At 70.7% G+C, this 225,505-nt stretch carries 207 protein-coding genes and 6 pseudogenes (2 of these 213 cut by a window edge); 108 read left to right on the forward strand and 105 right to left on the reverse strand.

The features are described 5' to 3' along the window. From ACZ68L_RS07075 to ACZ68L_RS07090, 4 genes are all read left to right on the forward strand, one after another. On the forward strand, positions 1-379 hold the end of the coding sequence (locus ACZ68L_RS07075) for a carbohydrate ABC transporter permease (protein WP_469574810.1). The gene continues 542 nt to the left of window position 1, outside the view; the window shows 379 of its 921 coding nt (coding positions 543-921); the start codon falls outside the window, past its left edge; the stop codon is at positions 377-379. A 121-nt stretch (positions 380-500) separates the two neighbouring features. Beyond that, positions 501-1,703, forward strand: a complete 1,203-nt coding sequence (locus ACZ68L_RS07080; RefSeq protein ID WP_469574812.1) for a glycoside hydrolase family 1 protein — start codon at positions 501-503, stop codon at positions 1,701-1,703. Between the two features lie 613 nt (positions 1,704-2,316). Then, complete coding sequence (locus ACZ68L_RS07085) at positions 2,317-4,452, forward strand: TPM domain-containing protein (RefSeq protein ID WP_469575280.1); 2,136 nt, start codon at positions 2,317-2,319, stop codon at positions 4,450-4,452. Between the two features lie 85 nt (positions 4,453-4,537). Then, the gene (locus ACZ68L_RS07090) at positions 4,538-5,251 is read left to right on the forward strand and encodes a PspA/IM30 family protein (protein ID WP_469574813.1); all 714 of its coding nucleotides are present in this window, start codon (positions 4,538-4,540) and stop codon (positions 5,249-5,251) included. Positions 5,252-5,282: 31 nt separating this feature from the next. On the opposite strand, the gene ACZ68L_RS07095 is transcribed toward ACZ68L_RS07090, so the two are convergent. The 7 genes and pseudogenes from ACZ68L_RS07095 to ACZ68L_RS07125 form a co-directional block, all read right to left on the reverse strand. Continuing rightward, positions 5,283-7,838 carry a SpoIIE family protein phosphatase gene (locus ACZ68L_RS07095; RefSeq protein ID WP_469575282.1) on the reverse strand — a complete coding sequence of 852 codons (2,556 nt, stop codon included), beginning with the start codon at positions 7,836-7,838 and terminating at the stop codon, positions 5,283-5,285. 193 nt (positions 7,839-8,031) lie between these two features. Beyond that, the gene (locus ACZ68L_RS07100) at positions 8,032-8,460 is read right to left on the reverse strand and encodes an ATP-binding protein (protein WP_469574814.1); all 429 of its coding nucleotides are present in this window, start codon (positions 8,458-8,460) and stop codon (positions 8,032-8,034) included. Between the two features lie 227 nt (positions 8,461-8,687). Beyond that, positions 8,688-9,089: an NUDIX hydrolase gene (locus ACZ68L_RS07105; protein WP_469574815.1), complete on the reverse strand. Its 402-nt coding sequence runs from the start codon at positions 9,087-9,089 to the stop codon at positions 8,688-8,690. Between the two features lie 253 nt (positions 9,090-9,342). Next, a pseudogene (locus ACZ68L_RS07110) lies at positions 9,343-9,645 on the reverse strand (helix-turn-helix transcriptional regulator); the annotation flags it as partial. Between the two features lie 236 nt (positions 9,646-9,881). Continuing rightward, positions 9,882-10,064, reverse strand: coding sequence for an SPOR domain-containing protein (locus ACZ68L_RS07115; RefSeq protein ID WP_469574817.1), 183 nt, complete (start codon positions 10,062-10,064; stop codon positions 9,882-9,884). A gap of 436 nt (positions 10,065-10,500) precedes the next feature. Next, positions 10,501-11,253, reverse strand: coding sequence for a GntR family transcriptional regulator (locus ACZ68L_RS07120; protein ID WP_469574819.1), 753 nt, complete (start codon positions 11,251-11,253; stop codon positions 10,501-10,503). Between the two features lie 241 nt (positions 11,254-11,494). Continuing rightward, a pseudogene (locus tag ACZ68L_RS07125) lies at positions 11,495-11,632 on the reverse strand (proprotein convertase P-domain-containing protein); the annotation flags it as partial. Between the two features lie 36 nt (positions 11,633-11,668). On the opposite strand from ACZ68L_RS07125, the gene ACZ68L_RS07130 reads away from it, so the two are divergent. Then, positions 11,669-12,766: a threonine synthase gene (locus tag ACZ68L_RS07130; protein WP_469574821.1), complete on the forward strand. Its 1,098-nt coding sequence runs from the start codon at positions 11,669-11,671 to the stop codon at positions 12,764-12,766. A gap of 87 nt (positions 12,767-12,853) precedes the next feature. After that, on the forward strand, positions 12,854-15,493 hold the full coding sequence (locus ACZ68L_RS07135) for a discoidin domain-containing protein (RefSeq protein ID WP_469574822.1): 2,640 nt from the start codon (positions 12,854-12,856) through the stop codon (positions 15,491-15,493). Here the strand turns inward: ACZ68L_RS07135 and ACZ68L_RS07140 are convergent. Beyond that, a complete protein-coding gene (locus ACZ68L_RS07140) occupies positions 15,432-16,364 on the reverse strand; it encodes a DMT family transporter (RefSeq protein ID WP_469574823.1) in 933 nt (310 codons plus the stop codon). The genes ACZ68L_RS07135 and ACZ68L_RS07140 overlap by 62 nt on opposite strands. Positions 16,365-16,403: 39 nt before the next feature. Between ACZ68L_RS07140 and ACZ68L_RS07145 the strand changes: the two genes are divergently transcribed. Then, the gene (locus ACZ68L_RS07145) at positions 16,404-17,018 is read left to right on the forward strand and encodes a MarR family winged helix-turn-helix transcriptional regulator (protein WP_469574824.1); all 615 of its coding nucleotides are present in this window, start codon (positions 16,404-16,406) and stop codon (positions 17,016-17,018) included. Here ACZ68L_RS07145 and ACZ68L_RS07150 read toward each other — a convergent pair. Further along, positions 16,988-18,139, reverse strand: coding sequence for an IPT/TIG domain-containing protein (locus ACZ68L_RS07150; RefSeq protein WP_469574825.1), 1,152 nt, complete (start codon positions 18,137-18,139; stop codon positions 16,988-16,990). The two genes, ACZ68L_RS07145 and ACZ68L_RS07150, sit on opposite strands and share 31 nt — an antisense overlap. Before the next feature lie 241 nt (positions 18,140-18,380). Then, positions 18,381-19,127 (reverse strand): IPT/TIG domain-containing protein, encoded by a 747-nt coding sequence (locus ACZ68L_RS07155; protein WP_469574827.1) that lies wholly within the window; start codon positions 19,125-19,127, stop codon positions 18,381-18,383. A 1,184-nt stretch (positions 19,128-20,311) separates the two neighbouring features. On the opposite strand from ACZ68L_RS07155, the gene ACZ68L_RS07160 reads away from it, so the two are divergent. Then, complete coding sequence (locus ACZ68L_RS07160) at positions 20,312-21,481, forward strand: hypothetical protein (RefSeq protein WP_469574830.1); 1,170 nt, start codon at positions 20,312-20,314, stop codon at positions 21,479-21,481. A gap of 495 nt (positions 21,482-21,976) precedes the next feature. Here the strand turns inward: ACZ68L_RS07160 and ACZ68L_RS07165 are convergent, their stop codons facing one another. From ACZ68L_RS07165 to ACZ68L_RS07180, 4 genes and pseudogenes are all read right to left on the reverse strand, one after another. Then, a complete protein-coding gene (locus ACZ68L_RS07165; protein ID WP_469574831.1) occupies positions 21,977-22,393 on the reverse strand; it encodes a PIN domain-containing protein in 417 nt (138 codons plus the stop codon). Beyond that, complete coding sequence (locus ACZ68L_RS07170) at positions 22,390-22,641, reverse strand: type II toxin-antitoxin system VapB family antitoxin (protein ID WP_469574832.1); 252 nt, start codon at positions 22,639-22,641, stop codon at positions 22,390-22,392. The genes ACZ68L_RS07165 and ACZ68L_RS07170 overlap by 4 nt, the downstream gene beginning before the upstream one ends. Before the next feature lie 427 nt (positions 22,642-23,068). After that, positions 23,069-23,605: an NUDIX domain-containing protein gene (locus tag ACZ68L_RS07175; protein ID WP_469574834.1), complete on the reverse strand. Its 537-nt coding sequence runs from the start codon at positions 23,603-23,605 to the stop codon at positions 23,069-23,071. Between the two features lies 1 nt (position 23,606). Continuing rightward, a pseudogene (locus ACZ68L_RS07180) lies at positions 23,607-24,962 on the reverse strand (tetratricopeptide repeat protein). A 194-nt stretch (positions 24,963-25,156) separates the two neighbouring features. Between ACZ68L_RS07180 and ACZ68L_RS07185 the strand changes: the two are divergent. The 5 genes from ACZ68L_RS07185 to ACZ68L_RS07205 all read left to right on the forward strand — a co-directional run bounded on the left by ACZ68L_RS07185 (position 25,157) and on the right by ACZ68L_RS07205 (position 28,981). Beyond that, a complete protein-coding gene (locus tag ACZ68L_RS07185; RefSeq protein WP_469574835.1) occupies positions 25,157-25,906 on the forward strand; it encodes a hypothetical protein in 750 nt (249 codons plus the stop codon). 77 nt (positions 25,907-25,983) lie between these two features. Continuing rightward, positions 25,984-26,895: a phosphotransferase family protein gene (locus ACZ68L_RS07190; protein ID WP_469574836.1), complete on the forward strand. Its 912-nt coding sequence runs from the start codon at positions 25,984-25,986 to the stop codon at positions 26,893-26,895. Then, positions 26,896-27,588: an SAM-dependent methyltransferase gene (locus tag ACZ68L_RS07195; RefSeq protein WP_469574838.1), complete on the forward strand. Its 693-nt coding sequence runs from the start codon at positions 26,896-26,898 to the stop codon at positions 27,586-27,588. A 15-nt stretch (positions 27,589-27,603) separates the two neighbouring features. Beyond that, positions 27,604-28,161 carry an HAD domain-containing protein gene (locus ACZ68L_RS07200; protein WP_469574840.1) on the forward strand — a complete coding sequence of 186 codons (558 nt, stop codon included), beginning with the start codon at positions 27,604-27,606 and terminating at the stop codon, positions 28,159-28,161. Between the two features lie 358 nt (positions 28,162-28,519). Further along, positions 28,520-28,981 (forward strand): tyrosine-type recombinase/integrase, encoded by a 462-nt coding sequence (locus ACZ68L_RS07205; RefSeq protein WP_469574842.1) that lies wholly within the window; start codon positions 28,520-28,522, stop codon positions 28,979-28,981. 108 nt (positions 28,982-29,089) lie between these two features. Here the strand turns inward: ACZ68L_RS07205 and ychF are convergent, their stop codons facing one another. Further along, the gene (gene ychF, locus ACZ68L_RS07210) at positions 29,090-30,178 is read right to left on the reverse strand and encodes a redox-regulated ATPase YchF (RefSeq protein ID WP_469574844.1); all 1,089 of its coding nucleotides are present in this window, start codon (positions 30,176-30,178) and stop codon (positions 29,090-29,092) included. Between the two features lie 340 nt (positions 30,179-30,518). On the opposite strand from ychF, the gene ACZ68L_RS07215 reads away from it, so the two are divergent. Beyond that, positions 30,519-31,022, forward strand: coding sequence for a DUF6542 domain-containing protein (locus ACZ68L_RS07215; protein WP_469575283.1), 504 nt, complete (start codon positions 30,519-30,521; stop codon positions 31,020-31,022). Positions 31,023-31,085: 63 nt separating this feature from the next. On the opposite strand, the gene ppgK is transcribed toward ACZ68L_RS07215, so the two are convergent. After that, positions 31,086-31,826 (reverse strand): polyphosphate--glucose phosphotransferase, encoded by a 741-nt coding sequence (ppgK, locus tag ACZ68L_RS07220; RefSeq protein ID WP_469574846.1) that lies wholly within the window; start codon positions 31,824-31,826, stop codon positions 31,086-31,088. Between the two features lie 67 nt (positions 31,827-31,893). Next, complete coding sequence (locus ACZ68L_RS07225; RefSeq protein WP_469574848.1) at positions 31,894-32,883, reverse strand: 4-hydroxy-3-methylbut-2-enyl diphosphate reductase; 990 nt, start codon at positions 32,881-32,883, stop codon at positions 31,894-31,896. Between the two features lie 75 nt (positions 32,884-32,958). Here ACZ68L_RS07225 and ACZ68L_RS07230 point away from each other — a divergent pair, with 75 nt between their 5' ends. The 4 genes from ACZ68L_RS07230 (at position 32,959) to ACZ68L_RS07245 (ending at position 36,857) form a co-directional block, all read left to right on the forward strand. Beyond that, positions 32,959-34,356, forward strand: a complete 1,398-nt coding sequence (locus tag ACZ68L_RS07230) for an APC family permease (RefSeq protein WP_469574850.1) — start codon at positions 32,959-32,961, stop codon at positions 34,354-34,356. 79 nt (positions 34,357-34,435) lie between these two features. Then, positions 34,436-35,650, forward strand: a complete 1,215-nt coding sequence (gene xseA / locus ACZ68L_RS07235; RefSeq protein ID WP_469574852.1) for an exodeoxyribonuclease VII large subunit — start codon at positions 34,436-34,438, stop codon at positions 35,648-35,650. A 138-nt stretch (positions 35,651-35,788) separates the two neighbouring features. Then, on the forward strand, positions 35,789-36,046 hold the full coding sequence (locus ACZ68L_RS07240) for an exodeoxyribonuclease VII small subunit (protein WP_469574854.1): 258 nt from the start codon (positions 35,789-35,791) through the stop codon (positions 36,044-36,046). A gap of 220 nt (positions 36,047-36,266) precedes the next feature. Further along, positions 36,267-36,857, forward strand: a complete 591-nt coding sequence (locus tag ACZ68L_RS07245) for a malonic semialdehyde reductase (RefSeq protein ID WP_469574855.1) — start codon at positions 36,267-36,269, stop codon at positions 36,855-36,857. Positions 36,858-36,959: 102 nt separating this feature from the next. On the opposite strand, the gene ACZ68L_RS07250 is transcribed toward ACZ68L_RS07245, so the two are convergent. Continuing rightward, positions 36,960-37,478 carry a DUF4245 domain-containing protein gene (locus tag ACZ68L_RS07250; protein ID WP_469574856.1) on the reverse strand — a complete coding sequence of 173 codons (519 nt, stop codon included), beginning with the start codon at positions 37,476-37,478 and terminating at the stop codon, positions 36,960-36,962. A 141-nt stretch (positions 37,479-37,619) separates the two neighbouring features. On the opposite strand from ACZ68L_RS07250, the gene glpX reads away from it, so the two are divergent. Then, positions 37,620-38,651, forward strand: coding sequence for a class II fructose-bisphosphatase (gene glpX, locus ACZ68L_RS07255; protein ID WP_351785198.1), 1,032 nt, complete (start codon positions 37,620-37,622; stop codon positions 38,649-38,651). 195 nt (positions 38,652-38,846) lie between these two features. Here the strand turns inward: glpX and ACZ68L_RS07260 are convergent, their stop codons facing one another. Further along, positions 38,847-39,230, reverse strand: a complete 384-nt coding sequence (locus ACZ68L_RS07260) for a WhiB family transcriptional regulator (RefSeq protein WP_469574858.1) — start codon at positions 39,228-39,230, stop codon at positions 38,847-38,849. A 266-nt stretch (positions 39,231-39,496) separates the two neighbouring features. After that, positions 39,497-40,162, reverse strand: coding sequence for a DUF1707 SHOCT-like domain-containing protein (locus ACZ68L_RS07265; protein ID WP_469574859.1), 666 nt, complete (start codon positions 40,160-40,162; stop codon positions 39,497-39,499). 185 nt (positions 40,163-40,347) lie between these two features. Here ACZ68L_RS07265 and ACZ68L_RS07270 point away from each other — a divergent pair, with 185 nt between their 5' ends. Then, positions 40,348-42,015 (forward strand): fumarate hydratase, encoded by a 1,668-nt coding sequence (locus ACZ68L_RS07270; protein ID WP_469574860.1) that lies wholly within the window; start codon positions 40,348-40,350, stop codon positions 42,013-42,015. Between the two features lie 108 nt (positions 42,016-42,123). Here ACZ68L_RS07270 and ACZ68L_RS07275 read toward each other — a convergent pair whose 3' ends face one another. Continuing rightward, positions 42,124-43,110, reverse strand: a complete 987-nt coding sequence (locus tag ACZ68L_RS07275) for a LuxR C-terminal-related transcriptional regulator (RefSeq protein ID WP_469575285.1) — start codon at positions 43,108-43,110, stop codon at positions 42,124-42,126. 70 nt (positions 43,111-43,180) lie between these two features. Here ACZ68L_RS07275 and ACZ68L_RS07280 point away from each other — a divergent pair, with 70 nt between their 5' ends. Further along, on the forward strand, positions 43,181-44,548 hold the full coding sequence (locus ACZ68L_RS07280) for an MFS transporter (protein WP_469574861.1): 1,368 nt from the start codon (positions 43,181-43,183) through the stop codon (positions 44,546-44,548). Between the two features lie 642 nt (positions 44,549-45,190). Beyond that, complete coding sequence (locus tag ACZ68L_RS07285) at positions 45,191-46,492, forward strand: M18 family aminopeptidase (RefSeq protein ID WP_469574862.1); 1,302 nt, start codon at positions 45,191-45,193, stop codon at positions 46,490-46,492. 157 nt (positions 46,493-46,649) lie between these two features. On the opposite strand, the gene ACZ68L_RS07290 is transcribed toward ACZ68L_RS07285, so the two are convergent. Further along, the gene (locus tag ACZ68L_RS07290) at positions 46,650-48,179 is read right to left on the reverse strand and encodes a ricin-type beta-trefoil lectin domain protein (RefSeq protein ID WP_469574864.1); all 1,530 of its coding nucleotides are present in this window, start codon (positions 48,177-48,179) and stop codon (positions 46,650-46,652) included. Between the two features lie 105 nt (positions 48,180-48,284). On the opposite strand from ACZ68L_RS07290, the gene ACZ68L_RS07295 reads away from it, so the two are divergent. From ACZ68L_RS07295 to ACZ68L_RS07310, 4 genes are all read left to right on the forward strand, one after another. After that, complete coding sequence (locus tag ACZ68L_RS07295) at positions 48,285-49,709, forward strand: class II fumarate hydratase (protein ID WP_469574865.1); 1,425 nt, start codon at positions 48,285-48,287, stop codon at positions 49,707-49,709. A gap of 44 nt (positions 49,710-49,753) precedes the next feature. Continuing rightward, positions 49,754-50,458 carry a cytidylyl-2-hydroxypropylphosphonate hydrolase gene (fomD, locus tag ACZ68L_RS07300; protein WP_469574867.1) on the forward strand — a complete coding sequence of 235 codons (705 nt, stop codon included), beginning with the start codon at positions 49,754-49,756 and terminating at the stop codon, positions 50,456-50,458. Between the two features lie 371 nt (positions 50,459-50,829). Continuing rightward, a complete protein-coding gene (locus ACZ68L_RS07305; RefSeq protein ID WP_469574868.1) occupies positions 50,830-52,743 on the forward strand; it encodes a SpoIIE family protein phosphatase in 1,914 nt (637 codons plus the stop codon). A 134-nt stretch (positions 52,744-52,877) separates the two neighbouring features. Beyond that, positions 52,878-54,347: a catalase gene (locus ACZ68L_RS07310; protein WP_469574870.1), complete on the forward strand. Its 1,470-nt coding sequence runs from the start codon at positions 52,878-52,880 to the stop codon at positions 54,345-54,347. 74 nt (positions 54,348-54,421) lie between these two features. Here the strand turns inward: ACZ68L_RS07310 and ACZ68L_RS07315 are convergent, their stop codons facing one another. Next, complete coding sequence (locus tag ACZ68L_RS07315; protein ID WP_469574872.1) at positions 54,422-56,656, reverse strand: transglycosylase domain-containing protein; 2,235 nt, start codon at positions 56,654-56,656, stop codon at positions 54,422-54,424. A gap of 232 nt (positions 56,657-56,888) precedes the next feature. Between ACZ68L_RS07315 and ACZ68L_RS07320 the strand changes: the two genes are divergently transcribed. The 5 genes from ACZ68L_RS07320 to ACZ68L_RS07340 all read left to right on the forward strand — a co-directional run bounded on the left by ACZ68L_RS07320 (position 56,889) and on the right by ACZ68L_RS07340 (position 61,937). Next, entirely contained in the window at positions 56,889-57,860 is a 972-nt protein-coding gene (locus ACZ68L_RS07320; protein WP_469574873.1) for an SPFH domain-containing protein, read from the forward strand. After that, a complete protein-coding gene (locus ACZ68L_RS07325) occupies positions 57,857-58,102 on the forward strand; it encodes a type II toxin-antitoxin system antitoxin (RefSeq protein ID WP_469574875.1) in 246 nt (81 codons plus the stop codon). Before ACZ68L_RS07320 ends, ACZ68L_RS07325 begins: the two co-directional genes overlap by 4 nt. Positions 58,103-58,330: 228 nt before the next feature. Further along, on the forward strand, positions 58,331-58,855 hold the full coding sequence (locus ACZ68L_RS07330) for a PadR family transcriptional regulator (protein WP_361442573.1): 525 nt from the start codon (positions 58,331-58,333) through the stop codon (positions 58,853-58,855). Next, positions 58,852-59,538 (forward strand): ABC transporter ATP-binding protein, encoded by a 687-nt coding sequence (locus tag ACZ68L_RS07335; RefSeq protein WP_469574878.1) that lies wholly within the window; start codon positions 58,852-58,854, stop codon positions 59,536-59,538. The genes ACZ68L_RS07330 and ACZ68L_RS07335 overlap by 4 nt, the downstream gene beginning before the upstream one ends. Next, positions 59,535-61,937, forward strand: a complete 2,403-nt coding sequence (locus ACZ68L_RS07340; protein WP_469574879.1) for an FtsX-like permease family protein — start codon at positions 59,535-59,537, stop codon at positions 61,935-61,937. The genes ACZ68L_RS07335 and ACZ68L_RS07340 overlap by 4 nt, the downstream gene beginning before the upstream one ends. 62 nt (positions 61,938-61,999) lie before the next feature. Here ACZ68L_RS07340 and ACZ68L_RS07345 read toward each other — a convergent pair whose 3' ends face one another. After that, positions 62,000-62,959 (reverse strand): hydrogen peroxide-inducible genes activator, encoded by a 960-nt coding sequence (locus ACZ68L_RS07345; RefSeq protein ID WP_469574881.1) that lies wholly within the window; start codon positions 62,957-62,959, stop codon positions 62,000-62,002. Positions 62,960-63,090: 131 nt separating this feature from the next. Here ACZ68L_RS07345 and ACZ68L_RS07350 point away from each other — a divergent pair, with 131 nt between their 5' ends. Together ACZ68L_RS07350 and ACZ68L_RS07355 are read left to right on the forward strand one after the other, a co-directional pair. Next, positions 63,091-63,645 (forward strand): peroxiredoxin, encoded by a 555-nt coding sequence (locus ACZ68L_RS07350; protein ID WP_031083404.1) that lies wholly within the window; start codon positions 63,091-63,093, stop codon positions 63,643-63,645. Between the two features lie 12 nt (positions 63,646-63,657). Next, positions 63,658-64,191: an alkyl hydroperoxide reductase gene (locus tag ACZ68L_RS07355; RefSeq protein WP_389982665.1), complete on the forward strand. Its 534-nt coding sequence runs from the start codon at positions 63,658-63,660 to the stop codon at positions 64,189-64,191. 79 nt (positions 64,192-64,270) lie between these two features. Here the strand turns inward: ACZ68L_RS07355 and ACZ68L_RS07360 are convergent, their stop codons facing one another. The 4 genes from ACZ68L_RS07360 to ACZ68L_RS07375 form a co-directional block, all read right to left on the reverse strand. Further along, the gene (locus ACZ68L_RS07360) at positions 64,271-65,746 is read right to left on the reverse strand and encodes an AI-2E family transporter (protein ID WP_469574884.1); all 1,476 of its coding nucleotides are present in this window, start codon (positions 65,744-65,746) and stop codon (positions 64,271-64,273) included. A gap of 136 nt (positions 65,747-65,882) precedes the next feature. Beyond that, complete coding sequence (locus ACZ68L_RS07365; RefSeq protein WP_469574885.1) at positions 65,883-66,593, reverse strand: aggregation-promoting factor C-terminal-like domain-containing protein; 711 nt, start codon at positions 66,591-66,593, stop codon at positions 65,883-65,885. 390 nt (positions 66,594-66,983) lie between these two features. Continuing rightward, entirely contained in the window at positions 66,984-68,306 is a 1,323-nt protein-coding gene (locus ACZ68L_RS07370) for a PhoH family protein (protein WP_469574886.1), read from the reverse strand. A 544-nt stretch (positions 68,307-68,850) separates the two neighbouring features. Further along, entirely contained in the window at positions 68,851-69,612 is a 762-nt protein-coding gene (locus ACZ68L_RS07375) for an isoprenyl transferase (RefSeq protein WP_469574888.1), read from the reverse strand. Between the two features lie 201 nt (positions 69,613-69,813). Between ACZ68L_RS07375 and mgrA the strand changes: the two genes are divergently transcribed. Further along, positions 69,814-70,854, forward strand: a complete 1,041-nt coding sequence (gene mgrA / locus ACZ68L_RS07380) for an L-glyceraldehyde 3-phosphate reductase (RefSeq protein ID WP_469574889.1) — start codon at positions 69,814-69,816, stop codon at positions 70,852-70,854. 251 nt (positions 70,855-71,105) lie between these two features. On the opposite strand, the gene ACZ68L_RS07385 is transcribed toward mgrA, so the two are convergent. Next, entirely contained in the window at positions 71,106-71,639 is a 534-nt protein-coding gene (locus ACZ68L_RS07385) for a hypothetical protein (protein WP_469574890.1), read from the reverse strand. Between the two features lie 51 nt (positions 71,640-71,690). Between ACZ68L_RS07385 and ACZ68L_RS07390 the strand changes: the two genes are divergently transcribed. Next, entirely contained in the window at positions 71,691-72,842 is a 1,152-nt protein-coding gene (locus ACZ68L_RS07390) for a winged helix DNA-binding domain-containing protein (protein WP_469574892.1), read from the forward strand. 109 nt (positions 72,843-72,951) lie between these two features. Here ACZ68L_RS07390 and ACZ68L_RS07395 read toward each other — a convergent pair whose 3' ends face one another. From ACZ68L_RS07395 to ACZ68L_RS07405, 3 genes are all read right to left on the reverse strand, one after another. Continuing rightward, entirely contained in the window at positions 72,952-73,410 is a 459-nt protein-coding gene (locus tag ACZ68L_RS07395; RefSeq protein ID WP_469574894.1) for a hypothetical protein, read from the reverse strand. A 269-nt stretch (positions 73,411-73,679) separates the two neighbouring features. After that, positions 73,680-74,504, reverse strand: coding sequence for a class I SAM-dependent methyltransferase (locus ACZ68L_RS07400; RefSeq protein ID WP_469574895.1), 825 nt, complete (start codon positions 74,502-74,504; stop codon positions 73,680-73,682). A gap of 84 nt (positions 74,505-74,588) precedes the next feature. After that, a complete protein-coding gene (locus ACZ68L_RS07405; RefSeq protein ID WP_469574897.1) occupies positions 74,589-75,401 on the reverse strand; it encodes a prepilin peptidase in 813 nt (270 codons plus the stop codon). A 103-nt stretch (positions 75,402-75,504) separates the two neighbouring features. Between ACZ68L_RS07405 and ACZ68L_RS07410 the strand changes: the two genes are divergently transcribed. Together ACZ68L_RS07410 and ACZ68L_RS07415 are read left to right on the forward strand one after the other, a co-directional pair. Further along, positions 75,505-75,888, forward strand: a complete 384-nt coding sequence (locus tag ACZ68L_RS07410) for a DUF192 domain-containing protein (protein WP_469574898.1) — start codon at positions 75,505-75,507, stop codon at positions 75,886-75,888. Between the two features lie 7 nt (positions 75,889-75,895). Continuing rightward, complete coding sequence (locus ACZ68L_RS07415; RefSeq protein ID WP_469574899.1) at positions 75,896-76,303, forward strand: hypothetical protein; 408 nt, start codon at positions 75,896-75,898, stop codon at positions 76,301-76,303. A gap of 12 nt (positions 76,304-76,315) precedes the next feature. Here ACZ68L_RS07415 and ACZ68L_RS07420 read toward each other — a convergent pair whose 3' ends face one another. Together ACZ68L_RS07420 and ACZ68L_RS07425 are read right to left on the reverse strand one after the other, a co-directional pair. Continuing rightward, positions 76,316-77,551: a glycosyltransferase family 39 protein gene (locus ACZ68L_RS07420; protein ID WP_469574901.1), complete on the reverse strand. Its 1,236-nt coding sequence runs from the start codon at positions 77,549-77,551 to the stop codon at positions 76,316-76,318. Between the two features lie 122 nt (positions 77,552-77,673). After that, on the reverse strand, positions 77,674-78,258 hold the full coding sequence (locus ACZ68L_RS07425) for a helix-turn-helix domain-containing protein (RefSeq protein ID WP_469574903.1): 585 nt from the start codon (positions 78,256-78,258) through the stop codon (positions 77,674-77,676). 202 nt (positions 78,259-78,460) lie between these two features. Here ACZ68L_RS07425 and ACZ68L_RS07430 point away from each other — a divergent pair, with 202 nt between their 5' ends. From ACZ68L_RS07430 to ACZ68L_RS07450, 5 genes are all read left to right on the forward strand, one after another. Further along, positions 78,461-79,609 carry a Zn-dependent alcohol dehydrogenase gene (locus ACZ68L_RS07430; RefSeq protein WP_469574905.1) on the forward strand — a complete coding sequence of 383 codons (1,149 nt, stop codon included), beginning with the start codon at positions 78,461-78,463 and terminating at the stop codon, positions 79,607-79,609. Continuing rightward, positions 79,606-81,036, forward strand: a complete 1,431-nt coding sequence (locus ACZ68L_RS07435) for an APC family permease (RefSeq protein ID WP_469574907.1) — start codon at positions 79,606-79,608, stop codon at positions 81,034-81,036. Before ACZ68L_RS07430 ends, ACZ68L_RS07435 begins: the two co-directional genes overlap by 4 nt. A 302-nt stretch (positions 81,037-81,338) precedes the next feature. Continuing rightward, positions 81,339-83,333, forward strand: a complete 1,995-nt coding sequence (locus ACZ68L_RS07440) for a hypothetical protein (RefSeq protein ID WP_469574909.1) — start codon at positions 81,339-81,341, stop codon at positions 83,331-83,333. A gap of 75 nt (positions 83,334-83,408) precedes the next feature. Next, a complete protein-coding gene (locus ACZ68L_RS07445; RefSeq protein WP_469574910.1) occupies positions 83,409-83,993 on the forward strand; it encodes a hypothetical protein in 585 nt (194 codons plus the stop codon). Between the two features lie 20 nt (positions 83,994-84,013). Next, the gene (locus ACZ68L_RS07450; protein ID WP_469574912.1) at positions 84,014-84,463 is read left to right on the forward strand and encodes a DUF3592 domain-containing protein; all 450 of its coding nucleotides are present in this window, start codon (positions 84,014-84,016) and stop codon (positions 84,461-84,463) included. 58 nt (positions 84,464-84,521) lie between these two features. On the opposite strand, the gene ACZ68L_RS07455 is transcribed toward ACZ68L_RS07450, so the two are convergent. From ACZ68L_RS07455 to ACZ68L_RS07465, 3 genes are all read right to left on the reverse strand, one after another. Further along, positions 84,522-85,250: an Imm52 family immunity protein gene (locus ACZ68L_RS07455; protein WP_469574914.1), complete on the reverse strand. Its 729-nt coding sequence runs from the start codon at positions 85,248-85,250 to the stop codon at positions 84,522-84,524. Positions 85,251-85,300: 50 nt separating this feature from the next. Continuing rightward, on the reverse strand, positions 85,301-87,709 hold the full coding sequence (locus ACZ68L_RS07460) for a Tox-REase-5 domain-containing protein (RefSeq protein ID WP_469574915.1): 2,409 nt from the start codon (positions 87,707-87,709) through the stop codon (positions 85,301-85,303). A gap of 215 nt (positions 87,710-87,924) precedes the next feature. Next, positions 87,925-88,518, reverse strand: coding sequence for a hypothetical protein (locus tag ACZ68L_RS07465; protein WP_469574917.1), 594 nt, complete (start codon positions 88,516-88,518; stop codon positions 87,925-87,927). A 242-nt stretch (positions 88,519-88,760) separates the two neighbouring features. Between ACZ68L_RS07465 and ACZ68L_RS07470 the strand changes: the two genes are divergently transcribed. From ACZ68L_RS07470 to ACZ68L_RS07480, 3 genes are all read left to right on the forward strand, one after another. Further along, positions 88,761-89,264: a DinB family protein gene (locus ACZ68L_RS07470; protein ID WP_469574918.1), complete on the forward strand. Its 504-nt coding sequence runs from the start codon at positions 88,761-88,763 to the stop codon at positions 89,262-89,264. A gap of 30 nt (positions 89,265-89,294) precedes the next feature. Beyond that, positions 89,295-89,687 (forward strand): helix-turn-helix domain-containing protein, encoded by a 393-nt coding sequence (locus ACZ68L_RS07475; RefSeq protein WP_469574919.1) that lies wholly within the window; start codon positions 89,295-89,297, stop codon positions 89,685-89,687. A gap of 100 nt (positions 89,688-89,787) precedes the next feature. Beyond that, the gene (locus ACZ68L_RS07480; protein WP_469574921.1) at positions 89,788-90,198 is read left to right on the forward strand and encodes a VOC family protein; all 411 of its coding nucleotides are present in this window, start codon (positions 89,788-89,790) and stop codon (positions 90,196-90,198) included. Positions 90,199-90,381: 183 nt separating this feature from the next. Here ACZ68L_RS07480 and ACZ68L_RS07485 read toward each other — a convergent pair whose 3' ends face one another. Then, complete coding sequence (locus tag ACZ68L_RS07485; RefSeq protein WP_469574922.1) at positions 90,382-91,251, reverse strand: LLM class F420-dependent oxidoreductase; 870 nt, start codon at positions 91,249-91,251, stop codon at positions 90,382-90,384. 483 nt (positions 91,252-91,734) lie between these two features. Here ACZ68L_RS07485 and ACZ68L_RS07490 point away from each other — a divergent pair, with 483 nt between their 5' ends. Next, positions 91,735-92,568, forward strand: a complete 834-nt coding sequence (locus ACZ68L_RS07490) for an SCO2400 family protein (RefSeq protein WP_469574923.1) — start codon at positions 91,735-91,737, stop codon at positions 92,566-92,568. A 223-nt stretch (positions 92,569-92,791) separates the two neighbouring features. Here ACZ68L_RS07490 and ACZ68L_RS07495 read toward each other — a convergent pair whose 3' ends face one another. The 4 genes from ACZ68L_RS07495 to ACZ68L_RS07510 all read right to left on the reverse strand — a co-directional run bounded on the left by ACZ68L_RS07495 (position 92,792) and on the right by ACZ68L_RS07510 (position 97,383). Then, the gene (locus tag ACZ68L_RS07495) at positions 92,792-93,628 is read right to left on the reverse strand and encodes a carbohydrate ABC transporter permease (RefSeq protein ID WP_469574924.1); all 837 of its coding nucleotides are present in this window, start codon (positions 93,626-93,628) and stop codon (positions 92,792-92,794) included. Further along, positions 93,625-94,758, reverse strand: coding sequence for a carbohydrate ABC transporter permease (locus ACZ68L_RS07500; protein ID WP_469574926.1), 1,134 nt, complete (start codon positions 94,756-94,758; stop codon positions 93,625-93,627). The genes ACZ68L_RS07495 and ACZ68L_RS07500 overlap by 4 nt, the downstream gene beginning before the upstream one ends. A gap of 8 nt (positions 94,759-94,766) precedes the next feature. Next, positions 94,767-96,071 carry an ABC transporter substrate-binding protein gene (locus ACZ68L_RS07505; protein WP_469574928.1) on the reverse strand — a complete coding sequence of 435 codons (1,305 nt, stop codon included), beginning with the start codon at positions 96,069-96,071 and terminating at the stop codon, positions 94,767-94,769. Positions 96,072-96,147: 76 nt separating this feature from the next. Continuing rightward, complete coding sequence (locus ACZ68L_RS07510) at positions 96,148-97,383, reverse strand: aminotransferase class V-fold PLP-dependent enzyme (RefSeq protein ID WP_469574929.1); 1,236 nt, start codon at positions 97,381-97,383, stop codon at positions 96,148-96,150. Positions 97,384-97,664: 281 nt separating this feature from the next. Between ACZ68L_RS07510 and ACZ68L_RS07515 the strand changes: the two genes are divergently transcribed. The 3 genes from ACZ68L_RS07515 (at position 97,665) to ACZ68L_RS07525 (ending at position 102,578) form a co-directional block, all read left to right on the forward strand. Beyond that, positions 97,665-98,390: a FadR/GntR family transcriptional regulator gene (locus ACZ68L_RS07515; RefSeq protein WP_469574930.1), complete on the forward strand. Its 726-nt coding sequence runs from the start codon at positions 97,665-97,667 to the stop codon at positions 98,388-98,390. A gap of 326 nt (positions 98,391-98,716) precedes the next feature. Continuing rightward, the gene (locus ACZ68L_RS07520; protein ID WP_469574931.1) at positions 98,717-101,317 is read left to right on the forward strand and encodes an MDR family MFS transporter; all 2,601 of its coding nucleotides are present in this window, start codon (positions 98,717-98,719) and stop codon (positions 101,315-101,317) included. 679 nt (positions 101,318-101,996) lie between these two features. Continuing rightward, complete coding sequence (locus ACZ68L_RS07525) at positions 101,997-102,578, forward strand: hypothetical protein (RefSeq protein ID WP_469574932.1); 582 nt, start codon at positions 101,997-101,999, stop codon at positions 102,576-102,578. Positions 102,579-102,640: 62 nt separating this feature from the next. On the opposite strand, the gene ACZ68L_RS07530 is transcribed toward ACZ68L_RS07525, so the two are convergent. The 4 genes from ACZ68L_RS07530 to ACZ68L_RS07545 all read right to left on the reverse strand — a co-directional run bounded on the left by ACZ68L_RS07530 (position 102,641) and on the right by ACZ68L_RS07545 (position 104,320). Further along, on the reverse strand, positions 102,641-102,835 hold the full coding sequence (locus tag ACZ68L_RS07530; RefSeq protein WP_469574934.1) for a hypothetical protein: 195 nt from the start codon (positions 102,833-102,835) through the stop codon (positions 102,641-102,643). A 360-nt stretch (positions 102,836-103,195) separates the two neighbouring features. Beyond that, the gene (locus tag ACZ68L_RS07535) at positions 103,196-103,516 is read right to left on the reverse strand and encodes a hypothetical protein (RefSeq protein ID WP_469574936.1); all 321 of its coding nucleotides are present in this window, start codon (positions 103,514-103,516) and stop codon (positions 103,196-103,198) included. Beyond that, complete coding sequence (locus ACZ68L_RS07540) at positions 103,513-103,776, reverse strand: hypothetical protein (protein ID WP_469574938.1); 264 nt, start codon at positions 103,774-103,776, stop codon at positions 103,513-103,515. The genes ACZ68L_RS07535 and ACZ68L_RS07540 overlap by 4 nt, the downstream gene beginning before the upstream one ends. A gap of 19 nt (positions 103,777-103,795) precedes the next feature. Further along, on the reverse strand, positions 103,796-104,320 hold the full coding sequence (locus ACZ68L_RS07545) for an ATP-binding protein (protein WP_469574939.1): 525 nt from the start codon (positions 104,318-104,320) through the stop codon (positions 103,796-103,798). Positions 104,321-104,638: 318 nt separating this feature from the next. Between ACZ68L_RS07545 and ACZ68L_RS07550 the strand changes: the two genes are divergently transcribed. Then, the gene (locus ACZ68L_RS07550) at positions 104,639-105,490 is read left to right on the forward strand and encodes a DUF5753 domain-containing protein (RefSeq protein ID WP_469574941.1); all 852 of its coding nucleotides are present in this window, start codon (positions 104,639-104,641) and stop codon (positions 105,488-105,490) included. Between the two features lie 11 nt (positions 105,491-105,501). Further along, positions 105,502-105,693 (forward strand): hypothetical protein, encoded by a 192-nt coding sequence (locus ACZ68L_RS07555; RefSeq protein ID WP_351080300.1) that lies wholly within the window; start codon positions 105,502-105,504, stop codon positions 105,691-105,693. A 369-nt stretch (positions 105,694-106,062) separates the two neighbouring features. Here ACZ68L_RS07555 and ACZ68L_RS07560 read toward each other — a convergent pair. Further along, positions 106,063-106,182, reverse strand: a pseudogene (locus ACZ68L_RS07560) (helix-turn-helix domain-containing protein); the annotation flags it as partial. A 271-nt stretch (positions 106,183-106,453) separates the two neighbouring features. Here ACZ68L_RS07560 and ACZ68L_RS07565 point away from each other — a divergent pair. Both ACZ68L_RS07565 and ACZ68L_RS07570 read left to right on the forward strand, forming a co-directional pair. Further along, positions 106,454-107,119: a DUF4097 family beta strand repeat-containing protein gene (locus tag ACZ68L_RS07565; protein WP_469574943.1), complete on the forward strand. Its 666-nt coding sequence runs from the start codon at positions 106,454-106,456 to the stop codon at positions 107,117-107,119. A gap of 155 nt (positions 107,120-107,274) precedes the next feature. Next, positions 107,275-108,093, forward strand: coding sequence for an alpha/beta fold hydrolase (locus ACZ68L_RS07570; protein WP_469574945.1), 819 nt, complete (start codon positions 107,275-107,277; stop codon positions 108,091-108,093). A 221-nt stretch (positions 108,094-108,314) separates the two neighbouring features. Here ACZ68L_RS07570 and ACZ68L_RS07575 read toward each other — a convergent pair whose 3' ends face one another. The 14 genes from ACZ68L_RS07575 to ACZ68L_RS07640 all read right to left on the reverse strand — a co-directional run bounded on the left by ACZ68L_RS07575 (position 108,315) and on the right by ACZ68L_RS07640 (position 120,304). Then, on the reverse strand, positions 108,315-108,941 hold the full coding sequence (locus tag ACZ68L_RS07575; protein WP_469574947.1) for an OmpA family protein: 627 nt from the start codon (positions 108,939-108,941) through the stop codon (positions 108,315-108,317). A 32-nt stretch (positions 108,942-108,973) separates the two neighbouring features. Next, positions 108,974-109,591 carry a hypothetical protein gene (locus tag ACZ68L_RS07580; protein WP_469574949.1) on the reverse strand — a complete coding sequence of 206 codons (618 nt, stop codon included), beginning with the start codon at positions 109,589-109,591 and terminating at the stop codon, positions 108,974-108,976. A gap of 31 nt (positions 109,592-109,622) precedes the next feature. Then, positions 109,623-110,231 (reverse strand): pilus assembly protein TadG-related protein, encoded by a 609-nt coding sequence (locus ACZ68L_RS07585; protein ID WP_469574951.1) that lies wholly within the window; start codon positions 110,229-110,231, stop codon positions 109,623-109,625. Then, the gene (locus ACZ68L_RS07590; protein ID WP_469574952.1) at positions 110,228-110,461 is read right to left on the reverse strand and encodes a hypothetical protein; all 234 of its coding nucleotides are present in this window, start codon (positions 110,459-110,461) and stop codon (positions 110,228-110,230) included. The genes ACZ68L_RS07585 and ACZ68L_RS07590 overlap by 4 nt, the downstream gene beginning before the upstream one ends. Before the next feature lie 239 nt (positions 110,462-110,700). Further along, a complete protein-coding gene (locus tag ACZ68L_RS07595) occupies positions 110,701-111,804 on the reverse strand; it encodes a response regulator (RefSeq protein ID WP_469574954.1) in 1,104 nt (367 codons plus the stop codon). Between the two features lie 58 nt (positions 111,805-111,862). Further along, the gene (locus ACZ68L_RS07600) at positions 111,863-113,179 is read right to left on the reverse strand and encodes a sensor histidine kinase (RefSeq protein WP_469574956.1); all 1,317 of its coding nucleotides are present in this window, start codon (positions 113,177-113,179) and stop codon (positions 111,863-111,865) included. A gap of 44 nt (positions 113,180-113,223) precedes the next feature. After that, positions 113,224-114,111 (reverse strand): DUF5936 domain-containing protein, encoded by an 888-nt coding sequence (locus ACZ68L_RS07605; protein WP_469575287.1) that lies wholly within the window; start codon positions 114,109-114,111, stop codon positions 113,224-113,226. Between the two features lie 14 nt (positions 114,112-114,125). After that, complete coding sequence (locus ACZ68L_RS07610) at positions 114,126-115,064, reverse strand: type II secretion system F family protein (RefSeq protein WP_469574957.1); 939 nt, start codon at positions 115,062-115,064, stop codon at positions 114,126-114,128. Positions 115,065-115,073: 9 nt separating this feature from the next. After that, the gene (locus ACZ68L_RS07615) at positions 115,074-116,411 is read right to left on the reverse strand and encodes a CpaF family protein (RefSeq protein WP_469574958.1); all 1,338 of its coding nucleotides are present in this window, start codon (positions 116,409-116,411) and stop codon (positions 115,074-115,076) included. Between the two features lie 68 nt (positions 116,412-116,479). Beyond that, complete coding sequence (locus tag ACZ68L_RS07620; protein WP_469574960.1) at positions 116,480-116,875, reverse strand: TadE/TadG family type IV pilus assembly protein; 396 nt, start codon at positions 116,873-116,875, stop codon at positions 116,480-116,482. Continuing rightward, positions 116,872-117,339: a TadE family protein gene (locus ACZ68L_RS07625; protein ID WP_469574962.1), complete on the reverse strand. Its 468-nt coding sequence runs from the start codon at positions 117,337-117,339 to the stop codon at positions 116,872-116,874. The genes ACZ68L_RS07620 and ACZ68L_RS07625 overlap by 4 nt, the downstream gene beginning before the upstream one ends. Before the next feature lie 15 nt (positions 117,340-117,354). Next, the gene (locus ACZ68L_RS07630) at positions 117,355-118,647 is read right to left on the reverse strand and encodes an AAA family ATPase (RefSeq protein WP_469574964.1); all 1,293 of its coding nucleotides are present in this window, start codon (positions 118,645-118,647) and stop codon (positions 117,355-117,357) included. 7 nt (positions 118,648-118,654) lie between these two features. Further along, positions 118,655-119,362: a Flp pilus assembly protein CpaB gene (gene cpaB, locus ACZ68L_RS07635; protein WP_361442740.1), complete on the reverse strand. Its 708-nt coding sequence runs from the start codon at positions 119,360-119,362 to the stop codon at positions 118,655-118,657. Between the two features lie 75 nt (positions 119,363-119,437). Beyond that, complete coding sequence (locus ACZ68L_RS07640) at positions 119,438-120,304, reverse strand: hypothetical protein (RefSeq protein ID WP_469574966.1); 867 nt, start codon at positions 120,302-120,304, stop codon at positions 119,438-119,440. Between the two features lie 764 nt (positions 120,305-121,068). On the opposite strand from ACZ68L_RS07640, the gene ACZ68L_RS07645 reads away from it, so the two are divergent. Next, positions 121,069-122,736 (forward strand): chitinase, encoded by a 1,668-nt coding sequence (locus ACZ68L_RS07645; protein WP_469575289.1) that lies wholly within the window; start codon positions 121,069-121,071, stop codon positions 122,734-122,736. A 12-nt stretch (positions 122,737-122,748) separates the two neighbouring features. Here ACZ68L_RS07645 and ACZ68L_RS07650 read toward each other — a convergent pair. From ACZ68L_RS07650 to ACZ68L_RS07665, 4 genes and pseudogenes are all read right to left on the reverse strand, one after another. Then, a pseudogene (locus ACZ68L_RS07650) lies at positions 122,749-122,973 on the reverse strand (hypothetical protein); the annotation flags it as partial. Positions 122,974-123,073: 100 nt separating this feature from the next. Then, positions 123,074-123,484: a RidA family protein gene (locus tag ACZ68L_RS07655; protein WP_124716700.1), complete on the reverse strand. Its 411-nt coding sequence runs from the start codon at positions 123,482-123,484 to the stop codon at positions 123,074-123,076. A 6-nt stretch (positions 123,485-123,490) separates the two neighbouring features. Next, positions 123,491-124,258: an IclR family transcriptional regulator gene (locus ACZ68L_RS07660; RefSeq protein WP_469574967.1), complete on the reverse strand. Its 768-nt coding sequence runs from the start codon at positions 124,256-124,258 to the stop codon at positions 123,491-123,493. Positions 124,259-124,331: 73 nt separating this feature from the next. Continuing rightward, on the reverse strand, positions 124,332-125,384 hold the full coding sequence (locus ACZ68L_RS07665; protein ID WP_469574969.1) for a sugar kinase: 1,053 nt from the start codon (positions 125,382-125,384) through the stop codon (positions 124,332-124,334). A gap of 126 nt (positions 125,385-125,510) precedes the next feature. On the opposite strand from ACZ68L_RS07665, the gene ACZ68L_RS07670 reads away from it, so the two are divergent. Together ACZ68L_RS07670 and ACZ68L_RS07675 are read left to right on the forward strand one after the other, a co-directional pair. Then, on the forward strand, positions 125,511-126,845 hold the full coding sequence (locus ACZ68L_RS07670; protein WP_469574971.1) for an alanine racemase: 1,335 nt from the start codon (positions 125,511-125,513) through the stop codon (positions 126,843-126,845). A gap of 86 nt (positions 126,846-126,931) precedes the next feature. Continuing rightward, entirely contained in the window at positions 126,932-128,563 is a 1,632-nt protein-coding gene (locus tag ACZ68L_RS07675; RefSeq protein WP_469574972.1) for an N-acyl-D-amino-acid deacylase family protein, read from the forward strand. Between the two features lie 134 nt (positions 128,564-128,697). On the opposite strand, the gene ACZ68L_RS07680 is transcribed toward ACZ68L_RS07675, so the two are convergent. Both ACZ68L_RS07680 and ACZ68L_RS07685 read right to left on the reverse strand, forming a co-directional pair. Further along, positions 128,698-129,723, reverse strand: a complete 1,026-nt coding sequence (locus ACZ68L_RS07680) for a hypothetical protein (RefSeq protein ID WP_469574973.1) — start codon at positions 129,721-129,723, stop codon at positions 128,698-128,700. Between the two features lie 77 nt (positions 129,724-129,800). Next, on the reverse strand, positions 129,801-130,652 hold the full coding sequence (locus ACZ68L_RS07685) for a siderophore-interacting protein (RefSeq protein ID WP_469574974.1): 852 nt from the start codon (positions 130,650-130,652) through the stop codon (positions 129,801-129,803). A gap of 84 nt (positions 130,653-130,736) precedes the next feature. On the opposite strand from ACZ68L_RS07685, the gene ACZ68L_RS07690 reads away from it, so the two are divergent. Beyond that, the gene (locus tag ACZ68L_RS07690) at positions 130,737-131,558 is read left to right on the forward strand and encodes a TetR/AcrR family transcriptional regulator (protein ID WP_469574975.1); all 822 of its coding nucleotides are present in this window, start codon (positions 130,737-130,739) and stop codon (positions 131,556-131,558) included. Between the two features lie 172 nt (positions 131,559-131,730). Here the strand turns inward: ACZ68L_RS07690 and ACZ68L_RS07695 are convergent, their stop codons facing one another. Together ACZ68L_RS07695 and ACZ68L_RS07700 are read right to left on the reverse strand one after the other, a co-directional pair. Beyond that, positions 131,731-132,915, reverse strand: coding sequence for an RNA polymerase sigma factor (locus tag ACZ68L_RS07695; RefSeq protein WP_469575291.1), 1,185 nt, complete (start codon positions 132,913-132,915; stop codon positions 131,731-131,733). A gap of 8 nt (positions 132,916-132,923) precedes the next feature. Beyond that, positions 132,924-133,331 carry a YciI family protein gene (locus ACZ68L_RS07700; RefSeq protein ID WP_469574976.1) on the reverse strand — a complete coding sequence of 136 codons (408 nt, stop codon included), beginning with the start codon at positions 133,329-133,331 and terminating at the stop codon, positions 132,924-132,926. A 468-nt stretch (positions 133,332-133,799) separates the two neighbouring features. On the opposite strand from ACZ68L_RS07700, the gene ACZ68L_RS07705 reads away from it, so the two are divergent. Continuing rightward, the gene (locus ACZ68L_RS07705; protein WP_469575292.1) at positions 133,800-133,982 is read left to right on the forward strand and encodes a CsbD family protein; all 183 of its coding nucleotides are present in this window, start codon (positions 133,800-133,802) and stop codon (positions 133,980-133,982) included. Positions 133,983-134,262: 280 nt separating this feature from the next. Here ACZ68L_RS07705 and ACZ68L_RS07710 read toward each other — a convergent pair whose 3' ends face one another. The 3 genes from ACZ68L_RS07710 to ACZ68L_RS07720 form a co-directional block, all read right to left on the reverse strand. Next, complete coding sequence (locus ACZ68L_RS07710; RefSeq protein ID WP_469574977.1) at positions 134,263-135,141, reverse strand: S1 family peptidase; 879 nt, start codon at positions 135,139-135,141, stop codon at positions 134,263-134,265. Between the two features lie 235 nt (positions 135,142-135,376). Continuing rightward, positions 135,377-136,243 (reverse strand): AraC family transcriptional regulator, encoded by an 867-nt coding sequence (locus ACZ68L_RS07715; RefSeq protein ID WP_469574979.1) that lies wholly within the window; start codon positions 136,241-136,243, stop codon positions 135,377-135,379. 25 nt (positions 136,244-136,268) lie between these two features. Next, positions 136,269-137,195: a DUF3626 domain-containing protein gene (locus ACZ68L_RS07720; protein WP_469574981.1), complete on the reverse strand. Its 927-nt coding sequence runs from the start codon at positions 137,193-137,195 to the stop codon at positions 136,269-136,271. A 137-nt stretch (positions 137,196-137,332) separates the two neighbouring features. Here ACZ68L_RS07720 and ACZ68L_RS07725 point away from each other — a divergent pair, with 137 nt between their 5' ends. Then, entirely contained in the window at positions 137,333-137,545 is a 213-nt protein-coding gene (locus ACZ68L_RS07725; protein ID WP_469574983.1) for a DUF4287 domain-containing protein, read from the forward strand. A 13-nt stretch (positions 137,546-137,558) separates the two neighbouring features. Here the strand turns inward: ACZ68L_RS07725 and ACZ68L_RS07730 are convergent, their stop codons facing one another. Next, positions 137,559-137,906 carry a winged helix-turn-helix transcriptional regulator gene (locus ACZ68L_RS07730; RefSeq protein WP_469574985.1) on the reverse strand — a complete coding sequence of 116 codons (348 nt, stop codon included), beginning with the start codon at positions 137,904-137,906 and terminating at the stop codon, positions 137,559-137,561. Positions 137,907-138,002: 96 nt separating this feature from the next. Here ACZ68L_RS07730 and ACZ68L_RS07735 point away from each other — a divergent pair, with 96 nt between their 5' ends. From ACZ68L_RS07735 to ACZ68L_RS07770, 8 genes are all read left to right on the forward strand, one after another. Then, positions 138,003-138,884 (forward strand): NAD(P)-dependent oxidoreductase, encoded by an 882-nt coding sequence (locus ACZ68L_RS07735; RefSeq protein ID WP_469574987.1) that lies wholly within the window; start codon positions 138,003-138,005, stop codon positions 138,882-138,884. Positions 138,885-138,910: 26 nt separating this feature from the next. Next, positions 138,911-139,768 carry an arylamine N-acetyltransferase family protein gene (locus tag ACZ68L_RS07740; RefSeq protein WP_469574989.1) on the forward strand — a complete coding sequence of 286 codons (858 nt, stop codon included), beginning with the start codon at positions 138,911-138,913 and terminating at the stop codon, positions 139,766-139,768. 357 nt (positions 139,769-140,125) lie between these two features. Next, a complete protein-coding gene (locus ACZ68L_RS07745) occupies positions 140,126-141,337 on the forward strand; it encodes a pyridoxal phosphate-dependent aminotransferase (RefSeq protein ID WP_469574990.1) in 1,212 nt (403 codons plus the stop codon). Between the two features lie 102 nt (positions 141,338-141,439). After that, positions 141,440-141,853, forward strand: coding sequence for an SCO4983 family protein (locus ACZ68L_RS07750; protein ID WP_469574991.1), 414 nt, complete (start codon positions 141,440-141,442; stop codon positions 141,851-141,853). A 453-nt stretch (positions 141,854-142,306) separates the two neighbouring features. Beyond that, positions 142,307-143,410, forward strand: coding sequence for a hypothetical protein (locus ACZ68L_RS07755; protein ID WP_469575294.1), 1,104 nt, complete (start codon positions 142,307-142,309; stop codon positions 143,408-143,410). 29 nt (positions 143,411-143,439) lie between these two features. Beyond that, positions 143,440-144,657, forward strand: coding sequence for a toxic anion resistance protein (locus ACZ68L_RS07760; protein WP_469574992.1), 1,218 nt, complete (start codon positions 143,440-143,442; stop codon positions 144,655-144,657). After that, positions 144,654-146,285 carry a vWA domain-containing protein gene (locus ACZ68L_RS07765; RefSeq protein WP_469574993.1) on the forward strand — a complete coding sequence of 544 codons (1,632 nt, stop codon included), beginning with the start codon at positions 144,654-144,656 and terminating at the stop codon, positions 146,283-146,285. The genes ACZ68L_RS07760 and ACZ68L_RS07765 overlap by 4 nt, the downstream gene beginning before the upstream one ends. After that, the gene (locus ACZ68L_RS07770; RefSeq protein ID WP_469574995.1) at positions 146,272-146,916 is read left to right on the forward strand and encodes a hypothetical protein; all 645 of its coding nucleotides are present in this window, start codon (positions 146,272-146,274) and stop codon (positions 146,914-146,916) included. The genes ACZ68L_RS07765 and ACZ68L_RS07770 overlap by 14 nt, the downstream gene beginning before the upstream one ends. 366 nt (positions 146,917-147,282) lie before the next feature. On the opposite strand, the gene ACZ68L_RS07775 is transcribed toward ACZ68L_RS07770, so the two are convergent. Further along, positions 147,283-149,142, reverse strand: a complete 1,860-nt coding sequence (locus tag ACZ68L_RS07775) for a phosphoenolpyruvate carboxykinase (GTP) (RefSeq protein ID WP_469574997.1) — start codon at positions 149,140-149,142, stop codon at positions 147,283-147,285. Between the two features lie 212 nt (positions 149,143-149,354). Here ACZ68L_RS07775 and trhA point away from each other — a divergent pair, with 212 nt between their 5' ends. From trhA to ACZ68L_RS07790, 3 genes are all read left to right on the forward strand, one after another. Beyond that, complete coding sequence (trhA, locus tag ACZ68L_RS07780; RefSeq protein ID WP_469574999.1) at positions 149,355-150,053, forward strand: PAQR family membrane homeostasis protein TrhA; 699 nt, start codon at positions 149,355-149,357, stop codon at positions 150,051-150,053. Positions 150,054-150,221: 168 nt separating this feature from the next. Then, positions 150,222-151,739, forward strand: a complete 1,518-nt coding sequence (locus ACZ68L_RS07785) for a DHA2 family efflux MFS transporter permease subunit (RefSeq protein WP_469575002.1) — start codon at positions 150,222-150,224, stop codon at positions 151,737-151,739. An 11-nt stretch (positions 151,740-151,750) separates the two neighbouring features. Continuing rightward, positions 151,751-152,383, forward strand: coding sequence for a TetR/AcrR family transcriptional regulator (locus ACZ68L_RS07790; RefSeq protein WP_469575004.1), 633 nt, complete (start codon positions 151,751-151,753; stop codon positions 152,381-152,383). A gap of 36 nt (positions 152,384-152,419) precedes the next feature. On the opposite strand, the gene ACZ68L_RS07795 is transcribed toward ACZ68L_RS07790, so the two are convergent. Then, a complete protein-coding gene (locus ACZ68L_RS07795; protein ID WP_469575005.1) occupies positions 152,420-154,450 on the reverse strand; it encodes a thioredoxin domain-containing protein in 2,031 nt (676 codons plus the stop codon). A gap of 173 nt (positions 154,451-154,623) precedes the next feature. On the opposite strand from ACZ68L_RS07795, the gene ACZ68L_RS07800 reads away from it, so the two are divergent. Beyond that, entirely contained in the window at positions 154,624-156,126 is a 1,503-nt protein-coding gene (locus ACZ68L_RS07800; RefSeq protein ID WP_469575006.1) for a restriction system modified-DNA reader domain-containing protein, read from the forward strand. A gap of 492 nt (positions 156,127-156,618) precedes the next feature. Here the strand turns inward: ACZ68L_RS07800 and ACZ68L_RS07805 are convergent, their stop codons facing one another. Together ACZ68L_RS07805 and ACZ68L_RS07810 are read right to left on the reverse strand one after the other, a co-directional pair. Next, positions 156,619-156,972 (reverse strand): beta/gamma crystallin domain-containing protein, encoded by a 354-nt coding sequence (locus tag ACZ68L_RS07805; protein WP_469575007.1) that lies wholly within the window; start codon positions 156,970-156,972, stop codon positions 156,619-156,621. Between the two features lie 587 nt (positions 156,973-157,559). Continuing rightward, positions 157,560-157,745, reverse strand: a pseudogene (locus ACZ68L_RS07810) (hypothetical protein); the annotation flags it as partial. Positions 157,746-157,936: 191 nt separating this feature from the next. Here ACZ68L_RS07810 and ACZ68L_RS07815 point away from each other — a divergent pair. Beyond that, positions 157,937-161,164 carry a tetratricopeptide repeat protein gene (locus tag ACZ68L_RS07815; RefSeq protein WP_469575008.1) on the forward strand — a complete coding sequence of 1,076 codons (3,228 nt, stop codon included), beginning with the start codon at positions 157,937-157,939 and terminating at the stop codon, positions 161,162-161,164. Between the two features lie 141 nt (positions 161,165-161,305). Here the strand turns inward: ACZ68L_RS07815 and ACZ68L_RS07820 are convergent, their stop codons facing one another. Both ACZ68L_RS07820 and mca read right to left on the reverse strand, forming a co-directional pair. Further along, positions 161,306-161,539: a hypothetical protein gene (locus ACZ68L_RS07820; protein WP_469575009.1), complete on the reverse strand. Its 234-nt coding sequence runs from the start codon at positions 161,537-161,539 to the stop codon at positions 161,306-161,308. Between the two features lies 1 nt (position 161,540). Further along, positions 161,541-162,422: a mycothiol conjugate amidase Mca gene (mca, locus tag ACZ68L_RS07825; protein ID WP_469575011.1), complete on the reverse strand. Its 882-nt coding sequence runs from the start codon at positions 162,420-162,422 to the stop codon at positions 161,541-161,543. Between the two features lie 151 nt (positions 162,423-162,573). On the opposite strand from mca, the gene ACZ68L_RS07830 reads away from it, so the two are divergent. Continuing rightward, positions 162,574-162,990: a DUF4307 domain-containing protein gene (locus ACZ68L_RS07830; protein ID WP_469575012.1), complete on the forward strand. Its 417-nt coding sequence runs from the start codon at positions 162,574-162,576 to the stop codon at positions 162,988-162,990. Between the two features lie 205 nt (positions 162,991-163,195). Next, entirely contained in the window at positions 163,196-163,693 is a 498-nt protein-coding gene (gene greA / locus ACZ68L_RS07835; protein ID WP_469575014.1) for a transcription elongation factor GreA, read from the forward strand. A gap of 138 nt (positions 163,694-163,831) precedes the next feature. Here the strand turns inward: greA and ilvA are convergent, their stop codons facing one another. Further along, a complete protein-coding gene (ilvA, locus tag ACZ68L_RS07840) occupies positions 163,832-165,061 on the reverse strand; it encodes a threonine ammonia-lyase (RefSeq protein ID WP_469575016.1) in 1,230 nt (409 codons plus the stop codon). Between the two features lie 156 nt (positions 165,062-165,217). Here ilvA and ACZ68L_RS07845 point away from each other — a divergent pair, with 156 nt between their 5' ends. From ACZ68L_RS07845 to ACZ68L_RS07860, 4 genes are all read left to right on the forward strand, one after another. Beyond that, positions 165,218-165,751, forward strand: coding sequence for a MarR family winged helix-turn-helix transcriptional regulator (locus ACZ68L_RS07845; protein WP_469575017.1), 534 nt, complete (start codon positions 165,218-165,220; stop codon positions 165,749-165,751). Positions 165,752-165,959: 208 nt separating this feature from the next. Next, the gene (locus ACZ68L_RS07850; RefSeq protein WP_469575296.1) at positions 165,960-166,454 is read left to right on the forward strand and encodes a sigma factor-like helix-turn-helix DNA-binding protein; all 495 of its coding nucleotides are present in this window, start codon (positions 165,960-165,962) and stop codon (positions 166,452-166,454) included. After that, complete coding sequence (locus tag ACZ68L_RS07855) at positions 166,451-166,702, forward strand: hypothetical protein (RefSeq protein ID WP_469575019.1); 252 nt, start codon at positions 166,451-166,453, stop codon at positions 166,700-166,702. Before ACZ68L_RS07850 ends, ACZ68L_RS07855 begins: the two co-directional genes overlap by 4 nt. A gap of 65 nt (positions 166,703-166,767) precedes the next feature. Next, positions 166,768-166,959 carry a DUF1059 domain-containing protein gene (locus ACZ68L_RS07860; protein WP_469575020.1) on the forward strand — a complete coding sequence of 64 codons (192 nt, stop codon included), beginning with the start codon at positions 166,768-166,770 and terminating at the stop codon, positions 166,957-166,959. Between the two features lie 124 nt (positions 166,960-167,083). Here ACZ68L_RS07860 and ACZ68L_RS07865 read toward each other — a convergent pair whose 3' ends face one another. Continuing rightward, the gene (locus ACZ68L_RS07865) at positions 167,084-168,229 is read right to left on the reverse strand and encodes a cystathionine gamma-synthase (RefSeq protein WP_351080388.1); all 1,146 of its coding nucleotides are present in this window, start codon (positions 168,227-168,229) and stop codon (positions 167,084-167,086) included. 68 nt (positions 168,230-168,297) lie between these two features. Between ACZ68L_RS07865 and ACZ68L_RS07870 the strand changes: the two genes are divergently transcribed. From ACZ68L_RS07870 to ACZ68L_RS07890, 5 genes are all read left to right on the forward strand, one after another. Next, entirely contained in the window at positions 168,298-169,401 is a 1,104-nt protein-coding gene (locus ACZ68L_RS07870) for a hypothetical protein (protein ID WP_469575022.1), read from the forward strand. A 186-nt stretch (positions 169,402-169,587) separates the two neighbouring features. Continuing rightward, positions 169,588-172,308 (forward strand): M48 family metallopeptidase, encoded by a 2,721-nt coding sequence (locus ACZ68L_RS07875; RefSeq protein WP_469575023.1) that lies wholly within the window; start codon positions 169,588-169,590, stop codon positions 172,306-172,308. A 107-nt stretch (positions 172,309-172,415) separates the two neighbouring features. Then, on the forward strand, positions 172,416-173,090 hold the full coding sequence (gene msrA, locus ACZ68L_RS07880) for a peptide-methionine (S)-S-oxide reductase MsrA (protein WP_469575024.1): 675 nt from the start codon (positions 172,416-172,418) through the stop codon (positions 173,088-173,090). A gap of 76 nt (positions 173,091-173,166) precedes the next feature. Next, the gene (locus ACZ68L_RS07885) at positions 173,167-173,784 is read left to right on the forward strand and encodes a DUF6461 domain-containing protein (protein WP_469575026.1); all 618 of its coding nucleotides are present in this window, start codon (positions 173,167-173,169) and stop codon (positions 173,782-173,784) included. A 138-nt stretch (positions 173,785-173,922) separates the two neighbouring features. Next, on the forward strand, positions 173,923-174,318 hold the full coding sequence (locus ACZ68L_RS07890) for a YrdB family protein (protein ID WP_469575028.1): 396 nt from the start codon (positions 173,923-173,925) through the stop codon (positions 174,316-174,318). 61 nt (positions 174,319-174,379) lie between these two features. Here ACZ68L_RS07890 and gdhA read toward each other — a convergent pair whose 3' ends face one another. The 3 genes from gdhA to ACZ68L_RS07905 form a co-directional block, all read right to left on the reverse strand. Further along, complete coding sequence (gdhA, locus tag ACZ68L_RS07895) at positions 174,380-175,759, reverse strand: NADP-specific glutamate dehydrogenase (protein WP_469575029.1); 1,380 nt, start codon at positions 175,757-175,759, stop codon at positions 174,380-174,382. 218 nt (positions 175,760-175,977) lie between these two features. Then, complete coding sequence (locus ACZ68L_RS07900) at positions 175,978-176,148, reverse strand: hypothetical protein (protein WP_469575031.1); 171 nt, start codon at positions 176,146-176,148, stop codon at positions 175,978-175,980. A 288-nt stretch (positions 176,149-176,436) separates the two neighbouring features. After that, positions 176,437-178,062 carry a hypothetical protein gene (locus tag ACZ68L_RS07905; protein ID WP_469575032.1) on the reverse strand — a complete coding sequence of 542 codons (1,626 nt, stop codon included), beginning with the start codon at positions 178,060-178,062 and terminating at the stop codon, positions 176,437-176,439. A 554-nt stretch (positions 178,063-178,616) separates the two neighbouring features. On the opposite strand from ACZ68L_RS07905, the gene ACZ68L_RS07910 reads away from it, so the two are divergent. Continuing rightward, positions 178,617-179,060, forward strand: coding sequence for an RDD family protein (locus tag ACZ68L_RS07910; protein WP_469575033.1), 444 nt, complete (start codon positions 178,617-178,619; stop codon positions 179,058-179,060). Between the two features lie 107 nt (positions 179,061-179,167). On the opposite strand, the gene ACZ68L_RS07915 is transcribed toward ACZ68L_RS07910, so the two are convergent. The 4 genes from ACZ68L_RS07915 to ACZ68L_RS07930 form a co-directional block, all read right to left on the reverse strand. Continuing rightward, positions 179,168-179,851, reverse strand: coding sequence for an ABC transporter ATP-binding protein (locus ACZ68L_RS07915; protein ID WP_469575034.1), 684 nt, complete (start codon positions 179,849-179,851; stop codon positions 179,168-179,170). Between the two features lie 44 nt (positions 179,852-179,895). Next, positions 179,896-181,347 carry an ABC transporter permease gene (locus tag ACZ68L_RS07920; protein WP_469575035.1) on the reverse strand — a complete coding sequence of 484 codons (1,452 nt, stop codon included), beginning with the start codon at positions 181,345-181,347 and terminating at the stop codon, positions 179,896-179,898. Positions 181,348-181,511: 164 nt separating this feature from the next. Beyond that, positions 181,512-182,777: a L,D-transpeptidase gene (locus tag ACZ68L_RS07925; RefSeq protein ID WP_469575037.1), complete on the reverse strand. Its 1,266-nt coding sequence runs from the start codon at positions 182,775-182,777 to the stop codon at positions 181,512-181,514. Positions 182,778-183,068: 291 nt separating this feature from the next. Then, entirely contained in the window at positions 183,069-183,473 is a 405-nt protein-coding gene (locus tag ACZ68L_RS07930) for a hypothetical protein (protein ID WP_469575038.1), read from the reverse strand. A 108-nt stretch (positions 183,474-183,581) separates the two neighbouring features. Here ACZ68L_RS07930 and ACZ68L_RS07935 point away from each other — a divergent pair, with 108 nt between their 5' ends. Beyond that, positions 183,582-183,890, forward strand: a complete 309-nt coding sequence (locus tag ACZ68L_RS07935) for a hypothetical protein (protein ID WP_469575039.1) — start codon at positions 183,582-183,584, stop codon at positions 183,888-183,890. A 256-nt stretch (positions 183,891-184,146) separates the two neighbouring features. Here ACZ68L_RS07935 and hutH read toward each other — a convergent pair whose 3' ends face one another. The 5 genes from hutH to ACZ68L_RS07960 form a co-directional block, all read right to left on the reverse strand. Next, positions 184,147-185,697 (reverse strand): histidine ammonia-lyase, encoded by a 1,551-nt coding sequence (hutH, locus tag ACZ68L_RS07940; protein ID WP_469575041.1) that lies wholly within the window; start codon positions 185,695-185,697, stop codon positions 184,147-184,149. Between the two features lie 280 nt (positions 185,698-185,977). After that, positions 185,978-187,138 carry a GGDEF domain-containing protein gene (locus tag ACZ68L_RS07945; RefSeq protein ID WP_469575043.1) on the reverse strand — a complete coding sequence of 387 codons (1,161 nt, stop codon included), beginning with the start codon at positions 187,136-187,138 and terminating at the stop codon, positions 185,978-185,980. An 85-nt stretch (positions 187,139-187,223) separates the two neighbouring features. Then, complete coding sequence (locus ACZ68L_RS07950; RefSeq protein ID WP_469575045.1) at positions 187,224-188,036, reverse strand: enoyl-CoA hydratase/isomerase family protein; 813 nt, start codon at positions 188,034-188,036, stop codon at positions 187,224-187,226. Between the two features lie 75 nt (positions 188,037-188,111). Then, positions 188,112-189,287, reverse strand: a complete 1,176-nt coding sequence (locus tag ACZ68L_RS07955) for an adenylate/guanylate cyclase domain-containing protein (RefSeq protein ID WP_469575048.1) — start codon at positions 189,285-189,287, stop codon at positions 188,112-188,114. 334 nt (positions 189,288-189,621) lie between these two features. Next, complete coding sequence (locus ACZ68L_RS07960) at positions 189,622-190,488, reverse strand: biotin--[acetyl-CoA-carboxylase] ligase (protein ID WP_469575050.1); 867 nt, start codon at positions 190,486-190,488, stop codon at positions 189,622-189,624. A gap of 133 nt (positions 190,489-190,621) precedes the next feature. Here ACZ68L_RS07960 and ACZ68L_RS07965 point away from each other — a divergent pair, with 133 nt between their 5' ends. The 4 genes from ACZ68L_RS07965 (at position 190,622) to ACZ68L_RS07980 (ending at position 193,392) form a co-directional block, all read left to right on the forward strand. Beyond that, on the forward strand, positions 190,622-192,214 hold the full coding sequence (locus ACZ68L_RS07965) for an acyl-CoA carboxylase subunit beta (RefSeq protein ID WP_469575052.1): 1,593 nt from the start codon (positions 190,622-190,624) through the stop codon (positions 192,212-192,214). A gap of 14 nt (positions 192,215-192,228) precedes the next feature. Further along, on the forward strand, positions 192,229-192,438 hold the full coding sequence (locus ACZ68L_RS07970) for an acyl-CoA carboxylase epsilon subunit (RefSeq protein WP_469575054.1): 210 nt from the start codon (positions 192,229-192,231) through the stop codon (positions 192,436-192,438). 195 nt (positions 192,439-192,633) lie between these two features. Next, complete coding sequence (gene mmpB / locus ACZ68L_RS07975; protein ID WP_093900106.1) at positions 192,634-192,762, forward strand: morphogenic membrane protein MmpB; 129 nt, start codon at positions 192,634-192,636, stop codon at positions 192,760-192,762. A gap of 12 nt (positions 192,763-192,774) precedes the next feature. Further along, positions 192,775-193,392 carry a nucleoside triphosphate pyrophosphatase gene (locus tag ACZ68L_RS07980; RefSeq protein ID WP_451369708.1) on the forward strand — a complete coding sequence of 206 codons (618 nt, stop codon included), beginning with the start codon at positions 192,775-192,777 and terminating at the stop codon, positions 193,390-193,392. A gap of 224 nt (positions 193,393-193,616) precedes the next feature. Here the strand turns inward: ACZ68L_RS07980 and ACZ68L_RS07985 are convergent, their stop codons facing one another. Then, entirely contained in the window at positions 193,617-194,072 is a 456-nt protein-coding gene (locus ACZ68L_RS07985) for a hypothetical protein (protein WP_469575058.1), read from the reverse strand. Between the two features lie 410 nt (positions 194,073-194,482). On the opposite strand from ACZ68L_RS07985, the gene ACZ68L_RS07990 reads away from it, so the two are divergent. After that, positions 194,483-196,237 carry an acetyl/propionyl/methylcrotonyl-CoA carboxylase subunit alpha gene (locus ACZ68L_RS07990; protein WP_469575060.1) on the forward strand — a complete coding sequence of 585 codons (1,755 nt, stop codon included), beginning with the start codon at positions 194,483-194,485 and terminating at the stop codon, positions 196,235-196,237. 396 nt (positions 196,238-196,633) lie between these two features. Continuing rightward, positions 196,634-197,233 carry a TetR/AcrR family transcriptional regulator gene (locus ACZ68L_RS07995; protein WP_469575062.1) on the forward strand — a complete coding sequence of 200 codons (600 nt, stop codon included), beginning with the start codon at positions 196,634-196,636 and terminating at the stop codon, positions 197,231-197,233. 181 nt (positions 197,234-197,414) lie between these two features. On the opposite strand, the gene ACZ68L_RS08000 is transcribed toward ACZ68L_RS07995, so the two are convergent. Next, the gene (locus ACZ68L_RS08000) at positions 197,415-198,389 is read right to left on the reverse strand and encodes a DeoR/GlpR family DNA-binding transcription regulator (protein WP_469575064.1); all 975 of its coding nucleotides are present in this window, start codon (positions 198,387-198,389) and stop codon (positions 197,415-197,417) included. Between the two features lie 186 nt (positions 198,390-198,575). Next, positions 198,576-200,015 carry an NAD(P)H-quinone dehydrogenase gene (locus ACZ68L_RS08005; RefSeq protein ID WP_469575298.1) on the reverse strand — a complete coding sequence of 480 codons (1,440 nt, stop codon included), beginning with the start codon at positions 200,013-200,015 and terminating at the stop codon, positions 198,576-198,578. 248 nt (positions 200,016-200,263) lie between these two features. Here ACZ68L_RS08005 and ACZ68L_RS08010 point away from each other — a divergent pair, with 248 nt between their 5' ends. The 3 genes from ACZ68L_RS08010 to ACZ68L_RS08020 all read left to right on the forward strand — a co-directional run bounded on the left by ACZ68L_RS08010 (position 200,264) and on the right by ACZ68L_RS08020 (position 203,611). Continuing rightward, the gene (locus ACZ68L_RS08010; RefSeq protein WP_351082125.1) at positions 200,264-200,701 is read left to right on the forward strand and encodes a gamma-glutamylcyclotransferase family protein; all 438 of its coding nucleotides are present in this window, start codon (positions 200,264-200,266) and stop codon (positions 200,699-200,701) included. A gap of 277 nt (positions 200,702-200,978) precedes the next feature. Then, positions 200,979-201,803 (forward strand): purine-nucleoside phosphorylase, encoded by an 825-nt coding sequence (locus ACZ68L_RS08015; RefSeq protein ID WP_469575068.1) that lies wholly within the window; start codon positions 200,979-200,981, stop codon positions 201,801-201,803. A 167-nt stretch (positions 201,804-201,970) separates the two neighbouring features. Continuing rightward, positions 201,971-203,611 carry a phospho-sugar mutase gene (locus tag ACZ68L_RS08020; protein ID WP_469575070.1) on the forward strand — a complete coding sequence of 547 codons (1,641 nt, stop codon included), beginning with the start codon at positions 201,971-201,973 and terminating at the stop codon, positions 203,609-203,611. Positions 203,612-203,922: 311 nt separating this feature from the next. On the opposite strand, the gene ACZ68L_RS08025 is transcribed toward ACZ68L_RS08020, so the two are convergent. The 5 genes from ACZ68L_RS08025 to ACZ68L_RS08045 form a co-directional block, all read right to left on the reverse strand. Continuing rightward, positions 203,923-205,101, reverse strand: a complete 1,179-nt coding sequence (locus ACZ68L_RS08025; protein WP_469575073.1) for a cation diffusion facilitator family transporter — start codon at positions 205,099-205,101, stop codon at positions 203,923-203,925. Between the two features lie 191 nt (positions 205,102-205,292). Then, positions 205,293-206,489, reverse strand: a complete 1,197-nt coding sequence (locus ACZ68L_RS08030) for an ABC transporter permease (protein ID WP_469575075.1) — start codon at positions 206,487-206,489, stop codon at positions 205,293-205,295. Then, entirely contained in the window at positions 206,486-207,205 is a 720-nt protein-coding gene (locus ACZ68L_RS08035; RefSeq protein WP_469575078.1) for an ABC transporter ATP-binding protein, read from the reverse strand. Before ACZ68L_RS08035 ends, ACZ68L_RS08030 begins: the two co-directional genes overlap by 4 nt. Further along, on the reverse strand, positions 207,202-208,281 hold the full coding sequence (locus ACZ68L_RS08040) for a peptidoglycan-binding protein (RefSeq protein ID WP_469575080.1): 1,080 nt from the start codon (positions 208,279-208,281) through the stop codon (positions 207,202-207,204). Before ACZ68L_RS08040 ends, ACZ68L_RS08035 begins: the two co-directional genes overlap by 4 nt. Beyond that, on the reverse strand, positions 208,278-208,934 hold the full coding sequence (locus ACZ68L_RS08045; RefSeq protein ID WP_469575083.1) for a hypothetical protein: 657 nt from the start codon (positions 208,932-208,934) through the stop codon (positions 208,278-208,280). Before ACZ68L_RS08045 ends, ACZ68L_RS08040 begins: the two co-directional genes overlap by 4 nt. A 135-nt stretch (positions 208,935-209,069) precedes the next feature. Here ACZ68L_RS08045 and ACZ68L_RS08050 point away from each other — a divergent pair, with 135 nt between their 5' ends. The 7 genes from ACZ68L_RS08050 (at position 209,070) to ACZ68L_RS08080 (ending at position 215,491) form a co-directional block, all read left to right on the forward strand. Next, complete coding sequence (locus ACZ68L_RS08050; RefSeq protein WP_469575085.1) at positions 209,070-209,765, forward strand: response regulator transcription factor; 696 nt, start codon at positions 209,070-209,072, stop codon at positions 209,763-209,765. A 23-nt stretch (positions 209,766-209,788) separates the two neighbouring features. After that, positions 209,789-211,297 (forward strand): ATP-binding protein, encoded by a 1,509-nt coding sequence (locus ACZ68L_RS08055; protein WP_469575300.1) that lies wholly within the window; start codon positions 209,789-209,791, stop codon positions 211,295-211,297. Beyond that, positions 211,294-211,788: a GerMN domain-containing protein gene (locus ACZ68L_RS08060; protein ID WP_469575088.1), complete on the forward strand. Its 495-nt coding sequence runs from the start codon at positions 211,294-211,296 to the stop codon at positions 211,786-211,788. The genes ACZ68L_RS08055 and ACZ68L_RS08060 overlap by 4 nt, the downstream gene beginning before the upstream one ends. A 504-nt stretch (positions 211,789-212,292) precedes the next feature. Continuing rightward, entirely contained in the window at positions 212,293-212,973 is a 681-nt protein-coding gene (locus ACZ68L_RS08065; protein WP_469575090.1) for a hypothetical protein, read from the forward strand. Between the two features lie 161 nt (positions 212,974-213,134). Further along, complete coding sequence (locus ACZ68L_RS08070; RefSeq protein ID WP_469575093.1) at positions 213,135-213,746, forward strand: TetR/AcrR family transcriptional regulator; 612 nt, start codon at positions 213,135-213,137, stop codon at positions 213,744-213,746. Continuing rightward, entirely contained in the window at positions 213,743-214,825 is a 1,083-nt protein-coding gene (locus tag ACZ68L_RS08075; RefSeq protein ID WP_469575096.1) for a DMT family transporter, read from the forward strand. The genes ACZ68L_RS08070 and ACZ68L_RS08075 overlap by 4 nt, the downstream gene beginning before the upstream one ends. Before the next feature lie 69 nt (positions 214,826-214,894). Continuing rightward, complete coding sequence (locus ACZ68L_RS08080) at positions 214,895-215,491, forward strand: dihydrofolate reductase family protein (protein ID WP_469575098.1); 597 nt, start codon at positions 214,895-214,897, stop codon at positions 215,489-215,491. Between the two features lie 28 nt (positions 215,492-215,519). Here ACZ68L_RS08080 and ACZ68L_RS08085 read toward each other — a convergent pair whose 3' ends face one another. After that, positions 215,520-216,098: an AAA family ATPase gene (locus ACZ68L_RS08085; protein ID WP_469575100.1), complete on the reverse strand. Its 579-nt coding sequence runs from the start codon at positions 216,096-216,098 to the stop codon at positions 215,520-215,522. Positions 216,099-216,238: 140 nt separating this feature from the next. After that, positions 216,239-216,910, reverse strand: a complete 672-nt coding sequence (locus tag ACZ68L_RS08090; RefSeq protein WP_469575102.1) for a PH domain-containing protein — start codon at positions 216,908-216,910, stop codon at positions 216,239-216,241. 124 nt (positions 216,911-217,034) lie between these two features. On the opposite strand from ACZ68L_RS08090, the gene deoC reads away from it, so the two are divergent. The 3 genes from deoC to ACZ68L_RS08105 are packed head-to-tail and all read left to right on the forward strand — an operon-like array spanning position 217,035 to position 220,361. After that, positions 217,035-217,997 (forward strand): deoxyribose-phosphate aldolase, encoded by a 963-nt coding sequence (gene deoC, locus ACZ68L_RS08095; RefSeq protein ID WP_469575302.1) that lies wholly within the window; start codon positions 217,035-217,037, stop codon positions 217,995-217,997. Between the two features lie 5 nt (positions 217,998-218,002). Further along, on the forward strand, positions 218,003-219,442 hold the full coding sequence (locus tag ACZ68L_RS08100; RefSeq protein WP_469575105.1) for an aldehyde dehydrogenase family protein: 1,440 nt from the start codon (positions 218,003-218,005) through the stop codon (positions 219,440-219,442). Next, a complete protein-coding gene (locus ACZ68L_RS08105) occupies positions 219,432-220,361 on the forward strand; it encodes an aldehyde dehydrogenase family protein (protein WP_469575108.1) in 930 nt (309 codons plus the stop codon). The genes ACZ68L_RS08100 and ACZ68L_RS08105 overlap by 11 nt, the downstream gene beginning before the upstream one ends. Positions 220,362-220,430: 69 nt before the next feature. On the opposite strand, the gene ACZ68L_RS08110 is transcribed toward ACZ68L_RS08105, so the two are convergent. Then, positions 220,431-220,838 (reverse strand): hypothetical protein, encoded by a 408-nt coding sequence (locus tag ACZ68L_RS08110; protein WP_469575110.1) that lies wholly within the window; start codon positions 220,836-220,838, stop codon positions 220,431-220,433. Positions 220,839-220,901: 63 nt separating this feature from the next. On the opposite strand from ACZ68L_RS08110, the gene ACZ68L_RS08115 reads away from it, so the two are divergent. Then, a complete protein-coding gene (locus ACZ68L_RS08115) occupies positions 220,902-221,609 on the forward strand; it encodes a uridine kinase family protein (protein WP_469575113.1) in 708 nt (235 codons plus the stop codon). 251 nt (positions 221,610-221,860) lie between these two features. On the opposite strand, the gene ACZ68L_RS08120 is transcribed toward ACZ68L_RS08115, so the two are convergent. Next, positions 221,861-222,673, reverse strand: coding sequence for a SigE family RNA polymerase sigma factor (locus ACZ68L_RS08120; protein WP_469575116.1), 813 nt, complete (start codon positions 222,671-222,673; stop codon positions 221,861-221,863). 192 nt (positions 222,674-222,865) lie between these two features. Here ACZ68L_RS08120 and afsQ1 point away from each other — a divergent pair, with 192 nt between their 5' ends. The 3 genes in view from afsQ1 to ACZ68L_RS08135 are tightly spaced (each overlapping or abutting the next) and all read left to right on the forward strand, a layout consistent with a single transcriptional unit that may run on beyond the window. Then, positions 222,866-223,543 carry a two-component system response regulator AfsQ1 gene (gene afsQ1 / locus ACZ68L_RS08125; protein ID WP_176729344.1) on the forward strand — a complete coding sequence of 226 codons (678 nt, stop codon included), beginning with the start codon at positions 222,866-222,868 and terminating at the stop codon, positions 223,541-223,543. Further along, positions 223,540-225,078 carry an ATP-binding protein gene (locus tag ACZ68L_RS08130; protein ID WP_469575118.1) on the forward strand — a complete coding sequence of 513 codons (1,539 nt, stop codon included), beginning with the start codon at positions 223,540-223,542 and terminating at the stop codon, positions 225,076-225,078. The genes afsQ1 and ACZ68L_RS08130 overlap by 4 nt, the downstream gene beginning before the upstream one ends. Beyond that, positions 225,075-225,505: the 5' portion of a GerMN domain-containing protein gene (locus tag ACZ68L_RS08135; RefSeq protein ID WP_469575121.1), read on the forward strand. It continues 187 nt past the right edge of the window; the window shows 431 of its 618 coding nt (coding positions 1-431); the start codon lies at positions 225,075-225,077; its stop codon lies off the right edge, out of view. The genes ACZ68L_RS08130 and ACZ68L_RS08135 overlap by 4 nt, the downstream gene beginning before the upstream one ends.

The following is a 225,505-nucleotide window of genomic DNA, read 5'->3' on the forward strand; positions in this document are numbered from 1 at the left end:
TGTCTTCCTGATGCGGCAGTTCATGCAGTCGATCCCGGACGAGCTGCTGGAAGCGGCCCGGATGGACGGCGCCGGCGAGTGGTACATCTTCTGGCGGATCGTGATGCCCCTGGTGAAGCCCGCCCTGGCGACACTTTCGATCTTCACGTTCCTGGGCTCCTGGAACAACTTCGTCTGGCCGCTCATCGCGACCAACGACCCCGACAAGTACACCCTTCCGGTCGCCCTGGCCACCTTCGCCACCGACCCCAACAAGGCGGGCGGGTCCAACGGCATGCTGATGGCCGGTTCCCTGCTGGTCGTCCTGCCCGTCGTGGTCCTGTTCATCGCGCTCCAGCGGCACTTCACCCAGGGCATCGCCACGGCAGGCATGAAGTAGCCCGCCCCGGGCGGCCGAACCGGGCAGCCACCCGGCCCGGCCGCCCCACCGAAACGTACGAGGCCGCGCGCCCCGCACCCCGCCGGCCACACCCCTTCACGCACCAGAAAGACAGTTTGCGATGACTCACACCCAGGTCCCGTTCCCCGAAGGCTTCCTGTGGGGCGCCTCCACCGCCGCCCACCAGATCGAGGGCAACAACACCAACAGCGACTGGTGGGTCAAGGAGCACGCCGCGGGCACCCACATCCAGGAGCCCAGCCTGGACGCCTGCGACAGCTACCACCGCTGGCACGAGGACATGGACACGCTGGCCGGCCTCGGCTTCACCGACTACCGGTTCTCCATCGAGTGGGCGCGCATCGAACCGGCCGAGGGCCGGTTCTCCCGGGCCGAGCTCGCCCACTACCGCCGGATGGTCGAGGGTGCGATCGAGCGCGGCCTGCGCCCCATGATCACCCTGCACCACTTCACCGTGCCGCAGTGGTTCGAGGCGCGCGGCGGCTGGACCGCCGAGGGCGCGGTCGAGCTCTTCGCCCGCTATGTCGCGGCCTGCGCGCCGGTGATCGCCGAGGGCGTCAGCCACGTCTGCACGATCAACGAGCCGAACATGATCGCCGTGATGGCCGGCCAGGCCAAGCGGGGCGACAACAGCTTCCCGCCCGCCGGCCTGCCGACCCCCGACGACGAGACCACCGAGGCCGTCATCGCCGCGCACCACGCGGCCGTCGAGCAGGTCCGCGCGATCAGCCCGGACATCAAGGTCGGCTGGACCATCGCCAACCAGGTCTACCAGGCCCTGCCCGGCGCCGAGGAGGTCACCGCGGCCTACCGCCACCCCCGCGAGGACGTCTTCATCGAGGCCGCCCGCGGCGACGACTGGATCGGGGTGCAGTCCTACACCCGGACCAAGATCGGCCCCGAAGGCCCCATCCCGACGCAGGACGACGCCGAGCGCACCCTCACGCAGTGGGAGTACTACCCCTCGGCGGTCGGCTACGCGCTGCGCCACACCGCCGAGGTCCTCGGCAACGACGTGCCGCTGATCGTGACCGAGAACGGCATCGCCACCGACGACGACAGCCGCCGCGTCGACTACTACACCGGCGCGCTGAACGAGGTCGCGTCCGCGCTGGAGGACGGCCTCAACATCCAGGGCTACCTGGCCTGGAGCGCGCTCGACAACTACGAGTGGGGCTCCTACAAGCCGGCCTTCGGACTGATCGGCTGGGACCCGGAGACCTTCGAGCGCCTGCCCAAGCCGTCCGCCGTCCGGCTGGGCGAGATGGGCCGCACGCGCGCGCTGCCGCGCATCGCCGACTGACGTCGGCCCCCCGACCGGGAGCGACCTGACCGCTCCCGCCCGTACGGGAACCGGCGACACCTGACGGACGCCGGTTCCCGTGCAGCCGGGCCCTGTCCGGCCCTGATCCGCCGGACAGGCCCTTCGCCCGCCTGGGCGCCGCACGTGTCCAGCCCCGCCCACGTGCGGCGCCCACGCGGGTGCCGTACTCAGCACGGGTGAACCGGTGGGCGGAGTACGAGAGTTGGCAGCGTCGTACGTGGTGCCCCACCCCACCGGAGTGACTGTCCGGGACCGGCTGCGGGTGTCGGAGACAGACGCGGCGGTGCCGGCCGGGGCCGGCGTCCTCCTCGGTTCGCCGGCCGCCGGTGATCTCGCGGATCGGTCCCGGCAGGGGCTGGACCATGATGCGGCCTCCGGTCCAGCCGAACCGGGCCGCCCGGCCCCGTACCGCCTGGATCACTCCCGTTGTCCGCGTCCGCACGTCCGTGCCCCCTGAGTCCTGCGGTGTGCCGTCGGGGCACGAACGGCCGTCGCCCCCGTTCCACGCCGGCTGCGCCCCCTGGTTCCGCGCCCGGTCGCCGGGTCGCGGGTGACCGAGAGTGGACATAGCCTCACAAACGTGACGCCGCTCGTGAGCCGTACCCGGATATCCCCATCGGGCCGGGCCCTTCTCGCCGTGCTGCTGACGGTGTGCTGGCCGGCCCTCACCACCGCGTCGACCGCTCGCGCCGACGATCCCGTCACCCTGTCCCGCAACGGGCAGATCACCGACCGGGTGGGGGCGCTCGGGGACCGCAAGGACCAGGTCACGGCAGCACTCGACCGGCTGTACGACAGCCGCCGCATCCAGCTCTTCGTGGTGTACGTACGCGACTTCTCCGGCCGCTCCGCGCAGAGCTGGGCCGACCGGAACGGCCTCGGCCGCGACGACGTCCTGCTCGCCGTCGCCACCCACGACCGGCAGTACGCCTCCACCGTCGACCAGGGCTCACGCCTCACCGACACCCAGCTCCACGACGTGGCGAGCACGGCCGTCGAGCCCGCGCTCAGGAAGCACGACTGGGCCGGCGCGGCGATCGGCGCCGCGAACGGATACACCGCCGTGCTGGCCGGCAAGGCCGTGCCCACCCCGACGATCACGCCCGGTGCCCCCGATCCCGGAACCGGGAGTTCCGGCGGGGCGAGCGCCGTGGACCTGATCCTGCCGGTGGTCGTCGTCGGCGGCGCGGCGGCGGTGGCCGGTTACGCGTACACCCGGCGCAGGCGGCGCGTCACGACCCGCACCACTCCGGGTGCGACCGGCTGGGGCCCGGGGTCCGCCGGACCGGGCGGCCCGCCGCGGCCGTCGACCCCGTTGCCGGAGCTGGACGGCCGGGCGAAGCGGACGCTGGTGGACACCGACGACGCGGTCCGCACCAGCGAGGAGGAACTGGGCTACGCCACCGCGCAGTTCGGGGAGGAGGCCGCGGCCCCCTTCACCGAGGCCGTCGACTATGCCAAGGGCGAGCTGACGACCGCGTTCCGGTTGCGCCAGCAGTTGGACGACGCCTTTCCCGAGGACGACGCGACGCGACGCCGGATGCTGGACGAGATCATCGGCCGCTGCGCCGCCGCCAACGCCCGCCTCGACTCCGTGTCCGAGGACTTCGACCGGCTGCGCGCCCTGGAACGCAACGCTCCGCAGGCGCTGGCCACGGCCGAGACCGCCTTCCGCGCGCTCACCGGCCGTGTGGCCGCCGCCGAGGCCGCCCTGACCGCGATGCGCGGCCGGTACGCGAGGTCGGCCTCCGCGCCCGTGGCCGACGCCGTCGAACAGGCCAAGGACCGGCTGGTCTTCGCCACTGCCGGGCTCAATCGGGCCCGGCAGTCGGCGGACGGCGGGAACAACGCCGCGGCGGCGGTGTACGTACGGGCCGCCGAGGGCGCCGTCGACCAGGCAACCACCCTCGTCGACGCGGTGGACCGCCTGAGCCGGGAACTCGCGGAGGCGGCGGACCGGCTGCCCGCCGCCCTCACCGAGACGGAGACCGATCTGGCCGATGCGGGCGGGCTGCTCGAAGGCACCCGGGAGGGGGTGTCGACGGCGGATCTGCGGGGCCGGATCGCCCGCGCGCGGTCGGTACTCGACGATGTGCAGGGGGAGTTGCGGGCCGGACCGTACGATCCCATCGACGCGCTGCGCAGGGTGGAGGAGGCGGACACGGCGCTCGACAGGGCGCTGGCCGGCGCCCGCGAACGGGAACAGGGCGACACGCGGGCCCGCTCCCTGCTCGACCGGGCGACGCTCACCGCACGTTCGACGATCGCCGCCGCCGCCGACTACATCACCACGAACCGCGGAGCCGTGGGCAGCCAGGCCCGGACCCGGCTCGCGGAGGCCCAGCGACGGCTCGACCGCTCCCGCGAACTGGCCGGGGCCGCCGGCGATCCCCAGGGCGCGCTGGCGGAGGCGCAGCAGGCGGATTCCCTGGCCGGGCAGGCCCGCAGCCTGGCCGAACAGGATGTGCGCGGGTACGGGGGCCGGGGCGGTCCGGGCGGTGTGCCGGGAGGGGGCGGCGGGGTCGGCGGCGCGGTGCTCGGCGGGATCATCCTCGGCGGACTCCTGGGCGGCGGCCGGGGCGGCGGGGGGTACGGAGGAGGGTTCGGCGGCGGGTCCCGAGGCGGCGGGTTCCAAAGCGGTGGGTTCCAGGGCGGCGGGGGCGGCGGGCCGGGCAGTTTCGGCGGCGGGGGCACCCGCGGCCGACGCGGCGGCGGCGGCCGCTTCTGAGCCGTCGGCGCGGACCCCGGCGGACGGCGCGGCCCCGGCTCGGGGCTTCACGTGTACGCATTCACCCACAGGCAGGAGAGATGCCATGACCAAGCAGACCGTCCTCGGCCGCGTCAGCCAGCTGGCGAAGGCCAACGTCAACGCCCTGCTGGATCAGGCGGAGGATCCGCAGAAGATGCTGGACCAGCTGATCCGCGACTACACGGCCAACATCGCGGAGGCCGAGCAGGCGGTCGCCGCGACCATCGGCAATCTGCGGCTGATGGAACAGGATCACCGGGAGGACGTCGACGCGGCCGAGGAGTGGGGCGGCAAGGCGCTCGCGGCCAGCCGCAAGGCCGACGAGCTGCGGGCGGCCGGGGCCGGCGCGGAGGCGGACACGTTCGACAACCTGGCCAAGGTCGCGCTCGGGCATCAGCTCCGGTCGGAGAAGGAGGCGAAGACCGCGGAGCCGGTCATCGCCTCGCAGACCGAGGTCGTGGACAGGCTCAAGTCCGGCCTGGAGCAGATGAGGACCCGGCTGACGGAGCTGAAGTCCAAGCGCGACGAGCTCGTCGCACGCGCCACGTCCGCCCAGGCGCAGAACCGGATGACGGACTCCGTCAAGAACATCGACGTGCTCGACCCGACCAGTGAGCTCAGCCGCTTCGAGGACAAGGTACGGCGCGAGGAGGCGAGGGCCCTGGGCAAGCAGGAGCTCGCCGCGTCGTCCCTGGACGCCCAGTTCGAGCAGCTGGACGCCCTGGGCGACGACGCCGAGGTCGAGGCCCGGCTCGCCGCGCTGAAGACGGCCTCGTGAGCGGGCCGCCGCCGACCTCCTGAAGGCTCCCTCAGAACATGCTCAGCAGCTGCTCGACCGTGGGCTCGGCGGCCGGCTCCCCGTCGGGCAGCGCCAGCTCGAACCAGACGGTCTTGCCGCGCGGTGTCCGCCTCGACCCCCAGCCCACGCTCAGCAGTCCGACCAATTGCAGCCCGCGCCCGCCCTCGTCGGTGTCGCGGGCCCGCCGCCGCCGCGGCTGGACGAGCCCCGCGTCCCAGACCTCGCACACGAGCGTACGGTCGCGCAGCAGCCTGAGCCGGATCTCGCCCTCCCCGTACCGCAGGGCGTTGGTGACCAGTTCACTGACCAGCAGTTCGGTGGTGTCCACCAGCTCGTCGAGGTCCCAGGCGAGCAGTTGACCACGGGCCAGTTCACGGGCGCGGCCGACGGAGCGGGGTTCGCGGGGCAGCCGCCAGTCGCCGACCGCGTCGGCCGGGAGCCCCTGGATGCGGGCCAGGAGCAGGGCGATGTCGTCCTCGCCGTGCCGGGTGTCGAGGGTGGTCAGTACGCGGTCGCAGACGTCTTCGAGCGGCCTCTCCGGTTCGACGAGCGCCCGGCGCAGGGCGGCCAGCCCCTCGTCGAGCGGATGGTCGCGGGACTCGACGAGGCCGTCCGTGTAGAGGGCGAGCAGGGAGCCCTCCTTCAGTTCGACCTCGACCTCCTCGAAGGGTTCGCCCCCCACACCGAGCGGCATCCCTGGCGGGACGTCGAGCAGCAGGGCGGGTTCGCCCGGCTCTACCACGGCAGGGGGAAGATGGCCGGCGTTGGCGAAGGTGCACCGTCGGGTGACCGGGTCGTAGACCGCGTACACACAGGTCGCCAGGTACACCTCGGAGAGGTCCACCTCGCGGGACTTGTGGGCGGCCCGTGAGGGCCACTGGGTGCCGCCGGAACCGTCGGAGGAGGAGGTTCCGCCGGGGGTGCCGAGCCCTCGGGCGACCTCGTCGAGCGCGGAGAGCACCTCGGCGGGTTCCAGATCCAGCAGGGCCAGGGTCCTTACGGCGGTGCGCAGTTCGCCCATGGCCACGGCGGCCCGCAGTCCGCGCCCCATGACGTCGCCGACGACGAGGGCGGTGCGGTGGCCGGGGAGCTCGATCACGTCGAACCAGTCGCCGCCCACCTCGGTCGCGGTGTTGCCGGGGAGGTAGCGGCAGGCGATGTCGAGGCCCGCGGCCACGGGGTCGCCGGGGGGCAGGAGGCTGCGCTGGAGGATCAGCGCTCGCTCGTGTTCGCGCCGGTAGAGGCGGGCGTTGTCGATGCAGACCGCGGCGCGGGCGGCCAGCTCCGTGGCCAGTGCCCGGTCCCGCTCGCCGAAGGGTTCGCTGCCCTTGGTGCGGGAGAACTGGACGAGACCGACCACCGTGTCGTGGGCGACCATCGGCACGGCGAGCGTGGACTGGACGAAGCCCCGGTCGTCGCCGGGCACGTCCTCGACATGCCCGGTGCGCAGGGCTATGGCGCAGGGCGAGTTGTACGAGAAGCGGTGTACGGCGCCGAGCGCGGGCGGCTCACCGCCCCTGTCGGGTGGGCCGCTGTCCGCGGTGACGGGCAGGGCGTCCGACACGGCGCTGGCGAGAGCGACGCGGCGCAGTTCGGCAGAGCCTCCGACGGACTCCTGACGGAGCGAATCCCAGCGGCCGGGCGGCGCGTCGTCGCCGGTGAGCAGCCCCTGGTAGAGGTCGACCGAGGCGAGGTCGCAGAAGCCGGGCACGGCGACATCGAGGAGTTCGCGGGCGGTGGTCTCCAGGTCGAGGGAGTTACCGATGCGGGCACTGGCCTCGTTGAGCAGGGCGAGGTTGCGGCGGGCGCTGGCGGCCTCGCGGGCGGCGATGTGCCGTCGGGTCACATCGGTGGCCAGTCCGGCGATGCCGATGGGGCGGCCCGATCCGCTGTGCACCCGGTAGAGGTTCATGGACCAGTGGCGGCTGACCGGGTCGCCGGGCGCGGTGCCGATGAGCTGGAGGTCGGTGACGGACGCCCCGGTCTCCAGCACGCGCTCCAGGGTGGCGGTGAGCCGGTCCGCCTCGGGACGGGCGAGGTAGTCGTCGACCGTACGGCCTCGGTGGTCGGCGGCCTGACCTCCGAAGACGGTGGCGAAGCGCTGGTTGGCGCGCACCACGGTGAGGTCGGTGCCGAACAGCACGAAACCAAAGGGAGATTGACCGAATATGGCCTGTGACGCGGCGAGGTCCGTCTCGATGCGGCGCAGCGCGCGGACGTCCACGACGATACAGATCGCGGCCCGTTCCCCGGTCTCCGTCGCGCTCGGCATCACATAGATCTCGGCGAGTCCGTGCACGGCGTCCTCGCCCGGCATCCGGAACGGGACGAGGCCCGTCCACTCCTTGCCGTCGAGGATCTCGCGGACCCGGCGGCGGCCGTCCACGCGCAGTTCGGCAGGCAGGAACACCTCGACCGGATCCAGGCCCGTCGCTTCGTCCGCGGCAATGCCGAAGAGGCCGGCGGCCCGCCGGCTCCACTGCTCGATCAGGCCGTCGGGGCCGATCGAGAAGGAGGCGACCCTGATGTAGTCATAGATCGAGCCAGGCGGGCTGCTCTGCCACACGATGTCGCCCGCTGTCCCCGGTATTTCGCTCACGCGACCGTCCCCTCCAGCTCACGCACCGGACCGGTCCTGCCCGCAGTATTCAGCACTACGGCCCCTACCGACACGGCGTTCACGATCACAGCACGGTCTCAGTCCCTTTCAGCCAGGTTCTGCCCGACCTCTGGTGATCGCTGTGCGTCCCACCCCACTCCTAACCAGGCAGGGCCAGCTCGAACCACACCGTCTTGCCGGTCTTTCCGCGTCTGGTCCCCCAGCGGCGTGCGGAACAGGCCACCAGCTGCAGCCCTCTGCCGCCCTCGTCGTCCGGTCCCGCCATGCGTTCGGTGGGCGGATCCGGAAGCGGATCGGAAACTTCCACGAGCAGTCCGGGGCGGGCGGCGGGTGCGTCGCCGTTGGGGTGGGGGCGCTGCAGCCGTACCCCGATGGGACCCGATGTGTACTGCATGGAATTGGTGACCAACTCGCTGACCAGCAGGACTGTCACATCCCCCAGGGAGGTGTCGAGCCCCCAGCCGCGCAGCGCCTCATGGACGGCATGCCGCGCGGAGCGCACTGCGCCCGGCTCAGCCGGAAAGGTCCACTCGGCGCAGTCGCCTTCGGTGTCGATCACGCCGATCACTTCCCAAGACCAGCAACGGGGGGCGTCCTGTTTACGGGGGTTAATCAGCACATACCCGATATCTGGTACGAACTATCGCGGGGACCGACACGTGGGGCGTACGGGTGTACGGCCGCGCGCACGAACAGACACCCACAGGGAAAGGGGCGCACGAGGCGGTCGACACGCGCCGCCGGAATACATGTCAGCAGCACCGAGTCGCCGGGCGCACCGACGCCCGGACCGGCTCAGTCCAGCTCCCCCAACGCCTTCAGGTCATCGAAGAGCAACTGATCGACCGGTGGAACCAGAGGGCGGTCCGCGTACGAGAACCAGGCCATCTCCTCGATCTCGCTGCTCACCGCCAACGTCCCCTCGTAGTCCGCGGTGTAGCAGCTCATGCGGACCACGGCGCCGCCCGGCAGATCGGGCACCTCGGCCTCGTAGGTACCCACATGCACCGCGGTGCGCGGTTCGAGGAGCACCGTCAGCTCCTCCTTGATCTCGCGGACCAGGGTCTCCAGATCGCTCTCCGCACCCTCCCGCTTGCCCCCGGGGATGTAGAAGACGCCCTTCCCCCGTGGCCGCGCACAGAGAATCCTGCCGCCCTCCACACGCACCCACGCCACCGTGTCGATCAGCACCGACATCACTCCGCCTTCACCATCCGAAACCCACGTCAGGCAGGACCCTAGCGCTGCGACCGGAAGGGTTCACCGGCTCGCGACGCCCGGCACGACACCTCGCCGCGTTGTCGCCTCACCCGAGTGCGTCCGGCATGAGGGCGATGCTCCGCCTTGCGACGCACCGCACCGGACGCCGCGAGCTTCCGGCAAACCTTTCCGGCCACAGCACCAGCGCTGTGACCGGCGCCCTGGACGGACACCGCCCGCCGGACTTCGCTCAGCTCTCCAGGCCGCCGATCGCCTCGGCCAGCCACTTCCTCTCCTCCGCGCCGGCGGCCCGAGCGATGCGCAGCATGCCCTGCCGGAAGAGATCCGGCTCCTCCTCGGCCCGTACCGGCTCGCCCTCGCGGTAGAAGAAGCTTGCCGGGACGTCGAGGAAGGCCTGCCGACGACGGAGGACGGCGGCCTGCTCGGCCCGGTCGGGGAGGTGGCACAGGAACGCGAGCAGCGTGAAGTAGCGCTGTCCGTCGGTGATTTCGACTTCCTTGGGGTGCCGCAGCCGGGCCAGCAGTTCGCTGCGGACAGCGGTGGGCCGAAGGGCTCCGTCACGGAAACCGGCAACACCACACCCACCGACCGGCTTGCCTGACGAACGCCCGGCAGCCCCCGGCCGGCTCGGGCGGCGCGCCGCGACGCACAGCCGGGCCGGCGGCCCCGGTCACGGACGGCCCCGGTCACGGACGGCTCCCGCCGCCCCCCGCACGGGCGCTCACGAGCCGGAAGGCCGAGCCCCCGCCCCACTCCCCCGCGAACGCTCTACGGCCGGGCCCGCGCCCCGACGCGCTCCACCCAATAGAGCTGCTTGTGACCAGGGGCGTCGAGCTTGTCGGCGACCTTCTGGGCCTCGCCCTGCGTGGCATACCTGCCGACGCGGTAGCGATTGCCGTTGTCGTCCTGCCGTATCACCAGCCACGGGAGATCGGCACCGTTGTCGGTCATCGCGCCCCTCCCGAGCATTGCGCCCCTCCCGAGCATTGCGCCCCTCCCTCGAACGGCGTGTACGTTTCTAAGGATCCCCAGGAAACCGCAGTACGCATATGCCGGACCCTACGCCTGACCTTCACTCAACGCATACGTAATTACACAAAGAGATACCGATCCGGCCATGAAGAAGGGGGCGCATCCAGCTGGATGCGCCCCCCCTGGCAGCCCTTCGCCGACCTCCACCACGCGGCAACGGGGCAACGAACGGCTGTCAGCGGTCGGCCAATGAGCCGGTCAGCCGGTGCGCCCGTCGTTCGGCGTGCGGGCACGAACGGCAGGCAGGACCAGGACATGACAAGCCCTCGCGGTCGACGATCGACTGCCGCTCAAGGCACCCGACGAGGCGTCGATCCGTCACATCCGAAGCCGGACGGCGCCCCTCGCGCGCCGGTCACCTGACCGGAAGGTGGTAGGCGATCCGGAAGCGATCGGCGGGCACCACCACGTCCGCCGTCTCGACCGGGCGGCCGGACGCGTAATACGTACGCTCGATCACCATCACCACATGGCCCGGAACGCCGCCGAGCGCCAGGAGCTCCTCCGCCAGCCCCGGACGCGCGCCGACCTGCTCGGCCACGTTGTCCACGACGACGTCGATCGCGGCCATCCGCTCGACCACCCCGCATCCGCCCAACGGGCCCTCCTCCGGCAGCATCACCGGCGTACGCCCCGTCACGGCGAGGGGTTCCCAGGAGGTGGAGAGCATCATCGGCTCCCCGGCCTCCCGGAAGGTGTATCGCGTACGCATCACCCGGTCACCCGGTTCGATGCCCAGGCGCTCGGCGATCTCGTCGCTCGCGCCCTCCTGCTCACTGCGGGACTCCCACGTCCCGCGCACCCCTTCCGCCGTCTGCTCCTGACGGAACGGACTGGCCCCGGCCCCCGGCCGGTAGCCGGAACGGGCGATCCGGCGCGGGACCGGACGCTCGCGCACATACGTACCGGAGCCGGAGCGCCCCTCGACCAGCCCCTCGGCCATCAGCACCTTGCGCGCCTCCAGCGCGACGGTGTCCGAGACCCCGTACTCCTCGCGGATACGGGCCTGCGAGGGCAGGCGCGTATGCGGCGGCAGCAAACCATTGACGATCTTCTCTCTCAGATCGCTCGCAACACGCAGATAGGCGGGCTGCTCACCGAAAGTCACAGGCCACTCCCAACAGATTGACAGTCTGCAACAGCCTGACAACCGTCGGTTGTGGATCGCAAGCGCAGGCCAAAGTTTCACTCGAAGTGATGATTCGTCAGCGCCGCGCGCATGCCCCACCGACGGCGCCCGAGCGGCGGCGCCCCGGCACGTGCTTCGCCGCACCGGCGACCGGGCGCAGGCGCGCGGGGCGGCCACGGATGCGGCCGCCCCACCTGTTCATCCGCCTACGGAGCCGTCATCAGAACTGCAGGGCCCAGGAGTTGATCCGCCCGGTGTCGGCCGCCGCGTTGTCGCCGACCCGTACCTTCCAGGTGCCGTCGGCCACCTCCGACGAGGCGTTCACCGTGTAGGTGGAGACCACGTCGTCGACGCTGCCGCATTCGGCCACCACACGCCTGACATGCTGGCGGGCATGGTCATGTATCTCTGCCCGCAGGACGGCACTCGCGCCGAAACGACCGCTCTCACCTGGTGTTGCCCGGTCTGCCGCGGCCCCTGGGACCTCGATTTCGAGGTCACCGATCCGCTCTCGCTCAACTCTCTCGCGGGACGCGTCAATTCACTGTGGCGTTACGAAGAGGCGCTGCCCCTCGCCACGCCCACGACCACCCTTGGCGAGGGCCGCACCCCGCTCGTCCCGCTCACCGGCACGGTGTCGGCCAAGCTCGACTTCCTGATGCCGACGCTCTCCTTCAAGGACCGCGGCGCCGTGATGCTCGTCGAACTGGCCCGCCGCCTCTCGCCCGAGCGCGTCGTCGCGGACAGCAGCGGCAACGCGGGCACGGCCGTCGCCGCCTACTGCGCCCGCGCCTCGCTCCCCTGCACGGTGTACGTACCCGAGGGGACGTCGCCGAAGAAGACCGAGCAGATCCGGGCGCACGGGGCGCACCTGGAGATCGTCCCCGGCGACCGCGAGGCCACCGCGCTGGCGGCTCGTGCCGCCGCCGACACCTCGGGCACGTTCTACGCCTCGCACGTCTTCAACCCGTACTTCCTGCACGGCACGAAGACCTATGTGTACGAGCTGTGGGAGGACCTCGGCGGCCGGCTCCCGGACGCCCTCGCCGTACCGGTGGGCAACGGCACCCTGCTGCTCGGCGCGGCCCTGGCCACGGCCGAACTCCAGGCCCGGGGTCTGATCGAGGAACGCCCGGCACTGATCGCCGTGCAGGCCGAGGCGGTGTCCCCGCTGGCCGCCGCCTTCCGCGCGGGCGCGGACGATGTGCTCGACGCCCCGGCCGGCACGGCCGCCCCCACCCTCGCCGAGGGCATCGCCATCCCCCGCCCGCCGCGCGCTCGGGCCGTCCTGGCCGCAGTACGGGAATCGGGCGGCACCTTCCTCACGGTGACCGAGGATCAGATCCGGGCCGCGCAGCTGGACCTGGCCGCCCGCGGGTTCTACGTGGAGACGACGGGCGTCGCCTGCTGGGCCGCGGTCGGCGGCTGGACGGACCGGAGCGTCGTCGTACCGCTGTGCGGCGCGGGTCTCAAGACCGGCCTCGCCGGCTGACGCGGGCCGCCCGCGCCGGCCGGCCGTTCACCCGCGCGCCGCGCGCCGTGCCCCGCCGCCCGGCGCGCGCTTACCTACCTTCGTACGGTGAGCCTCTCGCGCGTCTGTCTCCTCACGTCCCTGACGTCCCTGGTCGCGGGCGCCCTGATCGCACCGCTGCCACGCCTCTCGTACGCGGCCGCCCCCCTCCCGCCCACGGCCACCACCTGCGGCCGGGACACCGACCCCGCCTGGGCCCCGACCTCCACCCGGTTCGGCGGGGCCGACGGTTACGACCCCTATGTCGGCAACGGATATCTGGGACACCGCGTGCCCGCCGCGGGCGCCGGATATGCCGCGTCGGGCGAGAAGACCGGCTGGCCGCTGTTCACTCCGCGCTACGACGGCGCCTTCGTCGCCGGCCTGTTCGGACGCGAGAAGGACCTGGCGGCCGGCCGCGAGGTGATCGCCGCGCTGCCCAGCTGGACGACCCTCGACCTGCGCGTGGGCAACGAGACGTACGGCTCCGGCACTCCCCCGGCCCGGATCTCGCACTACCGCCAGACGGTGTTCCTGCGCTGCGGCCTGGTGCGCACCTCACTGCGCTGGACCACGGCCGACGGGCGCGCGACCGACCTCGCGTACGAGGTGCTCGCGGACCGCGCCGACGTGCACACCGGCGCGGTACGGCTGCGCATGACACCGCACTGGAGCGGTACGGCGACCGTCACCGGCCGCCTGGACCCGCGGGGCGCACGCCGGATCGCGCTCAAGGACGACGGAACGTTCCGGACCCGGGGCACCGGGACGGCCGGCGCGATCGTCCAGACGCTGCGCGCCGACGGGCCGGGGCCGGCGCGCGGCAGGGCACCGGCGCCCGGCACACCCCGTCCGCACAGCGAGCTCCGGGTGCGCGCCGGGCGCACGTACTCCGTCGAGAAGTACGTCGGAGTCGACACCGCGCTCACCTCGTCGGCCCCGTCCGCCGCCGCCCGTGCGGCGTCCGTGCGCGCGGCCCGGCGCGGCTGGTCCGGCGTCCTCGCGGCGAACGCCGCCGCCTGGCGACGGGCCTGGGCGGCCGACATCTCCGTACCGGACAGTCCCGAGCTGCAGAAGTGGCTGCGGTCGGCGCAGTACGGACTGCTCGCCTCCACCCGGACCGGGTCTCGCGACAGCATCGCCCCGGCCGGTCTGACCAGCGACAACTACGCGGGCTTGGTGTTCTGGGACGCCGAGATCTGGATGTATCCGGGGCTGCTCGCCACCCGCCCCGAGCCGGCCCGTCCGGTCGTCGAGTACCGGTATCGCACGCGCGGGGCCGCCCGCGCCAACGCCCAGAAGCTGGGGTTCCGGGGGCTGTTCTACCCGTGGACGAGCGCGAGCAGGGGCGACCTCTGGTCCGAGTGCCAGAGCTGGAACCCGCCGCACTGCGTCACCCAGAACCATCTCCAGGGCGATGTCTCGCTCGCCGTCTGGCAGTACTACCTGGCGACCGGGGACCGCGACTGGCTGGCGGGCCACGGGTGGCCACTGCTCTCCGGCATCGCCGACTTCTGGGTCTCGCGGGCCACCGCCGACGGCGACGGCAGCTACTCGATCAAGGAGGTCGCGGGCCCGGACGAGTACAGCAACGGTGTCACCGACGGGGTTTTCACCAACGCGGTCGCGGCCACCGCCCTGCGCAACGCCACGCGCGCGGCACGGCTGCTCGGACATCCCGCGCCGGCCGGGTGGGCACGGGTCGCGGACGGTCTGCGCATCCCCTACGACCCGAAGCGGAAGCTCTTCCTCCAATACGCGGGCTACAACGGCTCGACGATCAAGCAGGCCGACACCGTGCTGCTGATCTACCCGCTGGAGTGGCCGATGGAGCCCGGCGCCGCGGCGGCCACGCTCGACTACTACGCCGAGCGCACCGATCCGGACGGCCCGGCGATGACGGACTCGGTCCACGCGATCGACGCCGCCGCGATCGGGGAGGCCGGCTGTGTGACGTACACCTATCTCCAGCGCTCCGTACGCCCGTTCATGCGCGGTCCGTACGCGCTCTTCAGCGAGGCCCGGGGTACGAAGTCCGGCGCGCAGGACCCGTTGTCGGGCCGTCCCGCGGAGGATTTCCTCACCGGAAAGGGTGGATTCCTCCAGGTCTTCACGCACGGCCTGACGGGCCTGCGCCTGCGGGAGGACGGGGTGCGCCTCGATCCCCTGCTGCCGCCGCAGCTGGGCAAGGGCGTGACACTGACGGGCCTGCGGTACCGGGGCCGTACGTACGACGTCGCGATCGGCCCGCTGACGACGACGGTCCGGCTGACCTCCGGCGCTCCGTTCACCGTCCACACCCCCACCGGCCCCCGTCTCCTCACCGGCACGCTGACCCTGCGCACCCGCCGCCCGGACCTCGCCGCGACGACGGACGCGGCCCGTTGCCGCCCGGCGACGGCGACCTCCGAGACGCCCGGTCTGTACGCGGTCGCCGCGGTGGACGGCAGCGCCGCCACGGCGTGGGCCCCGGACGGTGCGACGGGCGCGCTGACGGTGGACCTGGGGCGCACGGCCCCGGTGACCTCGATCGAGCCGGAGTGGACGGACGCCCGCTCGTCCTCGTACCGCCTGGAGACATCGGTGGACGGCACGGACTGGCAGCCCTACCGGTCGGGGGCGACGGCTCGTCGGGTGCGACTGACGGTCACGTCGGAGGACGCGGAGAAGCCGGTGGGAGTACGGGAGTTGAGGGTCGCTCAGCCGTGACCGGCGGCGCGCCGCGCAGCCGCTTCCCGGCCATCGGCCGTCCGAGAAGAATTCCGGCCAGGACCAGGGCCGACCCGCAGAGCTGCCTGGCCGTGAGCGCCTCGCCGGCGAGGGCGGTGCCGAGCAGTACGCCGGTCACCGGGTTGAGCAGGCCGACCAGTCCGACCGTGGCGGCGGGAAGGTGGCGCAGACCCGCGAACCAGGCGGCGAAGGCGAGCGCGGTGGCCACCACGGTGACGTAGCCGAACCCGAGGACGGCCGGTCCGTCGAGTGCCGGCGGCGCGCCCTCGACGAGGGCCGCGAGGGGCAGCAGCAGAAGCCCTCCCGCGATCAGCTGCCAGGCGGTCGAGGCGAGTACGTCGACCTCGGTGCCCCACCGCTTGGCCAGGACGTAGCCGAGGGACGACATGAGCATCGCGGCGACGGAGGCGAGCACTCCACGCACGTCGGCCGACGCCGTCCCGCCGAGCAGCATCAGGCCCACCCCGCCGAGTCCGACGACCGCGCCGGCCAGCGGCAGCAGGCGCGGGCGCTCGGCGAGCAGCGCCCAGGCGATCAGCATCATCACCATCGGCGAAGTCGCCATGACCGTCGACGCGGTACTGGTCGGCAACAACTGGGCGGCCACGTAGACGAGGGCGAAGAACCCGCCCATGTTGAGGGCGCCGAGAACGAGGGATTTCCACCACCAGGGGCCGCGCGGCCGTCGCCGGCGTACCGCCAGGAGCAGCAGCCCCGCCGGCAGGGCCCTGATCGCGGCTCCGTAGAGGGGGTGGCCGGCGGGCAGATACGCGTGGGTGACGAAGTAGTTCGTACCCCAGGCCACGGGTGCGATCGCCGTGATCAGGACCCACCGCAAAGTAGCTTCCATGGAAGTTATTATGCCTTCCAAGGAAGCTACAGTGAACCCATGTACCCCGACACCGCCGGACCCGCCTCCGCGCCCTCTCCCCCGCCGCCCGACCACATCGCCCGCATCCAGGCGGAATGGGCCAGGGAACGACCGGATGTCGACGTGGGCCCGCAAGGGGTGATCGGTCGGCTCCACCGCCTGGCCGGAATGCTCACCGAACAGCTCTGCGTGGTCTACCGGCGGTTCGGGCTGAGCGAGGGCGAGTTCGACGTGCTGGCCGCCCTGCGCCGCGCGGGCGAGCCGTTCGAACGGGCCCCGGGCGAACTGGCGGTGCACACCATGGTCACGACAGGGGCGATGACCAAGCGGATCGACCGTCTGGAACGCGACGGCCTCGTCACCCGCCGCCGCTCGGCCGGTGACGGCCGGGGCCGAGTGGTCGCGCTCACCCCCGCGGGCCGGGAACTGATCGACCGGGCCTTCACCGAGCACATGCGCAACGAACGCCGCCTCCTGGACGCCCTGCCCCCGGAGGCGGCGGCACAGTTGGAGGCACTCCTGACCACATGGCTGGGCCACGTGGAACCGCCGCACCGCGCGCCGGTCGCGACGGATCAGGCGGGTCCCACGTGCCGGGCCGCTCAGATGCCGGGCGGGTCGAGCCGCGTGTAGGGAAGGCCGATACTGGTGCCGCCGGGGGTGACGACCCGGACAGTGACCGTCCCCGCCACGCCGGGCGGTGTCGTGGTGGTCAGTTGGGTGTCGGAGACCACGGTGAAGCCGGCGGGCACGGCCCCGAACAGTACCGCGCTGGTGTACGTCAGTCCGACGCCGGTGAGAGTCACCGTGGTTCCGCCTGCCGACGGCCCCTGGCCGGGCGCCAGACCGGAGATGACCGGGACACCGAGATAGACATAGGTCACGCCGTTGCTCGTGCCACCGGGCGTGGTGACGGTGACCGGGACCGTGCCGACGGCACCGGGCGGCGCCACCGCCCTGATCTCCGTGGCCGAGATGATGGTGTAGGTGGTCGCCGCCGTCGCGCCGAAGCGGACCGCCGTGGCCTGGAGAAGATTCTCACCGGGCAGCGTCACGGAGTTGCCACCGCCCGCCTGCCCGGACGCCGGGGTGATCTCGTCGAGAACCGGCGCGTCGAGGTAGTAGTAGAAGACGGCTTGGGTGCTGGTACCACCGGGAGTGGTGACCGTGACGGCAACCGGACCCGGACCGCCGGTGGGGACGGACGCGGTCAGCTGGGTCGCCGAGACGACGGTGAACGAACTCACCGCGTTCGCGCCGAAGTGCACAGCGGTCGCTCCGGTGAAGCCGGTCCCGGAGAGAGTGACGCTGTTGCCACCCGCGAGTGGCCCCTGGGCCGGAACCACACTGCTCAGCACCGGACCGGCGACATACGTATAGGGCACCCCGGCGCTGGTGCCGCCCGGGGTGGTGATCGTGACGTTGACGGTGCCGGCGGGCGCGGCGGGGGCGATCGCGGTGACCTGCGTCGCGGAGACGGCGAGGAACGCGGCGGCCGCGGTACCGAAACTGACCGAGGTCGCGCCGGTGAAGCCGGTCCCGGTCAACGTGACCGTGTTCCCGCCCGCGACCGGCCCCTGGTTGGGGACGACGGAACCGATCACGGGCGCCGCGAGCACGTAGGTGAAGCCGGAGCCGTTGCCGGTTCCGTCGGGTGTGGTCACCGTGGTCCGTACGGTGCCCGCACCGGCCGGGGCGGCCGCGGCCACCGACGGTTGCGTGACGTGGGGGACTGAGCTGTCGGAGCTCTCCACAGCCGTTCTCCTGTCGAGGTGATGTGATGGGGGCGTGGTGGACGGGCCGCCACTTCGGAACATGACGACCGGCGCGCCGCCCGGACCTCCTGGCCGGGCGGCGGTGAGCGAGTGATGTCGAGCGGATTGCCCGCCCGGCCGGGCGCGGAACGTCCCGGACCGGGCGGACATCACGCGTCCGGAAGCGGCACCGACGCCGGGTTCGTTGCGCGTCGGCAGTCGGCGCCGCAGCCGTGACGGATCAGATGCCGGGACCCGCCACATACGTGAAGGCGCCGACGTCCGTGGCCGTGCCCGCGGGGTTCGAGAGACCGACGTCGACCGCACCGAGGGTGCCCGGCGGGGTGACGGCGGACACCGTCGTCGCGTTGATGACCGAGAACGGCGCCGCCACCGAGTTGAACGTGACCTGGCTCGTCGAGGTCAGGTTGGTGCCCGTGATGGTCACCGCGGTCCCGCCGGACGTCGGCCCGGAGGTCGGCGTGATGGCGGTGATGGTCGGGACGTCGATGTAGGTGTACGTCAGACCGTTGTTGGTGCCTCCGGCGGTCGTCACGCTGACCCCCACCGACCCGGCCACCGCACCCGCGGGCACGACGACGCTGATCTGGCTGTCCGACAGCACGGTCGGCGTCACGGTGTTGACACCGAAGGTCACCCCCGTGGCGGTGGACAGGCCGGTGCCGCTGATGACGACGGTGTTCCCGCCCGCGGTGGGGCCCGAGCTCACGCTCAGACCGGACTTGAACGGGGCGCCGACGTAGAAGAACGGAAGCGGGTTGCTGGTTCCGCCCGGTGTCGTCACCGTCACGCCGACCTCGCCGGAGCCGGCCGGCGAGACAGCGGTGACCTGGGTGGGCGAGACGTTGGTGACTCCGGTGGCCGGCTTGGTACCGAAGAGCACAGCGGTGGTGCCCGTGAGGTTGGTGCCCGTGATGGTGACGGTGGTACCGCCACCGGTGGAACCCTGGTTCGGGCTGATTGGCATGGTCGTCCTCCGTGTGTGAACTGAACTCTCGAATAAGGGAGTTGACTCAGAGCCTGGTCCGGGTCAGGCCCCAGGGGCATGACCTGGACCTCCGGGCCACCGCCGGGCCCGGCCGTCCTCATTCACCTCCTCCTCGGCCTGTCCCGCGGGATGCCGGGAGCACCCGGGAGGGCGTCCGGAAGTTGCCTGGTCGGGGAAGACACCGTCAGCGGATGTCGCGGCGTGAGGTGTCCGGAGCCGTGATGAACCCTGTCGCGGGCCCGCCGGGCACCGGACGCCGTGACCGGCCCGCAGCGGGCGCCGCTCCGTACGAGCCGGGACCGCCCCCGCGATGAAGAACTGCTAGCGATCGCACTGCCCTCGCCGTGCGGCCGAGGCGTTCACATGACCGGTGCCGGCTCGCTCACGGCGGCGATGGCCGCACGCGGGTCGCAGGGTCCACGGCCACGTTCGTGGCCTCGACAGCGAGGTACTCGGTTGTGCGCGGATGGCTCGCGCACCGCTCCCGTGCAGAGGCCGGAGGCTGTCCATCAGTCCCTGCCGCTACCTGGCAGGGGCGACTGGTCGGATCCAAGTCCTCTACAGGGGCGCCCATCGCGGTCGTCCGGAGCAAACGATGCCGGGGTCCGTCACGCATCGACGGGTCGGCGAACAGAACGGTTCCGCGCTCCCCCGGAGAGGGATGGGCGGCCCACCGGTTCGGTTACCCAAGTGACCCATACAAACGAAATATGACTCAAGCATCTTGACGACCAATCACCTGATTGGACGAGCGCGCGGAGGGCATATCGGCCGGTGCGCCGGGGGAAGACGAATCCGCCACCCACCCCACCGCACGCCCCCACCCCACGCCGCCCAGGACCCGCCTGGCGCATCAGCAGCCCGTGCCGCCGCCCGTGCCGACTCCGCGGGCCGTCGCGACCAATGAAGCCGACGCCCGCTTACGCCTGCCGCCGTGCCTCCACACCGCCGCACCCGCCTCCCGGCCCGACCACCGCCGCCTGCGAGTGAGGGACCACCGCGCCGTTCAGGTGTGGGTCGTGCACGTCGACATCGCTCCACGGTTTACGACACCCGATCCCGCGCCAGGAACACACGCGGTCGGTCGGAATCCGCTGGAGGAAGCGGCACCCTGTCCGGGCCGGCCGCGCCGGATTGTCAGTGGCGGCTGCTTCCATGGCGCCATGAGCACTGTGCACGAGACCGCCGCCCTCCTCCCCGACCCCGTCCAACTCCGCGCCCATCTGCGCGCACTGGCCGTCCTGGACACCACGATCGGCGACGATCCGCGGTTCTGCCGCTACACCTTCGACACCGCCTGGGGCCCCGGCGAGGAGGCGGCCCTGATGGAGAACGGCGCGGGGGACGACTTCTCCGTCCTCTTCACCCCGGCCGGCGTGCTCATACGCGGCTTCGACCACGAGTCGGAGATGAGTCCGTACGCGACGGACGACGAGCAGCTCTGGCCCGGTGTCATCGACGAAGTGCCCGCCGCGCTGCGCCCGCTCCTGGACGAACCCGCCTTCTGCGACGAGGGCATCGACGCCCCTCTGGTCACCACCTGCCTGTGGCGGGAGACCGGCGAGACCGTCTGGCGCACCGGCTCGGCCATCGCCTTCCCCGCCGACAGAGAGGATCCGGACGGCTCAGGCTTCCTCTTCAGCCTCCTCACCGACCGCTCCCCCGAGGCCGTCCAGGCCCACTTCGAGGACTACTACGAGCGCCGCATCCCCCTCGGCGCCATCCGCCACGTCCTCGCCGGACACCCCCTCACCCCTGCGGTCGCCGGGGCCCTCAACCCGGCCGTCCTCTCGGACGACGCGCTGCTCCGCAGGATCGCCGCGCACCCCGAGGTCGCCTCCTACCTGGCCTGCGACGGCGAGTTCGACCTTGCCCGCACCGACCCGATCGAGTCGATCGCCCTGCCCAACGGCCTTCCGGTGGCGCCCGTCGCCGGCTGCAACGCGGGCGGCACCCACTATCTCTGCGGCCCGCCCTTCCCCGACGGCTCCCGCCCCGTCCTCTACACCGACTCCGAGGGCCAGGCCTCCCTCATCGCCGAGTCGCTCGCCGAGGCCCTGACCCTCGTCATCGTCCTCCCGTCCTGGCACGACGCCCTGGCCGGCTTCCGTCCTCCCGCCCTCAACTCCGACTACCTCGACGACCACCCGGACCACCCCACCGTCCGCGATCGCCTCCTGGCCGCACTTCGACTCCCGCCGGCCACCGACCGGGAAGTCCTGGACCGCCTGCTCGCCACCGCCGCTCGTACCGTTCCCGGCGGCTTCCTCCCGCACGTTCCCGATGAGGAGGACTCCGCCTTCCAGCCGATGCTCGAACTGTCCGCCGAGTAGGGCCGCCGCCACCCGACCGGTTCAGGGCCTCGCCGTGCGCCGCCGGGGAGCGAGAGCCGGGTCCGATCGCCGCCGACATCGCGAACCTGACGGGCAACGGCTTCAGCACGGCGAGCATTCGACGCATCAGCGAGCCACAAGCCACGGAGCTGGAGCGCTTCCGTCTCCGACGCGGCGACGTCGTCCTGGCGCGCCGCGAAGAGCTGGGGCGAGCCGCCGTCGTCCGCGAGGAGCAACACGGCTGAATGTGTGACACCGGGTGCCCAGCACCATCCCGGCACGGGATTCGCGACAAAGTACAAGAAGACTCGACGCAGAGAACGCTACCCAACACCTGCGGGTGCCGGTGCACGGATGCTCGAAGCTTTAGCCTGAGTTTCACCCGCAGTACCCGAATCACACCCGTGAGTAGATCCATATCAATCCGGCTGACGCCGAACAGGCTCTGCCCTCACCCGACGAGGCATGCCTTGGCACGGCATGCGCGTTCCCGACTCAGTCGGCGGTGCCGGGCTCCACGACCCACTCGGCTCGCAGCCCGCTCACCGAAGCGATCATGTCGAAGTCACCGTCGTAGTGCAGGACCGTGGCCCGATGCCGCTCGGCGGTTGCCGCGATGAGGACGTCGGCCAGCGACAGCGCCCGGTGAAATCTGGCATTCAGAGCCAGGGCCTGAATCTCGAGCGCCCGCTCGAACTCCTCGTCATCGCAAGGCAGGTAGTCGAATTCACGGAGCAGGGTACGCAGTCGCAGCGCCTCGGGCTTTCCGCGCGCCGAGTACAGAACCTCATACTCGGTGGGGGCGCACACCGCCAAGAGCCCGTCGCGGTCCAACGCATCCAGCCGCGCCCGCACTGCCGGTTCGCCCCGGCGGGCCAGCACTGACTTGTCGATGAGGTGGTGCCCCTTCACGCCGCCGAGGCCCCGCCTTCGCGCTTCAGCGAGCCGTCCGGATTCCGCGGCCCCGTCTGCGACCGGATCTCCGCGAACGCGTCCTCGAACTCACCATCGTCGATGGCATCGAACAGCTCCCGGCGCAGCCGCAGCCTCACCCCCTCCTCCATGGCCGCCCGCACTGCGGCGGCTTTCGTCTTCGCCCCGTACACCCGCATTGCCTGCTCAACGATCTCCTCGTCCAGATCGATCACAGTCCTGGCCATCAGCTATTCCTCCGCAGCCCAACGACACAACAACGATGTCATTTGTGAATCAGAAATGACATCAAAGTGCCGAGACGCTTCGAGGGCACCTCGATCAGGGGCGGGAGCAAGGCCCCGGAGATCGATCACCAGCCGGAACGGTCGGCTGCCAGCTCGAATGCCTCACCCAGACCCCGAAGGCGTACGGGCCAAGTCGCTCCTGGTACCGCCCTCACGCTGCCGTGCTCGGAGCATCGCCGTGACCCTCGACTGCCGCTACACGGCCTCTTCCTTCCAGGGACTAAGAATCCACCTGCTGATCGACCGCTACTTCGTAGAAGGCATCCGCGGCGCTTGGCGATGTAGGCGTCGATGGCCAGCTTGTACTTCACCATCACATAAGCCGGTGTTGCATCCACTGATTGAACCTGGTCTGTACCCATCGTGCCTAATCTGCCAACCAGCCGTCCAGGGAGACCTCGGTCCCGCCGTTCAAGTACAGGCTGAGGGCGCTGGCCGTGGTGTCCACGAAGGCTTCCGGGATAGCGGTGGCGTCGACCCAGCGGACTTGGGAGTGCTTGCGGGGTTCGCGGTTTTCGGGCTCGCCCGTCCATTCATGGGTGGCGAAGACGACCGTGAGGAAGCCGTTGGGGGCTTCGACGCCCCAAGCACCGTGGATGATGTGGGCGACCTTGAGGGACTCGGGCTTCACCGTGAGGCCCGTCTCCTCGTAGAGCTCGCGGACCGCGGTCTCGGTGATGGGCTCGCCGGGCTCGCTCTTGCCGACGGGGAGGTCCCACAGTCCCTGGGCGAACTTGGCGTTCTCGCTGCGCTGGAGGAGCACGACGCGATTGGTGGCCTTGTCGTGCACGATGACAGCCGCGACCAGCAGCGTCATCGAGTCGAGCGCCGGCTTGAGGGCTGAGAGGCGGTTGTCGGTCTGCTGGGCCACGGGATTCCCTTCTTCGGGGCGGTTGTTGGGCATGTTAGGCGAGGGCGTCGCGGGCTCGGCGGGCGAGATCTGCAGCACCAGGAACGCGGCGACGCTGGTAGACCGCGAGCGTGGAGCGAATCGAGGTGATCGCCTTGCGGGTGCGGTCGGAGGTCATGCCTTCCATGAGGACCAGGGCCTGGGCCCAGGCGGCGACAGCTTCGTCGGCGCGGGCCTGGGCGGCGAGGCTGTCGCCGAGGTCGGCGTGGGTGAGGGCGTGGACGCGCTTGTACTTCTTCGGGTCCCAGCGGGTGAGCGCGTCACGGTGCTGCTGTTCCGTACCGATGTGGTCGACGAGGTCAGTCAGCGTGCGGGCGGTGTGGCTGGCCACGGTGCCGGCGGCAGGGCCGCTGACGTGAGAGAAGCTGGGCTGGGGACCGTCCTCGCGCAGGAGGGCGTCTTCGGCGGCGAGGAGAGCGCGGGCGGCCAATGAGTTCTCGCCGACGGCTGCGTAGGCTCGGGCGTGTGTGATGTGGAGGAGCGCTTCCGTCTGGCCGTCTACGTGGCCGAGGCCCCGGGTGAGCGCGCCTTCGACGAGGTCCACGCAGTGGTGGGGTTGCTTGAGGCTGAGGGATTAATGAGCGAGGGCGCGCATCATCCAGGCGGCGTGGCCGTGGGGGTCGGCTTCGCAGGCGAGTTGGTAGCCGACCTGGTAGTAGCGCTGGGCGGCACCTTCGTGGCCGAGGTCGTGGTGTTTCCATCCTGCGAGGTAGGCGAGTTCGGCGACGGCACCGAAGGCTGCCTGGCGTAAGGACTCCGAAGTGAAGCGGCCGCGCAGCATGGGGGCTGCCGTGTCGGCAAGGTACGCGGTAACCGTGGTCAGGCCGTGCCCGCCACCGAGCCGTTCGTCGGCGGTGCTGAAGGCTGCCGTGATCTGCCGTACGACGTCGATGTCGTCGCCGCCGACGAGGGAGCGGGCGGTGCGGGCGCGCAGCATCCGCGAGGTGGCTTCGTGGTCGTGCAGGAGCGGCATGGCCACGCCGGCCGTGGTGAAGGCGGCGATGGCCAGGAAGCGGCGGCGCTCGACGTCCGCACGGCCGAGGTCGGTGACCGCAGTGACGGGATCGGTGTCCGGTAGAGACTCCGCGTCGGGTGAGTGGAAGCCGAGCTCGGTTCGGGTGACGACGCGGCCCAGCCGTCGGGAGAGAGCTTCCGCAAGGTACTGCCCTGTTCGGCCGGACGGCGCGCGGGCACCACCCACCCAGTGGGAGATGGCCGACTTGTTGGTCTGGAGCAGTTCGCCGTTCTCGGCGGCGATGCGGCGTACGTCCTTGGCGAGCACGTCGTACGTGCACCCGGCGGCGCTGATCGTGTCGCGCAGCCGGGAGTTGGCGCTGGTCGGTGCCGGCACGATCGCCTCCGCTCCGGATCTGTAAACCGTGTATACCGCTTGACCCCGGTCACACCGTACCCACTCTGCGTAGCGGGCGGTTCACTTATCGACAGCCGCCCCACTTTCGGGCCGGGCGGCCCCCAAGTTCCGTACGCCCTACCGGGCTCGGGCATTCCTGTGCCCCGGCCCGGACGATCAGAGACGGAGACACGGTGACCACCATCGACACCGCGACCATCACGGTCGAGCTGCCCGACTCCTTCGACCCGCGCTGGAACCGCCTGCCCGGCATCCAGGTGGACGGCCAACGCATCACCATCGACCCGGCCGAGTACTTCTTCCGCTTCGAGTCCCACACCTGGCTCGTCGCCGACTGGGAGTTGGTGAAGGCTCAGCTCCTGGGCGTGGACGAGACGACCGGGAGCGCGGTCGAGCAGCTCGCGCTTGACTTCATCAAGAACCACGGCGAGTCCACCTCCGACGCGGCCCGCGTGCTGGCGACGGCGTACGGGGTGTACTCGTACCTCTTTCGCGAGGAGCACCTGGCCGGCCTTGGCCTCCCGCAGATCACCGCCGATCACCTGCGCATGCTGCGTGAGGCGGCCACGCTGATGGCGCTCAACAAGGTGGAACTGGACGGCCACATCTCCAACGTCGGCCCGTGCTGGTTCTTCCCCGCCGCCACATCCGTCGTCTTCGACCTGGACGAAGCGACGGGCGGAATGCTGGACGAGGTCTACCACGGCGGCTGGTTCAACGAGCACCGACGGATCGAGTCCATCAAGGCCCACGCCGCGCTCGGCGGCCGACTCGTGCACGGTTGCCAGTCCGTGCCGGACCAGTCCGGCGGCGTCGTCGCGCCCTACGGTGCCTCAATGGCCAACTTCCGTGACGACCTGGCCGAGTTCAAGGCGGGCTGGATCGAGCAGGTCTACGCCCACCGCGTGACCGCAGCCGAGTAACCCCGTCCCCGTACGGCTCCGGGGCGGGCCAGCTCGCGCGCTCCCGCCCCGGAGCCCACCAGCCCCTGGAGACCCCCATGGACCAGAGCCTGTCCGCCACCCTGCTGGACGACCTGTGCACCCTCGTCGGCAAGCCCCTCCCCGAACGTGCCGAGATTCGTGTCTGGGGCATGTCCGGTGTCGAACGCGTCACCTTCCCCGACGGCACCACGGCCGTTTTCAAGTACGCCAAGGAGCCCTTCGACCGCGAGGCCCAGGCCCTGCGGATGGCATACCAGCGCGGGCTCCCGGTCCCCGCGCTCCACGCCACCGCCATGCAGGACAAGTGGCTCGGGATGCTCATGGACGACCTCGGCACCCCCGTACGGGACGCCGACGACCTCGACGGCGTCGCCGCCGCCGTCATGCTCCACGCCGCCCGTCCGGCGGGCGGTCTGCCCCTCCTCGACGGGGCGGGCCTCGCAGCCCTGCCCGGCCGGGCCCTCGATCACCTCCAGCGGCTGCGGAAGGCCGACCGATGGACGGACTGCGACGACATCGAGACCGCGCTGGGGAAAGTCGCCGCCGCGGCCGAGGCCCGCGTCCAGGGGGCGACGCTCGACCCGTTCGGCTGGGTGCACTCCGAGTTCCACCCCACGAGCGTCCACATCGGGGAGAACGGCTGGCATCTCCTCGACTTCGCCCGCGCCTTCACCGGGCCCGGCCTGATCGACCTCGCCTCGTACCACGGCACCACCGACGTGCCGAGCCCCTTCCGACTGCGGGTGTTCCTGGAGCAGTACGTCACCGCAGGTGGTCATGAGGACGCCCTCGCGTCCCGGGGCGGCCTGGCCGCCGAGGCATGGGCCCTGGGCTGGCACCGCATGTGGGCCGTGGAGTGGTTCATGGAGCAGGCCATCCGCTGGATCGACGACCCGGCCAAGGACCCCGCGTACATCCCCGTCGTCCGCCGCCACCTGAACGACGTGGCCCAACTCCTGGAGGTCTAGGTGCTCGCCCAGGTCTCCCCCTGGTACGCCCACGCAGCCCAGCGCACAGCCGCTGCCCCCGCGCATGCCCTCACAGCGCCTGCCCGGATGGAATGGAGCACCCACGCCGGCATCGGTCCCGGCGCTGAGATTCTGGGACGGGATCTGTGCGGCAAGCGCGTCCTGGAGCTGGGCTGCGGCCCCGGCCACAACGTGGCCCACCTCGCGAAGCACCACCAGGCCCGCGTCACCGGTGTGGACCTGGTCGGCCTCCAGGTACGCCGGGCCCGCTCCCACTACGGCCACATCGACGGCGCCACGTTCGCCTTCGGCCACGCACTGCACCACCTGCAGGCCACCGGCCAGACCGTCGACGCGATCTACTCCGTCTTCGGCGCCGTCGGCCTCGTCGCCCCCGAGCTCCTCCTCGCCGCCGTTTCCCGACGCCTGAAACCGGGCGGTGTCCTGGCCTTCTCCGTCCCTCACCCGGCACGGGCCGGAAGACATCCATCCACGGACGACCGTCCGCGCGAGGACTACGTCACCATGCCCGACCGCACCCGACTGCCTCTCGCCCGATGGGAGTTCGACGCTCACCGCTGGGGAGCCCACCTCTCCCGGACCGGCCTGCGCATCACCTCGGCGCTGGAGCTGCGGCACCCGCGCCGCGACCCGTGGCCCACCACCCTCCTGATCACCGCCCGCAAACGCTGACCGATGGAGGCAACGATGCCCCTGCCCTACCTGCTCCTGGACATCGACGGCGTCCTCATACCGTTCCCTGCCGCCGACGGCAGCACCCCGCCCACTCACGTCCGCCACACCGTCCTGCCCACCGGCCGGCACCCCGACGACCCCGTCCCCATCTGGCTCGACCCGAGCCAGGGCGACATTCTCACCGACCTCCTGACCAGCGGACTCGTCGCGCCCCTGTGGTGCACGAGCTGGCGCAATGACGCCACCACGATCATCGGTCCTCTCCTGGGGCTGCCCGACTTCCCTTACCTCGACCTGCCTCGCCCCCAGATCACCACCAGTCACCCCGACGGCTACCTCTGGAAACGCGACCACGTCGACGCCTGGCTCGGCAGAGCTCCCGTCGTCTGGATCGACGACGACTTCACCACCCTCGACCACGGATGGGCACAAGAGCGCACCGCCCGCGGGCTGCCCACTCTCCTCGTACAGCCCGACCCGTACGTCGGTCTCCTTACGGACCACCTTGCGGAGGTACGGGCGTGGGCAGCCCAGCAGTCGGGCACGAACGAAGCCCTGGACGCCGTATAGAGACACCAACAGCACAGCAGTACGGAGGCGGGCCGCGTCCTGCCCTGCGGACCCGCCTCACTGTGGTGGTCACCTGCGCGGGCGACGCCTGGCAGCGTCCGTAAGCGCTGCGTGGAGTTCGGCCCTGCTGACAGCCGGTGCGACCGGGGCTGCGTTGTGGAGAACGTCGCCGAAGGCAGCCAGGTGTGCCTGAACGGTTTCATCGTCCGAACTGCCCAGCGCGGCATGGGTGTTCCGCAACTGTGTTTCGACCTGTTGCCACGGATTACCGGAGGCGATGGCGGAGCGGCAGACCCCGGGAGGTCTTGGGCTGCGAGGGTTTCGCGGATGCGGTTGATCGACAGGTCGGAAGCAAGCTTTGAGCCGCCGTACCAGACCGGCTCGCCCTGGGCATTGGTGTCTCCGGGGGCAGTGCCGCACGGTCCCGCTCCCCCACATGGCGGTGGATGCGATGAAGGCCCACCTGAGGGACTTCCCCGCCGATGGGCCCGAGGGCTGGATCTTCACGGCGCCGCAAGGCGGACCCGTGGTCTACACGCACTTCATGGACGGATCCTGGCGGCCCACCTGCGCGAAGGCCGGCATAGCGAAGGGCACCGGACCCCACGCCCCCCGGCACCACTACGCCAGCCTGCTGATCAAGCACGGCGAGTCGGTGCAGACCGCCTCAGAGCACCTCGGCCACACCAACGCGGCCATGGCGCTGAACATCTACACCCACCTGTGGCCCGACTCCGAGGAGCGGACCCGGGCCGCCGTCGACAAGGCATACGCGGACCAGTCCGCCGATGCCCAGCCACAGATCGACGAAGCGGCGTAACCGCTCCCCCGCGGGCCGGACTCATCCAGCACGCTGCGGACTCTGCGCGGACAGCAAAGGCCGCCCAACCTGCTCCGCCGCAGGTCAGACGGCCTTTCGCCGAACGAATTAGACGTTGAAGCGGAACTCCACCACGTCCCCGTCCTGCATCACATAATCCTTGCCCTCCATGCGCGCCTTGCCCTTGGCGCGGGCCTCGGCGACCGAGCCCGTTTCGAGCAGGTCCTCGTAGGAGACGATCTCCGCCTTGATGAAGCCCTTCTGGAAGTCGGTGTGGATCACACCGGCCGCCTCGGGGGCCGTGGCGCCCTTCTTGATCGTCCAGGCGCGGGCTTCCTTCGGACCTGCCGTGAGGTAGGTCTGCAGGCCCAGGGTGTCGAAGCCGACGCGGCCGAGGGTGGCGAGGCCGGGCTCCTCCTGGCCCATGGACTGGAGGAGTTCCAGGGCCTCGTCGTCGTCGAGCTCGATCAGCTCGGACTCGATCTTGGCGTTGAGGAAGATGGCCTCGGCGGGGGCGACCAGGGCGCGCTGCTCGTTCTTGAAGTCCTCGTCGACCAGCTCGTCCTCGTCCACGTTGAAGACGTAGAGGAAGGGCTTGGCGGTGAGGAGGTGCAGCTCGTGGAGGAGCTTGCCCTTCTCCGTGCCCGCGGTGATGCCGGCGGCGAAGAGGGTCTGGCCGGACTCCAGGATCTTCTGGGCCTCCTCGACCGCGGCGAGGACCGCGACCTTCTCCTTCTGGAGACGGGACTCCTTCGTGAGGCGCGGGACGGCCTTCTCGACGGACTGGAGGTCGGCGAGGATCAGCTCGGTGTTGATCGTCTCGATGTCGTCCTTGGGCGAGACCTTGCCGTCGACGTGAACGACGTTCTCGTCCTTGAAGGCGCGGATGACCTGGCAGATCGCGTCCGACTCACGGATGTTCGCGAGGAACTTGTTGCCCAGGCCCTCACCCTCCGAAGCGCCCCGGACGATACCGGCGATGTCGACGAAGTCGACCGTCGCGGGGAGCAGCCGCTGGGAGCCGAAGATCTCCGCCAGCTTGTTCAGGCGCGCGTCGGGGACGCCGACGACGCCGACGTTCGGCTCGATCGTGGCGAACGGGTAGTTGGCCGCCAGCACGTCGTTCTTGGTCAGGGCGTTGAACAGGGTCGACTTGCCGACATTCGGCAGGCCGACGATTCCGATCGTGAGCGACACGTTGGCGACTTCCTGAGGAGTGGGGAATGAGGCGAGGGGCGGTGAGCGGGTGAAAAGACATCGGCCCGGGTGGGCCGATTCTCCAGTTTACGGGCGGGGGCGACCGGGTATCCACGGGTCCGCTCCGGGGGCCGAATCGGTTCCCGTTCGGCCGTGTGGCATCGAACTCACCCCCAAGGTCGCCCAAAGCGCGTGTCCCGCACCCGTTTCCTCCCGCTCGGCGACCTACGTTGTCCCGGTGGAGCAGCACAGGACACGTCCCCCGCAGCGCAGCCGGTCTCGGCAGGCCCCGCTGTCCCCGCAGGGCACCATCGACGAGGCCGCGGCCGTCTACCGGGTGATGGAAACGAAGCCGGAGGGACGGTCCCGTCCGGTGCCGCCCATCGTTCTCGCGTTGCGCAGGCTGCCCAACCCCCGGCTGACCGGCATCGGCGCCGGGCTCTTCGCCGCCGCCACCATGTTCGTACTGGCGTGCCTCGACTGGCTGATCCTGGACGGTTCGTCGACCGTGTTCGGCGTGCTGTTCCTGCCGGTCAGCGCGCTGACCGCGCTGTGGGTGCGGCCCGCGGACCTGGTGACCGCGCCGATCATCGTGCCGATCGCGTTCGCCGTCGGGGTCATCCCGATCTCCGGCGGCCCGAGTGGCTTCGCGGGCCAGACCATGGCGCTCGTCACCGCGCTCGCCGTCCACGCCGGATGGCTGTACGGCGGCACTCTCGTCGCCGGGCTCATCGCGACCGTACGGAAGGTACGGCTGATGCGGCAGCGACAGCGGCAGCGCCGGATGCTGCTCGCCTCACAGACGGCGCGGGACGCACAGCCGCCCCGCCGCCCCCAGCGCTGACCGAGGGAAGAACGGCGGAAGGGGGCAGGGCGGAGCGGCCGTGTGCGCCGCCACCGCCACCGCCTACTCCGTGCCCGCCGCCGACATCGCCGCGCCCACGATGCCCGCGTCGTTCTGCAGTTCCGCAGGCACCATCTCGGCCCGTACGTGCTCGATCAGGGGCAGGAACTTGTCGGCCTTGCGGCTGACTCCGCCACCGATGATGAAGAGCTCGGGCGAGAACAGCATCTCCACGTGGGCGAGGTACTTCTGCACCCGGTGCGCCCAGTGGTGCCAGCTCAGCTCCTCGTCCTCCTTGGCCTTGGTGGAGGCGTGCTTCTCCGCGTCCTGGCCGTTCAGCTCCAGGTGGCCCAGCTCGGTGTTGGGGACGAGCTTGCCGTCGATGAAGAGGGCGCTGCCGATCCCCGTACCCAGCGTCAGTACGATCACGGTCCCCATGCGCCCGCGCCCCGCGCCGAAGGCCATCTCGGCGACGCCGGCCGCGTCCGCGTCGTTCAGGACGGTGACGGGCAGGCCGAGTCTGTCGCCGAGCAGTCCGCGGGCGTCCGTGTCGATCCAGGCCCTGTCGACATTGGCCGCCGTACGGGTGCAGCCGCTGGTGACGACGCCCGGGAAGGTGATGCCCACCGGGCCGGACCAGTCGAAGTGGCCGACCACCTCCGCGACGCAATCGGCCACGTCCTTGGGCGTGGCCGGGTGCGGTGTCAGTACTTTGTGGCGCTCCTGCGCCAGGTCTCCGCGGTCCAGGTCCACGGGAGCGCCCTTGATCCCGGATCCGCCGATGTCCACGCCGAAGATCTGCATGCAATCCACGGTACGGGCAGGTGACCCGGCTCACTTCCCGGAACGGGAAGCCGTCGGTGCGCAGCCGTCACTTCTCCGCGAGTGCGGCGGCCTCGGCGCGCAGGTCACGGCGGAGTTCCTTGGGCAGCGAGAACGTGATGGACTCCTCGGCCGCCTTGACGATCTCCACGTCCTCGAATCCGCGCTCCGAGAGCCACGCCAGGACGCCGTCGACCAGCACCTCGGGAACGGACGCGCCCGAGGTGACACCGACCGTGGAGACACCCTCCAGCCAGGCCTCGTCGAGCTCCTCGGCGAAGTCGACCAGATGGGCGTCGTTCGCGCCCGCGCCGAGGGCGACCTCGACCAGGCGGACGGAGTTGGAGGAGTTCTTCGAGCCGACGACGATCACGAGGTCGGCGTCCGCGCCCATCTGCTTCACGGCGATCTGGCGGTTCTGCGTGGCGTAGCAGATGTCGTCGCTGGGCGGCGAGACCAGGAGCGGGAACTTCTCCTTGAGCGCGCCGACCGTCTCCATCGTCTCGTCGACGGAGAGCGTGGTCTGGGAGAGCCAGACGACCTTCGACGGGTCGCGCACCTCGACACCCGCGACGTCCTCGGGGCCGTCGACCAGCGTGATGTGCTCGGGGGCCTCGCCGGAGGTTCCGATGACCTCCTCGTGGCCCTCGTGACCGATCAGAAGGATGTCGAAGTCCTCCTGCGCGAAGCGGACGGCCTCCTTGTGGACCTTGGTGACCAGGGGGCAGGTCGCGTCGATCGTGGCGAGCTTCCGCTCGGCCGCCTCCGCGTGCACGGTCGGCGCGACGCCGTGCGCGGAGAACATCACGATCGAGCCCTCGGGGACCTCCGCCGTCTCCTCGACGAAGATCGCGCCCTTCTTCTCCAGGGTCTGTACGACGTACTTGTTGTGGACGATCTCGTGGCGCACGTAGACCGGGGAGCCGTACTGCTCCAGGGCCTTCTCCACGGCGATCACGGCACGGTCCACGCCCGCGCAGTAGCCACGGGGAGCGGCGAGCAGGACGCGGCGGGGTGTCGTAGCAGTCATGCGTCCCATCGTAAGGCCGCGCCGGACGCGCGGAAGATCGGCGGGGTCGCGAGACTGATGCGTACGCGACTCAACGGAGGGCTCATGTCGGGGACGGGCAGCGGCAGCGGCAACGGCGGGGTCACGGATGCGGAGGGGGCGGGCGGGGCGCACCAGGAGAAGGGCCGGCTGCGGCGGACGCTCGGCTTCCGCGATCTGGTGGTCTACGGGCTCCTCTTCATCGCGCCGATGGCACCCGTCGGTGTCTTCGGCACACTCGACGCGAAATCGGGCGGCGCGGTCGCACTGGTCTATGTCGCGGCGACCGTCGTGATGGCGTTCACGGCCTTCAGTTACGCGCAGATGGTGCGCGTGGCCCCGCTGGCGGGCTCGGTCTTCGCGTACGCGCGCAAGGGGCTCGGGGAGGGGCCGGGGTTCGTCGCCGGGTGGATGGCGATGCTCGACTACCTCCTGATCCCCGCCGTCGCCTACCTCTTCTCCGGGATCGCGCTGAACGCGCTCGTGCCCTCGGTGTCGCGGTGGGTGTGGACGGCGCTCGCGGTCGTCGTCACCACACTGCTCAATCTCTGGGGTGTACGGGCCGCCGCCCGGGTCGGTTTCGCGGTGCTCGCGATGGAGATCATGGTGCTGCTGGTGTTCCTGGTGTCGGCGGTGGCGGTGCTCGTGCGGGACGGGGCGCAGCGCGGCTGGCTCACCCCGTTCACCGGTGATTCCGGCTTCTCCGCGTCGGCGGTGCTGGGGGCGGTGTCGGTGGCCGTGCTGTCGTATCTGGGCTTCGACGCGATCGCCTCGTTCGCGGAGGAGGTGACGGGGGGCTCGTCGGAGGTCGCGCGGGCGGTGTTGTTCTGCCTGGTGCTCGCGGGCGTCCTGTTCGTGGCGCAGGGATATCTGGCGGCGCTGCTGGAGCCGATGACGTCGGCGGAGCTGGCCTCCGATCCGGCCGCGCAGGGCACGGCGTTCTACGACACGGTGGACTCCTCGGTCGGCACCTGGCTGCACGACCTGGTGGCGGTCAGCAAGGCGATCGGGGCGGCGTTCGCCGCGCTGGCCGGGCAGGCGGCCGCGGGGCGGCTGCTGTTCGCGATGGCCAGGGAGCGGCGGCTGCCCTCGCCGCTGTCGAAGGTCGATGCGCGGTCCGGGGTACCTCGGGTCGCGATCCTGCTGGCCGCGACGGTGACCCTGGTGGCGGCGGTGTGGGCGGCCCGGCGCGCCGACGGTCTCGACCGTCTGGTGTCGGTGGTCGACATCGGGGCGCTGACGGCGTTCGTGCTGCTGCACGCGTCGGTGGTCGGCTGGTTCGCCGTACGCCGGATGGAGGGGCCGCCGAGCTGGTGGCGGCACGTGCTGGTGCCGGTGGTGGGTGCGGGGGTGCTGATCGCGGTGATCGTGGAGGCGACCGCGAGCGCCCAGGTGGTGGGGGCGTGCTGGCTGGCGGTGGGGCTGGTGGTACTGGCGTTGCAGCGGGGGCGCCGCACGGCCTGAGGGGGCGGTGTTGCGCCGGCAGCACGTGGCCGTCGGCGTGGGCGGCCGATTGTCGGTGGGGGCGGTTACGCTCGCTCGCATGGCTCTCCAAACGTCCGCGGAAGCTCCGCTGCCCGTCGGTGATGTGTCGCGGCTCATCGGGGGGTGGATCGACCGGCTCGGGGCGGTCTGGGTCGAGGGGCAGATCACCCAGCTGTCGCGGCGGCCCGGGGCCGGCGTGGTGTTTCTGACGCTGCGCGACCCGTCGCAGGACATCTCGGTGAGCGTGACGTGCTTCCGCCAGGTCTTCGACCAGGTGGCGGACGTGGTGACGGAGGGGGCGCGGGTCGTCGTCCTCGCCAAGCCCGAGTGGTACGCGCCCCGCGGCCAGCTGTCCCTGCGGGCCACGGAGATACGGCCGGTCGGCATCGGCGAGCTGCTGGTCCGCCTTGAGCGGCTGAAGAAGTCGCTGGCCTCGGAGGGGCTCTTCGCGCGCGACCGGAAGAAGCCCCTCCCGTTCCTGCCGCAGCTGATCGGACTGGTCTGCGGACGGGCCTCGGCAGCCGAGCGCGATGTCCTGGAGAACGCGCGGCGGCGGTGGCCCGCGGTGCGTTTCGAGGTGCGCAACACAGCGGTGCAGGGGGTGCACGCGGTCAATCAGGTGGTGCAGGCCGTGAAGGAGCTGGACGACCTGCCGGACGTCGACGTGATCGTCGTGGCGCGGGGTGGCGGCAGCGTGGAGGACCTGTTGCCGTTCTCGGACGAGCAGCTGATCCGGACGGTCGCCGCGTGCCGTACGCCGGTGGTGTCGGCGATCGGTCATGAGCCCGACTCCCCACTGCTCGACCTGGTCGCGGATCTGCGCGCCTCCACGCCGACGGACGCGGCGAAGAAGGTCGTGCCCGATGTCGGCGAGGAGCTGGACCGGGTGCAGCAGCTGCGGGACCGTGCGCTGCGGACCGTACGCGGACTGCTGGACCGGGAGGAGCGGGGGCTGGCGCATGCGCTGGGCCGCCCGTCGATGGAGCGTCCTCAGCGGATGGTGGACGAGCGGGCGTCGGAGATCGATGCCCTGATCGGGCGGGGCAGACGGGTGCTGGGGCATCTGCTGGACCGGGCGGACTCGGAGCTCGCCCACACGCGGGCGCGGGTGGTCGCGCTGTCGCCCGCCGCGACGCTGGAGCGGGGATACGCGGTGCTGCAGCGGCCCGACGGCCATGTGGTGCGGGCCCCCGCGGACGCGGGGGCGGCGGGCGATGTGCTCCGCGCGCGGGTCTCGGGTGGCGAGTTCGCGGTGCGGGTGGCCGGTGAGTGAGCGCGGACGCGGTACGGACGCGCCGGCCGGCGGCTGCTGCTCGGCGCGCGGGCGCCGGGCGGGTTCGGGAGCCGGGCCCGAAAGCGATGACGGACGAGGTCGAAGGCTCCTGGCGGGCCGGAACGTAGGGTGGGGCTCATGACGGACGACGGGACTACGGCGGCTGCCGCGGGCACGCTCGGATACGAGCAGGCCCGTGACGAGCTGATCGAGGTGGTGCGCCGCTTGGAGGCGGGCGGTACGACGCTGGAGGAGTCCCTCGCGCTGTGGGAGCGGGGCGAGGAGCTGGCGAAGGTGTGCCGGCACTGGCTGGAGGGGGCGCGCGCCCGGCTGGACGCGGCCCTGGCGGGTGCGGCCGACCCTCAGGAGACCGCGACGGCAGCCGACAACGGCTGAGACCGCCCGGCCGGGTACCGAGGGCCACGGCGGCCGATTCTCCGGCGGGTGCCGCACCCAGAGAGCCGTCGACGGCACAGAAGGGCCGGCGGCGGCGCAAGAGGCCCGTGCTGTGTAACGGGTCACTCCCGGTCGATTTTAGTTGAAAGTTAACCTACTTCTCCCTTACGGTGACCGTCGTTGCTTGAACCACGTATACGTCCGGAAGGTAATACGCACGATGTCACTCGCTCTTGACTCCGCCGCCCAGGACCTCCTCTTCCGTGAGGCCCGCACCGCCAACACCTTCACCGACGAGCCGGTGACCGAGGAGCAGATCCAGGCGATCTACGACCTGGTCAAGTACGGCCCCACCGCGTTCAACCAGTCGCCGCTGCGCGCCATCCTGGTCCGCTCCGACGACGCCCGCGCGCGCCTCGTGAAGCACATGGCCGAGGGCAACCAGCCGAAGACCTCCACCGCCCCGCTGGTCGCCATCCTGGCCACCGACAACGAGTTCCACGAGGAGCTCCCGGCCCTGCTCCCGCACTTCCCGCAGGCCAAGGACGCGTTCTTCTCCGAGCGCCCGGTCCGCGAGTCGGCCGCCTCCCTCAACGGCGCGCTGCAGGCCGCCTACTTCATCATCGGCGTCCGCGCCGCCGGTCTGGCCGCGGGCCCGATGACCGGCTTCGACGCCGCGGGCATCGAGAAGGAGTTCCTGGACGGCGACCACAGCCTGCTGATGGTCGTCAACATCGGCAAGCCGGGCGAGGACGCCTGGTTCCCGCGTCTGCCGCGCCTCGCCTACGACGAGGTCGTCAAGACCGTCTGATCATCGCCGCGCGTACGGAGAAGGCCCTGGAGCACCTGATACGGCTCCAGGGCCTTCCCCGTACGCCGTGCACGGCCTTCAGGACATCGGGGCGTCAAGCCGTCAGGACGACTTGAGCGCGGCAGCCATCTCCGCCAGCCGCTCGGGCGACGCGGAACCCGTGACCACCGTGGTCGCGCCCTTGTCGTGGCGCACGAGGGCGTCGTACTTCTCGCCCTTCCAGTGCTGCCAGGCCTCGCCCGCGACCTGCTGCGTACGCCCGGTGTCCTTGGCGTCCTGGCTGACCTCGGTCACGTACTTCTTCGCCGGGGAGGTGGACTGCTCCACCGCGACGTACTTGCCCTCCGGGTCGAGGAAACCCAGGTGCCAGCTGTTGCCGGCCTTGCGGTCGTAGCTGACCGAGGTCGGCTTCCACTCCTTGGCCAGGCCGTCCGGCGCGGCCACCGGATACGGCGCCGCGCGCCGCGCCGTCAGCAGCTCCACCCGGTAGTCGACCGGCTTGACCGGGTTGGCGTTCTCGTCATGCGGAACGAAGATGTAAACAACCCCTGCCGCGGCGGAGATGACCGCCATCGACAGGAACATGTCCCGCACCGTCTGCTTGCCTCGCTTGCTAGCCACGGGTCCATGGTCGCATTGGGCCCACGGGGCCCGAGCCGGGGGCAGCCGCTCATAAGTGACCCGGTCTGCTCATTTTGTCGACCTGACGATAGAGTCACAGCACCCTCTTCCGGTCGTCGTCGTACAGAAAGGTGCGCTCCGATGTCCGAGCATCATCTGCCGTCTCAGCTGGAGGTCTCCCCCGAGGCCCCCGACCGCAACCTGGCCCTGGAGTTGGTCCGGGTCACCGAGGCCGCCGCCATGGCAGCAGGACGCTGGGTGGGCCGCGGCGACAAGATCGGCGCCGACGGTGCCGCCGTGAAGGCCATGCGGACCCTCGTCTCGACCGTCTCGATGAACGGCGTCGTCGTCATCGGCGAGGGCGAGAAGGACGAAGCCCCCATGCTGTTCAACGGCGAGCGCGTCGGTGACGGCACCGGCCCCGAGGTCGACATCGCCGTGGACCCGATCGACGGCACGACCCTGAACGCCAAGGGCATGCCCAACGCGATCGCCGTCCTGGCCGCCGCCGACCGCGGCGCCATGTTCGACCCGTCCGCGGTCTTCTACATGGACAAGCTGGTCACCGGACCCGAGGCCGCCGACTTCGTCGACATCAACGCGCCCGTCTCGGTGAACATCCGCCGTGTCGCGAAGGCGAAGAACTCCGCTCCCGAGGACGTCACCGTCGTCGTCCTGGACCGGCCCCGCCACGACGGCATCGTCAAGGAGATCCGGGAGACCGGCGCCCGGATCAAGTTCATCTCCGACGGCGATGTCGCGGGCTCGATCATGGCCGCCCGCGAGGGCACCGGCGTCGACCTGCTCATGGGTATCGGCGGCACCCCCGAAGGCATCATCTCGGCCTGCGCCATAAAGTGCCTCGGCGGTGTCATCCAGGGCAAGCTCTGGCCGAAGGACGAGGCCGAGCGGCAGCGCGCGCTGGACGCCGGGCACGACCTGGACCGGGTGCTGTCCACCGACGACCTGGTCAGCGGCGACAACGTGTTCTTCGTCGCGACCGGCATCACGGACGGCGAGCTGATGCGCGGCGTGCGGTACCGCGCGGAGACGGCGACCACCGAGTCGATCGTCATGCGGTCCAAGTCCGGCACCATCCGGAAGATCGACTCGACGCACCGGCTGTCGAAGCTGCGCGCCTACAGCGCCATCGACTTCGACCGCGCGAAGTAGACCCGGCCCCAGGAGGCTGGTCCGCCCCCTGAAGGCGGATCCGGCCCCGGAAGGCCGGTCCGGCCCGGGAGACAGATCCGCGAGGCGGATCCGTCCCCAAGAACGCGAAGAGGCGCCCCCGTGTGCGGTGGGGGCGCCTCTTCGCGTGTACGGACACGGGCGGACGCGCGCCCGCACGGACCGGCACCCGGCCGGTCAGCCCGCCGCGGCGACGCGGCCCGTGACGCCGGAGGACACGGAGGATGCCTTGAGCTCCATCTCGCGCCGTCTGCGACGGGCGAGCACCACACGGCGTTCGGCGGCGGTGAGACCGCCCCACACCCCGTACGGCTCCGGCTGTATAAGGGCGTGTTCCTGGCATTCGACCATCACCGGACAGCGCGCGCAGACCCGCTTCGCGGACTCCTCGCGCGCGAGTCTGGCAGCAGTCGGCTCCTTCGACGGGGCGAAGAACAGCCCGGCTTCGTCCCGGCGGCACACCGCCTCCGAGTGCCAGGGACCGGTCTGGTCCTCCCGAGCGGGGGTGCGCTGGGGAGGGACGGCGGCGACCTGCAGGGGCTGATGCGGCAGTTGCAGCACGGTCTACTCCTGACGACGGCTTCGCGAGCGAGAGACGATGCAGCACTCCCTACCCGCTGTGCGTGTGCCTATGCACTGAGTGGCACCCGGTTCCAGGGTGCCGAATTGTGCCCGGTCAGGAATTTGGCTTGTTTTCGAAGTCCTTCGAAGGGCTTCGAAGGACTTCGCAGGACTTCGAGGGACTTCGACGGAGCCCGGCGGGGTTCGAAGAAGTCCGGAATGGTTCGGAGCGATTCGGAGGCATGTGGAGAAGCGCGGGCCGGTCCTCAGCCGAGGTATTTGCGCAGCCGGTCCTGGAGATCCGCGATGAACTTCCCGCGCCTGGGCTTCGCTTCGACGCTGCCGAACACCGAATATCCGTTGACGACGACCACGGGCGCCTCGGGATCCGCGGATTCCAGTGTGGCCACTTCGAAATTGCCGAAGACACCCGTGCCGCTGCCGCGCAGCGAGATGTTCTCCGGGACCTTGATCTCGACACTTCCGAAGATGGCGGTCGCATTGATCACCGTGAGCCTCTGACCGAAAAGCGCCTCGGTCAGATCGATCTCCACGCTGCCGAAGAGCGCGAAGGCGTTGGTGCGGCCACCGACCCGCCAACGGCCCTTGCGGGTGGAGCTACTGAAGATCGCCACCAGGTTCTCGGCGGGACCCGCCGGGCTCTCCTCGCCGTGGGCGCCGGGCATGGCGGCCGAGCGGGAGGCGTCTTCGGGGGCGGGCAGATCCCGTACCAGCGGTTCGAGTTCGCCGACCGTCTTGGCGCGGTAGACCGCGTCGACCCGCTCGCCGTGCTCCTCGGCGGTGAGCCGGCCCTCGGCCAGGGCCTCGCGCAGGATGTCCGCGATCCGGTCGCGGTCCGCGTCGGAGGCACGGATACCGGCCGGCTCCGCCGGGGCTACGGAGGGCTGCTGAGGGTGCTTTTCGAGGTCCACCGACCCAGCGTACCCAAACGCGATAGATCGCGACTAGCCCCCGCCCCGCCCCCGCCGTGTCGCCCGTGTCCGGATGCCGAACTGAGCCCTACCTCACAGCTTCGGCCTCCGCTCGGCGTTCTACCCTGGTGGATGCGCTGCCCAAGGGAGGTCAGCCGCCGTCTGCCGAGTGAGGAATGGCCGTAATGCCAGAGTTTGCGTACTCCGATCTGCTCCCTCTGGGAGAGGACACCACGCCGTATCGTCTGGTGACCTCCGAAGGTGTCTCCACCTTCGAGGCCGACGGTCGTACGTTCCTCAAGGTCGCCCCGGAGGCGCTGCGCACCCTGGCCGCCGAGGCCATGCACGACATCTCGCACTACCTGCGCCCCGCCCACCTGGCGCAGCTGCGGCGGATCGTGGACGACCCCGAGGCGTCGTCCAACGACAAGTTCGTCGCGCTCGACCTGCTGAAGAACGCCAACATCGCCGCCGCGGGCGTCCTGCCGATGTGCCAGGACACCGGCACCGCGATCGTCATGGGCAAGCGCGGGCAGAACGTACTCACCGAGGGCGGTGACGAGGAGGCCCTGTCGCACGGCATCTTCGACGCGTACACCGAGCTCAACCTGCGCTATTCGCAGATGGCTCCGCTCACCATGTGGGAGGAGAAGAACACCGGCTCGAATCTGCCGGCCCAGGTCGAGCTGTACGCCACCGACGGCGGCGCGTACAAATTCCTCTTCATGGCGAAGGGCGGCGGCTCGGCCAACAAGTCGTTCCTCTTCCAGGAGACGAAGGCCGTGCTGAACGAGGCCTCCATGATGAAGTTCCTGGAGGAGAAGATCCGTTCGCTGGGTACGGCCGCCTGCCCGCCGTACCACCTGGCGATCGTCGTCGGCGGTACGTCGGCCGAGTTCGCGCTGAAGACCGCGAAGTACGCCTCCGCGCACTACCTGGACGAGCTGCCCGCCGAGGGCTCCCCCACCGGTCATGGCTTCCGGGACAAGGAGCTGGAGGAGAAGGTCTTCGAGCTGACGCAGAAGATCGGCATCGGCGCCCAGTTCGGCGGCAAGTACTTCTGCCACGACGTGCGGGTCGTCCGCCTCCCGCGCCACGGCGCCTCGCTCCCCGTCGCGATCGCCGTGTCCTGCTCGGCGGACCGCCAGGCCACCGCGAAGATCACCGCCGAGGGTGTCTTCCTGGAGCAGCTGGAGAAGGACCCGGCCCGCTTCCTGCCCGACACCACCGACGAGCACCTCGACGAGGCGGGTGACGTCGTCGAGATCGACCTGAACCGGCCGATGGACGACATCCTCGCCGAGCTGACCAAGTACCCGGTCAAGACCAGGCTCTCGCTGACCGGCCCGCTGGTCGTGGCCCGCGACATCGCGCACGCCAAGATCAAGGAGCGGCTGGACGCGGGCGAGGAGATGCCGCAGTACCTGAAGGACCACCCGGTCTACTACGCGGGCCCGGCGAAGACGCCCGAGGGCTACGCCTCCGGCTCCTTCGGTCCGACGACGGCGGGGCGGATGGACAGCTACGTCGCGCAGTTCCAGGCGGCGGGCGGCTCCAAGGTGATGCTCGCCAAGGGCAACCGGTCCAAGCAGGTCACCGATGCGTGCGACGCCCACGGCGGTTTCTACCTGGGCTCGATCGGCGGCCCGGCGGCGCGCCTCGCGCAGGACTGCATCAAGAAGGTCGAGGTCGTCGAGTACGAGGAGCTCGGCATGGAAGCGGTGTGGAAGATCGAGGTCGAGGACTTCCCCGCGTTCATCGTCGTCGACGACAAGGGCAACGACTTCTTCACCGAGCCCGCCCCGGCGCCGACGTTCACCAGCATTCCGGTGCGCGGTCCGGGTCTCGCCTGATGCGTTGAGACGTACGGGACGCGGGCGACGTGCGCGAGGCGCACGGAGTCGGCGTCCCGCGGGGGCGCCGGGCCGGATGGATCACGGCGGGGCCCCCGTGGGCGCTTCTCACTGCTCCAGCAGGCCCGACGTCGCGATCAGATAGCCGAGTTGGGCGCGGCTGTTGCTGCCGAGCTGCTCGGAGACCCTGCGCACGTGCTCCGCGACGGAGCGGCGGCTCATGCCGATCCGGCGGGCGATCGATTCGTCCGTCTCGCCGCCCACGACCGCCTGCAGGATGGTCCGTTGCAGGTCGGAGGTGACGACGGGGGTGCGCAGCGGTACGCGTTCCGGGCGCACCGGGACCGAGCGGGCCCAGGCTTCGTCGAAGTGACGGGCCAGGAAGCGGACCAGGGCCGGGTGCTGGATGCGCAGAGCGCTGTACGGCTCGTCGGAGTAGGGGACGAACGCGAGGTCCCGGTCGAAGACGATGATCCGGTCGACGACCTCGGCGAGCGTTCTGACCTGGGCGCCCTCGGTGGTCACCCGCTCGATGTAGGCGAGCGTCGTACGGTCCGAGCGGACGGTGTGCTGATAGATCGTCCGCTGCCGGATGCCCCGCCGCAGATCGCGCAGGTCCCGGCGCAGCGCTTCCTCAAGCGTCTGCGCGGGACGGCCGCCGCCGGGGTGGGCGGTGCGGACCTCCTCGCGGCAGCCGGCGACGCCCGCGTCGAGCGCCTTGCCGATGACGGCCGCGCCGCAGAGCCGGGTGAGGGCGGGCTGTTCGAGCCGGTGCACATCGGCGTAGAGGCCCTCGAAGACGGCCAGCGCGGCGCGGGCCGAACGGAGCGTGCGACGCTGCTGGGCGATCGTCTCCTCGATGGGCCCGAGCGCGTCGAACGAGGCGGTCTCGGGTGGTACGGGAATCAGGTACCCGGGTGAGTCGCGGTCCTCCACCATCAGATGAAGGCGGCTCAGACAGCGGGGCACGTCGCCCGCCGGAAGGCTTCCCTCCGTGAGCGCGCGCCGATAGGCCGTGAGGGCCGTGTCGCAGACGCGATCCGATGACGATTCGCGGCAATCACACGCCCGTGGGCCGGAATGATCGTCCTTCACAACCATGCAGATTACATTCGTGCAATCCGGAGGCCATGGGCGAGCACGGCCTCTCGGTGACCATGGGCCGGTGACGCACGACACCGAGCACGGGAACGACCGGCCGGACCGCGTGCCGGACATCGATCCGGCCGGAGCGGCACGCGGCGAGCGCCGATATCGATTCCTCGTCGCCGGTTACTCGCTCTCCTCGTACGGCACCTTCCTGAATGTGGTGGCGCTCAATCTGTTCGTCTACGAGACGACGGGCAGGGCGCTCGCGATGGGCCTGTTCATGGCCGTGCGTCTGGGGTCCGGATTCGTCGCCGGACTCGCGGCCGGTGTTCTCCTCGCCCGATTCACGGCCAAGAACGTCATGCTGTGGACGAATGTGGCGCAGGCGGCGGTGATGCTGTCGCTGGTCCTCGCACCGGAGGGGATGCGCACGGCCGCGCTGACGGCCGTTTCCGTGGTGGCCGGCGTCTGCGGAACGCTTTTCATGGTGTCACTGCGCAGCTCCATTCCCGAGATGGTCGGCGACGACCGCCGGTCCTGGGCGAACTCCCTTGCCATCACGGGGCGTTCGCTGGCCATGGTGGCGGGGTTCGCTTCGGCGGGAGTGGTGGTCTCGCTGGTCGGCTACACCGCGGCGTTCGTGGTGGACATGGCCACCTTCGCGGTCTGTGCCGTGACGGTGGCTCTGCTGCCGATCGCGGGCGGCGGCGGAGGGAAGGACGCCGGGCCGGACTCGGAGGGGGTTTCCGGCGGGCATACGCGGGAGGGGAAGAGGGGGGCCGGGGCGGGGCGGCGACGATCGCCGGGGGCCTTCCTGCGGTCCGCCGCCGCGCCCGGCCTCGGTCTGATGGTGGTGCTGCGCGGTGTGGACGCCTTCGGTTCGTCCTCCCACAACGCCGCGCTGCCGGTCTACTCCGCCGGGCTCGACGCCTCGCACCCCGCCGTGTTCGTCAGCGCGTTCTGGTGTCTGTGGGCGCTGGGGAACGTCGTCGCCCAGCAACTGATCCAGCGGTACGCCGCACGCACCGGGCGGTCGGTGGGGGCACCGGGTTTCGGGTACGGCACATGTCTGATGTCCGGCGCGTTCATCCTGGCGTTCGCCGGGTTCCCGTACGCGGCGACCGCGGTGATCGCACTCGTCGCGGGGGCGGCCGACGGACTCACGGAGGTCTCGTACACCTCGCATCTGCAGACGCTCCCCGCGGATCTGCGCGGTCATGCGTTCGGGCTCTCCGCGACCGTCGAGAACCTCGGGTTCGGCGTCGGCATGATCCTCGTCGCGGCGGCGCTCGACAGCCACAGCCCGCTGACCGTCGTCGCCTGGTCGCACGGGGCGGCCGTCGTGGTCGCCGTCGGGTTCCTGATCAGGGTGACGGGGCCGCGGAGCATGGATCGTGTCCCCGCTCCCCGCTCCGGTGCCGAGCGCGACGGGCCGGTGCGGTGAGGCTTCGCGTACGACTGTATTCAGCCAATCTTGAGACGATCGCGGGGAGACCGGCCGCGCGGCCCCACGCAGGCGTGCGGACCGGGGACGCGCGGCCGTCACCGGGACCCCGGTCTCCGCGTGCGGTACGGGGTGCGGGCTCCCGCGAGGTCCGCGAGCGGGTGTCTGCGGGCGCGGACGGTGTCCGGGAGCCGGATGCCGCGTGTCCGGGCCCTCCGGAACGTCTCCCCGGACGCATGTCCGGCACGGGTCGGGCACCCCCGTCTCCGCTCGCGCACGCCGTCGACCGCCTCGCGCCCGCTTGCCGGGCGGGCCGGACCTGCACCGCCGCTTTCACGCAGCGGGCCGCGCAGCGGGCTTGCGCCGTGCCGGGCCGCTGCGATGGGTTGTCGGACGTTCCTGACGCGCTCCGCCGACCCGGGGAATCAGGAACGTCCTGGGGCACCGGAAGTCGGTCCCCGGAACCCGGGAGCCAGCCGTCGGTGAACCCGGGACCCACTCCTGGAGGTCCGGGAGCCGTCCACCACGCCCCACACCCCCACCCCCACGCCCCCGAACACCTGCCGCGCCGAGCGGCCCGGCGCGGTTCGTCCCCCCTCACTTCTCACCCTCCCCGTCGAACACCGGAAAGGCGGACACCGTATGTCGCCGCTCCCCCGTCGCAGCCACGCCGACGACCTGCTGTCCTTCATCAGGGACAGCCCATCCCCGTACCACGCGGTGGCGAGCGCCACCCAGCGTCTTGAGAAGGCCGGCTTCCGTGAGCTCCGCGGCACGGAGGACTGGACGGGCGCGGCCGGCGGCGGCTTCGTCGCCCGCGGCGGCGCCCTGATGGCCTGGTACGTCCCCGAGGACGCACCCGCCCACACCCCCTTCCGGATCATCGGCGCCCACACCGACTCACCGAACCTGCGGGTCAAGCCCGTCCCCGACACCGGGTCGGCGGGCTGGCGGCAGATCGCCGTGGAGGTCTACGGCGGCGTGCCGCTGAACACCTGGCTCGACCGGGATCTGGGCATCTCCGGGCGGCTGACGCTGCGCGGCCCCGACGGCGGCATCGGGTCCCGGCTCGTCCGGATCGACGAACCGCTGGCACGGGTGCCCCAGTTGGCCATCCATCTGGACCGTACGGTCAACGACGGGCTCGCGCTCGACCGGCAGCGCCATCTCACCCCGCTCTGGGCGCTCGGGGCCCCCGAGGAGGGTGCGCTGCTGCGCCGGGTCGCGGCGGCGGCGGAGGTGGACCGGGGCGACGTCCTCGGCTGGGACCTGATGCTCCATGACATCCAACCGCCCGGATACCTGGGCGCGGACCGGGAGTTCATGGTGTCCGCCCGGCTGGACAACCTGGTGTCGGTGCACGCGGGCGTCACGGCCCTGGTGGGTGCGGCGACCGGGGCCGAGGAGCCCTCGTACATCCCCGTCCTGGCGGCCTTCGACCACGAGGAGGTCGGCAGCGGTTCGGAGACGGGGGCGCAGGGTCCCTTGCTGGAACGGGTCCTCAGCCGTTCGGTCACCGCGCGCGGCGGCAGCACCGAGGACTGGTCCCGCGCCCTGTTCGGCGCCTTCTGCGTCTCCGCCGACATGACGCACGCGGTGCACCCCAACTACGCCGAGCGGCACGATCCGGGCCACCGACCGCTGCCCAACGGCGGGCCCACGGTCAAGGTCAACGTCAATCAGCGGTACGCCACCGACGGCACCGGCATGGCGGTGTTCACGGCGGCGTGCGAGCGGGCGGGCGTGCCGTGGCAGTCGTTCGTCTCCAACAACGCGATGCCGTGCGGCACGTCGATCGGCCCGCTGACCGCGGCCCGGCTCGGCGTCGCCACGGTCGACGTGGGGGTGCCCGGCCTGTCCATGCACTCGGCGCGCGAGCTGTGCGGGGCGGACGACCCCGGCCATCTGGCCGCAGTCCTGGGCGCTTTCGTGACATCCGGCTGACGGGTCGGCCGGTCCGGGAAGGGTGGGGCGGGGGCCCGAAGCGCTCCCCGCCCCACCCCGCACCGCGGTACGGGACCAGCCTCTCGTTCGGATCGGACCGGGCTCGCGTGCCCCGGTGCCGCGCCTCGCCGATCCGGCCTGATCCGAGCGAAAGACCTTACGCGAACCGCTGCTGCGCGCTGCCGTCGCAGCTCTGCAGCTTCAGCGGGTCCTTGGCCGCCGCGAGCGTCAGGCACAGCCCGGTCGAGGCCGCCGGGCGCAGGGTCCCCGACTGCTTGACGAACTGCTGGTTGGCCGCGCCCGAGCAGTCCCACAGGATGAGCGTGGCGCCCGCCCTGTAGTCGGCGCCCGGCACGTCGAGGCACCGGTCGTGGCTCAGCTCGGTACGGATGTTCTTCGTGCCGGAGTCGTACCACCAGCCCTGGTTGCGGCCGCCGTGGCAGTCCCAGCCGGCGATCCGGGTGTTGTTGCGGGTCACCGAGGCGGGAACGTCCACGCAGGTGCCCGTGGCCTCGTTCTTCAGGGGCTTGAAGACGTCGTCCCACGCCGCGGCCTGGAGAACCGGCTGACCGGTGCTCGCCGGGTCGGCGCAGCTCGCCTCGCGCAGGGACGAGTTGTAGATCTGGGTCAGGCAGGAGGCGAAGGCGGCGTGGCCGCGCGCGTTCGGGTGGAAGGACTGCCGGACGGAGTTGGAGTCCGGCGGGAAGTGCGACAGGTCGATGTAGAGGCCGCGGGCCCAGGTGTTGTCGCTGCAGACCTCATGGCCGTGGAAGAGCCGGGAGTTGTCGAGGTAGACGGCCCCGGTGTCGGCTGCGGCCTTGCGCATTCCGCGCTCGAAGGCGGGGACCGCGACGTCACGGCCCCAGGCGGCGTCGGAGTCGTATCCGGCGCAGCCACCGGGAAGCTTGCCGGGGAAGTTCGGGTTGTCGTAGAAGTCCGGGCCGATCGGGCTCGGGTAGCCCATGACCACGAGCTTGTAGTCGCTGTTGGCGTATCCGGCGTCCGACATGACGGTCTTCAGGTCGCGCACCGTCTTCTCGACCTTGGGGACGAGTCCGTCGACGCGCGCCTGCCAGCCGCCCTCGTACTTCGGCCGGCAGGTGCCCTGGGAGAGCACCCAGCGCTGGACGCAGTCCGTCATGACCGGGCCGAACTGGAGGTCGTCATTGGCACCGGCGACCAGCACGATCATCTTGATTCGGGTGTTGCGGGCCTTGATGGCGAGGTTGTCGCTCTGCACGAGCTCGTCGGCGTACTGCTTCGATCCGCCGGTCACGATGTTGCCGGTGTACGCGCCGGAGCAGGAGACGTTGTACGTGACGTCGGCCGGGATGCCGGTGCGGTGGATGGCGGAGTCGGGCGAGCGGTGGCACCAGTTGTCGGGGCCGTTGGTGCCCGCCTCGTACGTGCCGACGCCCTCGCCGGAGATCTCGCTGTCGCCGAGCGAGATCAGCCCGGTCCTGCGGTCGGCGAGCGGACGCTCGGCCGGGTCGCCGTACAGCCGGGTGGCCTCGGCGGCGCGGATGGCCTCCAGTTCGGGCGACAGGGGGGTGGATGCGGTAGTGGTGGTGCCGGACCGGTCCGCCGCGCCCGCCGGTCCCGCGGCTGCGGCCGTACCGCCCAATGCCGCGGCCATGGCCGCGGCGGCCGCGACCGTACAGCGAAGTCTGTGCCTGGTGCGCCTCATTGCGCCTCCCCGGGTTGTGGTTACCCCCGGTATTTACTGGTCGGTAGGCGACTTGGGAATAGACAGAACAAGACAAGTGCTCAACTTTTTCAGGAGGTTGCATCCATGGACGAGTCACAGGCCCCCGCGCCGACCCCCGCGCAGGGCACCGATTTCCGCGTCGAGCACGATTCGATGGGCGAGGTGAGGGTGCCCGCGGACGCCAGGTGGCGGGCCCAGACACAGCGCGCGGTGGAGAACTTCCCGATCTCCGGACAGCGCCTGGAGCGGGCCCACATCGAGGCCCTGGCCCGGATCAAGGCGGCCGCCGCCAAGGTGAACGCCGAGCTGAAGGTGCTCGACCCGGACATCGCCCTGGCCATCCAGGCAGCCGCCGAGGAGGTCGCCGAGGGCCGCTGGGACGCCCACTTCCCGATCGATGTCTTCCAGACCGGGTCCGGCACCTCGTCCAACATGAACACCAACGAGGTCGTGGCCACTCTCGCCACCGAGCGTCTGGGCCGCGAGGTCCACCCCAACGACCACGTCAACGCCTCGCAGTCGTCCAACGACGTCTTCCCCTCGTCCATCCACATCGCCGCGACCGCGGCCGTCACCGGCGAGCTGATCCCGGCGCTGGACCACCTCGCGACCGCACTGGAGCGCAAGTCCGCCGAGTTCGCGACGGTCGTGAAGTCGGGGCGTACGCATCTGATGGACGCCACGCCCGTCACCCTGGGCCAGGAGTTCGGGGGCTACGCGGCGCAGATCCGGTACGGGATCGAGCGACTTCGCGCCTGTCTCCCCCGCCTCGCCGAGCTGCCGCTGGGCGGCACGGCCGTCGGCACCGGCATCAACACCCCGCCCGGCTTCTCCGCCGCCGTCATCGCCGAGGTCGCCCGCGCCACCGGGCTGCCGCTCACCGAGGCCAGGGACCATTTCGAGGCGCAGGGCGCCCGGGACGGGCTCGTGGAGACGTCCGGCCAGCTCCGTACGCTCGCCGTCTCGCTCACCAAGATCTCCAACGATCTGCGCTGGATGGCGTCCGGACCGCGCACGGGTCTGGCCGAGATCAGCCTTCCCGACCTCCAGCCCGGCTCGTCGATCATGCCGGGGAAGGTGAATCCGGTCATTCCCGAGGCCGTCCTGATGGTCGCGGCCCAGGTGATGGGGAACGACGCGACGGTCGCCGTCGCGGGTGCGGCGGGCAATTTCGAGCTGAACGTGATGCTTCCGGTCATCGCGAAGAACCTGCTGGAGTCGGTGCGACTGCTGGCCAATGTCTCCCGGCTGCTCGCGGACCGCACGGTCGACGGGATCACCGCGAACGTCGAACGCGCCAGGGAGTACGCGGAGTCCTCGCCGTCCGTCGTCACCCCGCTGAACAAGTACATCGGTTACGAGGAGGCGGCGAAGGTCGCCAAGAGGTCGCTGGCCGAGCGCAGGACGATCCGCGAGGTGGTGCTGGAATCGGGATATGTCGAGCGCGGCGACCTCACGGTGGATCAGCTCGACGAGGCGCTGGACGTGTTGCGCATGACCCGCCCGTGACACGCGTCGCGGCAACGGGTCCGCGGCATCCCTAAGATCTGTCCATGGCAGGTACGGACAGCGGACACATCGAGCACTGGGCGCCGGGCGATCACATCCTGTGGCGCTACCGCGGCAACGTCCCGCGACCGCGGGACGCCGCGCCGGAGCACGCTCCGGACCCGGTGCACATCTGCCGTCCCGTCACCGTCGTCCAGGACACCGACGAGTTGCTCGCCGTGTGGGTGGCGCCCGGCACCGAGTGCGTGAAGCCGGTGCTGGCGAACGGCACCGAGGTGCACGACGAGCCGCTCGCCACCCGCTACACCGCCCCGCGCACCACCACCCGCGCGCCCTGGCTCGGCAACGGCGTTCTCAAGCTCGCCCGTCCCGGTGAACCCTGGTCGGTCTGGCTCTTCTGGGAAACCGGCTGGCAGTTCCGCAGCTGGTACGTGAACCTGGAGGAACCGCGCACCCGCTGGGCGGGCGGCATCGATTCCGAGGATCACTTTCTCGACATCTCCGTCTACCCGGACCGCAGCTGGGTCTGGCGCGACGAGGACGAGTTCGCCCAGGCGCAGCGGGTCGGTCTGATGGCCCCGCGGACCGCGCGGCAGGTACGGGAGGCGGGCCGCGCGGCCGTCGAGGTGATCCAGGACTGGGGCGCGCCGTTCCGGGACGGCTGGGAGGACTGGCGGCCCGATCCGCGCTGGCGGGTTCCCGCGCTCCCGGATGACTGGGACCGTACCCCCTCGCACATGGGGTCATGAGACCCTTGTCGCACCCCGGGGGGGCAAACGTAGGATCGTTCTCCGGAGCGCGCATCCGCGCCAACCGACGGACAGCGCACCGGACCTGACCGCAAGTCATCGCACGCGCACCACGCACTGCATGAGCTGTAAGAGCCACATCGGTCGTATGAATCACATGAGCCACTACGAGGGGGTGGAGACGTGCTCGCTGTCGCCCGCCCCGTCGCCGGAAACGTTGTCACCGAGCCGCCCCGCGGGCATCAGGTTTCGGCCCCTCGTTCGGGGGCATCCGGTGACAGCCGTTGTTATCGCCGCTCTTGCCGGGGCACAGTAGCGCCCCACGAGGTGATTGCCTCATACAACCGGCCCGGACGGACGGAACCCCACGCGTGACGGAGCATCCCACCTCCCACGAAGGCCGGCAGCCTCTCGCCGCCCGGTCGCAGGAACGCGCCCGGCCGCGGCAGCAGGACGCCGCGCCGGCCGCTTCCCCTGCCACCGCAGCGATCCCCGGCCCGGCCACGGCGCCGGGCGCGGGAGCGAGTCAGGCGGCCCCCGCGGGACTCGACCCACAGGCCGCGGCCCGTCGCGAGGGCGACCGGCTGCGTTTCGTGGGGGCCGCCACCCGGCGGATCGCCCGCGGCATAGACCTGGACGAGATCGTGCTGGGGCTGTGCCGGGCCAGCGTGCCGACGTTCTCCGACGCCATACTGGTCTACCTCCGCGACCCGCTGCCGGTCGGTGACGAGCGGCCGGTCGCCCCGTTCGTGCTGCGGCTGCGTCGGTCGGACCGGCTGCGCCTCAACGAGGACGAGACCGAGACCCCGTCGGAGATCGAGCGGCTACGGCTGCCCGCCCTCGACCCGCACGGCGACATGCCCCCGGCGGCCGAACTGTGCGAGGTCCGCTCGGGCGGCGCGCTCGCCGAGGTGCTGCGCGGTGTGCGGCCGGTCTTCGGGGACTCCGCGGCGGCCCGTGCCGCGCTGCCCGAACTGCTCGGCGCGGGACGGGCCGTACCCACGGGACACCGCGCGATCCTCGCCCCGCTGCGCGGCCGGCGGCGGGTGATCGGTGCCGCCGTCTTCCTGCGCGGCACCGAGCGACCGTCCTTCGAGGCCAATGACCTGCTGGTCGCGGCGCAGCTGGCGACGCACACGGCGCTCGGCATCGACAAGGCCGTGCTGTACGGGCGCGAGGCGTACATCGCCGACGAACTGCAGCGCACCATGCTGCCCGACTCGCTGCCGCAGCCGACCGGTGTCCGGCTCGCCTCCCGCTATCTCCCGGCCGCCGAGACGGCCCGGGTCGGCGGCGACTGGTACGACGCGATCCCGCTGCCCGGCAGCAGGGTGGCCCTGGTCGTCGGCGACGTCATGGGCCACTCCATGACGTCCGCGGCGATCATGGGTCAGCTGCGCACCACCGCGCAGACCCTCGCGGGGCTCGACCTGCCGCCGCAGGAGGTGCTGCACCACCTCGACGAGCAGGCGCAGCGGCTCGGCAGCGACCGCATGGCGACCTGCATGTACGCGGTGTACGACCCCGTCGCGCACCGCATCACCATCGCCAATGCCGGGCATCCGCCGCCCGTCCTGCTCCATCTGGGCGGCCGGGCGGAGGTACTGCGGGTGCCGCCGGGAGCCCCGATCGGCGTGGGCGGTGTGGACTTCGAGGCCGTCGAGCTGGACGCGCCGGCGGGCGCCACGCTGCTGCTGTACACCGACGGTCTGGTGGAGTCCCGGCTCCGGGACGTCTGGACCGGGATCGAGATGCTGCGCGAACGGCTCGCCGCCGCCGCCCGGCTGACCGGCCCGGACCACTCGCCGCCGCTGGAGGCCCTGTGCGACGACGTCCTGGACATGCTCGGCCCCGGTGACCGGGACGACGACATCGCGCTGCTCGCCGCGCGGTTCGACGGAATCGCGCCGAGTGATGTCGCGTACTGGCACCTGGAACCGGAGGAGACCGCGCCGGGCCGGGCCCGCAGGCTGGCCCGGCGGGCCCTGAGCCGGTGGGGGCTCGACGAGCTGTCCGACTCGGTGGAGCTGCTGGTCAGCGAGGTGGTGACCAACGCCGTGCGTTACGCGGAGCGACCGGTGACGCTGCGGCTGCTCCGTACCGACCTGTTGCGCTGCGAGGTCGGCGACGACGCCCCGCAGCTGCCCCGGCAGCGCCGGGCCCGGGACATGGACGAGGGCGGCCGGGGTCTGTTCCTCGTCAACCGGCTGGCCAGACGGTGGGGCGCGACGCGTCTGTCGACCGGCAAGGTGGTCTGGTTCGAGATGCCGACCCGGGGCCAGTAGGAGGGTCCGGGCCGGGCACGCGCGAGAGTCCTGCACGGACGGTAGCCAAATGTTGCCGACCTCCTGTCGGCGGAGTTGACTTCAGTCGTGAACGAGGCGACCTGACCGAAACCCCCACCGACGGGAGGACGCTCGTGCCCGAGGAAACGAAGACCAAGAACACCCCCTACACCACGAACAACGCCGGAATCCCGGTGGAGAGCGATGAACACTCGCTCACTGTCGGATCCGACGGACCGATCCTGCTCCAGGACCACTACCTCATCGAGAAGATGGCCCAGTTCAACCGTGAACGGGTCCCCGAACGAGTGGTCCATGCCAAGGGCTCCGGTGCCTACGGCGTTTTCAAGGTGACCAACGACGTCAGCCAGTTCACCAAGGCCGACCTCTTCCAGCCGGGCAAGCAGACCGCCATGCTCGCCCGCTTCTCCACGGTCGCCGGCGAACAGGGCTCCCCCGACACCTGGCGCGACCCCCGCGGGTTCGCCCTGAAGTTCTACACTGAGCACGGCAACTACGACATGGTCGGCAACAACACGCCGATCTTCTTCGTGCGCGACCCGATGAAATTCCAGGACTTCATCCGTTCGCAGAAGCGCCGCCCGGACAGCGCGGTGCGCGACCACGACATGCAGTGGGACTTCTGGACGCTGTCCCCCGAGTCCGCCCACATGGTGACGTGGCTGATGGGCGACCGGGGCATCCCGAAGACGTACCGCAACATGAACGGCTACAGCTCGCACACCTATATGTGGGTGAACGCGGGCGGCGAGCGGTTCTGGGTCAAGTACCGCTTCAAGACCGACCAGGGCATCGACTTCTACCCGCAGGCCGAAGCCGACGAGATGGCCGGTGTCGACGGCGATGTCCACCGCCGCGACCTGTTCGAGTCGATCAAGCGCGGTGACCATCCGAGCTGGACGCTGTACGTCCAGATCATGCCGTTCGACGATGCGCCGGACTACCGGTTCAACCCGTTCGACCTCACAAAGGTGTGGCCGCACGGCGACTACCCGGAGATCGAAGTCGGCCGGATGACGCTCAACGAGAACCCCGAGGACTTCTTCGTCCACATCGAGCAGGCGTCCTTCGAGCCGTCGAACCTGGTGCCCGGCATCGGTCCGTCGCCCGACAAGATGCTGCTCGGCCGGCTCTTCTCGTACCCGGACACCCACCGGTACCGGATCGGCCCGAACTACGCGCAGCTGCCCCCGAACCGTCCGCGGTTCGGCCGGAACTCGTACGCGAAGGACGGCCCCATGCGGTACGAACCGACGCGTACGGGAGCGGTCTACGCGCCGAACTCGTACGGCGGTCCGGCCGCGGACACCGAGCGCTTCGGCGACCCGGCGGGCTGGGCGACGGCGGGCGAGATGGTGCACGAGGCGTACAAGCTGCACAGCGAGGACGACGACTGGGGCCAGGCGGGCACTCTGGTGCGCAAGGTCCTCGACGACGCGGCCCGCGAACGGCTGGTGTCGAACATTTCCGGCCATCTGCTGGACGGTGTGAGCGCCCCGGTCGTAGAGCGCGCGCTGCAGTACTGGCGCAACGTGGACAAGGACCTCGGCGACCGGATCGCCAAGAAGGTCAACGGCGGCTGACACCGTCGTACGCGGCGGACACGGGTGAGGGGCGGTGCCGGCCGGCACCGCCCCTCACCCGTGTCCTCACGCCCTCACTGTCCGGGCGGATTGTTCGCGACGTTGTTGCTGTTGCCCGGCCGTCCGGGGTCCGCTCCCTCGCCCGGCAGCCCCGGGGACTGGCTCGGCGGCGGCTCCGGGGACTGGCTCGGCGGCGGCTCCGGCGACTGGCTGGTCGACTGGCTGGGCTCGTCGCTCGGGCTCTGCGCCGGCCGGCTCGGCTCCTGCGACGGGGACTGCGTGGGGCTCTCCGGCGCCGAAGGGGTGTTCGAGGGAGTCGTCGGCACGGTGACCTCGCCGCGCTCGACGTCCTGCAGGTCGAACTGGGCCGTGGAGCCGCCGTTCAGCGCGCCGAGGGTGTAGTCCGCCCAGATCTGCGCCGGGAAGCCGCCACCGTTGGCCCGGCCGGAGTTGGCGGTACCGGTGAGGCTGACCTGGGTGCCGCCCTTGGGGGATTCACCGAAGAGCGCGACGACCGTGGTGAGGTTGGGGGTGTAGCCCGCGAACAGGGCGGCCTTGTTGTTCTCCGAGGTGCCCGTCTTGCCGGCCGCCTCGTAGGCCGAGGTGTTGGCCGCCTGGCCGGAGCCGCTCTTCACGACGCCCCGCAGGACGGAGGTCACGGTGTCGGCGGACTTGCGGCTGATCACCTGGTCGCCGATGCCCTTGACCGGCTCGACCGTCCGGTCGCGGTGCGTGGCGGACTTCACGATGAACGGGGTGACCTTCCTGCCGTGGTTGTCGAGCGTGGCGTACGCGCCCGCCATGTCCCAGGTCGAGGCGTTCATCGTGCCGAGCGTGATGGCGGGGCGCTCCGGGAAGTTCTGGTCGGGCAGACCGAGCGACAGCGCGGTCTTCTTCACCGCGGCGGGGCCGACGTCGACGACCATCTGCGCGAAGACCGAGTTGATCGACTTGTTCATCGCGGTCTGCACGGTGACGTCGCCGTAGCTCTGGTTGTCCTCGTTCTCCGGACTGAAGGGCGTGTCGCTGCCCACGACGGGCCGCTTGCTGGTCCCGTCGTAGCGGGTGTTGACGCCGATCAGGTCGCCGTCCTGGGTCTTCGACTCGTTCTCCAGCGCGGAGGCGAACACCAGGGGCTTGAAGGTGGAGGCGGGCTGGTAGTCCCGGCGCGTGGCGTTGGAGACGTAGTGCTTGACGTAGTCCACTCCGCCGTAGAGCGCGACGACGGCGCCGGTCTTCGGATCGACGGAGGTGGCGCCCGCCTGGACGGTCGCGTCGACCTTGTTGTTCTTGCGGTCCAGCTTGGACTCCAGCTGCCGGTCGACCGACTCCTCCAGCTGCTTCTGCCGCTTCTTGTCGATGTTGAGCGTGAAGGTCCAGCCGCCGGCCTGCCGCATCTCCGCGGTGATGCCCTGCTTGTTCAGCTCCTTGTTGGCCGCATCGACGAGGTAACCGGTCTGACCCTCCATGCCGGGGGCGGGCTTGGGCTTGTCCGGGACGGGGAACTTCAGAGTGTCGCGCTTGGCCTTGTCGAGCCAGTGCATCTCGACCATGTTGTCGAGCGTGTAGCCCCAGCGTTCCTTGACGAGCTTCTTGCCGGTATCCGTGGCGGAGGCCCAGTCGTACTGGCTGGGGGCCTGGAGCAGCGCGGCCAGATAGGCGCCCTGGGAGACGTTGAGGTCCTTGGCGTCGACCCCGTAGTAGGCCTGCGCCGCGGCCTGGATCCCGCTGGCGCCGCGTCCGTAGTACGAGGTGTTGATGTACCCGGCGAGGATGTCGCTCTTCTCGTACTTCTGGTCGACCTTGAGGGAGATGACCAGCTCTTTGAGCTTGCGGCTGACCGTCGGGTCCTGGGTCAGGTAGTAGTTCTTCACGTACTGCTGGGTGATGGTCGAGCCACCCTGCTTGCCCTTGCCGGTGAGGGTGTTCAGGATGCCGCGCGCGGTGCCCTTCAGATCGACGCCCTTGTCCTGGTAGAAGGACTTGTTCTCGGCGGCGACGAAGGTGTGCTGCACGTCCTTGGGGACCTCGGCGAGATCCACGTTCTGGCGGTTGACCCCGTCGCCGGTCCGGGCCAGCACGGTGCCGTCGCTGTACTTGTAGACGTTGCTCTGCCGCTCGGCCAGGGCGTTGGCCTTCGGTATGTCCACGTACATGTAGAGCGCCACGAAGGCGCCCATGATCAGCAGGCAGAACCCGAAGAAAGCGCCCAGCATCTTCCGCCAGGTGAAGAGTCTGCGTATGCCGCCGCTCTTCGCAGCCCGCCGCGCTCCGCGCTGCTGGGCTCGTCGCGCATCCGCTCGACCCATCGCTGTGTTGCTCCCGTTTCTCTGCTCGACCAGATCAGCTCAGCCCAGCTAGCTAACACCGTCGACTGGGACAAAAAGCAAGCGATGCGGTCTTTTCCTGACGTGACAATCAGCACCCGCTCTGTAAGGAACCGACTCACCAGAGGCGCTCAAGGTTGCGAAGGCAGGTAATGTGTAATCACATTGCTAGCATTGAATCAGTCTCTGCCGGCCTTCTGAAACGGGGGATTCCATGTCCGACCACGACAATCCGTACGCCGTGTCCGCTCTGACCGCCGACCTCGCACCCGATGCCCCTCAGATGCCTGAACCGCAGGTGAGAGAGGTGACGGCACACAGCATCCCGGGCGGCCTCGGCCTGCTGCTGACCGTGGTCGGAGTGATCGCCGGCATCGGTCTCGCCATCGTCGGCGGCGTCGTCGGCTCGAACGGGAACAACGGCGTGGGCGTCCCGGTCCTGATCCTCGGGATCCTGCTCGTCATCGCCTCGTTCTTCTGCATGACGGGTGTGAAGATGGTCGCACCGGGCGAGGCGCGGGTGATCCAGCTCTTCGGCCGGTACGTCGGCACGATCCGCACCGACGGGCTGCGCTGGATCAATCCGCTCACCAGCAGCCGGAAGATCTCCACCCGGGTCCGCAACCACGAGACCGCCGTCCTGAAGGTCAACGACGCCTACGGCAACCCGATCGAGCTCGCCGCGATCGTCGTCTGGAAGGTCGAGGACACCGCGCAGGCGCTCTTCGAGGTCGACGACTTCCTGGAGTTCGTCGCCACCCAGACCGAGGCGGCCGTCCGGCACATCGCGATCGAGTACCCGTACGACGCCCACGAGGAGGGCGGCCTCTCGCTGCGCGGCAACGCGGAGGAGATCACCGAGAAGCTGGCCGTGGAGCTCACCGCCCGGGTGCAGGCCGCCGGCGTTCGGATCATCGAATCGCGCTTCAGCCACCTCGCGTACGCCCCCGAGATCGCCTCCGCGATGCTCCAGCGCCAGCAGGCCGGCGCGGTGGTCGCGGCCCGGCAGCAGATAGTCGAGGGCGCGGTCGGCATGGTCGAGATGGCGCTGACCCGGATCGCCGAGCAGGACATCGTCGAACTGGACTCGGAACGGAAGGCGGCCATGGTCAGCAATCTGATGGTGGTGCTGTGCGGTGACCGCGCGGCGCAGCCGGTCCTCAATACGGGCACTCTTTACCAGTGACGGAAGAGACCCCCGGGCGCAGGCCCCCGCCGCAGCGCAAGCAGATGCTGCTGCGACTCGACCCCGCGGTCCACGACGCGCTCGCCCGCTGGGCCTCCGACGAACTGCGCAGCGCGAACGCCCAGATCGAGTTCCTGCTGCGCAGGGCGCTGGCGGAGGCGGGCCGCCTGCCGGGCACGGCCCGCCCGATCCCCCGCCGGGGGCGCCCGCCGAGGGAGAGGCCGAACCCCTCCGGTGACTGAGGTCCGAGGGCGGGGAGTCCGGAGCCCCGGGACGGGCGAGGCCCGAAAACCGGGGCCCGGGAACCGGTGATCCCCGCCGATCACCCCGGGCCCGGGGTGATCGGCGGGGCATTTGCCCCCGCTCCGATGCGGTGCGGGACGGGGCCGGACCGGGGAGGTACGCGAGCCCTCCCCAGCCCGACCCCCGGGTATACACCCGAGGTATACACACCATGTATAGTGCTCCGCATGTCTATCGGCCACACCCTGCTCGGGCTCCTGGAGTCCGGCCCCCGCCACGGCTACGACCTCAAGCGGACATTCGACGAGAAGTTCGGCCACGACCGCCCCCTGCACTACGGGCAGGTCTACTCGACCATGTCCCGGCTGCTCAAGAACGGCCTCGTCGAGGTCGACGGCGTCGAGAGCGGCGGCGGCCCCGAGCGCAAGCGGTACGCGATCACCGAGGCGGGCATCACCGATGTCGGCACCTGGCTCGCGCAGCCGGAGAAGCCCGAGCCGTACCTCCAGTCGACGCTCTACACCAAGGTCGTCCTGGCCCTGCTCACCGGCCGCAGCGCCGAGGCCCTGCTGGACACCCAGCGCGCCGAGCACCTGCGCCTCATGCGCATCCTCACCGACCGCAAGCGTCAGGGCGACCTCGCCGATCAGCTGATCTGCGACCACGCGCTCTTCCACCTCGAAGCCGATCTGCGCTGGCTGGAACTGACCGCCGCCCGGCTGGACCGGCTCGCCGCGGAGGTGCGCGCGTGAACCCCGCCGGCTCCCTGCTCAGCGCCGACAGCCTGTACAAGTCGTACGGATCGACTCCCGCGCTCGACGGCGCCTCGTTCTCCATCCACCCCGGCGAGGTCGTCGCCGTGATGGGCCCGTCCGGCTCCGGCAAGTCGACCCTGCTGCACTGCCTCGCCGGGATCGTCACCCCCGACAGCGGCACGATCACCTACGCGGGCCGCGAGCTCTCCGCGATGTCCGACGCCGAACGCAGCGCCCTGCGCCGCACCGAGTTCGGCTTCGTCTTCCAGTTCGGCCAGCTCGTCCCGGAGCTGACCTGTGTGGAGAACGTCGCCCTGCCGCTCCGCCTGAGCGGGACCAGGCGCAAGGACGCCGAACGCGCCGCCCGCCACTGGCTGGAGCGCCTGGAGGTGGACAACGTCGGCGCCAAGCGTCCCGGCGAGGTCTCCGGCGGCCAGGGGCAGCGCGTCGCCGTGGCCCGTGCGCTGGCCGCGTCCCCGAAGATCATCTTCGCCGACGAGCCGACCGGCGCCCTGGACTCCCTCAACGGCGAGCGGGTCATGGAGCTGCTCACCGAGGCGGCCCGGTCCACCCAGGTCGCCGTGGTCCTGGTGACCCACGAGGCCCGCGTCGCCGCCTACTCCGACCGCGATGTCACCGTGCGCGATGGCCGGGCACGCGACCTGGAGCACGCGGCATGACTCTGCTCGACCACAAGAACGCCCCGGCCGACGCGCCGCCCCGGCCCGCCGCACCCACCGGCATCGCCGCCCTGCTGCGCGATCTCGGCCTGGGCGTCCGGTTCGCCGCCTCCGGCGGGCGCGAGGGCTGGATCCGCACCCTGCTGACCGCCGTCGGCGTCGGTCTCGGCGTGGCACTGCTGCTGGTCGCCGCCTCCGTGCCGCATTTCCTCGACGAGCGTTCCGCGCGTGAGCAGGCCCGTTCCGAGACCAAGATCTCCGAATCGCCCGACGCCCAGGCCAAGAAGTCCGACACCTCGGTGCTCCGGATCGACGCGGAGACGGAGTACCGCGGCCGCCCCATCAGCGGCTTCCTGATGCGCGCGGACGGTACCCACCCGGTCGTCCCGCCGGGCATCGCGAGCTTCCCCGTCGCGGACGAGATGATGGTCTCGCCCGCCCTGAAGAAGCTGCTGAACTCCTCGGAAGGCGGCCTCCTCAAGGAGCGGCTGCCGTACCGGATCACCGGCACGATCGCCGACGCGGGGCTCATCTCCCCGGGCGAGCTGCTCTTCTACGCGGGCAGCGACACCCTGACCCCCTCCAACGGCGGCCACCGGATCGCCGGTTACGGCGATCCGGGCCCGGGCAAGGAGATGCCGCCCGTCCTCATCGTGCTGATCATCATGATCAGCGTGGTGCTGCTGGTGCCGGTCGCGACCTTCATCGCGACGGCCGTTCGTTTCGGCGGAGACCGTCGCGACCGCAGGCTCGCCGCGCTGCGTCTGGTCGGTGCGGACATCCGGACGACCCGTCGGATCGCGGCCGGCGAGGCGTTCTTCGGGGCGGTGCTCGGCCTGCTGACCGGCCTGCTGCTCTTCCTGGTGGGGCGTCGGTTCATCGGCTACGTCGAGGTGTGGAACGCCAGCGCCTTCCCGTCGGACCTGGTCCCCGACCCCTGGCTGGCCACGCTGGTCGCCGTCGCCATTCCGGTGGCGGCGGTGCTCGTCACGCTGACCGCCCTGCGCTCGGTGGTGATCGAACCGCTCGGCGTCGTACGCAACAGCCGCAGCCGCAAGCGCCGACTCTGGTGGCGGCTGCTGATGCCGGTCGCGGGACTGGCGGTGCTCATGCTGTCCGGCAAGGCGGACGCCGTGGTGAACCCGTATCCGATCGCGGGCGGCTCCGTGCTCGTGCTCGTCGGGCTCGCCCTGCTGCTGCCGTGGCTGGTCGAGGCGTGCGTGAACCGGCTGCGGGGCGGCCCGGTGCCCTGGCAGCTCGCCACCCGCAGGCTCCAGCTGACCAGCGGGGCGGCCTCCCGCGCGGTCAGCGGCATCACGGTCGCGGTCGCGGGTGCGGTGGCGCTGCAGATGCTGTTCGCCTCGGTGGGCGACGAGTTCAACCGGATGACGGGACAGGACCCGACGCGCGCCCAGTTCTACACGTTCTCCGAGAACGTCACCGGTGACGCGGCCACCCGGACCATCAAGGAGTTCCGGGCCACCAAGGGCGTGACGGCGGTCACCGGCATGGTCGAGTCGTACGTCGTCAGGCCGGGCACGTACAAGGGCGACGACGTCCGGCCCACCACCTCGCTGGCCATCGGCGACTGCGCGACCCTGCGCGAGATCGCCCGGATCAGCACCTGCGAGGAGGGCGACGCCTTCGTCGTCCACCCCCAGGACAAGGAGATGGCCGAGTGGGTGGACAAGACGGCCCGCAAGGGCAAACCGGTCGAACTCAACTACGAGGCGGGATCGGTGCCCGGCGAGAAGTCGAAGCTGTGGACCCTGCCCGCCGACACTCCGACCGTTCTCACCCGCCGCGATCCGAGGGGCCAGGACCACTGGGGCATCATGGCGACGGTCGGCGCGATCGACCCGAGCACCCTGCCGCACGCGCAGACCAACGCGCAGATCCAGGTGGACCGGAACGTCGAGGACGTGGCCGAGTACGTACGGAACACGGCGGCCCGGCTCGACCCGGGGATGCGGGTCGTCAATCTGAGCTCGGTGGCCCGTGACCGGCAGTACGCCAGCGTGCAGAGGGGTCTCAAGGTCGGCGCGACCGCGACCCTGCTGCTGATCGCCGCCGCGATGCTGGTCTCGCAGCTGGAGCAGCTGCGCGAGCGCAAGCGCCTGCTCTCGGTCCTGGTCGCCTTCGGCACCCGGCGGACCACGCTCGGCTGGTCGGTGCTCTGGCAGACCGCCGTCCCCGTGGTCATCGGCCTGGTGGTGGCCGTCGCGGGCGGTCTGGGCCTGGGCGCGGTGATGATCAGGATGATCGCCAAGAAGGTGACCGACTGGTGGCTGTTCCTGCCGATGCTGGGCGCGGGAGCGGGACTGATCCTGCTGGTCACGCTGGTCTCACTGCCACCGCTGTGGCGCATGATGCGCCCGGACGGGCTGCGCACGGAGTGACGTCGCGGTAGCCACGAGGGGTGCGGTCCCCGAAAGACAGGACCGCACCCCTTCCGCCTGCCCTACGCGCCCGTCGTCACCCGTACCGGCAGCGTCTCCATCGCCTCCCGCAGCGCCGCCGCGAACTCCTCGAACTCCTCGTGCCGTGCCGCGCCCGTCCGCATCCCCAGCGCTACCCGTCGCGACGGTGCGGGTTCCGTGAAGTACCCGGTGGCCAACGCGTCGTTGCGGCCGGTCTCGACCGTCACCGCGGTACGCGGCAGCAGCGTCACCCCTAGCCCGCCGGCGACCAGCTGCACCAGGGTGGAGAGCCCGGCCGCGGTCGTGGTGACCGGCGCCCCCTGCGTGCGCCCCGCCTCCCGGCAGATGTCGAGCGCCTGGTCGCGCAGGCAGTGCCCCTCGTCGAGCAGCAGCAGCGGCAGTTCGCGCAGCGCCTCGCGTGGAATGTCGGTGCGCCCGCCCAGCCAGTGGTCCCGCTCCATGACCAGCACGAAGTCCTCGTCGAACAGCGGGAGTTCGGTCATGCCCGGCACCCCGAGCGGCACGGCGAGCAGCAGCAGGTCCAGTCTGCCCGCGGCCAGCCCCTCCAGCAGCGAGGAGGTCTGCTCCTCGTGCACCTGGAGGTCGAGGTCGGGATAGCGGTCGTGGACCAGCCGCAGCACGGTCGGCAGCAGATACGGGGCGACGGTCGGGATCACTCCGAGTCTGAGCACTCCGGTGAACGGTGCCCGGACCGCCTCGGCCTCCTCCATCAGCTCGCCGACGGCCTCCAGCACCACCCGGGCCCGGACCGCGAGCCGCTCCCCGGCCGGCGAGAGCAGCACCTTGCGCGTCGTACGCTCGATGAGCTGGACACCCAGTGCCTCCTCCAGCGCCGACACGGCCCCGGAGAGCGCCGGCTGACTCATCCCGATTGCTGCCGCCGCGTCCCTGAAGTGCAGATATTCAGCGACAGCCGCGAAGGCACGCAGCTGCGACAGACTGGGCTGTTTGGTTCGATTGCCCTGATTGCCCTGCGCCACTGATAGGCACCTCCGATCATCACGACCGAGTGTAGCTATTTCCGCGATCAATGCACTCTGTGCCAAGGTGGATCCCGTCCAACCCTCAGGAACTCCCACAAAAGGGAATTCCAACCCCGCAAGGAGAGCGCGTGCTCACTGTCGGTGACAAGTTCCCCGAGTTCGACCTGACTGCTTGTGTTTCGCTGGAGAGCGGCAAGGAGTTCGAGCAGATCAACCACAAGACCTACGAGGGCAAGTGGAAGATCGTCTTCGCGTGGCCGAAGGACTTCACCTTCGTGTGCCCCACCGAGATCGCCGCCTTCGGCAAGCTGAACGACGAGTTCGCCGACCGTGACGCCCAGATCCTCGGCTTCTCCGGTGACTCCGAGTTCGTGCACCACGCCTGGCGCAAGGACCACCCGGACCTGACCGACCTGCCGTTCCCGATGATGGCCGACTCGAAGCACGAGCTCATGCGTGACCTCGGCATCGAGGGCGAGGACGGCTTCGCGCAGCGCGCCGTCTTCATCGTCGACCAGAACAACGAGATCCAGTTCACGATGGTGACCGCCGGTTCCGTGGGCCGTAACCCCAAGGAGGTCCTGCGGGTCCTGGACGCCCTGCAGACCGACGAGCTGTGCCCGTGCAACTGGACCAAGGGCGAGAACACCCTCGACCCGGTCGCGCTCCTCTCGGGCGAGTGAGCTGACAGCGACATGGCACTCGACGAACTGAAAGCCGCCGTCCCGGACTTCGCCAAGGACCTGAAGCTGAACCTCGGTTCGGTCATCGGGAACAGCGACCTCCCGCAGCAGCAGCTGTGGGGCACCGTCCTCGCGTGCGCGATCGCCTCGCGCTCGCCGAAGGTGCTGCGAGAGCTGGAGCCGGAGGCGAAGGCCAACCTCTCCGCGGAGGCGTACACCGCGGCGAAGTCCGCCGCCGCCATCATGGCGATGAACAACGTCTTCTACCGGACCCGGCACCTGCTGTCGGACCCCGAGTACGGGACGCTGCGTGCGGGGCTGCGGATGAACGTCATCGGCAACCCGGGCGTGGAGAAGACAGACTTCGAGCTGTGGTCGCTCGCCGTCTCCGCCATCAACGGCTGCGGCCAGTGCCTGGACTCCCACGAGCAGGTGCTGCGCAAGGCCGGCGTGGACCGTGAGACCATTCAGGAAGCCGTCAAAATCGCTTCGGTGATCCAGGCGGTCGGCGTGACCCTCGAAGCCGAGGCCGTGCTCGCCGAGTAGGACCAGCACTACCCTTGAACGAGAAGGGCCCCGGGGACGACCGACCGTCCCCGGGGCCCTTCTTCTCATCCGCCTCGCGTCACTTGCCGGGCCCGTCCTTGGCGCCGCGGTCCCCGACGGCCTCGTCGTCGCCGTGGTCGATGTCCTCGGGCGGCGAGCCGGGCGCGGGGGTCGGAGCGATGTCGAGCGCGGTCGCCCCGTGCGGGGGCGGCGTGTGCCGCAGGGCCTCCTCCTGCCCGTACGCCCGCAGATAGCCGACCACCGTATTGGTGACCGCCACCAGCGGCACCGCGACGACCGCTCCGCCGATGCCCGCGATCATGCCGCCCGCGGCGACGGAGAGGACGACGGCGAGCGGATGCACCCGTACCGCGCGCCCCAGGATGAACGGCTGCAGCACATGCCCCTCGATCTGCTGCACCGCGAGCACCACGACCAGCACCATCAGCGCGGTGAACACGCCCTCGGTGACCAGCGCGACGACCACCGCGAGCGCTCCGGAGACCACCGCGCCGATCAGCGGGATGAAGGCGAAGAGGAAGATGAACACGGCGAGCGGCACCGCCATCGGCACCTTGAGGAACCAGATTCCGAGCCCGATGAAGATGGCGTCGATCAGCGCCACCAGGACCGTGCCCCGCACATAGGCGGTCAGGGTCCGCCAGGCGCGCGGCCCGGCACCCGCGACACCCGGCCGTGCCTGGGCGGGCACCAGCTTCAGCACCCAGTGCCAGATCCGCTTCCCGTCGTACAGCAGGAAGAGGGTCGAGAACATCGCCAGCAGCATCCCGGTGAGGAGCTCCACCATCACGGTGACGCCCTGGAGTCCGGCGGAGGTTATCTGCTCGGTGTTGGTGCCGATGGTGTCGCTGAGGTTCTTCGCGACATCGTTGATCTGCTGCTCGGTGACGTGGAAGGGGCTGTCGAGCAGCCAGTTCTTCAGGTCGTCGATACCCGTCCGCACCTTGTCGGAGAGGGTGTCGATGTTGTCCATGACCTGCCAGACGACGAACCAGCCGACCAGCCCGATGATGACGAAGCCCAGAATCGCGGTGACCGCGGTGGCCAGTCCGCGCGGCAGACCGTACCGCCGCAGCCGGGCGACGGTCGGCTGCAGCATCGCGGTGACGAGCAGCGCGGCGACGAAGGCCAGAACCACCAGCTGGACGGCGCTGATCACCCGCATCATCACCCAGAGGGTGCCCGCCAGGACGAGCAGCCGCCAGCCCGCCTCGGCCGCGACCCGCATGCCCCAGGGGATCGCCGCGACCGGATCGGGCCGGGCGGCCACGGAGGGGGCGTACGCGGGCGGCGGCGGCACATGGTCGGCCACGGCCTCACGCCGGGGCGCCTCGGCCGGTACGGGCCCGGCGGGGACAGCGGGCCCGGCAGGGACAGCGGGCCCGGCAGGGACAGAGGCGGGCACCGGCGGTTCGGCCGACACGGCCTCGTCCGCCTCGTCCGCCTCAGCCGCGGCCCTGCGATGCTCCAGCCGCTCGCCCAGTTCGGTCAGTTCGGCGCCCAGCCGGCCGAGCCACCCCGGAAGTTTCGACATGTCGTTCCTCTTCCCCCCGCTCTCGCTCCCCACCGCTCCCCCGGCGAGTCGTCCGGACCGACCGTACACGCGCGAAGCCCCTCACCGTAGGACGGCGAGGGGCTTCGAGAGGTTGAGACCGGAACCTCGGAAGGTTCTAGTACCAGTGATTGGCCTGCCAGAAGGACCAGGCACCGCACGGGCTGCCGTACTTGGCGCCGTTCATGTAGCTGAGGCCCCACTTGATCTGTGTGGCCGGGTTGGTCTGCCAGTCGGCTCCGGCACTCGACATCTTCGAGCCCGGCAGCGCCTGGACGAGGCCGTACGCACCGGAAGACGGGTTGCTCGCCCGGTAGTTCCAGGTCGACTCGACGTTCACGATGTTGCTGAAGCACTGGAACTGGTCGGCGGGAACGATCTGACGCGCCATCGCCTTGATCTCGGCCACGGTGTACGAGCCCTGCTGGGCGAACGTGGAGGCGCTGCGGATCTCGGAACGGCTGGCACGCTCGGCCGCGTCCTTCTTGTCCTGGCGCTCCTTCTCCAGCTTGGCTTCGGCCGCCTGCTTCTTCGACTGGGCGTCCTTGGCGGCCTGGATACGCGCCGCTTCCTCCACGGACTTCTTCGCCGCCGCGTCGGCCGCGGATGCCTGGGCGTCGGCCTGCTGCGTCAGCGAGGCGGTCTGCACCTGGGCCTGCTGGCCCGCGGGGATGTCTGCGAGCAGCGTGGTGTCGGCTGCGGTCGCCTCGAAGTTGTTGTTGTCGTCGACAGCAGGAGTGCTGCCCGAGGCAACGCCAACGACGGCGCCAACGGTGGTTACGGCAGTGGCGGATGCCACGGCGAACCCCCGGACCGAGATCCGGCTCACACGGTGTCCTTCCAGCATCGCCCGCTTAGGTGACCTCGCGGACGCAATCGTGCCCCTGGCGCTGGCCTCCCTACTGCTTGGGTCACGGGAGGCACGGGCCCGGTGGGCAACTCCCCGGAGGAAGTGCCGCGTGGTGCTCGCGGGCGGCATACGGACGTCGATTGTTGAGTTGTGTGGTGCGTGGCACCTCTGGAGGTGCGGGTGTGCCGTATGCGGGGCCTGACGGAAGCAAGACTCTGCCGGAACGTGACACCGGGAAGCAATTCTCCGTTGCGTGTGAAAGCTCACACCTCGTTCGGAGCAAGTGATTTACGGAAATGCCACCGCAGCACGATGCCGCCCGGCTAAGCTCCTTCGCTCGCCGGGCGGCACCAACTGTCGTATCCCGTATCAGATCTGGCCTTCCTCCAGCATTTCGGTCACCAGCGCGGCGATCTGCGAGCGCTCCGAGCGGGTGAGCGTGACGTGCGCGAAGAGCGGATGCCCCTTCAGCTTCTCGACCACGGCGACGACCCCGTCGTACCGGCCGACCCTGAGGTTGTCCCGCTGAGCCACGTCATGCGTGAGCACCACCCGGGAATTCGCCCCGATCCGGGACAACACGGTCAGCAGTACGTTCCGTTCGAGCGACTGCGCCTCGTCGACGATCACGAAGGAGTCGTGGAGCGAGCGGCCACGAATGTGGGTGAGCGGCAGGACCTCCAGCATGCCGCGCCGCAGCACCTCCTCGATCACCTCGCGCCCGGCGACCGCCGAGAGCGTGTCGAAGACGGCCTGCGCCCAGGGGCTCATCTTCTCGGCCTCGGTGCCGGGGAGATAGCCGAGCTCCTGCCCGCCGACCGCGTACAGCGGTCGGAAGACCATCACCTTCTGGTGCTGCCTGCGCTCCAGGACGGCTTCGAGACCGGCGCAGAGCGCCAGCGCCGACTTGCCGGTGCCGGCCCGGCCGCCCAGCGACACGATGCCGACATCCTGGTCGAGGAGCAGATCGAGGGCGATGCGCTGTTCGGCGCTGCGGCCGTGGATGCCGAAGACCTCCCGGTCGCCGCGCACCAGGCGCACGTTTCCCTCAGCGGTGACCCGGCCGAGCGCCTTGCCGCGCTCGGACTGGAGGACCAGCCCGGTGTGCACGGGCAGCTCGGCGGCTTCGGGGACGTACAGCGTCTCCTCGCCGTAGAGCAGATCCACCTGCTCGGCGGCGAGGGGCAGTTCCGACATGCCCGTCCAGCCGGAGTCCGTGATGGCGAGTTCGGCGCGGTACTCCTCGGCGAGGAGGCCGACCGAGGACGCCTTGATGCGCAGCGGCAGGTCCTTGGAGACGACCGTGACGTCGTACCCCTCGGCCTGGAGGTTGCGCGCGACCGCGAGGATCCGTGAGTCGTTGTCCCCCAACCGGTAGCCGGCGGGCAGTACGCCGGGATCGGAGTGGTTGAGTTCGACGCGCAGTGTCCCGCCCAGATCCCCGAGCGGGATCGGGGCATCCAGCCGGCCGTACCGGGTACGGAAATCGTCCAGCAGGCGCAGGGCCTGCCGGGCGAAGTACCCCAGCTCCGGGTGGTGCCGTTTGGCCTCCAGTTCCGTGACCACGACGATCGGGAGCACGACCTCGTGCTCGTCGAAGCGGGTCAGGGCGTTCGGATCGGCCAGCAGGACGCTGGTGTCGAGAACATAGGTGCGCCTGTCGGACATCCGGCGCTTTGTGCTGATCACCACGGAAGGACGTACCCCCTCGGACGAGGTTGGGGTGCGACGGCGTCGCGGAGCATCCCAATGGGAGAGGACGGACCGGGCTGCGACCCAGATGCACGGGCCGAGCACCGGCCCTCCGCGTCGGCCGCACTGTGTGTACGGTCCTTCGTGTGCAAAGGGCCTCCCGGGCGAGCGGACTCCATGCCGCTCACTTGGACACGACGTCCGCCTGGTTGGTGACCGGACATCGACCTGTCAGGGGTATTCCCTCGAACACGCGAAGCCATGCCGCCCGGGGGCGGGCGGCGAGCAGGGAGCAGCGGTCCGGGCCTGTGGGGTCGGGCACGCCACCCGAATGGCTCCGTACTCGAACGCCGGACGGGCTGGAAAACGACCGGGGCCGCCCTGGAACGCCGGGCGGGCCGGAAAGGACCGGAGGGGCGCGGTACCACCACGGGATGACCGACGAACGGCAGTGCTCAAGCCCGTCCGGCGGTCGAGAACGGGGCCGTACCGCCGGGAGCGGTGCCCTGGCATCGGGGCGGGGCCCCGCAAGGGGGTGGCGGTGTCAGCCGCCGTAGCGGCGGTGCCGGGCCGCGTAGTCGCGCAGGGCCCGCAGGAAGTCGACGCGGCGGAAGGCCGGCCAGAAGACCTCGCAGAAGTAGTACTCGGAGTGCGCGCTCTGCCAGAGCATGAAGCCGGACAGCCGCTGCTCACCGCTGGTGCGGATGACCAGGTCCGGGTCGGGCTGGCCCCGGGTGTAGAGGTGCTCGGAGATCAGGTCGGTGGAGACGATCTCCGCCAGGTCCTCGAAGGACGTCCCCCTGGCGGAGTGGTCCAGCAGCAGCGAACGGACCGCGTCCGCGATCTCCTGGCGCCCGCCGTAGCCGACGGCGACGTTGACCAGTATCCCGTCGACTCCCACCGTGGCCTGCTCGGCCTCCTTCAGGACGGTCTGGGTGTGTGCGGGCAGCAGATCGAGCGTGCCGACGTGATGGACCCGCCAGCGCCCGTCCGCCGCGAGGTCGCGCACGGTGTTCTCGATGATGCCGAGGAGCGGGGTCAGCTCGGACTCGGGCCGGTCGAAGTTGTCCGTGGAGAGCAGCCAGAGTGTGACGACCTCCACATCGGTCTCACTGCACCAGCCGAGCAGTTCCTGGATCTTGTCCGCGCCGGCCTGGTGTCCCTGCGCGGCCGTGCCGCCGGACGCCTTCGCCCAGCGCCGGTTGCCGTCGAGGATGACGCCGATGTGCTTGGGCACCTGGGTGTGGTCGAGGCGCGCCTCGACCCGGCGTGCGTAGAGCCCGTACACCAGGTCGCGCAAGTTCACTGAGTTCACCTCTCGGTTCTGTGCGGGCCCGCCCGCCCCGATGCCCGGGGGCCGGGGTCGTCCCATGGGGATCGCCGCACGACTCCACGGAGTCCATCGCCCCGCCCCGTGTCGCGGCGGTCCCCGAAGCCGCCACATTACTGCGCAGGCGGCACACCGGCCCAACCCGGCCTGTCAGAAGTCCGTGATAAGCAGAGAAACGTGACTGATTCTCCTCTCTTCTACCGGGCAGCCGGTTCGCGCTACGACTCCATGGAATACCGCCGCGCCGGCCGCAGCGGTCTCAAGCTCCCGGCCGTCTCCCTCGGCCTCTGGCACAACTTCGGCGACGACCGCACGCTGGACTCCCAGCGGGCGATCCTTCGCCGCGCCTTCGATCTCGGGGTGACCCACTTCGATCTGGCCAACAACTACGGGCCGCCGCCCGGCTCCGCCGAGCTCAACTTCGGCAAGATGTTCCGGCAGGACTTCGCCCCGTACCGGGACGAGCTGATCATCTCCACCAAGGCCGGTTACGAGATGCACCCCGGCCCGTACGGCGAGTGGGGCTCCCGCAAATATCTGCTGTCGTCGCTGGACGCCTCGCTGAAGCGCATGGGGCTCGACTACGTCGACATCTTCTACTCCCACCGCTTCGACCCGGACACCCCCCTGGAGGAGACGATGGGGGCGCTGGCCTCCGCCGTACAGCAGGGCAAGGCGCTGTACGTGGGTGTGTCCTCGTACAACGCGGAGCAGACGGCCGAGGCGGCCCGGCTGCTCAAGGAGATGGGCGTCCCCGCCCTGATCCATCAGCCGTCCTACTCGATGATCAACCGCTGGATCGAGGACGACGGGCTGCTCGACACCCTGGAGACGGCCGGCATGGGCTGCATCTCCTTCGTGCCGCTCGCCCAGGGCCTGCTCACGAACAAGTACCTGACAGGCATCCCGGAGGGTTCGCGGGCCACCCAGGGCAAGTCCCTGGATCCCGGTCTGCTCTCCGACGAGGTGGTGCGCCGGCTGAACGGGCTGAACGACATCGCCCGGCGGCGCGGCCAGTCACTCGCCCAGCTGGCACTCGACTGGGTGCTGCGGGACAGCCGTATGACGTCGGCGCTGATCGGCGCGTCGAGCGTGCGACAGCTGGAGGAGAACATCGCGGCGCTCTCGGGGCAGCCGTTGTCCGACGAGGAGCTGAAGGAGATCGACACCTTCGCCGTGGACACCGCGGGCACCAACATCTGGGCCGGACGGAGCTGACGGGAGCGGCCCTCGCGGACCGGTGAGCGAAGGCCGTACGCGGAGGCGGTCCGTGGCCGGCACGCGGGCCGCTCGGGGCCGCCACCGCGGGGCCACAAAAAACGGGCCGGTCCGTGGGGGGGGATACGGACCGGCCCGAGGGGGGGGTTTCCACCATAACCCTTCGTAAGTGATGCTGCGTGCCACGCCACTCCACAATTACTCTCCGAATTCACCGGACTCCGTTCCGAGCACGGTGTCGGGTGGACGTCTCAGTGGCCGCCGACCGGTTTCACACAGCCGGTTCCTTCGAGGTACCGGCCATGGGCCTCGGCCGTGACGAGCCCGTTGACCAGGCCGTCCAGCGCGCCCTCCACGCAGATCGGGCCGAGCTCGACGATGAACGTGGTGCGGTGGGGGCCGAAGGTGCCGGTGGAGATGGACCCGGGGCTGTACCCCAGACCGGCGAGCGCCTCGTGGAGCCGGGACTCGGTGGTCCTGCGGCCCTCCGCGATCCCAGCCAGCCCGGCCTCGACCTTCTTCACCTCCGCCTCGCCCCTGGCCCGGTCGGCCGGGGACAGCTCCGCGGTGGACTGGAAGGCGTGGTTCTCCCGGTAGTGCGGTGCACCGTCGCCGGCGCCGGGTTCGGCATAGGGGGAGGCGGGGCCCGCCGCGGGCGGACCGCTGCTCCCCGCACCGGGTCCGGCGTCCCCGGCGCGCTGTGTGCCGCAGCCTGAGAGGGCGGCCGTCAGGACGAGCACCGCCGCGGTGGCGAGGGCCTTGGCCGGATGTCTCGCAGGGGTCATGCGCCGAGTATGGGACAGACCTTGTCCTGATGGGCCGCTAGTTTCCGGAACATGACGACACGAACCTCGATCGTGACCTGGAACGAGGCGAACGCGCGCCGGCTGGAACGCCAGGGGCTCGCCTCTCCGACGCGTCTCGCCCCGGCCGATGTGGTCGGCGCGCTGCCGGCCGCGCACGCCCAGGTGCTGTCGGCCGCCGAGCTCTCCGTGGGGCTGCGGACGGCCGGTGTGACCCGCACCGATGTGCGCGAGGCGCTGTGGACACGGCGCACCCTGGTCAAGACGCACGGTCCGCGCGGCACCGTCCATCTGCTACCGATGGCCGAACTCTCCTTGTGGACGGGCGCGTTGTCCGCCGTACCGACCGGACGCAGTCCGTTCCCGGCGGATGTCCGGATGACCCCGGAGCGGACCGAGGCCGTGATCGAAGCGATCGCGGACGCGCTGACCGGCGCGGAGCTGACCGTCGACGAGCTCTCGGAGGCGGTGGTGGAGCGTACCGGGGCGTGGGCCGGGGAGCGGGTGATGCCCGCGTTCCAGGACATGTGGCCGCGCTGGCGGCAGGTGACGCATCTCGCGGCTCACCGCGGCGCGCTGTGCTTCGCACCGGATCGCGGGCGCAGAGTCACCTACACCCGTCCGGACGTCGTCCCGCTCGACGGCCCGGAGGCGCTCGCCGGGCTCGTGCACCGCTATCTGCGCGCGTACGGCCCGGCCACCCCCCAGCACTTCGCGAAGTGGCTGGCGGCGCCGCATCGTTGGGCCGCGGACCTGTTCGCGGGAATGGCCGCACGCGGGGAGATCGAGGAGGTGCGGTACGAAGGGGAACCGGCCTGGCTGGTGGCGGGCGACACCGCCTTTCCGTCGGAACCGGTGCGCGGGGTGCGGCTGCTCCCCTACTTCGACGCGTATCTCATCGCGTCCCAGCCGCGCGAGAAGCTCTACCCCGGCGCGGCCCACATCCGTGCGCTGGCGGGTGGTCAGGCGGGGAACTTCCCGGTGCTGCTGGTCGACGGGACCGCGGCCGGGGTCTGGCACCAGCGCCGGTCGGGGCGGCGGATCGCCGTGACGGTGGAGCCGCTGTCACCGCTGACGGCCGGGCAGTTGCGGGGGCTGGAGGAGCAGGTGGGCCGGGTCGGCGAGGTGCTGGAGGGGAAGGCGGAACTGATGGTGGGAAAGGTGGCGGTGGGGGCGCACGCGTAGCGTCCGCCGGTGCGAGCGGCGCGGTGACGGCTCGGGGCCTCCCGCCCCGTCCGATCGCCGTTCCGACCCGCGGTCCGAGGGGCGCGGCGACCCCTCGGCGGACCGGCCGTCAGCTTCTCGCCGGTGCGCCCCGGTGTCCGCGGGTGAAGCGGATCGCCACCGTGTCGCCGCCGATGACCACGAAGCGTCCGCCCTCGCACCGGATGACGGCCTCGCGCACCTCGCCCCGCTCGTCCCTGCGCTCCTCGGTACGGGTGACGGTCCAGCCGCCTTCGGGCGGTCGCGGCAGGTTCGACACGTCGGCGAACTCCCACTGTCCCGACGGTACGCACCAGTCGGGCAGCTGCGGCCAGGCGCCGGGGCCGACGTGCAGGGTCCAGTCGGAGGCGCAGGTCAGGAGCACCGACTGGCCGTCGGACAGCAGGAATTCCACGGCTTCCGGCTCCCCCATCCGCCCCTCCGGCCGGTAGTAGACGCCGAGCACCGCGACAATCCGCTCGCCCCTGAGCCAGTCGGCCCTGCCCTGCCGCGGGACACGCGGTGTTTCGTCCTCGTCGCCCACCCTCATGGCCGGTTCCCTCCCCATTCGCTCACCGTCCAGGGTCGCATCCTCGAGGCGAAGGCAGGGGGGCCGGCCTGAGGGCTGTCCCGTAATCCGTGGTGGATCGCACGCGGCGTCAGATGCGGCGCATCGCAAGGCGGAGGGACGTCCGCATACTGGATGTATGCGGATGTTCCGACAATGCGGCGAGGATGGGGCCTCCCCTGTTCGAGCGCAGCCGAGAGCTTGGGGAAGTAGCTGTCGTCGCGCGCCCGCCAGGGATTACGGGACAGCCCTCAGGCCGGTTTACGGGCCTCGATCAGGAACCGGGTGGTGTGGGCGACGAACGGCCCCTCGGTCTCGATCCGGTGGTGCAGCTCGGCCAGCCGCGGCCGGTACTCCTCGACGGTGAAGCCCGGGACCATCCAGATCACTTTGCGCAGGAAGTAGACGACGGCGCCGATGTCGAAGAATTCGGTACGCAGTCGCTCGCCGCGCATATCGACGACCTCCAGCCCGGCCGCCTCCGCGGCGGCACGTGCCTGCTCCGGGTCGCGGGCGCCGCGCACCTCGGGCGGCTGCGGGCCGAGGAAGTACTCGACGAGTTCGAAGACGCTGGCCGGGCCGACCTGCTGGGAGAAGTACGTGCCGCCAGGGGTGAGCACCCGGGCGATCTCCGCCCACCAGGTGGTCACCGGATGCCGGCTGACCACCAGGTCGAAGGCGTTGTCGCCGAACGGCAGGGGCGGCTCGTCCGCGTCGGCGACCACGGCCACGCCGAGCGGGTGCAGGAGGGCGGTGGCACGGGCGACGTTCGGTGGCCAGGACTCGGTGGCGACGGTGAGCCGCGGCAGCCTCGGTACGGAGGCGAGGACCTCGCCTCCCCCGGTCTGGATGTCGAGCGCGGCCCCGGCCCGTCCCATCCGGTCCGCCATGGCGCGGGCGTAGCCCCAGGAAGGGCGCTGTTCGGTGGCCCGGCCGTCGAGCCAGGAGAAGTCCCAGCCGTCGACGGAGACGGTGGCGGCCTCGGCGACGAGGGCGTCGAACCTCGCACGTTCTGCTTCCGCGGCGGCGTGCGCCGCGTCCGGCGCTCCTGGCGCCTCTTCGGGTGTTCCGGACATACGTGAATGGTGTCAGCCGGGAACCGGTCCGCGCGACCTCAATACGGCGCGCTCAGAGCGTTCGGCCGGTCCGCCCGGCGGCGGTCACGCGGCCGCCCCGCCGAGCAGCATGCCCAGCAGCGCACCCGTGATCATGAATGGCCCGAACGGGATGCCGGTCTTGCGTCCGGCTCGTTTCAGGACCATCAGCCCGAACCCGTACGCCGCGCCGAGCAGGAATCCGGCGAACCCCCCGGCGAAGAGCACGGGCCAGCCGTACCAGCCGAGGGCGACGCCCAGGGACAGGGCGAGCTTGACGTCCCCGAAGCCCATGCCGTTCGGATTGATGAGGAAGAGCAGGAAGTAGAAGACGCCGAGCGCCGCTCCGCCGAGCAGGGCGGACAGCCAGGATCCGCCGTGCTCCGGGAGCAGCGCCGCGATACCCAGGAGCGCGACGAGGGTCGCGGCGGCGGGCAGCGTCAGCCGGTCGGGCAGGCGGTGCACACGACGGTCGATGGTCGCCAGGAGTACGCCGACGGGCGCCAGCAGCAGCCAGACGACGAGCTCGGGCCGCAGTCCGGTGGCCGCCGCGAGGGCGGCGCAGGCGAGCGCGGTGACGACGGGGACCAGGACGCCGGGTGCGTAACGCCCCACGGACCGCACGGGGTCGCCCTCCCCGTTGCTCCGGTCCCCCGGCTCGGCGCCCGGAACGGCGGCCACCGGCACCGCCGCCGCGCACTGGGCGCACCGGGTGGAGCCGAGCCAGCCGCCGACGGCACCGGTCAGGGCGTGGCCCGCGGGGCAGCTGTCCCGCCAGGCGTCCTCCGGTTCGACGGAGAACCGGTAGGCGGCGCGCGGGACCAGCAGTCCGGCCGCCGCCCCCCAGAGTGCGGCGAGCGCTGTCAGCATGGCGTACACGGAGGAGACCCTAGGCGGGCGGGCGGCACGGGGCATGGGTCCAGGGGCCCACTGCGGACCGTTCAGGACCCAGCGGAGGTCACCGGACGCTACCGTCTTGGCCATGGCTCAATGGCGCAATGGGAACGGCACGTTGACGGTCACCGATCCACAGGGAGGGGAGGAGCCGGAGATACCGCTGCGGATCGCGGCCACGTACCGGGCCAGGAGCCGGGGACTGCTCGGCCAGGACGGCATCGACGGCGCCCTGCTGATCACCCCGTGCGGGAGTGTGCACACCTTCCGGATGCGGTTCGCCATCGATGTGGCGTACCTGGACCGGAAGTTCCGCGTGGTCGCCGTCCACACGATGAAGCCGGGCCGGCTCGGGATGCCCCGGCTGCGGGCCCGTCACGTGATCGAGTCGGAGGCCGGGGCGATGGAGAAGTGGGGGCTGCGGCCCGGGGCGCGGGTGCGGATCGCCCAGACGGAGGAGAGCCGGGGCTGAGACGCGAGTGCGGATCACCCAGACGCAGGACAGCCGAAGCCGAAACGCGGGCGGTCGGACCGCCGCCCTCGCGCCCGGCGGCCCGCCCGGCTGCCGTGCCGGTTCGGCGCCGGCGTCCAGCCACTGCGCGGCGGCCGTCGGCAGCAACGTCAGGCCGGCCTCGGCGGTCGGGTCGGCGGCGGGTGCGAACAGCGGCGAGTGGTTGCCGGGGATTCCGGCGGGGATTCCGTTCTCCAGCAGGGCGTCGCGGTCGACGTCCTTGTACGCGGCGGGGTCAACACCGCCGACGTACTTCCCGACGCCGGAGGTCAAGGACCGTACGGTGGTGCTGCGTTCGCCCGAGCGCAGGGGCCGGCTCCTCGATACCCGGGGCCGCGCGGTCCGCCGCATCCCGCTGGACCTGCCCCGGCCCTGACCGGGACCGGGCTCACGGAGGGCCGGAGCCGAGCAGCGTCCATGCCCCGTAGGCCGCCGAAGCCACCGCGAGCACGGCCACGACCGTCACCGTGCGGGCCGTGGTGCGCAGCCGCAGCAGCGCGACGGCGGGCGGCAGGAGCAGCGGGAACGCGGGCATCATCAGCCGCGGCCTGGACCCGAAGTACCCGGAGCCGATCAGCGCGATGACGACGACGGCGACGCAGTAGGCGAGTACGGGGAGCGGCTGGCGCTGCCGTACGCACAGGAACACCACCCATCCGAGGCCCGCGAGTGCCGCGCACAGCCCGAGCGCACCGGGCAGCGGCAGCCCGAGGATGAACGAGGCGAGCGCCGCGCCTCCGTCGATGCTGTTGCCCCACTGCGCCTGGACGTCGAAGTAAGCGAACGGGCTGCCCTGGCGTACGGCGACGAACACCACGTACGCCAGCCAGCCCAGCGGCGCGAGCGCGACACCGGCCAGCATCCGCGCGTTGCGGCGCACGATGCCGTCCGTCCGGCCGGCCCGGTACTCGCGTACGAGCGCGACCGCGGCGGTGATCGCGAGGGCGGCGATGAGCGCCGCGGCGGAGGGCCTGGTCAGCCCGGCGAGTACGCACAGGGCGCCCGCCACGATCCAGCGCCGGGTCAGCACGGCGTACAGCGCCCAGGCGGCGAACGCGGTGAACAGCGTCTCGGTGTACGCCATCGACTGGACGAACGCCGTCGGGTACACGCCCCACAGCGCGGCCAGCACCACCCCGACCCGGCGCCCGTACAGACGCGCGCCGACCGCGTAGATCCCCCAGGCGGCGAAGAGCGAGGCGATCCAGGCGACCAGCAGTCCGGCACCCGCGAGGGAGAGCGGGGTGAGCTCGGCGACCGCCCGTTCCAGAGCGGGCAGCAGGGGGAAGAAGGCCAGGTCGGGGTGGACGCCGCCGTTCGGGAGGGTGACGGTGTACCCGTAGCCGTTCTCGGCGATCCGCTGGTACCAGACGGAGTCCCAGCGCTCGCCGAGGAGGTGGAGGGCGCTCTTGTCGGCGTGGGACGCGGCGGCGGCGAGGACGACGAGACCGGTCAGGCGCACCGCCGCGTACGCCCCGAGGGCCGGCGCCGCCGCCGCGAGGGCCGTGGCGAGGCGACCGCGGGCGGGGGGCCGCGGCAGCGGCTGCGGCGTTCGGTGGCCGCGCTGCCGCACGAGCCGCGGTGCGGGGGCGGTGGTCAGGGCGGCCGAATCGTCGTCGGGCATGCTGTCGATTGTCGCGCAGCGGACAGCCCGTCCTTCACGGGCGGGGCGGGTTCGTCACAGGCGGGGCGGGCCCTTCACGGGCGAAGCATGTCCTTCGCGGGCGAGGCCCCCGGAACACGCCTCTACGGCCGGAGCTTGGTGCGGGAGAGCGGCAGGGCGGGGGCGATCGACCAGAGGACCTCGGCCTCCTCCTCGCCGGGGTTGTCCCAGGCGTGTGCGGCGCGGGCCGAGAAGGTCGTCGAGTCACCGGCCTCCAGGAGCCTGGGCTCGCCGTCCACGCTGAGGCGCAGCGTGCCGCGGACCAGGTAGGCGAAGACGGTCTCGGCCTCCAGGCTGTACGCGCCGCCCGAGCCGCCGCCGGGCCGCAGGATCGTCCGCATGACCTGGACGTGCCGTTCCTCGGCCGGTGTGAGGAGGAACTCCTCGATGCCGTGCCCGCCCATCTCCAGCTTGGCGCCCAGGCCGCCCTTGACGACGTCCTGGTCCGGATAGTCGAAGAGCGCGGCGATGCCGGTGCCCAGCGCCTCGCAGATGCGGATCAGGGTCGGGACGGAGACCGAGGTCTTGCCGCGTTCGGCGAGGCTGACGAACCCCTTGGTCACGCCTGCGGATTCGGCGATCTGAGCGAGCGTCAGCCCTTGTGCCCGGCGGAGCTCACGCAGCCGCGGACCGATCGTGGACATGTGGCTGTCAGAGGCTTCGGACATGGCGGACACGCTACCTGTCGAGGGAGTCACGGTCAGTGGCCGGGGACAAACGCAGGTCGGAAGGGTCTTTACCCATCGAGTTTAGTGCTGTAAAACTTTGACGAAAGTTTAATGGCGCTAAACAAGGCGTCCGGGTGGACCTCTGTGCCGCCCTTCCCCTCCCCCTCCCCCGCCCGTACCGCACCATCCGAGGAGTAAGCCGATGAGCTCCCCGTCTTCCCAAGAGAGCACCGCGCGCACCGTGCGCGGCGTCGTCTTCCGCTCCCCGGGGCAGGAGGTGACCGTCACCGACGTCACCCTGGCCCCGCCCGGCCCCGGAGAGGTCGAGGTCGCCGTCACGGCGGCCGGTGTCTGCCACTCCGACCTCCATGTCATCCGAGGCGAGTGGGACCACCCCACCCCGGTCGTGCTGGGACACGAGGGCTCGGGCGTGGTCACCGCGCTCGGCGAGGGGGTCACCGGCCTCGAACCCGGCGATCACGTCGTGCTGTCCTGGGTCCCGTCCTGCGGCACCTGCCGTTTCTGCCTCTCCGGGCGTCCGGCCGCGTGCAGCCTGGTCGCCGAGGTCGTGGCGCCCGGCGGGGTGCTGTACGACGGCACCAGCCGGCTCTCCGTCGACGGCGAGCCGGCCCACCACTACCTGGGCGTCTCCTCGTTCGCCGAGCGCGTCGTGGTCCCCGCGTCCGGTGCGATCAAGGTGCGCGAGGACGCGCCCCTCGATGTGATCGCCCTGGTCGGCTGCGCCATCGCCACCGGTGTCGGCGCGGTCCGCAACACCGCGGGGGTCGAGGCCGGGGCCACCGTCGCCGTCATCGGCTGCGGCGGTGTGGGCCTGTCCTGTGTGCAGGGCGCCCGGCTGGCGGGGGCGGGCCGCATCGTCGCCGTCGACGTCGTCCCCGAGAAGCTGGAGCTGGCCCGCCGGCTCGGTGCGACGGACGCGGTCGACGCGCGTGGCGGCGATGTCGTCGAGACGCTGCGGGCCCTGGTCCCCGAGGGCCTGGACTACGTGTTCGACGCCATCGGCAAGATCGAGACCACCGAGCAGGCCATCGCCGCGCTCGGTCAGGGCGGCGCCGCCGTCATCGTCGGCCTGCCGCCGACCGGCCGCACCGCGCGCTTCGACCCGCTCGCGCTCGCCGAGGCCGACCAGCGCATCCTCGGTTCCAACTACGGCTCGGTCGACGCCGCCCGCGACATCCCGGCCCTGGTGGACCTCGTGGTGTCGGGTGAGCTCGACGTGGAATCGATGATCTCGGCACGGCGCCCGCTGGACGAGGCGGGCGACGCCCTGGCCGACCTCGCCGCCGGGCACGCCCTGCGTCAGCTGCTGATGATGGAGGACCGGACATGAGCACCGCCGGAAAGCAGGCCGCGCCCGGAAAGCCGGCCGACGGCCTGGCCCACCGCTCCGTCTCCACGTTCGAGGTCGGCGCGCAGAGCGTCGCGAACGTCGCGCCCAGCGCCGTCATCGCGTTCGCCCCCGCCAGCATGGCGGCGTCCGCCGGCAACGGCGCCTGGTTCTCGTTCTTCCTGGCCATGGCCGCCGTCCTCGCCATCGCGTACTGCATCTGCGTGTTCGCCCGCCGGCGCGCCGGGGTCGGTTCGCTGTACGCCTTCTCCCGGCTCTCGCTCGGGGCTCCCGGCTCCTTCGTGACCGGGTGGGCCCTGCTCATCGGCGCGGTGTGCATCGGTTCGGGTTCGCTCGCGGGCGCCGGGTACTACACGGCGCGCGCCCTCGACCAGATCGGCATCGGGATCTTCACCGGCATCCCCGGCCAGATCCTGCTCGATCTGCTGCTGGCCGCCGTCGCGATCCGGCTGACGATCGCCAGTGTGCGGACGGCGGCGCGCGTCGCCTCCGTGCTGGAGGTCGTGTCGATCGTCCTCATCGTCGTCGTGCTGGTCCCCGCCTTCTTCAAGAGCGGGAACATCATCGACACCGAGCAGCTGAGCCTCAGCGGCTCCACCCTCGACGGTGTCGTCTTCGCCGTGGTGCTGGGCGTGCTCGGCTTCGTCGGCTTCGAGGGCGCCGCGTCGCTCGGGGCCGAGGCCACCGATCCGTACAAGGCGATCCCCCGCTCGGTGATGGGCAGTGCGGTGCTGGCCGGGGTGCTCTACATGTTCGCCACGTACGCGCAGGTCGCCGGGTTCGGCGGGGCGGATGCCCTGGCGAGGAGCTCCGACCCGATGGACGAGCTGGCGGAACTGTCGGGCCTCGGCTTCCTGAAGTTCTTCCTGCACGCGGGCTTCGCGGCATCGTTCGTGGCCGTGGTGATGGCCTGCATCACCGTCGCCGCCCGGCTGCTGTTCGGGATGGCGAAGGAGGGGGTGATGCCGGCCCGGCTCGGTGTCGCCCACCCCCGTCACCGGACCCCGTCCGTGGCGATCTGGGCCGTCGCCCCGTTCGTCGCCGTTCCCGCCGTGCTCGTGGTCGGCGCCGGGACCGCGCCGTTGAACGCGACGTCGTACATCGACACCGTCGGCGTCTTCGGCTACATGCTCAGCTACACCCTGGTGTGTCTGGCCGCGCCGCTGTTCGTACGCCGGATCGGAGCCCGCGGCCTGCTCGTCACCTGGGGCCTGGGGCTGATCGGCGCCGCCGCGATGATCTACGTCTTCTACCGCAACCTGTGGCCGGTCCCGGCCTGGCCGCTGAACGTGCTGCCGTACGTGTTCGTCGGCGCGCTGGTCGTCGGCATCGTCGGCTTCGCCGTGCTGCGGGTCCGGCGGCCGGAGGTCGCCGAACGCGCCGGGACGTTCGCGGACGACCTGGACTGACCCTCCGCAGCGGGTCCGGACCGGCCGACCGGTGGCCGGAACCGGTCCACCGTCCCGGACCCGGACCGGCCGCCCCCTGGCCGGTCCGGACCCGCGCCTCTCCTGCCCGCCCCTCCTCCCCTCCCCCTCCCGATGCCCTGCTCCCCCGCCCCCCGCGGGCGGGGCGGGGCATCGCTCGTTGGGCCCGACTTTGGGGCCAAGGGCCCAGGTCACCCGAGCCGTACACCCGTACGCTCACGCCCAAACCCGTATGCGGAACTGCGGGCACAGGCATGGCACATGAGCGTCGGAGAGGAAGAACCGTGACGGGTGGCGGGGGCTGGGGAAGCGGAGGCGCGGGCCACATACCACCGGGGAGCGGGGGTGGTGGTTCCGGCGCGAGCGGTGGCGTGTTCTTCGCCCTGACGCGTAGTTGGGCCGCGGGTGCCCTGGTCTACATCGCCGCCGGATACCTGGTCTCGCGCGGGCTCGTCGAGATGCTCGCCACCGACCACCGGCTCGAGTCGTTCGGCTGGCGGCTCGCCCTGCTGCACGTGCCGAACGTCATCACGACCGTGCTCACGGTCCTGGCCGCGGCGCGCGTCCTGCCCGACGAGCGGCGCGAGTCGCGCCTGCTGACCCTGCTCGCCGCGCTCGGTGTCCCGCTGGCCGCGCTCGTCTACGGATTCGCCGTGTCCTGGCATCTCGTGGGCCTTGAGGGCACGTTGATGCCGGTCGTCACGCTCGTGACGGGTTCGGCCGCGGGGCTCGCCGTCGACCGGCTGCTGGACGACCGCGAGGAGCAGGCGCCCGCGCACCACTCGTACTCGTGGCGGGACGGCGGAGCCACCGCGATGGAGTACCTCGGGGTGATCGTCCTCGTCGTCACGCTGATCGGCGCGATGGCCATGGCGGGCGTGGGCGGCCAGATCGGCGAACGCATCCGCTGCGCGATCAGTTCGATGGGCGGCGGCGGTGCCGCCTGCTCCACGGGCGGCGGGACCACCACCGCGAAGCCGAAGGCGGACGCCGACTACGAGCCCAAGATGTGCCAGGTCTCCAGCATCTCCGACACCGTCGGCGACAAGGTCAAGATCGGCTGGTTCGAGTGGGGCAACGAGTACGGCTTCCAGCAGAAGGTCAGCCAGGCCAAGACCGATGTGAACGGCGACGGCAAGGTGGACGAGAACGACAAGCTGGTCTACATGACCTTCACGGACGCCGCCTCGGCCGGCGCGACCGCCAGCACCCCCGGCGTCAAGCTCGGCAAACTGGGCAAGGCGGATGTGGACGTCGGCGGCGGCATCAAGATCACCAACGGTGACACCTGGGTCTTCAAGAGCGAGGAAGAAGCCAAGAAGATGCGGGACGACATCGAGGAAATGAAGATGTGGGAGACCTCCACCAAGTACAGCGGTGGTTACGGCGGCGGCTGGTACTCCGGCATGAAGTGGGCCGACAAGAAGAAGGACGTCGAGAGCAAGATCGGCGACAAGAAGATCTCCTACTCGACCATCGGCCTCAACGCGTACGCGGACGGCGGCCTCTCCATCAGCGCGGGCGACGAGACCAAGCTCGGCGCCAAGCTCGGCGGCAAGGCCAAGTTCTCCCCCGAGGTGACCATCACCAAGGACGACGTGAACGGCAACGAGTCGTACACGTACACCGCCAAGCTCGAACTGGAGGGCAAGGTCAGCGGTTCGGCCGGTCCGCTCGGCGGCGCGGCCGCGGCGAAGGACAGCCGGACCGGCGCGATCACCGTCACCCGCGACCAGAAGACCGGCAAGATCGTCCGCATCGACATGACCCAGACCGTCGAGGGCGGCGCCACGTCCGACAAGGGCGACATCAGCGGCGACAACGGCAAGAAGGACGGCGACAAGCGCGGCGGCAAGGTCAGCGGCACCGACTCCTCCAGCGAGACCGGCATCGAGGTCCTGACGAACTCGATCGTCTTCGGCAAGGACACGGACCAGGCCACCGAGGGCAAGCGGGCCATCGCCGAGCAGTGGCTGAACGGCTCCGGCAACAACACCGCCCCGTTCGAGTACATGTTCGGCGACCACTCCATGCAGCAGAAGCCCGCCGGAACCGACCCGTTCGACCAGCTGATGTTCCAGGACGGGCTGTCGAGCAGCATGAAGTACCACGGTGAGACGGACGCCCAGGAGTTCGGCTTCGAGGTGTCGCTCGGCATGAGTCTCGGATTCTCCATCTCGGACGAGCACAAGAAGGAGACACTGACGGACGCGCAGTTCCTCGGGGCTCCGCAGGGCGACAAGCGCTCGTACCTTCCGTACAGCTACTGCGCCAAGTAGCCACGGCCGGTACGGCCACGGCACGGTACGGGTACGGCACAGCACCAACCACGCACGACGAAGAGGCGATAGGCGATGACGACGACGATGAAGATGTCCCGGGCAATCGGCGCAGCTGCTGCCGCCGCCATCGGCCTCACCCTGCTCACCGGCTGCGGCGGCGACGCCGCCGCGCTCCCGGAGGGCTGGGGAAAGCTCGACACCAAGAGCCTCTCCGTCGGCTACCCCGAGAACAAGGGCTACAAGGAACAGTCCGCGGCCGACCGCGCCAAGGCCAACGCCGCCGTCGCGCTCAAGGAGGAGGGCGGGCTGCGCGCCGGCATGGTCTCCGTGCAGCTCGACTTCGCCACGGGCGTGGACGACGCCGGAGAGGCGGCGGCGGCAGCGGGTGCCGGTATCGGTCTCGGGGCGACCCGCAAGGACACCTCGGACGTGCGGCTCGCGGGCGCGGAGAGCGCCCGCGAGGCGCGCAGGATCGACTACGAGTTCACATCGAGCGGCAAGGACCGGACCCCGGCTCCGGGCACCCCGATGACGGGTGTCGTGGTGGCGGGCGTCGATTCGAAGCACGTGCCGTTCGCGGTGCGGATCAACGTGGTGAAGGGCTCGCTGAGCCGGCAGGACCTCGACGCGTTCGTCGATTCGATCACGGTCAAGTAGCGGATCAGGGGCGCTCGTTCATGCAGATCCTGCCCGGCGGCACGGCCACGTTCCTGCTTCTGTTCGGAATCCTCCTCGGTGCGTTCGCCATCCGGTCGGCGCTGCGTCTGAACCGGGTGCTGCGGCTGGTGCGGCACGGCGAGCACGCCGAGGGCCGGTGCGCGGACCGCCGGACCGTCGACCGGGGTCCGGGCATGGAGCGGAGTTACGCCACGGAGTACGTCTTCGCGTTCCGCACCCGGGACGGCCGCGACATCGAGTTCACCGACCACGCCCCGGGCCCCTTCGGCTTCGAGATCGGGGCGCCGGTCCGCGTCAGCTACGACCCGGCCGACCCCTCGGGGAGCGCCACGGTGGCGGGGCGGGGGGCGTGGGGGCCGGTGGTGATGCCCGCGGTGTTCGCGGTCGTGCTCGGGGTGTTCGCGGTGGGGCTGCTGCTGGGATGCGCGGCGATGCGCGGGTGGCTCTGACGGGTTCGGCTCTGCCCGGTCGGCTCTTTGAGACACGCCGCTCACGGGCGCGCAGGGGTCAGAACGTGGCCCGGTCGAACGGCACCGGGAGCTTCTCCAGCGCCCCGGCCTCCCGCAGCCGCGTGTTCGCCTCGATGACGGTCTCGACGGCCGGGGACTCCGTACCGCCACGGGTGAGGTCGATGACCAGTCCACCGTGTGCGGTGCGGACGTACGTTCCGGGCAGCCCCTCGGGTGCGAGGGCGGCACGGCCGGCGGAGAGGAAGACCGCCCGGCCACAGCGGGGGTCGCTGTTCGCCAGGTCGAACCGCCCGGCCACCGCCCGGTACTGGGGCCTGTCGTACACCTGCCCGGCGTCGATCTCCCAGTTCTCCGCGAGGAGACGCAGGATCTCCGGAGCGCGCCGGATCACCTCCGCGGTCTCGTCCACCTCGCGCGACCGGAAGGCGAGCGAGACGGAGTTCACCGCGTAGTGCGAGGTACTGCCCGCGTGAATGGCCATGGACACCCGCGCCGCAGCGGGGTTCTGCGCCCACAGCGACGTCGTGTAGCCCACCACGTCGAGGTCGGGACCCGTGTTCTTCCGCTCGATGTACTCCGCCAGTGCGGGGACCGCGGGCTCCAGCACGGGATCGGACGGGAGGTCGTCACCGGCCTCGTGCCATACGTCGAACGTCGGACCGTCGATGTCCTTGAGCGCGGTGAGCGTGCCGGACCAGCGCTCGGCGATGCCCGGCACCGATTCCCCGCGGAGGCCCCAGAAACCGTTGACTACGACGTTCAGCACGACACGTTCTCCTCGGGCTCCGGTCTGCGGTTCCACACCCCGTCCGGCGTTCAGCCGGTCACGTCCCCCGGGGTGTGGATCACCTTAACCGGGATGCCCCGGTCCTCGAACATCTCTCGCGCCGCCTCGGCGACGTCCGGGTCGGACAGGTGCCACTCGACCGGCTTGCCGCGCGCCGCGTCGACCTGCCGGCGCGCCTGGTCCGCCCACCGGTCGGCGACCTTCGACGTGAGCGTCCCGGTGTCGGCGTTGTAGTAGTCCTTGCCCTTGTACCCGTACTTCGCCTCCAGGTAGGTGCCCCGCGAGGCGTCCCAGCCGTCGAAGTCGACCGGCTTGCCGGTGAGTTTGTCCAGCGGAACCCGGTACTCCTTGCCTCGGCCCACCTTGGAGATCTGCTCCTGATAGCGGGCACCCATCTCGGTCGGGTAGTTCCAGACGCCGGGCCTGATCTCCTGCCAGTTGCCCGCGCCGCCGTCCTTGGCCCCGGCCGGCGGGTCCTTGAGGTCCTTGTACCAGGCCGGCTTCGGCTGGTTCTGGGCGGCTTCCAGGGCCTTCCGGCGCTTGGCCGCGTCGGCCGCCTTCTTCGCCTCGTCGGCCTGCTTCTGGGCCTCGTCGGCGGCCGCCTTCTTCTCCGGGTCGACCTCGTCGCACTTTCCGGCGAGGAACCCGACAGGCACGGACGTGCGGGTCGCGGCCAGGACACCGGTGCCCGAGCCGGGCAGCCCCATGCCCGCACCGCTGCCGTACGGGACCCGCACACGGCCGCCCATGCCGACGGTGCAGCCCTTGAGACCGGCCTTCTCCGCGGCGTCGTCGGCGTGCTGCTGCGCTTCCTTCGCGGCCTTCTCGGCGGCCCCGACATCGCCCGCCTTGGCGGCCTTCTTCGCCTTGGCCGCGGCCTCCGAGGCCTTCTCGGCGACTTCACCGAGCTTGCCGAGTTTCCCGAGCTTGCCCAGCTTTCCGAACTTGCCGACGAGCTTGGCCTCGCCGTAGCCGGGGATGAAGAGCGAGCCGATGTTCCAGAGGCCGGTGCCGATCGCCTGGCCCTCGTTGCCCTTCTTCCACATGTCGCGGACGTCGTCGCCGATGAACATGTCGTCCAGGACCTTCAGCCCGGTGCCACCGGACGCCTTGGTCCAGTCCCAGACCGCGCCGAGGTAGTCGCCCTTGGACCACTTGTCCCCGGCGCCCTTGGAGTCCTGGCTCCACTTGTCGCCGAGGCTCTTGCCGTAGTCCATCAGGCCGTTCCACGCCTTGATGGGGTGGGCGATCGTGTCGAAGGTGCCGGTGATGTCGCCCCACAGGCCGTCGCCGACCAGGCCCTTGAAGAAGCCGCCGGTCTGATGGGCGGCGCAGGAGAAGAACGCGCCGACGCCGGAGGTGCAGCTCTCACCGGGCTTCTCGTCGCCGCCGTTGCCGCCGCCGTCCGGGACGTCGCCGCCGTCCGGCTCCCCGGAGCTGTCCACGTCGTCGCCGCCGTCGTCGACCTTGATGGCGGTGTCGCTCCCGCCGGAGGCGCCGGCGGCGCCCGAGCCCCCGGAACCGGAACCGGAACCGGAGCCTGCGGTGCCGGAGCCGCCGGAGTTCGACCCTCCGGAATCCGATCCTCCGGAGTTCGACCCTCCGGAGTTCGACCCTCCGGAGTTCGTGCCGCCACCAACGACCGACGCGCCCGAGTCCGCACCGCCGGAAGCAGTCGTGCCACCCGAGTCCGCACCGCCGGAAGCAGCCGTGCCACCCGAGTCCGCACCGCCGGAGGCCGAGCCGGACCCGCCGGATTCCGCGCCTCCGGCCGTTGTGCTCCCGGACGTCGCGCCGCCGTCGTGCCCCTCGTTCCCGGCCACCACATCGCCCCCGGGCGCGGGGCACGCGCTCCCGGTGAGCTTGCAGATCGCGTTCTGCATCTCGCCGGTCAGCTGGGCGCCGATGCCCGTGGCGATGAGCCCGCCGATGAGGGCCACGACCACCAGGACCATGCCGAGGTATTCCATCGCGGTCTGACCGTCGTCGTCGCGGCGCCATCTGATCATCCGCGCGATGCTGAACCGCCGGTGCGGCAGACGCTGTTCGAGGGGAAGGTCGAACCATGCGCGCGAGCTCGGCCGGAACAGCAGGACGACCACGGTGACGGGCATCACCAGCTGTGTGACGCCTCGCCCGCCACCATCACCGCCGAGGGTCGCCAGCGCGCCGAGGGTGAGCCAGACATGTACGGCCAGGAGCCCGCGCCAGATCCAGATGCCGCCGGTCCGCAGGTACAGCGAGAGCACGAACGCGGTCACGCTCGGCAGCGCCGCGTACAGCAGCAGCCCGAACAGCCGGCCGTCGACCTCGTTGACCGCCGACGCCACCGTCAGCACACCCACGCCGCCCAGGACCGCGGCGGCGAAGAGGATCCGGACGAGGATCAGCACCGCCTGCAACGGGCGCGGCAGCGGCTGCCTGCCCTGCTGAACCACGGCGGCACCCCCACCGGCGCCACCCGAAATCGCAAATCCGCCCATGCCAGACACGACGAGTCCCCCAGCTTGTCGGTGCGCAGCCACAGTTCAGCCACTCCACGCATCCGACCACATCGACACCCATCGGGCATGGGCCTCAGGGCCCAATGCAAGGCTCAAAGCTGGCTAAACCGACGGGAGTTGTGAGCGCGGGCAAGCGGAATCGGCTCCCGCTACCGGCTGGGGACCTCGCTCCCGAACAGCATCCACGGCGACTGGTCGTATGAGGCAACTCCCGCCAACTGGGGTTGCATGGCCGCGATTTCATGCCGCACGGCGAGGGTGTCCGGCCAACTGTCGAAGTAGGTGGTCCCGTTGATGACGACGCCACTCCAGTCGGTCGCCGCGGAAGCGCCCTCCCGGTCGACCACGAAACCGATGCAGAGTACGGATGCCCTTCCTATCGCCTCCCTGATCGCCCGCGCGGCCACCTCCTGCTCGTCCCGCATCAGCCGCCCGAAGCCGAATTCGAGCGCGACGACTCCGTTCCCCATCCGTCGGATGCGCGCGGGAACGTCGGTTCCGCTGTTCATCCACAGGACGAAGTCGACCCTGTCGAGCCGTTGCAGGCCGGCCAGGAGTACGAGCTGTTCCCTGGTCACCCACGAAGGAGTGCCCCATGGGTCCGGCCCCGGGCCGAGGAGTGTGACCCGCCTCGTGACGGGGTGGCGGAGCCGCAGTCCCGCCGCGTCGAGGTCGCTGAAGAGCGACTCGGCGTCCGGGCGGCTCCAGCCGAGGTGGTAGGAGTAGAAGAAACCGTCACTCATCGATACATCACCATCGATACATCACCCCAGGGAACGGATTCAGATGGAGGTGCAGATCAACGTGCGTATGGGCGCGCCGGACGGGCGCCCGTGACGGGCGCGGGCCGGCTGGGCTCACGGTTGGGTCGCATACGAGCGTAATGAGCCCGGCTTGCCCCGGCGTGGGCCCACGGACCCAGCGACGGGCCCCAATGGAACAATGCGATGGACAGGGGCCGGACCATCGCACATCGTGTACGCCGATGACACGCACCGATTCGCCTCCCGCATGGGACGAGCGCACCCAGCTGGCCACCTTCCTCGACTACGCCCGCGACACCGCACGTGCGAAGTGCGAGGGCATCTCGCCGGACGATGCCCGCCGGGCCCCGCTGTCCGGCTCACCCCTGATGACGATCGCCGGGTTGATCAACCACCTCAGCTGGGTCGAGTACCACTGGTTCGAGGTGATGTTCCTCGGCGGCGAGGACGAAGGGCCGTGGACGGACGAGGACCCCGACCGCGAGATGCGGATCGCGCTGGACGTTCCGCTCGCCGATGTGCTGTCGCAGTACGAGGCGCGGACCACCCGATACCGCGAGCTGGTCGCCTCGCACGACCTGGACACACGGGCCCGACGCCCGCGCAGGGACGGCCGGTACCCCGATCTGCGGTGGATCGTCCTGCACCTGATCGAGGAGACCGCCCGGCACAACGGCCATCTCGACGTGATCCGCGAGATCGTGGACGGCACCACGGGCGTGTAGGGCCGTGGAGAACCGTGGTGTGATGGCACTGTGAGCCGCGCCGCAGAAGAGACCAACCGCCGCATGCTCCGGGCACGGGACGCGATGGACCGCGCCTACGCGCAGCCCCTGGACGTCCCCGCCCTGGCCCGGATCGCCCATGTGTCCCAGGCGCACTTCACGCGTACGTTCCGGGCCACGTTCGGCGAGACGCCGCACCGCTACCTGCAGCGCCGCCGGGTCGAGCGGGCGATGTTCCTGCTGCGGGAGACCGACCGGAGCGTGACGGACATCTGCTTCGAAGTCGGCTTCGGCAGCCCGGGAACGTTCAGCCGTACGTTCCATGACATCGTCGGCCGGTCGCCGAGGACGTACCGCAAGGAAGCGACGCCCACGGGCGTCCCGACGTGTTTCACCATGACCTGGACGCGGCCGAGCGCCTGAACGCCGGCCCCCGCCCCGCTTCTTCCGTCAGCGGGCCGCGCCGTTCGACTGAGCAGTTTTGGATAAGTTCCCGCCGGGCCTGCCCAGTAGCGTGATGCACATGTTCAACGCCATCACGCATTCGCAGATATACGTCCTCGACCAGGACGAGGCCCTCGACTTCTACGTCGGCAAGCTCGGCCTGGAGGTCACCGCCGATGTCGACATGGGCATCATGCGCTGGCTGACCGTCAGCGTTCCCGGCCGACCCGAGCGCCAGATCCTGCTGGAGAGGCCGGGTGCCCCGGCGATGTCCGAGGAGACGGCGCAGCAGGTACGCGAGTTGGTGACCAAGGGCGCGATGGGCGGCTGGGTCATCTTCACCACGGACGACTGCCGCAAGACGTACGAGACGTTGCTGAGCCAGGGCGTCGAGTTCACCGAGGAGCCCACCGAACGCCCGTACGGAATCGACTGCGGCCTGCGCGACCCCTTCGGCAACCGTATCCGCTTCACCCAGCCGAAGGCCTGAGCACTGTCCCGGTTGTGAGGGTGGGGGGCCGGCGCGAGGACGCGCCGGCCCCCGCGTGCGTACGACCGGAGCGGGCGTGGACCGGCCCCGCATGCGTACGACCGAAGCCGGCGCGGACCGGCCACCGCATACGTACGACCGGAGCGAGCATGGACCGGCCTCCCGCACGCGGGTCCCGCGCGGCTACCCGATCGCGGCGATGCCGGGTGCGATGTGTTCGGCGATCTGGTGGGTGAAGCTGACGGGGTGCCGGTCCGGCAGCACCTGGATCTCGCTGATACCCAGGTCCGCGTACGCTTCCGCCTCCGCGAGAAAGGCACCGGGCTTCTCCAGCACGGGGCCGTTGTACATCACGGTCTTGGCGATGGCGTCGTAGTCGCGCCCCTCCGCGGCACAGTGCGCGCGCAGCACATCGAGCTTGTGGGCCACTTCTTCCTGGTCCGTGGCGAACAGGTTGCAGGCGTCCGCGTACCGGGCGGCCAGGAGCAGGGTCTTCCTCTCGCCCCCACCACCGATCATGATCGACGGGCGCTCGCCGATCGGCTCGGGTACGCACAGCGTCTCGGCGAGCTGGTAATGACGGCCCCGGAACGGGCCGTTGTCGTCGCTCCACATCTGGAGGCAGATCAGGATCGTCTCCTCCAGCCGTTCGAAACGCTCGGCGACCGGGACCACCGGCACGCCGAGCCCGTACTGCTCGCGCTCGTACCAGGAGGCACCGATGCCCAGCCTGGCCCTGCCGCCCGACAGCACGTCGAGGCTGGTGACGATCTTCGCCAGCAGCCCGGGGTGCCGGTACATCACGCCCGTGACCATCAGCCCGAGCGTCATGCGCTGGCTCACCGCCGCCACGAAGCCGAGCGTCGTGTACCCCTCCAGCATCGGGTCGTCGGCGACGGTCTGCCCGGTCTCCATCTGGAAGTAGTGATCCATCACGGTGAACGACGAGATTCCCGCCTGTTCGGCGATCCGTACCGACTCCGCGAGCGTCGGCGCGATCAGCGCGGGGTCGGCCGGCGTCGAGTAGTTCCAGTAGTGCAAGCCGAGCTTCACGTCCGACCTCCGCGGGTCAAGGGGGAGCAGGTCGGGACGGCGTCGCCGCCCGGCTGGAGAGTCGGCCGGATTCGCGCTCCGGGCCCGTGGGCGTTCCACCTCCTGACCACCCGCCCCACAGCCACCGTCCGTAGTCGGTAGTCACGCTACGCGCCCCTGCGGTCATCGGCACTTCCGCCGCCGTCGTCTCGGCCGAATGGTCGGCTACGCGGAAGCGTCGGGTTCGGGGGCCCTGCGGTGGGTGGCTGGCCCGCGCCGTACCCGGACCCCGGGTGACGTACCCGGTACCCCCTTGACCGAGACGGCGCCCCCGTAATGGCCCACATGCGAAGTCCGCAAAGAATCCGTGCATGAGCGTCACACAGGCTGCACACAGTCGCTCGACATCCTCGTTAGCGTTGCTGGCCGCTCGATTCCACGTGCGAACGTGCACCAGGCCGCGATCCGGCGGCTCGACGGCATGTCAACTCAGGAAGACCGCAGATGGACTACTGCTCCTCGTGTCGTCGGCATCTCAATGGCGCTCTGGTGTGTCCCGGGTGCGGTGCCTACGCCCCGGACATCGCCCCGGACATCGCTCCGGGCACGGCCGCCCGTCGCGCCGTCCCTGCCCAGGCCACCGCGGCGGCTTACGAGTTCTCGCCCTCGGACACCTGGCACGACGGCGGCGGTCCCGGTGACGAGGCGGCGGCCTTGACCGACCCGGTACCTGCTGCACCGCGCGGGCGGGCGGCGCGACGGCGTGAGATGGCGCGCTGGAAGAAGAACAAGCGCCGGGCCGTGGTCGCGACCGCCGTCGCGATCGTCGGGGGCGGCCTGACCGTCACCGCGATGGACCGGCACTCCGCCGACCAGGCACAGGCGGCCGACGCGCCGGCGGTCCCGGCGCCGGACGTCGCGAGCATGGGCTCCGAGGAGGAACGGACGCAGCAGCACCCCGGCGCGCCGGCGGTACGGCCCGAGACCCGGCGCTCCTCGCTCACCCCCGCCGCGCAGTCGCCCGCGAACGATGCCCCGCGTCGCCGGTCCGCCGCCGCCCCGGCCCATGCCACGCCGTTGAACGCCCGGCCGGACGCCCCCGCCGCTCCTCGTACGGTGGCGGCGTCGGTGCCTCAGCCGAGGGACTCCGTCCCGTCGGCCGTCACCGATACGGCCCCCGACCCCACCGCCACGCCGCCGCAGCAGCAGGCACCCGCGCCCGCCGACAACGCGGGCAACACCGGCAACACCGGCTCCGACTCGGCTACGCCGGCGAGCCCTCCATCGGCGTCGACGTCGCCCTCGCAGATCTGCGTGCTCGTCCTCTGCATCGGCTGAGGCTCGACCCCAGCACAGGAAGACCCCGGACATCGCCTTGGTGACACGGCCCCGACGACTCGGGGGCCGAAGGCCGTCGCCGCCTTCGTCGTCAGGCCACGGGGGCTACCGCGAAGGGTTCACACCGCACCCGCCGAGACGTTTTCCGCCACCGGCGAGACGGCCGGGTCGCGGCGCCCGCCTCCACCGGTTCACACACCACTTGGGGACCTCCTCCGTAGCCCTACCCCTTGACCGCCCCCGAAGTGAGCCCCTGCACGATATGGCGACTCGCGAAGGCGAAGAGGATCATCGTCGGGGCGATGGTGAGGACCGCCGCGGCGGACATGGAGCCCCAGTCGATGTTGAAGCTGGAGATGAAGCCGTTCAGGGCCGTGGGGACCGTCTTGTGGGCGTCGCCGTTCATCAGGGTCACCGACAGGAACAACTCGTTCCAGCAGTTGACGAAGTTGAAGATGAAGGCGGCGACGATTCCGGGCCGCATCACCGGAAGGAGCACCCGGAACAGGGCCCCGAGGCGTGAGCAGCCGTCGATCATGGCGGCTTCCTCCAACGCGTCCGGGATGTTCTCGAAGAAACCGCGGAGCATGACCGTGCAGAAGGGAATGCACACAGCGATGTACACGAGGGTGAGCCCGAACCGGCTGTCCACCAGGTTCAGTTCCGTCATCATCATGTACAGCGGGCCGAGCGCGATGAACGACGGGATCATCTGTGTGACGAGGGCCGCCATCAGCACCGCACCCTTGGTGCGGAACTCGAAACGGGCCAGCACGTACGCCGACAGCATCGATATCGCGGTCGCCACCGTTCCGGCGGCCGTCGCGATGATCAGACTGTTGGTGAGATAGACCCCGAACTCGGCCTCGCGGAAAAGCCCGGTGTAGTTCTCCAGGGAGAAGTGCGCGGGCCAGTAGGAGATCGGGAACGAGAAGATCGTCCCGGGGCTCTTGAAGGACGTGACGGTGATCCAGTACAGCGGGAACACCGTGACGGCCAGCCAGAGGGAGAGAAAGAGGATACGGACCGTGCGCCCTGTGGCGGACTCCTTCCCGATCACGAAACTGTTCCTTTCGTCTTGCGCGTCCTCTTATCACGGCCGGTGGCCCGTCTCCCGCCGGTGGCCCGTCTCCCGCCGATGGCCGGCTTCTCGCGCGTGGCCGTCAGATGGAAGACCGAGAAGACCAGGAGCATCGCGACGACGATGAGGCCGATCGCCGACGCCCTGCCGTAGTCGCCCTGTTGGGTGACGGTGATCATCCACGTGGTCACGATGTGCGTCTCGTTGGACGGCCCGCCGCCTGTCATCGCGAAGATGAGGTCGGGGAAGTTGAAGATCCAGATGACCCGGAGCAGTACGGTCAGCGACAGCGTTCCCCGGATGGAGGGAATCGTGATCCGGAACAGCGTACGGACCTTGCCCGCGCCGTCGATCTCGGCCGCTTCGTAGATTTCGTCCGGGATGGACTGGAGTGCGGCGAGGATCATGATGGCGAAGAACGTGACGCCGTACCAGATGTTGGCGACGAGTACGGCGGCCATCGCGGTCTTCGGATCGGCGAGCCAGGGAATCGGTTCGTTGATCAGGCCGGCCTTCTCCAACAGGTCGTTGACGACACCGAATTCACTGTTGAACATCCAGCGGAACAGAATGCCGATCAGGAACCCGGAAATGGCCCATGGGAAGAAGATCAACGCCTGGTAGAGCCCGCGGAAACGGAACCGGCGGCGCAGCCACAGCGCGATGGCGAACCCGATGACGAACTGCGGCACGATCGATCCCACGACCCAGATCCCGGTATTGCTCAGGATCGTGCCGAACACAGGGTCGGTGAAGATTTCCCGGAAGTTCTTCAGACCCACCCAGGAGGTGTCGGTGAGGTCGTTCAGGTTCCAGTTCCGGAAGGCCATCTGACTGCCCGCGATCATCGGGTAGTAGATGAACACCGCGACGAACAGGGCGGCCGGGGCCATGAAGGCGGCGACGGTCAGCCCTTGACGGCCGGTGAAGACGGGCCGGCGTGGGCGGGCAGCCGCCGGGGCGGAGGTGGTGGAGCCGCGCCCGCCTACACCGGTGCGGGGCCCCGCACCGGCGTCCGGGCGGGTACCCACTGCGGCGTCCGTACGACGGGTGGTGGGTGTGGGCGTCCCGCCCGGCTCCCCCTCCGGCCGCGCGGAGGGGGACGCCACCGGCTCCTTCACTGACTCTTCCACTTGCCGGTCCAGTAGGAGTCCCAGCCAGTGAGGAGCTGCTCGGGCGTCATCTTGCCGAGCAGCACCTTCTGGATGTCGGCGTCCGACTTCTGGATCCACTCGGTCCACCAGGAGGAGTCACGCGGCTGTGTGACGGTGATGTACGCGTCCGGGTTCTCCGTCATCTTCACGTAGCTCGCCCAGGCGCCGGTCTTGTAGTACGCGTCGTCGGCGGCACTCTTCAGAATGGGCACCAGGCTGTTCTTCTTGTCGAACGTGGTGGCCGCGTCGCCCTCGGCGAGGAACTTGACCAGCTTGGTGGCCTCCGCCTTGTGCTTGCTGCCCGCGGCGATCCCCCAGCCCGCGGTCGCCACCGGCTGGACGGCCTTGCCGCTGGGCCCGGTGAGCAGCGGCGCCGTGGTCCACTGCTGTCGGCTGATCGCCTTCGACTCGCCGAGCGTCGCGATGACTTCGGGGTCCTGGAGGAGGAACGCCGTCGAGCCGTTGGAGAAGCCCTCGACCATCTCCGGGTAGCCCCAGGCGACGGATGACGGCGGCGACGCCTTCTTGAACAGGGCGAGGTACGTCTTGAGTGCGGTCAGCGCTTCCGGCGCCGAGAAGATCGTCCTGCCGTCGGTGAGCTTGAAGCCGTTGTCGCGGTCGATCTTGTCGGCGACGTACGCCTCGATGACGGCCACGGCGTTGCTGTTGGCGTTCGCCCCGCCCCGGAACGCGTACCCGTACTGGCGCTTGCCCGGGTTCTGGATCGCGGTGGCCTGCTCAAGGAGGTCGTCCCAGCTCGCGGGCGGGTTCTTGAAGCCGGCCCCGGTGACCAGATCGCTGCGGTAGAAGAGGCTGAGCCCGTAGAAGCCGTACGGGATGTAGTACGTGCGGCCCTTGGCGTCCTTGGCGTACTTGACGGTGTTGTCCGTCAGCTCGTCCCAGCCGGCCCAGCCCTTCAGGTCCTTGCTCATGTCGTACAGCCAGCGGTTGGTCGACCACGGCCCCGATGTGATGTCCCGGACCTCCAAGGTGTCGATGCCGCTGCCGGACTGGAGCATCTGCTGGATCTTCTGGTCCGCCTGATCGGTGGGCGGCGAGATCAGATCGACCTTGATCTTGGGGTTCTGCTTCTCGAACTCCGCTATGAGGTCCTTCAGGACCGCGGTACGGGTGGGGTTGGTGAGGCTCTCGACCATGTGGAGGGTGACGGTGCCGTCAGCGGCGCCGCCTCCTCCCACGGCACAGCCCGGCAGCACGAGAGTGGCGGCGAGACAGAGCGCCGTGGCGGCCATTCTTCTGCTCAACACTGTTGTCCTCCCAGTTCCAGGGGATCGGTGACGGTGGTGCAGGACAGGGATCTGCGGGGGCGGGGGTCGCGGGGGGTCACCGGAACATGGCCTGCGGGGCGCGGGCCCAGTCGACGAGCACGGGAACGCAGCGCTCGACGAAGTCCTCGAAGTCGGCGGCGGTGTTGTAGACGTGCGTCGACAGGCGGAAGTACCCGGCGCCGCCGAAGCTCGTGAACGCCGCCTCGACGTCAAGTTCGGCGGCGACCCGGTCGCGCAGCGCGTCGGCCGCGGCGTGGGTCGTGCCGAGACCGTCGGGGAGCCGTACGAGGCGCAGCGCGTTGACCGGCATGCCGACGTCCACGGCGGCGTCGGCGCCGGTGGCCTCGGCGAAGGCGTCACCGATGAGGCGTTCCGCGTAGTCCGCGAGTTCCGTCATGTACGTACGGGCCGTGTCCCAGCCCCAGACGCCGTCGATGAAGTCGAGGGCGGTCGGGGCCGCGAGATAGCTCGTCGCGTCGATGGTGCCCTGAGTGTCGAAGCGGTGCGGGAACGGTTCCTCGGCGCCCCAGGAGTCGATCAGCGGGTAGAGCGCGTCCCGCAGCGGCCCCCGGGCGACCAGGGCCGACGTACCGCGGGGCGCGCAGCCGAACTTGTGCAGGTTACCGATCCACACGTCGCACTCCAGGCCCGCGAGCGGGTCCTCGGCGAGGCCGGGCACGTGCGCGCCGTCGACCAGGAAAGGAATGCCGCGCTCCCGCGCCAGCGCGCCGATCCGCTCCACCGGCATCCAGCGGGCGGTGGCGGAGGTGATGTGGTCCAGGACGATCAGTCCGGTGGAGCCGGTGAGTTGGGCGGCCACGGCCTCGTACGCCTCGTCCTCGCCGGCGTCGAGCGGGATACGCGCGGTCCGGACAGTGCCGCCCCAGCGGCGGGCGAGACGGCGGGCGCCCATGGTCACCGCGCCGTAGCCGTGGTCGGTCACGACGACCTCGCCGCCGGGCCTCACGGGGACGTTCGCATAGACCACGCTCGCGCCACCGCTCGCGTTCGGCACGAGGGCGAGGTCGTCGGCGGGGACCCGCAGGAACGCGGCGATCTCCGTCCGCGCCGCCGCCACGCGCGCCGGGAGCGCCGGGAACCAGGTGCCGGGCGAGCGGTCCATCTCCTCGCGCAGCCGGCCCTGCTCCCGCTGCGCGACGAGCGGCACCGCCCCGAACGACCCATGGTTGAGGTGCTGGTGCGCGGTCAGCAGCGACCACGCCTCGATCGCCGGCCGACCGTCGGCCAGCAGCAGGGGGCGGGGCGCCGTGGTGACGCAGGTCTCGCTCACGTGGTTCAAGATCTCCCCTTGGCCTCGTCGTCTCGACGGACGCTACGGTCGACACATCGGACAGTCTCAGAAAGAGGTCTGATGACTTGCGGCGCATCCTGACACCGGACTCAGGGAAGAACAAGGTTTTTCACGAATTGGATACCTGCGCCCAGCGATGTCATCGGATGACTCGGGAAGGAACCACGGAAGAAATCCGATGAATCTGTAGAATCGACAGCACATTCGACCGTGGGTGGTGCCACCGGACCGCCGCCGTCGATACCTCGGGAGGGGAAGCGATGTCCGCAGTCGACCAGGCGCTCCACGGCCTGCGCCGCATGATCGCCGACGGGCGTCTTGTCGCCGGGCAGCGCCTGCCGCCCGAGAGCGATCTCTGCGCGGAACTCGGCGTCTCACGCGGCTCGTTGCGCGAGGGAATCCGTATGCTCGCGGCGCTCGGCGTGATCGAAGCGCGTCACGGCTCGGGGACGTACGTCTCGCAGCTCCGGCCCGAGGACATCGTCGGCAGTCTCTCGCTCACCGTCGACCTGCTGCCGCTGACCGGGCTGCTGGAGATGTACGAGATACGGCGCGTCCTGGAGTCGCACGCGGCGGCGCAGGCGGCGGCACGGATCACGCCCGAGTCGCTGAGCACGATCTTCGCGTACATGGAGGCGATGGAGGCCACCGAGGATCCGGACCAGGTCTCCGCGCTCGACCAGGACTTCCACGCGGAGATCGCCCGCGTCGGCGGCAACCCGACCCTCAAGTCCCTCCTGGGAGTCTTCCGCGCCCGCTCCCGCACGTACCAGGTCTTCACCCTGCCCGAGGGCCCCCGCATCAAGCGCTCCAGCGACGAGGACCACCGCGCGATCGCGACGGCGATCGCGAACAGGGACCCGGTGGCGGCGGCGGCCGCGGCGTCCGCGCATGTGGCGCATACGGAGAGGTGGCTGCACGCCTTCCTGCCGCAGACACCGGAGCCGGCCCCGGAGCCACCGACAAGCATCGAGGCGGGCGCCTGACCTCGAATCGAGTCCGCCCGTGCTTCGCCTTCCTCGCGAGGCCTTGCCGGTGCCGTGACCGGCAGTGTCCGCGCGGAAGAAGCATCCGCCCTGCCCACCGCCGGCGCCACAGCACCACGCAGGACTTGGCCCTCACGTACGGCGGGGGCGCAGCGGCAGCGTGAAGCCGGTGGGGCGGGGGCTGCCGAGATGCGGAACGGGACCGGCGTACACGCCTCGGCGGCGACCGCTCCTCGACCGGCACCGACCGATGGCGTCGGCACACTGCACCAATGATTCACCGTGATTCGACACCGGGGTCCGGAATCCTCAACTACCTTACTGCCGTGGACCAATTGATCACCGAGGATCCGCCGCTCATCGGTCCGTATCGCCTGATCGCCCGTCTGGGTGCGGGCGGCATGGGCCTGGTGTACCTGGGCCGCTCGGAAGCCGGACGAACAGTGGCAGTGAAGGTGGTGCAGGCCGAGCACGCCCAGCACCCGGAATTCCGCAAGCGGTTCGCACGCGAGGTGGCGGCTGCCCGGCGGGTGGGCGGGACCTGGACGGCAGCCGTCCTCGACGCCGACACCGAGGCCCCGGTGCCCTGGGTGGCGACCCAGTACATCCCCGGGCCCGATCTGACCACCGTGGTCGCCAAGGACTTCGGACCGTTGCCCGAGCACTCGGTCCGCATCCTCGCCAACCGCCTGGCAGTGGCTCTGCAGTCGGTCCACAGGGCGGGTCTGATCCACCGCGACCTGAAACCGTCCAACGTGCTGGTGACGGTGGACGGCCCGCGTGTGATCGACTTCGGTATCGCACGGGCCATGGACAGCCTCGCCGGGGACAGCCTGCACACCCGCACCGGGATGCTCATCGGATCCCCCGGCTTCATGTCGCCCGAGCAGGTGCGCGGCCTCGAACTCACCCCGGCCAGCGATGTGTTCTGCCTGGGTGCCGTCCTCGTCTACGCCGCCACCGGCCGCCTCCTCTTCGGCGCCACGGAAACCGGTCTGAACGCACACCTCTTCCGCATCGCGGAGGAGGAAGCGGACCTGACCGGCGTACCGGAGACGCTCGTCGATCTCGTACGCGCGTGCCTGCACAAGGACCCGGCACAACGACCCACCCCCGCCGACGTGGCCGCCCGCACGGCCACCGACCAGGACGGCGAATGGCTGCCCGGCTCGATACTCGCCCAACTCGGGCGGCACGCGGCCCAGTTGTTGGACTTCGCTCCGGAGACACGGGCCACGCAGCCGGACCCGCGCATCCCTGCCCAGGCCCAGCGTCCCCCGCAGGACCAGCCACTCCCCCCGCCTCCCGCGTACACCCCGACGACGCCGGCGGACCCCCGCCAGGCACCGCCGGGGTTCGCGCCGTCCGCGGGCCCGGCTCCCGGTGCCCGGCCCGCGTCACCGGCCCCGGCCGGCGTCCATGGCCCGCACCCCAGGCGGTGGTGGGGACTGGCAGTGGCCGCGCTGGCGCAACTGCTGATGCTGATCGGCACGACGACCACGAACTTGGCACTGCCGTCCATCTACGCCGATCTGCACCCCGGTGCCGACGACCTGGACTCGTTGCCCCTCGCCTCCGCACTGGCATTCGGCGCGCTGCTGCTGCTCGGCGGACACATCACTGATCTCCTCGGCAGCAAACGGACGTTGATCACCGGTCTGGTCGGCTACGCGGTGGCGTGCGCGATCGGCGGCTCGGCCCCTTCTTTCGGCGTGCTCATCGGAGCCAATGTCCTGCGGGGCGCGTCCGCCGCACTGCTCTCATCGGCCGTGCTGGCCCTGGTGTCGATCAACTTCACCGATCCGAAGGAACGGGGCAGGGCCTTCGGGATCTATGCGGCGATCGTCGGCGGCGGAACGGCGATCGGCCTGTTCGCGGACGGATGGCTGGCCGCAAGTCTGAGCTGGCGCTGGTCCTTGTACGCCGGCGTCCCGCTCGCCGTGGCAGCCGTGATCGGTGCGGCCGCCCTGATGCACGACGGCCCGGTCCGCTCCCCTGCCCGCCTCGACGTATCCGGCCTGCTGCTCGGCTCCGTCGGGCTTGTCGCCCTCGTCTACGGCTTCGGCCGGGCCGAGTCGCGTGGCTGGACCGATCTCCTGGTCGTGGTCCTCCTCGTGGGCGGAATCGGCCTGCTCCTGGCCTTCGCCTGGTGGCAGACCGCGACGACCAACCCACTCCTGCCGCCCTACGTCTTCCAGGACCGCAATCGCGTCGGCGCCTGCCTCGCTCTGGTCTTCATCGGCATGGGCACGTTCGCCCTGCACCAGGTCCTGACCAGGTACCTGCAAGGTGCCCTCGGCTATGCCCCGTCCCGGATCGGCGTGGCCCTGCTGCCCTTGGCCGGTGCGGCCGTCATCGCCGCCACCCAGGTCTCCGCCCGCCTGTACCGCCGGCTGGCGCCCCGCGTCCTCATCGTGCCGGGCCTGGTGCTGACGGCGATCGGTCTGGCGCTCCTGACCGGCCTCGACGCCGACAGTACGTACGCCGCCCAAGTGCTGCCCGGCACGCTCCTCGTCGGCTTCGGTCTGGGCCTGGCCTTCGTGCCGCTCTTCGCCACCGCGACCGGCGTGATCGCCCCGCAGGACTCCGGCGGGACCGCGGCAATGGTCAACACGGCCCAGCAGTCGGCCGTCTGGGCCGCCGCGCCCCTGTTCGGCGGCATCCTCACTTCGGCGGTCTCCGCCCGGCTGGATCACACGTCAGGCACTCCTGCGGCCTTGACCGAAGCAGCCGAGAAAGGCTTCCTGCTTCCCCGACAAAACCTTCCGGCAGCGCTGTCCGGCGCCGTGCGGGAGACGAACAGGGCGGTCCTGGGCGGATACGCCGTCGCCCTCTGGTGGGCGGTCGGCCTCACGCTGCTCGCGGGCCTGCTCGCCGGCCTGCTGGTCACGGCCGAGGCTCCGAGTGGTGATCCCGGCTCCCGTTGATCCCGTGCACCAGTCGATCCGCCGGCCCGGCGGGGTGCGGGCACTCCATGACGATGTACGGGACGTCGATCCGCCGCACCGGGCGGGGCGACGACCGCCCCGCCCACTCCACACGTTTCACCTCGGCAGCCGAACCCACGACTCGATACCCCACTGCGGCGGGTCGGCCTCGCAGGCACCCCATTCCCTGCCCAGGTCGTCCACAACAGCGGCCGGCAGCCGGAGCCCCCATCGACGCCGCGTCCCGCAGGGCGTGGCCATGTCCGGTTCGGGCTGGTGGAGATGCCGGTCCCGGGCGAGGAGGCGCAGCGCGTCACTCGGTGCCGCAGGGATACGTACAGCTCCTTTCCCGGGCTCATCCCGGCCGTGACGGAGAAGAGTTCGGCCGCAGTGTGCGTGACCGGTCAGACGTACGGGGCGAGTCCGTGTGCCTTCAGGGTGGCGGTAATCGCCGTACGCCCGATGAACGCGCTACGGCATCGCCCGGCAGCGTGAAGCTCAGCCGGAGGCCGTGCGCCTCCTGCCGCGCGGCCGTCGCATACGAGCCAAAGATGGACCCTTCCCGGACGCTGTTCCGTCGCGCTGCTGACGCCGAGGCCGCAGAAGACATCCTCGATCCCGACCGTTCATGCGCCTTCGACGCCGCCGGCATCTCCGGCGCCCCTGGGGGAGGAAACACGTGCACGCACGCGGATCACGTATACGCGTCCTCGCCGCGACACTCACCGCGGTGGTGATCGCGGGTGCCGCCACGGCATCGGCGGCTTCCGTTCCCCGAGAGCCCGCGCCGGCGGACCGGGCCGAGCTGTCCCGGCTCGCACAGAGCTATCTGCAACAGCGCGCCGACCTGGTCACCCGGCCCGCCGCACAGTCCCCCGCACCCGAACCTCCGACCACCGCCACCCCGTCGATGCGCGCCGGTCTGCGCACGGAATTCGCCGCGCTGGTCCGCCGGGGCCGCGCCTACCAGCAGGCCGACGGCGGGTACATCCGCGCCACGGTCGAGGTGAAGGTCAACGACACGGCCGTGAACGGGCGCACCGCGTCCCTGCACATCACGGAGGACACCCGCCTCTGCCACCCGTTGACACCCGCTCAAGTGGCCGAGGGCGTTCCGGAGTACGAGGAGTACACGCTTCCGCACACGCTGACCTTCATCCGCGCCTCCTCAGGAGCCTGGCTGCTCGCCTCGGACAGGCCCGAATTGAACGACGGGGACCTCGCCCCGAGCACCCAGGTCGGCACGCCCCGCAGGGCGTGAACGTCCTTTCCCTCGGGGCCACGCGGGGCGTCACGCCCGGGCGCACGGTCGGATTCCGTGCCTCAAGGGCGGTGGAACACGACGAGCGGCGGCTCCTGCCGTCCGATCAGCCAGGAGAGCTCCGGGTGCCGCGCCGTCTCCTCCGACCGCAGAGCGAAGCGGTCCGGCCAGAGGCCGCGCCGGGGCCGGCCGCCGAGGATGATCCCCTCCCAGTCCTCGTCCTCCGACACGCCTCGCTGATCGACGACGAATCCCATGCACGCTTCTCGACGAGCACCGATACCCGAGGAAACCGCTCGGACAACGTGGCTCTGCTGCACCTGACTCATGCCATCGAGCCCGAATTCCAGGGCAATCACATCACTGCCGGAGCAGCGGCGTATTGAGCCGAGGCACGATAGGTGTCACCTGCGGCACCGGCTGACCTGCGGCTTCGACCGGGCGAAGCACGATGGTTGTCACCGAGGCGACGCGCTGTCTGTCACCAGCAGCGCGCAACGCGAGATCGGTGTCACCGGCTCCGGCGCTCCGCCAATCGCCTGAGCTGCCCGGCAGCCCCGGCGGACAGAAGCTGTGTCAGAACCTGTGCGCCAGGCCATGACGGACGCTTCAACCGGTCACGGACCGGCGACGTCCCCGGCCCTCTTGAGCACGGAGTCGAGCGCGTCCACCACGGCGTTGTGCTGCCTCGCGCGCGCCGCCCGGTCTGCCGGCACCAGCCGCGCGGCGGCCTGCACGGCGTAGGCGTCCGGGTCGCCGAAGGCAGTCCGCGGGTGCTCTCCCGTATCCGCGCAGTGGGCCGTGACATCCTTGACCGCCTGGAGCACGACTGCCCGGTCCACGCCCGGCTGCACGGCCAGCCGCACCTGGAACCGCGCCATCCACTTTTCGCGGTCCTTCTCCCTCGCCGCGTCCGTCCTCTGGTCCTTCTTCGTCACGTGCTCTCCCGGGTGATCGGCAGCCGTCCGTCATGGAAATTCACTTCATCGATACCGGTCGGACCGGTCGCGCCCATGAGTTCCGTGCGCGCAACGAAGACCTGCTCACCCCAGGAGACCGGGCCGTTGGTCACCGCGCCGATCAGGCCGGTCGAGGGGTTGTCGAGCATCAGCCCCTGCCCCTCCAGGGCACGCAGCACAGAGGCTGCCCGGTTCGCGTCCCAGCCGGTGTGGTACCAGTGGACAAAACCCTCACTCATCGAGCTCACCTCACACTTGTCATCTGGGCAGCGTCACCCAGGCCTTGATGCCCCCTTGGGGCAGGCTCGCGTCACAGATGCCCCACTCCCCTCCCCAGTCGTCGACGACGGCCGCCAGCAACCAGAGCGCCCGTCGGCGCCGCGTCCCGCAGAGCGTGGCGGTGTCCGGGTCGAGGTGGCGGGGATGCTGGTCCCAGATGAGGAGACGGACCGCGTCGTCCCTGCGGCGCAGGGACACGTAGAGCTCCTTGCCGGGGCTCATCCTGGCGGTGACAGCGATGAGTTCGGATGCGGCGTGCGTGGCGGGCCAGACGTAGGGGGCGAGCCCGTGCGCGTCCAGGGCGGCGGCGATCACCGTACGGCCGATGAACGAGCTGCGAACATCGCCGGGCAGGGTGAAACTCAGCGCGAGGCCGCGAGTGGAGCGCCCCTTGGAGCGCAGGTAGGGCTGGGGATACTGCCGGGTGTCGGGATGCGGATACGGGACCGGCGTACGCACCTCGGCGACGGCCGGGAAGAGCGCGGTGAGTGGAGATGAGTGCATGGCTGACTCCCCTGATACGGGTGACGAGTTGGCGGCGTCTCTCTTTCGCGTGGGTGCGCACAGATGGCTCACACGGTTGCGGTGCGGACGAGCAGTGGCTTGTCTCCCTGGCGCGGGACTGCCCCTCCCAGGGCCGGAGGTTGCGGGCAGGACCACGCGATGCACTTCCGGCTCGTCGCTGCGTGAGCGGTGCGTCACCTAACGTAGCGCAACGCTGGCACTGATGCCGCAAGAATGGAGGCAATTGCCTCCACCTCGTTGGACTGGGCGCCCACTGCGGCGGCAGACTGTGCCCACAGTCCGTGGAAGAGAGGGCCCATGCCGAGCAGTTCCACTCCGACAGAGCGCCAGAAGCGACTCGGCGCCGAACTGCGCAAGATGCGCGTCGCAGCCGAGGCGACCACCGCCTACGCGGCAGGCTTGCTGGGCATCGACCGTACGAAGATCTCCAACATGGAGGTCGGCGTCCGCCCGATCGCGCCCTCCCGCGTCCGCACCTTGGCCTGCAACTACGCCTGCGCCGAGCCCCAATACGTCGACGCACTCGCGGAGATGGCCGAGCAGCGCGAACGTGGATGGTGGGAGCAGTACAGGGGCACGCTCCCACCGGGCCTGCTGGATATCGCCGAGCTCGAATGGCACGCGACTTGTATCCGCACAGCGCAGACCGTCCACCTTCCTGGCCTGCTCCACACCGACGAATACGCCCGCGCGGTGTTCGGCGCCGTGCTGCCCGAGCTGTCCCGCCTGGAGATCGAGTTGCGGGTTGCGCACCGGATGGAGAGGCAACAGGTACTCGACCGGGAATCGCCCATCGACTACGTGGGCTACGTCCACGAAGCCGCCCTTCGTATGCAGTTCGGCGGTCGCGACGTGACGCAGGCGCAGCTGGTCCATCTCTGTGAGATGTCAGAGCGTGACCACATCGAAGTGCGGGTGATTACGGTGGACCGAGGCGCGTTCCCCGGAGCCGGGCACGCGCTCCTCTACGCCCACGGTGTCGTGCCACGGCTCGACACCGTGCAGCTCGATTCAGCTCACGGCCCCGAGTTCATGCACGCGGATGCACAGCTGACGAAATACCGCGCGCACCTGGACTGGATGGAGGACGCTTCACTGTCCGCTGCCGCGTCCAGAGACTTCATTCACGCGATCTCCAGCCAACTCTAAGGAAGTTCGCCATGTCCGACATCCATTGGGAAGAGCCGTACTGCGGCGAGGGAAACAACTGCTTCAGGCTCGGCACAGACACCGAAGGCAACGGATTCATCGCCATCCGGGGCGAGGAGGATCGTTACCTCACCGACAGCCGCGAGGCGCTTCAGCAGATGATCCGCGACATCAAGGCCGGCAAGGCCGACCACTTGCTGTAGCAACAACAGGGGCCCGGCACCACGACGTACACACGGTGCCGGGCTCCTGCGCGCCATTGCTTGTGGTCACACCAACCGACCGGGGCGCCGGCCAGTCGTGGCGATCGGGACGGCTGTCTACCCGTGGCCCGGACTTGGTTGGCGGTCTCGTTCGAGGTTGTTTCGGGCTTGGTGGGGAGGACTTCGCGGGCCTGTTCGGCGGCGCGCGTGATGCCTTCGCTGATGAAGTCGAGGAAGCGGGCGATGTTCTCCATGCGGGTGGTGGCGGGGGTGCGGGGACCGAGGACGGCGACGCCTGGGCGTGCGGATTCGACGAGCTGGTCACTGGATCGGGCGCAGGCGATCGTCGCCTGGTAGAAGCGCTCGTCAACGATGAGCGCGGCGTCGGGTGGCGCGGTGAGCCAGGTCGGCGCGGTAGGCGGCGGGGCCACCGTTGCGCATCACCTCACGCGTGATCGTCGAGGTCGGACGGTCGAGGCGTCGGGCGATCTCGACGCAGGGGAGGCTGTCGGCCGGCCCCAGCGCGATCCCCTTGGTGATCCTTCATGGTGGCCCCTGATCCCCTCACTATAGCGTTCACTCCTCACCCATTGCAATGCTCGACATAGCCACCGTTGCGTTACTCTCAACGTCGTTGCAACAGTTACCTAGCCTCTACCTGCACAGATATCAATTCCACGCAACAGACTCGTTGCCAGTGAATGGAAAGCAACGTAGCGTTTCCTGCATCAGAAACAACGAGCGAGCACAGGAGAGCACGATGCAGAAGTTCGACACCCCCGCCCCGATCTCCGCCGTCCTGGCCATCCCCGCCGGACGCGTCCAGTTCATCGCCGCCGACCGCGCCGACACCACCGTCGAGGTCCTGCCCGCCAATCCCTCCAAGAGCCGCGACGTCCAGACCGCCGAGCAGACCACCGTCGTCTACGCCGACGGCGTCCTGCGCATCCACACCGCCGAGCCCAAGAACCAACTCTTCGGCCCCTCCGGATCCCTGGAGGTCACCGTCCAGCTGCCCGCCGGCTCCCGCATCGAGGCCAAGGCCGCCGGCTCCGAGCTCCGCGGCGTCGGCCGCCTTGGCGACGTCGCCTTCGAAGGCGCGTACCGCCAGATCAAGATCGACGAGGCCGCGAGCGTCCATCTCACCGCGATCGACGGCGACGTCGAGGTCGGCCGCCTCAACGGCCCCGCGGAGATCAGCACCGCGAAGGGCGACATCCGGATCGCCGAGGCCGTGCGCGGCACCGTCGTGCTCCGCACCCAGTCCGGCGACATTTCGGTCGCCGCCGCCGCCGGCGTCTCGGCCGCCCTGGACGCCGGCACCGGCTACGGCCGCATCAGCAACGCCCTCAAGAACGATGGCACCACCGAACTCGACATCCGCGCCACCACCTCCCACGGCGACATCACCGCCCGCAGCCTCTGAAGAAGCAGAACCAGGACCATCCGGCCGGCCCCACCGCGATCGAGATCCCGTCGGTCGTCGCCGACGGCCCGGCCGTCCGTCCCGAGGCGCCTGCGATCCACGTGCAGGGCCTGGAGAAGTCGTACAAGACGCCCTCACGCGACCAGGTGGAACACATGACGCAGAACAGCACTTCCTCGGCCGGTTCGAAGTGGACCGGCATGGTGCCGGTCGACGATACGGCCCTGGCCGTCACCGACACCGGTGGCCCCGGTATCCCTGTGGTCTACCTCAATGGCCAGTTCGCCACTCAGGGGTACTGGCGGCGGGTCATCGCTGAACTGGGGGCGGGGTGGCGGCACATCACCTACGACGAGCGGGCCCGCGGCAGGAAATCGAAGCGTTCGGCGGACTACTCCTTCGAGGCCGCCGTCCGGGACGTCGACGCCGTTCTCGCGGCCAGGGGTGTGGACCGGGCGCTGGTGGTGGGCTGGTCCTACGGGGCGGTCGTCGCGGCGCACTGGGCCGGCCGGAATCCGGAGCGTGCCTTGGGCACGGTCTTGGTTGACGGTGCGTTCCCGTACGACTGGCTCGACGAGGCCATGGAGCAGCGAATCCGGAAGCTGTTTCGGCGGATGGGCTGGTTCCTGCCGCTGCTGCGCCCGACGGGCCTGGCCCCGCGGATGACCGCCGAGCAGCAGGCCGACAGCAACATCGAGCTCGGCAAGCTCTCCCGCGAGCGCGAGCTGGGGCCCGTGCTGGACGACATCACCGTCCCGGTGCGGTACGTGGTTGCTTCGGGGACGTCCTTCGGAAGCCGCGGTGATGAGCAGGAACGGATCCGCACCGGCCTCGATGCGGTGGCCGCCCGCAACCCGAACATCAAGGTGAGCGCGAAGGTCGCCGGCAACCACGGCGCGATCCTCAAAATGGACTTCCCTGCCATCGCCGAGGCCGTACGCGAGGTCGCCGCCCTCGGCCGTGGGGGGCGCTGAATTCTTGTCCGGGCTGACCCGGCTGCGCGCGATGTCCTCGTGTAACTCCAGCAGCAGCACCGTCGCGAAGGGGCGGGTTGTCGCCCACACCATGGAGCGAGTCCAGACTCACCCCTTCGCCCATCTCATGACCGATGTCGCACGGGACATCCATGCGACATCGGCCGTGAGATGACGATACGAAGCCTGAGTTCCTACACCTGCCTGTGCGGTGCGGGACCTCAGGAAGAACCGCCGTGCGGGAAGGAGACCTCCACGCGGCGGTTCTTCTTGCGGCCTTCTTCCGTGCTGTTGTCGGCGATCGGGTACTGCTCGCCGTAGCCACGGATGTCGAAGGTGACGTTCGAGCCCAACTCCCGGACCAGAAGCGACTGCACGGCGTTGGCACGCTGCTTGGACAGCACGTCGCCGTGGGCCGACGAACCGAGGTTGTCGGTGAAGCCGAAGACGCGCACCTTGGTGGCGTTCTGCTTCTTGATCTCGGCGGCGATGGCTGCGATACGGGAGTTGGCGGCGGAGCTCAGCTTGGCGCTGTCCTTGCCGAAGAGCACCTCGGCCTGGAGCGCGAACTTGATGTTCGCGTTGCTGTCCTCGCGACGCTCGTCGCCGCCCTCATCCTCGATGACCTGGACGATGTCGAGAACCTTGGCCGGGGCGAGCGTGCCGCCTTCGGGCATCTTCAGGTCCGGATCGTTGGGGTCGAGCTTGACCGGAGGCACTGACGTCGCCTCAGTGCCGGGAGGCACGCTCGGGCCGTCGTCGGCCAGAGCCGTCGTCGCACTGAAGACAGTGACGCCCGTCAGCAGTATCGCAACAGCGATTGCTCGCCCTGCGACATGGCTTTGCATGTGCCGCGTACGAATACCTTTCATACCGGACATCACCCAGAAATCTTCAGCGAGGCAGTGGCGAACGTCGGCAGCGTGAAGTCGACTTCAGTGGTGGTTTCCGGAGGCGCCGGGAACTGCATAAAGATGGAAAGCGACTTGCCAGGTTGAATCGCTGTCAGCCCGGTGGTGCAGAGGCATCGCCCATCCGTATCCCGAAGAATGTAGTAGCGCTTCTTGCCGACCTTGTCCACGAGCGTCGCGCCTGCTACGGAATTCGGATTCTTGGCCACGATGACAGTCTCATTGCCCGCCCACTGACCGCCGCTGCGAATTCCGTCCCCGTCATTCTTGATCACACCGCTGACAGTAACAAACCCGCCACTGTCGCGCTTCACCTCATTGACGACAAGAATCAGACCATCGCGACCATTGACCTGCGCGAGCTTTACATTCGGGTCCACATTGTCGCCAGCAGCCGTATCCTCCTGTTTTGCACCCTTATCCTCTTCCGAGGACTTGGACGGAGTGGAGGATGGCGACGAACCAGCGTCATTGTTCTTTCCACCGCCGCCATCAGTGCCGCAACCAACAGCGGCCAGGGCCAGCGCCGTCGCCAGCGAGACGGCAGCCAATACCCTTCGGGACTTGGTGGAGCGCCGAATGCTCATGGGTTCTGGTTCCTTTACTCGTCGTTCGCTGTCAATTGTCGACCAAGTGCACGTCGTAGAGAATCTTGCTCACCTCGGACCAGGGCGGAAATTTGCTGGGCGCGATTTGCAGAAAGTCATTGCCGCACTGGAAGAAGTACATGTCCCGGATGCTGTCGTGGTTGTAGTCCACTGACGTCCATGAGCAGCGAAACTTGATGACAGCGGTGGCGGTGGCCGTCGCGAACGTCCTCTCCGAGCCGGGAAGCACCGACGAGTTCACCGGCTTGCGACCCTTGACAGTGACCTTGATTCGATCCGTATAGCCACCCGGCATCCGCTTGCAGCGTGTGACACCCGCATCGTTCGCAGCGGCAAGGCTGTAAGCCGCAGCGCACGCCCCCGGAGGAACCGGGTGAGCTCGGAGAAACTGATCCAGCAGGTCCTCGGGAAGCGCCGCACGGAACGGGGCCTCGAATTCCTCGCGAGCCTGCTGCGCGGCAGCCAGTGCGGCAGCATCCGCCGCACCCTGGGCCCCATTACGCAAGGCCGAGGCCTTGCCGACGGCAAAGAATGCGAACACGAGGAAGAGCAGGCCCGCCACCATCACTACATAGATGGGGAAGGCCTGCCCTGCGTCGCGACGAAGGCGCTCGATCACGAGCCCGCGGTGATGGAGTTCACGAGGTTGGAGATCCGGGTCGAGATCGCGCCACCGATACCCGTCGCCATGATCGCACCGATGATCGCCACGACCACCAGGATGATGCCCAGGTACTCGAACGCCGTCTGACCGCGGTCCTTGGCCTCGTAACGCTTCTGGATCGCGCTGACCGCGGTGTTGGCCCAGCCGTTGACGCGGACGGCGGTCTTCAGAGTGATGTTCGGCATGGGGTTCCCCTCCGGATTCGGCCGACCGGTAGCCGGCCGACTCGCACGTTTCTTGGGCGTCGCCTGCGATACCGGCTTCCTCCTGGCCGGTGCCGCTGGCGACGTGAGAAACATACGGCGCCCGCGCCTGCTCGCCGGAGGGTCCCAGGGCCCATTCCCGGGCCCAAAGCGAGAGTTGGGCCTGTGACGCCGGTACGTGCCGCCGGGCCCCACGCCCTGCGGCAGTCCCGCTCCCCCGCTCAGCCACGACGACCGCCGACCCCGTGCGCCCCTGGTCCCGCCGTCGGGGCCGTGCCGAGCCAGCGAGCGATGGCCTCGCTGCGGCTGGCGCTGTGCAACTTGGTGAAGATGCGGTTGATGTGGTTCTTGACCGTCTTCTCGCTGATGAAGCAGGTGGCAGCGATCTGCTGGTTGCTCATGCCGGAAGCAATCAGCTCCATGACCTCCACCTCCCGTGAACTCAGCCCGAAATGCCGCTTGTTGAGGGTCGCACCCGACCCTTCGGTCAGGGAAGACTGTGCCACAACCGGTTGCAGATGCGAAAGACCCTGTGACGGCCGGACCTGTCGCGCCGCAGGTGGAGACGGTTCCGACTTGGGTAGATGTGCAGGCGGTCCGTGTTGCTGTACGGAACTCGGGACATGGCCGTCGTAGCCGGCCCCCGAGTACGGAACGCCCGTGGTCAGGGCCGCGCCGAGTCCCTCCGGGAGGGGACGCCCCTGTAGACCGGGGTCCTGGCGCATATGGGCCAGGAGGGCGTTGGCCGCAGTAGTTGTGAAGTGGGCCCGGCCATGTTTGGTATCGCGTACGGCCTGCACCAATTGGTCGGCAGTGAACTCCCCGTGGACGAGGTAGCCTCCGGCGCCCAGACGCAGGGCCTCGTGGACGATCTCGCTCTCGCGGCTGTAGGTCAGCATCATGACCGGTGCGACCTGAACGAGGTGGGGCAGGGCGGAGATGCCGTCGACACCGGGCATGCGGACGTCGAGCAGGACGACGTCCGGGCGGTGCAGTACGGCCATCTCGTAGGCCTGGCGGCCGTCTGCGGCCTCGGCCACGACGTCGATGTCGTCGCGGCCGGAGAGCAGTACGCCCAGGCCGGCCCGAACCACCGGGTTGTCGTCGGCGACGACGACCCGCAGGGGGCGGGAGGCTGGCGTGGGTGCCGCCGCGGGGAAGGGAGGCATGGACTCGGATGCCGCGGACTGCTGGGGGACGGGGGCGGGGGACCCGTGCGAACCGGGCTCCGAGTTGAGCGGGGTGATGTGCGAGGACGTGTGCTGGGAGGCGTGGTTCTGTGCGGCCCAGTTCTGGCCCGACGCGCGGGAGACGTCGTCCGGCATCTGCGACCTCCTCTCAGGGTTCTATGGGGGGTGAGGGTGGAGTGGGACGTTGTGCAATTCACTCGGGTTGCTGCGGTTCTGGAGCGGTGGTGAGAGCGGCGATCGGGAGTTCCAGGCGTACTTCGGTTCCCCTGGCCGCCTGGCCCTTTCCGATCCGGATGCGGGCGCCGATGGACGCGGCGCGTTCGACCATGCCGACGAGGCCGAAGTGTCCGGCCTGCCGGAGGTCGTCGAGCGTCGTGCCCGGGGGCAGGCCGCGCCCGTCGTCGTACACGCTGACGCGCAGGACATCGCCCTTCACGCCTGCCAGTACGACGAGGTAAGTGGGTTGTGCGTGGCGGTGGGCGTTCTCCATCGCTTCGGAGGCGACGGTGAGCAGCTGGCGTGCGACTGCCTGGGGGACGTGCGGGATCGGTGCGTCGTCGAGGAGCCGGAAGGTAGCCGTGAGTCCGTGGCGTCGGGTGAAGTCGTCGGCTCGGGCCCGAAGTTCCCGTACGACGTCCACATCGCCGTCGAGTCCGGACTCGCGGCGCAAGTCCGAGAGCAGTTCGCGGGATTCGGCCGCCGCGCGGCGAGCTGCGCGGGCAACCAGTTCCGCCTGGTGCTTGACGGTGAGCGGGTCCATGCGGTCGGAGGAGCTGGCCAGCCCGTCGGCGGCCAGCGCCAAGCCATGCAGGGTCTTGGCGACCGAGTCGTGCATTTCACGGGCGAGCCTGGTGCGTTCGCCCTCCACGGCCTCGCTGACGGCAAGGCGGGCCCTGGTCTCGGTGAGGGCCTGGCTGGCCGTACCGAAGCGGAGGAGCAGGTTGCGCAGGGTGACACCGACCGCACCCGCGATGATGCAGAAGCCTGGGAGGAGGACCGCCGTGGCGTCGGCGGGGTGCAGCTTCGGATCGGTGTTGTACACGCCAAGAACGATGACGGTCTGAAGGGCGGCGAACACCGCCGCCCTTCTCCAGCCGGAAACGAGTCCGGCCAGCAGCGGGGTGCACACGGTGACGTACGCGAGGGTGGACTCGGGGCCGCCGGTGATGAGCAGAAGGGCGCCGAAGAAGGCGTCTATGCCGAGCAGCCAGGGGTGGCGCAGGAGGACAGGGCCGAATCGTTCCCAGTCGCGGAACAGGACGTACGAGCCCATGAACGTGACGAGGATCGCCGAGCCGATCAGCCAGGAGGCCAGTCCCTTCGCGGTGTGGCCGATCGCGAACGGTGTGGCTATGGCAATCATCGCGAGCCGGAAGCCGAAGACCTGGCGACACATCGCCTGGAGCGCGTTGACCTGGATCGCGAACGCCGGACGCGCTCCGGGATCAGCGATCGCCTGACGCACCTCAACATTCAGCCCGGTCTGGATGCCGCCGAGTTGGAACGACATGAGCCTGTCACCTCCCTCCGCCCGTCCTGCCCGCCGAGTTCACGTCATCCGCCCGTGAGGAAGCCGAAGTCGATGTTGGCTCCGTAGACGAAGCCGACCGTCAGCAGCACCAGGGTTCCGGGGAGGAGGAAGGTCGTGACTGCGAAGGTCGCCTTGGGGACGGCCCTGGCGGCCTTCCGACGGGCGTTCTGCGCGTCGGTGCGCCGCATGTCGTTGGCGATCTGGATCAGCGTCTCGACGATCGGCGCGCCGAGTTCCTCGCCCTGCTGGAGCGTGGTGACGAACATCGCGACCTGTTCCGAGTCATTGCGCTTGCGCAGCTGATCGAAGGCGTCGCGGCGGCTGACGCCCATGTCCATCTGGCGCAGGGTGATGCGCAGTTCGTCGGCCCAGGGGCCCTCGTACTTCTCGGCGACACGTCCCAGCGCCTGACGGAAGCCGAGGCCCGCCGAGACGACGACGGCGAGGACGTCGAGGAAGTCGGGGAGCGTCCGGTCGATGTGGTCTCGACGGACGCGGACCGCCGACCAGATACCGACCTCGACCCAGAAGAGGCCGAAGGCGATCAGCAACAGGGCGAAGAAGATCTGGCCGCGCATGAGCATCGTGACGGCGCCGAGCGCGCCGAGGCCGCCGTAGACGGCGCGGCGGGCGGCGTAGCGGTCGATCGTCAGGCCGCCCGGATTGCCCGCCAGGTCGATCTGGCGGCGTTTCTTGTTGACGGCCTTGGGTCCCATCATCCGCAGGACCGCGGGGGCCCAGCGCATGCCGAGCCGGTCGATGCCGGAGCCGACCGCGCTGGTGCGGGTGGAGCCGACTTCCAGTGCGATCGCGAGGTCGCCGGGGAGCTTCGCGTCGCGTCGGTACATGCGGATGCCGGCGATGGCTCCGTATACGGCCAGGCCCATGACGCCGGCGAGCAGCAGGCCCATGTGCGCGCCGCCCATCAGACGTCGATCCGGGACATGCGGCGGATCACGATGAATCCGATCGCGTACAGGGCGATGGAGACGACCACCGCGACCTGGCCGATGAAGGCGCCGGTCATGCGGTCGAGTGCGCCGGGCATGACCGCGTTCATGAGGAGCATGGCGCCCAGGCCGAACATCGGGACGGCGTAGGCGGTGACGGTGACCTGGGAGAGCTGGGTCTTGACCTCGCGCCGGGTCTCCTTGCGCTCCTCCAGCGTTTCGGTGAGGTTGCGCAGGGAGCTGACGACCGTACCGCCGGCCCGGTTGGACAGGACGAGGGTGGTCACCAGGACGACGAGTTCTCGGGAGGGCAGCCGGTCGGTCAGCTCACTCATCGCGTCTTCGAGGGGTTCGCCGACGGCGAGGCGACGGGAGACCCGGGCCAGTTCCTCACCAGCCGGGTCCTCCATCTCGTCGGCCGCCATGCTGATGGACGTACGCAGCGCGAGTCCGGCCTGGGTGGCGTTGGCGAGGATGCGGGCGAGTTCGGGAAGCTGGTTGATGAAGCGTTCGGTGCGTTTGGTCCGTTCCCAGTTCAAGAAGGCGTTGGTGCCCCAGAGACCGACGAGTGCGGCAACGGGCCCGAAGAAGCTGGCGAGCATCGACGAGGCGATCATCCAGAGGCCGGCCATGGCGGCGAGCGCGTAGACGAAGAACTCGCCCGGTGTGATGTCGAGGCCGGTGGCGGCGAGCTTCAGTTCGAGCTTCCGGCCCAGGCCGGTCTTGCGCAGCCTGCTGTCGAGTCCCCGGAAGCGACGGCGGCGACCGGTCTCCGGGATGTGGCCGGTGTGCGAGAGGCGGTCCACCAGGGCGTCCCGGTCGGCCTTCCCGCCGGAGTAGGCGTGCAGGCCCGCGACGCCCGTGACACCGCAGAGCAGGGTGACGCCGATCGTGAGAAGAGGGAGATTCGTCATGGCGCGGTCCTAGTTGGCCTCTCGGGTGGCGAGCTGTTCGGCGGAATCGGCGACTCCGAATGCCTGCGGGATGGGCTGGCTGGCCATGTAGAGGCGCTCGGCGATCTTGCGCGGGATCGGGAGGTACCTGAACTCGCCGTTGATCCGGCCCTCGGCGTCCATCGGCTGGGCATCGAACCGGGCGACGGTCACGATGCGGTAGGGATCGCGGCCGTGCGAGTCGAGGACAGCGATCTCGGTGATCTTGCGGGAGCCGTCGGCGTGTCGGGTGAGCTGAACGATGACGTCGACGGCGCTGTTGATCTGGTCGTGCAGTGCTTCGAACGGGATCTTGATCTCTGACATCGAGGCCAGGGTCTGCAGACGCATGAGCGCGTCCTCGGCGTTGTTGGCGTGGACGGTGGCAAGCGAGCCGTCGTGACCGGTCGACATCGCCTGGAGCATGTCGAGCGACTCGCCGCCACGGACCTCACCGACGACGATCCGGTCGGGGCGCATACGCAGGGAGTTGCGAACCAGGTCACGGATGGTGATCTGGCCCTTCCCCTCGACGTTCGCCGGACGGGACTCCAGCCGGATCACATGGCTCTGCTGGAGCTGGAGCTCGGCGGAGTCCTCGATGGTGACGATGCGCTCGCTGTCGGGGATGAGGCCGGAGAGCGCGTTGAGGAGCGTCGTCTTACCGGTACCGGTGGCGCCGGAGACAATGACGTTGAGCTTGGCCTGGACGAGCCCGGCCAGCAGGATCAGCATCTGCTCGTCGAGCGAGCCGACGTTGATCATCTCCTGGAGCGTGAAGGCCCTCGGGAACCGTCGGATGGTGAGCGTCGCACCGCTCAGCGACAGCGGCGGGATGATCACGTTGACACGCTCACCACTGGGTAGACGCGCGTCGACCATGGGGTTCGACTCGTCGACGCGGCGGTTGACCGTCGACACGATGCGTTCGATCGTCTGCATCAGTTGTTCGTGCGAACTGAAACGCATCGGAAGCTGCTCGACCTTGCCGCTGCGCTCGACGAAGATCTGGTCCGGCCCGTTCACCATGATTTCGGTGATGGACGCGTCTTCGAGAAGCGGTTCGAGAATGCCGAGACCGAGGGCCTCGTCGACGACCCGGCGGATCAGCTGGGTGCGTTCGACGGTCGAGAGGACCGGTCCCTCACGACTGATGATGTGGCTGAGCACGCGCTCCAGCCGGGCCCGCCGGTCTGCGGCGGCGAGCGAGGACATCTCGGCCAGGTCGATCTCTTCGAGCAGCTTGGCGCGGTAGGTGGCCACCATGTGGCTGTCCTCCCGCCCCCCGCCGTTCTTCTCGGGGGCGGTCATGCGTGCCCGCAGACTCATTGCGTAACTCCTCGTTCCGGCTTGCTGGTTGAGCTGCTGGAGAGGCAGCGGTGCGATACGCCGCGGGGTCAGGTGCGGGGCATCGTGGAACTGCGTTCGGCCGTACCCCAGAGATGGACGCCCGGGAGGATGTTGGGCACCTTGACGCGGGCGGTGCAGGTGACCTCTTCGGAAGACGAGGACCACTCCTTGATGCGGGCCCGCTTGGCGGTCCAGTCACTCATCGCGTCCTTGCCCGCCTGCTCGTCGCAGCCGCCCGTGGACATGCTGGCCATACGCGCTGCCGCGCGGGCCCCGGTCCCCGCCTGGTTGGCGGCGTACGCGGCGAGGCCCGCCTGGATCGCGAGGAGGCCGACGAGGAGCAGCAGCGGGATGAAGCCCAGGTACTCGATGGCGACCTGGCCGTGGTCGCGGCGGCGGACGGTGGTGGCCGTACGGCCGGGTGTGGGCGGGTGCTTGCTCATCGGTCAGCCTCCAGCGGGAACGCCGCGTTGCCGGTGACCGGGAACTTCCAGTTGAGGATGCCGGGCACCAGGACCGGTACCTGGAGCTTGACCTCGGCCGTGTACATGCCGGACTTGGAACGGCACTTCGCCGACTTCAACCCGTCCCGCCATGCCTTCGGCAGGTGCTTCTCGGCCGTGTGCCGGCACTCCGTGAACCGCAGGCCCTGCGAGATGGCCCCCTTGTGCGCCGTCTCGTCCGCCGAGTTCCCTGCCAGGGAAAACGTGTAGCCGATCAGCGCGCACTGCCAGAGCGCGATCACCAGCAGGATGATCAGCGGTGTGACGCCCAGGAACTCGATCGCGGTCTGGCCGCGGTCGCGCCCCCGGCCGAAGAGGCGGACGCGGATTCCGCCCCGCGCCCGGGCGGCGTCACCGTAACGCTTTCCCCGTATCTCCGTGTCTTTTGTCTCGGTAAGTGCCATTAGTCAACTTGCCCCCTAGGTCGTCGCCCGGTTCCGGGAGTCGCCGTCGCGTCTGCCGATGCGTGGGCGCCCGATCGAGCCTCGGTCGTTCTTGAACTTCGCGCCGCTCTTCGCGCCGTTCTTTTCCGCCTTCTCAGGAACCTTGACGATGCCGAGCTCGCCCGCAAGGGCCCAGAGGGCCTGTTTGACCGTGCTCTTGGAATCGAGTTCGTGCAGCCGGCCGGCGTCGACGACGGCCTGGAGTTCCTTGAAGTTCGCCGGAATCGCGGTGTTGGTCGTGCTGGTGCCGGTGATCTTCTCGATGAGCTGCGGTTGGATCTCGGTGTTGCGGATGAAGCGGTTGACGACGGTGACCGTCTCCTCGGCCTTCCGGATCTGGAGCCGGTCCCACATGCGGACGACGCGCTTGGCGCCGCGCACCGCGATCACATCGGGTGTGGTGACCAGCAGCGCCGTGTCGGCCATCTCGATGGCCGCGGCGCTGGCGCCCTGGAGCTGGGTGCCGCAGTCGATCACCACGACCTCGTAGCGCGAACGCAGGGCGCTGACGATCTGCCGGGCCGAACGGTCGCTGACCTCCTCGGCGCTCTCGCCCTCACCAGGGGCCAGCAGCAGCGCCAGCCCGGTGCCGTGGGTGAACACCGCGTCGGCCAGGACGCGCGGCGAGATGTCGGTGATCGTCGACAGGTCGACGATGGAGCGCCGGAACTGCACATCGAGGTACGAGCCGATGTCACCGGCCTGGAGGTCCAGGTCGACCAGAGCGACGGAACGCCCGGACGCCTGGGCCGCCAGGGCGAGTTGTACGGCGGCGACGGTGGCGCCGACGCCGCCCTTGGCGCCGCTGACCGTGATGACCGTACCGCCGGGGCCGGTGAAGACATCGGCTCCGGTACTCAGGTGGCGGCGTACGCCGACGGACCACTGGGCGGCGGACTGGACCCGGTTGACCAGTTCCTCGTAGCTCAGGGGCAGGGTGACGACGCCTCGCGCCCCCGACTCCATGGCGGACGCGAACAGGCCGGGGGTGACGTCGCCGGTGATCAGCACGACCCCGATGGCGGGGAAGCGCAGGGAGACCTCCCGGATCAGCTCCAGGGCCGGCACCGGGCCGATCCGCTCGTGGACCAGCACGACCTCGGGCAGTTCGTCGAGCGACTCGCCCGCGAGCCGGGCGAGGGCGTCGATGAGCTGGGTCGAGTCGCCGACCGGGGTGGCCGGCTCCGCGTCGGGGAGCTGGCTGAGCAGGGTGGTGACGGATCTGGCCGCGTCGACGTCACCGACGGCCGGGAGGATCCTGGTGGTCATGCGATCCTCACTTGTCCTTGTCGAGCGTGTAGGTACGGTCGCCCGGACGGATGGTGCTGTCGCTGCCGGAGGCCAGGAGCGCGAGGCGTACGTGCTCCGCGAAGGACTCGGCGTAGGCGATGCGCTGGGTGTCGAGCGTGTTGAGCGCGAAGGTGATCGGGACGGCCTCGGTGCCCATGTTGGACTTGCCGTCCCGGTTCGGTTCCAGAGCGGTCAGTTTGCCGACGTCCAGCACCTTGGCGTTGGAGACGATGACCTTCGACTGGGAGGGATCGCCGTCGCGTTCACCGGCGAAGGTGGCGTAGATGTTGACCGTGGCACCAGGGGTGATCTTGCCCGCGACGCCGGTGGCGGCGTCGATCATGATGGCGATCTCCTGTTCCCCGGGCTGCAGTGAGGGGCGCTTCTGCATCATGTCGGACTGGAGCAGGGAGCCCTTGCGCAGCTGGGTGACGGCGATCTTGCCGCTCACCTCGGAGAGGTCGGTCACCGCGTTGGTGGAGAGCCAGCGCTTGGGCATCGAGATCTTCTCGAACTGCCCGGACGACAGGGCGGTGTAGGGCGCCACGTCGGACTTCAGCTGGTAGGCCGAGACTTCGGGCCCGACCTTGGTGTTGACGTCGCTGATCACCGAGAGCACGCCGGCGAAGGCGCCGAAGGCGCACAGAACCGACAGAAGCAGGAGTATCACGCCGCGGCGCTGGCGGGAGTTCATGGGCCGGACAACCTCGTTCGAATCGGATGCGTGGGGCAGCGGACAGAAGGGCGTCTACGGAGGAAAGCGGAAGCGCTAGGACTGCGGTGGTGCGGGCGCTCCCTGGCTGAGGACACCGGCGGTGTGCATTCGGCTCTCGGCCGCGGGCAGCGGGGAGGAGCAGAACCCGCAGCGGTCACCGATGAGTTCCATTCCGCACCAGTGGCAGTTCTCGCGACGTACGGAGGACACCAATTGGTACAGGACGGAGATGTCTGGCAGATAGGCGGCGAATTCCACCAGCTTTCCGGTTCCCCACCATGCGGGGGAAGCGGCGGGAAGCGCGGCCTCGTGAATGGACTGGACCTGCCACGCGGGCGCGAGGGTCTGCTTCACCCACTCGGACTGCGACTGCCCTTTGGCGGTCAGCAGATGGGTGGCGAATTCCGGGCCGGTCGGTGGGTCCGCCTTCGGACCGACCTTGACGAGCTGCGGTTCCGGCCCCGCGACCACGGCGAACTGGGAGCCCGGCACCCAGGACTTGGCGTGCGTCCTGAGGTCGACCGGGACCCGGTCGAACTTGGTGACGGAGTTCAGCAGGGCGCCCGCGTGGATGTAGTGGGACAGCAGCCGGGCGGCGGAGGCGACCACTCCCGGGCTGAAGTCACAGATGGACAACTGGCGCAGCTGCCGCACGAGTACGGCGATACCCAAGGGGGGGAGGTCCACCTTGAGCAGCGCGATGCGGTCGCTCTCCAGAACGGAACGCACGGAGTAGAGCCGACGCTCGTGGGCGGGCGCGATGCCGGTCGGGTAGACGGCGACGACATAGCCGTGCTGTTCGAGCAGCACGTGCATGTCACCGATGGCCATCTCCAGCGCCTGGGCGTCGGGAGCCTGCAGCAGGGCAGCCGTCGGTGTCTGCTGGTCGGTCGGAGGTAGTACCAAATCAGCACTGGTCACTGCTATTGCGGTCGGCACGCTGTTCCCCGTTTCGGCTCCGGCCAAACGCCGGTCATGACGTAGGCCGCAATCGCTCCTGCTCCGCGGTTCTGCTTCAGCACTTTATCCACGTCCTACCTGGCAGAGAACACTTTTCGGAGGCCAGTACGACAACAGTCACGGGACAGCGGGGTCGCACCCCCGTGCTAAAACGGATCAAATCGAGAACCGTTAACTCCTGTACCACTGCGGAGTGTTACGAATCCATCTTCCGATTACCTGCGACCCGGAATTCGTCTCCGCACGTCAGACCGGACGCGGAACCTGTGGCGCGATGCCCCGGCGGGGGTCGGGTCGTCACTGTGAGGGCATCTGGGCCACGTCACCCGCACGAGGGCGCGCGAGGTCAACAAAACGTCAATTCATTCGCCGTCCACGGCCGTTCCGGAACGTCCGCGGGGCGGCTCGCGGACGGGTGACGGCACCGTCGCGGAACGGCCGGTCGAGGGCGGCCGTCGCGGCTGTCATTGCCAGAGGTCTTGACAACTTGATTGGTCTGGACCAGTTTATCGGCCAGCGGTGGCCACCGTCCTTCACGTCCACTTCCCCGTCATCCCCGTGTCGCTCCCCGGACAGCCCCGGCACGCCGGTCGACCCCGCCGGCTCGCCCCCGAGGTATCCCGCACGGCTCCCAACTCCCCCACGGAGGCAGCAAAGTGGAACCTTCCCCCGCCAGCGGCCACAGAGCCCGCAGGCGCCACACCCGGCCACTGCTCGGCGGCGCCATGGCCGTCCTCGCGGCCGGCGCGCTCACCGCCACCGGTCTCGTCGGCAACGCCCAGGCCGCCGACGTCAACGTCGCCAAGAACGCCGGCTTCGAGTCGGGGCTCGCCAACTGGACCTGTTCCGGCGGCAGCGGCACCACCGTCTCCTCCCCCGTGCACAGCGGCACCGCCGCCCTCAAGGCCACCCCGGCCGGCCAGGACAACGCGAAGTGCACCCAGACCGTGGCCGTGAAGCCCGACTCGACGTACACGCTCAGCTCCTGGGTGCAGGGCGGATACGCCTACCTCGGCGCGAGCGGCACCGGAACCACCGACGTGTCGACCTGGTCCCCCGGCTCCGGCAGCTGGACCCAGCTCACCACCAGCTTCAGAACCGGCCCGAGCACCACCTCGGTCACGGTGTACACGCACGGCTGGTACGGGCAGGCCGCCTACTACGCGGACGACATCTCGGTCAGCGGCCCCGACGGGGGCGGCGGCACCGACCCCACGCCCGAGATCCCCGCCGCGCCCGCCGGACTCGCGGTCGGCGCGACCACGTCCTCCTCCGTGTCCCTGTCCTGGAACGCGGTGTCCGGCGCGACCGGCTACACCGTCTACAAGGACGGGGCGAAGGCCACCACCTCCACCGGGACCTCCGCCACGATCACGAGTCTGACCGCCGACACGGCGTACCAGTTCGCGGTCACCGCCACCAACGCGGCCGGTGAGTCCGTCAAGTCCGCCACCGTCAGCGGCCGTACGGCCCAGTCGGGCGGCGGCAACCCCAACCCGGGCACCTCGGTGCCCAAGCACGCGGTGACCGGCTACTGGCAGAACTTCAACAACGGCGCGACCGTGCAGAAGCTCAGCGACGTACCGGCGAACTACGACATCATCGCGGTCTCCTTCGCCGACGCCACGACCACGCCGGGTGCCGTCACGTTCAACCTGGACACGGCGGGCCTGAACGGCTACAGCGTCGACCAGTTCAAGGCCGACATCAAGGCGAAGCAGGCGGCCGGGAAGAACGTCATCATCTCGGTCGGCGGCGAGAAGGGGTCCGTCGCGGTCAACAGCGACGCCTCCGCCGCCAACTTCGCCAACTCCGTCTACTCGCTCATCCAGGAGTACGGCTTCAACGGCGTCGACATCGACCTGGAGAACGGGCTCAACTCCACCTACATGACGAAGGCGCTGCGCTCGCTGTCGCAGAAGGCGGGCTCCGGCCTCGTCATCACGATGGCCCCGCAGACCATCGACATGCAGTCCACCGCGGGTGAGTACTTCAAGACGGCGCTCAACATCAAGGACATCCTGACCGTCGTCAACATGCAGTATTACAACAGCGGTTCGATGCTCGGCTGCGACGGCAAGGTCTACTCGCAGGGTTCGGTGGACTTCCTCACCGCGCTCGCCTGCATCCAGCTGGAGGGCGGCCTCGACCCCTCACAGGTCGGCCTCGGTGTCCCCGCCTCCACCAGCGGCGCGGGCAGCGGCTACGTGTCCCCTTCGGTCGTGAACGCGGCCCTGGACTGCCTGGCCTCCGGCACCAACTGCGGCACCTTCAAGCCCTCGAAGACCTACCCGGGCCTGCGCGGCGCGATGACCTGGTCGACCAACTGGGACGCCAAGTCGGGCAACGCCTGGTCGAACGCGGTGGCCCCGCACGTGCACGGCCTGCCGTAACCACCGGCCGGCATCAGTGACCAGCAGCGCCGCCGCTCCCCCGGCGGCGCTGCTGCACGCGTACGTACGGGTGGGGGCGCCAGGACAGGACCCGAGGGCTGTCCTGATGCCGAGGGCGGCGACGGTCAGCAGACCGGCGGTGCCGTCGCCGAGCAGGAGGAGTCCACCGGTGTGGGGTGGCGTCTCGGCCGGTGTGGGGTGGCGGCGAGCAGCCTGGGCAACTCCGTCGTCGGACAACGGCGGGATTTCGGGTAGGGGGAGTGCGGCACGGCGCTCCCGTGGTGCGGGGCGCCGTGCCGTGCGCGGTGGTGCGGAAGCGGCGAGTGGATCAGCTGGTTCAGCCGAGGACCGCGAGCGCGTCGATCTCGATGAGCAGGCCCTTGGGGAGGCCGACGTAGACCGTCGTACGGGCGGCGGGGGCCGCCTTCAGGTTCTGCTCGCCGAAGTAGCTGTTGTAGATCTCGTTCATCTCGGCGAAGTGGTCGACGTCCGTGAGGTAGACGCGCATCATCATGACGTCGTCCCAGCTCGCGCCGCCCTCCTCCAGGATCGCCTTGACGTTGGCGAAGGTCTGGAGGGTCTGCTCGCGCAGCGTCGGACCGGCGGGGGTGGGGGCCTGGCCCTCCACGGCGGGGAGGAAGCCGACCTGGCCGGCGACCTGGAGGATGTTCCCCTTCTTCACCCCGTGCGAGAACTTCGCGGGCGGCGTGGTGTGGGTGCTCGGGGTGAGGGCGATCTTCTCGGTCATGGCTGTTCAGGCTTTCCTTGGCTGGTTGGGTTGGTTGGTGCCGGAGTACTCCCGGCTGATGGCGTCGGCGGTGCGGCGCACCAGGGGGAGCAGGGTGAGGAGTTCCTCGGCCGTGACGACGACATTGGGCGCGGACACCGACATCGCGGCGACGACCCGCCCGTCGGCGCCCCGGATGGGGGCGCCGACGCAGTTGATGGACTCCTCGTGGCCGCCGAGGTCGGTGGCCCAGCCCTGTTCACGGACGACGGCGAGCTCCTTGAGGAAGGCACCGGCGTTCGGGATCGAACGGGACGTGTACATGGGGTAGTCGAGCTTCTCGGCGATGGCGCGCCGCTCGGGCTCGGTGAGGTCGGCGAGGAGCAGCTTGGCCACGGCGGCGACGGTGATCGCGACGGGCTTCCCGATCCGCGAGTACATCCGGACCGGGTAGCGGCTCTCGACCTTGTCGATGTAGAGGACCTCGTGCTCCTCGTACACCGCGAGGTGCACGGTGTGGCCACAGCTCTCGTTGAGTTCGACGAGGTGGGGGTGGGCGACCTCCCGTACGTCGAGGTTCTCGACGGCCTCCTGCGCGAGCGCGAAGAGGCGGGCGCCGAGGCGGTAGCGCTGGTCCTGCTGGCGGTAGACGAGTCCGTGCTCGTGGAGCGTGCGGAGCAGGCGCAGCGCGGTGGACTTGTGGACGCCGAGCCGCTCGGCGACCTGCCCGAGGTCGGCGGGCCCCTGGGCGAGCAGCGGCAGGATGCTCAGCGCCCGGTCGACGGTCTGGCTCATGCGCGTGCCTCGCTGTTCCCGGCCCGGCCCTCGCCCGGGACGCTCCTCTGGTCCGTTCGCTCTCTGCGCCCGCTCACGTCGTACGTACCTCCTGGTCGTCCCCCGTCCACCCGGGGCCGAGACGAAGTCTCCCCCAGGCGTCGTCGTCCAGTGCGGCAAGGGCGTCGGCGTGCGCGCGGGCCGGAGGCCCGGTGAGATCGCCGGGGACGGTGAGGACGGCGGCGGCCATCAGATGGCCGTGCCGGACGCGGTCGCGGACGGGGAGGTCGCGCAGGGTGGCGGAGAGGAACCCGGCGGCGAAGGCGTCGCCCGCGCCGACGGGGGCGACGACATCGACACGGAGGGCGGGGACGGTGGTAACGGTGTCGGTCCCGTCGGTCCGCGAGAAGACCGTCGCCCCCGCGCCGCCGCGCTTCACGACCAGCACCGCGGGCTCCGGCAGCGCCGCGCGGATCGCCTCCGCGCCGCGCACCTGCCACGCCTCCTCCGCCTCGTCCTCACCGACGAAGACCAGGTCGCAGCGGCGGGCCAGGTCCAGGAGGACGCCGGGGGCGGCGTCGGCGTCGCGCCACAGGCCGGGGCGGTGGTTGACGTCGAAGGAGATCAGCGGGCGGTCGGGCCGGGGCGCCGTCAGGTCGTGGAGCAGGGCCAGGCAGTCGGCGGAGAGCGCCGCCGTGATGCCGGACAGGTGCAGGACGCGGGCGGCGGGCAGCGCCTCGTACGGGACGTTGTCCGGGGACATCGCGGAGGCGGCGGACCCGGCCCGGTAGTACGCGACCTCGTGCACCTCGGTGGCCCGGTCCGTCGCCGTACGGAAGTAGATCCCGGTGGGACGGTCCGGATCGCGCCGCACGGCGGAGGTGTCGACCCCGTACCCGGCGATCGCCTCCACGAGGTGGTCCCCGAATCCGTCGACGCCGACCCTGCTGACCCAGGCCGTCCGGTGCCCGGCCGCGGCGAGCGCGCAGGCGACATTGGACTCGGCGCCGCCGATGCCGCGGCCGAAGGAGGGCACGTCGGCGAGGCGTCCGGGCTGCGACGGCAGGAACGTCACCATGGACTCGCCGAGGCACACGACCTCGGCGGCCGTGGCGGTCTCGGCGGTCCTGGCCGGGGTTCCGGACACTCGGGGCTCCTCACGGGGTAGGTGGCTTCGGTGATTCGGGGCAGTGGTTCCGGGAGAGGCGGAGCCGGCTCTCGGCATTGACCCGGCGTCGGCTCGGATGTTAGACAGCGTTGAGCGATATACGCAATGGGTGTTGCATATGCTGCAACGACTACTTCGATCGAGGAGGCCCCCTTGGCCGCCGACCGTCCTGTGGCCGGACTTGCCGACGAGCTGGTCGACCACCGTTTCAAGGCACTCCCTCCCGACGCGGAGGGCCTGACCGTGGGCGCCCTCGCCGCCGAACGGCGCAGTCTCTTCACGGGCGGCTTCACCACCCCGGTGCTCGCGCTGTCCGCCGAGTCGGTCGAGCACAACCTCGCGCTCCTGGAGACGTACGCAGAGCGCCACGGGCTCGCCTTCGCCCCGCACGGCAAGACCTCCATGTCACCGCAGCTCTTCGCCCGCCAGCTGGCGCACGGCGCCTGGGGCATCACCGCTGCCGTGCCGCACCAAGCGCGGGTCTACCGGGCGTACGGGATCCGGCGGATCTTCCTCGCCAACGAGCTCGTCGACGCGACGGCCCTGCGCTGGCTCGCCGGCGAGCTGGACACCGACCCGGAGTTCCGCTTCATCTGTTACGTCGACTCGGTGCGCGGCGTGGAGCTGATGGACGAGGCGCTGCGGGCGGCGGGCGCCTCCCGGCCCGTCGACGTCGTCGTGGAGCTGGGCGCGGGCGAGGGCGCCCGCACCGGCGTCCGGACCGAGGCCGAATGCGCGGTGGTCGCCGACGCGGTGGCCGCCACCGGGACGCTGCGTCTGGTGGGCGTGGCCGGCTACGAGGGCGAGGTGCCGGACGCGTCCGACGACCGGGTACGCGAGTGGCTGCGACGGCTCGTCGCGCTGGCCGCCGACTTCGACCGGGCGGGCCGGTTCGCGGCGACGGCGGCCGAGGGCATCGTGATCAGCGCGGGCGGCAGCGCGTGGTTCGACGCGGTGGCGGACGTGTTCGCGGACATCCCGGACCTCTCCGCCCCGGTGCTCAAGCTGCTGCGTTCGGGGGCGTACGTCTCGCACGACGACGGCCACTACCGCCACCTCACCCCGTTCAACCGCGTCCCGGAGGAGGGGGCTCTGCGGCCCGCCTTCCGGCTCTGGGCGCAGGTCGTGTCCCGGCCCTGTGCCGAGCAGGCGTTCCTCAACGCGGGCAAGCGGGACGCGGCGTACGACCTCGACCTCCCGCAGGCGCAGGTCGTCCGGTCCGGCCGCGACGGCACGGTCCGGCCCGCGACGGGGCTCACGGTCAACGGTCTGTCCGACCAGCACACCTGGCTGCGCACGGAGCCGGACGCGGAGCTGGAAGTGGGCGACTGGGTGGGGATGGGCCTGTCGCATCCGTGCACGAGCTTCGACAAGTGGCAGCTGATTCCGCTGGTGGAGGCGGACGGCACGGTCACGGACTACATCCGCACCTTCTTCTGACCCTTCCCGGGTCCGGGGCTCCGGCCCCGGACCCCAGCTCCTCGAACGCCGGAGGGGCCCGATTCCGGTGAAAGGCGGCCCTCCGCATGGACCTGGTCATCCGCAACGCCCACGTCGTCGACGGCACCGGCACACCCGCCCGCCGCGCCGACGTGGCCGTCGACGGCGGCCGGATCGCCGAGATCCACCCCGAACACGCCCCCGGCCCGCGCCCCACCGCCCGCCGCACCCTCGACGCCGACGGGCTCGCCCTCTCCCCCGGCTTCGTCGACATGCACGCGCACAGCGACCTCGCACTGCTCCGCGACCCGGACCACAGCGCCAAGGCCGCGCAAGGCGTCACGCTCGAAGTCCTCGGCCAGGACGGCCTGTCGTACGCCCCGGTCGACGACCGGACGCTCGCGGAGGTACGCAGGGCGATCACCGGCTGGAACGGCGGTGCGCCCGAGGACACGGATCTCGACTTCGACTGGCGCACGGTCGGCGAGTACCTGGACCGGCTGGACCGCAACTTCGACGGCCGGGGCATCGCGGTCAACGCCGCCTACCTCATCCCGCAGGGCACGGTCCGGATGTACGCGATGGGCTGGGAGGACCGGACGGCCACCGAAGCCGAACTGACCCGGATGAAGGAACTCGTCGCCCAGGGCATGACGGACGGTGCGGTAGGCATGTCCTCCGGCCTCACGTACACCCCCGGCATGTACGCGGACGACGCCGAACTCACCGAACTGTGCCGGGTGGTGGCCGGCCACGGCGGCTACTACTGCCCGCACCACCGCTCGTACGGGGCGGGGGCGCTCGACGCGTACGCGGAGATGGTGCGCCTCACCCGGAACGCGGGCTGCGCCCTCCACCTCGCCCACGCCACGATGAACTTCGGCGTGAACGAGGGCAGGGCGCCGGACCTCCTCGCCCTTCTCGACGACGCCCTCGACGCGGGCGCGGACATCTCCCTGGACACCTACCCGTACACCCCCGGCTGCACGACCCTCGTCGCGATGCTGCCGAGCTGGGCGAGCGAGGGCGGGCCCGAGGCCGTCCTCGCCCGGCTCGCGGACGACGCGACGGCGGAGCGGATCCGGCACCACCTGGAGGTGCTGGGCTCGGACGGCTGCCACGGCGTGCCGATCGAGTGGGACACGATCGAGATCTCGGGCGTCAGCGCGCCCGGCCTCGCCGACCGGGTCGGCCGTACGGTGGCCGAGTCCGCCCGGCTGCGGGGCGAGGCGCCCTGGGTGACCGCGCGCCGGCTGCTCATCGACGACCGGCTCGGCTCGACGATCCTCCAGCACGTGGGCCACGAGGAGAACGTCCGGCAGATCATGCGCCACCGGGTGCACACCGGCGGCAGCGACGGCATCCTCCAGGGCGACAAGCCGCATCCGCGCGCGTACGGCACGTTCCCGCAGTATCTCGGCCGGTACGTGCGGGAGTTGGGCATCCTGTCCCTGGAGGAGTGCGTCGCCCACCTCACCTCCCGCCCCGCGAAGCGGCTGCGCCTGGCCGACCGGGGGTACGTGCGCGAGGGCTACCGCGCCGACCTGGTCCTCTTCGACGCGGAGACGGTGGCGGCCGGCTCGACGTTCGAACAACCGCGTACGTTGCCCGTCGGCATCCCGCACGTGCTGATCGACGGCCGCTTCGTCATCGAGGACGGCCGCCGGACGCAGGTGCTGGCGGGCCGGGCCGTGCGGGGATCGGGCCGCACCCGCTGATCCGGGCCGTACGGGGAGTGGGCCGGACCCGCTGATCCGGGCCGGTCCGGACGAGAGGCCCCGGTTCGACGACCCGGACCAGCATGCAACCGCATGTGGCGCGGGGCATCGCGCCGCTGCGAGCGGCCGGCGTGTCAGTGGCAGCCCATGGTGGCGGCGACCTTGTTCAGGACAGCGCGCTTGATCTCCGCGTACTGGGCATCCGTACCCGAGGCGAATACGTGCACGTACCTGCTCCCGCGGCCTTCGGCGCACACCAGAGCCGTGACAGCGTCGCGGTCGTAACGGAGGTCCTCACCCGTCAACTTCAGGGGTCTACCGGGCGACACCAGCACTTCGGCCCGTACGCCGGTCGGCGAGAACGCGTCCAGGGTCGCCCTGTCACGCAGGACAACCGCCGAGAAGAGTCCCAGGTCGAGCTCGTCCTCGCCGTCTTCAAGCACCGAGCACCTGCTGACCGGGGCGTCACCGAGAGCGCCGAGCTGGGACACCTCCCCGCCGGCCCACCTCCGTACGGTCTTGGCGTCCGCCACGCCGCAGGGCGACTCTCCGCGAGAAAGACGTACCGGCTTCAGCGCGGGCCAGTCGAAGCTGCTGGGCACGGGAAAGGGCTTGCCACCGCATTTGGCGTTCTGGGAATTGCCGACGGCGAGCAGAGTCCTGGCAGCGAGGTCCGCAGCGGCTCGCCGGTCCGCTTCCGCACCGGGGACGTTGACGTTCACCAGCTTGTTCCGGCACTGCGGCAGATGGAGCCAGCCGTCCACGCGATCACCGTTCACTTTGATCATCCCGGGCAGGTCATGGGGCAGCGAGAACCTGCCGAGGCTCCACCACAGATGCGACTTGAGAGGTGCCTTCATCACGGTGGCGCTGAGCCGCCAGTCGCCCCTCCGCACCGTGCACTCCGGGTCACCCCAACTGTCCTTGCCCTCCGTGACCTCCCAGGATCCGTCGCCGGACGGGGCCGCCTTCGTCAGTAGCGACCGGTCGATGGAGCCCCAGCACGCGCGGTCCGGCAGGCCGCTCCAGGGCCACTTGTCGCCCACCGTGGCCCAGACGGCGACGAGCAGCGCGGCCGTTCCCAGTGCGACAGCCGCCCAGAGCCGCTTGGTGCGTAGCACGCTGCTGCCCGTCTTCCCCGAATGTTCGAATTCCCCCATGACCGCTGAACCTAAGGCTTGATCCGTTGACACAGCAACCGCATCCGAGACCGCACGCCCAGATACGGTTTGCAGCACTAGGCCGGGTCCCGGTCCTCCGCCGCCCGCTCCTTCGCCCAGGCCAGGTCCTCCTCGGTCGGGGCGTCGTCCTGGGTGAGGCGCTCCCGCCAGTAGCCGCTGAACTCCACGGCCCTCTTGGGCAGTCCGCGCTCCTCGACCAGGTGACGGCGCAGGGCCCGTACCGCCCCGGCCTCACCGGCCAGCCATGCCGCGCCGGATCCGGCGGGCAGCACGGCGCCCCTCACCGCGTCCACCAGCGTCTCGCCCCGGTCCCGGTGCACCCAGTGGACGGTCACGTCGCCGGGCGATGCGAGTACCCGCTCCTCCGCCTCGTCGGCGACCTCGACGTGGACCACCGCCCGCGCCCCGGCCGGGAGGTATTCCAGGAGTGTCCCGATCGCCGGGAGCGCCGTCTCGTCCCCGGCCAGCAGCAACCAGTCGGCGGCGGGCAGCGGCCGGGCGTAGGCCGACGACGGACCGACCATGCCGAGGACGTCCCCGGGGCGCGCGTCCCGGCCCCAGCGGGCGGCGGGTCCGTCGTCCCCGTGGAGCACGAAGTCGACGGTCATCAGCCCGCGCCGGCGGTCGTACGCGCGAACGGTGAAGCTCCGCATCAGCGGACGCTCCGGTTCGGGGATCGCGAGGTACGCCTCGTACCACCGCATGCCGTAGGTGTCGTCGGCGTCCGGCTCCGGAAGACGGGGCACCCCCTGACCCTCCCTCGGGAAGCACAGCTTCATCTGCTGGTCGGGCCGGTCCTCCAGAAGTTCCTCCAACGCGTCCCCGGCGAAGACGACGCGCGCCGTCCGCGGGGTGATCCGCTCCACCCCCACGACCCGTACGTACGACACGGGCAAGGCCTGACCCATCGCGGCACCCACTCTCTGCGACTGATACTTTATGGCATAAGGAATTGCCTGGGCGAAGTTACTTTATGGCGTAAGGAGTCGCAAGTGGTGGTCTTTGCCGGACAGGGCGATGCCCGCCGTTCGATGCTCTTGCTGTGGCGCGCCGAACAGCCGGCGCGACCACGCCGCGGCCCCGCGCCGGGCCCCAGACCGGGGCTGAGCGTCGACGCGATCGTGACCGCCGCGATCGCCGTCGCCGACGAGGAGGGCATGGCCGCGCTCTCGATGCGCGCGGTGGGCGAACGGCTGGGGCGTACCGCGATGGCGCTCTACACGTACGTCCCCGGCAAGAGCGAGCTGCTGGACCTGATGTACGACGCGGTCCACGCCGAACTGCCCACGGAGTACGCCGATGCCGGCGACTGGCGCGCGGTGCTGACCGATTGGGCGCACGACACGCTCGCGTTCCACCTCCGCCACCCCTGGGTGCTCCAGGTCTCCCAGGCCCGCCCGGTCCTCGGTCCGCACGAGTACGCCGCCCTGGACACGCTCGTACGCCTCCTGAACGGCACCGGGCTCGACGCTCCGCTCCTGCGGCGGCTGGTCGGCACGCTGTCCCGCTTCCTCCGCGGCTGCGCCGGAACGGTCGCCGAGGCGCGGCAGGCCGCGGCGGTGACGGGCGAGACGGACGAGGAGTGGTGGTTCGCCCGCTCGGCGCTGCTGGGCGAGGTGGCACCCGACTTCGCGGACCGTTACCCGGCCCTGAGCGCCATGGAGCGGGCGTCCGCCCCGCAGCCGCCCTCGGCCGCTCCCGGTGACGAGGCGATGCCGTACCTGGAACGCGAGGCGCGGGAGACCTTCACTGTCGGACTCGGCGTGCTGCTCGACGGGATCGATGCCGCGATCCGACGCGCCGCCGGCCGGTGAGCCGGTGCGGGCCGCACGGCGACTCGCGTGCGGCCCGCACCAGCCACCGATGGGCCCACCTGCGGTACCGGCGGACCCGGCCGGCCCCTGAACCGGGCCGCGCCGAGTGGAGACGGGCCGCGAGTGGAGACGGGCCGCGCCGCGTGCTGCGGGAGAATCCGGGCGCGATCCGTCAGCGACGCCCGCGGGCGTTGAGCCGGGCGGCCTGGCGCGTCAGGTGGTCGCGCTCGGCGAGGTTGGATGCCTTCCGGGCCGCCTCGGCGTACAGCCGTGCCGCCGTCGCCGGGTCTCCGTCGCGCTCGTGGAGGTACGCCGCCACCGCGGCGTGGCGGGGCAGTGAGTCGTTCAGCGCCGCGAGCGCCACCAGGCCGGCGCGCGGTCCGTCGGCCTCGCCGACGGCCACCGCGCGGTTGAGCCGGACGACCGGGCTGTCGGTCAGGCGCGCGAGCTCGTCGTACCACTCGACGATCTGCACCCAGTCGGTCTCCTCGGCGGTGGGCGCGTCGGCGTGGAGTGCCGCGATGGCGGCCTGGGCCTGGAACTCGCCCAGCCGGTCGCGGGCGAGGGCCGCCTGCAGGATCTCGACGCCCTCGGCGATCGACCCGGTGTCCCACCGGCCGCGGTCCTGCTCGGCGAGCGGCACCAGGCTGCCGTCGGGCGCGGTCCGGGCGGCGCGCCGGGCGTGGTGGAGCAGCATGAGGGCGAGCAGCCCCGCCACCTCGGGGTGGTCGACCACGGCCGCGAGCTGCCGGGTGAGCCGGATGGCCTCGGCGGCGAGGTCGATGTCGCCGGAGTAGCCCTCGTTGAAGACCAGGTAGAGGACGCGCAGCACGGTGGCGACGTCGCCGGGCCGGTCGAGCCTTCCCCGAGCTCTCGGCTCCGCTTGAGCAGGGGATACCCCATGGCCGGCGACGGTGCGCTTGGCCCGGCTGATGCGCTGCGCCATGGTCGCCTCGGGCACCAGATAGGCCTGGGCGATCTGGCGTGTGGTCAGTCCGCCGACGGCGCGCAGCGTGAGCGCGACCGCGGAGGACGGGGTCAGCGACGGGTGGGCGCACAGGAAGTAGAGCTGGAGCGTGTCGTCCACAGCGGGCGCCGGGCCCGGCGCCGGCTCCTCGTCGACGCGGTCCTCTCGCCGACGGCGGGCGGCGTCCGCCCGGGTCGCGTCGAGGAACCGGCGCCAGGCCACGGTGACCAGCCAGCCCTTCGGGTCCCGTGGTGGGTCGGCCGGCCAGACGCGGACCGCCTCGACCAGCGCGTCCTGCACGGCGTCCTCGGCCGCCGCGAAGTCGGCTCCGCGGCGGACGAGGATCCCGAGCACGCTCGGCGTGAGGCTCCGGAGCAGGTTCTCGTCCATCCGAGAAGTCACTCCGTGATGGTGGGCGGCGCGGTCAGGAACGGGCGCACCTCAAGCCACTCGTGGATCGGCTCCCCGCCCGCCCCGGGGGCGGCGGACAGTTCCCCGGCCAGCTCGATGGCGCGCTCGTAGCTGTCGACGTCGATCACCATCCAGCCGGCGATGAGGTCCTTGGTCTCGGCGAACGGGCCGTCGGTGACCGGCGGGCGGCCCTCGCCGTCGTACCGGACCCACGTCCCCTCGGGGGCGAGCGCCTGACCGTCGACGAACTCGCCGGTCTCTTCAAGGCGGGCCGCGAAGTCGTTCATGTACTGCACGTGCGCCGAGATCTCCTCCGGCGTCCACTGGTCCATGCAGACGTCGTTCACCGGTGCCGGGGCGCCGCGGTAGTGCTTGAGCAGCAAGTACTTGGCCATCGTGTTTCTCCTCGGTGCTGTGCGACCCATTCTGATCGCGTTCATAGCGGGGACGGAGCCGGTCACGCGTTCTCGACATCGCCGTCCGAAATTTTTTGACTCTCGCGGATGAGCCCGGGTGAGCCGTCGACGGGTCCGGGTGAGCCGTCTCGCGGTGTCCGGGTCCACGGAGCGGCGCGAGGGCGGGTAGAAGAACGCGAGGCAGGGGAACCATGAGTATCGGCCCTCCAGGGGAACCCTGAGTATCGGCCTCCTGACGCTCGCTCGTCCTGGACGTCGTCCGGCACTCCCGGCACATACACACCCGCCACTTTCTCCGCACCATCCGGATTCTCTCCGCGTCATTCGGCCATATAACCCTCATCGAAATCCGCTGTCCGATCACGCGAACACGTTTGGATCCACTCATTCCGGTCAGTAGCCTTGAGAGGAATCCTCGCCCTTCTTCCGAAGGACGGATGGGAAGTGATCGCTGTGGCCGCGAAACACAAAAAGGTCGATGCCAAGGCCGATCAGGTCAGGGGCAAGGTCAAGGAGACCCTCGGACGCGCGGTGGGCAATGAGAGCCTGACCGCGGAGGGACGCGCGAAGAAGGCCAAGGGCGACATGCGCCAGGCCAAGGAGAAGACCAAGGACGCCTTCAAGCGCTGATCCCGGCCCGTGGGGTCATCGGCGCGGACGACGGGACAGGGACCGGCCCGGGAATCCGGGATCCCGTCCGCGACGACGCGCGAGACCCGTTTTCGCTCCGATTTCTCGGCGACCGAAGAAAATCACGTTTCCCCTCGGCGCCGCGGAGAGGTCACGGAAAAGCCCGCCGAACTCCGGCGGGCTTTTCCGTGCGCGGTGCGATCCGATGCTGCGTGGCGCGGCGGGCCACCGCCGTCGATGCCTGAACGGCAGCGACGGCGACGGCGACGGGGTCACACACTCACGGCTTGGGCAGGGCACACCCCGGCCGGCTGAGGTCGAACTTGTTGCCGGTTCCGATGCACGGCACGATGCCGTAGGTCTCCTGGGCGTAGTTGATGCCCTGGCGCACCGTCACATTGCCGCTCTCGTCGACCTCGCACGGATTGTTGTCCGTGCACCGCTGGCCGTCCTCGTTGCCGGTGTTGTTGACGGCGACGACCTTGCCGGTCGCGTTGTCGATCACCGGGGAGCCGGACGTACCGCCGATGGTCTGGCAGGCGGAGGTGTAACGGACCGAGTCCTTCCAGGTCCACGCGCCTTCCTTGAGACGGTAGACGAATCCGTCCACGTTGCAGGCGTACGTGCGCTTCCAGTAGCCGGAGACGACGGTGATCGCCGTGCCCTGGACGGGGTGCGCGGTGTTGAGCTCCAGCGCCTTGATGCCGTAGCTGCTCTCGATCTGCGCGTAGGTGCGGGTGAGTTGGTACACCGATATGTCGGTGTCGGTCATCGTCCCGTACGCGATCTTGCTCGCCCGCAGGGTGCCTACGCCGCTGCCGGCGGCGTTCAGCAGGGTGAAGCTACGGGTGGACGGCTGGTCGAACACCACCTGGCCCGGTCCCGGGAACCCCGACTCCATGCAGTGCCCGTTGGAGAGCACGAGCGCGGGGTCGTTGGGCTGGGAGTCGGGCGTACGGACGACCGAGCCGGAACAGTTGCTGAGCGCGACGGTCCCGGCGAAGTTGACCGCCTTCGGCTTGATCTGTTCCTTGGGCTGGATCTGTGCCTTGACCGTGCCGGTCGCGGCCGCGTCGTGGCTGGTGGCCGCGGTCGCGGGTGCGATTCCCGCCCCGAGGAGCAGAACGGTGAAAAGCGCGCCGACGAGAGGCTTCTTCATGTGGGGGTCCCCTCCAGTGACCTGTGCAGGGCCCGAGTGGCCCCTGCGACCGAAGTTCCTTCGGTTTTGACATGCGCATGTTGGCGTACGCGAGGGGCCCCCACAAGGGGCGGTTTCCGGCCGCCCGGTCTCGGATTGCCCGACACCGGACCGCCCGGTGTCGGGCAATCCGGTGTCGGGCCGTCGGGTGTCGGGCCGTCGGGTGTCGGACCGTCCGACGTCGGGCCGTCCGGCCTCAGACCTTGGTGCGCTCCACCGGGATCCAGAGTTCCGCTTCAGCCTCTCCGCCGTCCTGCGACAGCCGGGTGCGCAGGATCTCGGGGCCGGGCCTGCTCCGGTACGGATTGGACGGGAACCACTGGGTGAACACGTCCCGCCACACGTACTGGAGCGCCTGCGGGAACGGCCCGGAGTTCCCGAAGACGGCCCAGGTGCCCGCCGGGACCACCAGTGCGTCCAGGTCCTCGGGCACGGCCGCGCCGGTCACCACGGCGTGGTAGTAGTCGAGTTCGGTCCCCTCCGCGCGGCCCTCGGCGAGGTTGTCGCTCACCGAGACGATTCCCTCCGGCTCCTGGTCGGACAGTTCCGCGATGCGCCGCACCGCCTCCGGGCCGATGCCCCTGATGAACTCGGCGATGGCCGGGTTCACCCCCTCGTGCACCAGAGGAACCCTCGCCTTCTTTCCGACCACACGGAACTCCTCCTTCTCCACGATCCGGTACCGCATGCTGCTGCTCCCTTCGACCACGAGGCGGAAGGACATCCGGGGCTGGGACCGCAGAACCGCGCCGGTCCGTCTGGCCTCGCCCGGACCGACACCGTGCATGGCCCGGAACGCCCGCGCGAACGCCTCTCCCGAGGTGTAGCCGTAGCGCACCGCGACCTCCAGCAGCGTCCGCTCGCCGGCCAGCACCTCGGCGCCCGCGAGCGTGAGCCGTCTGCGCCGGATGTACTCCGACAGCGGCATCCCGGCCAACGCCGAGAACATGCGCCGGAAGTGGTACTCCGACGTCATCGCGATCCGGGCCAGATCGGCCGCCTCGATCCTCTGGTCGAGACGGCCCTCGATGTGCTCCATGGCCTCGTTCAGCCGCTCCAGCACTCCGGACTCCTTCCCTTACGAGCACTCACGTGAGGAAGCGCGTGCCCCGTCGGACCCGACGATCCGTGCCCGGATCGGCCGGATCGGCCGGATCGGCCGGATCGGCCGGGTGGTGCGGCGGGGCGCCGAAGCGGGCCAGGCAGTGCCAGACCCTCTTGAGCGACTGCGCCTCGTACCGGCCGGCGCGGACGGCGTCCCCGACGATGCGCGGATCGAGCACACCGTCCTGCGCGATCTCGGCGCCGAGCTCGACGATCTCCGCGCCCCGGTAGCCGGGACGGCGCCGCAACTGCTCGACGGTCAGCCGGAATCCCGCGTGCCACTCCGTGCGGCAGGGGAGCCGGCCGGCCGCCGCCTCGACCGGTGTGGACCGGCATCCGGGGTCCAGCACCAGGGCCTCGACGTGGCGGTCGAGGAGGACCGGGCCATGGATCTGCGCCTCGATGTAGTCGTCGAGCGCGTCCCGGTCGTCGGCCTCGGCCAGTTCGACAAGGTGCGTACCGGAGGCGACACCGAAGTCCGTCGGCCCGACGGCGCTGTCCGGGTAGCAGAACGTGGCCCGAGGCAGGGTGTCCGCGTTCAGCCGGAAGTACGCGGAACCGAACCTCGGCGCCGCCCCGACGGCCTTCCGACGGAAGTTCAACGCGCCGTACACCGGCCGCTGTTCGGCGGGCGCGTCGTCGTACGCGCCGCCGAAGATCCGGCTCTCCCAGCGCCACCGGTCTCCGCCCGGGTGCGCGGTCAGGCCGCCGTTGCCGGTGCCGGTGACGAACTGCGACCGGTAGACACCGTCCTCGGCCAGCCGGTCCAGGATCGGCCGGCCGCCCACCAGCCGGTCCGGGTGGAAGTTCAGCGTGAGGGGCAGGTCGGGGTCGAGCGGCCGGCCCGCGGACCGGGACGCGACATGGCTCAGGGCCCGCGCCTGCGGCGACGGAGAAGGAACTGCGTTCACCGGCGCAGTGTGCCGGAGCGCGGTCCACCGCCGCACTCGGATTGCGAGCTGCCGACGGCGGCGGAAGCACGGCCCGGCCCGCCCGGCCGCCGGACATCGCCCGGTTGATCACCGTCGACGGTGGCAGAATGCCCGCCATGACTGATGCCGTGAGGGGCCCCGCAAGCTATTTCCCGTCGATCGAGAAGAAGTACGGCCGCCCGATCGCGGAGTGGAAGGACCTGATCCGGTCCTCCCCGCAGACCAAGCACGTGGACATCGTCAACTGGCTCAAATCCGCACACGGTTTGGGGCACGGACACGCCAACGCCCTGGTCGCGCACACGCTCGCCGAGGACAAGGGCGCGTAACCACGGGCACCCGTCAGGGCAGCGGCCGCTCGGCGTCCACGAGGACGTTCTCCCTTCCCCAGGCGCCGAGCGGTGCCAGCGCCTCGTTGAGCCCGAAGCCCAGCGGGGTCAGTGAGTACTCGACCCGCGGCGGCACCTCCGCATGCACCTCCCGGTGCACGATGCCGTCCTCTTCAAGCTCTCGCAGATGTGACGTGAGCACCTTCTCCGTCACCCCCGGCACCATCCTGCGCAGCTCGCCGAAGCGGCACACCCGCTCGTTGAGCGCCCAGAGGATCAGTACCTTCCACTTGCCGCCGATCACGTCCATCGCCGCGTCGATCCCGCAGACGTACGCCCCCGGCCTCCGTACGGTCCCCATGGTCCAGCCCTCCCACCTGCTCGCTCACCTGGCGGTAACCACCCACTCCGAAGTGCGTACTTGATCACTTCCGGGCCTGCGACAAGCCTAATCGGCATGACCGACAACGCAGGTGAGAAGTCGCCGCTCACTCTCCTCGGGCTCGGTGCCATGGGCACCGCGCTCGCTCGCGCCTGGCTCGCCGCCGGGCATCCGCTCACCGTCTGGAACCGCGGGCCGGGCCGTGCCGAGCCGCTCGCCGCGGACGGGGCACTCGCCGCCCCGACCGCCGCCGAGGCGGTGGCGGCGGGCGGGCTCGTCGTCACGTGCCTGCTCGACGACGCCTCGGTCGACGAGACCCTGACCGGCGTCGACCTGGCCGGAAAGGATCTGGTCGACCTCACCACGTCCACCCCCGACCGGGCCCGCGCCCGCGCCACCTGGGCCCGCGAGCGCGGGGCCCGCTTCCTGGACGGCGGAATCATGGCGGTCCCGCCGATGATCGGCGCCCCGGGCTCCGGCGCGTACGTCTTCTACAGCGGCTCCCGCGCCCTCTTCGACGCCCACCGCGACGTCCTGGCCGTACCGGCCGGCACCTCCTACGTCGGCGAGGACGCCGGATTCGCCGCCCTGCACGACGTGGCGCTGCTGAGTGCGATGTACGGGATGTTCGCCGGGGTCTCCCACGCCTTCGCCCTGATCCGCAAGGAGGACATCGACCCGGCGACTCTCGCCCCGCTGCTCGCCGACTGGCTCGTCGCCATGACGCCCTCCGTGCACACGTCCGCCGCCCAACTGGCCGACGGAGACTACACACGGGGGGTCGTCTCCAACCTCGCCATGCAGGTCGCGGGCAGTGCCACGCTGCTGCGCACTGCGGAGGAACAGGGCGTCAGCAGCGAGCTGCTGACGCCCTACCTGGCCCTGATGGGACGCCTCCTCGCGGACGGGCGGGGCAACGAGAGCACGACGGGCGTGGTGGACCTGCTGATCCGCTGACGCGCCCGTTTGCGTACGGTCGGCGCATGACATCCGACCACGCGGCCGATCACGGCCGACGCCCCGGCCCCGGCCTCGCTCTCGACGCCTATCTCGCCCGCATCGGCTGGACCGGGGAACGCCGGCCGACGGCGGAGGTACTGCGCTCCGTGCACCGTGCCCACGCGCTGGGCATCCCGTTCGAGAATCTGGACCCGGTCCTGGGCAGCGCGCCCTCGCTCGCGCTCGCGGACCTGGAGGCGAAGCTCGTACGCGGCCGGCGCGGCGGGTACTGCTACGAGCAGAACACGCTGCTGGCCGCCGCGCTGACCGCGCTCGGGTTCGAGATCACCCTGCTCTGCGCACGGGTGGTGCTGGGCGCCGGGCCCGGGGACGTACGGCCGCGGACCCACATGCTGATGCTGGCACGGGTGCCGGGCGGGCCGACCCCGTATCTGGCCGATGTCGGCTTCGGCGCCACCGGCTCGCTGCTGGAGCCGATCCCGCTGGTCGCGGACGCGGAGCTGCACGACGCCCCGCGCCGCCACCGGCTCGTGAACACTCCGCACGACGGGCCGCTGGAGCAGTGGGAGCTCCAGGCACTCACCGGCGACGGGGGGTGGGAGGCCCAGTACGCCTTCACGCTGGAGCCCTTCGAGGCACCGGACTACGAGGTCATCAACTGGCACATAGCGACCAATCCGCGCTCCCCGTTCCAGCACCAGGTGTACGTCCAGCGCACCGCCCCGGACGCGCATCTGTCGCTGACCGGCCGCACCCTCACGGTCACCGCGCACGACGGCACCCGCGAGGAACGGCGGCTGGCGAGCAACGACGAGGTGCTCCACGTGCTGGCGACCGACTTCGGCATCCACCTGCCCCCGGGCACACGACTGCCGGAGTGAGGTCACAGGGAACACGACTGCCGGAGTGACGTCGCGGGGCACACGACTGCCCGAGTGACGGGAGGAGCCGAGAGTGCGCCCCCCTCGCGAGGGCGCATGGGCGGGGGCGCGCCCTCTGCACGGCGCTCACCCCTCGAACACTTCCGCTCACGTGGCGCATCTCACCCGTCCGTCTCCGTCACGTCCCCGTTCCGGCCCTTTCCAAGCCCCGCCCCGTCCCCCACCGGCGTTCTCACGGTCCGGGGACGGTGGACGCATGGCTATGGAAGTCGGGCGGCGGCGCGTCGCGCACCCGGGTGGGGCAACCGGGTGCGGAAGGCCGGGCGGCCCGCGAAACACGGTCGTAAGCTCCCAGACATGCAGGTCATCCAGTCCACGAAGCTCGCCAATGTCTGTTACGAAATCCGGGGCCCTGTGCTGGAGGAGGCGATGCGGCTGGAAGCGGCCGGTCACCGCATCCTCAAGCTGAACACCGGCAACCCTGCCGCGTTCGGGTTCGAGTGCCCGCCCGAGATCCTCGAAGACATACTGCGCAACCTCGCCGGGGCGCACGGCTACGGCGACGCGAAGGGGCTGCTGTCCGCGCGGCGGGCGGTGATGCAGCACTACCAGACCAAGGGGATCGACCTCGATGTCGAGGACGTCTACCTGGGCAACGGCGTCTCCGAGCTGATCCAGATGTCGATGCAGGCGCTGCTCGACGACGGCGACGAGGTCCTCGTACCGGCCCCGGACTATCCGCTGTGGACCGCGTCGGTGTCGCTGGCCGGCGGTACGGCCGTGCACTACCGGTGCGACGAGCAGGCCGACTGGATGCCGGACCTCGCCGACATCGAGCGGAAGATCACCGACCGCACCAAGGCGATCGTGATCATCAACCCGAACAACCCGACAGGCGCCGTCTACGACGACGAGATGCTGCGCGGGCTGACGGAGATCGCCCGGCGCCACAACCTGGTCGTCTGCTCCGACGAGATCTACGACCGGATCCTGTACGACGGAGCGACCCACACCCCGACCGCGACGATCGCCCCCGATCTGATGGTGCTCACCTTCAACGGGCTCTCCAAGAACTACCGGGTGGCCGGGTACCGGTCCGGTTGGCTGGCGGTCTGCGGCCCGAAGGCGCACGCCTCCTCGTACATCGAGGGGCTGACGATCCTCGCCAATATGCGGCTCTGCGCCAATATGCCGTCGCAGCACGCCGTGGCCAGCGCGCTCGGCGGCCGGCAGTCGATCAACGAGCTGGTGCTGCCGGGCGGCCGCATCCTGGAGCAGCGGGATGTCGCGTACGACCTCCTGACCTCGATTCCGGGTGTGACCTGTGTGAAGCCGAAGGGGGCGCTGTATCTCTTCCCGCGCCTCGACCCCAAGGTCTACAAGATCAAGGACGACCGGCAGATGGTCCTCGACCTGCTGCGGGCCGAGAAGATCATGGTCGTGCACGGCACCGGGTTCAACTGGCCGGAGCCCGATCACTTCCGCGTCGTGACGCTGCCCTCGACCGAGGATCTGACGGACGCGGTGACCCGGATCGCGCACTTCCTGGACGGGTACGGGCAGCCGTGACGGGTGGCCGGCGGTTCCCTGGGTCATCCCGGAATCGATTGTGGACAACTTTAGACTGAATCCAAGCTAGGATGGTCCCACAGCAACACCAGGAGGCCATCCATGTACGAACCGATCCGCACCAAATCGGTCCACACACCGGCCGACCACGCCGACGACTTCCCGCACCGTTCCCGCGAGGAAGAGCTGGACATCCAGCTCGCCGGGCACCTGGCCGCGCTTCTCGCGGTCACCGACGAGCTGGACCTCGGTGTGGCGGGCGACCGCATCGCCGAGCAGGTCGCCAGGCTGCGCGGCGCGCCGCCCGCCCGGCACGCCGGTCGAACCGATGCACCCGCGCTCACGCTCCACCGCCGCGCGCACGCCCTCGCGGGCCGGGCACTGGTGGTGGCCGCGTCCCGTGCCGACACGGCCGTCGCGATCCTCGCGGCCGAGCGCATGGACGCCCACGCGGCGGCGGCCGACGCCGCCGACGCCGCCACCGCCGCCCCGTCGCGACTGGTCGGCGCCCTCTGACGGCCCCGGTCCACGGGCCGTCGAGGCGCGTGGACCGGGTGCCACCCATCCGTACCCTGGAGGCAGGACACCGGAGCGACCCGCTCCCGTTCCGCCTCCGTTTTCGTTGCGTACTGGGATGCTTAGGGCCCGCAAAGAATTAATGTGTGGGTTTTATGACTTGACATCGCAGGTCAGCGCGTCGCTCGCCCTCGTGTTGTTCATCTGCGGACCCTTACGGCCTCGCCCACGATTGGCAGTGGGAGAAGGAGCGGTGTCCGGGGCCTTCGAATCCAAGGCGGAGGAGGGAGTCGGATGGGGCCTCCCCTGCTCGAACGCAGCCGAGAGCTTGAGGAGGGAGCGTCGGCGACTGACGACAACGCCGGAGGCGGAGGCCCCGGACACCGCGACGCCGCTGACAATCGCGGGCGAGGCCGTTACTTCACCTCCCGTCCACCCAACTCCGCCTGGAATGTGGGTTTCCGCGAGCAGGCTTCGCGTGTGAGACGCATCGTGGGAATCGTCCTGGCGGTGCTGCTGATCGGCGGAGTGGCAGTAGCCGTCGCAGTGGGCCGCGACACCGGGGACACGAGCACGGCAACGAAGACCGTGCGTGGAGTGATCGGATCGGAGAAGGCCGAGTTCTTCGCCGATCCCGACGTGGTGAAGGCCCTTGCCGCCAAGGGGTTCACCGTCAAGGCGGAGACGTCCGGCTCCTGGGCCATGGATCAACTCCCCCTCAAGGGCCATGACTTCGCCTTCCCCGGCTCGCAGGCCCCGGCCGACGAGCTGCGGCGCAGGTTCTCCGTCAAGGGCGGACCGCTCAGGCCGTTCTACTCGCCACTGGTCGTCGTCGCGCACCGCGGCGCCGCTCAGGTGCTGGCGGACAACGGACTCGCGACGCTGAACGGAAAGGCCGGCGGCAAGCTGCTCATGGGCCCGTACCTCAGGGCCGCACGGGCGGACCAGACCTGGCAGCAGCTCAAGGGTGCCGAAAAGCACGCCGAGTTGACCGGGACGGTCTTCATCACCAGCACCGATCCCGTCTCGTCCAACTCCGGCGCGCTCTACCTCGCCGCGGCCTCATACGTCGCCGACGGCGGCCGGGTCGCCGCGGACGAGGCCGCGATCGACCGCACCGCACCGCTGCTGAAGAAGCTGATCCAGGTGCAGGGCGCGCAGCAGACCAGCAGCGACGCCCCGTTCAGGGACTTCATCAGCGGCGTCGGCAATCCGCTGGTCCTGGTGTACGAGTCGCAGGTCGCCTCGCTGCTGATGCAGCGGCAGGAGGCCGGGGACCTGGTTCTCCTCTACCCCGACACGACCGTCTCCAGCGACCACACCCTCGTCCCGCTGACCGGCGCCGGCCGGCGGCTGGGCGAGCTGCTCTCCACCGACCCGGAGCTGCGCGGGCTCGCCGTGCGGCACGGGTTCCGGCCCCAGGGTGCCGCGGCCGAGTTCACCGCCGCCACCAAGGGCCACACCGACTACATCGACCAACAGCTGACCGGGGTCCGTCAGGCGCCCGTGCCCACCGCCACGGTGCTGCGCGCGATGGCCCGGCGGACCCGCGGCTGATGGTCCACGCCTCCCGGGAGACCCCACCCATGACCCAAGAGCCCCAGCCGCCCGCCCTCACCCCGCCCGACGGGGCCGCCCCGCCCCTCGTCCTCACCCCGCCGGAGCCGGTCGCCCCGGTCCGCGCCGAGCAGGCCGCCGGTCTCGTACCGGTCGACGATTCGGTACGGGCGGAGATGACCCGCCGCGCCACCGAGTACATCGGCGGCCTCGCCGGGCTCGACGCCCGGTCGCCCGAGTTCTCCACCCGGATCGGGGAGATCACCGCGCTCGGGCAGGCCGACATCCGCGGCGCCGCCCAGCAGTCCAACCGGATGCTGGAGCGCACCGTCCGCTCGCTGTCCGGTTCCGGGGAGGGCGACGCGCAGACCCGGGTCGGCGCCTCCCTCGTCGAGCTGCGCCGCACGGTCGAGGACCTCGACCCGCGCGACACCCCGGGCCGCGGCGCCCGTCGGCTCCTGGCCAGGCTCCCGGGCGGCAACAGGCTCCGCGACCACGTCGCCAAGTACGCGTCCGCCCAGTCCACCCTGAACAGGATCGTGGGCTCGCTGCGCGGCGGGCAGGACGAGCTGCGCCGCGACAACGCCGCCCTGCACACCGAGCGCACCCGGCTCTGGGAGACCATGGGCAAACTCCAGGAGTACGCGGTTCTCACCGAGGCGCTGGACGGCGCCGTCGAGCAGCGCATCGCGGCGAGCGCGGCCACCGACCCGGTGCAGGCGGACGCACTGCGGGCCGATGTGCTCTTCCCCGTGCGGCAGAAGCACCAGGATCTGCTGACCCAGCTCGCGGTCTGCGCGCAGGGATACCTCGCGATGGATGTCGTACGCCGGAACAACGACGAACTCATCAGGGGCGTCGACCGGGCCGCGACCACCACCGTCTCCGCCCTGCGGATCGCCGTGATGCTGGCGTCGGCGCTGGAGAGCCAGCGCAAGGTGACCGAACAGGTGCAGGTGCTGCGCTCCACGACCGAGGACCTGATCCGCGGCAACGCGGAGATGCTCGCCGGCCAGAGCGGCGAGATCCAGCGCATCGCCGCCGATCCGGCGGTGGGCGCGGAGACGCTGTGTACGGCCTTCCAGCAGATCTACCGGACGCTCGACGCCATCGACACGTACAAGGTGCAGGCCACCGAGTCGATGGCGGCGACCGTGGAGTCGCTCTCCGCGGAACTCCAGCAGGCCGGCGCCCACTTGGCGCGCAGCCGGTCCGCCGGTGCCCTTGAGGGCGGGGGTCTCGGATGACGGGCCGTCCCCGGCGGCGGCTGAGACGGCTGCGGCGCCGGGTCGCCCGCTCGCTCGCCTCGCTGCTGGCCGTCGCCGCGCTCGTCCCGCTCGCCGCCTGCTCCGCGTCGGACGGCGGACCGTCCGGCGGTTCGACGAAGGACGACGGCGCCCCGCACCCCGGTACGCTGCGCGTCCTCGCCTCCAGTGAACTCACAGACATGAAACCGCTGTTGGAGCAGGCCCGGAAGGCGACCGGGATCACCGTGCGGCCCACCTGGACCGGCACGCTCGACGCCGTCGAACTGCTCGGGTCCGGCAAGGCCGACGGCGCCTACGACGCGGTGTGGCTGTCGTCGAACGACTATCTGCGGCTGCACCCGGACGCGGCCCGGCGCATCACGTCGGAGACCCCGCTGATGGCTTCGCCGGTCGCTCTCGGAGTCCGCCCGGCGACCGTGCGGCGGCTGGGCTGGAAGCCCTCGGACGTCACCTGGTCGCAGGTGCACCGAGCGGTCGACGAGGGCCGGCTGACGTACGGAATGACCGACCCGGTCCGTTCCAACTCCGGGTTCTCCGCTCTGGTTTCGGTGGCCTCCGGGCTCTCGGGCGCACAGTCCGCCCTGACCGACGCCGATGTGCGCGGGGCGAGCGGGAAGCTGAAGGAGTTCTTCGCGGGGCAGCGGCTGACCTCCGGCTCCTCGGGCTGGCTGGCCACCGCGTATGCCCGGCACGGCACGGTCGACGCGCTGATCAACTACGAGTCGGTGCTGCTCTCGCTCAACCGCGACCGTCGCACCGGGCTGACCGTGATCCGTCCCCGCGACGGGGTGGTGACCGCCGACTACCCGCTCAGCGCGCTGACCGCCGCCGCACCGGAGACGAAGGACTCGGTGCGCGCGCTGACGGCCTACTTCCGCACCCCGGCCGTTCAGCGGCAGTTGACCCGGCAGACGTTCCGCCGCCCGGTCGTGCCCTCGGTACGGCCCGCCGCGCCGCTCGCCGCCGAGGCTCGCCGCGAACTTCCGTTCCCCGGCTCGCGGTCGGTCGCCGACGGGCTGCTCCACTCGTACGAGAACAAGCTCCGCCGGCCCTCGCGCACCGTGTACGTCCTGGACACCTCCGGCTCGATGAACGGGGAGCGGCTGCGGCAGCTGAAGGCCGCACTGACCGGGCTGACCGGGGACTTCCGGGAGCGGGAGGAGGTCACGCTGCTGCCGTTCGGCTCGTCCGTGAAGCAGGTCCGTACGCATACGGTCGACCCCGCCGATCCGCAGCGGGGCCTGGCGGCGATCAAGGCGGACACCGCCGCGCTGACGGCGAGCGGCGAGACGGCGATCTATTCGAGTCTGGAGTCGGCCTACGAGCACCTCGGCCACAGCACCGAGTCCGCGTTCACCTCGGTGGTGCTGATGACGGACGGCGAGAACACGGCCGGCGCCACGGCCGACGGCTTCGCCTCCTACTACCGGTCGCTGCCCGCCGCGCGGCAGGCCACTCCGGTCTTCCCGGTCGTCTTCGGCGACTCGGACCGCGGCGAGCTGGACCGGATCGCCACGCTGACCGGCGGCCGGCTCTTCGACGCGACGAAGGACCAGGGGCCGGGCTCCCTGGACGGGGCGTTCGAGGAGATCCGTGGCTACCAGTAGGCCGCGGGGCGAGGCGCGGGGCAGGTCCGCGAACAGGGTCCTGGCCTACGTCGAATCGCGGAAGAACCTCACCGGGAGCGCCTGCGGGATCGCCGGCCTCGCCCTGACCTTCACCGGACTCGCGGGGGCGTACTGGCCGGTGGTGGTCGTCGGGCTGTACGGCGCGGGCGCGCTGATCGCACCTCCCGAGCGCCCGCCCGCCCCGGACTTCCCCGATCCGTCGTCCCGACTGGACGCGCTGCGGGACGACTTCGGGACCCTGCGGGCGTATCTGGACGAGGTGGAGCTGCCGCCCGCCGCGGCCGGCCGGCTCACCGAACTGACGGAGCTGCTGGCGGGGTTGCTCGCCCCGGGCTGGGTGTCCCAGGCGCTGGCCACCGACCCGGAGGGCGTCCACGCCCTGTCGCGCGCCGTGCACCAGGACATCCCGGAGTCGGTCGACACATTCGTACGGACCCGCTGGTGGACGCGGATCGCGCCCGGCACGGAACCGCCCGAGCGTCATCTGGAGCGGCAGCTGGCGCTGTTGCACCGGGAGGCGGAGGTCTTGGCGACGGCGTTGCGGGAGGCGGAGGCGCTGCGGCAGCAGACCCACACCCGGTATCTGGAGGACCGGGGCCACAACGGGTAGCGCGGTGGGGCGGCGGTCCGGGTGACGGCCCGGACCGCCGCAGCGCGGCCGGCGTCGCCGCTATGCGTCCATGGTGCCGGATCTCGTTCAACTGAGTCCCCCCCCAGGCCCGGTTGGCCCCCGGCCGGCTCGACCGGAGGCGATGTGGAGGAACATCGAAGCGTTGTGGAGGTATTGCGCGCAAGGATATGGCGATGCCCGGACGTTCTTTATAAAAGGGGCGGGAAAGGGTGACCCCCGGAACCGTGAGGGGATTCCGGGGGCCGTACCGCGGCAGGTCGTCGACCCCACAGGTCAGGGCGGATGTCCGGAGACCCGGCCGCGGGGTGCGTGGGGGCGCACCCGCGCGGGGTGCGCCCGGGGGCGTCAGCCCAGGCGCTGGACCAGCGCGCGGTACTCGTCCCACAGCTCCTTCGGCGTGTGGTCACCGAAGGTGTTGAGGTGCTCGGGGACCAGCGCCGCCTCCTCGCGCCAGACCTCCTTGTCGACGTCGAGCAGGAAGTCCAGGTCCGCATCGGAGAGGTCCAGGCCCTTGGTGTCCAGGGCGCCCTTGGCGGGCAGGACGCCGATCGGGGTCTCGACGCCCTCGGCCCTGCCGTTCAGGCGCTCGACGATCCACTTCAGGACGCGGCTGTTCTCGCCGAAGCCGGGCCACACGAACTTGCCCGCCTCGTTCTTGCGGAACCAGTTCACGTAGTAGATCTTCGGGAGCTTCGACTGGTCCGGCTTGTCCGCGCCGACCTTGACCCAGTGGGCCATGTAGTCGCCCATGTTGTAGCCGCAGAACGGCAGCATGGCGAACGGGTCGCGGCGCAGTTCGCCGACCTTGCCCTCGGCGGCGGCCGTCTTCTCGGAGGCCACGTTGGCGCCGAGGAAGACGCCGTGCTGCCAGTTGAAGGACTCGGTGACCAGCGGTACGGCCGAGGCGCGGCGACCGCCGAAGAGGATGGCCGAGATCGGCACGCCCTTCGGGTCCTCCCACTCGGGCGCGATGATCGGGCACTGGCCGGCCGGGACGGTGAAGCGGGCGTTGGGGTGGGCGGCCGGGGTCTCGGACGCCGGCGTCCAGTCGTTGCCCTTCCAGTCGGTGAGGTGGGCCGGAGCGGTCTCCGTCATGCCCTCCCACCAGACGTCGCCGTCGTCGGTGAGCGCGACGTTGGTGAAGACGGAGTTGCCCCACATGGTCTTCATGGCGTTGGCGTTGGTGTGCTCGCCGGTGCCGGGCGCGACGCCGAAGAAACCGGCCTCGGGGTTGATCGCGTAGAGGCGGCCGTCCTCACCGAACCGCATCCAGGCGATGTCGTCGCCGATGGTCTCGACGGTCCAGCCGGGGATCGTGGGCTCCAGCATGGCGAGGTTGGTCTTGCCGCAGGCGCTCGGGAACGCGGCGGCGATGTACGTCGGGGCGGCGGCCTCGTCCCGCGGCGGCGTGAGCTTGAGGATCAGCATGTGCTCGGCGAGCCAGCCCTCGTCGCGCGCCATGACGGAGGCGATGCGCAGCGCGTAGCACTTCTTGCCGAGCAGGGCGTTGCCGCCGTAGCCGGAGCCGTACGACCAGATCTCGCGGTCCTCGGGGAAGTGCGAGATGTACTTGGTGCTGTTGCACGGCCACGGAACGTCCTCCTGGCCTTCTTCCAGGGGCGCGCCCAGCGTGTGCACGGCCTTGACGAAGAAACCGTCGGTGCCCAGCTCGTCGAGGACGGCCTGTCCCATGCGCGTCATGGTGCGCATCGAGACGGCGACGTACGCGGAGTCGGTGATCTCGACGCCGATCGCGGAGAGCGGCGAGCCGACGGGGCCCATGCAGAACGGCACGACGTACATCGTGCGACCGCGCATGGAGCCGCGGAAGACGCCCTGCTCACCCGTGAAGCTGTTTCCCTCTTCCCCGGTAAAGATGGCCCGCATCTCGGCGGGGGCCTTCCAGTGGTTCGTCGGACCCGCGTCCTCCTCCTTCTCGGAGCAGATGAACGTGCGGTCCTCGACGCGGGCGACGTCGCTCGGGTCGGACGCGGCGTAGTACGAGTTCGGGCGCTTCGTCTCGTCCAGCTTCGTGAACGTGCCCTTGGCCACGAGCTCCCCGCACAGGCGCTCGTACTCGGCCTCGGAGCCGTCGCACCAGATCACCCGGTCGGGCTCGGTGATGGCTGCGATCTCGTTCACCCAGGAAACGAGTTCCTGGTGGTTGGTGGGTGCAGTGAGGGGAGCCGCGATGTCGCGCGCCACGATCGCTCCTAGATGAGGGTGTCTGTTTGGTAGTTGCCCCGTGGGGGCTGCGACCCGGACGCTTCGACCCCTTCGAATCCCGTTGGCGCTCATCCGGTGCCGACCGCACTCATTTGATCATCCGACCGTTTGGCCCATATGTCCAGGGGGCCGCACACGTGAGCATCGCCACTCGCGACCGCTACCTACGGTGCCGTAGGTACGATGCGGGAATGACTGCTGCCGCCGCCGCGCCCGAGCCAGCCGGGCTGGAAACAGCCGAGTCCGACACCACCCCGCCGAAGCCACGGATGCGTGGCTGGCTGCACGCCGGGATGTTCCCCGCCGTGATCGTCGCGGGGATCGCGCTGATCGCGCTGACGGACAGCGTCCGCGGCCGGATCGCCTGCGGCGTCTACGTCCTGACCGCGTGCCTGCTGTTCGGCGTGAGCGCGCTCTACCACCGCGGCACCTGGGGCCCGCGCGGCGAGGCGGTACTCCGCCGGCTCGACCACGCCAACATCTTCCTGATCATCGCGGGCACCTATACCCCACTGACCCTTCTCCTGCTCCCCGAGGCGACCGGGACGCCGCTCCTGTGGGCGGTCTGGGCGGCGGCGACAGCGGGCATCGCCTTCCGGGTGTTCTGGGTCGGCGCCCCGCGCTGGCTCTACACGCCCTGCTACATAGCGATGGGCTGGGCCGCGGTCTTCTTCCTGCCGGACTTCATGCGGACCGGCGGGATCGCGGTGCTGGTACTGGTCGTCGTCGGCGGACTGCTCTACAGCGCGGGCGGCGTCATCTACGGCATCAAGCGACCCAATCCGTCACCGCGGTGGTTCGGCTTCCACGAGGTCTTCCACTCACTGACCCTGGCGGCCTTCGTCGTGCACTACGTCGGCATCTCACTGGTGGCGTACAACCACGGCTGAGCACCCCTTCACCCTTTCCCCCTGCAATGGCCGCGGCTCGAAAGCCGCGGCCATTCGCCATGTCAGGACCCCGGCATGCCACGCCACCCCGGCACACCACAGGCATTGACACTCACCCTCTTTTGGGAGTTACTTTCACTTGACCGTGACTTTCGAAGGAGTATTCCCATGAACCGACGCTGGTGGGCCCTGGGCGCTCTGGTCGCGAGCATGCTCGTCCTCGGATTCGACATGACGATCCTCAATGTGGCGCTGCCGACCATGGCCGGACAGCTCGGCGCCACCACCGGTGAGCAGCAGTGGATGGCCGACGCCTATGTCGTCGTCTTCGCCGCGCTGATGCTCCCGGCCGGGCTGCTCGGGGACAGGTTCGGCCGTCGCCGGATGCTCATCACCGGCCTCGGCATCTTTCTGATCGGCTCGCTCATCGGCTCCCTGGCCGACGCCGTACCGGCCGTCGTGACCGCCCGCTGCGTGATGGGCATCGGCGCGGCGCTCATCATGCCGCTCGCGCTGGCCGTGCTGCCCTCGCTGTTCGGCGCGCCCGAGGACCGGGTCAAGGCCATCGGCATCGTCTCGGCCGCCTCCGCGCTGGGGCTGCCGCTCGGCCCGATCCTCGGCGGCTGGCTGCTGGACCACTTCTGGTGGGGCTCGATCTTCCTGATCAACATCCCGATGGTGGCGATCTCCATCACCGCCTGCGTGTTCCTGCTCCCGGAGACCAGCGACCCGGCTTCCCCGGAGGTCGATGCCGTCTCCACCGCCCTGACCGCGGCCGGTCTCGGCACGCTGATCTACGCGATCATCGAGGCCCCCGGGCGCGGCTGGGGCGACCCTCTGGTGCTGGGCATGACGGCCGCCGGTGCCGTACTGATCGCCGCGCTCGTCGTACGGGAACGCGGCGCCGAGCGCCCGATGCTCGACATGTCCCTGCTGCGGCAGCGGCCGTTCCTGCTGAGCGCGCTCGCCGCGACGCTGGTGATGTTCGTGATGTCGGGGCTGATGTTCATCCTGCCCGGCTACCTCCAGGCGGTTCTGGGCCACGACGCCTTCGGCACGGGGCTGCGGATGCTGCCGATGATGGGCGGGCTGATCGTCGCCGCGAAGACGGGCGCCCCCGTCACCCAGCGGTTCGGGGCGCGCGCCACGATGACGGCGGGCCTGGTCGTGCTCGCCTTCGCCGCACTCCTCGGCAGCCGTACGACGGTCACCAGCGGTTACGGCTTCACGGCACTGTGGCTCTCCGTGGCCGGGGTCGGCTTCGGCTTCGCCGTCGTGCCCGCGATGGACGCCGCGCTGGCCGCCCTGCCCGCGGACCGTGCGGGCAGCGGGTCGGGGCTGCTGATGACCGTACGGCAGACGGGCAGCGCCCTCGGGATCGCGCTGCTCGGCAGCCTGCTCGCCGGTGCGTACAGCGGACGGCTCGACACCACCGGCGTACCGGCCGCCGCCGCGGACACGGCCGGGGACTCGGTCGTCGCCGCCCATGTCGTCGCGGCGAAGTTCCGCACACAGCGGCTGGCCGACTCCGCGGACGCGGCGTATCTCCACGGCATGAGCGTGGTCCTGCTCGTCATCGCTGTCACGGCCCTGGTGTCGGCGCTGCTGGTCGGGGCGTTCCTGACGAACCTCCCCACCCCGTCGCGGGAGCGGACGGACGTGGCCCCGGCACCCGCCGATGCCTGACAATGGCGACCATGGCCGCCACCTCCCGTCCCCCTTCCGTTTCCGCCCCCGGAACGCCGCCCCCCATGGGGTTGCGCGAGCGGAAGAAGCTCAAGACCAGGATCGCGATCCGTCGGGCGACCTATCGGCTGATCTCCGAGCAGGGGTACGACGCCACGACGATCGAGCAGATCGCGGAGGCGGCCGAGGTGTCGCCGAGCACCGTCTTCCGGTACTTCGCGACCAAGGAGGACATCGTCCTCACCGACGAGTACGACCCGGTCATGGAGGCCGAGCTGCGCAACCGGCCGGCCGACGAACCGCCGCTGGAGTCGCTGCGGTTCCTCATGGCCAAGACACTGACGGCGTTCCTCGCGAGCGAGGAGGAGGAACTGCGGCAGCGCACCCGGCTGATGGTGGAGGTCCCCGCCATCCGGGCGCGGATGACGGAGACCATGTCGGACACGGCGAAGGTGCTCGCCCAGGTGCTCGCCGACCGCAGCGGCCGCGGCGCCGACGACCTGGAGGTCAGGGTGTTCATCGCGGCGGTGCTGGGGGCGCTGCGCGAGGTGACGCTGTACTGGGGCGAGCACGGTCAGGAGGGCGACCTGATCGCGTTGATCAACCAGGCGCTGGACACGCTCGAAGGCGGGCTGACGCTGTAGCCGGGGCTTCGCCCTCCATCCCGGACGGCTCCGTCCTCAGCCGTCGGACAGGCTCGACCCGAGGCTCCGCGCCAGTTCCTCCCGGTCCGTCGTCGGGGCGTCGCAGACGAAGTGCCTGCACACATACGCCGTCGGCGCGCCGCCCACCATCGGCCGGTCCGCCAGCAGCGGGAACTCCGTCCCCGCCGTCTCCCCCGCCGCCACCACCGCGCCGGGCGCCCGCCCCAGCAGCGCCGTGCGGTGCAGTTCGCCGCCGACCGGCCCGGCGACCGCGACCTCGCGCGGCCCGTCGAGCAGCGCCTCGGCGACCGCGAGGCCCCAGCCGATGAAACGGGGAACGCGCGGGCCGAGCGCCTTCACCACGCCCAACGCCCCTTCCGCGGCGGCACGGTGGGCCTCCGAGCCGGTGTGCGCGGCGTACGAGAGCAGTGCACCGGCCGCCGCCGTCCAGCCCGCCGGGGTCGCGCTGTCGGTGGGGTCCTGCGGGCGGCGGATCAGCTGCTCGGCGTCGTCCGCCGTGTCGTAGAGCTGGCCGCCCTCGCCGGTGAAGTGCTGGAGCACGATGTCCAGCAGGAACCCGGCGAACTCCAGCCAGACGCCCTCGCCGGTGACCGCGGCCAGGGCGAGAAAGCCCTCCGCGACATCGCCGTAGTCCTCCAGGACCCCGGCGTGCCCGCCGGACCGTCCGTCCTTGGAGGTACGGGACAGCCGGGCGACGTCGCCCATGTGGACCCGGACCAGCAGATCCGCCGCCTCGGTGGCGCGCTCGACCAGATCGGGGCGGTCGAAGTACGCCCCCGTCTCGGCGAGCGCGGCGATCGCCAGACCGTTCCAGGCGGCGACCACCTTGTCGTCCCGCCCGGGACGGGGACGCAGCTCACGGGCGGCCAACAGCGCGGCCCGTACCTCGGCGGCCCGGTCCGCGTCCACCGCGGCGCCGGTCCGTGCGAGCCGGAGGACCGAGGCGCCCTCCTCGAACGTGCCCTTCTCCGTGACACCGAAGCAGTCGGCGGCGAAGGCCGCGTCCTGTTCGCCCAGGACCTCCCGCAACTGCTCGGGCGTCCATACGTAGTACGCACCCTCGGCGTGCCGGCCGGCTCCGTCCTCGCTGTCGGCGTCGAGCGCGGAGGCGAAGCCGCCCTCCGCCGTGCGCAGCTCGCGCACCATGAAGTCGGCGGTCTCCAGGGCGACCCGGCGGGCCAGTTCCGAGCCCGTGGACCGCCACAGGTGTGCGTAGGCCCGGCAGAGCAGCGCGTTGTCGTAGAGCATCTTCTCGAAGTGCGGTACGACCCATTCCCGGTCCACCGAGTAGCGGGCGAAGCCGCCGCCGAGCTGGTCGTACATCCCTCCCATGGCCATCGCCGCGCAGGTGTCGGCGGCCATGTCGAGGGCGCCCTCCGCCCCGGTGCGGGCATGGTGGCGCAGCAGGAACTCGATGATCATCGACGGCGGGAACTTGGGTGCGCCGCCGAACCCGCCGTGCTTCTCGTCGTACTCCCGGGTGAGCCCGAGGAGCGCCTGCGCCAGCTCCGGTTCGCCGGGCAGCCCTTCGCCGCCGTGGGCGAGAGAGCGCTGGGTCAGGTCGTGGACGATACGTCCGGCGACCTCGGTGACCTCGTCGGGGCGCTCGGTCCAGGCCGTGGCGACGCCTTCGAGCACCTGGCGGAAGGAGGGCATGCCGTGGCGCGGCTCGGGCGGGAAGTACGTACCGAAGTAGAAGGGTTCGGCGTCGGCGGTCAGGAAGACGGTCATCGGCCAGCCGCCCTGCCCGGTGGCGGCCTGCACGGCCTCCATGTACACGGCGTCCACGTCGGGACGCTCCTCACGGTCCACCTTGACGCACACGAAGTGCTCGCTCATGTACGCGGCGGTGTCGTCGTCCTCGAAGGACTCCTGCGCCATGACGTGGCACCAGTGGCAGCTCGCGTAGCCGACGCTGAGCAGCACGGGCACGTCCCGCCTGCGCGCCTCCTCGAACGCCTCGGGCGACCAGGGCCACCAGTCGACAGGATTGTCGGCATGCTGGAGCAGATACGGAGAGGTCTCGTTCGCGAGGCGATTCGGCATGGGTCCATCCTCGCCTACGAGGGCGACGGGGCCTGCCTGCGGCACAGCCGGGCCGGCCCGGGGCGGCCCCGGAACAGGCCGTCCGCCGTCCCCCGGTTCCTCGGCGCCACGGGAGGATCTCTGTGAGGATCGGATCCTTACGAGGCGGGAACGGTTTCGAGGGGGAGACATCGGTGACGGACTCCACGATGGGCGACGGCGCGGAGGAATCTCCCGGGCGGGCCTCCTACCTGATTGAGGGACGGCGGGTACGGGTTTCGGACCTGGTCGGCGCCGGGCTGCTGGCCGCAGGGGCACAGCTCATCTTCCGGCTTAAGCGGTCGAGGGAAGCGCATCTCGCCCGGGTTACCGCGGACGGCAGGATCGAGCTGAGCGACGGCCGGCGGTTCAAGTCCCCCTCCGCGGCAGCCGCCGCGGCCTCGGGACGGGGACCCTTCGACGGCTGGACCGCCTGGGCAGTGGACGACGGCACCCTGCTGGACGTTCTGCGACAGAGACTGCTGGACACGGTAGCGGAGCAGCCGCCCTTCGGCGGCTCCGCGGCGGACGGCTCCGCCACCCGGCACGCCCGGCTGAAGGACGCCCGAAAGCAAGCGGACGCAGACACTCCGATCGCCCTCACCGTCCGGGATCTGCTGGGCTGGTGGGGGGCGTCCCGGCGCGGCTACCTGGTCAGCGAGCAGGTAGCGGCCGAGCTGGCCAACCACGGCCTGTCCACCGTGCCGGACTTCGTGGCCGTGGGGCTCGACGACCGGGTCACCCTGACCGGACCACCCGTGGACGCCGAGGACGAGCAGGAGGCAACGGCCGGGCAGGGGGCAGCGAAGGAGCAGGAGGCGGCGACGGGGCAGGGGACGGTGGGGACGGCGAGGGAGCAGGAAGCGGCGACGGAGCAGGAGGAAACAAGGATGACCGGCGCGCCGGGGCCCACCTCCGACGAGGACGAGGACCAGCCGATCCAGGGACAGACGGTCGGCAACCTGCCCTCGGCGCTCAGGGGGGTGGAATCGGTGACCTCCTCGGCGAGCTTCGAGGAAGCGTTCACCAAGATGCGGCTCAACGGGTACTCGCAGCTGCCGGTGCTGAACGGACCTCGGAACCTCCAGGGGGCCGTCACCTGGGAATCCATCGCGCTGGCTCGTCACTCGGACGACAGGGCCCCCTTCTCCCGGGCCGTCGTCAGAGCGCACGCCGTCAGCTACGCCGACCACCTGATCGACGCCCTGCCCCTTCTGGAACAGTTCGGCTTCCTCCTGGTCAGGGACCAGACGAACCGGATCGCCGGAATCATCACCGTCGCCGACGTGGCCGCCGAATACGGCGCCACGGCCCGGCCGTTCCTGCTCATCGGCGATCTTGACCGGCAGCTGCGCCGGGTCATATCGGAAGGGCTCGACCTTGCCGAGGTGATCGCTCTCTGCGACCCGGACGGACGCCGTGAGCTCGCCTCCTTCGACCAGCTGTCCTACGGGGACTACCAGCAAGTCCTGAGCAATCAGGAGCAGTGGGACAGGCTGGGCTGGCCGCTGGACCGCAAGTCCTTCACGGACTGCCTCAACGAACTGCGCGAGGTCCGCAACGAACTGATGCACTTCAACGACAAGGACAAGGCCGGCGACGCGGCGATACCGCTGCTCCGCAACATGATCGAGATGCTGCGCGAGTACGGAGGCTGAGGCACGGCGCTCGTCCGCCCATCCTGACCTCCGACCTCGACGACTGGCCGAAGCTCTGCGCGAGCCGCGTGATCGTCAAAGCGACGTGAGAGCCCCGGACCAGGGGGTTCCCGGCATGCTGAAGCAGACAGGGCGAAGTCGTACCACCCGGGCGGTTCACGGCTGTCACCCTCTCGTGCCACTCCTGGCGGGACGGCAAGTCACGCTTCGACCGGCAAAGGTGCCCCACCGGTCCCCGGGTTGTCAGCGCGCCGGAACAACGGCTTCTCGGTCAACCGCGAGCAACTGGCTCGCGCCGGGACTTCGCTGCTCGCGCGGCGAGGAGACGCTCGATTACCGGCCACGCCCGGAAAGGCGTGGCCGGCATCAGTGAGCCGGGTGCGAGCGGATTCGCGCTACGGGGAATCCGATGCTCGCCGAGGAAGCGGCGGCATCCAGGAATGGGCGATCAGTGAAAAATGGCCATCCCCGGGCAACCGGTCCGTCAACTTTTCACAGGATTTCGATGGCGTTGACCTTCGGCGGATGGTTCGGGAAGGTGATCTCGTGCCACCGTTCGATTTTCACCGAATCACCATTGTCGTCGTAGTAGATCAAGTCGTTGTTCCCCGTGGAGATCTTGTCGACCCACCACCCGCCGAAGGAGGTCCTCCCACCGTTCGCGTAGCAGTCCACACTCTGACTCCCGCCGTTGTGCGACCAGATCTTCAAGAAGTCTTCCCCACCGCGACAGGGGATATGGTCGATGGCCAGAGCGGGGCTGGTCGGCATCATCATGGTGAACGCGGCGGCTGCGGCGAACGCCACGGCCACGGAACGCGCGACCTTCTTCGTTTTTGAGATCACAAGTTCTCCTTAAGTCGAATGTCGAATCGGGAGCTCACTTCGCAACCACTGTGGGTGGCGTCGTGCCGAACAAGCAGCTCGACGACCGCCGTCGTCGTCAATAACGCGGGGGTGTTGTCGGCGCCGCGGCGCTGCAAGGAATGGAGTTCCAACCAACGATGCGGGTCCAAGACCATCTCAGCTGCTCTCTGTCCACGAACTGGCAAGCAGCAGAATGTCGGGCGCGGATCCTCAGCACCTCAAGAACTGATCACATTCACCCGTACGTGGCTGAGCGCATTCACTCGTACGCCGAAATCTGTTCCCCTGTTGGTCCTTGGTCCGAGCCGCGAGATATTCGGCCCAGTTGCGTCCGACGCAGGCGACAGCGGATCGCGGTGTGGCGGTGCATGCCGGTCAGGTCGGTGAGGATCGAGCTGGGGAGGTCGGCGGGCGACCGACTTTTCCAAGACGACTTTCTGTAGTGGTGATTCGGAGGAGTTGTTTGTAGCACCGGAAGGCGGTTGCGAGGTCGAGGAGGGCCGATCACCGCACAGGACACGGTCCTGAAATGTCTTTTTCCCGAAGTGCGAAACGTTTCACCTCAACTCCCGGTCCATCGAGTAGCGGGCGAAGCCGCCGTCGAGCCGGTCGTACATCCCTCCCGTGGCCATCGCAGCGCAGGTGTCGGCGGCCATGTCGAGGGCGCCCTCCGCCCCGGTGCGGGCATGGTGGCGCAACGGGAACTCGGTGATCATCGACGGCGGGAACTCGGGCGCGCCGCCGGACCTGCCCGGCCGACGGAATGGTCGGCATGCCGGAGGAGATACGGGGAAGTCTCACGGTCCAGGCGATTCGGCATACCCGCGCTCTCTCAGGCCCGGTTGATCGCCTCGTTCTCTCGCGCTGACGCGCCGTACGCAGGAGACTGGGCGGCGATGCCGGCTGAGGCAGCTGCAATCGTCGTATCCGGAGGGGGACGCACATGCGGGACAGCCATCGGGCGGAAGCCGAACGGCTGTTGGTACGCGCCGTTGAGGAAGAGGTACGGCGATCGGGCGGGCGGGCCGACGCCGGAACGCTGATGTCACGCGGACGGGCCGCGCTCGATTCCCTGGCGGCGGGCGCGGACGACGAGTACGCCGCATATCTGCGGGCCCTGGACGCGGCGGAGGCCGGACAGCAGCCGCTGTCCCGGCGGTTCAGCCGGGCGGCCCTGGGAACTCCCCTGCTGGTAACGGGAGTTGCCGCGGTCGCCGCCGTCGGCGCGGATGTCGCGTTCGGTACGGCGACGGGGCCGGCCCTCGGCGCGGGTGCCGTCGTCGCGGTCGCGGGGGCCACGGCGACGGTCGCCAAGGTCACCGCCTCGCACTGGCCCGCCGCCCATCGGCGGGCGGGTGCGCTCGGGCAGCCCGGTGGCGCCGAACAGCTGCGACTGCAGTGGCTGGCGGCGCTGGAGGTGCGGGGCATCCGCCCGTTCCTCGACCAGCAGCGGATGCTCACCCCCTCGTCCCGCAGACCGGCGAAGAAGGTCCCCGCACAGTCGCGGACCGCCCCGCAGCTGCGGGGCGGGGACCGCAGCGCCGCGGCCCGCATGCGCGCGCTCCTGGAGCAGTCGTTCGGCCATCTGCCCGCTGCCCAGGGGCCGTTCGCCGGGCGGCGGACCGAGCTGGCGCAGATCGCGCAGTGGGTGCGCGAGGCCCGCGCGTCGACGGAGACCAAGCCGACCGTCGTCGTCCTGCACGGTACGCCCGGCGCCGGACGCACCACGCTCGCGGTACGGGCGGCGCACAGCCTGAAGGACCAGTTCCGGGGCGCCTGCGTGGTGGACCTGCGCGGCGATGTGGCCGGGGAGGCGCCGCTGCCCACCCGGGACGCGCTGCTGCATCTGCTGAACCGGCTGGGCGCGCCCCGCGAGCAACTGCTTTTCCGTGAGAGGGCCTCCGCCGAGCAGCAGGTACGGCGGCTGAGCGAGCTGTACCACCAGCACCTGACCGGCACCCCGGTGACGATCGTCCTGGACGACGCCGGCGACGCGGCCCAGGTCCGCACTCTGCTCCCCGAGCGTTCCGACAGCCTCGTCCTCGTCACCTCCCGAGAGCCCCTGGAGCTGCCCGCCGACATCCCTGCCCGGGTCCATCAGCTGCCGGTCGGGGCGCTGGACGGGGCGGGCGCGGAGGAGCTGCTGCGCGAGGCTGCCGAAGCGGAGGAGGCGGGCCCGTACGACTCCCGGTCGACGGACACCGTCGCCGAGCTCTGCGGCGGGCTGCCGCTGGCGCTGCGCATAGCGGGCTCCTCGCTCGGGCCGCGCACCCGCGGCGCCCTCGCCGCCGATCTCGCCGCGTACGGGCCGGTCGCGCCGGTCGAGCGCGCGCTGTGGCTGCGCTACACCGACCAGTCCGAACAGGCGCGGCGGCTGCTGCGCCGGCTCGCGCTGGCCGGGCGGGCGAGCCTCGGCGCCGCGGCGGCGGCCGCGCTGCTCTCGACCGACGAGCAGGTGGCCGAGCGGCTGCTGACGGACCTGGCCGGGGCCGGTCTCCTGGACCATGTACGGGGCTCGCGCTACCGGCTGCACGACCTCGTACGGGGCTTCGCCCTGGCCCGGCTGCGGGACGAGGAGGAGGCGGCGGACCGGACCGCGGCCCAGGAGCGGCTGATCCGGAACTACGCGGACCTGGCCGGTGCGGTGATCCGCATGGTGGACGGCAAGATGTCGACCCGGGCCGGGCAGTTCGGCCCGCACGGGTTCGGTTCGCTGGACTCGGCGCTGCGCTGGCTGGACGACGAGTCGAGTTTCATCACCTCGGCGCTGCGGCACGCGGAGGGCGTCGACCAGGGGGCCGTACTGGATCTGCTGGGCGCGCTGTGCGACTACTGCCTGCTGCGCGGCGACCTCTACCGGCTGGGCGAGATCAGCGAGTTGACGCAGGCCGTGGACAAGGGGCTGCTGGAGCGCTCGGTGCAGTGGCGCACCGGCATCGCGGCCCGTCAGCTCGGCGAGCTGGACAAGGCCCGCACCACGCTGTCGTCGGTGGTCGGGCTCTACCGCGAGGCGCAGAACGAGGCGGGCACGGCGCTGGCGCTCTGCTCGCTCGGCATCACCCTGCACCACCAGGGCAATCTGACCGAGGCGGCGGCCCGGCTGCGGGAGGCGATCGAGCTCCAGTCCTCCGACGAGCAGGCCGAGGACCGGGCCTGGTCGCTGCACGCCCTGGCCGCCGTCGAACGCGACCGGGCCCATCTGGCGCAGGCCCTGACCCTCCTGGACTCCGCGCTGATCCTGCACCGGGAGGGCGAGTCGCTGCACGGCGAGGCGTGGACGCAGTTCCAGCTGGGCCAGACCCTGCTGCGGATGGGCGACGTGGGCCGGGCGAAGGATGCCCTGCGTACGGCCCTGGATCTGTACAGCCGCACCCGTGACGAGCGCGGCGAGGCCTGGGCGCTGACCCAGCTGGCCCGCGCCCGGCTGCTCGACGGCGACCCGGCCACGGCGGTCGAGGAGCTCCACCTGGCCCTGGCCCGCCACCGCGACAACGAGGACGCGCGCGGCGAGGCGTGGACGCTGTACTACCTGGGCCAGGCCCTGGAGGAGAACGGCGACACCGACCAGGCGGTGCGGCAGCTGGAGCGGGCGCGCACGATGTTCTCCCGGATGCGGGACGTGTACGGGCTGGCGTGCGCCCGGCACCACTCGGGCCGGGTCACCCGCGACCAGCGGGCGGTCCAGACCGGAAATCTGCGCAACTCCGGCTTCGCCCGGCAGCTCCTGATGGACGCCCGCGCGGACTTCCGGCGCATCGGGGTCGCCCACGGCGAGGCCTGGACCTGTCTGGAGCTGGCCCTGATCGACGCGGGCAACAACCGCGCCCCGCAGGCGCTGGAACTGTGCGGCGAGGCGGCGGAGCTGTTCGACTCCTACGGCGACACGCGGGGCGCGGACTGGGCCCGCTTCCTGCGCTGCACGCTGCTGCCCTACGCGTCACCGGGCGGCAGCGAGGTGGGCACGGTGGTGGCCCAGCAGGAACTGGCCGACCTGCTCCGGGCCGGTCACCCGACGCGCGACGGGAAGCTGGAGGACTGCGCGGAGGCGTTCACCGTGGTGCTGAACCGCGGCGTGGACCTGGAGGACGGCTGGCAGGCGTGGCGTCTGGGCATGACGCCGACGCGCCACGCCCGGGAGATCATGGGCGTGCCGGTCCCGCCGAGGGTGTGACGGCGCACCGGACGCCGCCTCGTCCTCGGCCGTCGGGCCCCGGCCCCATGAGGCGACGGTCCGGGAACCGGGCCGCCGCCGGAGGCCCCGGTGGCCGTCCTGGAACAGGGCGGCCGTCGGGCCCCGGCGGGCGCCCCGTACCTACTTCCGCTTCGCGGAACCCGCTCCCACGGCGGCGTCGGGCACCGCCTCCGGGTCCGGGGCCTCCACGAAGTCGACCTTGCCCATGTGCCGGTTCATGGACTTCATCAGCAGCCACACGCCGCCGGCGAGTGCCGCGAAGACGATGAAGCCGAGAACGCCGGGAGTCACCTTGTTGTCGCCGACCCCCTCTGCGAGAGGGACGAGATGGGTCAGTGCCTGGGTCGCGTACATATCAGGCATTGTCGCGGATGCCCTCGAAGAGGTCGCTCTCGGGGAGGGAGGTATCGACGAGAGACTTCGCCAGCTCGTACTCCTCGGTCGGCCAGACCTCCTTCTGGATCTCCATCGGAACGCGGAACCAGCCGCCGTCGGGGTCGATCTGCGTCGCGTGCGCGATGAGCGCCTTGTCGCGGATCTCGAAGAAATCCGCACACGGAACGTGCGTGGTCAGCGTGCGCTCGTCGCGCTCGAACTCCTTCCAGCGCTTCAGCCACTCGCCGTACGGGGACTCCAGGCCGCGGGCGAGCAGTGCCTCATGGAGCGCCACCGTGCGCGGCCGGTTGAAGCCCTGGTTGTAGTAGAGCTTCTGCGGCTGCCAGGCCGGCCCGAACTCCGACTCGGGGAACGTCTCGGTGTCCGCCGCGCCGTCGAAGGCGATCATCGTGATCTTGTGGGTCATGATGTGGTCGGGGTGCGGGTACCCGCCGTTCTCGTCGTACGTCGTGATGACCTGCGGCCGGTGGGCGCGGATGCTGCGGACGAGACGTCCCGCCGCCTTCTCCTCGTCCTCCAGGGCGAAGCAGCCCTCGGGCAGCGGCGGCAGCGGGTCGCCCTCGGGCAGGCCCGAGTCGACGAAGCCGAGCCACTCCTGTCCGACGCCCAGGATCTCCCGGGCCTCGTCCATCTCCTTCCTGCGCACCTCGTGGATGTTCTCCTCGATGTAGGCGTCGCCCTGGAGCTTCGGGTTGAGGATGGAGCCGCGCTCGCCGCCCGTGCAGGTCACGACCAGCACGTCCACCCCCTCGGACACGTACTTGGCCATGGTGGCCGCGCCCTTGCTCGACTCGTCGTCGGGGTGGGCGTGAACGGCCATCAGTCGCAGCTGCTCAGTCAAGACTCGATCCTCAGTGATTGGTCGCCATGAAGTGGTGCGTCGCGAAAGGACGCCGGTGTGGGGTGGCGGTCGGACGGTGTGCGGGAGGCTTCTATAGTGACCGAACCGGGGGGCGGAAAATTCCTCGATCCCCGGTACGGGAGGAACGATCATGACGGCGGTGCGCGAAGCCCTTCCGGAGAACCGCTACGGCCGCTCCGCCGACCAGCGCGCGGACCGCAGGCTCAGGATCATCGGTTCGGTGCTGGGCGTCGCCCTCCTCGGCGTGCTCGGCTGGATCGGTTACGACTACGTCGGCGGCCAGGGCATCAGCGCCGAGGTGATCAAGTTCAAGGTCGTCTCGGACGAGCGGGTCGATGTGCACCTGGAAGTGCGCAAGGGCAAGGACACCAAGGGCTACTGCACCCTCCGTTCGCAGCACGAGGACGGCAGTGACGTGGCCCGCAAGGACTTCCGCTTCGACGACCGCACGGATCGCATCGACCGCGTCCTGTCACTGCGTACGACATCCAGGGCGACCAACGTCGAGCTGCTCGGCTGCACCGACGACGGCGGGGCCGCGCACTGACGCCGGCGGCGCGGCGCGCTGACCGCCGCACGCCGGAGAAAAATCGCTGTTGACGCGGCTGACCTGCGTAAACGCAGTCCCGGTGGTTAACCTTCTCCCCCTTTTCCTGGGGAATTGTTAGGCTCGTGGTTTCGCCCACCCGTAGGGGCACATGCTTACGGGTAGGGCGATGCTTTGTATTCCCAGTACCGACGAGGAGCACCCTGTGACCCAGACCAGCGAAAACGTCACCTGGCTCACGCAGGAGGCGTACAACCAGCTCAAGGCCGAGCTGGAGTACCTGTCTGGTCCCGCGCGCACGGAAATCACCGTAAAGATCGCGGCGGCCCGTGAGGAGGGTGACCTCCGGGAGAATGGCGGGTACCACGCGGCCAAGGAGGAGCAGGGCAAGATGGAGTTGCGGGTGCGCCAGCTCACCCAGCTCCTGGAGCACGCGAAGGTCGGCGAGGCACCTGCCGACGACGGCGTGGTCGAGCCCGGCATGGTTGTGACGATCGCCTTCGACGACGACCCGGACGACACGATGACCTTCCTGCTCGCCTCCCGCGAGTACGCGAGCTCGAACATCGAGACGTACTCCCCGCAGTCGCCGCTCGGCACCGGCGTGAACGGCAAGAAGATGGGCGAGGACGCCGAGTACGAGCTGCCGAACGGCAAGACCGCCACCGTGAAGATCCTCGCGGCGAAGCCCTACACGGGCTGATACCGCACACCGCACACGCGGGGGAGCCCGCGGCCCGTCGGGCCGGGGGCTCCCCCGCGTGTGCGGCATCCCACGGACGCGGGTGCGGCGCACACGCCCGCGATGGGCGGTGCCTCCACTCCGAAGCGGTGGACGAACTCAGCTCATCACCAGATAGCCCGCGTCGCGCAGCGCCGCCGAGACCTCCTCGCAGTGCTCCGGCCCCTTCGTCTCCAGCTGCAGCTCCACCTCGACCTCGGTGAGCCCGAGCCGGGGATCGGTCCGCACATGGCCGATGTCGAGCACATTGGCGTCGACCACCGAGAGCACGCCCAGCAGTGTGGCCAGCGCGCCCGGCCGGTCGCTCAGCCGCAGCCGCAGGCTCAGATAGCGGCCGGCCGCGACCATGCCGTGGGTCAGGATGCGCTGCATCAGCAACGGGTCCACGTTGCCGCCCGACAGGAGCGCGACCACCGGCCCGCGGAAGGACTCCGGATCGCTCAGCAGCGCCGCCACCGGGCTCGCGCCGGCCGGTTCCACCACCAGCTTCGCCCGCTCCAGACAGAGCAGCAGCGCGCTCGACAACTCGTCCTCGGAGACCGTACGGACCTCGTCGACCAGCTCCCGGACCAGCTCGAACGGCACATCGCCGGGGCGCCCCACCTTGATGCCGTCCGCCATCGTGTGCAGCGGGCCGACCGACACGGGGTGGCCCGCGGCGAGCGACGGCGGATAGCAGGCCGCACCCGCCGCCTGCACGCCGACGATCCGCACGTCCGGCCGGATCGCCTTGACCGCCACCGCGATCCCCGCGGCGAGACCCCCGCCGCCGATCCCGACGACGATGGTGCGCACCTCGGGACACTGTTCGAGGATCTCCAGGCCGACCGTGCCCTGCCCGGCGATGATGTCGGGGTGGTCGAAGGGGTGGATGAAGACCGCACCGGTCTCGTGCGCGTACTCCTCGGCGGCAGCCAGCGTCTCGTCGACGACATGGCCGTGCAGCCGGACCTGCGCCCCGTACTGGCGGGTGGCGGCCACCTTCGGCAGCGGCGCCCCGACCGGCATGAAGACCGTCGACCGTACGCCGAGCAGCGCGGAGGCCAGCGCGACGCCCTGCGCGTGGTTTCCGGCGCTCGCGGCGACGACCCCGGCCGCCCGCTCCACCGGTGACAGACCGGCGATCCGCACATACGCGCCACGCAGTTTGAACGAACCGGTCCGTTGCAGGTTCTCGCACTTGAGGTGGACCGGGGCGCCCACGAGATCGGTGAGGTGGCGGCTGCCTTCCATGGCGGTCACCCGGGCCACACCGGAGAGCATCTTCTGCGCCCCGAGGACGTCGTCGAGGATCAGCGGAGGAAAGTGGCCGGGCGCGCGGAAGTTCATACCGTAAGTCTTGCAGCTCGGCAGGGGGCCGAACGCCTCATACGGTCCCGTCCTGCGCCGTTGTCCACAGGTTTGTGCAGCGCTGGTACGCGTTGCCCCGTGGCCGCGTACTCTGTCCCCCACCCACCCGAAACCGCACGAAGAGAGCCCCCGGCCATGCCCCCTCAGGACATGACGACAGCTGCGTCTCCTTCCGGGGGCGCCACCCCCGCATCCACGGATTCCGACCACGTGCTCGACGCGCTGCAGCACCAGGTCGCGGTATTCGCCCGCCGTGCCGAGCAGACCCGCCTCGGCGGTGTCGGCCAGGTGCGCAATTCGATGGACCGGGCCGCCTATCTGCTGCTCAACCGGCTGGACCGGGAGGGCCCGATGGGCGTCAAGGCACTGGCCGCGGGCATGGGGATCGACTCCTCGACCGTGACCCGGCAGGTCGCGCCCCTCGTCGACACCGGCCTGGTCAAGCGGACCTCGCACCCGGAGGACGGCCGGGCCGTCGTGCTCCAGCTGTCACCGCGCGGCCAGGCCCGGCTGGACGAGGTCCGCGGCTCCCGGCGCGAGCTCATGACACAGGTCACGGACGACTGGACGGCCGAGGAGCGCGAGACGTTCTGCGCACTGCTCACCCGGTTCAACGCCGCGCTGGCCGCCCGGCAGACCATCACGCACCAGGCACCCCCGGCCGGTTAGGTCCTGTCCTGTCGATCTTCGTGGATCAGCGAAGATCGGCAGGACAGGGCCTAGCGTCTTGACGTTCGGATCAGGCCGGAGTCCGGCGTGATCCGAACGGGAGGCCCCGGTTCCCGCCCGGCGGATGCCGCGACACCCGGGGCTCCGCACGGGCCACCGGACGCACGCCTCTTGACCTGAAGCCCCCGCAACGGCTCGGATGAGCACTGTGCGAGAGCGCCAGGCGGGCCGGGAGCGGCGCCGCGCCCGGGAGTTCGAGGCCTTCGTGGCGGGCGCGGCCGGCCGACTGCTGCACACGGCCACGCTGCTCACCGCCGAGCCCCTGCGGCCGCCCGGCGCGAACCCGCGGGCCCAGCGGATACTCATGGCCGCACTGGCCCACACCTACGCGCAGTGGGGACAGCTGCGGGGCGAGGACCCCTACGACCGCACCCGGCGGGAGCTGGCCGTCCGGTTCGCCCACGAGGTCTGGCGGCACCACCGGCCGCGCGGCGGACCGCTGGACCGGCTGACACCGCAGGAGCGCCTCGTTCTCGTACTGCGGCTGTACGAGGGGGTCGGGGAGGAGCAGGCCGCGGCCCTGCTGGGGCTTCCGGTGGAACGGCTCCGGTCGATCTGCAACCGCTCGGTGGCCACGATGCGCGGCACCCGCCGGCCCACGGCGCGGCGGTGGCCGCGACGGTCGCTGGAGGCGGCGCCGTGAGCCGGGGCGGCAACCGGGAGGACGAGGTCCGGCGCATGCTGGACGGCCCGCATCCGCAGGTGCCCGCCGACCTGGCACGGCGGGCCACCGAGCGCGGCGGCCGGATGCTGCGCCGACGGCTCCTGGCCCGCAGGCTGGCGCTGCTGGTGGTGTTCGCCGCGGTGGTCGCCTTCACGGTGTGGGCGGTGAGGGCGCAGCCGTGGCAGGTGCCGCCCGCCGAGACGACGCCGCCGCTGGACGGCTGGTGAGGGCCGGACCGGGGCGAACTATCCTGGAACGGGGCGACAAGGGGCAACCGGCCGAGGAGGCTGCGATGACCAGGAAAGTCGCCGACTGCCGCAAGTATCCGAGCGTCACGAACTGCTCGCTCACCATCTCGGGCGAGGAGGAGGAAGTGGTACGGGCCGCGGCCGAGCACGCCGTCTCCGTCCACGAGCACACCGACGGCGCGGAACTGCGCGACCAGATCCGGGCATCGCTGGACGACGAGACGGCCGACGCCTGAGTGAGGCCGGACGGGCCCGATCCCTCGAACCCGCCCGGTCATCCGCGTCCGCCCCGGCCCGCCGGGCGGGACTCGGGGCCCCTCGCGGGACGGGACGCAGGCCCTTCTGCCTGGACGAAAGCCCCTAGCCGAGCGCCTGAGTCAGATCGGCGATCAGGTCGTCGGCGGACTCGATGCCGACGGACAGCCGGACGAGGTCGGCCGGCACCTCCAGCGGGGAACCGGCCGCCGAGGCGTGCGTCATGCGGCCCGGGTGCTCCACGAGGGACTCGACACCGCCCAGCGACTCGCCGAGGGTGAACAGCTTCGCCCGGTTGCAGACGTGGACGGCGGCCTCCTCGCCGCCCACGACGCGGAAGGACACCATGCCGCCGAAGGCCTTCATCTGCTTGGCGGCGACCTCGTGACCCGGGTGCTCGGGGAGCCCCGGGTAGAGGACCTGGGTGACCTTGGGGTGCCGGGTCAGCAGGTCGGCGATCTTGGTGGCGTTCTCGCTGTGCCGGTCCATGCGGACCGCGAGGGTCTTGATGCCGCGCAGCACCAGCCACGCGTCGAACGGTCCGGCGACCGCGCCCATCGCGTTCTGGTGGTACGCCAACTCCTCGGCCAGTTCAGGGTCGTTGACGATCAGCGCGCCGCCGACGACATCCGAGTGACCGCCCATGTACTTCGTGGTGGAGTGCACCACCACATCGGCGCCCAGGGCGAGCGGCTGCTGGAGGTAGGGGCTGGCGAAGGTGTTGTCGACGACCAGTCGCGCGCCCGCCGCGCGGGCCACACCGGCGATCGCGGCGATGTCGGTGATGCCGAGCAGCGGGTTGGACGGGGTCTCCACCCAGATCGCCTTGGTGCGCGGGGTGATCGCCGCCCGTACCGCCGCCACGTCCGACGTGTCGGCGACCGAGAACTCCACGCCCCACCGCGAGACGACCTTCGCGAACAACCGGAACGTGCCGCCGTAGGCGTCGTTCGGGATGACCACGTGGTCGCCGGGGGTGAGCAGCGTACGGAGCAGGCAGTCCTCGGCGGCGAGGCCGGAGGCGAAGGCGAGCCCGCGGCGGCCGCCCTCCAGGGCCGCGAGATTGTCCTCCAGGGCGGTACGGGTCGGATTGGCGCTACGGCTGTACTCGTAGCCGCCGCGCAGTCCGCCCACGCCGTCCTGCTTATACGTGGACACCTGGTAGATGGGCGGAACAACGGCGCCGGTGAGGGGATCGGCGGTGTTTCCCGCATGGATCGCGAGAGTCTCGAAGCTGTGCTGGTCGCTCATGGGGCCCGAGCGTAGTTCGTCACGAGGGCGCCCACCGGGCTACCGGGCCGTCCGGTGACAATGGGGGCATGGAGATTCTCTGGTTCCTGATCGCGCTGTGCATGCTCGCCGCGGTCATCGGCCCGTTCGTGTTGCGCCGCCGCGGCGGTATCCGGCAGGTCGCGCCCGGTTCGCCGGACGCCGCCGACCCGGACACCTACGGCTTCGCGCGCCAGGAGGAACTGGACGTCCGGCTGCCGGGCCCGGACCAGGATCTCCTGGATGTGCTCGACGTCGTGCAGCGCTCCCAGGACTGGCGGGCGGCTTCGCAGCTGCTCGCCGGCACGCCCAAGGAGGGCGAGGTGCGGTGGCAGCGGGTGCAGGCGTTCGCCGGTGCCGCCTCGCTGGAACTGGCGCAGCAGCCCGGTGCGGGCGGCGCGTGGCTGCGGAAGTGGCGGGCCGAGGCACCGAAGGACGCGGGCGGCGCCGCGGTGCACGCCGAGTTCCTGGTGCAGCAGGCATGGCGCTCGTCGACCGCGGGGACGGACGACTTCCGGATCATCCTGGAGGAGGCCCGTACGGTCTGCGGCGAGGCGGCACTGCTGGCGCCCGGTGACCCGGTCCCGTACCTCGTCGAACTGGCCGTCGCCCGCGGACTCGGTTACTCCCACGAGGAGTTCGACCAGCTCTGGGCGAAGATCATCGACCGGGCGCCGGCCCACATGGGCGCCCACATCGCCGCGCTGCACTACTGGTGCGAGAAGTGGCACGGATCGCGCGAGGAGGCCGATCGCTTCGCCACCACGGCCGCCGCCCGCGCCCCGCACGGTTCGCTGCTGGCCGCGCTGCCGCTGTTCGCGGTGTACGAGCATCTGCCCGAGGTCAATCTCGTGCAGGGTTTCTACCGCAGCGCGGTGGTGACCAAGGCGGTCGAAGGTGCCCTGTTCGCAGTACACGCGGCCCGTCCGGACGATCCGATGCTCGCCCATGTCCGGCACCTGCTGATCCTCTTCCTCGTCCGGATGGAACGCTGGTCGGAGGCGATGAACCAGCTCGTCCACGTCGACGGTCACGTGGGCGCGCTGCCGTGGACCCAGAGCCCCGACCCGGCCGCCGAGTACACCGTCCACCGGGCGCTGGCGGTGGCCGGCTACGAGGCGAACGGCGGCAGTCCGGCGACGCTGCCCCGGTAGCCGTGCGCCCCGGCGCCCGGCGCCCGCTCCCCGGGTGACGACCGGGGGCGGCGCGGCCTCGGTCACCAGCTGCCCCGTTATCGCATTGCCGCGCCCGTCCGCGGGACGACATACTCCGATTCCCCACGCGCACCACGACCACCACCGTCGCCGCCAACCACCCTTTCCGTGGGGGGAATCCGTCCGATGACCCTGACTCTGCGCGCCGTCCGCGCCGTTGCCCTGCTCGCCGGTTTCCACCTGCTGGGCGTCCTCCTGCTCGCCGTCCTCTGCGTCGCCGACTGGGCCGTTTTCCGCTGGGCGTGGCTTCCCGTCGCCGTGATGTTCCTCGCCCGCACCTCGGTGCCCGCGCTCTCGATCGTGCGCAGCATGTCCCTGCCGCGCACGCCGGAACACGACGACGTACGCGGGCTGCGCGTCGACGACTCCCGGCAGCCCCGGCTCTGGGCCATGGTCCGCGACCTCGCCGACCGGACCGGAACCCGCGCGCCCGACGACCTCGTGCTCACCGCCGAGGTGAACGCCTCGGCCGTCGAGCACACCAGGCTCCTCGGCCTGGTCGCCGGACGGCGCCGACTCCTCGTCGGTGTAACGCTGTTGGCCGGAATGTCCGAGGCCCAGCTACGTTTCGTACTCGCGCACGAGATGAGCCGCTACGCCCATTCCGACACCCGCCTCGCCGCGGTCGTCACACGCGGCCGGGACCGAACCGCCCGCGCCGTCGCCCACTTCCGGGAACAGGCGGAGAAGGCCGTCGCCAGGGAGCGGGAACGCCAGGAGCAGAAGGCCGCGAAGGCACGCGCCAAGGGCGGGAAGCCCAGGAAGATCGACCCGGGCCACGCCGGCGCCTCGTACCGCTTCCTGGCGGAGCGGTACCGGAGGTACCAACGTTTCTGCACACGCGTCACGATGTCCGACATCGGCCGTGCGAAGGCCGCGGCCGACGTCGCCGCCGTGCGGATCGCGGGCCGCGACGTGAGCGCGTGCGCGCTGCGCGAGTTCCAGGTCCTCGGCCGCACGCACGAGGAGTACATGGACTCGTACGCCCTGCTCGGCGTGAAGGCCGGGCTGCTGCCCCTGCCCGGCCAGGTCCTCGGCGGCCTCCGGCACGTGCTGGCCGCGCGCAGGGACGAGCTGGACGAGATGCGCGACTCCCTGCCGCCCGGAGCCGGCGCCTCTCGCACGCATGGGTTGTTCACGGAACGCATCGCCCGGATCGAGGCGCTGCCGGACGACGGGCGCGCGCCGGCGCCCGTGGCACCGGCCCTGGACCTGCTCGTCGACACCGAGCGCACGCTGGCCGCTGTCGAAGAGCAGGTGCTGGCACCGGAGCTGCTGCGACTGCGCCGGGTCGACTGGCCGGATCTGGCACACGAGTCGGTGGCGGTGCACGAGGAGACGACGACGCGGTACATGGTCAGGGCGGTCGCCTCGGTGACCGGCGGCGACGGTTCGGCGGCAGAGGCGCTCGACGCCGTGGACGCGGGCGCACAGTGGCAGATCGCCGACTGTCTCCACAAGTCCGCCAAGGCCCGGCAGGCGACCGGCCGCGTGGCCCGCGAGTTCGCCAGGCACGCATTCCGCTTCGGGCTGCGGAAACTGGCCGAGGCCGAGTACGTACGGCAGGGACGTGCCCGCTGGCGGCTTCCCTGGACCGACGACGAGGCATCCCTGGAGCTGCCGCCGGGCCACGCGGAGCTGCTCCCGGCGGCGCTGGACGCGTCGGTGGCGGATGTCCCGGACACAAAGCCGCTGCGCGCCCTGCTCGACCCCGACCTCCGCCCCCTTCCCCACGCCGCGCTTCCCCGCATCGAACCGGAGCCCTCCACGACCACACCCCGGCTGCTCCCGTCGGCCACCGCTCTGCGCGAGTACCTCCGGGCGAAGGCCCGGAAGAAGGTACGCAGGACGCCGCCGTGGACCGCCCCCGGGAGTACCTCCGACCCGCACGACAAGAAGATCCCCGACGAGGAAATCCGCGACGAGGAGATCCGCACCACCCTCCGCTCCGGCGACTGGCGGGCGGGCGCCGCCTTCCTCCGCAAAGCGGGCCGGGACCGGCAGGAGCGCTACCGGCGCGCCGCCGTCCTCCAGGACGAGGCCGCAATCGACGACACCTGGCTGCTGGCCTGGCGCGCCGAACGCCCCGAGGACGCGGGCGCGGCCCTCGTGCACGCCGGCGCGTTGATCGGCGTCGCGGCGCAGGTGCACGGTACGCGTCCGACGCAGCACCCCACGTGGGAGCAGTCCTCCGTCTTCCGCGAGGTGATGGCCAGGGCTCGCGAGGCATGCCACGAGGCCCAGGCGCTGGCGGGCGACGACCCGTGTCCGTACGTCGCCGAGATCCCCTGCGCCCTCGCCCTCGGCTACGACCGGGCCGAGTGCCGTGCCCTGTGGGCGAAGATCGTCCTGCGCGGCGGGCCTCACCTCGCGGCCCACGACACGGCGCTCCGGTACTGGTGCCACCGCTGGGCCGGCTCGTACCGGCAGGCCGGGTACCTCGCACACGAGGCGGCGAGGCGGAGCAGCCCCGGCCGGCTGCTCTCTCTGCTCCCGCTGTACGCCGCGTTCAAGGAGGAACGAAGCAGCTCGGAAACGGACCCGGACGAGTACTACAAGAGCCCGGAACTGATCGCCGCGGCCGACGCCTGCCTGGCCGACGTGGCTGCCGCCGACGCGGCCGACGACGGGGACCGGCGGCTGGTCCGGGCCCGCCACATGCTCGCCTGGACGCTGTACTGGCAGGACCGGTACGAGGAGGCGATGGAGCAGTTCCGCCTGATCGACTACCCCGTCGCCGACAACGTCCCGTCGCCGTACGCCCCTTGGTCGTACTACACGTCTCCGAAGAGCTTCTTCACCACGTGCCACGAGTACAGCGCCCTGAAGGTCGCGGAGGACGACTGACCGCGACCGACCGCCACGGACGCGGCGGGGCGGCGGGGGCGCCGGAATCTCCGGCGCCCGCACCGCGTTGTACGGACCGTAGACCACAGCCCCGGAGGAGCCCCCGCATGTTCCTGCAACGCCGTACCCCGCAGCTCCCCACCCCCGAGGAGGCCCTGAAGGGCCGCCCCACCCCCGAATTCACCGTCCCGTCCCGCCACACGGTCCTCGGCAACCCACTGCTGGGCCCGTACCCGGAGGGTCTGGAGGTCGCGGACTTCGCGCTGGGCTGTTTCTGGGGCGCCGAGCGCAAGTTCTGGCAGACGGACGGCGTCTGGACGACGCTCGTCGGCTACCAGGGCGGCTACACCGAGAATCCCGCGTACGAAGAGGTCTGCTCGGGCCTGACCGGCCACACGGAGGCGGTCCGGGTCGTCTTCGACCCGAAGAGCGTCTCGTACGCCGGGCTGCTGAAGCTGTTCTGGGAGTCCCACGACCCGACCCAGGGCTTCCGTCAGGGCAATGACGTGGGCACGCAGTACCGCTCGGCGATCTACACCCACTCCCCCGAGCAGGCGGCGGCCGTGGCGGCCTCCCGCGAGGCGTACCAGAAGGTCCTCACGGGCTCCGGCTTCGGCGAGATCACCACGGAGATCCTCCCGGCCGAGGGCCGCACGTTCTGGCCCGCCGAGGCATATCACCAGCAGTACCTCGACAAGAACCCGGCGGGCTACTGCGGGATCGGCGGTACGGGTGTCTCCTGCCCGATCGGTGTGGCCGCCGCGCCGACGACCGAGGACTGACGCGACAGGGCCCGGTCCGGTGATCCGGTCCGGGCACGCGCCCGGCGATGTCAGTGGCGACTGCCATGCTTGCGTCATGTCTGAAGCGACCGCGCATGACTATCTCTGGTTCGACGAGCACTTTCCCTCTCTGGCCGAGGCGTACTGCGTCACGCTGGTGCGCGGGTCGGCTCCCGACGCCCTGCTGACACGGCTGGGCGCGACGGAGCTGTGCCGCATAACCGGCGTCGACGCTCTCAGCGAGCCCGCGTACGAGGTCTGGGACACGCATGACGGAGACCGGTTGTTCGCCGGGGTGACCGGGGTCGGCGAGTGGGCACTGATGATCGAGCCCAATGGCTACCTCGGAATCAGCGACGAATTCCTCGTTCCGCTCTCGCGCGGAACGACGGCCGTGTCGCACTTCCGCAACGTCAACGCCGTTGATCACTTCAACTGGTACGAGGACGGCGAACGGCGACTCCACTTCGAGCCGCTCTTCGCCTACTCACGTGATGGCAGCGATCCCGACGGTTCCTTGGACGCCATGCGGGCGGCGGGCTTCGATCTGAGTGAGGACGACGAGCGGAGCTACGAGCTGCACACGGAAGCCGCCTTCGCACTCGCCGAGCGGCTGACGGGCGTACGGCTCACCCGCGAACTGCTCGACGCGTCCGAGTTCCTGTGCGGGCTCGTGCCTCTGCCCACGCCCTGACGACCGGCATCGAGCGTCACCCGGGCCGGGGGCGCTCCCTGAACCCGGGTGGAACCGGATGAAGACCGGCCACCGACCCCGGCCGGTCATCGCTTTCCGGCGGGGATCGGCCATCGGACGAAGAGGAGTTCTCCACCGATGACGAGCGAAGGCCGCGGCACCGCTGCCGTCCCGGCCGGGCGGCCCTGGTTCATGGTCAATGAAGTCGTGGCGTTCGTCGTCGAGTTGGCCGCGCTGGCCGCTCTGGCCTGGTGGGGATTCACCACCGGGGACGGCGTGGCCGGCCGGCTGCTGCTGGGGATCGGAACGCCGGCGGTGGCCATCGTGCTCTGGGGAATGTTCGCCGCCCCCCGCGCCCGTTTCCGGCCGCCCCTCGCGGGGGTTCTGCTGGTCAAGGCGGTGGTGCTCGGCGGTGGTGTGTGCGCCGTCCACGCGGTGGGACATCCGGTGGCGGCGGTGTTCTTCGGAGTCGTGGTGGTCGTGAACACGGGCCTGGCGGAGACCTTTCGGCGCCGCGCGCTGCCGGCCGCCTGACACCGCTCGGCCCGGCCGTGAAGGACGGCCGGGCCGAGCGGTCGTTCAAGGGGCCGGCGGATCAGATGAGGCCCTGCGCGAGCATCGCGTCCGCGACCAGTTCGAAGCCGGCGATGTTGGCGCCGACCACGTAGTTGCCGGGGCTGCCGTAGCGCTCCGCCGTGGTGTAGCAGGAGTCGTGGATGTGGCGCATGATCTCGGCGAGGCGCTCCTCGGTGTGGGAGAACGTCCAGGAGTCGCGTGAGGCGTTCTGCTGCATCTCCAGGGCGCTGGTGGCGACGCCGCCCGCGTTGGCCGCCTTGCCGGGGGCGAAGGCGACGCCCGCCTCCTGAAGGACGCGTACGGCCTCCGGTGTGGTGGGCATGTTGGCGCCCTCGGCGACGGCCTTCACACCGTTGCGCACGAGGGTCAGCGCGTCGGCCTCATGGAGCTCGTTCTGGGTGGCGCAGGGCAGGGCCACATCGCAGGGGACGTTCCAGACGCCGGCACCGGCGACGTACCTGACGTGTTCGCCGCGCCGCTCCGCGTACTCGGAGACCCGGCCGCGGCCGGCCTCCTTGATCTCCTTGAGCAGGGCGAGGTCGATGCCCTTCTCGTCCACGACGTAGCCGTTGGAGTCGGAGCAGGTCACCACCGTCGCGCCGAGCTGCTGGGCCTTCTCGATCGCGTAGATCGCGACATTGCCCGAGCCCGAGACGGCGATGCGCTGCCCGTCGAGGGACTCGCCCCGGCTGCGGAGCATCTCGGCGGTGAAGAGGACGCAGCCGTACCCGGTCGCCTCGGTGCGCGCCTGGGCGCCGCCCCAGCCCAGGCCCTTTCCGGTGAGGACTCCGGACTCGTAGCGGTTGGTGATCCGCTTGTACTGACCGAACAGGTAGCCGATCTCCCGGCCGCCGACGCCGATGTCACCGGCGGGAACGTCGGTGTACTCCCCGAGGTGACGGTGGAGTTCGGTCATGAACGACTGGCAGAACCGCATGATCTCGGCGTCGGAACGGCCCTTCGGGTCGAAGTCGGCGCCGCCCTTGCCGCCGCCGATGGGCATGCCGGTGAGCGCGTTCTTGAAGATCTGCTCGAAGCCGAGGAACTTCACGATGCCGAGGTTGACCGAGGGGTGGAAGCGCAGTCCGCCCTTGTACGGACCGAGCGAGCTGCTGAACTCGACGCGGAAGCCGCGGTTCACGTGGATGTCGCCGGAGTCGTCGGACCACGGCACGCGGAAGATGAGCTGGCGCTCCGGCTCGCAGACGCGCTCGATGATCCGGGCGTCCACGAACTCGGGCCGCTTGGCGAGGACCGGGCCGAGGGTCTCCAGGACCTCTCGTACCGCCTGGTGGAATTCCTTCTCGCCCTGGTTGCGGCGGAGTATCTCCGCGTACAGCGGCTCGATGACACGGTTCTCGGTGGCGTGCGGGGTAGCGGAGTCAGGGGTGACCGGCATCTGATCAAGACCTTCCGTGGGTCGGCAGTGCGCGCGAAGGTGCCCCCGTCCCGAAGGGCACCAGCGGTCCCCCTCCCCATTGAGGGCGTCGCCCGGTATCGCGCGCTCTGCGGCTCACGAAAGCGACGTACAGAACCGTTGTGGCATACCGATTGTCCCAGTGACCCGGAAAGATGCGCCACGGTATCCGCATAGTGGGCCCCCGGCCGTGGCCGAGTTCATGCGTCGGCCGGGCGGCGCAGCATCCACAGGCCCGCGCCGGACGCGAGGACGACCACACCGGAGACGACGCTCAGCGCGATCTGCAGGCCGCCGTCCCCCACGAGGAAGTTCAGGCAGACGTTCGCGGCGACCGCCGCGCACAGCACGGTCCAGAGCAGTGCTTTCATGATGATCCTCCGTGGTCGGGGTGGTCTCTCGTGATGGCTCCATCCTTCCGTCGCACGCCCGTCGCCACGAGGGACCGGCCACCCGGAACGGTGGTGTAGCCAGCTGCACCGTGGTGCGGGGACGCGTAGCCGGCCGCACCGTGGTCCGGAGAGCCGGGGCCCGCTGCCGGGACCGGCCGCCCGTGCCGGGTCCTCGTCACCCACCGCCCACGGGCCGGGAGACGGCCCGGCCACCGGCACGGGGCCCGCACGACCCGTCGTCCGTCGGCGCGGGCGCCGCGTACCGGCTCAGCATTTTCCCTGCCGGAGCAGTCCGTACGAGGAGTCGATCCGGTACTCCCCGGCCGCCGGCGCCTTCAGCCGGGTCCACTCGCCCGCCCGCTCCACACAGCCGGTGTCGGTCCGGAGCCAGGGGGAGTAGGCGACACGCAGGATCACGGACCCGCGCGCGCGGGTCCGTACGACGAGTCCGGCGCCGTCGCCGCGGACGACGGACGAGCCGGCGCCCAACACCATGGGCGTCGCGTCCTCCACCCGGTAGACGCGCCAATGTGTGTCCTGCCACACGGGCCTCAGCCAGCCCGGCTCGTCGCGCACGAGCGCGGCCACGTCCTTCGCGGCCCAGTCCGGGGTGCCTTCCGGCAGGACGATGTATCCCACCGCCCACCGGTGAAGCCAGTCGCGGTACTTCTCGGCGGAGAAGGAGCCTTCGTAGAAGAGCGCGCCGCGCTCCACGTCGAGCTGGCGATTCCAGCCACGGGCCAGATTGACGTGGGGGCCGAGGGCGCTCGTCTCCCGGTGATTGACGGCGGGCACCACTTCGACGCGTGTGCGATCGGCCCCGAGGCGGTCGAGGGCGGCCACCACCCCCTTGGTCTCCGTGGCCCAGGCCGGGACGGGAGTCGACATCTCCAGCACATGGACGGCGTGCTGCGTGACCCACTGGAGGGACAGGGCCAGGGCCGCGCCGAAGGCGGCCTTTTGCCAGAACCGCACCCCGTGGGCAAGCAGCGCGGCGAGCAGGACCGGTGGTCCGAACAACTCGGCGAGGCGGATGACGTTGGAGCCGACCGGCGACGGAACGAGAACGGTCAGCACGACCCCGACCGCGTAGACCCCCGCGCCGAACCGCAGCACACGCCACTCCCGCGGCGCCGCCGCGAGGAGCAGCACGCCGAAGAGGACCGGCTTCCAGACATCGCTCGTCGCCATCGGCATCTCGCCGCTGAAGGGAAACAGCAGGGTGGTCAGTCCCACCACGGCGGCGGGCGGGGCACACAGCACGGCGGCCCGTCGCCAGTCCCGGTCCAGCAGCCAGCCCGCGCCCGCGACCAGCAGGAAGAGTCCGGCGACCGGACTGGCCATGGTCGCCAGCGCGCCGAGGACGGCGGAGCGGACCAGGCGGCGCGAGCCGCCCACGAGCGCCAGGCAGGAGCCCAGCCCGAGGGCCACCCCCAGGGCGAAGGTGGAACGGCCGGACGCCACATTGCACCAGAGGGTCAGCGTTGCCAGCAGAGCGGGCCACAGGGGACTGCGCATCCCACTGCGGACGCACAGGCTCGCCGCCAGCCAGGAGGCGGCCACCCCCGAGAGCACGGTGACGGTCCGCACGCCGAGCACCGCCATCAACTGCGGTGCGACGACGCTGTAGTTGGCGACGTGGATTCCCCCGTACCAGGAGAGGTTGTACGGGGTGCCGGGATGCCGTGCCACGAAATCGGTCCAGGCCACCTGAGCCGCGAGGTCTCCGCCGCCGGTGGCGAGAAGAGCCGCCCAGAGCGCGTGGAGCGGCACGGAGAGGGCCGTGGCCAGGAGCGGCACGCGATGCCTCTGCCAGACGGCGTCGACCCGCTGGGACCCGTCGGGGCGCGTACGTTGCGTGGGCAGTTCGGGCGTCTCGACGGAGGGTTGCACAGGCAGTTCCGTTCAGTGGCTGAGCGGGAGCGGCGGTGAACACGCTAGCGCTGCGACCGGAAGGGTTCACCGGCTCGCGACACCCGGCATGGCACCTCGCCACGTTGTCGCCCCACCCGAGTGCGTCCGGCACGAGGGCGGTCCTCCGCCGTGCGACGCACCGCACCGGACGCCGCGACCTTCCGGCAAACCTTTCCGGCCACAGCACCGGCGTCCCTCGCTCGGATCACGCCGGGCTCGCGTGCCCCGGTCGCTGATCCGGCCTGATCCGGACGACCCCGGGTGCGACGTGGCAAAAACGCGCCCCTGCGCGGGCAGGGACGTGAGTGCGCATCCGGGGCACGTGGGAGCGGGCGATCGGACATGATGCCGTCATGACGACGCCACGGGGGCACAGACGTACCCCGAGCTGTTCCCGGCCGACGACCGCACCGGCCACCCGCCCGCCGCTGGGACACGGGCGGCCAGGGCCTGCGGGACCGTACGGCCGCCCGGCGCTGCCGCCCGTCCCCGGGCAGCGCGCCGCGCCGCGCGTCCCGCCGCGGGTGGGCGACATGCGCCGCTATCTCGCCATCGGCCTCGACGGCTACCTCTGTCTGGTCACCGGCGGCTTACTCGCCCGGCCGTACGTGGTCACGGCCGACATCGCCGAGGCCGTCGGTCTGCTCCTCGGCCCCGCGCTCGCCTTCTCGTTCCTCAATCACGTGGTCCTCACCGCGCTCGCCGGAGGCGGCGCGGGCAAGCTGATCATGGGGATACGGGTGATCGGACTGCCCGACGCCGGACGCCCGGGGCCCGGCCGGCTGGTGCGGCGCTGGCTGTACGGACTGGGCCGGCTGCCGTTGCAACCGTGGTACGCGCTGCGCGCGTACCTCACGGGCCCCGGCCCCCTTCCCCTCAGCGCCCTCTGGAGCAGCGGGCAGACCGATCCGACGGGATTGCGCCAGGTCCGCCGCAGCGACCTCGTCGCCCACCGGAACGCCGCGGCCCACCGGTGAACCCGGCCGGGACCGCGGCCGCCCACCACTGACCCCGGACCGGCCACGCCCCGCGGCCGGTCAGGACCCCGGCCTCACCGGCCCGGCCGGCCCCCGCACGTCCCCTCTCAGGCCGCCGCGTTCTCCGTGATGGTGACCTCGCCCTTGCGGATGGTCGCCAGCCGTGGCGCCCGCCGGGCGATGGCGCTGTCGTGCGTGACCATGATGAAGGTCAGTCCGTGCTCCTTCCACATGGTCTCCAGCACCTCCATGACCTCGTCGCGCATCGACTCGTCGAGGTTGCCGGTGGGTTCGTCGGCGAGCAGCACCTTCGGCCGCTTCACCAGCGCTCGGGCGATCGCCACCCGTTGCTGCTGGCCCCCGGACATCTCGCCGGGCAGATGCCCGAGCCGTTCACCGAGTCCGACGGAGTCCAGTGCCTCGGCGGCCCGCCTGCGCCGCTCGGACGCCTTGCCGCCCAGCGGCACGAGCGCGGTCTCGACGTTCTCCTGGGCGGAGAGCGTCGGGATGAGGTTGAAGCTCTGGAAGACGAAGCCGATGTTCTGCGCGCGCACCTGGGTGAGCTTGGCCTCGCCGAGCTTCGCGAGGTCCACACCGTCGAGTTCGACACTGCCGCTCGTGGGGCGGTCGAGACCGCCGAGCATCTGCAGCAGCGTGGACTTGCCGCCGCCGGTGGGGCCCTGGATGACCAGCCGTCCGCCGTCCTCGATGGTCAGGTCCACACCGGCGAGCGCGTGGACGGTGGTCTTGCCGCGCGTATAGCGCTTGGTGACGTCTCTGAGCGTATACATGGGTCAACTCCTGCTGGAACAAAGGGGGTGGGACGCCGGGGGGGCTATTCGACGCGGCGCAGGGCGTCGGCGGGGCGCAGCCGGGAGGCCCGCCAGCCGCCGAACGCGCCGGCGATCAGCCCGCCCGCCACGGCCAGGGCGACGGCGATCAGGATGATGGAGAGCGAGACGGGTGCGGTCAGCGCGACGTCGAGCGTCCTGGCCGCGCCGGGACCGCCCGGACCGGCCATGAACCTGCCGCCGCCCGAGGAGCCGAGCTGTGCGGTGAGGGTGGGGCTGATGGCGGTCACGACGTACGCGCCGGCGAGTCCGACGGCGATGCCGAGCACCCCGCCCAGCAGCCCGTTGACGAGCGCCTCGCCGACGACCTGGCGGGTGACCCGGCCGCTCTTCCAGCCGAGCGCCTTGAGGGTGCCGAACTCCCGGACCCGGCGGCTGACCGCCGAGGAGGTGAGCAGCCCGGACACCAGGAAGGCGGCGGCCAGAACCGCGATCGACAGCCACTTGCCGACGCCTGCGGCCAGGTCGGAGGCGGTGGAGAGGGAGCCGGAGACGGTGTCGGCCAGATCGGCGGAGGTGGTGACCGTCGTGTCCGGGACGTTCTTCTGGATGGTGGACTTGACCTTGTCGATCTGCTGCGAGTCCGCGGCCTTCACATAGACCGTGGTGACCTTGTTCTTCGAGTCGGCGAGGGTCTGCGCCCGCTTCAGCGGGATGTAGAGGTTGGCGGCCGCGTCACCGCTGTCGGCGGTCGAGACCCCGACGATCGTGAACTTGGTCCCGTGGATGGTCACGGTCTTGCCGACGTCGAGCTTCTTCTCCTTGGCGTACGCGGAGTCGACGACGGCGACCTTCGCGTCGGTCTCGGACGTCTTGAACGTACGGCCCTTGGTGATCTTCGAGGAGGTCAGCGGGCCGAGGCCCTGCTGGGTGACATCGGTGCCGTACACGGAGTAGGCGTTGACATCGAAGGAGGCACCGCCGCCCCGGACCTCGCCCTGCGGCTGCGCGGCGCCGCCGCCCTGCCCGCCGGGACCGCCCCGGTTGTCCTGGCCTCCCGTGTCGCCCTGCTGCTTGAACTCGCCGCGCTTGAACTGGCCGTCGACCTTCATGACGTTCAGGCTGAGTCCGCCGACGGCGCCCGCGACACCGTTCTGTCCACCGATCGCGGCGACGGTGGAGGAGGCCAGCGTCTGGAAGCCCTGTACCAGGACCCGGTCGCTGCTCTGTGTCGAGTCGTCGTCGATGCCCTTGGCGTCGAACTCGAACTTCGGGCGTCCGCCGCCGGAGCCGGGAGCGACGGCGGCCTTGGTGACCGTCATGTCCGTACCGAGGCCGTACAGCGATTGCAGGACCTTGTCCTGGGCCTTGCTCATGCCGGAGGAGACCGAGCTGACGACGATGACCAGCGCGATGCCCAGGGCGAGTCCCGAGGCGACGACCAGCGCCGCCTTTCTGCGGCGGCGCAGCTCGCGCCGGAGGTAGGTGAAGAACATGGCGCGAAGCTACGGACCGGTCGTGATGGTGGGTTAAGGCCACGATGAGAGCCGGATGAGAACACCGCGTACGCCGAAGGCGGCGGCACCGCGGATCCGAGGGGATCCGGGTGCCGCCGCCTCCGTACGGGATTCGGGACTGCGGGAGGGATGGTGCGTGCGGGTCAGGCCTGGGAGCCCGCCGTCCACTCCGCCCAGCTCATGTTCCAGCCGTTGAGGCCGTTGTCGGGGGTGATGTTGCGGTCCGGGGAGTTCTTGACGATGACCACGTCGCCGACGAGGGAGTTGTTGTAGAACCAGGCGGCGGGCTGGTTGGCGTCGTTCGCGCCCTTCACGTCGGCGAGACCGACACAGCCGTGGCTGGTGTTGGCGCTGCCGAAGATCGACCGCGCGCCCCAGTAGTTGCCGTGGATGAAGGTGCCCGAGGTGGAGAGCCGCATGGCGTGCGGCACGTCCTTGATGTCGTACTCGCCCTTGCCGTCGCCGTCGGTGAAGCCGACCGTCGCGCCGTTCATCCGGGTCTCCTTGAACTTCTCGGAGATCACCATCTGCCCGTTGTACGTGGGGTTGGCGGAGGAGCCGGAAGAGATCGGGATGGTCTTGATCGTCTTGCCGTTCTGGGTGACGGTCATCATCTTCGTGTTGGCGTCGACCGTCGAGACCTGGTTGCGGCCGATCTTGAAGGTGACCGTCTTCTGCTGCACACCGAAGACGCCGTTCGCGCCCTCGACGCCGTCCAGCGCCAGCTTCAGCGTGACGGTGGAGCCGCCCTGCCAGTAGTTCTCGGGGCGCAGGTCGAGACGCTGCGCGTTGAACCAGTGTCCGACGACCTGCTGGCCGCTGCTGGACGTCACGGTGATCCCGTCCTGGACGGCCTTCTTGTCCGTGATCGGCTTGTTGAAGTTGACCGAGACCGGCATGCCGACGCCGACCGTGGAGCCGTCCTCGGGGGTGAAGTTGCCTATGAAGCTGTTGGCGGGCGAGACGGTGGTGAACGAGGAGTTCTCGTGTGCCTCGCGGCCCTTGGAGTCCTTGGCCGTCGCGCTGATCTTGTACGTGGTCGAGCGCTCCAGCTGGACGTCCGGCTTCCAGCTCTTGCCGTCGGCGGCGAGCGTGCCCTTGACGGCCGCACCGGCCTGCGTGGTCATGGCGACCTGGGACAGCGTGCCCTTGGCGACAGTGACCTTCGCGTCGTTGTTGATGCTCGCGTTGGTCACGCCGTTCTTCGGCGCGATCGCGATCTGCGCCTCGGACGCGTCCTGGGCCGCCGCCTTGTCGACCTCGGCCTGCGACTTCTTCGAGCTCTGGGCGCTGCCGCCGCTCGCGTCGCCTTCGTTGCAGGCAGTGAGCACCAGCACGCCGCCAAGCAGTGCGGACGCGGCCATCAGGCCCCTGCGCCGCTTGCTTCCCGTCATCACACGCTTCTCCATCGTTGCCGAATCCCCAAAAACCCCGAGCAGAGCCGCCGACGCCCGGCGAAACCCGTCAATGTTCCTAGAACCCATGGAAAGGGTCCTTCGTTCCACATCCAAGAGAGATGTGGGGAACAACACTCACCGACGCATCCGTAGCAGCGGTGGTTCCCGCTTCCGATCACGTATATGCGAGACCGGTACGCACCACGGCCCCGGCCCACGGAAAGCGGGCCGGGGCCGGTGCTTCACACCTGCCGGAGCCGTTGTTCCGCGCCGCCGCTCACGTCGTTGTGTCCGCCGTCGTCCTCACCCATTGTGCGGGACGACCTCGTCGACCTCGTCGACCTCGTCGACCTCGTCGACCTCGTCGTCCTCATCGCCGCCCTCCTCGTCCTCGTCGAGGTCCCAGCCGTCCGGGTCGTCCGGGTCGTAGTCGACGGTCTCGCTGGTCCAGGACGCCTGAGCGAGTTCGACCCCCGGCACCTCGCTGACCAGGTCGAACGGATCGACGAGGGAGGCGAGGGCCTCCGCGCCGTCCTCCCGCACGGCCTCCTCGGCCCGTACGCGTTCCTCGGCGGCCTCACCGCCGGGCTCCCCGTACTCGGCGGCGATGGACTCCAGCGCGGTGCCGCTGAGGGCGTCGGGGTCCGTGATCTCCAACACCATTTCGACGCGAAGCCGAACAAACCGTGATGTCTCAGAAGTGCTCATGTGCCGGAGCGTAAGCTCCCCGCCCCTGCGACTTTCCCGCGACCCGCTGCTTTCACTAGCATCGGCGTACAGGCCTAACTCACGGCTGTGACAAGGGGGATCGATTCCGTGGCCGCTGCTCGCCGCCCGCTCCTGACCGCCACCGCCGCGGGCACGTTGCTGGCCGCCCTGTGGTTCGTCCCGTCCGCCAACGCGACGGACGAATCGGCCGGCGCTCCGGGCGCCCGGAGCCGGCAGGCCACCGCCGCCGAAGGCACCGCGACGGGCCCGAGGCTCGCCGACACCGGCGCCGGGGTCGACACCACCCCGTATCTGATCGGCGGCACCGCGTTCCTGGCCATCGGCGCGGCGTTCGTCACCTGCTCGGTCCGCCGCACCCACGGTTCGATGCGCCGCACCGACGCCCTGTCCGCCTGAACAGGCCGGGATCTTCAGGGTTCTTCGTCCCGATCATGCCGGACCGGGCACCGGACCCCGCTCCCTGATCCGGCCCGATCCAGACGAAAGGCCCCCAGGACCTCTCGTATGGATCAGGCCGGGCTCGCGTGCCCCGGTGCCGCGCCTCGCCGCGTTGTCGTCGGTCGCCATGGCGCCGCCATGACTCCCTCCTCCGCCTTGCGATCCACGGCACCGGACCCCGCTCCCCGATCCGGCCCGATCCAGACGAAAGGCCCTAGGCCAGCGGTCCGGTGACCGGCTCGACCGCCGCGACCAGCTTTCCGGTACGGACGAACGCGTCCGCCGCGGCCAGGTCCGGCGACAGGAAGCGGTCCGGCCCCGGCCCCTGGACACCCGCCGCACGCAGCGCCTCGATGGCCGCCTGCGAGGCGGGGGCGGGAACGAGGCCCTGCGCGGCGCGCAGTTCGATGGCGCGGGTCGCCGCGTACAGCTCCACGGCGACGATCCGGGCGAGGTTGTCGACGGCGGTACGGAGCTTGCGCGCCGCCGACCAGCCCATGGAGACGTGGTCCTCCTGCATCGCGGAGGACGGGATCGAATCGGCCGAGGCGGGGACCGCGAGCCGCTTCATCTCGCTGACCAGGGCGGCCTGGGTGTACTGCGCGATCATCAGGCCCGAGTCCACCCCGGCGTCGTCGGCGAGGAACGGCGGCAGCCCGTGCGAACGGTTCTTGTCCAGCAGCCGGTCGGTGCGGCGCTCGGTGATCGAACCGAGGTCGGCGGCGACGATCGCCAGGAAGTCGAGGACGTACGCGACGGGGGCGCCGTGGAAGTTCCCGTTGGACTCGACCCTGCCGTCGGGCAGGACGACGGGATTGTCGACGGCGGAGGCCAGTTCGCGGGCCGCGACGATGCCGGCGTAGTCGAGGGTGTCGCGTCCGGCGCCATTGACCTGGGGGGCGCAGCGCACGGAGTAGGCGTCCTGCACACGGGGCGCGTCGTCCTGATGGTGACCGGTGAGGCCGGAACCGGCAAGCACCCGCAGCATGTTGTCGGCGCTGACACCCTGGCCCGGGTGCGGGCGGATGGCGTGCAGTTCCGGGGCGAGCACCTTGTCCGTGCCGAGCAGCGCCTCCAGGGAGAGGGCGGCGGTGATGTCGGCCGAGGTGTAGAGGTTCTTCAGGTCGGCCAGGGCCATGACGAGCATGCCGAGCATGCCGTCGGTGCCGTTGAGGAGGGCGAGGCCCTCCTTCTCGCGCAGCTCGACCGGGGCGATGCCATGAGCGGCGAGCAGCTCACCGGCGGGGCGCACGGTGCCGTCGGGACCCTCCGCGTCGCCCTCACCCATCAGCGTCAGCGCGCAGTGGGAGAGCGGGGCCAGGTCGCCGGAGCAGCCGAGCGAGCCGTACTCGTGGACGACGGGGGTAATGCCCGCGTTGAGGACGTCGGCCATGGTCTGCGCGACCTCGGGGCGCACACCGGTGTGCCCGGAGGCGACCGTCTTCAGCCGCAGGAACATCAGGGCGCGGACGACCTCGCGCTCGACCCGCGGGCCCATGCCGGCGGCGTGCGAGCGGACGATGTTGCGCTGGAGCTGTGCCCGGAGGTCCTGGCTGATGTGCCGGCTGGCCAGCGCTCCGAAGCCGGTGGAGACGCCGTAGACCGGCTCGGGCTTGGCGGCGAGCGCCTCCACGATCTCGCGGGCGGCGGCGAGCGCGCTCACGGCGTCCGCGGAGAGCTCGACGCGGGCGTTGCCGCGGGCCACGGCGATGACGTCCTGGGCGGTGGTGCCGGACGTCCCCACCACGACTGTATGCATATCCATATTCAGAAGCGTACGGATTGAATCCCTTCATGTCACTAGTGGTCGCGCGGTTGACCCCTTACGGCCTCGCCCGCGATTGTCAGCGGCGTCGCGGTGTCCGGGACCTCCGCCTCCGGCGTTGTCGTCAGTCGCCGACGCTCCTTCCCCAAGCTCTCGGCTGCGTTCGAGCAGGGGAGGCCCCATCCGACTCCCTCCTCCGCCTTGGATTCGAAGGCCCCGGACACCGCTCCTTCTCCCACTGCCAATCGTGGGCGAGGCCGCTACCGATCCGGTCACACGGTCAGGGACGGCTGCCACGCAGGTGGCGGCGGTCGTGCGGGGACCTGGGCGGCGCGTCGGCCAGCCGGATCACCTCCCCGTCACGCCCCGCCACCACCGGCTCCGTGGAGCGGGCCGCCTTCGCCCGGTACTGGGCCGCGTCCGCCAGCCGGAAGAGCCGTCGCGCCGACACCACCGGGCCGATCGGATCACCGGTCGAGGCGAGCCCGCACGCCACCCCGTCACCGAGCTCCAACTCGGCCGCCCGCTCGCAGAGTTCGGCGGCCACCCGGATCACCTCGTCCGCTTCGGGGCCCACCGCGAGCAGACAGAACTCATCGCCGCCGAGCCGGGCCGCGAGCGCTCCGGGCAGCATGGCGCCGCAGCGGGACAGTACCGAGCCGAAACGTTCCAGCAGGCGGTCCCCGACGGCATGACCATGAGTGTCGTTGACCCGCTTCAGTCCGTTGAGGTCGCAGACGACCAGACTGACCACCGCCCCGTCCGCCCGGTGCTGCTCCACCGCCTCGTCGAGCCGCACGTCGACGGCACGACGGTTGGCCAGCCCGGTCAGCGGATCGGTGAAGGCGAGCTTGCGGACCTCTTCGAGCCGTTCGGTCTGGGAGATCCCGGCGGCGACGACCGCGGCCAGCACGGTCGCGAAGTCCGCGTCCTCCCGGCCGAACACCGGCTGCCCCACCGGGCGGGCCACATACAGCTCGCCCCAGGCCCGCCCGTGCAGCACGATCGGCGCGACCACGCAGCAGCCGCGCCCGCGCCGGCGCAGGGCCGCCACCCGCTGCTCGCAGTACCCGCGCCCGTACCCCCGCACCCCCGCGCACGGCGTCCCGTCCGCCGGACCGTCGGCGGTCTCCACCCAGGCGTCCGGCTCACCGCCACCGGCCCACCGTTCGTGCAGGAACTCGGTGATCTCCGGGAACTGGTACACCGGATACGTCTCCTCCTCGGGGAACTCCTCCTCCCCCTCGGCCCGTTCGCCGGCGTTCACCAGAACGCGCAGCCGCCCGCGCCCCCGCTCCCAGACGGAGAGCGCGGCGAAGCTGCCACCCAACGCCTCGCACGCCCCCAGCGCAGCCGCTCGCCACGACCCCCGCGGGGTGTGCGCCGCCGCCATCGTCTGCGCGAGCGAAACCACGGCCCGCAGCCGCACATCATCACCCATCGCTACAGCTTATGTAGTTTTGTGGTGATTTGATCAGTTTGCGACGTCGATCGCGTTCGCTGCGTGTCTCCTTGAACACGCAACGTCACTCACCGGGCCAGTTCGGCTTCCTCTTCTCGTTGAACGCGGCCACTCCCTCGGCCCGGTCGCCGGAGAAGGCCACCGACCGCCAGGCGGCGTCCTCGACTTCGAGACCGGCCCGCAGATCGAGGCCGTGCCCCAGGCGCAGCGCGCGCTTGGCAGCCCGCAGCCCCACCGGGGAGTTGGCGGCGATCCGCCCCGCGAGCGCCAGCGCGGTCTCCCGGTCCCGTCCCGCCTCCACCAGCTCGTCGACCAGCCCCGTCTCACGCGCCTCGGCCGCGTCCACCCGCCGCGCCGTGAAGACCAGCTCGGCGGCGCGCGCCGCACCGATCCGCCGCGGCAGCAACTGCGTGCCGCCGCCGCCCGGGATGACACCGACCGACACCTCGGGCAGCCCCACCACGGCCGTGCGGTCGGCGACGATCAGGTCGCAGGACAGGGCCAGCTCGAATCCACCACCGAGTGCGAAGCCGTGCACGGCCGCGATGGTCGGCATCGGCAGTTCCAGTACGCCGGTGTACGCGGCACGGGCCGTCGGGCGCTGACGCAGCAGCTCGGCGTCGGTGAAGGAGTTGCGCTCCTTCAGGTCCGCGCCCACGCAGAAGGCCCGTTCATGGCTGGACGTGAGGACGGCGACCCGTACGCCCGGGTCGGCGGCGAGCGCGGCACAGGCCGCGTTGATCGAGCGGGCCATGTCCGTGGACACCGCATTCATCGCTCCCGGCCGGTCGAGGACCAGCTCGGCGACGTGTTCCTGCCCCTCGTGGACCCGTACGACGACGAATTCCCCGAACCGCTGCTCGGACGTGACGGTCATGACTGGCACCCCTCCGGTTAACGATCGTTACCGGAGGGATCCTATGGGGCTCCCCGGACAGCGGTCCGGGCGCGTTCAGGCCCGGGACGTGCCCCGGCGCGCCAACAGCCAGGGCTCCACCACGCCGAGGCCGCGCACCGGACGCTGCCACATCGGCTGCAGCCCGTAGCGGTACTTGGGCAGGGACGGCTCCATGCCGTCCCGGCGCTCCTTCTCGGCCGCGGCGGCCTCCTCCGCCGCCTGCGCCTCGGAGACCGGCGCGTCGCCGGTACGGGTCAGCTCCTCCGCGAACGCCCCGTCCACCAGCACGGCGTCCTTGGGGGCTATCGAGGTCAGCCGGCTCGCGAGGTTCACCGTCGTACCGAAGACATCGCCCATTCGGGTGGTGACCGTGCCGAACGCGATGCCGACCCGCAGCGCCGGCATGGTCTCGTCCTGGGTCATCGCCTCGATCAGACGCAGCGCGATCTCGGCCGCGGTGCCCGCGTCGTCGGCGGCGAAGAGGACCTCGTCGCCGAGGGTCTTGATGAGCCGGCCGCCGTGGGCGGCGACCAGGTCGGCCGAGGTGGTCTCGAACGCCTCGACCAGCTCGCCCAGCTCCTCCTCCTCCAGCCGCCGGGTCAGCCGGGTGAATCCGACGAGGTCGGCGAAGCCGACGGCCAGGCGCCGGTCGACCATCTCCTCGTCGTCGGCGGCCTGCACGACCCGGCCGGTGGCGGCGGCGAGCTGGCGCCGCCACACATACACCAGGAACTCCTCCAGCTCCGGCAGGAGCAGCTCCACCAGCGGGTACGTGACCTCGGTGCGGGTCATTCCGGGCTCGGGCGGTTCGGTCAGCCCCTCCAGGAAGGAATCGATCTGCCATTCCGCCAGCCGGGCGGTGGTCTGCCCGGTGGACCGCGCCACCTGGATGGCCATCGGCTCGCTGAGCAGCCCCGCCTCGACGAGTCCCGCGAGCCGGCGCAGCGCCAGCACATCGGCCTCGGTGAGCGCCCTGGCCTGCCCGATGTCGGCGAAGCCCATGGCCCGCCAGAACCGGGAGGCAAGGTCCATCGAGACACCGGCGGTACGGGCCGCCTGGAACGGCGTGTAGCGACGGTCGGCGCCCAGGATCAGCTGTTCCAGCCGAATCGCGAGGGGGTCGTCGGTCGGTTCCGCCGTATGGTCGACTTCGTGATGCGGTGTCGGGTGGACCGAGGGTTCCGACGGGGGCTCCGCGCCCGCACCGGAGGTCGTGTCGTCGACGGTCACCAGCCGCCTCCTGCCCGTTCCCTGCGCACTGCCCTGCCGATCTGTCGGTGGATCGCCTCAACGATACGGCAGGTGTGCCGTGGCTCACGTCCCTATGGCCTCCGGGAATGTTCCTGGGTGAGCCAGGGGGCGTGGGTGGTTGCCGCCGGTGGGGGGTTTCCAGGAGGGCAAGGCCTCATGCCCCCGGTACGTGTTCCGGTGCGCCGGGTGCAGAGGCCGGAAGCAGACACACCCCGGCGGCCCACGCCCCGGCCCGGTACGTGTCCCGAAAACCCCGTACACACTCCAGAAGGCGGCAGGAAGCGGGCACGCCGCACCGCCCCGGCCCGCTTCCTCAGACCAGGCCGCCGCCGATGCCCCGCAGGTGCACGATGTCGCCCGCCGAGACGGGTTCCTGGAGACCGTCGTCGGTGGCCAGGATCAGGCGGCCGTCGCCGTCGATCGCCACGGCCTCGCCGGTGAGCGTGCGGTCGCCGGGCAGTTGGGCCCGTACCGTGCGGCCGAGGGTCGCGCAGCCCGCCGCGTACGCCTCCTGCAGTCCGCTCGCCGCCGCGTCGCCCTCCGCCGCGCGCCACTGGCCGTACCAATGCTCCAGTGAGCGCAGTACGCCGCGCAGCAGCGTCTCCCGGTCGGTGGAGACCGCTCCGGCCAGGGCCAGCGAGCCGGCCGTGGCGGCGGGGAGTTCATCGGCGCGCAGGGACACGTTGAGGCCCATGCCGACGACGACGCCGTTCCCGGCGCGCTCGGCCAGGATGCCGCCCGCCTTGCGCTCCTCTCCCGCCACCGTGACGAGCAGGTCGTTGGGCCACTTCAGGGCCGTGTCCACGCCCGCCGCGCGGGCCAGACCCGTCGCCGTCGCGACGCCGGTCAGCAACGGCAGCCAGCCCCACCGCCGGACCGGGACGTCACCGGGCGTCAGGAAGACGGAGAAGAACAGGCCCGAGCGGGCCGGGGCCGTCCAGGCGCGGTCGAGGCGCCCGCGGCCCGCGGTCTGCTCCTCGGCGACCAGCACGGCGCCTTCGCCGAGACCCGCCGCCGCCCGTCCGACGAGGTCGGAGTTGGTGGACCCGGTGGTCTCCACGACGTCGAGCGAGGTCCACAGGCCGCCCGGCCGCAGCAGCCCGCGGCGCAGCGCGGGGACGTTGAGGGGCGGCCGGTCCAGGTCCGACCAGCGGCTGTGAGGCGCATCCGAAGGTGTCATGCAAGCCAGACTAGGTGTGGCAAACGACGCACCGCCGAACCGTATCCGCGCCGATACCCTACGGATCAGTAGGTGTTCAGTACCTGATCAGCAGCACAGTCGTCCCCGTGACCAGGCAGGGAGCCGCCACCCGATGTCCGAGCCGGAAGAGATCGACATCCACACCACCGCGGGCAAGATCGCGGACCTGCAGCACCGCATCGACGAAGCGACGCACGCGGGGTCCGAGCGCGCGGTCGAGAAGCAGCACGCGAAGGGCAAACTGACCGCCCGCGAGCGGATCGACCTCCTGCTGGACGAGGGTTCCTTCGTGGAGCTCGACGAGTTCGCCCGGCACCGCTCCACCAACTTCGGCATCGAGAAGAACCGCCCGTACGGGGACGGCGTCGTCACCGGCTACGGCACGGTCGACGGCCGCCCCGTCTGCGTGTATTCGCAGGACTTCACCATCTTCGGCGGATCGCTCGGCGAGGTCTACGGTGAGAAGATCGTCAAGGTGATGGACTTCGCGCTGAAGACCGGCTGCCCGATCATCGGCATCAACGACGGCGGCGGTGCCCGTATCCAGGAAGGCGTGGCGGCGCTCGGCCTGTTCGCCGAGATCTTCCGCCGCAATGTGCACGCCTCGGGTGTCGTCCCGCAGATCTCGCTGATCGTCGGACCGTGCGCGGGCGGCGCGGTCTACTCCCCCGCGATCACCGACTTCACCGTCATGGTCGACCAGACCTCGCACATGTTCATCACCGGACCCGACGTCATCAAGACCGTCACCGGCGAGGACGTCGGTTTCGAGGAACTCGGCGGCGCCCGCACCCACAACACCACCTCCGGGGTGGCGCATCACATGGCGGGCGACGAGAAGGACGCCATCGAGTACGTCAAGTCGCTGCTGTCGTACCTCCCTTCGAACAACCTCTCCGAAGCACCGGCCTTCCCGGAGGAGGCGGACCTCGCCACGACCGACGAGGACCGCGAGCTCGACACCCTCATCCCGGACTCGGCGAACCAGCCGTACGACATGCACGCCGCCATCGAGCACGTGCTGGACGACGGCGAGTTCCTGGAGACCCAGGCCCTGTTCGCCCCGAACATCCTCACCGGCTTCGGGCGCGTCGAGGGCTATCCGGTCGGCATCGTCGCCAACCAGCCGATGCAGTTCGCCGGCTGCCTGGACATCAACGCGAGCGAGAAGGCGGCACGGTTCGTCCGTACCTGCGACGCCTTCAACGTGCCCGTCCTGACCTTCGTCGACGTCCCCGGCTTCCTGCCCGGCGTCGACCAGGAGTACGGCGGCATCATCCGCCGCGGCGCCAAGCTGATCTACGCGTACGCGGAGGCGACGGTCCCGCTGATCACGGTGATCACCCGTAAGGCGTTCGGCGGCGCGTACGACGTCATGGGCTCCAAGCACCTGGGCGCCGACATCAACCTCGCCTGGCCAACCGCGCAGATCGCCGTGATGGGCGCGCAGGGCGCGGTGAACATCCTGCACCGCCGCACCATCGCCGCCGTCACGGACCCGGCCGAGGCGGAAGCCAAGCGCGCCGAGCTGATCGCGGACTACGAGGACACCCTGCTCAACCCGTACGTGGCGGCCGAGCGCGGCTACGTCGACGCGGTGATCATGCCGTCCGACACCCGCGCCCACATCGTGAAGGCGCTGCGCCAGCTGCGCACCAAGCGGGAGTCGCTGCCCCCGAAGAAGCACGGCAACATCCCCCTCTAGAAAGGGTCCTGGCCATGATCAAGGTCGTACGGGGCAACCCGACCCCTGAGGAGCTGGCTGCCGCGCTGGCGGTGGTCCGGGCACGCGCCGGGGTACCGATGTCCGAGGTGCCCTCCGGCGCTCCGGCGCTGCCCGGTCAGTGGTCCGACCCGGGACGCATCGCCCGGCGCGCACGCCATCTGCCGGGGCCGCGGGCCTGGGCGCGGACGTACTGGCCCGGCTAGGTCTTTCGTCCGGATTGCCCGGAACCCCTCTCCCTCGCGCACCGGGCCTTTACCCGTCCGCAGGCGTTTTCGGAGGTCCGGGCCCCTTCGGGTCCGGACCTCGGTGCGTACGGGCGCGATCTGGCCCGTACGCACCAGGGCGGCTGAGTACCCGTACTCAGGCGCGTCGTCCGGCCCCGCACCAGGATCGGTCCCATGCTGTGGTCCGACCCGGAGAACAAGCCGCCGAAGGAACTGCGCGACGCCCAGGACATGATGCGGCGCGCGGGGCTGGTGCTCGCGCTCGCGATGGTGGTCGCGATGTTCGTGCTCGGGACACGGTGAGGGGCTTCTACGATGGCGCGTATGACTGATCAGCGCCGTCTCGTGCTCGCCTCCGCCTCCCCCGCCCGTCTCGGCCTTCTGCGGCAGGCCGGATTCGCACCCGAGGTGATCGTCAGCGGGGTGGACGAGGACGCGCTGAGCGCCCCGACACCGGCCGAGCTGGCGCTCGTGCTCGCCGAGGCCAAGGCCGCCGCGGTGGCCGGCCGGCCCGAGGCGGCGGGTGCCCTGGTCATCGGGTGCGACTCGGTGCTCGAACTCGACGGCGAGGCGCTCGGCAAGCCGGCCGACGGCGAGGAGGCCATCGCCCGCTGGAAGTCCATGCGCGGCCGGGCCGGGGTGCTGCGGACCGGCCACAGCGTGATCGACACCGCGACCGGCCGTACGGCCTCGGCGACCGCGTCCACGACCGTCCGCTTCGGCGAACCGACGGACGCCGAGATCGCCGCCTACGTGGCCACGGGCGAGCCGCTCCACGTCGCGGGCGCCTTCACGCTGGACGGCCGCTCGGCACCGTTCGTCGACTCCATCGAGGGCGACCACGGCAATGTCATCGGGCTCTCGCTGCCGCTGCTGCGCCGGCTGCTGGGTGAGCTGGGGATCTCCGTCACCGAGCTGTGGGTCCGCGGCTGAGCCGGACCGGCCACCCCGCCGGACCGTCCGGTTCGGCCGTTCGAGTCGGGCCGACCGGGCCGGACCGTTCGGACCCGTCGGTCCGGTTCGGCCGTTCGAGTCGGGTTCCAGTCGTCGATCGCGTCAAGGAGGACCGGACGCTGGTCCGCGGCGTGCGGGCGGTCGGCTGACGACCGTTCGGACCAGTCCGTCCGGGTCGGGCCATGCGGGTCGGGCCGTGCGGGTCAGACGGGAGCCGGAGCGTTCGGCCCGGCGTCCTCGGCGGGCCGGCCGGTCCCGGGCTCGGGCCCGTACGCCACCAGCGCCAGCACGATCAGCCCGAGCACCACCATCAGGCACGCGAACGCGGCCCAGCCGACCAGCCCCACGGTCAGCGCGCCCAGCACCCCGTGCACCACGGCGCAGGTGATGAGGGCGATGCGGCCGACGCGGCCGGGTGCCCGGTCGCGGATGCCGGTCAGCAGGAGGACCAGCCCGCACAGCAGCAGATACAGCCCGAAGACACCGCCCATCGCCCAGGTGCCGTTGACCATGGCGGCGGGTTCCAGCCCGGCCAGCGACATGTCCTGGTTCTTGACGACCGTCGCCAGGATGCCGTTGACGACCACGATGCCCACGGCCTCCACGAACAGCACGATCGCCGCCACGAACGCCACCGGTCTGCGCACCACGGTGATCACCCCCTGTTACCTGCAGTACGTGCGATAGCGCGGACCCTACTAATGGGTAACGCCCGGGACAAGGGCCCCGGCATCCTTCGCCTCCGCCAGACACTCCTGACGCGTACCTGTGCGCTTCCCCCGCGCCCCCCTTGTCGCGCCCTCGTGCGTCGGGCAAAGAATCGTTCGCCCATTAGTGGGGACTCGACAAAGAAACGCCGGACTGGGCTGCTTGCACGAACAGAGACCTGGACCACACCTCGTGGCTACTGTGCGGTCATGAATCCGGGCGTACCGTGGTGCCACAAGGGATTTCGCGACTTGAGCAAGCCTCGAATCACACTCCGTGTGGGCAAGCTCACCAGTGGGGACGGGTCGTAGGACCGTGTCGGTAGTCCCTAAACTCAGCTTGTTTCAAGGAGGGAGCCATCGTGCGCAAGGTGCTCATCGCCAACCGTGGCGAAATTGCTGTCCGTGTTGCTCGGGCATGCCGGGATGCCGGGATCGGGAGCGTGGCCGTCTACGCCGACCCGGACCGCGACGCTCTGCATGTACGCGCGGCCGACGAGGCATTCGCCCTGGGCGGTGACACCCCGGCCGCCAGCTATCTGGACATGGCCAAGGTGCTCCAGGCTGCCAAGGACTCCGGGGCGGACGCGATCCACCCGGGCTACGGCTTCCTGTCGGAGAACGCCGAGTTCGCCCAGGCCGTGCTGGACGCGGGTCTGACCTGGATCGGCCCGCCGCCGCAGGCGATCCGGGACCTCGGCGACAAGGTCGCCGCCCGGCACATCGCACAGCGTGCCGGTGCCCCGCTGGTGGCCGGCACTCCGGAGCCGGTCGAGGGCTCCGCCGAGGTCGTGGCGTTCGCCGAGCAGCACGGGCTGCCGATCGCGATCAAGGCCGCCTTCGGTGGTGGCGGTCGCGGGCTGAAGGTCGCGCGCACACTGGAGGAGATCCCGGAGCTGTACGACTCCGCGGTCCGTGAGGCCGTGGCGGCGTTCGGCCGTGGGGAGTGCTTCGTGGAGCGCTACCTCGACAAGCCGCGCCACGTCGAGACGCAGTGCCTGGCCGACAGCCACGGCAACGTCGTCGTCGTCTCCACCCGTGACTGCTCGCTCCAGCGCCGCCACCAGAAGCTGGTCGAGGAGGCCCCCGCGCCGTTCCTCTCCGAGGCGCAGAACGCGGAGCTGTACGCGGCGTCGAAGGCCATCCTCAAGGAGGCCGGTTACGTCGGTGCGGGCACCGTGGAGTTCCTCGTCGGCACGGACGGCACCATCTCGTTCCTGGAGGTCAACACCCGGCTCCAGGTCGAGCACCCGGTCACCGAGGAGGTCACCGGCCTCGACCTCGTCCGCGAGATGTTCCGCATCGCCGACGGCGAGGAGCTCGGCTACGACGACCCCGCCCTGCGCGGGCACTCCTTCGAGTTCCGGATCAACGGCGAGGACCCGGGCCGCGGCTTCCTGCCCGCCCCGGGCACCGTCACCGTCTTCTCCCCGCCGACCGGCCCCGGTGTCCGCCTCGACGCGGGCGTGGAGTCCGGTTCCGTCATCGGGCCCGCCTGGGACTCGCTCCTGGCGAAGCTCATCGTGACCGGCGCGACCCGTGAGCAGGCGCTGCAGCGGGCGGCACGCGCGCTGGCCGAGTTCAATGTCGAGGGCATGGCCACCGCCATCACGTTCCACCGTGCGGTCGTCGCCGACCCGGCGTTCACCAGCAACCCGTTCCGGGTCCACACCCGCTGGATCGAGACCGAGTTCGTCAACGACATCAAGCCCTTCACCGCCACCGCCGATGTGGAGGCGGAGGAGGAGACCGGTCGCGAGACCGTCGTCGTCGAGGTCGGCGGCAAGCGTCTTGAGGTCTCGCTGCCCTCGTCGCTGGGGATGAGCCTGGCCCGTACCGGACTCGCGGCGGGCGCCAAGCCCAAGCGCCGGGCGGCGAAGAAGTCCGGCTCCGCGGTCTCCGGCGACACACTGGCGTCCCCGATGCAGGGCACCATCGTCAAGGTGGCCGTCGAGGAGGGCCAGCAGGTCCAGGAGGGCGACCTGGTCGTCGTCCTGGAGGCCATGAAGATGGAGCAGCCGCTCAACGCGCACCGTGCCGGCACCATCAAGGGACTCGCCGCCGAGGTCGGCAGCTCGATCTCGTCCGGCGCCGTGATCTGCGAGATCAAGGACTGACCCACGGGGTCGGCCTGTCCTCGCGCCGGGGCCCCTGCGGAGTCGTACGACTCGGCAGGGGCCCCGGCCGTTGGCCGTCGGCGCCGTGCCACTCCTCGACGAGCGACGCAGCGGACGGTGCGGCGGGCGTCCTCGCGGCGAGCAGCAGGACCGGGGTCAGCCCCGGAAAGCCACGCGCGGCGGCGGTCGATGGGATCTCTCAGCCGGCCTCCGACGAGCATCGGCCCGCCGAAGGCGAGGGTGTACGCGTTGAGCACCCGGGCCGGACCGGCCGGCATGGCGGTCCCGCCTCCGGGGGACGCCAAAGCGGAGATTACCTCCGAAACAATCCGGAGGCTTCCTCCCGATACGCGATGGCATCCTGGACCCCGGGGCGGAAAAAGGGAGGACTGCGCAATGGCGATGAGCACGGCACAGACATCGGCCCGGCCCATGCGGGCCGACGCGCGCCGCAATTACGACCGGCTGCTGGGCGAGGCCCGTACCGCCTTCGCGGAACACGGCACCGACGCGTCCTTGGAGGACATCGCGCGACGCGCGGGCGTCGGGATCGGCACGCTGTACCGGCACTTCCCGAACCGGCACGCGCTGATGAACGCCGTCTTCCAGGAGGCCCTGACCTCCCTGATCAACCGGTCCCGGGAGCTCGCGGGGGCACAGCAGCCGTGCCGGGGCCTGGTGGAGTGGCTGGGCGCGATCATCACCCACGCGGGCGAGTACCGCGGGCTCGCCCAGGCGCTCATGTCGACGTCACGGGACGAGACCTCGGCGCTGTCGCAGTGCAATGTGCCGCTGCGCGAAGCGGGAGCGGTGCTGCTGGAGCGGGCCCAGGCGAGCCGGGCCGTGCGGGCGGACGTGTCCATAGACGACCTGATGCAGCTGACGAACGCGATCGCGCTGGCCGCGGAACAGTCTCCGGACGACACGGAGTTGGCGAGCCGACTGCTGATGCTTACCTTGCAGGGACTGAAGGGGCCGAACGCGGAGGCGAATTGAGGGGCGGGTGTGGGCGTCGCGGGGCCGCGGTGCGGGGCTCGTCCCTCCGCCCGCCCCTGCCCGTGACCGGTGGCGCCGCCCCGGGTCCCCCGGTCATCGACCGCCGGAAAGGCTTGATTCCGCCGGGTGCGGTGCGGAACGGGCGCGCGGCTGACGAACCGCACCCGCACCGCACCGCTCGCTACCGGCGCCGCAGATCCGCCACTCTCGCCCGGTCTCCCTGGCCCTGTTCCGCCAGGACCCCCGCGCTGCGCAACTGCTGCGGGCCCGGCCCCCCGGGGCCGCCTCCGCGCGTACGGCGCTGACCGGGCAGCGGCATGTCACGGCGGGCCTGACGGCCCGGGGGAAGGGCTTCGGCCGGTGCGGGGCCACTGCCCGCGCCGGCCACCGCGATCTGCACCCCCTGATCCGCCAAGGCCTGCAGTTCGGTGGCGGCACGGTCGTCGTGGCCGGGCGGCTCGTCCGTCACCAGGCGGGTGATCAGATCCGTCGGCACCGTCTGGAACATGGTGTCGGAGCCGAGCTTGGTGTGGTCCGCCAGGACCACCACCTCCGCCGCAGCCTGCACCAGGGCCCGGTCCACGCTCGCCGAGAGCATGTTGGACGTGGAGAGGCCGCGCTCCGCCGTGAGCCCGCTCCCGGAGAGGAACGCGCGCGAGACCCGCAGCCCCTGGAGGGACTGCTCGGCACCGCTGCCCACCAGGGCGTAGTTGGAGCCGCGCAGCGTTCCGCCGGTCATCACCACTTCCACCCGGTTGGCATGGGCCAACGCCTGGGCGACCAGCAGGGAGTTGGTGACGACGGTCAGACCGGGGACCCGCGCGAGCCGGCGGGCCAGCTCCTGCGTGGTCGTACCGGCACCGACGACGATGGCCTCGCCCTCTTCGACGAGACCGGCGGCCAGGTCGGCGATGGCGGTCTTCTCCGCGGTCGCGAGATGGGATTTCTGCGGAAAGCCGGACTCCCGCGTAAAACCGCCCGGCAAGACCGCACCGCCGTGCCGGCGGTCGAGGAGTCCTTCTGCCTCCAGTGCCCGCACGTCCCGCCGTACGGTCACTTCGGAGGTCTGGACGACGCGGGCGAGCTCACGGAGCGATACCGCCCCGTTGGCACGCACCATTTCGAGGATCAACTGACGACGTTCTGCAGCGAACACGAAACTGACAGTAACGTGACCGCCCGAGTGTTTTCAGCAGTTTGCGCCGAATAAGAGAAGTTGCGCATACAAGGGGCCGCCAAGTGGTAGAGGCGGCCCCCTTGTTGTTCCGTACTGATCGCCCGACGGTCCTCCGGTCACCCGACTTGCCGGGAGTTGCCGGGGATTGCCTGGCTCCGAAGCCTCTTACGCCTCGCCCGCGAGCTTGCGGGTGTGCAACTGACGGGCCACTTCCGCGATCGATCCCGACAGCGACGGGTACACGGTGAAAGCGTTTGCGATCTGTTCGACCGTCAAATTGTTGTCGACCGCGAGCGAGATCGGGTGAATCAACTCGCTCGCCCGCGGCGCGACGACGCAGCCGCCGACCACGATCCCGGTGCCGGGCCGGCAGAAGATCTTGACGAAGCCGTCACGGATGCCCTGCATCTTGGCGCGCGGGTTGCGCAGCAGCGGCAGCTTGACCACCCGGGCGTCGATCCGGCCGGCGTCGACGTCGGCCTGGCTGTAGCCGACGGTGGCGATCTCGGGGTCGGTGAAGACGTTCGAGGAGACCGTCTTCAGATTCAGCGGCGCCACCGCGTCGCCCAGGAAGTGGTACATCGCGATCCGGCCCTGCATGGCGGCGACCGAGGCGAGGGCGAAGATCCCGGTGACGTCACCGGCCGCGTAGACGCCCGGGGCGCTGGTGCGGGAGACCTTGTCGGTCCAGATGTGGCCGGACTCCTTGAGCCGGACCCCGGCCTCCTCCAGGCCCATGCCCGCGCTGTTCGGGATCGCGCCGACCGCCATCAGGCAGTGCGAACCGGAGATGACCCGGCCGTCTGCGAGGGTGACCTCGACCCGGTCGCCGACCCGCTTGGCCGCCTGGGCGCGGGAGCGGGCCATGACGTTCATGCCGCGGCGGCGGAAGACGTCCTCCAGCACGGCGGCCGCGTCCGGGTCCTCGCCCGGCAGCACCCGGTCGCGGGACGAGACGAGGGTGACGCGCGAGCCGAGCGCCTGGTAGGCGCCCGCGAACTCGGCGCCCGTCACGCCGGAGCCGACCACGATGAGCTCCTCGGGGAGCTCGTCGAGGTCGTAGACCTGGGTCCAGTTCAGGATGCGCTCGCCGTCGGGGAGCGCATCCGGAATCTCCCGGGGGTGGCCGCCGGTCGCGATCAGCACGGCGTCGGCGGTGAGCGCCTCCTCCGTGCCGTCGGCGGCGGTCACGACGACCTGGCGGGAGCCGTCGGCGGCCTGGAGGCCTTCGAGACGGCCCCGGCCCCGCATCACGCGCGCCCCCGCACGGGTGACGGAGGCGGTGATGTCGTGGGACTGGGCGAGCGCCAGGCGCTTCACCCGCCGGTTGACCTTGCCGAGATCGACACCGACGACGCGGGCCGCCTGCTCGATGGGCGGGGTGTCGTCCGCGACGATGATGCCCAACTCCTCGTACGAAGAGTCGAAGGTGGTCATCACCTCGGCCGTCGCGATCAGGGTCTTCGAGGGCACGCAGTCGGTGAGCACGGACGCGCCGCCGAGGCCGTCGCAGTCGACGACGGTCACCTCCGCGCCGAGCTGGGCGCCCACCAGCGCCGCCTCGTACCCGCCGGGTCCGCCGCCGATGATCACGATCCGGGTCACGAAAAGTCCGCCTCGCATGTGTCATCCCGCGGCCGTCCGCTACCGCGGCCGGGGGTCCGGGGGGTCGCCCCGGGGAATGCAGTACGTACTTCATTGTCCCGCACGCGCCAAGGTCCTTCGTCCCGGGGCCCTCCATACGTGCGCCGGGGCGTGCTCGACGGGGGTCCGGGACGGGAAACGGAACCCCGTACGGGGTCTTCCTCACAGGAATCGACGTTCTCCCCATCACCTCCCGTACCCTCGGACCCATGTCGCTCTACGCCGCGTACGCCGGCAACCTCGACGCGCGGCTGATGACGCGCCGCGCACCGCATTCCCCGCTGCGCGGCACCGGCTGGCTCAACGGCTGGCGGCTGACCTTCGGCGGGGAGCAGATGGGCTGGGAAGGCGCGCTCGCCACAGTCGTGGAGGCCCCCCGTTCCCAGGTCTTCGTGGCGCTGTACGACATCGCGCCGATGGACGAGGACTCCATGGACCGGTGGGAGGGTGTCGGTCTGGACATCTACCGGCGGATGCGGGTGCGCGTGCACACCCTGGACGGCGAGGAGCCGGCCTGGATGTACGTGCTGAACGGGTACGAGGGCGGGCTGCCGTCCGCGCGCTATCTGGGCGAGATCGCGGATGCCGCGGAGTCCGCGGGCGCGCCGCACGACTATGTGATGGAACTGCGCAAGCGACCCTGCTGACCCCGCCGGCCCAGGTCCTGTCCCGTCGATCTTCGTGGATCGGCCCGGGGCGTCCGGTGCGGTGCATCGCAAGGCGGAGGATCGCCCTCGTACTGGTACGTACTTGGGCGACTCCGACAACGCGGCGAGGTGCTGTGCCAGGCGTTCCGGGCCCGCGAAGATCGGCAGGACAGGGCCTGGCGGACCAGGGCTTTTGTGTGAATGTACGAGGAAGCGCACACAGACTCTGCGCATGAGCATCTACGCGCGTAGGGAATCACCGGTTACCCTCATCCGCGTGAACGCATCAGTTATTCCGGACAACATCCAGGGCGACCCGTACGCCGCCGCCGACGACGCCGCCGCCCGCCTGCGCGAGCTGACCGGCGCCGAGACCCACGACGTCGCGCTCGTGATGGGTTCCGGCTGGGCACCCGCGGTCGATGCGCTCGGCACCCCGGAGGCCGAGTTCCCGGTGACCGACCTGCCCGGCTTCCCGGCGCCCGCCGTGCAGGGCCACGGCGGCACGATCCGCTCGTACCGGATCGGCGAGAAGCGTGCCCTGGTCTTCCTCGGCCGGACGCACTTCTACGAGGGCCGCGGCGTCGCCGCCGTCGCCCACGGGGTGCGCACCGCCGTCGCCGCGGGCTGCAAGACCGTCGTCCTGACGAACGGCTGCGGCGGTCTGCGCGAGGGCATGCGCCCCGGCCAGCCGGTCCTGATCAGCGACCACATCAACCTGACCGCGGCCTCCCCCATCGTCGGCGCCAACTTCGTCGACCTGACCGACCTGTACTCGCCGCGGCTGCGCGCGCTGTGCAAGGAGGTCGACGAGACCCTCGAAGAGGGTGTGTACGTGCAGTTCCCCGGCCCGCACTACGAGACCCCCGCAGAGATCAACATGGTCCGCGTCATGGGCGGCGACCTGGTCGGCATGTCCACCGTGCTGGAGGCGATCGCCGCACGGGAGGCGGGGGCCGAGGTGCTGGGCATCTCCCTGGTCACCAACCTGGCGGCGGGCCTGAGCGGCGAGCCGCTCAACCATGAAGAGGTGCTGCAGGCCGGGCGCGATTCGGCCACGCGGATGGGGGCGTTGCTGGCACGGGTGCTCGAACGGATCTGAGCGGATCCGGCGGTGCCGGGGGTGGGGTGCGATGCGGGTGCGATGCGCCCGCGGCGGGCCCGTCCCCTGCCCCCGACCGGGGACGCCGCCCCGGACGCCCGCTCCTCGAACGCCGGTGGGGCTCGACAGTGACGAGCCCCGCCCCACCCCGCAGAAAGGCGGACACCGTGCAGCAGGACCTCATCGCGCAGGCCAGGACGTGGCTCGCGGAGGACCCCGATCCCGAGACCCGCGACGAGCTCGCCAAGCTCATCGCCGCCGAGGACCTCGACGAGCTCGCCGCACGGTTCGCCGGCACGCTGCAGTTCGGCACGGCCGGACTCCGCGGCGAGCTGGGCGCCGGGCCGATGCGGATGAACCGCTCGGTCGTCATCCGCGCCGCGGCCGGGCTCGCCGCCTTCCTGAAGGCCGGGGGGCAGGGCGGCGGACTCGTCGTCATCGGGTACGACGCCCGCTACAAGTCGGCCGACTTCGCCCGCGACACCGCGGCCGTGATGACCGGTGCGGGCCTGCGCGCGGCGGTGCTCCCCCGCCCGCTGCCCACGCCCGTGCTGGCGTACGCCGTGCGGCACCTGGGCGCCGTCGCGGGCGTCGAGGTGACCGCCAGTCACAACCCGCCCCGCGACAACGGCTACAAGGTCTATCTCGGCGACGGCTCCCAGATCGTCCCCCCGGCGGACGGCGAGATCGCCGCCGCCATCGCCGCGGTCGGCCCGCTCGACGGCGTGGCCCGCCCCGACGACGGCTGGGAGGTCCTCGGCGAAGAGGTCCTGGACGCCTACCTGGCCCGTACGGACACCGTGCTCGCCGCCGGATCGCCGCGTACCGCCCGCGTCGTGTACACGGCGATGCACGGAGTCGGTACGTCCGTGCTGACGGCCGCCTTCGACCGCGCCGGATTCCCCGCCCCGGTGCTCGTCGCCGAGCAGGCCGAGCCCGACCCGGCGTTCCCCACCGTCGCCTTCCCCAACCCGGAAGAGCCCGGCGCGATGGACCTCGCCTTCGCCACCGCGCGCCGCACGGACCCCGACATCGTCATCGCCAACGACCCGGACGCCGACCGCTGCGCCGTCGCCGTCCCGGACCCGGCCGCCGACGGTGGCTGGCGGATGCTCCGCGGCGACGAGGTCGGCGCGCTGCTCGCCGCCCATCTGGTGGACCGCGGCGCGACCGGTGTCCTCGCCGAGTCGATCGTGTCCTCCTCGCTGCTCGGCCGGATCGCCGAGAAGGCGGGCCTCGGGTACGAGGAGACCCTCACCGGCTTCAAGTGGATCGCCCGCGTGGAGGGTCTGCGGTACGGGTACGAGGAGGCGCTCGGCTACTGCGTCGACCCGGACGGCGTGCGTGACAAGGACGGCATCACGGCCGCGCTCCTGGTCGCCGAACTCGCCTCCGTACTCAAGGAGCGGGGGCGCACACTCCTCGATCTCCTCGACGACATCGCGGTCACCCACGGGCTGCACGCCACCGACCAGCTGTCGGTCCGGGTGGAGGATCTGTCGGTCATCGCGGACGCCATGCGGCGGCTGCGCGAGCAGCCTCCGGCCGCGCTCGCCGGACTCGCCGTCACCTCGGCCGAGGATCTGTCCCGGGGCACCGGGCAGCTGCCGCCCACCGACGGGCTGCGCTACCGGCTCCAGGGCGCCCGGGTGATCGTCCGCCCGAGCGGCACCGAGCCGAAGCTCAAGTGCTACCTGGAGGTCGTGGTGCCGGTCGGTTCGGTGGAAGAGCTGCCCGCGGCCCGTGCGAAGGGCGCCCAGCTGCTCGCCGGGATCAAGCGGGACCTGGCGGCGGCAGCCGGGATCTGACACCGCGCCACCACGTCGGCCGGGCCCGGGACCTGCACGAGGTCCGGGCCCGGTCGGCGTATGGGTCCGGAACCGGGTCCTGTGACCCTCTCGGGATCGCTTCTTCCGCTTCTGTGCCGCCCACGGCGGACGGGGGTCGGTCGAGCGGGTCGCGCAGGGGGCTCACAGGCATGCGGACGAAGAGCGGGCACCGAAGAAGGACGGACCGGGGGCAGACCGGCGTCGCATACCTCGCTCTCTCATCACCCTGGTGACGCTGCTGGTCGGCGCCATCGTGACCACGACCATCCCGACCGGGCTGAACGACGGGTTCAGAACCGCCCTGTGCCGGCTGGTGCAGGGCGCCGGGGGCGGTGGCCCCCCGGCCGCTCGGCGTGGTGGGTGAGGGCCGCGTGCGGGTCCCTGCTGCCGATGGGGGCGTGGTCGGTATGGACGGTCGCGGCGGTCAGCCGGGGAATCGCGTGGATCAGGGCATGCTCGGCGTCGACGGCCAACTCATGCGCCTGGACGACGGTCAGGCGTGGACCGACCACGATGTCGGCCTCGGCGCGCAGGACATGGCCGATCCACCGCATCCGCACCTGCCCGATGTCCAGGACCCCCTCCACACCGCGCAGCGCGCGCTCCGCGGCTTCGACGAAGGCGGGGTCGACCGAGTCCATCAGACGCCGGCAGACCTCGCGGGCCGCGTCCTTGAGAACCAGCAGGATGGCGAGAGTGATCAGCAGACCGACGACCGGGTCCGCCGCCTGGAGCCCGAGGGCGGCACCGCCGGCCCCCAGGAGGACGGCGAGCGAGGTGAAACCGTCGGTACGGGCGTGCAGGCCGTCGGCGACCAGCGCGGCGGAGCCGATCCTGCGGCCGGTCCGGATGCGGTAGCGGGCGACCCACTCATTGCCGACGAACCCGGTCAGGGCAGCCGCGGAGACCGCCCACAGGTGGGTCATGTCACGGGGGTTGAGCAGCCGGTCGACGGCCACCCAGGCGGCCAGGGCCGCGGACGCGGCGATGGTCGCCACGATGAGAACGCCGGCCAGGTCCTCGGCGCGGCCGTAGCCGTAGGTGTAGCGGCGGTTCGCCGCCCGCCGCCCGAGCACGAAAGCGATGCCGAGCGGGACGGCGGTCAGTGCGTCGGCGGCGTTGTGGATCGTGTCGCCGAGCAGCGCCACCGAGCCGGACAGGGCGACGATCACGGCCTGGACGACGGCGGTCGCCCCCAGGACCGCCAGGGAGATCCACAGCGTGCGCATCCCCTCTCGGGAGGTCTCCATCACCGCGTCGACCTTGTCACCGGCCTCATGACTGTGCGGCATGAGCACATGGGCGAGCCGGTGCCACAGCCGCGTGGGCAGCGCGCCTCCCGCCTCGTGCCGGTGCTCGGCGCCGCTGTTCGGCAGCGCGCCTCCCGCCCCCTGCCGGTGCTCGGCGCCGGTGTGACGGGGCGCGTGATGGTGGTGGTCGTGTGCGTGGGTGTGCCGATTGCCCTCCATGACCTCACCGTGGCACAGGGAGGTGATTGCGGCTACAGCCGTCATACGCCCTGTGACCAGGTGCGATGCTCTCGCATGTGCGGCTCGGGAGCATGTGGCACGCCGCCCCGGGTCAACGGCCGCGCTTCCGGCGTGGAGCCCGTGGGGCGTACGGGGCGCCGCCCCAGGACGGCGTCCCGTACGCAGCCGCCTCATGTCGCGTTCAGAGCGACCGTCGGGTGGAGACGGGAGGCGCGGATCGCCGGATAGAGACCGGCGATCACGCCGATCAGGAAGGTGGCGGCCAGGCCGCCCGCCAGGGACCAGGGCGGGACCACCGCCGTCCAGCCCTGGACCCGCGCGAAGCCGAACGTCGCCGCCGCGCCCAGCAGCGCGCCCGTCGCTCCGCCCAGGGCCGACAGCAGCAGCGACTCGGTCAGGAACTGGAGCCGGATCGCGTTGCGGGTCGCGCCCAGCGAGCGGCGCAGGCCGATCTCCTGGCGGCGTTCCAGGACGGAGATGACCATCGTGTTGGCGACGCCCACCCCGCCGACCAGGAGGGCCACCGCGCCCAGGCCGAGCATCAGGGTTGTCAGGCCCTTGTCGGTGGCGGCCTTGGCGGCCAGCGCGTCCGAGGGGCGGGAGACCCTGACGCTCGCCTCGTTGCCGGGGCTGATGGTACGGGCCAGGATCGCCCGTACGTCCTCCACCGAGGCATCCGTGGAGCGCTCGAAGACCGTGGTGGGGTGGCCGTCGAAGGCGAAGTAGCGCTCGGCGGCGGGGAATCCGACCATGGCCACCCGGTCCAGGGTGGGGACCAGTTCGAGCGGCTTGAGGATGCCGACGACGACCACACGGGTGTCGTTCATCATGATCGTCTCGCCGGTGCGGGTGATGCCGAGGCGCTGCGCCGCCACCGCGCCGAGGACCGTCACGGGGAGGCGTTCGTCGGCCGGATCCAGCCAGGCGCCCTTGTCGACCTCGCCGCCGAGCGTGGACAGCAGGTCGAGGCGGGCCGCCTGGGTGGTGACGCCGGCGGTGCGCTCCTCGGGGACCACGTCGCTGCGGCGGATGCGGGCGTCGATGTCGGCGGTGGCCGTGGCGTGCCGCACCGGGCCGACGCGCTCGACCATCGCGACCGCGTTCCTGGGGAGTTTGACCGGCTTCCCCATCGGGTCCTCGCTCGCCTCGGCGGTGAGGAGGTTGGTGCCGAGGCGGTCGAGCTGGGCCATCAGGCCCGCGCGGCTGGACTCGGACAGACCGACGACCGCGACCATGGTCGCGATGCCGATGGCGATGCCGAGCGCCGAGAGCACCACGCGCGCACGGCGGGCGCGCAGGCCGACCGCACCGACGCGGAGGATGTCGCGGGGGGAGAGACGGGCGGGTTTGAGGCCGTTGCTGTTCATGGGCCGGCCTCTTCCGTGCGGGAGGCGGGGCGCGCTCCGGACCGCGAGTCCGAGACGATCTCGCCGTCCTTGAAGCGGACCCGGCGCGGCAGCGAGTCCGCGATCCCGTTGTCGTGGGTGATCACGCAGATGGTGGTGCCGGACGCGTTCAGCTCGTGCAGCAGCTCCATGACGATCTGCCCGGACGCGGTGTCCAGTGCCCCGGTCGGTTCGTCCGCCAGCAGCAGCCGGGGCTCTCCCACCAGGGCGCGGGCGATGGCCACGCGCTGCTTCTCGCCGCCGGACAGCTCGTTCGGCGTGTGCGAGCAGCGGTGCTCCAGCCGCACCTCGGCCAGCGCTTCCCGCGCACGCGCACGCCGTTCCTTCAGCGGAACGCCCGCGTACAGCAGCCCGTCGGCGACGTTGTCCACCGCGTCGCGCCCCGCCGCCAGGTGGAAGTGCTGGAAGACGAAGCCGATGTGGCGGGCGCGCAGCGCGGAGAGCCGGGAGTCGGAGAGCCGGGACACGTCGTACCCGGCGACCCGGACGGTGCCCGTGGTGGGTTTGTCGAGGGTGCCTATGACGTTGAGCATGGTGGACTTGCCGGAGCCGGACGGGCCGACGACGGCGAGCAGTTCGCCCGCTTCGACGGTGAGGTTCACTCCGCGCAGGGCGTGGACGCCGCCGGGGTACGACTTGGTGGCGTCCCGCAGTTCGATCACCGGGGCCGACGTCATGACTTCGCCACTCCGACCTTCATGCCCTCGCGCAGGTCCGGGCCGCTGACCTCGATCTGTCCGTCGGCGGTCATGCCCGTCTCCACCCGCACCATCCTTGAGGTGCTGCCCTGGACGACCTGGAGGCCGTAGCCGCCGTTCTCGCCGCGCAGGGCGACGACCGCCTCGACGGGAACCGCGAGGACGCCCCGGTGCGCCTCGCTGACGAACTTCACGCTCGCCGACGCCTTGGCGTCCTCGCCGGACGCGGCGCCCGCGCCGCCGTCCAGGACGACCTCGACGGTGATGCCGTCCTGGGCGCCCGCTCCGCCCCCGGACGCGGGCTCCTCGGGGCGCACCGTCCCGGCGACCTTGCCGGCCGCGGTCCGCCCGCTCGGCAGGGTGACCTCGACCTTGGTGTTCCTGGAAACGAGCGCGCCGTCGGTCTGGTCCAGTTCCGCCCGTACGACGGGCTTGGTGGAGGCGATCGTCAGGACCGGGGTGTCCGGCCCGACGTGGTCGGCGAGCGCCGCGTCGACGGCGACGACCTTGACCTGGCCGGGCTGGAAGACGACATCGCCCCTGCCGACCCTGCCGGTGGTCTCGCGGTTCAGGGACTTCTGCCAGAGCTTGACGGCGGCCTCGGTGTCCTTGTCGTACCAGATGTCGACGTACAGCTTCGACCCGTACCCCAAGTCGCGCAGATTGCGCTCCAGTTGGAGTACGTCGCTGCCGCGGTCGCCCACCTTCATCCCGCGGAACATCGGGACCGGCCCGTAGAGGAGGGTGACGGGCTTGTCGTTCAGCTCGTACAGCGCCTGCCCCATGGTCACCGTCCTGCCTTCGGAAGCGGCCACCGTGACGGTGCCCTCGACGGCGGACTTGACGGGGCGGCGCTGCGCGAAGTCGAGCCTGCCGTCGACCGTCTTGGACTGCACGAGGTCGGTGCGTACGACGGTCGCGGTGGCGGGCGGCAGGTCGCCGCCCTTCCCGGAGGCGCCCGCGTCGCCGCCGTCGCCGAGGAACAGGACGCCCCCGGTGACGGCGGCGGCGACGGTCACCGCGCCGAGCGTGAGAAACGCGGTGCGGTGCTTCACTGCATGCCGTCCAGGCCGTCGAGCAGCTTCGTCCGGCACGCCTCGCGGGCCTGCTTGTACGCGGGTGAGTCCAGGTCGATGGACGGGGACCCCGGGTTCGGGTCGCCGCCGGGGATCGCGTTGCCGCCGCTCATGGTCGGGTTGGTGAACTTGGAGACGCCGTGGTCCCGCATGCACTTGGCGTGCGCGAGCATCGACTCGTAGGACTTCTGCTGGTCGCGCTTGGGCTCGGCCGCCATCACGGCCTGCAGTTCGGGCAGGCAGACGTTGTTCTTGCCGGCCTTGATGCCGTCGTTGCGGCCGGGCTGGGAGCCGATCTCGTTGATCTTCGTCCAGTCGAGGTATCCGCTGAGTCCGGGGTCGGGGTATTCCTTGTAGCCGCCCTTGGCACGCATGCACTGGACGAACTTCATCTGTGCGTCGTAGAAGGCGCTCTTGCCCGCGGGCCCGGTGCTCGGTTCGCTCTCGCCCTTCGTGGCGCTCGCGGTCGGCGCGTCCGGTATGTCGGCGATCGCCTCGTCCTTCTTCTTCTCCCCGCCGGCGCTGCCGTCATCGCCGCCGCACGCGACGCAGAGGGCGAGTACGGGCACGGCCACGAGGGTGGCCACGCGCAGCCGGGCGGTGGCGCGGGGGTTCGTCCTGAGGAAGCTCATGCACTGCACGCTCGCCGCCGCGGATGATGGCCCGTCCATGGCCACATGATGAGAACGTAACAATGCCCCCGACCTGCGCGTCCGCCCTCGTAGGGGCTGGGCGGAAACGGTCCGGGCGTGCTCATAATCGGCCCCATGCCGCATGTACTGCTCATCGAGGACGACGCGTCCGTACGGGACGGAATGGAGCTCGTGCTGCGCCGGCACGGGTACGACGTCGACACGGCGGCCACCGGCGAGGCGGCTCTCGCCCTGCTGGACGGCCCCGGGGGCGGGAAGGTCGAGCTGGCCGTGCTGGATCTGATGCTGCCCGGCATGGACGGCTTCGAGGTGTGCCGCCGCATCCGCGCCAGGACCACCGCCATGCCGGTCATCATGCTGACCGCGCGCGGCGACGACTCGGACATCGTGACCGGCCTGGAGGCGGGCGCCGACGACTATGTGGTCAAGCCGGTCACCGCCCCCGTGCTGGAGGCCCGCATCCGGGCCGCGCTGCGGCGCGCGGAACCGTCCGGGCAGGCGCGGCAGGAGGACGCCGGCTTCGCCGGGCTGGTGATCGACCGCGCCGGACTGACCGTCACCAAGCGCGGCGTCCCTCTCGCGCTGCCGCCCGGCGAGCTGCGGCTGCTGCTGGAGCTGTCGGCCTCCCCCGGCCGGGTCCTCAGCCGCGAGCAGCTCCTCGAATCCATCTGGGACCACACCTTCCTGGGCGACTCCAGGCTGGTGGACGCGGCGGTCGGCCGGCTGCGGGCCAAGATCGAGGACGTGCCCGCGAAGCCGCGTTACATACAGACGGTGCGGGGCTTCGGCTACCGCTTCGGGCCGCTGTGAACCCTACGGACACAGCCGCTGCGATTCGCACGGACGGAGGCAGGCGCGGCGCTGCCCCGAAGAGGCGCACCCGGCGGCTGGTCGGCGGGCTCCGCACCCGGCTCGTCGTCACCTTCGTCGTCGTCGCCCTCGTCAGCGCCGTGACCGCGACCGCGCTCGCCTACCGGGACGCCCGCACCGCCGTCCTCCAGCGCACCCAGAACGCCGCCGTGAACGACCTCCGGGAGCGGGTCACCGCGGTCGCCGCCGACTTCGACGTACCGCCCGACCAGCGGGCGCTGTCCCGGTTCGCGGCGAAGGTCTCGGACGGCATCGGCGCCCGCATCGTGGTCGTCCGCTACCAGGACCTCGTCGCGGTCTCCGACTCGCTCGCCGACACGGAGGAACGGCTCACCGCCGAGCTGCGCGCCGCCGTGCGCGCCGGGAGCGGGGCCCGGTTCCAGCGGGTGATGTGGCGGGGCGAGCCCTATCTGGTCGTCGGCATGCCGGTGCGGTACGCCGACGGGGACCACCGCACCTCCGGCCTGGAGGTCTTCGCGATCACCGATCTGCGGGCCGAACGCGACGACACCGCCGCCCTGCTGGACTCCGTACGGACGGGCATCGCGCCGGTGGTGCTGCTGTCCGCCGTCCTGGCGCTGCTGGCCGCGGGGACGGTCCTTCGTCCGGTACGGAAGCTGGGCCGGGCCACCCGCGAGCTCGCGGCCGGAGACCTCGGCAGCCGGGTCGCCGTCACCGGGCACGACGAACTCGCCGACCTGGCAGGGACGTTCAACGAGTCCGCCGACGCGCTCCAGGCCTCCGACGCGGAACTGCGCGGGCAGGAGGCGAAGGCACGCCGCTTCGTGGCGGACGTGTCGCACGAACTGCGCACGCCCCTCGCGGCGATGACGATGGTGGCCACCGTCCTGGAAGAGGACGCCGACCAGCTGCCGCCGGACGCGGCGCGGGCGGCCCGTACCGTCGGCGCGGAGACGGCACGGCTGGCCCGGCTGGTCGAGGACCTGATGGAGATCTCCCGCTTCGACGCCGGGGCGGCACGGCTGAACGCGACCGAGACGGACCTCGCCGGCACCGTACGGGCCTCGCTGGCGCTGCGCGGCTGGACGGACCGGGTGCGGACGCGTCTCCAGGAGGACGTACGGGCGGTGGTCGACCGGCGGCGCGTCGACGTCATCGTCGCGAACCTGGTGGGCAACGCGCTGCGGCACGGAGCCCCGCCGATCACCGTGACCCTCGGGACGGCCCTCGCGGCGGACGGGGAGTGGGTGACGCTGGAGGTCGCCGACCACGGCCCCGGACTGCCGCCGGGGGCCCGGGAGCGGGTCTTCGACCGGTTCTACAAGGCGGACGAGGCCCGCACGCGTGGCGCGGTGGACGACAGCGGACAGGGCAGCGGGCTCGGCACGGCGATCGCGCTGGAGAACGCGCGGCTGCACGGCGGCACGATCGACGTGGCCGACGGACCCCGGGGCGGCGCGGTGTTCACGCTGCGGCTGCCCCTGCGACGCACGGGGGAGGACGCGGAGTGAAGGTCCGGCAGAAAGTCGTGGTGGCCGCGCTGGGAGTCGCCCTCTTGGGGTGCGGCGTCCAGCCGACCGGAGTGATCGGCGCGGGCGAGTCCGCGTCCGGACCGACGCGTGGGATCCGGCTGTACTACGCGTCCGCCGGCGGGCTGCGCGGAGTGCCCGTGCTCGACAGGGAGGTCGAGGACCTCGACGGGGTGCTGAAGCTGCTCGGCCAGGAGCCGCCGCCGGCCGAGCAGCGCGACGGGCTCACCTCTCTCGTCCAGCTCGGCGGCTACTCGGCAACCGGCGCGGGCGCCCGTGTCACGGTGCGCCTGGACGGCCTGTATGCGTCGTCGGGGCGCGACCAGGGCACGGGCCAGCTGGTGTGCACGCTGGCACGCGCCCAGTCCGTACTCGACCGGAAGGTCAGGACCGACGACGTCGAGGTCACCCTGCGACCGTCCGAAGGCGCCGCGCTGGGCCCCTACCGGTGTGCGGACTTCCTCAACAGGTGAGGCGGGCAGGCGGGTTCGCGGCGGCGCTCCGGCCCCGCGGGCCGCGCCGCCGTCCGCACTCCGCACCGTCCCGTACAGCGCCATCGGCATGAAGCCGATGCCTCGGCCCACCCGAACGGATCAAGTGCCGGGCGCATCGGCGAGAGCACGGACCGGCGCACGGCCCGCAAAGCTCGGCCGACACCCGTACCCGCTGGCAGCCCGATCGGAAGAGGGTCCCGGCGGCTCCCGCCCGGACCGTGTCAATGAACGACACGCCGCTTCCGGGGTGAGCGGGCGCCGGGAGGTCGCCCGGACAGGCGAACGGCGCATCAATTCACCTGCGCACAAAGGATGCCGATGGGCTGTCAGATTGCACCTGAATGGCATACGGGTGACCGCCGTCCCGATCGGCGCCCCGGGTTCAGCTTTTCGATACGCCCGATATGACAGGTATGGGGGGCGAAAGTACGTTCAGTCACGGGTCGACTGCGCAGCCGACCTCTCTGAGACAGGAGAAGTGACATGGCTAAACGTTCCACCGTGATCGTCGGCACGGTCGTGGCCGCCGCGGCCCTGATCGCCACCGGCAGCACCCTCACCTCGGCCGCCACCTCCGAGCCGGCCCAGGTGGCCCCGGCGGCTCCGGCACCCCCGATCGTCCAGCAGGCCGCCGCCGCCCCCGCTCCCGCCGCGGCCCCCGACGGTGCGGGCGACACCGGAAAGGGCAACGGAGGCAGGGGCGACGAGGGCAGAGGCAACGGCGAGGGCCGGGGCGGCGAAGGAGGAGGCCGAGGCGGCGAAGGAGGCCGAGGCGGCGACGAAGGAGGCTACGGCGAGGGCCGGGGCGGCGGCGGAGGCTACGGCGAGGGCCGGGGCGGCGGGGGCTACGGCGAGGGCCGCGACAGGCGCGAGGGCAGGATCCACTTCAACGAGCGCACGTACTCCGCGTCCCCCGGCGGCTGCATCACCGCCGCCAGCGGCCTCGGCTCCACGAGCTTCAACATCTTCAACGACAGCCGCCGGACCGTCGAGGTCTTCAGCGGGGCGACCTGCGACAACGGCGCCCCTGTCGCCACCGTCGGACCCTACGGCGCCACCAACGGCGTGTTCCCGCAGCGCGTCGAAGGAGGCATCTTCGTCCCCAATGGAGTGGGGGGAAGCTTCCGGGTGATCGAGCACGACGACTACGACTACGACTGGTGACCGAGCCCGCCGTCCGCTTGACGTGACATGGACCCCGGCCCGCCGGAATCGGGCCGGGGTCCGTGCGTGAGCACCGCCCGGGAGCGACTTCGACAACCAGGTCATGACCAGCCCCCCATGATTAGGTAGACTGGTCTACCTAATTCAGCAGAGGGGCAGGAATGACCGATCCGAAGGCCGGCGACAAGCAGCCGGTGACACGGCGACGCGGGGCCGCACGAGGACGGATCCTCGACGCCGCGGCGCGCCGCTTCTATGCCGACGGCGTCGCGGCGACAGGGATCGACACCATCACGGCCGAGGCCGGTGTGGCGAAGATGAGCCTCTACAACAACTTCGCCTCCAAGGCCGACCTCGTCTCCGCCTACCTCCAGGCCCGGCACGAGGAGTGGCTCGGCCTCTACCAGCGGCGCCTGGCCGGGACGCGGGGCCCGAGGGAGGGCGTGCTCGCGGTCTTCGACGCCTACGCCGACCATGCCGATCTCGCCTATGAGCACGGCTTCCGGGGGTGCGGGCTGCTCAACGCCGCCGCCGAGCTGCCCAACGGGCACGAGGGCCGGACGGTGGTGCGCCACCACAAGGAGCAGGTCGAGGACCTGCTCCTGGCCCATCTCCAGCAGCTGCTGCCCGGCCAGGACGAGCGGGCCCGCGCCACGGCGGAACATCTGGCGTTCCTGCTCGAAGGGGCCATCGTGCGCGCGGGCCTCGAAGGAGACGGCGTACGCATGCGACGCGCACGCGACATGGCGGCACACCTGGTGGACGGCCTGTGATCCGGCATGCCGGGCGCGCCGCCGGACCGGGCGCGGGCGCGTTCGCCGTACTGCTGGCCTCGGTGCTGTGGGGGACCACGGGCACCGCGGCCACCTTCGCGCCGCAGGTGGGGCCCCTGGCGATCGGCGCCGCGGCGATGGGCCTGGGCGGCCTGTTGCAGGCGCTCGTGGCCGGGCGCCGCATCGCACAGGTCCGCGCGCGGCTCGGGGCTCAGTGGCGGATCGTGCTCGTCGGGGGAGCCGGCGTGGCGCTGTACCCACTGGCGTTCTACACCTCCATGCATCTGGCCGGTGTCGCGGTGGGAACGGTCGTCTCGATCGGCTCGGCCCCGCTGGCATCGGCCTTGATCGAACGGATCGTCGACCGGCGGCGGCTGTCCCGGCGTTGGATGGCCGGGGCCGCCCTGGGACTGGCCGGCACCGTGCTGCTGTGTGCGGCGGAGGCCGCGCGGGCCGGTTCCGCGACCGGTGCGGGGTCCGCCCGGCAGACCGTCGCCGGTGTGGGGCTCGGGCTGGTCGCGGGCCTGACCTACGCCGTGTACGCGTGGGCGGCGCACCGTCTCATCACCCGCGGTATCGCCTCGCGCGCGGCCATGGGGGCGGTGTTCGGACTGGGCGGGCTGATGCTCGTGCCCGTGCTGTCGGCCACCGGAGCACCGCTGGTCGCCTCCTGGACGAACGCGGGCGTCGGCCTCTACATGGCGCTGGTGCCGATGTTCACCGGGTACGTCCTGTTCGGGTTCGGCCTGGCCCGCGTCCCCGTGAGCACCGCGACGACCCTGTCCCTGCTGGAGCCCGCCGTGGCGGCGGTGTTCGCGGTGCTGGTCGTGGGCGAGCACCTGCCCGTCCTCGGCTGGACCGGGATCGCGCTCGTCATCGCCTGCCTCGGCGTACTGACCGTCCCCTCCCGGCCCCTTCGGGCTCCTCGGCGTGCCGACCGCCGCTCCCGGCTGCTTCGAACTCCTCGCCGCGTGACGGCGGGGACACCGGCGACGGGTCCCCCGCGTCCGCGGCCCCTTCGGCGTCTTCGGACCGTGCCGCCGCCGACCGGCTCCGACGCGATCGAGGATCCGCGATGATTTCGGGGCGGCGCGGCAGTCTTCATTGCCGTACAGCCGAAGTGAGAAAAAAATTGAGGAGCGAGTCCCATGCGCATCGTGATCAGTGAGTTCATGAGTCTGGACGGCGTCGTGCAGGCGCCCGGCGGCCCCGACGAGGACACCGACGGCGGCTTCGCCCATGGCGGCTGGTCGCACACGTTCTTCGATCCCGAGGTGGTGGGCGGCGCATTCGCCGACGCGCTGGCCGGCGCCGAGGCGCTGCTGTTCGGGCGCCGTACGTGGCAGACGATGGCCGCGGCGTGGCCCGAGCGGGCCGGCGACCCGTTCGCCGACCGGATGAACGCCATCCCGAAGTACGTCGTGTCCAGCACCTTGGGCGACGACAAGCTGTCCTGGGACGGCACCACGCTCATCCCCGGCGACCAGGCCCTCGCCCGCATCAAGGAGCTGTGCGGCTCCGACGGCGGCGACCTGCTGGTCATGGGCAGCCCCACGCTCGTACGCGCCCTGCTGAGCGAGGGCCTGGTCGACGAGCTCCGGCTGGTGATCATGCCGGTGATCCTCGGCGGCGGAAAGACGATCTTCCCCGACGACGGTGCGCTGCGCGCGCTCAAGCTGGTCTCGGCCGTCACCGGCGCCACGGGGGTACAGGTGTGCACCTACCGGCCGGCCGACGAGGCGTAGGCGGAGGGGGCGGCGCCGGGGCCTCCCCTCAGGCGTCCGCGGCCGTGCGGATGGTGGACGCAAGACCCGTCACGGCCAGGATCGCCTCGACCGTCTCTTCGACCGACTGCGCGGCGTTGTCGATCCAGGTCTCCCGCCGCCCGAGCTCCGAGCGCATCGCCTCGTCCAGGGGCGACCAGTCCGTGGTCAGGGCTTTCTCCCGCGCCCGGCTGCGCTGCCCCGCGACCGCCGGGCCGGGAGCCAGGACGATGACGTGGAGCGGTGCGACGGTCAGCGTCGTGCGGTAGAAGTCGAGGTGGGAACGGCGGACCACGACGTCGTCGAGTACGGGGACGAAGCCCGCCCGCGCGAAACTGTCCGCCAGGAGGCACGCGTTGCGCGCCCGCAGGAAGATCTGCCGGTCGGCCTCCGCGTTCCCGGCCGGCGAGGGCCACTGCCCACCGCTGACGATCATCTGCTGGAGTGCGTCCACCTCGACATGGGCCGCCATGGACAGCCGGCCGGCCAGCGCGGCGGCCACCGTGGACTTGCCGCTCCCGGGGATGCCGGTCAGCAGGACGGCACCGGCGGCGGGCTCGCGGTCGACGGATACCGGATTCAGGCTCATGCGCGTACTCCGTGCGGCAGCGATCAGGACCCTGACAGGGTAAGACCGACCGGCGCGATGAACCTTCCCCGGGTGCGGCCAGGGCCGGCCGGTGTGCGTACGCCGAGGTCCGCCCCTTACGGACGCACCCCGGCACCGCCTCAACCGGTCGCGAACAGCACCGCCAGCAGCACCGCGCCCACCACCGCCGGTGCGATCACCTCGTACGCCCAGCGCACCGAGACCGAGGACGCCGAGGCCGCCTGCGATTCCGCGGACTTCGCCGCGCCCGCACCCGCGCCCGTCTTCGCGCGCTCCACCAGCTCCCGCAGGTCCGCCATGGTCCGGTCGGCCGTCGCCATGCGGGACTTGCTGTCGCGGACGTCGGCGTGCACCGAGGTCCGGCCGTACGGGTCGTCCACCGACTGCCGGGACTGCTGCCGGGCCGCCTTCTTCCGCTGCCGCAGCGACACCGGAACCGCCCACATCTGGTACTTGGCGCCGTCCTCGGTGAACAGCTCGCTCGAATACCCGGCCCGCAGATTCGCGACCGCGGTCCACGGCATGGTGATCGTCCGGAACGGGTTACGGATCTTGACGCGCTGCTCATTGGCGAACACGACGGGCCGCAGCGTGAACGCGACGACCAGCGGCACCGCGGTCAGCATCCCGGCCAGCGCCAGCCACGGCACCCGCCCGTGGCCCCGGAACGCGGCGTCCCCGCCGATCCAGCAGATGAGCAGAAGCAGCAGGACACCACCGACGATCCCGGCGGGCGACCGGAAGGTCCGGTCGGCGTAGGTCGGCTCGGCGGGCGGTGTGGGGCTCGTCATGGGCCCGATTCTGCCTGACGCACGCAAGGGGTGCCGGGGCGCCCGCCCCCGTACCGCGGGACGCTCGGACGACCTGGCCCCCTGTACAGGTCGCTACGCGCGTAGATATGCTCCTCTGGTGACCATGCCCACCACAGCTCCCACATTCTCCAACGCGACCGCGTCCGACAGTGCGCTGCGCCGCTTCCTGCACGGGCTGCCCGGCGTCGACGCCGTCGGCCTCGAAGCGCGCGCCGCGTCCCTCGGAACCCGTTCGATCAAGACGACGGCCAAGGCGTACGCCATCGACCTGGCCATTTCGATGATCGACCTGACGACGCTGGAAGGCGCGGACACCCCGGGCAAGGTCCGGGCCCTCGCCGCCAAGGCCGTCAATCCCGACCCGACCGACCGCACGACCCCGCGCACCGCGGCGGTCTGCGTCTACCCCGACATGGCGGCGACCGCCGTCGCCGCGCTGGCCGGTTCCGGCGTGAAGGTGGCGTCCGTGGCGACGGCCTTCCCGGCCGGCCGCGCCGCGCTCGACGTCAAGCTCGCGGACGTCCGCGACGCCGTGGCCGCCGGGGCCGACGAGATCGACATGGTGATCGACCGGGGCGCCTTCCTCTCCGGCCGCTACCTCAAGGTGTACGAGGAGATCCTCGCCGTGAAGGCGGAGTGCGCCCGGCCCGACGGCGCCGACGCCCGGCTGAAGGTGATCTTCGAGACCGGCGAGCTGTCCACGTACGACAACATCCGCCGCGCCTCCTGGCTCGGCATGCTGGCGGGCGCGGACTTCATCAAGACGTCGACCGGCAAGGTCTCCACCAACGCCACGCCCGCGAACACCCTGCTGATGCTGGAGGCCGTGCGCGACTTCCGGGCGCAGACCGGCGTACAGATCGGCGTGAAGCCGGCCGGCGGCATCCGCACCTCCAAGGACGCGATCAAGTTCCTGGTGCTGGTGAACGAGACCGCGGGCGAGGACTGGCTGGACAACCACTGGTTCCGCTTCGGCGCCTCCAGCCTGCTGAACGATCTGCTGATGCAGCGCCAGAAGCTCAGCACCGGCCGCTACTCCGGCCCCGATTACGTGACGGTGGACTGATCCCCATGGCATCTGCATTCGAGTACGCACCCGCTCCCGAGTCGCGCTCGGTCGTCGACATCGCGCCCTCGTACGGCCTGTTCATCGACGGTGAGTTCACCGACGCGGCCGACGGGAAGGTCTTCAAGACGGTCTCGCCGAGCAGCGAGGAGGTGCTCTCCGAGGTCGCGCAGGCCGGCGCCGCGGACGTCGACCGGGCCGTGAAGGCCGCCCGCAGGGCGTTCGAGAAGTGGTCGGCGCTGCCCGGTTCCGAGCGCGCCAAGTACCTGTTCCGGATCGCCCGGATCATCCAGGAGCGCAGCCGAGAGCTCGCCGTTCTCGAAACCCTCGACAACGGCAAGCCGATCAAGGAGACCCGCGACGCGGACCTCCCCCTGGTCGCGGCGCACTTCTTCTACTACGCGGGCTGGGCCGACAAGCTGGACCACGCCGGTTTCGGCGCGAACCCCCGCCCCCTCGGTGTCGCGGGCCAGGTCATCCCCTGGAACTTCCCGCTCCTGATGCTCGCCTGGAAGATCGCACCGGCGCTGGCCACCGGCAACACGGTGGTCCTCAAGCCCGCCGAGACGACCCCGCTCTCCGCGCTGTTCTTCGCGGACATCTGCCGCCAGGCCGGCCTGCCCAAGGGTGTCGTGAACATCCTCACCGGGTACGGGGACGCGGGCGCCGCGCTCGTCGCGCACGAGGACGTCGACAAGGTCGCCTTCACCGGGTCGACCGCGGTCGGCAAGGCCATCGCCCGCCAGGTCGCCGGCACGGACAAGAAGGTCACCCTCGAACTGGGCGGCAAGGGCGCCAACATCGTCTTCGACGACGCCCCGATCGACCAGGCCGTCGAGGGCATCGTCACCGGCATCTTCTTCAACCAGGGCCAGGTCTGCTGCGCGGGCTCGCGGCTGCTCGTGCAGGAGTCGGTCCAGGACGAGCTGCTGGACGCCCTGAAGCGCCGGCTGTCCACGCTCCGGCTCGGCGACCCGCTGGACAAGAACACCGACATCGGCGCGATCAACTCCGCGGAGCAGCTCGCCCGGATCACCGCGCTCGTCGAGACGGGCGAGGCGGAGGGCGCCGAACGCTGGTCCGCCCCCTGCGAACTCCCCTCCTCCGGCTACTGGTTCGCCCCGACGCTGTTCACGAACGTCACCCAGGCGCACACCATCGCCCGCGACGAGATCTTCGGCCCGGTGCTGTCCGTGCTGTCGTTCCGCACGCCCGACGAGGCCGTCGCCAAGGCCAACAACAGCCAGTACGGCCTCTCGGCCGGCATCTGGACGGAGAAGGGCTCCCGCATCCTCGCGGTGGCGAACAAGCTCCGGGCGGGTGTCGTCTGGGCCAACACGTTCAACAAGTTCGACCCGACCTCGCCCTTCGGCGGCTACAAGGAGTCGGGCTTCGGCCGCGAAGGCGGCCGTCACGGCCTGGAGGCGTACCTCGATGTCCGATAACCGTCTGAGCGTCTTCAAGACCTACAAGCTGTACGTCGGGGGCAAGTTCCCCCGCTCCGAGAGCGGCCGGGTGTACGAGGTGACGGCGAAGAATTCAGCCGCTGGCGCGGCGGGCAGGGGCAAGTGGCTGGCGAACGCCCCCCAGGCCTCCCGCAAGGACGCGCGGGACGCGGTCGTGGCCGCCCGCAAGGCGTTCGGCGGCTGGTCGGGCGCGACGGCGTACAACCGCGGCCAGATCCTCTACCGCGTCGCGGAGATGCTGGAGGGCCGCAAGGAGCAGTTCGTACGCGAAGTGGCGGACGCGGAGGGCCTGTCGAAGGCCAAGGCGGCGGCCGTCGTGGACGCGGCGATCGACCGCTGGGTCTGGTACGCGGGGTGGACCGACAAGATCGGCCAGGTCGTGGGCGGGGCCAACCCGGTCGCGGGCCCGTTCTTCAACCTGTCCACGCCCGAGCCGACCGGTGTGGTCGCGGTGCTGGCGCCCCAGAAGTCGTCGTTCCTGGGGCTGGTCTCGGTGATCGCCCCGGTGATCGCGACCGGCAACACGGCGGTCGTCATCGCTTCGGCGGACTCCCCCCTCCCGGCCCTGTCCCTGGGCGAGGTACTGGCCACCTCCGACCTGCCGGGCGGCGTGGTGAACATCCTGTCCGGGAAGACGGCGGAGATCGCGACCCCGCTCGCGTCCCACCAGGACGTGAACGCCATCGACCTCACGGGCGCGGACGCCGCCCTGGCGAAGGAGCTGGAGATCGCGGCGGCGGACAACCTGAAGCGGGTGCTCCGCGCGCCGGCCATGCATGAGGACAACGCCTCCGACTGGTCGGCCGATCCCGGCACCCACCGCCTGACGGCCTTCCTGGAGACGAAGACGGTCTGGCACCCGACGGGTGCGCTGGGCGTCTCGGGGTCCTCGTACTGACCCGTGCGACCGCGGCCCGCTCCTCCGAAATCCCCGGAGGAGCGGGCCGCGACCGCGTACACGCGCTTCTCAGCCGTGCAGCGTTCCTGCCACCTGCCCGGCCACCGGGAGGTCCTTCAGTGCGCCACCGCCGGTCAACGGGGCGGTGACAGCGGCCGTGGAGAGCGGCTTGAAGTCGGCGATCTGCGTCCCCACCGCGTTGTCCAGCGGGTCCGTGCCCGTACCGGCCAGCGGGTCGAGCCGGAGGTGCGTGACCGGTGCGGTGCCGCTCCTGAGCGACTGCCCGAGCGCCCCGGTCACCGCGCCCCCGGTCACCTCACCGAGGCTGCTGTCGGTGCCCGCTGACGGAGCGAGGGGCAGCGGCGCCGCCTGGGCCGCCGCACCCCCCGCGCCGAGTGCGGCACCCACCGCGGTGACGGTAAGACCTGCCCGCAGCAGGGTGCGGCGCCGGGACTTGGAAAGTGCGTGACGTGCCATGGAGTTCCCATCCGATCGAGACGATCGAGTAACCATCTGGGTACGTAGAGTAGTTGAGGTGTGATGCTCGATACCAACACGACCTCCGGGGGATCCCCTGCGCGGGTCAATGCCTCACACTCGTGTCCTGTGAATTCCCAACCGACCCCGACCCGCGTCGTGCTGCTCGCGGGCCCTTCCGGCTCCGGCAAGTCCTCCCTGGCCGCCCGCACCGACCTGCCGGTGCTGCGTCTGGACGACTTCTACAAGGAGGGCGACGACCCCACGTTGCCGCTCGTTCCCGGCAGCACGGACATCGACTGGGACTCCGCACAGTCCTGGGACGCCGATGCGGCGGTGGCCGCCATCACGGAGCTGTGCCGCACGGGACGCACCGAGGTGCCGGTGTACGACATCGCCACGAGCTCCCGCGTCGACCGGGAGGCCCTCCACATCCAGCGCACCCCGCTGTTCGTGGCCGAGGGGATCTTCGCGGCGGACATAGTCGAACGGTGCCAGGAGCTGGGCGTGCTCGCGGACGCGCTGTGCCTGCGCGGCCGCCCCACGACGACATTCCGCCGACGGCTGTTGCGGGATCTGCGCGAGGGTCGCAAGTCGGTGCTGTTCCTGCTGCGGCGGGGGTGGCGGCTGATGCGTGCGGAGCGGCGGATCGTGGCGCGGCAGACGGCGCTGGGCGCGTATCCGTGCGGCAAGAAGGAGGCGCTGGGGCGGCTGGCCGCAGCGGCGGCGGGGCGGTGCCGACGGGCGCCCGCAACGCGGGGAACGGTGTAGCGGGAGCGGAGGACGGCGCTCCGGGAGCGGGCGGGGCATCCGGCCTCGGGCGCGCCCCCTGCCCCGGCCCTTCCCGTGACCGGGGCTCCGCCGCAGATCCCGCGCCCCGTCGGCCCGGCGGGCCGGGTCCATGACGACGGGGCCGGACAGGCCCCCCAGCCCGTCCGACCCCGCAGCACTCCCCCGTACCCCCGTGCACCGCCGCCTCCCCCGAAGCAGCGGCCCCGTTCTCCCCCGTGTCCCCCCTCGCCTCAGGCCACCAGCTCGCCGAAGGACTCCTCCTCGTCACGGCCGAAGCTGAGGACCTCGTCCTCGCGCAGCCGGCGGAGCGACCGCCAGATGCTGGACTTCACCGTGCCGACACTGATGTCGAGGATGGCCGCGATCTCCGGGTCGGTGCGGCCCTCGTAGTAGCGCAGGACCAGCATCGTGCGCTGGAGTTCCGGCAGCCGCGCCAGCGCCTGCCAGAGCACGGCGCGCAGTTCCGTGCCGCGCATCGCGTCCGTGTCGCCCGCCGTCTCCGGCAGCTCCTCGGTCGGGTACTCGTTGAGCTTGCGCCTGCGCCAGGCGCTGATGTGCAGATTGGTCATGGTGCGGCGCAGATAGCCGCCGACCGCCGCCTTGTCACTGATCCGGTCCCACGCCCGGTAGGTCGAGAAGAGGGCGCTCTGCAGCAGGTCCTCGGCCTCGAACCGGTCACCGGTCAGGTGATAGGCGGTTGCGTACAGGGAGGCGCGACGCTCCCGGACGTAGGCCGTGAACGCCGTTTCGGCGTCCTCGACCTGCGCCGGGGCCTTCCGCTCCCCCGTGACCTCCCCGTACGCGGCTCCCCCGTTGCTTCCCCCGTCGTTTCCCCCGTTGGCCCCCACGGAGGCGTCGATCACCGTCATGTACGACGTGTGCTGACGCCTGGCGGCGCGTTCGCACCCCCGCCCGCCCCCGAGCTCTCGGCTCCGATCGAGCAGGGAGGCGCCCCCCACGGCGCCGGACTTCTCGGTGCTCCGGCCGACGTCGTGGAGACGCGTGACAACTGCGCTTGCGGTGATGCTGTGAGTTGCGTTCATCTTGCGCCCCCCATCGGTGGAGTCCGTCCGTTCCTTGTGCCAATGAGCTTGCCGGGGCAGTTTCATCGGGCTGTCCGCCGACTGTCACAGCCCTGTCACAGGGCCTGCCGTCGGCGCGTCGGCGGCGTGCCGGATGTATGAGTCGGCGCCAACTGTCGAACTGGGGCTCCACCATGGGTCAGAATGACCAGCGTGCCTTTCCTGTTGCTGATCGAGGACGACGACGCCATCCGCACGGCCCTCGAACTCTCGCTGTCACGCCAGGGCCACCGTGTGGCCACCGCGGCGACAGGAGAGGACGGCCTGAAACTGCTGCGTGAGCAGCGGCCGGATCTGATCGTGCTGGATGTGATGCTGCCCGGTATCGACGGTTTCGAGGTGTGCCGGCGCATCCGGCGCACCGACCAGCTGCCGATCATTCTGCTGACCGCGCGCAGCGACGACATCGACGTCGTGGTGGGACTTGAGTCCGGCGCCGACGACTATGTGGTGAAACCCGTGCAGGGCCGGGTGCTCGACGCCCGCATCCGGGCGGTGCTGCGCCGCGGTGAGCGCGAGTCCACCGACTCCGCGTCCTTCGGGAACGTGGTGATCGACCGTTCCGCGATGACCGTGACCAAGAACGGCGAGGATCTGCAGCTCACGCCGACCGAGCTGCGGCTTCTGCTGGAGCTGAGCCGCCGGCCGGGCCAGGCCCTGTCACGGCAGCAGCTGCTGCGGCTGGTCTGGGAGCACGACTACCTCGGTGACTCCCGGCTCGTGGACGCCTGTGTGCAGCGGCTGCGCGCCAAGGTGGAGGACGTGCCGTCCTCGCCGACCCTGATCCGTACCGTTCGGGGTGTGGGCTACCGGCTGGATTCGCCTCAGTGAGCGATGCCGTCAAACGGAGTCTGCTCACCGGGCTTCGCTGGACCAGTCTGCGGCTGCGTCTCGTCGTCGTGTTCGCGCTGGTGGCGCTGACCGCCGCGGTGTCGGCCTCGGGGATCGCGTACTGGCTGAACCGCGAGGCCGTGCTGACCCGCACCCAGGACGCCGCCCTCGGGGACTTCCGTCAGGAGATGCAGAACCGGGCGGCCTCGCTGCCGCCGCGGCCCACCAAGGACGATCTGCAGAACGCCGCCGTGCAGATGGCGAGCAGCTCGCCCGGCTACAGCGTGCTGCTGGTCGACGAGCGCGACCACGGCAAGCCGATCGTCGGCAACTCCGACCTGGACATCTTCACGCTCGACAACGTGCCGCCGGCGCTGCAGAAGGCCGTCAACAAGAAGCAGCCGATCGAGGCGGGCAACAAGTACGCGTACCACCTGTTCTGGCAGCGGACCAGCATCCGCGGCACGCCGTATCTGGTGGGCGGGACGAAGATCATCGGCGGCGGCCCGACCGGCTACATGCTGAAGTCCCTGGACCAGGAGCGTCAGGATCTGAACTCCCTCGCCTGGTCGCTGGGGATCGCCACCGGGCTCGCCCTGGTCGGCTCGGCGCTGCTCGCGCAGGCCGCCGCGACGACCGTGCTGCGGCCCGTGCAGCGGCTCGGTGACGCCGCCCGTAAGCTCGGCGAGGGCAAGCTCGACACCCGGCTCATGGTGTCCGGCACCGATGAACTCGCCGATCTCTCCCGTACGTTCAACAGGACCGCGAGTTCGCTGGAGAAAAAGGTCGCGGACATGAGTGCGCGGGACGAGGCGAGCCGGCGGTTCGTCGCCGACATGTCGCACGAACTGCGCACTCCGCTCACCGCGCTGACCGCCGTCGCCGAGGTGCTGGAGGACGAGGCGGACAGCCTCGATCCGATGATCGCGCCGGCGGTGCACCTGGTGGTGAGCGAGACCCGGCGCCTCAACGACCTGGTGGAGAACCTGATGGAGGTCACCCGATTCGACGCGGGCACGGCCCGGCTCGTCCTCGACACGGTCGATGTCGCCGACCAGGTCACCGCCTGCATCGACGCCCGTGCCTGGCTGGACGCGGTGGATCTGGACGCCGAGCGCGGCATGCTGGTCCGCCTCGACCCCCGCCGGCTCGATGTGATCCTGGCGAATCTGATCGGCAACGCCCTCAAGCACGGCGGTTCGCCGGTACGGGTCGCGGTGCGGACCGAGGGCGACGAACTCGTCATCGAGGTCCGCGACCACGGCCCCGGCATCCCCGAGGACGTCCTGCCGCACGTCTTCGACCGGTTCTACAAGGCCAGCGCCTCCCGGCCGCGCTCCGAGGGCAGCGGCCTCGGTCTGTCGATCGCCATGGAGAACGCCCACATCCACGGCGGTGACATCACGGCCGCGAACTCACCGGACGGCGACGGCGCGGTGTTCGTCCTGCGGCTGCCGCGCGACGCCGAGCCGCTCACCCGTTCCGACGAGGACCGCGACGCGGGGAGCCACGACGAAGAGGGCGAGGCGACATGACGGGCGGCAACCGCCGGACGGTCCGGTCGGCCGTGGCGCTGGCCGGTGCCGTGACCGCCGCCGTGCTGACCGCGGGCTGCGGGATCAGGACCACCTCCGTGCCGGTGGACGCCGGGGCGGCGCCGTCCCAGGTGCCGTGCTCGATGTCCGCGGAGGACGTCACCACCCAGGCCCTCCGGGGCATCCCCGTACAGATCTATCTGGTCTGCTCCTCGCAACTGGTCACCGTGGACCGCACGGTGCAGGTCCCGGACACGAAGTCGGACCGGATCCGGACAGCGCAGGCGCTCCTGGAGGAACTGGAGCAGAAGCCGCCCGCCGACGAGCGACAGGCCGGGTTCACCACGGCCGTCCCGGCCGGGCTGCGGATCGGCCCGGCCCGCAGCGGCGACCGGCAGGGCACGCTGCGGCTCAGCGAGCAGCCGGA

It is taken from the genome of Streptomyces sp. NPDC104309 (genome assembly GCF_055584025.1).

What these genes read in the sequence shown, in the direction of transcription:
- ACZ68L_RS07925 (WP_469575037.1), bottom strand. Translation starts at nt 182,777, where the DNA reads ATGGAGAAGCGTGTGATGACGGGAAGCAAGCGGCGCAGGGGCCTGATG.
- ACZ68L_RS07795 (WP_469575005.1), bottom strand. Translation starts at nt 154,450, where the DNA reads ATGCCGAATCGCCTCGCGAACGAGACCTCTCCGTATCTGCTCCAGCAT.
- ACZ68L_RS07080 (WP_469574812.1), top strand. Translation starts at nt 501, where the DNA reads ATGACTCACACCCAGGTCCCGTTCCCCGAAGGCTTCCTGTGGGGCGCC.
- ACZ68L_RS07435 (WP_469574907.1), top strand. Translation starts at nt 79,606, where the DNA reads ATGAGCACCGCCGGAAAGCAGGCCGCGCCCGGAAAGCCGGCCGACGGC.
- ACZ68L_RS07945 (WP_469575043.1), bottom strand. Translation starts at nt 187,138, where the DNA reads ATGGGTGATGATGTGCGGCTGCGGGCCGTGGTTTCGCTCGCGCAGACG.
- ACZ68L_RS07545 (WP_469574939.1), bottom strand. Translation starts at nt 104,320, where the DNA reads ATGCACTCATCTCCACTCACCGCGCTCTTCCCGGCCGTCGCCGAGGTG.
- ACZ68L_RS07320 (WP_469574873.1), top strand. Translation starts at nt 56,889, where the DNA reads ATGTCCGACCACGACAATCCGTACGCCGTGTCCGCTCTGACCGCCGAC.
- hutH (WP_469575041.1), bottom strand. Translation starts at nt 185,697, where the DNA reads ATGGATATGCATACAGTCGTGGTGGGGACGTCCGGCACCACCGCCCAG.
- ACZ68L_RS07580 (WP_469574949.1), bottom strand. Translation starts at nt 109,591, where the DNA reads ATGAGCATTCGGCGCTCCACCAAGTCCCGAAGGGTATTGGCTGCCGTC.
- ACZ68L_RS08110 (WP_469575110.1), bottom strand. Translation starts at nt 220,838, where the DNA reads ATGGCACGTCACGCACTTTCCAAGTCCCGGCGCCGCACCCTGCTGCGG.
- ACZ68L_RS07670 (WP_469574971.1), top strand. Translation starts at nt 125,511, where the DNA reads ATGGGTGTTGCATATGCTGCAACGACTACTTCGATCGAGGAGGCCCCC.
- ACZ68L_RS07530 (WP_469574934.1), bottom strand. Translation starts at nt 102,835, where the DNA reads ATGGGATTCGTCGTCGATCAGCGAGGCGTGTCGGAGGACGAGGACTGG.
- ACZ68L_RS07190 (WP_469574836.1), top strand. Translation starts at nt 25,984, where the DNA reads ATGGACCAGAGCCTGTCCGCCACCCTGCTGGACGACCTGTGCACCCTC.
- ACZ68L_RS07740 (WP_469574989.1), top strand. Translation starts at nt 138,911, where the DNA reads ATGACATCCGACCACGCGGCCGATCACGGCCGACGCCCCGGCCCCGGC.
- ACZ68L_RS07965 (WP_469575052.1), top strand. Translation starts at nt 190,622, where the DNA reads ATGTCCGAGCCGGAAGAGATCGACATCCACACCACCGCGGGCAAGATC.
- ACZ68L_RS07915 (WP_469575034.1), bottom strand. Translation starts at nt 179,851, where the DNA reads ATGTATACGCTCAGAGACGTCACCAAGCGCTATACGCGCGGCAAGACC.
- ACZ68L_RS07980 (WP_451369708.1), top strand. Translation starts at nt 192,775, where the DNA reads ATGGCGCGTATGACTGATCAGCGCCGTCTCGTGCTCGCCTCCGCCTCC.
- ACZ68L_RS07590 (WP_469574952.1), bottom strand. Translation starts at nt 110,461, where the DNA reads ATGCCGAACATCACTCTGAAGACCGCCGTCCGCGTCAACGGCTGGGCC.
- ACZ68L_RS07315 (WP_469574872.1), bottom strand. Translation starts at nt 56,656, where the DNA reads ATGGGTCGAGCGGATGCGCGACGAGCCCAGCAGCGCGGAGCGCGGCGG.
- ACZ68L_RS08065 (WP_469575090.1), top strand. Translation starts at nt 212,293, where the DNA reads ATGGCTAAACGTTCCACCGTGATCGTCGGCACGGTCGTGGCCGCCGCG.
- ACZ68L_RS07760 (WP_469574992.1), top strand. Translation starts at nt 143,440, where the DNA reads ATGACCCAAGAGCCCCAGCCGCCCGCCCTCACCCCGCCCGACGGGGCC.
- ACZ68L_RS07900 (WP_469575031.1), bottom strand. Translation starts at nt 176,148, where the DNA reads ATGAAAGCACTGCTCTGGACCGTGCTGTGCGCGGCGGTCGCCGCGAAC.
- ACZ68L_RS08090 (WP_469575102.1), bottom strand. Translation starts at nt 216,910, where the DNA reads ATGACGAGCCCCACACCGCCCGCCGAGCCGACCTACGCCGACCGGACC.
- ACZ68L_RS07625 (WP_469574962.1), bottom strand. Translation starts at nt 117,339, where the DNA reads ATGGCACTTACCGAGACAAAAGACACGGAGATACGGGGAAAGCGTTAC.
- ACZ68L_RS08035 (WP_469575078.1), bottom strand. Translation starts at nt 207,205, where the DNA reads ATGACGTCGGCCCCGGTGATCGAACTGCGGGACGCCACCAAGTCGTAC.
- ACZ68L_RS07960 (WP_469575050.1), bottom strand. Translation starts at nt 190,488, where the DNA reads ATGACACCTTCGGATGCGCCTCACAGCCGCTGGTCGGACCTGGACCGG.
- ACZ68L_RS08105 (WP_469575108.1), top strand. Translation starts at nt 219,432, where the DNA reads ATGTCCGATAACCGTCTGAGCGTCTTCAAGACCTACAAGCTGTACGTC.
- ACZ68L_RS07910 (WP_469575033.1), top strand. Translation starts at nt 178,617, where the DNA reads ATGCGCCGCTATCTCGCCATCGGCCTCGACGGCTACCTCTGTCTGGTC.
- ACZ68L_RS07565 (WP_469574943.1), top strand. Translation starts at nt 106,454, where the DNA reads ATGCAGAAGTTCGACACCCCCGCCCCGATCTCCGCCGTCCTGGCCATC.
- ACZ68L_RS07410 (WP_469574898.1), top strand. Translation starts at nt 75,505, where the DNA reads ATGGCTCAATGGCGCAATGGGAACGGCACGTTGACGGTCACCGATCCA.
- ACZ68L_RS07395 (WP_469574894.1), bottom strand. Translation starts at nt 73,410, where the DNA reads ATGAGGGTGGGCGACGAGGACGAAACACCGCGTGTCCCGCGGCAGGGC.
- ACZ68L_RS07230 (WP_469574850.1), top strand. Translation starts at nt 32,959, where the DNA reads ATGTCGGGGACGGGCAGCGGCAGCGGCAACGGCGGGGTCACGGATGCG.
- ACZ68L_RS07790 (WP_469575004.1), top strand. Translation starts at nt 151,751, where the DNA reads ATGGCCGCCACCTCCCGTCCCCCTTCCGTTTCCGCCCCCGGAACGCCG.
- ACZ68L_RS07860 (WP_469575020.1), top strand. Translation starts at nt 166,768, where the DNA reads ATGACCAGGAAAGTCGCCGACTGCCGCAAGTATCCGAGCGTCACGAAC.
- ACZ68L_RS07450 (WP_469574912.1), top strand. Translation starts at nt 84,014, where the DNA reads ATGCAGATCCTGCCCGGCGGCACGGCCACGTTCCTGCTTCTGTTCGGA.
- ACZ68L_RS07490 (WP_469574923.1), top strand. Translation starts at nt 91,735, where the DNA reads ATGGACTACTGCTCCTCGTGTCGTCGGCATCTCAATGGCGCTCTGGTG.
- ilvA (WP_469575016.1), bottom strand. Translation starts at nt 165,061, where the DNA reads ATGAACTTCCGCGCGCCCGGCCACTTTCCTCCGCTGATCCTCGACGAC.
- msrA (WP_469575024.1), top strand. Translation starts at nt 172,416, where the DNA reads ATGTTCCTGCAACGCCGTACCCCGCAGCTCCCCACCCCCGAGGAGGCC.
- ACZ68L_RS07115 (WP_469574817.1), bottom strand. Translation starts at nt 10,064, where the DNA reads ATGACCGACAACGGTGCCGATCTCCCGTGGCTGGTGATACGGCAGGAC.
- ACZ68L_RS07765 (WP_469574993.1), top strand. Translation starts at nt 144,654, where the DNA reads ATGACGGGCCGTCCCCGGCGGCGGCTGAGACGGCTGCGGCGCCGGGTC.
- ACZ68L_RS08045 (WP_469575083.1), bottom strand. Translation starts at nt 208,934, where the DNA reads ATGAGCTTCCTCAGGACGAACCCCCGCGCCACCGCCCGGCTGCGCGTG.
- ACZ68L_RS07425 (WP_469574903.1), bottom strand. Translation starts at nt 78,258, where the DNA reads ATGTCCGAAGCCTCTGACAGCCACATGTCCACGATCGGTCCGCGGCTG.
- ACZ68L_RS07680 (WP_469574973.1), bottom strand. Translation starts at nt 129,723, where the DNA reads ATGGGGGAATTCGAACATTCGGGGAAGACGGGCAGCAGCGTGCTACGC.
- ACZ68L_RS07725 (WP_469574983.1), top strand. Translation starts at nt 137,333, where the DNA reads ATGACTGATGCCGTGAGGGGCCCCGCAAGCTATTTCCCGTCGATCGAG.
- ACZ68L_RS08025 (WP_469575073.1), bottom strand. Translation starts at nt 205,101, where the DNA reads ATGGAGGGCAATCGGCACACCCACGCACACGACCACCACCATCACGCG.
- ACZ68L_RS07270 (WP_469574860.1), top strand. Translation starts at nt 40,348, where the DNA reads ATGCCAGAGTTTGCGTACTCCGATCTGCTCCCTCTGGGAGAGGACACC.
- ACZ68L_RS07420 (WP_469574901.1), bottom strand. Translation starts at nt 77,551, where the DNA reads ATGCCCGACGACGATTCGGCCGCCCTGACCACCGCCCCCGCACCGCGG.
- ACZ68L_RS07745 (WP_469574990.1), top strand. Translation starts at nt 140,126, where the DNA reads ATGCAGGTCATCCAGTCCACGAAGCTCGCCAATGTCTGTTACGAAATC.
- xseA (WP_469574852.1), top strand. Translation starts at nt 34,436, where the DNA reads ATGGCTCTCCAAACGTCCGCGGAAGCTCCGCTGCCCGTCGGTGATGTG.
- ACZ68L_RS07930 (WP_469575038.1), bottom strand. Translation starts at nt 183,473, where the DNA reads ATGAGCACTTCTGAGACATCACGGTTTGTTCGGCTTCGCGTCGAAATG.
- ACZ68L_RS07710 (WP_469574977.1), bottom strand. Translation starts at nt 135,141, where the DNA reads ATGAAGAAGCCTCTCGTCGGCGCGCTTTTCACCGTTCTGCTCCTCGGG.
- ACZ68L_RS07295 (WP_469574865.1), top strand. Translation starts at nt 48,285, where the DNA reads ATGGACGAGTCACAGGCCCCCGCGCCGACCCCCGCGCAGGGCACCGAT.
- ACZ68L_RS07160 (WP_469574830.1), top strand. Translation starts at nt 20,312, where the DNA reads ATGAGCACTGTGCACGAGACCGCCGCCCTCCTCCCCGACCCCGTCCAA.
- fomD (WP_469574867.1), top strand. Translation starts at nt 49,754, where the DNA reads ATGGCAGGTACGGACAGCGGACACATCGAGCACTGGGCGCCGGGCGAT.
- ACZ68L_RS08010 (WP_351082125.1), top strand. Translation starts at nt 200,264, where the DNA reads ATGTCGCTCTACGCCGCGTACGCCGGCAACCTCGACGCGCGGCTGATG.
- ACZ68L_RS07465 (WP_469574917.1), bottom strand. Translation starts at nt 88,518, where the DNA reads ATGAGTGACGGTTTCTTCTACTCCTACCACCTCGGCTGGAGCCGCCCG.
- ACZ68L_RS07970 (WP_469575054.1), top strand. Translation starts at nt 192,229, where the DNA reads ATGATCAAGGTCGTACGGGGCAACCCGACCCCTGAGGAGCTGGCTGCC.
- ACZ68L_RS07645 (WP_469575289.1), top strand. Translation starts at nt 121,069, where the DNA reads ATGGCCGTCCTCGCGGCCGGCGCGCTCACCGCCACCGGTCTCGTCGGC.
- ACZ68L_RS07950 (WP_469575045.1), bottom strand. Translation starts at nt 188,036, where the DNA reads ATGACCGTCACGTCCGAGCAGCGGTTCGGGGAATTCGTCGTCGTACGG.
- ACZ68L_RS08085 (WP_469575100.1), bottom strand. Translation starts at nt 216,098, where the DNA reads ATGAGCCTGAATCCGGTATCCGTCGACCGCGAGCCCGCCGCCGGTGCC.
- ACZ68L_RS07330 (WP_361442573.1), top strand. Translation starts at nt 58,331, where the DNA reads ATGTCTATCGGCCACACCCTGCTCGGGCTCCTGGAGTCCGGCCCCCGC.
- ACZ68L_RS07735 (WP_469574987.1), top strand. Translation starts at nt 138,003, where the DNA reads ATGACCGACAACGCAGGTGAGAAGTCGCCGCTCACTCTCCTCGGGCTC.
- ACZ68L_RS07145 (WP_469574824.1), top strand. Translation starts at nt 16,404, where the DNA reads ATGTACCCCGACACCGCCGGACCCGCCTCCGCGCCCTCTCCCCCGCCG.
- ACZ68L_RS07170 (WP_469574832.1), bottom strand. Translation starts at nt 22,641, where the DNA reads ATGGCCAGGACTGTGATCGATCTGGACGAGGAGATCGTTGAGCAGGCA.
- ACZ68L_RS07225 (WP_469574848.1), bottom strand. Translation starts at nt 32,883, where the DNA reads ATGGGACGCATGACTGCTACGACACCCCGCCGCGTCCTGCTCGCCGCT.
- cpaB (WP_361442740.1), bottom strand. Translation starts at nt 119,362, where the DNA reads ATGAACTCCCGCCAGCGCCGCGGCGTGATACTCCTGCTTCTGTCGGTT.
- ACZ68L_RS07445 (WP_469574910.1), top strand. Translation starts at nt 83,409, where the DNA reads ATGACGACGACGATGAAGATGTCCCGGGCAATCGGCGCAGCTGCTGCC.
- ACZ68L_RS07155 (WP_469574827.1), bottom strand. Translation starts at nt 19,127, where the DNA reads ATGCCAATCAGCCCGAACCAGGGTTCCACCGGTGGCGGTACCACCGTC.
- ACZ68L_RS08120 (WP_469575116.1), bottom strand. Translation starts at nt 222,673, where the DNA reads ATGAACGCAACTCACAGCATCACCGCAAGCGCAGTTGTCACGCGTCTC.
- trhA (WP_469574999.1), top strand. Translation starts at nt 149,355, where the DNA reads ATGACTGCTGCCGCCGCCGCGCCCGAGCCAGCCGGGCTGGAAACAGCC.
- ACZ68L_RS07400 (WP_469574895.1), bottom strand. Translation starts at nt 74,504, where the DNA reads ATGTCCGGAACACCCGAAGAGGCGCCAGGAGCGCCGGACGCGGCGCAC.
- ACZ68L_RS07390 (WP_469574892.1), top strand. Translation starts at nt 71,691, where the DNA reads ATGACGACACGAACCTCGATCGTGACCTGGAACGAGGCGAACGCGCGC.
- ACZ68L_RS07175 (WP_469574834.1), bottom strand. Translation starts at nt 23,605, where the DNA reads ATGCCCAACAACCGCCCCGAAGAAGGGAATCCCGTGGCCCAGCAGACC.
- ACZ68L_RS07620 (WP_469574960.1), bottom strand. Translation starts at nt 116,875, where the DNA reads ATGAGCAAGCACCCGCCCACACCCGGCCGTACGGCCACCACCGTCCGC.
- ACZ68L_RS07290 (WP_469574864.1), bottom strand. Translation starts at nt 48,179, where the DNA reads ATGAGGCGCACCAGGCACAGACTTCGCTGTACGGTCGCGGCCGCCGCG.
- ACZ68L_RS07470 (WP_469574918.1), top strand. Translation starts at nt 88,761, where the DNA reads ATGACACGCACCGATTCGCCTCCCGCATGGGACGAGCGCACCCAGCTG.
- ACZ68L_RS07240 (WP_469574854.1), top strand. Translation starts at nt 35,789, where the DNA reads ATGACGGACGACGGGACTACGGCGGCTGCCGCGGGCACGCTCGGATAC.
- ACZ68L_RS07870 (WP_469575022.1), top strand. Translation starts at nt 168,298, where the DNA reads ATGGAGATTCTCTGGTTCCTGATCGCGCTGTGCATGCTCGCCGCGGTC.
- ACZ68L_RS07685 (WP_469574974.1), bottom strand. Translation starts at nt 130,652, where the DNA reads ATGGGTCAGGCCTTGCCCGTGTCGTACGTACGGGTCGTGGGGGTGGAG.
- ACZ68L_RS07845 (WP_469575017.1), top strand. Translation starts at nt 165,218, where the DNA reads ATGCCCCCTCAGGACATGACGACAGCTGCGTCTCCTTCCGGGGGCGCC.
- ppgK (WP_469574846.1), bottom strand. Translation starts at nt 31,826, where the DNA reads ATGCAGATCTTCGGCGTGGACATCGGCGGATCCGGGATCAAGGGCGCT.
- ACZ68L_RS07920 (WP_469575035.1), bottom strand. Translation starts at nt 181,347, where the DNA reads ATGTTCTTCACCTACCTCCGGCGCGAGCTGCGCCGCCGCAGAAAGGCG.
- ACZ68L_RS08050 (WP_469575085.1), top strand. Translation starts at nt 209,070, where the DNA reads ATGCCGCATGTACTGCTCATCGAGGACGACGCGTCCGTACGGGACGGA.
- ACZ68L_RS07865 (WP_351080388.1), bottom strand. Translation starts at nt 168,229, where the DNA reads ATGAGCGACCAGCACAGCTTCGAGACTCTCGCGATCCATGCGGGAAAC.
- ACZ68L_RS07540 (WP_469574938.1), bottom strand. Translation starts at nt 103,776, where the DNA reads ATGAGTGAGGGTTTTGTCCACTGGTACCACACCGGCTGGGACGCGAAC.
- ACZ68L_RS07615 (WP_469574958.1), bottom strand. Translation starts at nt 116,411, where the DNA reads ATGAGTCTGCGGGCACGCATGACCGCCCCCGAGAAGAACGGCGGGGGG.
- ACZ68L_RS07995 (WP_469575062.1), top strand. Translation starts at nt 196,634, where the DNA reads ATGGCGATGAGCACGGCACAGACATCGGCCCGGCCCATGCGGGCCGAC.
- ACZ68L_RS07575 (WP_469574947.1), bottom strand. Translation starts at nt 108,941, where the DNA reads ATGCAAAGCCATGTCGCAGGGCGAGCAATCGCTGTTGCGATACTGCTG.
- ACZ68L_RS07785 (WP_469575002.1), top strand. Translation starts at nt 150,222, where the DNA reads ATGAACCGACGCTGGTGGGCCCTGGGCGCTCTGGTCGCGAGCATGCTC.
- ACZ68L_RS07600 (WP_469574956.1), bottom strand. Translation starts at nt 113,179, where the DNA reads ATGTCGTTCCAACTCGGCGGCATCCAGACCGGGCTGAATGTTGAGGTG.
- ACZ68L_RS07130 (WP_469574821.1), top strand. Translation starts at nt 11,669, where the DNA reads ATGGTCATGTATCTCTGCCCGCAGGACGGCACTCGCGCCGAAACGACC.
- ACZ68L_RS07360 (WP_469574884.1), bottom strand. Translation starts at nt 65,746, where the DNA reads ATGTCGAAACTTCCGGGGTGGCTCGGCCGGCTGGGCGCCGAACTGACC.
- deoC (WP_469575302.1), top strand. Translation starts at nt 217,035, where the DNA reads ATGCCCACCACAGCTCCCACATTCTCCAACGCGACCGCGTCCGACAGT.
- ACZ68L_RS07105 (WP_469574815.1), bottom strand. Translation starts at nt 9,089, where the DNA reads ATGTCGGTGCTGATCGACACGGTGGCGTGGGTGCGTGTGGAGGGCGGC.
- ACZ68L_RS07730 (WP_469574985.1), bottom strand. Translation starts at nt 137,906, where the DNA reads ATGGGGACCGTACGGAGGCCGGGGGCGTACGTCTGCGGGATCGACGCG.
- ACZ68L_RS07200 (WP_469574840.1), top strand. Translation starts at nt 27,604, where the DNA reads ATGCCCCTGCCCTACCTGCTCCTGGACATCGACGGCGTCCTCATACCG.
- ACZ68L_RS07610 (WP_469574957.1), bottom strand. Translation starts at nt 115,064, where the DNA reads ATGACGAATCTCCCTCTTCTCACGATCGGCGTCACCCTGCTCTGCGGT.
- ACZ68L_RS07245 (WP_469574855.1), top strand. Translation starts at nt 36,267, where the DNA reads ATGTCACTCGCTCTTGACTCCGCCGCCCAGGACCTCCTCTTCCGTGAG.
- ACZ68L_RS07515 (WP_469574930.1), top strand. Translation starts at nt 97,665, where the DNA reads ATGTCCGCAGTCGACCAGGCGCTCCACGGCCTGCGCCGCATGATCGCC.
- ACZ68L_RS07815 (WP_469575008.1), top strand. Translation starts at nt 157,937, where the DNA reads ATGCGGGACAGCCATCGGGCGGAAGCCGAACGGCTGTTGGTACGCGCC.
- ACZ68L_RS07700 (WP_469574976.1), bottom strand. Translation starts at nt 133,331, where the DNA reads ATGGCCAAGTACTTGCTGCTCAAGCACTACCGCGGCGCCCCGGCACCG.
- ACZ68L_RS07385 (WP_469574890.1), bottom strand. Translation starts at nt 71,639, where the DNA reads ATGACCCCTGCGAGACATCCGGCCAAGGCCCTCGCCACCGCGGCGGTG.
- ACZ68L_RS07885 (WP_469575026.1), top strand. Translation starts at nt 173,167, where the DNA reads ATGTCTGAAGCGACCGCGCATGACTATCTCTGGTTCGACGAGCACTTT.
- ACZ68L_RS08115 (WP_469575113.1), top strand. Translation starts at nt 220,902, where the DNA reads ATGCTCGATACCAACACGACCTCCGGGGGATCCCCTGCGCGGGTCAAT.
- ACZ68L_RS07830 (WP_469575012.1), top strand. Translation starts at nt 162,574, where the DNA reads ATGACGGCGGTGCGCGAAGCCCTTCCGGAGAACCGCTACGGCCGCTCC.
- ACZ68L_RS07675 (WP_469574972.1), top strand. Translation starts at nt 126,932, where the DNA reads ATGGACCTGGTCATCCGCAACGCCCACGTCGTCGACGGCACCGGCACA.
- ACZ68L_RS07655 (WP_124716700.1), bottom strand. Translation starts at nt 123,484, where the DNA reads ATGACCGAGAAGATCGCCCTCACCCCGAGCACCCACACCACGCCGCCC.
- ACZ68L_RS07630 (WP_469574964.1), bottom strand. Translation starts at nt 118,647, where the DNA reads ATGACCACCAGGATCCTCCCGGCCGTCGGTGACGTCGACGCGGCCAGA.
- ACZ68L_RS07570 (WP_469574945.1), top strand. Translation starts at nt 107,275, where the DNA reads ATGACGCAGAACAGCACTTCCTCGGCCGGTTCGAAGTGGACCGGCATG.
- ACZ68L_RS07090 (WP_469574813.1), top strand. Translation starts at nt 4,538, where the DNA reads ATGACCAAGCAGACCGTCCTCGGCCGCGTCAGCCAGCTGGCGAAGGCC.
- ACZ68L_RS07340 (WP_469574879.1), top strand. Translation starts at nt 59,535, where the DNA reads ATGACTCTGCTCGACCACAAGAACGCCCCGGCCGACGCGCCGCCCCGG.
- ACZ68L_RS07480 (WP_469574921.1), top strand. Translation starts at nt 89,788, where the DNA reads ATGTTCAACGCCATCACGCATTCGCAGATATACGTCCTCGACCAGGAC.
- glpX (WP_351785198.1), top strand. Translation starts at nt 37,620, where the DNA reads ATGTCCGAGCATCATCTGCCGTCTCAGCTGGAGGTCTCCCCCGAGGCC.
- ACZ68L_RS07355 (WP_389982665.1), top strand. Translation starts at nt 63,658, where the DNA reads ATGGCACTCGACGAACTGAAAGCCGCCGTCCCGGACTTCGCCAAGGAC.
- ACZ68L_RS07285 (WP_469574862.1), top strand. Translation starts at nt 45,191, where the DNA reads ATGTCGCCGCTCCCCCGTCGCAGCCACGCCGACGACCTGCTGTCCTTC.
- ACZ68L_RS08080 (WP_469575098.1), top strand. Translation starts at nt 214,895, where the DNA reads ATGCGCATCGTGATCAGTGAGTTCATGAGTCTGGACGGCGTCGTGCAG.
- ACZ68L_RS07695 (WP_469575291.1), bottom strand. Translation starts at nt 132,915, where the DNA reads ATGGACGAGAACCTGCTCCGGAGCCTCACGCCGAGCGTGCTCGGGATC.
- ACZ68L_RS07550 (WP_469574941.1), top strand. Translation starts at nt 104,639, where the DNA reads ATGCCGAGCAGTTCCACTCCGACAGAGCGCCAGAAGCGACTCGGCGCC.
- ACZ68L_RS07660 (WP_469574967.1), bottom strand. Translation starts at nt 124,258, where the DNA reads ATGAGCCAGACCGTCGACCGGGCGCTGAGCATCCTGCCGCTGCTCGCC.
- ACZ68L_RS07820 (WP_469575009.1), bottom strand. Translation starts at nt 161,539, where the DNA reads ATGTACGCGACCCAGGCACTGACCCATCTCGTCCCTCTCGCAGAGGGG.
- ACZ68L_RS07750 (WP_469574991.1), top strand. Translation starts at nt 141,440, where the DNA reads ATGTACGAACCGATCCGCACCAAATCGGTCCACACACCGGCCGACCAC.
- ACZ68L_RS08070 (WP_469575093.1), top strand. Translation starts at nt 213,135, where the DNA reads ATGACCGATCCGAAGGCCGGCGACAAGCAGCCGGTGACACGGCGACGC.
- ACZ68L_RS07140 (WP_469574823.1), bottom strand. Translation starts at nt 16,364, where the DNA reads ATGGAAGCTACTTTGCGGTGGGTCCTGATCACGGCGATCGCACCCGTG.
- ACZ68L_RS08100 (WP_469575105.1), top strand. Translation starts at nt 218,003, where the DNA reads ATGGCATCTGCATTCGAGTACGCACCCGCTCCCGAGTCGCGCTCGGTC.
- ACZ68L_RS07555 (WP_351080300.1), top strand. Translation starts at nt 105,502, where the DNA reads ATGTCCGACATCCATTGGGAAGAGCCGTACTGCGGCGAGGGAAACAAC.
- ACZ68L_RS07605 (WP_469575287.1), bottom strand. Translation starts at nt 114,111, where the DNA reads ATGGGCCTGCTGCTCGCCGGCGTCATGGGCCTGGCCGTATACGGAGCC.
- ACZ68L_RS07430 (WP_469574905.1), top strand. Translation starts at nt 78,461, where the DNA reads ATGAGCTCCCCGTCTTCCCAAGAGAGCACCGCGCGCACCGTGCGCGGC.
- ACZ68L_RS08030 (WP_469575075.1), bottom strand. Translation starts at nt 206,489, where the DNA reads ATGAACAGCAACGGCCTCAAACCCGCCCGTCTCTCCCCCCGCGACATC.
- ACZ68L_RS07215 (WP_469575283.1), top strand. Translation starts at nt 30,519, where the DNA reads ATGGAAACGAAGCCGGAGGGACGGTCCCGTCCGGTGCCGCCCATCGTT.
- ACZ68L_RS07875 (WP_469575023.1), top strand. Translation starts at nt 169,588, where the DNA reads ATGACCCTGACTCTGCGCGCCGTCCGCGCCGTTGCCCTGCTCGCCGGT.
- ACZ68L_RS07890 (WP_469575028.1), top strand. Translation starts at nt 173,923, where the DNA reads ATGACGAGCGAAGGCCGCGGCACCGCTGCCGTCCCGGCCGGGCGGCCC.
- mmpB (WP_093900106.1), top strand. Translation starts at nt 192,634, where the DNA reads ATGCTGTGGTCCGACCCGGAGAACAAGCCGCCGAAGGAACTGCGCGAC.
- gdhA (WP_469575029.1), bottom strand. Translation starts at nt 175,759, where the DNA reads ATGCCGGTCACCCCTGACTCCGCTACCCCGCACGCCACCGAGAACCGT.
- ACZ68L_RS07595 (WP_469574954.1), bottom strand. Translation starts at nt 111,804, where the DNA reads ATGCCGGACGACGTCTCCCGCGCGTCGGGCCAGAACTGGGCCGCACAG.